The following is a 230,686-nucleotide window of genomic DNA, read 5'->3' as shown; positions in this document are numbered from 1 at the left end:
GGCTCTCAAAGAGGTTGAAGATACGTTAGGGGTTAAATTGTTTCATCGCACCACCCGAACCGTGAGTTTAACCGAGGCGGGGGAGGCTTATATAGGCTATATTCGCCAGTCATATCAGTTGGCAATGATGGCGAAAGATGTCGCATCCCAATTTAGTGACAAAATTGCAGGGACATTGCGAATTTCTGCACCGATGTCGTTTGGCACATTACACCTTGCTAAAATGCTTCCTGCCTTTATGCAGCTATACCCTGAACTTAATGTTGAATTGTTTTTTGATGACAAAGTGACGGATTTGATTACTGATGGGTACGATATCGCTGTACGTATCGGTGAACTCCCTGACTCCTCCCTTGTAGCGCGTAAATTATTCCCTTGCACCAGTGGCTTATATGCCTCAAAAGGTTATTTAGCTCGGTTTGGCACACCAACTAAAGTGGCGGATTTACGTGAACACAATTGCTTGTCATATTCGTTTTATCAAGCAGGGCAAGAGTGGGTTTTTTATCAAAAAGGGAAAAAATTTAGCCATGTACCGAAAGGTTCATTGCGGGTTAATAATAGCCAAGCCTTAATTCAAGCCGTTAAAGCCGATATCGGCATCGCGTTATTACCGCATTTTATTACAGTGATAGAGGGGGATGATACGTTAATTCCATTACTAACGAATTATCAATTGCCTGATCATAATATTTACGTAGTCTATCCAGAAAAAGAATATTTACCCCGTAAAATAAAAGTGTTTATTGATTTTTTATATACACAGTTTGCAGTGGGCAGTGAATACCCGCAACGAATCAAAAGTAAGGCTGATAAAAGGTGAGTATTCATTGATTGTCTGCTCATGTCTTGTTATTAATGAACAAATTAAAACTGATTTTATTCGCGACAGGTAACGTAAATGAAACTTGCACTCATTGGTTCAGGCAAAATAATTATGATGGCGCTCGATGCATTAAAAACAATGCAAGAGATTGAATTAGTTGCATTGTGTGTTAGGCCCGAAAGTGAAGAAAAAGGTAAAGTACTTTGTCAGCAATTTGGTATTGCGAAACTTTATACGGATTACCAAGTGTTATTGCAGGATGAGGACGTTGACACAGTATATATTGGGCTGCCGAATCATTTGCATTACCAGTATACTGAGCAAGCACTGATGGCCAATAAACACGTGATTTGCGAAAAACCGTTTACGCCGCACTGGGAACAGCTGCAAGAATTAATTTTATTATCCCAGAAACGAAATCTTTTCTTATTCGAAGCGATCACTTCAATTCATACACCAGAATTTGCAATTATCAAACAAAACATGGGTAAAATTGGTGAAATAAAAGCCATTCAAGGTAACTATTCGCAATATTCAAGCCGTTATAATGATTACCTGCAAGGGCATGTTCATGGGGCATTTGACCCAAAACAAGCGGGTGGGGCGTTATATGACATTAACCTCTATAACATTTATTTATTGGTTGCATTAATGGGTAAACCTGATAACAGCCGGTATATATGTAACAGAGGGTTTAATGGCATTGATACGTCAGGGATATTCACGGCGCAGTATGCGACTGCAACAGCGTCTTGCGTGGGGGCAAAAGACTCAGCCAGCCCTGGTTTTTTCATTATCCAAGGTACAAAAGGATACATCCAAGTGCAGGGCGCCCCAAGCCTTTGCCAAAAAGTAGAGGTGTGCATCGAGGGTGAAACCTCAACAGTGATCCGCGATGAGTCCATTAACCATATGATTTATGAATTTGCTTATTTTCGCGATCAGGTTGCGTCACAAAAACGCCAGCAAAGTGATGAATTACTGGCATTAGCATTAAGTGTGTCTAAAGTTCTCACCGAAGCACGGGAAAATGTGGGCTTGATATTTGAGTAATGGGCACAATAAATTGGCAGCTTGGTGATAAGAGAAACACGCTGCCAATTCCAGTATGTTTAAAATGAATATAATGAACTGACGGACTCACCCAATTTTCTCGCTAATTCAGAAGATGCATACCTGTCCATCACCACTTCAATATAAGCCGCATGATCAGAAGATTGTGCCATATTAATCGCAGCATCGAGCTCATGACAGCTGTTGACGCGTTGGCAATACCAATCTTCGCAACCTAATGCATGGGGCAACTGCGCATAATTCCATTGTGGCAAATCGTTGTAATAGGCCTCAGGATCTTTACAAAGTAACCTTTCGATTAAATAGCCATCATTATTAAGCACAAAAATTATCGGTTTTAAATTAAAGCGGGCAAATTGACTGATTTCTTGCGCGGTAAGCTGGTGTGATCCCTCACCAGTGACCAGAATGATACGGCGATTGGGCTCGGCTATCGCAGCACCAAAAGCGGCAGGTGTCGCCCAACCAATTGATCCCCATAAGGTTTGGTTATGGAACTGGGCATTTTTGGGTAGCAAAGCAAAGCCTAAGCCCATTGATGCAGTCCCTGTTTCGGCAATAATGATATCGTCTTCACGGAACAGGCTTTCGAGACGAGGATAAAGATATTCGGCTGTAATTTTATCTTGTTCATTTAGGAGGGGGGAACCTAACCCTTCGGCTTGGATTACTTTATGGTTTAACGTAGGCGCAAGCTTATTCAACTGGTCAAGCACATCATTCATATAGACTTGTGGATAAACAGCAGAGCCGACAATAACGTGGTCTGACAAAATATTAATACGGTTTTCACTGTTTATTTTTGCGGTAAAACTGCCTGAGTTAAAGTCAGTTAATACCGCGCCAATTCCGACTAAACAGTCACAGCTTTCGACAAAATCGGCAACTTTAGGGTTCATTAAGTGCCCATTATAGAGCCCAATATAAGTTGGGTTGGATTCGCTCAATACGCCCTTATCCATAAACATCGTGGTGTAAGGTAACCCTGTTTTATCAATCAGTGTTTGCACTTGCTGTGCAAGGCCTAAACGTGCGGTTAATATCCCTGGGACAAAACAGGCTTGAGTGGATGCGTTCAATTTCTCTAAGATAGCCGTTACTGCCGCAGACAGTGATCCACTATTCCTTTTAGGAATAGTGGGTTTGTCCACATTTTTATCTGCCATAACGGGCATAATGGCATAGTCAGAAGGGAAGCCTAAGTAGACAGGGCGGCGTTCTTGTAAAGCGGTTGTGATTAAACGTTCAGTTTCAGCGATGCAGTTTTCAGGCGTTAAAACGGCATGAGCGCAGCTTAAATGTTGGCTCATTTGGTAAAATACATTAAAGTCACCATTGCCCAATGTGTGGTGGACTAATCGATGATTTTTTTGTACACCACTGGCAGGCATGCCGACGAGGTGAAAAATAGGTAAGTGTTCAGCATAAGCGCCAGCAATGCCATTTAAAGCGCTTAACTCCCCAACTCCAAAGGTGGTGGAAAGTGCAGCGACACCCTTTATACGAGCGTACCCATCGGCTGCATATGAGGCATTGAGTTCGTTACAATTACCAATCCAGCGCATCGACTTATTTTCACACACGGCGTCTTCAATTGGGAAAGCGTAATCCCCTGCGACGCCAAAAATATCGTTGATACCGATTTCTTGTAGACGATTCAAAACATATTCAATGACGGTCAGGTTCATTATATTGACTCCTATTAATTACATTAGATTATAATGTTGCTTAATATTATTTTTAGACTATATTTTTCTGAATAGGAAATCACTTATAATCATTCTAACTATAACTAAAAATCATAGGAGAGATATGGATATTCGTTCGTTACGTTATTTTGTTGAGGTGGTGCAACTCAATGGGTTTAGCCGTGCTGCTGAACAACTGTTTGTGACGCAACCTGCCATTAGCCGCAGTATTAAAAAGCTAGAGGATGAGCTGGGTTATACCTTGTTAATCAGGGAGAACGAAGGGGTCAGGTTGACGGATGAAGGGACGATTCTGTTGGCTCACGCAAAGCAAATTTTGGCGCAATTTAAAAGTATGGAACAGGCATTAAAAGAAAAATCAGGGCCACTAACGGGGGTTTTACCTGTTGGGTTACCCCCAGTGATTGCCTCAACCTATTTTGCTGACATCATTATGGCGTTCAGCTTGCGTTATCCCCAAGTGGAGTTAAAAATCCTGGAATTAGGAACGCGGAAGATGCGTGATGCCATGTTAAATGGCGAGGTAGAAACCGCGGCTGTCATGCTCCCATTTGACGATGAGCGCTTTGATCTAGATATTTTTTCGACAGATAGATTAATGTTATTGGTTAATGAGAAGCACCCCTTGGCAATGCGAGATAGCGTCAAGTTTGTTGAATTAATTAATGAGCCATTTATTTTCTTTTCTGATGATTTCCGGATTAATGAGCTTGTTATCAGTGCCTGCGGAATTTATGGCCATAAGCCTGTGATTTCAGGGCGCAGTAGCCATCTTGATTTAGTCACCGCGATGGTGAGGGCTGGTGTCGGGATAACACTGCTTCCAGATAGTATGTGGCGCAAAACGAGTTCAGCGGGGTTATCGATTATCCCTGTGATTGAGCCAATACTTGCCTATGATTTAGCCTTAGCCACGCTGAAAAATAACCAGCAGAGCCGCCGAGCTCAAGCGTGGCACGACTTGGCTTTGAATATGTTAAGAATAAATAGGAGATAAAAAAGGGCTTACATTAACGGATTGATACTAGTTTGGTCTTTCCCAAGAAGCCCTTAACTTTAGCGATTAATCAGGGATAAAATAGAATAAGCCCGAATACAGCAAAGACTGTAAGGTGCATCCATCCTTGAATAGGCGATGTTCTCTGCCCATTAAATGAAAGCATAGTAAGCAACATGGTAATCGCGAATAACGCTGTTTCTGCATTAGAAATTCCCATGATGACTTGTTTACCGGTAATAATCCCTATAATTAATACGGCTGGCACAGTTAAGCCAACAGTTGAGACAAAAGCACCTTGGCAAAGGTTTATCGCGCGTTGCATCTCGTTATTCATTGCCGCTTTTACGGCGGTGATAGACTCAGGTGTAAACACGATAATAGCAATCAGGACACCACCTACAGCAGCAGGCGCACCTAAGGCACTAATACCGTAATCAGTCACGATAGCTAAATAATGTGCAAGTAACACAATAGGTAGGATCAACCCAATTAACACACAAGAACGGATAATAATCACTTTTTTATTTGCCCCTGATTGAGGCGAATTGTTTTCGGTAGTTTTGTCTGTTAAATCAAATTGTTCTGGAATATTCATAAACCCTTTAGGGGGTTGAATGAAAAACCGACGGTGACCACGCATCTGCATCCACAAAAATGCCCCATAGATTAGAAGAGTGAGACCCGAAATGCCTATTGCCTGCGTATGGGAATACTCCCCTTGGAAGGAGGTATAATTGGGTAATACTAGGGCTAAACTGGTCAGCAACACAATCATTGAAAGGTAACTGTTTGCCCCTTGAGTATTGTATTCTTGCTCGCCATTTTTAGCCGACCCCGCTAGCAGACATATGCCTAAAACGAGGTTCATGATGATCATCATCACGGCGAATATGGAATCACGCCCTATGGTCGGAAAATCACCGGGTCCTAGCAGGACAGAGGCGATAAGAATAACCTCAATTAACACGATAGATAAGGTGAGGATCAACGTTCCGTAGGGTTCACCGAGTTGTTCGGCTAAATGGTCGGCCTCTTTAACCACACCGAAGGATGCGGTGAGTATTGTTATAAACAGCAGCAAAAAAATCCAAATTGCACTCAATGCAGAGAGATTGTCATTGAGTAACGCATCGCCCCTTAACATGAAAAAAATGACAACTAACCAAGAGCCGGCTAATCGAACCCAAGTCGTTAAAGGGATGAGTGGACTATTGAAACAGAAGTGACCCATAGTATTTACCTAAAAAGAAAGGGCCGTCCCTGTTGATGATACGTGTTTGAGGTCGTCCTCAAACCGATAGAATATAAATTATTGCCTACTATAGCACTCATTTATGAGCTTGCAACTAAGCTTTGCTTTGGCTGATAACGCCAGTGGGCATAAAAAATGGTATTTCTCTATGACTAAATTGCGTGTCAAATAGTCATAGATATTCATTTATTAATGAGTTGCGAGTGTAATTCAATTGGTAAGTTAAATTGCAATTTTCCCTGAATAAACAAGGTATATTAAGAGTGTAAAATAGTTACACAGGAAATTGTTTTTGATTTAAATCACAAATGCAAAATATTGTTCATACATTAATAAATCAAAGGCGCTATTGTTAAATAAATGAAAATAAATTGTTTCTTTTATTTGATAAGGGTGAGAAATGAGCACAGAAAAGTATGACTATATTATTGTTGGGGCGGGCTCAGCAGGCTGTGTGCTCGCAGCTCGTTTAATTCAAGAAACACAAGCTCGCGTATTGCTTATCGAAGCCGGTGGCAGTGATAACCATCTATTTATTCGTATGCCTGCAGGTGTGGCGAAAATTATCGCCCAAAAAAGCTGGCCTTATGAAACTGAACCGGAACTTCATGCTAACAACCGCAAAATGCAAATTGCTCAAGGGAAAGTATTGGGAGGAAGCAGCTCGGTAAATGGTATGATTTATATCCGAGGCCAAAAACAAGATTATGATAATTGGGCGCTAAATTACGGCTGTGAAGGTTGGGGATATGAGGATGTATTGCCATGGTTCAAAAAAGCGGAACGTAATGAAAGCCTGACGGGGGAATATCATGGGACGCAAGGCCCACTCCCAGTGAGTGAAAACCGATATCGCCATCCATTATCAATGGCATTTATTCGTGCAGCACAAGAACATGGCTTGCCTTATGTCAATGACCTTAACGGAGAAAGCCAGCAAGGAACCAGCTTTTACCAGACAACAACGCATAATGGAGAAAGAGCCAGTACATCAAAAACCTATTTAAAATCAGTGGAAAAGAGTGATAAATTGACATTAAAGCTTGGCACCCAAGTGAACCGGGTTATCATTCGTGATGGGTGTGCTGTCGGTGTTGCCTATCAAGGGAAAAATGGCCATGAGATTGAGGCAATCGCCACTCATGAAGTGTTGGTCTGTTCTGGCGCGATGGGCTCAGCAAAATTATTAATGTTGTCAGGGATAGGGCCTGAAGAGCACCTGTCTTCCCTTGGTATTAATACCCTTGCTAACTTACCCGTTGGCAAAAATTTTCATGACCACCTACATATGTCAATTAACGTCACCACTAAGCAACCGATAAGCTTATTTGGCGCAGACCAAGGGTTAAATGCGATTAAACATGGTGTGGAGTGGATGGTATTTCGCAGTGGGTTACTTACCTCTAACGTTTTAGAAGGCGCTGCATTTAAAGACAGCTGCAACCAAGGTCGCCCTGATGTGCAAATTCACTTTTTACCGATTTTAGACAGTTGGGATGATGTTCCTGGTGAGCCTCTGCCAGCTGTCCACGGGTTCTCTTTAAAGGTCGGGTACCTACAGCCTAAGTCACGTGGTGAAGTTTTATTACGTAGCGCAGACCCACAAGCACCGCTAAAAATTCACGCTAATTATCTTGCATCACCTGAAGATATGGAAGGTTGCAAGCGTGCGGTTAAATTTGGGCTGGAAGTATTAGATTCCCCTTCATTACAAGCGCTAAGCAAAGAGGTTTTAATGCCTCCGAGCTCTGTACGCCATGATGAAGCCCAACTTGAAGAGTTTGTGCGGAATTTCTGTAAAACAGTTTACCATCCTGTAGGAACCTGTCGCATGGGAACGGACCCTACAACGTCAGTGACTGATCTACGGTTGCGGGTGCATGGTATTGATCATTTACGTGTTGTAGATTGCTCCGTAATGCCTGAAATTCCAAGCGGTAATACCAATGCACCGACTATTATGATTGCAGAACGTGCCGCAGCGATGATTATTGAAGATAGGAAATAACCACCGTTAGGTATAACAAAACGACTCTGGCAATTTAAGACGCTCTGAATATTGCGAATTGTTCAGAGTGCCATTCGATACCAATATAGATAACTGGCTATTTAATATATACGGCCCATTGGGCACAGTTTTTGGGTTTAGTTGGACATTGGCACCATTGCCAACTATTCCACTGCAAAAAGCACTTCCTGATATGGGGGAAGTGTATTACCACCACGGCAATACTGTCAGCTTCTTTGAAGCCAGACAAACCAGTGAAGATCCAAAACATCCCGTCGGGGATGGAGCTGGCACTGTTCGCACCCGTTGGCGTATGAATGGCAACTATAAATTTTACTTAGTTCCTGATATTGCCAATAAATTAAACGGTCAGTTAGAACAAGACCAAAAAAAGTAGTGTGTTTATTGATGGCAAACCTGCGGCTAGAACAGGTGATGCTGTCAGCTGCAGTGGGGTGTTAATTGGTAATTCATCGGTAAAAATCGGCTAAGATAAAAAATTATGAGGGATTTATTGTGTTTTAAAAAAAAACTAATGACAGGGCAGTACTCACTTGCTGTTACATTTTGGCTGGGATGGGTTGTACCAATAATCGTTGTTGCGTTCATGATATCGGAAGTTTTTGAACGAGGTTTTTTAAATGGATATTCTATTCTTAATCCGATGGTTGGTTTATTTATTATCAGAACAGCAATTACAGGGGGGATATTCTTTGCCCTTATTGCATTGTTGCGAAAGAAAGTCAGTTTTTGGCGAGTGATTGCTTTTTTAGTTGTATCTATTGAATTGATAATTAGCCTTCATTTCTTCGTCGTGGGTTTGAATGTTCTCTTATATCCAATCTGACTTTTAATAAAATGATCGTTTTGATGTGTTGAGTAGCGATCGTTTTTTCAAGGTTAATATAAGTTGTACTCAGTTGCATACTCATTTAACTATGAGCTTTTATGAAACTTAGTGAGATAAAAAACAGCATAAAACTAAGTTGATACCATGAGTTTTTATGCTGTTTTATTATGGTGTGATACTTTATAAAACAGTGTGAACTAGATTGTAGGGCTACACATTAAACAAGAAGTTTAATACATCGCCATCTTTAACGATGTAATCTTTCCCTTCAGCACGCATTTTACCTGCTTCTTTGGCACCTTGCTCACCACGGTATTGGATAAAATCATCAAATGCGATGGTTTGAGCACGAATAAAGCCTTTTTCAAAGTCAGTATGGATTTTGCCTGCCGCCTGTGGTGCAGTTGCGCCCACAGGGATTGTCCATGCACGAACTTCTTTAACACCTGCAGTGAAGTAGGTTTGCAGATTAAGTAATTCATAACCTGCACGAATAACACGGTTTAAGCCTGGCTCTTCGATGCCTAAATCTGCCATAAATTCGTCGCGTTCTTCGTCATCTAACTCAGCGATATCAGATTCGATAGCAGCGCACACAGGCACAACTACAGAGCCTTCGGCTTGAGCAATTTCATACACTTTGTCTAAGAACGGGTTATTTTCAAAACCATCTTCGTTGACGTTCGCGATATACATGGTTGGTTTTAACGTTAAAAAGCTTAAATAGCGGATTGCTGCTTTATCTTCTGTGGTTAAATCCAAGGTACGCAGCATGCCAGCTTGCTCTAAATGTGGCAGACATTTTTCTAATGCTTCCAATTCAGCTTTTGCGTCTTTATCGCCACCTTTAGCGCGTTTTTGTACGCGGTGGATAGCACGTTCGCAGGTATCAAGATCCGCCAAGGCTAATTCAGTATTGATAACATCAATATCTTCAGCTGGGTTAACTTGGCCAGCGACGTGGATGATATTGTCGTTTTCAAAACAACGCACTACGTGGCCGATAGCTTCGGTTTCACGGATGTTAGTTAAGAACTGGTTACCCAGACCTTCGCCTTTAGATGCGCCTTTTACCAAACCTGCGATGTCTACGAATTCCATGGTGGTTGGTAAAATTCGCTGTGGCTTCACAATTTCAGCTAATTGATCAAGACGTGGGTCTGGCATTGGCACAACACCCGTGTTTGGTTCAATTGTACAGAAAGGGAAGTTGGCTGCTTCGATGCCGGCTTTGGTCAATGCATTAAATAATGTGGATTTACCCACGTTTGGCAGACCAACGATACCGCATTTAAAACCCATATGTTTCTCACCTTAAATAGCGAGGGGCAGGCGAGTGCTGCACCCAATGTTTAGAAATTGGCGCTGATTATACACAAAAAGTCGATTTTGATGAAATGAACTCTTATGCAGACGCTTTAAAGCTATGTAAACGGTTTATCGCTTTGTCCATTCCATCCGATAATAGAATGTCAGTACACCTTACTGCTTCGTCAATGGCATCATCAATCAGTTTTTGCTCAGACAGCGGTGGCTTACCTAAAACGAAACCAACAACCTTGTTTTTATCGCCTGGATGGCCAATACCGATGCGTAAGCGGTAAAAGTTTGGGTTATTGGCGAATTTGCTTTGAATGTCTTTCAACCCGTTATGGCCCCCATTGCTACCACCAAGCTTCATTTTTGCTACACCAGGTGGAATATCAAGCTCATCGTGGGCAACTAAAATTTCATCAAGGTTAATACGATAAAAGTTCGCCATTGCCGCGACGGCTTTTCCACTGAGGTTCATAAAGGTGGTTGGCACCAATAAGCGGATATCATTACCGCTAAGATTAATGCGTGCGGTATAGCCGAAAAATTTCGGTTCTTCTTTTAGGGGTTGATTGTGGCGCTGTGCCAGTAAATCAACATACCATGCCCCTGCGTTGTGGCGGGTTTGTGCGTATTCAGCCCCCGGATTTGCAAGGCCAACAATTAATTTAATTTTGCTCACGGCGACTATTTCACTGTCAGTTTATGGAATTAATCACCTAGTTTACCTTGTGAAGGGGAGGATGTACAAAAATCAGATAAAAAACATCACGATGATTATAGTTGCCATATGAACTATTCGTTTTTTATGTTTTTTTGATAAAAAGCACTTTATGTTTAGATATTATTGTTAACTTCGTACCTTGTGATGCCTATCGCAAAAAATTTTACTTAATGCACTATAATTCTTACATAAATATAAAGAACCACCGAATTTATTTACAGTTGCTTGCTTATCAGTTCACTGATACTGGAGGTAGATATGAAACGGAAAAGTGCTCATATAATTGGTAATGTTCTCATGGGGTTAGGAATGGTCATGATGATTGGAAGCATTGGTGTTAACCTATTTGCCCATGTCATCAACTTTGGTCTATCAGAGCTTGTCACTAACGGCTCACTCTTCGGAATTTTCGTGGGTGCAATGGTATGGTTAGTGGGAGCGAGAGTCGGTGGACGTGAAAAAGTGGCTGACCGCTATTGGGTCTTAAAACATTACTCACGTAAAGATAATCACCGTTATCCATAATTATTCTTCTTATTAATTAAGTTAGTAATAATTATAGATGATAGATGGCTGGGTGATAGTCAGTGCTTTTAATAGCGAAGTCGCCTAGCTACATAGGTTTTGTTTGTTTTTTCAAAGAAGTTGGTTATTTTTATGGCGTATAGGTTGTGTGAGTAGGAAATAGCCATAGAAATAGGTATCTGTCGTTATAACCCTCTAAAATCATAAAGCCCCTACAGATAACTGCAGGGGCTTAATTTTTAGTTGTGATATTCTATCACCGTTGAAACATTAATTACTCAAAAGGGGCATTAATGCTCGAACATTGCTGAGATAGACTCTTCGTTGCTAATGCGACGAATAGCTTCAGCCAGCATACCTGACAAGGTCAAAGTGCGAACGTTGCTCAGCGCTTTGATTTCAGGAGATAGTGGAATAGTGTCACAAACAATGACTTCATCAATGACTGAATTTTTGATGTTGTCTACAGCATTGCCTGAGAAAATCGGGTGAGTTGCGTATGCGAACACACGTTTAGCACCGCGTTCTTTCAGCGCTTCAGCCGCTTTACACAGCGTACCACCGGTATCAATCATATCGTCAACTAAGATGCAATCACGACCTGAAACATCACCAATAATGTGCATAACTTGAGAAACGTTTGCACGAGGGCGACGTTTATCAATGATTGCCATGTCAGTGTCATTCAGGAGTTTTGCGATAGCTCTAGCACGTACCACGCCGCCGATGTCTGGAGATACAACGATTGGGTTTTCCAAGTTTTTCTGAAGCATATCTTCCAGAAGAATTGGGCTACCGAATACATTATCAACAGGCACATCAAAGAAGCCCTGGATCTGCTCTGCGTGAAGGTCAACCGTGAGAACACGGTCAACACCAACACTGGACAGAAAATCGGCAACAACTTTAGCGGTGATTGGTACACGGGCAGAACGTACGCGACGATCCTGTCTTGCATAACCGAAGTAAGGGATAACAGCGGTAATACGACCAGCAGATGCACGGCGCAGGGCATCGACCATAACAACCAGTTCCATTAAGTTGTCATTAGTTGGTGCACAAGTTGACTGGATGATAAAAATATCACCACCGCGAACATTTTCATTAATTTGAACACTGACTTCGCCGTCGCTAAAACGACCAACAGCCGCGTCTCCAAGATTAGTGTAAAGGCGGTTAGCAACACGTTGTGCTAGTTCCGGTGTAGCGTTACCAGCAAAAAGCTTCATATCGGGCACGAGAAAAACCTCAGGCTTGCGTCCAGAGAGATATTGTTGACCAAGAGCAATGAGCGTTGTTTCATTACTTATTGGTGCAATACACGGGTTATCCCAGCGCGGAAATTGTGCAGTGGGGATACGTTAACGCCTCGAGCGACGAACCCTTGCACCCACGATGGGGCTTTATTTAACACCTTAAGGGCATCCGCTTGTGTTTCAAATTCAGAAAAAACACATGCGCCTGTTCCTGTTAGGCGAGACGGAGCATATTCTAACAGCCAAGAAACAAGCTGTTCAACCTCACGAAAACGTTTTCTTGCGATTGGTTCGCAGTCATTTGCGTACGGAGCCAGTAATAATGCGGCTAGGGAGCGTTTTGGAGAATTTCGATTTAATTTTGGATCTGTGAAGATCATCGGGGTTGATATTTCAATTCCGGGATGAGCAACCAGATACCATTTCTCTTGAGGGGAAGCTTTGGTTAATATTTCACCGATTCCTTCAGCGAACGCTGCATGGCCTCGAACAAAGACAGGCACATCCGCGCCGAGAGTTTTGCCTAGTTCAGCAAGAACCTCATCGGAGACTTGTGTTTTCCAGTGCTCATTAAGCGCAATTAATGTGGTTGCAGCATTGGATGAACCGCCACCAATTCCTCCTCCCATAGGCAGAATTTTATCGATAGCGATATCAGCACCAAGGGGCTTGGTGCAGTTGAGCGTTTCACGGCAATAGCGTTGTAATAATGTTGCAGCCCGCAAAATCAAGTTTTTTTCAGGGGGAACGCCCGCCATTTGCGTGAGCAAATTCAATTGGTCATCATGGCGTGTTGTTATTGTGATTTCGTCGCCATACTCCAAAAATTGAAACAGTGTTTGTAATTCATGATAACCATCGGGGCGCTGGCCAGTAATATACAAAAATAAATTTAATTTAGCGGGGGAAGGCCAGGTTAATGTCATTTTTTCAGTGTCCAGCTGTCCATTTTCAGTTTAATTAATCGTCCACCTTGGCGTAGTTCAAGGTAATTTGGCAGCATAGGTGAGGTTTTAGTATCATAAGAAATATAATCTAACACCCATTTTTCCCCATTTTGTTCAAACGTCACATTTTTCAATAAGTGATTTTCATCTAAGGTGAAATTCGTTGCCCGTCCTGGCGAGCCGACTAACCAAGCCGTTAAGTCATCTAGAGGGATTTCCATTCCAGTCAGTTGATAAATTAGCTCGCTAGGTACATCACTCATGTGAGTTTGCCCATCCTTGGTGGTTAAACGTGCCAAATCGGGCTCAACGGTGAGCTCTAATTCACGGCTGCCAAGTGGGTTAGTCAACAATAAACGGTATTTTTCTGGTGTATATTGTTGCCAGAAAAATTTTGCATACGTTTTAGTTTCGCCGCCATTATACGCAAACGAGCCGCGTGTTTGGTAATCACGTAGTTGGTTCAATGCTTGCTGGTGGGCTTTCCATTGTGCATCAGACGCTGAACCTGTGCCTTTCGTGGTATTTTGTGACGTAGTGACACAAGCGGTTAATAGAAGGCAAGAGAGTGGCAAGAGGCGTATAAAGCCCTTAACAGGTAAAGCGAACGACAAAACTTGGGTTAATTGCATAATCAATCTCAATGTTTTAGGGCACAGATAACATCATGAATTAGAGCGAATTGCGCTAGGTTGTAAATAAGATAACGTATTGATGAGCAAAATTGTGCGCTAATCTGGTGATTGGATCAATCAGAATAGGGTTATTTGCCTAAAGTTGGCCTAAAGTTGATTAAAGTGATTGGGGATAGCCATTTGCTTTCTGTGCGAAATAATTGCATTCTTTATGCATGTTATTGTAGTCGTTAGCATTGTGATTAATAATTTGCTAACAATAAAAATCAGAGAGGTTAGTGATTGCTTTCATCAGGAAAAATAATCGTTAAAACTATTTTTTTCATTTATTTTTTGGGATGGGTCATCTTTCTGAATGATAGAACCTTGTGAGGCATAGAAAGCGTCGCGAGGATCATCTACAATAGGCAAATATAAATAGCAGTAATGCACTATTCATTAATGAGTATAGCGTTACTGAAAGAATAATTAGCAATGTGAGCAAGTCGTAAAGCGCAATGACCTTATTAGCCTTAGGCATCAATCATAAAACAGCACCAGTAGCCCTGCGTGAGCGGGTGACATTTGGTCCTGAAAAAATCGACCATGCACTTGAGGATCTTCTTAAACAACCTCAAGTGAATGGCGGCGTTGTGCTGTCTACGTGTAATAGAACTGAGCTGTATTTGAGCCTTGAGTCACAAGACAAAGCGCAAGAACAGCTTATTAAGTGGTTGTGTGATTTTCACGAAATTACTGCCAAAGATTTACAACCTAGCCTGTATTGGCACCAAGACTCCCAGGCAGTGAGCCACTTAATGAGAGTCGCAAGTGGCCTCGATTCTTTGGTTTTAGGCGAACCGCAAATTCTCGGACAGGTGAAAAAGGCGTTTGCACTTTCACAAGATAGCCATTCGTTATCCCGTGAATTAGAGCGCCTATTCCAAAAATCGTTCTCTGTCGCAAAACGTGTGCGGACAGAAACGGATATTGGCGCTAATGCAGTTTCTGTTGCTTTTGCTGCGTGTACATTGGCGCGTCAAATCTTTGAGTCACTCAAACATTTGAATATTTTGTTAGTTGGTGCAGGGGAAACTATTGAGTTAGTCGCTCGCCATTTGCGTGAGCACGGCGTGCAAAAAATGATGATAGCCAACCGAACCCGTGAACGTGCAGAGTTGTTAGCTAATGAAGTTAATGCACAAGTGATTTCATTAGCGGATATTGATAACCGTTTAGCTGAAGCTGATATAGTGATTAGTTCGACAGCGAGCCCGCTGCCTATCATTGGTAAAGGTATGGTAGAGCGGGCAATGAAAGTTCGCCGCAGTAAGCCAATGTTGTTAATCGATATTGCCGTCCCTCGGGATATTGAACAAGATGTTGAAAAACTTCGTGACGTGTATTTGTATACCGTTGATGACCTTGAGTCCATTATTGCGCAAAATTTAGCGCAGCGTAAAGCAGCAGCGGTCGAAGCGGAGTTTATTGTTGAACAAGAAAGCAGCCATTTTATGGATTGGTTGCGTTCACAAGCCGCAGTGTCTACAATTCGCGATTACCGAGAGCAAGCTGAAGCAATTCGAGCGAATATGGCCGAAAAAGCTTTAGCGGCTGTTCGACAAGGCGCTGACCCTGAGCAAGTGATTATGCAGTTATCGCAACAACTTACCAACCGCCTTATTCACGCTCCGACCAAATCGCTGCAACAAGCAGCGGGAAATGGTGATGTTGAGCGTCTAAATCTACTTAGGGACAGCTTAGGGCTGGACCATCAATAACCACTTTTTAATCATAGGTCTTATATAACGAATGAAGCCTTCTATTGTCGCAAAACTAGAAGCATTACAAGAACGCTACGAAGAAATCGAAGCGCACCTTGCAGATGCAGGTGTGATTGCCGATCAAGACCGTTTTCGTGCTTTATCAAAAGAATATGCTCAATTATCTGATGTGGCAAAATGCTTTAACGCATGGCGCACAGTACAGGACGATATTGAAACCGCGCAAATGCTGTTAGACGATCCTGAAATGAAAGAAATGGCTCAAGAAGAGCTAAAAGAAGCAAAAACGCGCAATGAAGAGCTCGAACAACAACTGCAATTGTTGTTACTTCCAAAAGATCCTGATGACGAATATAACTGTTTCGTGGAAATCCGTGCGGGTGCAGGTGGCGATGAAGCCGCGATTTTTGCTGGCGATTTATTCCGCATGTACAGTCGGTATGCAGAAAATAACCGCTGGCGCGTTGAATTAATGAGCACCAGTGATGGTGAACATGGCGGCTATAAAGAAGTTATCGCTAAAATTTCGGGCGATAGTGTATACGGACGTTTAAAATTTGAATCTGGCGGGCACCGTGTTCAGCGCGTCCCTGAAACCGAATCACAAGGGCGTATTCACACATCTGCGTGTACTATTGCCATTTTACCTGAATTGCCTGAAGCGGAGTTACCTGACATCAGCCCTGCGGATTTACGTATTGATACTTTCCGTTCATCAGGAGCGGGTGGGCAGCACGTTAATACCACCGACTCGGCAATTCGTATTACTCACCTTCCAACAGGGATTGTGGTGGAGTGCCAAGACGAACGTTCACAACATAAAAACAAAGCGAAAGCGATGTCAGTGTTAGGTGCGCGTATTCGCCAAGCCGAAATGGATAAACGTCACGCAGCGGAAGCCTCTGAGCGCCGTAACTTGCTAGGCTCGGGGGATCGTTCAGATCGTATCCGTACCTATAACTTCCCGCAAGGGCGTGTTACGGATCACCGCATTAACTTGACGTTATACCGTTTGGATGAAGTGATGGAAGGGAAATTAGATGCCTTAATACAACCTATCATCAACGAATACCAAGCAGACCAACTTTCTGCACTATCCGAGCAGGAATAATGCAGTATAGCGAATGGCTAAAGCAGGCAGTCAGCCGACTGTCTGCAAGCGATAGCGCAAAGCGGGATGCTGAAATTCTGCTTGAACATGTGACGGGGCGCAGCCGTACCTACCTTTTTGCTTTTAGTGAAACACCGCTGACCGCATTGGAACAGCAACAGGCTGAGCATCTATTGCAGCGCCGTGAAAAAGGTGAACCAATAGCCTATATTATTGGCGAGCGCGAGTTTTGGTCGCTACCACTTTATGTTTCACCTGCCACATTAATTCCAAGACCAGACACCGAATGTTTGGTTGAACAAGCCTTAAAACGTCTAACAAATCAACCTTGTCATTTATTGGATTTAGGCACAGGAACAGGGGCAATTGCATTAGCGCTAGCCTCTGAGCTGCCAAGTAGCCAAGTTATTGGCATTGACTTTAATCCAGAAGCTGTATTATTAGCTCAACGAAATCAACAACGTTTGAATATTGCTAACGTCCAATTTATGCAAAGTGATTGGTTTGCTTCCTTATCATTTCAACAATTTGATATGATTATGAGTAACCCACCTTATATTGACGAAAATGATAAGCATCTCAGTGAAGGTGATGTGCGATTTGAACCAGCAACGGCATTAATTGCAAAAAATGAAGGATTGGCTGATTTAGCACATATTATTGATAAATCTAAAAACTACCTTAAACATCAAGGTTGGTTACTTCTCGAGCATGGCTGGACACAAGGTTCGGCTGTGCGTGATTTATTTGCAATACATGGGTACACCCAAATTGAGACGTGTCTCGATTACGGTGGGCAAGAAAGAATTTCACTCGGTCAATGGAATGGTTAAGTGGGCACAGTAGTAGGAATGTAATGAAGACCATAGCGAATATTGAATTTAATCAGCTCCCCTTAAGCGAAGGGATTATGACCGTTTCTCAATGTATCCGTCATGATTTTCCGCTGATGAAAGTCCAAGCTCAATTAGATAGCCTTGTTGTATCTGCAAAATCGGCCATTGATTTACATGCGGATAATGAAACTAAAGTAGCGCAATTGATTTCATTGTTTTATCAACAATGGTCATTCGGCCCTGCACAGGGTATATATGCATTATCAGACATGCTTTGGCTTGATAAAGTCTTAATTTCCAAACAAGGTACACCTGTCACTCTCGGCGCCATTTTATTGTATATCGCTCAGCACCTAGATATTGATATTCGGCCTGCCATTTTCCCTACTCAGCTATTAATTATTACTGAAAAACGTGATGGTGAACCATGGTTTATTAACCCAGCTAATGGTGAGTCATTGTCATTTCATACGCTGAATATGTGGCTAAAAGGAACAGTCGACCCATTCTCTGAATTTTTCCAAGACCAACTTGATGTTGCGGAAAATAGCATCGTTATTCGTAAAATCTTTGATACGTTAAAAGCCGCTCTAATGGAAGAGAAAAAAATGGAGCTAGCGTTAAAAGTTTGCGAAACGTTGCTTACGCTAGACCCTGAAGATCCCTATGAAATCCGTGACCGTGGGCTGATACTGGCGCATTTAGATTGTAATCATGTGGCATTAAGTGACCTCAACTATTTTATTGAGCACTGCCCAGAAGACCCAGTATCTGAAATGATCAAAATTCAAATTTATTCATTGGATAACCATCCAATCGTATTACATTAATTAGCATACAAGCTTCTTGGCTATTCATAAACATGATTGAGTGTCATATTTATCAGTAGCTTGGGCTTGTAGCTAAAATATCATCCTATTGTGAGCAACTTTTTATTGATGATGCTAATGATAATTGTTATCGTTAGTATTATTTAATAGAGATTGCAACATGAAAAAAAAATATCACCTGCTAGCAATATCCTTTTCTGCATTACTTCCTTTTGCAACATCAGCAACAACATACCCAATAACGGTTACAGATACCGATGGCCAAAAAATAACGTTGAAACAAGAACCGAAGCGAGTTGTATTGCAAGATGGGCGCGATATTTTAACGTTAGCTTTACTTGATAGAAGTAACCCGTTTGAAAGAGTCGTCGCTTGGAACAACAACCTAAAAAAATCAGACCCACAAACAGTTGCTTTACTTGAACAAAAGTGGAAATCAAATATAAATGCGATCCCTGACATGGGCTTCAATGATAAAGGTGAAGTTAATACTGAACAAGTGATTGCACAGAAACCCGATGTTTTGATTGCTCAGTTAAGAGCAAAACCTGCTTTAGAAGGTTCTGGAGTAGTTAGTCGATTAAAAGATGCCAACATACCAATTATTTATATTGATACTTTCTTAGAGCCTGTCAAGAATACGAAAGAAAGTGTTGATCTCCTTGGTGTTATTTTAAACAAAGAAAATGAAGCGAAGGAATACACTGATTTTTATCAACAGCACCTAAACAGCATTCAAAGTAAAACACAGTCAATTAAGCATAAGCCACGTGTGTTTGTAGAAGCAAAGGCTGGAGCTAATGGAGATAGCTGTTGTTTTACACATAACAATGCAGGTTGGGGGGGAATGGTACAGGCTGTTGGTGGCGATAATATTGGTAGCCGCTTCCTACCGGGGGCTTCAGGTGTTGTCTCATTAGAGCAAGTCATTAGTACCAGCCCTGATGTTTATATTGTGACGGGTTCTCATTCGGTTAATAAAAATAGCATCGCGGCACCGTTTGGTTATGGGGTATCTGACAAAGCAGTGCAAGAAGGATTTAATCGCCTGAAGAACCGTATCGGTTTTAACCAAATTAGTGCGGTCGAAAACAACCGATTGTATGGCGTATATCATAACTTCTATAACCATCCATATAACATCGTTGGTTTAGAGTATTTAGCGACGTTTATCTACCCAGAGCAATTCTCTGAATTGAAACCAGGTGATACATACAAAGAGATAATACAAAAATATACGACACTTCCAAGTTCAGAAGCTATTTGGGGTGCGAAAGCAATCAAATAACATCGATTGAGTCTTAAGCCCTTAATATTTTAAGGGCTTTTATTCGTTGTATCAATATATTCGCAGCCTCAATAATCGGCTATAAACGATTTTTTATTGGGTTTGGTGGGCTACTTTAAACAACATTTACTATTCGGGATAAACCTCTCAATGCAACAGTGTGAATGATGGGGGAAACGCTTGTACAACAGTCGCTTAATAAGGTTAACTTATATTTTTTTGCTTGCTCAGAAATTGCTGTAAATAGTACACAGTTTTGAGTCATCATCCCACATAGTTCAATGTCGTTAATATTATGAGCTATCAGTAAATCATCAAGTTGAGTTTCATCAAATGAGTTACCATGATGTTTAGTCACAATAAAATGTTTTGTAGATAGCTTGGTTAAACTTGATATCAGTTCACAACCTTGTGTTGTTTCATCAAAAAAAGCAGCGCCTTGCGGTGATAAGTGCTGAATAAAGATAACGATATAACCATTTTCTTCATATTGTGAAGTCTTATCTGATATATGTTTCAATGTTTCATCAATATTCCATAGTGGAAATCTGCCATCAGAAAGATAGTCATTTTGTGCATCTATAATGATTAGAGCCTTATTCATAATTCCTCATTTATTTAGCTTAAGTTGAGTTTAACTATGAAATAACACAGCTGTAATGACAACTGTTTTAATAAATATCAGTTATGAGTGAGGTAATCCCCCCTTCAGTATGATGCATAGAACGATTCATTAAGATGCGACTAGCGATGAGAAAAGGGAATTTACGTAAAGGGGTATTGGCTATGATGTTTTATTATATGCAACGATAATCTATAATGTCCTGAATATAGCAATGTACTAACTTGGTATGCACGGCTTAGAATAGAAAAATACATTTTTACGGTTTCGTTTTTCATGCGCTACATTGAAGATATCTCTATACAGTTCATGAAAAACAATCATTTAAGATATAATTATATTTAAGGTAAGAGTATGCAACAGAAAGTAGTCAATATTGGTGATATCAATGTCGCGAACAACTTGCCGTTTGTGCTGTTTGGTGGAATGAACGTTCTTGAATCTCGTGATATGGCAATGAAAGTGTGTGAGCACTATGTCTCTGTGACGCAAAAATTGGGCATTCCTTATGTTTTTAAAGCATCATTTGATAAAGCAAACCGCTCATCAATCCACTCTTACCGTGGCCCTGGTCTTGAAGAAGGGATGAAAATCTTCCAAGAACTTAAACAAACTTTTGGCGTAAAAATTATTACGGATGTCCATGAACCAGCACAAGCGGCACCCGTTGCTGAAGTGGTTGATGTCATTCAATTACCTGCATTTTTAGCTCGCCAAACAGATTTAGTTGCTGCGATGGCAAAAACAGACGCTGTCATTAATATCAAAAAGCCACAGTTCATCAGCCCAGGCCAAATGGGGAATATTGTTGAGAAGTTTATCGAAGGTGGTAATGACAAAATTATTCTGTGTGACCGCGGTGCAAACTTTGGTTATGACAATTTAGTTGTTGATATGCTTGGGTTTAATGTAATGGTTCAGTCATCTAAAGGCTGTCCTGTGATTTTTGACGTGACCCACGCACTGCAATGCCGTGACCCATTCGGTGCTGCATCAGGTGGTCGCCGCGCTCAAGTTGCTGAATTGGCGAGAGCAGGTATGGCTGTGGGTATCGCGGGGTTATTCCTTGAAGCGCATCCAGACCCAGATAACGCACGTTGTGATGGCCCATCAGCACTACCTTTAGATAAACTGGAACCATTCCTCAAGCAAATGAAAGCTATTGATGATGTGGTGAAAGGGTTCCCTGAATTAGACACTAGCCGTTAAGTTTGGTGTAAATGCAACTCACTGAAGTTGTTTCCATGTTCGGCGCTGATCTCCAGCGCCGATACGGTGAAAAAATTTATAAAATTACATTACACGGGGGTTTTAGTTGCCCAAATCGTGACGGTACCCTTGGGCGAGGGGGCTGTACCTTCTGTAATGTGGCTTCTTTTTCCGATGAGAGCCAATCTAGTCAATCCATTAGTGAACAAATATCTGATCAAGTCACGCGAATTTCCCGAGCTAAACGCTATCTTGCTTATTTTCAAGCCTATACCAGTACCTATGCAGAAGTAAATTTACTTAAACAATTGTATGAAGAAGCATTACAACAAGCCGATATTATTGGCTTGTGTGTGGGGACGCGTCCTGACTGTGTGCCCGAGTCTGTTTTATCGTTGCTTAGTGAATACAAACAGCAAGGTTATGAGATTTGGTTAGAGCTTGGGCTACAAAGCGCTCATGACAAAACATTGCATCGGATTAACCGTGGACATGGATTTGACGCTTATCAGCAGACAACACAAAAGGCGCGGCAAGTCGGTTTAAAGGTGTGTACCCATTTAATCTGTGGCTTACCTGGTGAGGATGCCCTGATGAATATGCAAACCTTAGAAAAGGTACTTGAATGTGGTACTGATGGTATCAAGCTACATCCTTTGCATATTGTTGAAGGTAGTGTGATGGCCAAAAGTTGGCGAGCAGGGCGTTTACCCACATTATCTTTAGATGAATATACCGCTATAGCTGGCGAAATAGTACGTCACACACCGAAAGACATTGTTTACCACCGCATTAGTGCCAGTGCAAGAAAACCCACTTTACTCGCGCCACAGTGGTGTGAAAACCACTGGATTGGCATGAATAACTTATATCAATACTTCTTACGAAAAGGCGGGCAAGGTTCCGCACTGTAGTCGCTTAATTGAGAGCATCTATGAAATTAATCCTCAAAAAAACAATTATTACTCTTTCCTTATTTATTCTTCCTTTTCAAATTGTTGCACAGCCAGAATTGACCGCTGAAGATAAACTTCTTTTTTCTGAAGTGAAACAAAAAGCTGTTAATAATGATGCCTCAGCGCAATATCAGTTAGCACAAATGTATTACTCAGGTTTGGGCGTAATACAAAATTTAAATAGTGCACGTTTGTGGGCGAATGCGGCGGCAAAAAATGGTAATCCAGAAGGATATACCTTGTTAGCGGATATTAGCTTGCTAAGCGATAGTTATTTTACGCAAGAATTTGTCGCTGCAAGGCAATTTGCAACAAAAGCTGTTGAACAAGGCAGTGTACGAGGAAAGATTAGCTTAGCAGAATCATTAATTAATCCGATAGCAGGAAGTACGGATTACCCACAATCAATTCAATTGTTGGAAGAGGTGGTGGAGCTTAATAATCCAGATTATTTTAGCGCCCCATTGATGTTAGGGATCATTTATTTAGATGGGAAAGGTGTACCGATGGACGAGCAAAAATCACAGGAATGGTTTGATAAAGCCGATGCGATGACATATGCAGGTTATGCAGAGTGGATGGCTGCCTTTCGATTTGCAGAAGATAACACAGGAACCGTGACCCTTGATCAACAAAAAGCAAAGAAATTAAGGGGTTTGGCCTGTGAAAAAGGCAGAAAAGCAGGCAATGAAATGTTTTGCTTAGGTGAACAATAAACAATAATAGGTCACCCGCCACCACATTGCTGTGTGGTGGCGGGTTGAACAGTACAATTATACTGCTTCAGTATTAGTGGGAGTGTTTAATTGCTTAGCTTGTTCAATGGATTTAACCGCTTCTAATGCGTTATCCATGGAATTATGGAAGCTTAATACCCCAGCAATTGGCGTAACTTTAGCGCGAGCCAAGGTTTTTAGCGGTTGGAATGGAATATCACAAACCATCACATGGGTGTCTTTACGCACGGCATCAATGAATTTTTCAAAGGCTTCTAATCCCCCTGCATCCAAGACGGGTACTGCATCCCATTGCATGATGATAGTTTCATACCCTGCACTTTTTACGCGCAACTCATCGAAAATACGTTCTGCGGCGGCGAAAAATAGTGGGCCATTAATACGCACGACTAATCGGCTATTTTCTTCATCCGTTTCAGCAAGTTGTGTTGAGCGAGTCATATTAGCGATACGGCGCATAAATAACAGAGATGCCAATACGATCCCCACCGTAATGGCAATGACCATATCGAATAAAACGGTTAAAGACATACATAGAACAAGCACAATGATGTCATCTTTAGGGGCGCGTTTAATTAAATACACCACTTTACCTGCTGCACTCATATTCCATGCCACAATTAACAGTAATGCGGACATTGCAGCGAGTGGTAAATAAGAAAGCATCGGTGCTAACACCAGTAAGGTGAGTAACACTAAGATTGAATGAATCACCGCAGAAATCGGTGATGTAGCTCCCGCGCGGACGTTTGCAGCAGAACGGGCAATCGCAGCTGTCGCCGTGATCCCACCAAAAAAGGGTGCCGCAATATTACCGACTCCCTGGCCAATCAGTTCACTATTGGAATGGTGCTTTTTACCCGTCATGTTATCAAGCACAACAGCACAAAGCAGTGATTCAATCGCACCAAGAACCGCCATCGAAAATGCTGCAGGCATAAGTGCGGTGATCATTGCCCAACTAATTGGCGCACTACCAGGAAGTTCCCAAGGTAAAATAAACTGAGGCAGAATAGGCGGAATACCACTCCCTTCAGTTCCATCAGGTAGAAAATAACTAAATTCAGAGCCGATGGTTGCCACTTCTTGCCCAAATAATGAAAGTACCCACATGACCAATGTGCCCACGACGAGAGCAGGTAAGTGCCCAGGGAATTTTAGCTTTAACTTAGGCCAAAAAATTAAGACAAGCAGTGTGGATAAACCAATTAGTGTGTCACTGAATTGAAACGTGGGGAATGTATTGCCGATGGCAATCAATTTATCAACATAGTTCTCAGGAACATGTTCCATCTGCAAGCCAAAGAAATCTTTGATTTGCATGGTGGCAATGGTGATGGCAATACCTGAAGTAAAGCCCAAAGTTACTGATACTGGGATATATTCAATAAACTTACCAAAGCGGGCAAAACCCATCGCCAGTAAAATGACACCTGACATAAGTGTGGCAACTAATAGGCCACTAAGACCAAACTGTTGTGATACGGGATATAAGATGACGACGAATGCTGCTGTAGGCCCCGAAACGCTATAACGAGACCCTCCCGTAATGGCAATAATTATTCCCGCAATTGCTGCGGTATAAAGGCCATATTGGGGGGGAACGCCACTGGCGATCGCTAAGGCCATGGCTAATGGTATAGCAATAATCCCAACGGTAATACCTGCAATTAAGTCCTTCACAAAACGTGCAGCAGTGTATTTTTCTTTCCAACACGAATCTATTAGTGCGCTAAAAGGGCGCAGCCTATTAATATTTTTTGTACTCATTATACCCTACCAAATAACAGGGTGAAAAATAAACGAAAATGTACCTATAAGGATACGCTTAGCTAAGCTCAAAAAATCTGTTATGCATCAATGAAACAGTAATTATCATAACGTTTTCAGTAACAAAAGTAAAAACCACCTAATTTACCAGGTAAATAAAGCTAATGGTGTTTTTACTTGAATTTAAAATAATAAGCAGAAATTTTTCATGACAAATAAATAAAAATTAACCTAACTCATTATAATGTTATTACCGTAACTAATAGCCATATCCAAAGGATAACAACAGATAAGACAGCATGTTTAAATAAGTTCTTTGTGCCTTGCCAACGCTGTTCCATCGTTCGGTTAGTTGGCTTTTTATGCATAAAGAAACTGAGTGCATAATCAAAGGGCTCAGTTGTTCCTTGTTGATAAATCATCTTAAAAAAATGATTATCAAGCCACAAACGATAAATATAGTAATGACTAATAATAAATAAAATAATGCCAACAAATAAATAGTACTTTCCGTTATTTATACCTAAAAAAAGATTAAGCTGGCAAATTAAACCTAATACAGAACTTATAGCCAAATAGAGCCAACTTCGCGTCAGTATCTGAATGACTTCTCCGCAGTTTTTATCTGTAAGCTGGTTCATTTATGTTTCCTATTTAAATAATAGTGCGTAAACCAATTATTTAATTGTTCTTTAGTTGCTAAGTTTAAAATAACTTGTGGCCTAGCAAGTTCAACCATTTCGACTGCTTTATCTATCGTTTGAGCATCACCATGGTGAACTAGCCATGCAACAGCAACGGTGGCACTGCGTGAATAACCCAGTTTGCAATGAATATAGACAGCACCGTGCTGGGCTAAACTATCCATCGTATGGACTGATTGCTCGATATCCTCTGCGCTCAGTGGTAACAAATCTATTTGTGGCTGGCTACAATACTTCAGCCCTTTGCTAAAAGAATTGCGAGGCCATTCGCAAGTCATGTCTAAAACAGCTGCAGTTTGCAAAGGGTAAAGCGGGCGGCCTCCCAAAACGATATGTTGATTCACAATGCTAGGTTGCCTGCAATGTTTAGCAAAGTAATGATAGGTTCCCCAAGCAATTAGGCGATAAGGTAATAATAAGATAGCGGCGGACGGGGAAATCTTGCCATCGGGTGTTTTTTGAAAGATGCTGGCACCAGCGCCTAAGTAACCGAGAGTAATAAACAATAAAGCAACAGCAGGCCACAGCAATATCCAAGCAGCACCTTGAATCAAAAAAGCGAGAGCAAAGCAAACGACTGAGCCAATGCCATAATTTTTGCTCATTTTAAAACTGCGAGGGGACCCTGTGTAATGCCATTGCCAGCGTGTATTGATAGGCAGCAAATAACTGACAAGCAAACCAACTGAGAAACCAGCAATAACATCAATAAAATGGTGCTGCCAAGTCGTGAGGACAGAAATTAAGATCAAAACTGACCAACTGTGGAGCAGCCAACGCCACCGTGTTGGTGTATGAGCTCGAAAGCGTAGCCATAGGAGCCAAAGCAAAATGATATGTAATGAGGGGGCTTGGTTAAATGGCAGGTCAAAAAGTTCTAAGCTGTCAAACATCCAGCCAAAAGCGCCATCCGTAGTTGGGCGAGGAAAGCTAAATTTAAGTGGAAATAAAAGAAAGCCAACGCAGGCAGAAATGGAAGCGGTAATTAATCGTAGACCATGAATTGTTTGTTCACGCCGTGTTGTACAGATAAATAAGGATAATCCGTAGAATAGGTCAATGCTCCAATAGGGAATAATAGTCCAAGGAACAAACGGGATGTGCTTTTCCCATGAATACACAAAGGAAGGTACATGGGGTAAGGTCGCAGTGTAGTTATTGACCTGTCCATAAGTGAGAAAGAAAAATGGAGCTAAAAAAATTAGCCACAGCAGGCCAAACAACAAAGTGTGTTGTTTAGATAATAGCTGAGTAGGTTGGTGAAGGGCTGTCATCGTCCTTTGCAATATTCCTTTGTGCTCTAAAAATCATCTAAGAATAAATAGTGAGTGCTGCAATTACCTGTTTGTAGAAAGAAAATGTATATTTAACTCACAACATAGGGGCTTTGCCTATCAGAAGCAATAGAGATAGCCAATATTGGCAAACTTGAGGTTAGCTACGTTGACGGCAACCAACCTCAAATGATAGGTTAAAAGATTAACGGCGTCTCGCTATTGATACGCTGAATATTCCCCAGTTATCAATAGATTGACTTAATTTTTCGAACCCTGCTTCGTCAACTAAAGCATCCATTTCGCCTTGGCTGCGGCAACGCATAACCCAAGCTTGTCCGCCTTGGTGGCTGGGTAAAACACGAGCAATCATTTCCACTTGAGGGTGCCATGGTTGGCAAGTGTAAATGAGCAGCCCACCTGAAGGTATGACTCGGGATAATCCATCTAATGAAGCTCTAATTAGTTGGTTACTCGGGAATAGCTCATATAAACCACTCACAACACCCAGTGTAGGCGCAGGCGTCACGGAAGCTAAATCATCACCGTCGAAGGCATTGCCTTCCACAAAATGGATTTTATCTTCAAGGAAACGCTCTTTTATATGTAAACGCCCCTGTTCTACATTAATTGGGCTGTAATCACGCAAAAGAACAGATTCAACTTTGCCATAATCGTTAATTGCATCAAAGATATAACGGCCTTGACCCGCTGCAATATCCATAATACGTACTGGCATATTGTTATCTGTTAAGTCACGGATAGCTTGGCGTAAAGTATTTTCAATATTGACTTTACGCTGACGGATCCCTTGCCAGCCAATACTGTTGAGGTATTGCCTGTCAATCACGCGTCCGAATAGGCCTCTTCCTTCTGCTTTATCACGATAGACATAGTCTAAAGTTGATCCTGAATCAAAGCCCTTATCGTAACCGATGCGAACACCCTCAGAAGCTTTACCTAAGGTGTTCATTGATTTACTCATAATCTTGAAGGCAAGGTTTTTCGGGCACCATTTGGGTAACGGAGTAGCCAGTTTACGGTAATTTTCTGCGCTAGTGCTCCATGTGTCTTCGTACTGGTAATCATGTCGGTAAACAGGGAGACTAAATAATTTACTAATAAAATCACGTATTTTTTCGATAGGAATATGACGCTCTTTCTCACCTAAAGTATCGTGATAAAAGCCTGGTAAGATGTGCTTTTCTTTGATTGGTGTATTTAAGCGCTCAAAAAACTGATGCTGTGGGCGGTGATGAACAACATGGTCGCTACCTGATATAAATAATTGAGTTGGCAAGGTAATTGCGTTGGCATCTGCAACGACTCGATCGGCTGTTTTATACAATTCAAGTAAGATATTAACGGCAATAGGTCGAGTGATTAGCGGATCGCGGTTAAACGAATCAATACGCTGTTCATCATGGGTAAGAAATTTCGCTTTTACATAAGAATTAACATAGAACAGGCCTCGCATTTTTTGCATTAAAGCTAACCCTGTGCGAGCAAAAGGAACATACAGTTTAACTTTAAATGCAGGTGAGGCAAGAACCATCCCACGAATTTTCGGCGCATAGTCATGTACCCATGCGGAAACCAACACAGCCCCCACGCTTTGCCCAATTACAATGATATTTTCTAAAGGGATTTGATATTGTGTGGAAACATATCGGACAAATTCATCGACATCATGGATGGATGTGCCAAGAGAAGGGCTATAGCCCCTTGGACCTTCATTTCGCCCATGACCGCGAGCATCCCAAGCGAACATGGCGTAGTCAGGAAAGTTTAACTCATCAACAAGGTGTGCAACACGGCCTGAATGCTCATGACCACGATGGAATAAAATAATTGCTTTGTCCGTTGTCGTTTCCGTTGGCCAGTGACGGTAAAAAAGCGAAGTGTGATCACTAGTTGTAAATTGCGATTCTAAAACAGGGCGTTGCGTCAGATAATCTGTCTGAGCGTTCATAATTATTCCTTAATTATTATCCGAAGACGTGCGAAACTCATCCAATGCACGGCGGATACGGTTATAGCAGGTATAAAGCAGCAACAAAGATAGAATAATAAAGAGATAATTTATCCAATCAGCGAACAGAAGCTGAGGAAAAATACTCACGAATAATCCGAGAGCGCCAAAAATAAAGGCTCGGTCACTTTTCCCGATAGGGCCGTCATAGCGTCTTGACGCACCTATTGCTTGTGAGGTGACACCAATAAACTCAGTCAACAGTGAGAAAAATAAAATAAGCAAAATTAGCCAAATTGCATGGGGAAAAATAATAGCAAAAGGGAGGTATAACGCGACATCAGAAACGACGTCACCTAATTCATTGAGGATTGCACCTAATTGGCTTTTTTGATGATGTTCTCGTGCTAGCATGCCATCAATAGCATTGAGCGCCATGCGGATAAACAACACAAACGGCAATAAAATAAATAGATGTGGGTTTGGGAAGAAAAACAAAACCAAACCGACAATAATGGAGAGTAATAATGCAGCCAAAGTCACTTGATTAGCCGTGATCCCTGCATTAAATAATTTACTAACGATTGGGCGAAGTAGATCTTGAAATTTTGGTTTCAGATCATAAATGGTCATTTTTTATCCTTTTATATGACATGCAATAGTGTCTTACATTGGACATATCAATACGCTATTCATAAATAGCCGCAATAAGAGCTATCTTAAGTTAATTTATTTTACTTAGGCATATTAAGATCAAAGTAGGATGTTTTTTTCGATTAGTCTATTGAAATCAATGAGGAAATTAGCTTAATCAACAAAGATTAAACAAAGCTTGTTTTATACTCAGTAAGATTAGAGATGAACAATAAGATACCCGATCACGCGATTATTTTTTGCTTATCAAGTGTTGAACGCATACGCTTAAATTGGCTGGGTGTCATGGTGGTCATTTCTTTAAATTTGCGACAAAAAGCACTGTGATCAGTGTAAGCACATTTTATTGAAATATCTGTAATTGAATGGTCATCTTCTAATAACTCAATGGCATGTTCGAGACGCTTTTTTTGAATATATTGTTGCGGTGTAATTAAAAAAATAGCTTTAAATTGACGATTTAATTGTGAAAGTGAAAGTCCTGAAATATCCGCAAGTTTCGTTATTTTAATTGCAGTATCAAAATGGTCACTAATATAGCGTTCAACGAGGCTAAGTTGGTTATTTAATTTAGGACTAACAGATTTAATATCTTGTAAATCGACAGAAATCCCTGCTACACCAATTACTTGGTTTCGAGTATTAAATATGGGTACCTTTGTGGTTAAACACCAACCAAGTAACCCAGCTTTATAAAGATGTAACTCAAGCTTATTAATCACACTGATTTTCTTTTCCATCACAAGGTAATCTTGCGAACTGTAACTTTGCCCTAATTCAGCGTGAAATAACTCTTCTGCACTTTTACCAATTACGTCATTAATACCATTCTTTTTACAGCGAATCGCCAAGTTATCATTGGCAAGTAAATACCGTGCATTATGGTCTTTCACAAAAAAAGTGACATTAGGGAGTGTATTAATTAACGGCATGACTAAACCGAGATGGTTTAGTAAAACTTCAATGTTATCAACAGGAAAAAGCATATTTTCTTGGCTGATTAATAATAACTTATTTAAATTGATCATGCTGCGCCCCCAAATATTAAATTATTGTTACTAATTTTCTTAAATATTTTTAGATTGTGCAGAAAAACGCATAAGTTCGATGGAAAGATATCAAGATTGATTAACAAAAATCAAGCAATCTATTAACAAACCATGATTAATAGGGTGCTAATCAATGCGATCTGAATATTCTAAAATTGAAGTAATAGATTCCCATACAGCAGGGGAACCAACACGCTTAGTGATTGAAGGATTCCCTCAGCTAGGTGGTGAAAGCATGGCAATACGTTTGGCAATATTGCGTGATAACCATGACGAATGGCGAAGAACAACCATCCTAGAACCACGAGGCAATGACATTCTCGTGGGGGCACTATTATGTAAACCACAAAATCCGAAAGCCGCGGCAGGGGTGATCTTTTTTAATAACGAAGGGTACCTTGGGATGTGTGGGCATGGAACGATAGGTTTAGTCGCATCCTTGCATTTTCTCGGGAAAATTTCTTACGGAAAGCATTTGATTGAAACCCCTGTTGGGGATGTTACGGCGGAACTGCACAACGATGGCAGCGTGAGTATCCAGAACGTATATTCATATCGTTACCGTAAAGCAGTACAAGTTGATGTGCCTGATATCGGTATGGTCACAGGGGATATCGCCTGGGGGGGTAATTGGTTTTTTCTTGTAGAAAACTCACCTATTTCGATTGATTTTAAAAACGTTAAATTGCTAACAGACGTGAGTTTGAAAATTAAACAAGCACTTGTTGACCAAAAAATCTTTGGTAAGAATGACCAAGAAATTGATCACATCGAACTATTTGGTTCACACCCTAAAGCCGATAGCCAAAGTTTTGTGTTATGCCCTGGTGGTGCTTATGACCGCTCCCCTTGTGGGACAGGTACCAGTGCCAAATTAGCCTGTTTAGCTGCGGATAAAAAACTCGCAGCGGGAGAAATTTGGCACCAAGCGAGCGTGATTGGCAGTGAGTTTCAAGCGAGTTTCCAGCCCGCGGATGAAAACGGCATTATTCCTACAATTCGAGGAAATGCCTATATTAGCGGCCAAAATACGTTGCTGATTGATGCGCAAGACCCATTTCGTTTCGGTATTTCGGTTGCGTAAGGGGATGGCGATGAAGAGTCAATATTCAGTGATTGTTGTCGGCGGTGGAATTATTGGCCTAAGCATTGCGCTTACCGCACAAGCTAATGGTACCGACGTCCTGCTGGTGGATAAAAATGAAATTGGCTCTGGGGCGTCATTTGGTAATGCAGGGCATATTGCAACTGAGCAAGTTTTCCCCATTGCAGACCCTTCTGTATTGAAATCAATTCCGAAAATGTTGCTCGACCCACTTGGCCCATTACGTTTGGATTGGCGTTACTTATTACCACTAACACCGTGGATGTTAAAGCTAGTCGGTAACATGCGCCATAAGCCGTTTACCCACATTCACCAGACGTTAATGACGTTAAATAGTGCGGCTTTTGACTCGTGGCAAGCCTTTATTCAAAAATGGCAACTCAGCGACCTTGTTAAAATGCAAGGCTCATTATTAGTGGCTGAAAAAAAAGAAACACTCGAAAAGCTCCATCAACATGGTGAATCTCTACAAAACATGAATGTACACAACTTGGTTATCGATCAAACCGAGTTACTTGAGCGCGAACCTGCACTTGCCACGAATCAACTTGGAGGGCTATTTTTCCCAAATACTGGGCATGTGGTTGATTTATCAAAATTACATTCAAAACTTGCGCAGTCATTTGTTGAGTTAGGTGGAAATATACTGACCGACTGTGAAGTCATTGCGATATCTTCGACATCAAATAAAGAAGCCTCTATCACCACAACCCAAGGGAAATTTACAGGGCAAAAAGTGGTTATTGCAGGCGGCGCATTTTCTAAATCATTAGTCAAAATGGTCAGTCGTATTAATGTGCCACTTGAAACAGAGCGCGGCTACCATTTAATGCTACCTCAAGAACAAGGGCGGCTGAATATTCCCGTATCCAGCATGGACAGGCGTTTCATTATGACCCCGATGGCGGGTGGTTTACGCCTTGCTGGTACCGTTGAATATGCAGGGTTAAAGCGCCCTGCAAATATGCAGCGGGCTCGTCACTTTTTACCACTCGCAGCCCCAATGCTAAAGGCGCCATTAAATGATGCACAATCAACACCGTGGATGGGGTTTCGCCCATCAACATCAGATTCATTGCCTGTCATTGATAATGAAGGCCCGTATATTTTTGCATTTGGTCACCAACACCTAGGGCTCACACAGGCAGCAATCACGGCTGACCTTGTAAATAGTTTTATTCACGAGCAGCCGACTGTTATCGACTGCACCCCTTTTTCCATTGAGCGATTTCTATAATTTTAAGGAGAATTCAGATGAATTTTCATGGCATTCTTGTCCCTTTAGTTACCCCTTTTCATGACGATTATTCATTAAATATTAGTGCATTAGCTGATTTAACTGAAAAGCTTATTGACCAAGGCGTCACAGGGTTAGTGGTCTGCGGCACGACAGGGGAATACTACGCGTTAAATGAAGATGAGCGCAAAACCGTTTTATCAACCGTGAGCAAAATTGCGAAGGGGCGCGTAACGTTGATTGCAGGGATTAACGATCTATCAACGGAAGGTGCGATCGCGCGCGCAAAACAAGCAAAAGACCTTGGATATGAAGGTTTAATGTTATCACCACCACCGTATAGTTTGCCTGACCAACAAGGCGTGTACGGGCATTATAAAAAAGTTGCAGAGGCCACAACGCTGCCGATCATTATGTATAACTTCCCTGCACGCATTGGTATCGAAATTGAGTACGAAACTGTGGTTAAGCTGGCTGAAATCGACAACATAGTTGCCATTAAAGAGAGTAGCGGGGATTTCAGCCGTGCTTTACGCCTATTACAGACACCGTTTAACAACTTCGAGGTGATTTGTGGTTGTGATGACCAACCCGTTGATTTCTTCTTTTGGGGATCAAAAAGCTGGATAGCGGGTGCAGGCAATGTGTTCCCTGCTGAACAAGTCGCTATTTTTAAGGCGACACAAACAGGAGATTGGCAAGAAGCGAAAAGAATAATGAATGAAATATACCCAGGAATTTATTCCATGGAGTCTGGCGATTATAACCAAAAAGCCAAAGCAGGTTGCTTAAATGGCACGTTTAACGCAGGCCCTGTGCGTTTACCTTTAACTAATTTAGCCGTTGAAGCTAAAGACGAATTTGTCAAATTAGTGAAAAGGTAAGGTGGGGATAATGAAACTAAATCAACAGCAGGTTTTTGAACTCGCCAAGCAAGGAAAACTATGGGCGGGTAATTTAATTGATGGGGTGAATATTTCTCAACCTAAATTAGAAAACCGAACTCCCATTGACAATAGCCTTATTGGCTATATCGCTGACGGTGAAGCAAGAGATGTTGATGCTGCAGTAAAAGTTGCTCGAAATACCTTTAAAAGCGGTGAGTGGAGTGCACTTTCTCCTCAAAAACGCAAAGAGGTGATGCTCAAGTGGGCGGATTTAATTGCTGAACACAGCGAAGAACTTGCAGCACTTGATTGCATTGATGCGGGAAAACCCATTACCGAATGTATCAATACCGATATGCCAGCAACCGTTGAAACCTTTTATTGGTATGCCGAAGCGATTGATAAATTATTTGGAAAAATAGCACCAACAAGCCAACAAGAATTAGGGTTGATAGTTAGCGAGCCTATTGGGGTTGTGTGTGCGGTTCTACCCTGGAATTTCCCAGCTCAAATGTTTGCATGGAAAGTTGCGCCTGCGCTTGCTATCGGCAACTCTGTGATTGTGAAACCCGCGGAGCTAACGTCACTGAGTGCTTATCGAATGGTTGAGCTAGCTTATGAGGCAGGTGTACCGAAGGGGGCGCTCAGCTTAGTTTGTGGGCTGGGCGAAAAAGTGGGCGAAGCACTGGGACGTCACCCAGACGTGGATGTGGTGTCCTTCACAGGGTCAACCGAAGTGGGGCGCTTATTTTTAAAATACTCAGCGGAAAGCAACTTAAAAGAAATTGTTCTCGAATGTGGTGGCAAAAGTCCGCAGGTTGTATTTGAAGATGCCAACCTTGATGCGGCTGTTCCCCATATCATGGCCGCCGCCTTTTGGAATATGAGTGAAAACTGTAGCTGCGGTTCTCGCTTAATTGTGCATGAAAATATTAAACAAGCTCTGCTGGATAAACTGGCGATTGCAGCAAAAGAATGGAAAGTGGGTGACCCGAGGCAAGCGGATGTATCAATTGGGCCGATGGTTGAAAAAGCGCACTTTGATAAAGTGAAATCGTTTTTAGATATCACAAAGCAAGAAGGGGGGAAAATCGCTATTGGTGGTCGCGTTCACCATGAAATTGGTTCTGGGTGGTATATCGAGCCGACAATTTTCGATAATGTGACTTCAGATATGTCATTGTTTAAAGAAGAAGTTTTTGGCCCTATCTTAGCAGTAACCTCATTCAAAACGGAAGAAGAGGCAATTACGCTAGCCAATAAGACACAATATGGGTTAGCGGCCTCTTTTTATAGTCAAGACGTCCACCGAGCCATGCGCGTTGCTCGCCAAATTAGTGCGGGAACTGTCTCAGTCAATGGTTTTAGTGAAGGGAATATTACCATGCCATTTGGTGGTTTCCGTCAATCCGGTTTTGGCGGAAAAGACAATGGCCTAGAGGCTTTTGAACAGTATAGCCAAACCAAAGTTATCTGGTTTGTTCACCAATAAATAACGTTGACCTGAGTCTACAATGCTCAGGTTTTTTTTTACCCTGCAAACACACAATAAACAATTACAATAACGAAGGAGTACAAAATGGAAGCCATCGTTAATACCATCGTTGGTTACATATGGGGTAATGCACTGGTGTTTTTATCACTGGGCGTAGGACTCTACTTCACTTTAGCGACTCGTGGCGTGCAATTTCGCTATCTCATCAAAATGATTTGTTTATTAAAGGAAAATAAAGCATCAAAAGAGGGGATTTCTTCCTTCCAAGCTTTCTGTTTAGCATTGTCAGGCCGTGTTGGTGTTGGCAATATTGCGGGGGTTGCTACTGCAATAGCTGCTGGTGGGCCAGGTGCCATTTTTTGGATGGTAGTCATGGGGCTATTAGGTGGCGCGAGTGCCTTTATTGAATCTACACTTGCTCAAATCTATAAACAACGTTCAGATGGGCAATATCGCGGTGGTTCCCCTTATTATATTGAAAAAGGGTTAAAGTTGAAGCCGTTTGCCATCATTGTTGCCGCCGTAATTTGTTTATCTTACGGTGTATTAGTGCCAGGTATTCAGGCTAACACCATTGCTGACTCTTTCCAGACATCGTTTAACCTTCCTCCGATGGCGACTGGGGCGATTGTCACCGTATTAATGGCATGGCTTATCTTTGGTGGCGTGAAACGTATCGCAAGTGCAGCAGATAAAATCGTTCCCTTGATGGCGATAGCTTACTTGGTGATGATGGTGATTATTTTGGGCAGCCATTATGAAAAAGTACCAGCGATGTTTAATTTAATCTTCCAAAGTGTATTGGGTATGGATGCGGTATTTGGTGGGATTGTTGGAACCGCAGTATCATGGGGTGTTCGTCGCGCGGTATTTTCCAATGTGGCAGGTGCTGGTGAGGCAACATTTAGTTCAGCGGCTGCAGAAGTGAGTCATCCAGTAAAACAAGGACTTATTCAAGCATTCTCCATTTATATTGATACGGTTGTAGTCTGTACAGCATCAGGCTTAATGATCCTTGTCACCAATATGTACAATGTATTCCCCGATGGTTCTGCAACCGCGCTGGTGGAATATGTACCAGGTGTTGCAGCAGGAACCGCATGGACACAGATGGCGGTTTCTACCGTGTTTACCTCTGCGGGCTCAGGCTTTGTGTCGATAGCAGTATTCTTATTCGCATTCACAACCTTAATGGCTTATTACTATATTGCTGAAACAACCATTGTCTACCTTGACCGCAAACTTGCTTATCCTGTTTTAAAACTGATACTTAAGTTTGTGTTCTTAATTATTGTGTTTATGGGTAGCGTGCAATCAGTGAGCTTAATGTGGAGCTTAGGTGATATTGGGTTTGGTAGTATGAGTTACCTAAATTTAATTGCGATAGTGTTTCTTTCTAAACCTGCACTAAGAGCGCTGCGAGATTATGAACGGCAGGAAAAATTAGGTGTTGACCCTGTGTTCAGTCCAAAAGTTGCAGGGATAGAAAATGCAGAGTTATGGGAAGATATTAGCCGTGAATATCATGAGCGAGGTATTGGTATTGAGCAAAAGAATAATGAAAATAAAGGGAAACTACAGATAAAAGAAGAGGAAAACTAGTAGAAAAAATGGCGGTGAGGGAGGGATTCGAACCCTCGATACGTTGCCGTATACACACTTTCCAGGCGTGCTCCTTCAGCCTCTCGGACACCTCACCGTTTTTTCTAAATCCGTTGCAGACCAGAGAGAAATCCTGCTGTGCAACGGGGCGCTACTATAGGGAAAATAGCGTCTTGCGTCAACTCCCTATTGATTCTTTTTCTTACTTTTATGTCCGTTTAGCTAAATAAAAATCAATTTGTATAATATCTAATCTTAATTGTTGCTTGTTAAGATAAATCATTTTTTTAATGTTAATAAGAACTGCAAGGATTAAGCATAAAATTCGTTAGCTAGTTAACAAAATCCTCAACGAAAGTGATCTTGGTTGCGGTATGGACTTGAAAATAAACGTCATTGCGCACACTCTGTTAGAAACCTAAGAGGAGCTGCCATGAATATTTTATTTTACCATCCATTCTTTAATTCAGAACAATGGATTGAAGGAATGCGTGCTAGATTACCACAAGCTAATATTCGCCAATGGGAAAAAGGGGATAAGCAAAGTGCAGATTACGCTATGGTGTGGCTGCCACCCTATGAATGCCTTGCGGGGCGCAATGATTTAAAAGGTATTTTTGCATTAGGTGCAGGTGTGGATGCCATCTTAAAGCAAGAGCAAGATAAACCAGGTACACTCCCTGCGGGTGTCCCTGTGATGCGCCTTGAAGATACAGGCATGGCTATCCAAATGGAAGAATATGCCTGCGCAAAGGTCTTAGCATACTTTCGTCGTATGGATGAATATCGTCAGTTACAATCTCAGCGTCAATGGAAGCAACTGCCTGCTTATCAACATGAAGAGTTTGTGATTGGTGTCATGGGGGCTGGCGCATTGGGCCAAGCTGTTGCGAAGCGCTTAGTCAGCTTTGGTTTTCATGTCAGAACGTGGAGCCGTTCTGAGAAACAAATCCCTAATATAAAAAGTTATTATGGCAATGAGCAATTACCTGCATTCCTTTCGGGAACTCGTGTGGTCATCAATTTATTGCCAAGCACGCCAGAAACGGTTGGGATTTTAAATCAACAGCTGTTTAGCCAATTGCAACAAGGCGCTTATGTCATCAACTTAGCTCGTGGTGCACATTTGATAGAGCAGGATTTATTATCTGCATTGGATGCAGGACAAGTTGCTGGGGCTGCATTAGATGTGTTTGCGAGTGAGCCTTTATCCCAAATGCACCCGTTCTGGACGCATCCACGTATTGCGATTACGCCGCATGTGGCTGCATTTACCCAGCCGAAAGAAGCAATGGATATGATTGTCAGTAATATCAAGCGCATTGAAGCGGGGGAAGCGCCTGTGGGAGTGGTTGATATGGAGCGTGGTTACTAATTACATCTAAAAGAATTGCAAGCTACCTGCTTTTTGCTAGCTTGCAATTTTGTTGTGTTTTTCTTCTCTAATACGTTTCTTATTTTTTCGGTATACTGAGCTTAAGAGCTGAGTCGCAACTGAATTTTAAATAGGAAAACCCATATGAACGAATTCTCAATCGTCTGCCGTATTTTAGGCACATTATTCCAACGCAGCGCTGATGACGCTCTTGTTAAACCTCTTATGGATATGATTGCGCAGGATAAATTGAAAGCATCATGGCCTCTAGAGCAAGATGAATTGTGGGCACGTATGGCGAAAGGATTGGATATTAAAGCGATTAGTGCTGACTACCAAGCCATGTTTGTCGGTGAAAATGCCACAGTATCAATGCTAGCCAATGATTATGACGAAGAAGTCACAGAAGCTGAAATCCGTGAGTTTTTAACCGTTAGAGGCATGACCTTAACGGATGCGCCAGTGAGCACATTGGGGGCGTTATTATTGGCTGCTTCTTGGTTAGAAGATCAAGCCGCCGAAGATGAAACCGCGGCACAAGAAGAATTATTTGATAGCTACATTCTCAGCTGGTACGGCGCATTTTTAGGTAAAGTCGAAGCCCATGCCACGACGGCGTTTTATCGCACATTAGCCCAAATTGCCCGTGATGCCGTTATTGCGCTGCGCGATGAGTTAGATTCCGAGGCTAATGAGGACTAATTTGTGAGTGTTTTATCGGTAGCCAAACCTCATGACTTACGGAATGCAAAAAGGCCAACGAAAGGCTCTTATGTGACACTGTCACTTATATTCAAGAGCGATAATAAACAGTATTGATTAATATTTCTGATTGAATTAAAAAGGCAACAGATTTCTCTGTTGCCTTTAATGCTTTTCTCAATCAAAAAAATTTATGGTTAAAATTAATCCACTAATGGAATGACCAGTTTACCTGGTTTAATCTCAAGTCCCTTAGCCAATTTTTTGGCTGTTGCTTCTGCAGCGCCGTTATCTGGGTTGAGGACATAGACGGGCTGTGTTTCGAAGAAAGTTTCAAGGGAATTATTTAGATAAGGGATTACCGCAGACATGGCGGTATCCATGTTCTCTGGGGTGACTTTATAATTGCTTATATTCAATTCTTTTAAGTAGATAGACCCTGTTTTTGCATCAAAAATTGGGCGAGCCGTTAAGGTTAAGCTAATTTGCGCCTCTGCTTTTCCAATCAAAGAGTCTAACTTAACCGTAGCATCACCATTTAGGGCGATTTTACCTGGCTCACTACGGCCTATTTCAGATTTTAAATTCGCCAGTTGGATATCTGCATCAGCAAGCCCAGAAATCCCCACTTTGTGGTCATATTTTACTTTATTAGCAAGGTAGCTATTTATTTGGGACTCACTGATACTGAATTCAGATAATTGGCTACAGCCCGTTATTAGAGTGATAAAACCAATCATTGTGGCCAATAAAAATTTTTTCATAAAGACTCCTTTTACAGTAATACCGCTAGTTTAGCGCATTACTGCCCACTCAACATGACTGTTTCAATTTTTTTACGGTTAAATTGCTTATGTAACGCCCACAGAGTGACAAAACCGATTATCCCCAGTAAAAACCAAGGCAATTGAGGCATATTCCATTGGTGCCCAATATCATACATCCAACCACCACCCGTATAACCAACAGCACCACCTAGGGCAAGGCCGAGACGGCTAAAGCCCATATAACTGCCACGAGCTCGGGGATCTGCAAGTGAAGCACTTAGCGTTTCTCTAGCAGGATCGGCAGTCACGGTTCCTAAATAGAATAGACAAATTAAACCAAATAACATATTTAACGAAGTTGTCATCCCTATTGGGAACATACTTAAGCTCATTAAAAATAGGCCTGCCATTAACCGCTGCTCTAGGCGAAAATGTTTTTCACTCCAACGTGCAATGGGATAAAGCAAAGTGAGAGAAATCATAGCTTCAATGGCATACATCCATTTTACTGCCGTTGGTGTTCCAGCTAGCTCATTGACAACAATTGGGAACATTAACATCACTTGCACAGAAAGCATAAAGTAACCTGCTAAGGTCACAACATAGGTGACAAACCGTTTGTCTTTTAAAACACGGTTCATACCTTCTTTAATCGGAGTCCTTACCGTTGAAATACGATAAGCGGGGAGTAACCATGCATTACAGATGGCGGCAATGATAAACACCACGGCACCCACCCAGCAGACATAGTGGAAATCATATTGTAGCAGCCAGCTACCAATCAAAGCACCGATAACAGCACCAGCACTATCTTGCATCAATAAAAGTGAATAAAAACGGCCGCGTTCGTAGGGGCGAGTAAGTTTGATAACCAGCGCCGTTCTGGGGGGATCAAATAGCGTGCCACCAAGGGCAGAAAGCACACAAGATAGCCACAACACCCAAGGGTCGTAAGCGATTGCCATCAAAGCAAAGCCACTTGCTCGTAAAAGCATTCCAATAACAATCATAGGCTTAGCACCAAATCGGTCAGCAATTGCGCCACCAAAAATACCTAAGCCTTGTTGAACAAATTGCCGTAGGCCTAATGCGAAGCCTACCACTACAGCGGCCCAACCTAGTTGGTCAACAAATCGGATTGAAATCAACGGAAAAACGACAAAAAAGCCGAGGACAACTAACATGTTGTCGAGCAAAAGGAAATATTTACCAAGGCTTCTTGCCCGTGACACCTGTGCCATGACACACCATTAAAAAATTGCTAAGAGAGGATTGTTCCATAATGTTACTTATCAATAATATCAGTATAATAGAGAGCAATAGATGATATTTTTTTATCGAGGGTGGCATCGAGGATCGATGATTTATTTTTATCGATGCAATAGCCGTCATATTTTGCACCGCAGCGTTGTTGGCTACACTTAGCTTCCCTAATCACATACTTTTGTATGCTCATAGGGATAGCTGCGTTTGCCGCCTAGCTGCAATGCAAACTATTTAGGCTATTGAAAGAGTTAGCAAGAGAAGACGCTAAATCGTCATATTTTGCACCGCCGCGTTGTTGGCTACACTTAGCTCCCCTAATCACATACTTTTGTATGCTCATAGGGATAGCTGCGTTTGCCGCCTAGCTGCAATGCAAACTATTGAAGAATTGAAAATTGAGAGCAAGATAATTCATCTGTTTGACTGACTGATTTTAGATGCTCATCAATAATAGAGAATGCTACACTTTGCTATTTAGCTAACGAATAAATATGCACGGCTAGGGAATCTAGCTATTTTAAATTAATAAAGGGTTAACGATGTTTGGTTATCGCTCAAATGTACCGAAGGTACGCCTGATCACTGATAGAATGATTATTCGTTTGACTTATGAGCGAGATAATTATCGCCTAGCTGATTATTACAGCTTGAATAAAGACTTTCTTATCCCTTGGGAACCGACTCGAGATAACTCTCACTATCAACCCGCTGGCTGGCAAAATCGTTTGCAAGTGATGAATGAAATGCATCGCGAAGGTAGTGCTTATCATTTCCTACTATTAGATAAAGAAGAAAACGAGGTGATGGGAGTAGCAAATTTTAGTAATGTCCTGCGTGGCTCATTCCATGCGTGCTATTTAGGGTATTCTCTGGGCGAAAAATGGCAAGGGCAAGGCTTGATGTTTGAAGCGTTAACCCAAGTAACTCGCTATATGCAACAACATCAGAAAATGCACCGCATCATGGCAAACTATATGCCTCATAATATGCGTAGTGGTAATCTATTGGCCAAGCTTGGTTTTGAGCGTGAAGGCTATGCAAGGCAATACTTACAAATCAATGGTGAGTGGCGTGACCATGTATTAACTGCATTGACGGATAATTCTTGGGCAATGAATAAAGCGTAAACTCTTAATTTACTTTTCAATCGTAGTCAGTGACAGCCCGCGCTGTTAAACTGATACGATTGTTTACTTTTAGTCTATCAATCATGAATTTATTAAAATCGCTGGCGGCAGTAAGCTCAATGACCATGATGTCTCGGGTCCTTGGTTTTATTCGCGATGCCATCATTGCTCGGGTATTTGGTGCAGGCGCCGCTGCCGATGCTTTTTTTGTCGCGTTTAAATTGCCAAATCTGTTACGTCGGATTTTTGCAGAAGGGGCATTTTCTCAAGCATTTGTCCCCATATTAGCGGAATATAAAAACCAACAAGGTGAAGAAGCTACACGTACATTTGTCGCTTATATTGCGGGGATGCTCACCCTTGCTTTAGCGATAGTCACTGTATTGGGCATGATTGCGGCGCCCTGGATTATCTATGTGACAGCCCCTGGCTTTACTGATGATGCGGATAAGTTTGCGTTAACAACCGACCTGTTGCGAGTCACATTTCCCTATATTTTTCTAATCTCACTCGCTTCCCTTGCTGGGGCAATTTTAAATACGTGGAACCGCTTCTCTGTACCCGCCTTTGCACCCACACTACTCAATGTGAGTATGATCATTTTTGCTGCGTTTGCCGCACCTTACTTTGACCCGCCGATCATGTCACTGGCATGGGCGGTATTAGTGGGGGGGGTGCTACAATTGGTCTACCAGCTTCCCCATTTAAAGAAAATTAGTATGTTAGTGTTACCGCGCCTATCATTTCGCGATAGCGGTGTTTGGCGTGTAATGAAAATGATGGGGCCTGCGATTATCGGTGTGTCAGTCGCGCAAATCTCATTAATTATTAATACTATATTCGCCTCATTCCTACAGTCAGGGTCTGTTTCGTGGATGTACTATGCGGACAGATTGATGGAGTTACCCTCTGGAGTGCTTGGTGTGGCCTTGGGAACGATCTTGCTGCCATCTCTCGCGAAGAGCTTTACGAGTGGAAACCAGAATGAATATCGACAATTAATGGACTGGGGACTGCGTCTTTGCCTGCTATTAGCATTACCATGTGCTCTTGGTTTAGCTATCTTATCTGAAGCGCTGACGGTTTCATTATTCCAATATGGTAACTTTACCGCACATGATTCGTTAATGACACAATATGCATTGATAGCCTATTGTGTAGGGCTAACAGGCATGATTTTAGTGAAAATTTTAGCGCCTGGTTTCTATTCACGCCAAGATATTCGTACTCCAGTTAGAATTGCCATCGTGACCTTAATTTTGACGCAATTAATGAACTTAGCCTTTATAGGGCCTTTACAACATGCTGGTTTGGCATTATCTATTGGCTTAGCGGCTTGTTTTAATGCAGGTGTTCTGTATTGGCAATTACGTAAACAAGATATTTTCCAACCGCTTGCAGGGTGGAAAGGTTTCTTATTTAAGCTACTGATTGCGTTAGTTGTAATGGGCGCGGTGTTATTTGGCCTGCTGCACTTTATGCCATCTTGGCAAGAAGGGAATATGCTCATGCGTATGTTGCGCTTAATTGGTGTGGTGATTGTCGGAGCTGGAAGCTATTTTGTTGCTTTATATATATTAGGTTTCCGCCCACGTGATTTTATGAAGAGAAGCATCGCGTAACATGCTGAAAGTCTGTTAATTTAATGAAAGCCCATTAATTTGGGCTTTTTTGTCTCGATATTCTATCGTTTTAAACCCCATTGTATTTTCTATCCATTTCCAATTTTTTCATCTCTTTTAATAATTCCTCAATTAATAATATTATAATTATTTTATGATATATCAAGTAATTGTTTTTATTGATAAAAATAACATTCATTGTTTGTTTTACGGTATATTTAGTGCGCGCTTGTTTTTTTATCAATAAAGCGTAGGAGGCCACTAGAAATTGGCATAAATAGGATGTTGACCAATGTCAACGTTTTTGGTTATAGTGTATTTATCGGAGGGCGATGAAAAAACATCCGAACAAGCATATTCAAGCAGCCATTGAATATGCGATTGCTAATGGCTGGTTTTGGGTGAGTGCAGGGAGTTCATCACATACATTTTGTAAATTACGTTGTGGTAACGCTGTCGATGAGCACAAAACACATATGATGAGTGTTTGGTCAACACCAAGAGTGATGGAAAACCATGCCAAGCAGATCATCCGGAAAGTGGATCACTGTATTGCACTTTCGAAATAATTATAGCGGCTTAGGCCGCTTATTAGATGATAAAAAAGAGATTAAGGAGCTTTGATGGCGCAATACGCATTCACGTTAACACTTTCTGGGGTAACGGTAGATACCACGGGCTTAGAAGATGCTTTATTTACGGCAGGCTGTGATGATGCCTTGGTGTGCTACTATGGTAATTCCGTTTATTTAGAGTTTGATAGAGAGGCGAGTTCACTGGATGCGGCTATTGAAACGGCAATTGCTGATATTGAGAGCGCAGAAATCTCAATGCAAGTGGCATCAGTTGATAGCACGCTGGTTGGTTTAAGTGATATTGCAGAGTTAGCAGGGTTAACACGCCAAGCGGTTGCATTATTAAAAGATGGGTCAAGAGGAAAAGGCAATTTTCCAGCCCCAGTACAACGTTTAAGTGGCAACTCACCTTTGTGGGATTGGGCTAGTGTGGCTAGGTGGTTAAAGGATAATAATCGTTTAGGGCATGACCCTGAACTTTGTGAAAAAGCAAAAACATTGTGTAAGTGGAATCTAGTCTTACAAAATTGTGCGAATGAAAACGTTGAAGAAATACAGACTTTGACGCAAAAGTTACTTACGCGACGAAAAGAAAAACAGCCCACCGAGGCGAGCTGTTAATTAAATAATGCGAACGTGATTACATTCTTTCGACTGTTTCAATACCTAATGTATCTAAACCTGTTTTTAAGGTTTTTTGCGTTAACGCCGCCAGTTTTAAACGGCTTTGGCGTACAGCGTCATCTTCGGTCGATAAAATTGGGCAGTGTTCGTAGAAAGAAGAGAATAGGCCTGCAAGTTCATACAGGTAAGCACACATCACATGTGGCGTTCCATCACGCGCAACAGTGAGAATGGTTTCTTCAAACTGCAATAAACGTGTCGCCAGTGCGATTTCACGTGGGTCTTGCAGTGAAATTGGTAAAGTCAGATCTGCTTGAGTTAAGTTGGCTTTTTTGAAGATAGAAGCAACACGGGTATACGCATATTGCATATACGGTGCGGTGTTTCCTTCAAACGCTAACATGTTATCCCAATCGAAAATGTAGTCCGTTGTTCTGTTTTTCGATAGGTCTGCATATTTTACTGCGCCAATACCAACGACATTCGCCACATTCAGTAGCTCGTCTTCAGGCATGTCTGGGTTTTTCTCGCGGATCAGCGCTTGTGCACGTTCAACGGCTTCATCTAATAAGTCAGATAAACGTACAGTACCACCTGTACGGGTTTTAAATGGCTTTCCGTCTTTACCCAGCATCATTCCAAACATGTGGTGTTCAAGTGCCATTGTCTCAGGGATATAACCCGCTTTACGGACGATAGTCCAAGCTTGCATCAAATGTTGGTGCTGACGTGAATCGATGTAATACAATGAGCGATCGGCATGGAGCGTTTCGTAACGGTATTTGGCGCAAGCGATGTCAGTGGTGGTGTATAAGAAACCGCCGTCTTTTTTCTGGACGATCACGCCCATTGGTTCGCCTTCTTTATTTTTAAATTCATCAAGGAAAACGACGGTAGCGCCTTCACTTTCAACGGCTAAACCTTTGGCTTTTAAATCAGCGACAATGCCTGGTAACATGCTGTTATATAAGCTTTCACCCATTACATCGTCTTCAGTTAAAGTGACATTTAGGCGTTTGTAGGTTTCTTGATTCTGCTGCATAGTGATATCAACAAGCTTACGCCACATTTCACGGCAGTATTCATCACCTGATTGCAGTTTTACGACATAACCACGAGCACGTACCGCAAATTCTTCATCTTCGTCATAGTGTTTTTTAGCTTCGCGATAAAACTCTTCCAGATCAGCGAGCGCCATGTCATTGGCACTTTCGTTTTGCACTTTTTCAAGATAAGCAATGAGCATACCGAACTGAGTTCCCCAGTCGCCAACATGATTAGCGCGGATCACGCGGTGACCGATAAATTCTTGCGTACGTGCAGCAGCGTCACCAATAATGGTTGAGCGCAAGTGACCAACGTGCATTTGTTTTGCCACGTTAGGTGCAGAATAGTCGATAACGATGGTTTCGGCTTTTACAGGGGCAAGGCCTAAACGTTGGGAGGCTAATGCTTCTTCAACGTGTTTTTCAACCCAAGAAGGTTCAAGGAAGATATTAATAAAGCCTGGTCCAGCAATTTCCACTTTGCTGGCAATACCATCTAAATCTAAATGATTGAGGATCTGTTCAGCGAGTTGTCGTGGTGGCATCCCCAGTTTTTTAGCCGCGCCCATAACGCCGTTGGCTTGATAATCACCAAATTGGGCTTTAGCGGATTGACGCACGAGTGCATCACTGTCTGCTGGAGCGCCCGCTGCAAGCATTGCAGTACTAATTTTGTCTGAAAGAATCGCCTGAATATTCACTGAATTACCTTAAATTACGAACATAGTTACCACATTGTGCCATCACATGTGGAGAACTAAAAGGTGGAAGAGAAAAATCGGCAGGTTTTATACCATATTTTGGGGGACTCATGCTACAGTCAGCGCCATTGTTTAGATGATAAGTAGATAAAAAGAGGTTTTTGTTGTGCTGCCATTTCGTGAAGTTCCACAATTAAACGATTTATGGGAAGACTTACCTAAATTTGCCAACCAGTTGCAATTAATGGCGAAACAACTTGATGTGTCATTAACGGCTTACGTTATCGATCATATTTCAGTACGCTGCCACTACCTTGAAACAGCACAGCGCTGGCATGAAGGTTTATTGCAATGCGGGCAGATTATTTCCGATAATATCATCAATGGCAGGCCAATTCGTTTATATGAACTTAGCCAACCACTACAAATTGCTGGGCAGAGTGTATTTATCGTTGAGCTACCGTTTCCAAAAGATAAAAAATACCCACAAGAAAGTTGGGAACATATTGAAATGGTGATTAATGTGCCTCCCGCAGAATTGGAAAAAACGGCACGAGCATTACTGCCGAACCCTCTTCCAATCGGATTTAATGTGAAAGTAAGTCAGCCTAAAGGGCAGCAAGAACGTTTGCCCAATCCAACATTGGCAGTGTCAAATGGTAAGATAACAGTCAAATACCACCCATTTACGCTAAAAAAGATAATTGAAAGTGAAAAATAAGTGATGCAATTAACGTTATTGATCAATAGTGCCAGTGTTTTTTTCGGGGTGTGATATCCATCCGATAACATTTTTTAATAAATGGCATTATTCAAAACGGTATTAACAATTATTATTCTACCCCTATCTATTTGTATTAGGGGAATTTAAAGCATGGGCTTTATTACCACATTTGGAGGTAATCATGGCGAAACTGGAAATTTGCTGTTTCGGAATTGAATGTGCTCAAGTAGCGCAAGAATACGGTGCTGACCGTATCGAATTATGCTCTGGTGCCGCAGATGGCGGTCTAACACCAAGCTATGGCTATCTGAAATTAGCAAGAGAAAAACTTCACATTCCAGTTCATCCCATTATTCGTCCTCGTGGTGGTGATTTTTGCTATAACGTTAGCGAATTTGACGTTATTCGTGAAGATTTAATCATGATAAAGGAAATGGGGTTTCCAGGAGCAGTCATTGGCATTCTTGATAGTGAAGGGCGCATTGATATTAACCGTATGCATGGGTTGATGGAAATCGCCAATGGGATGAATATAACTTTCCATCGCGCGTTTGATATGTGCATCAATCCACTACTTGCCTTAGAGCAATTAAATGAATTAGGTGTAGCGCGAATTTTAACTTCGGGCCAGCAGCAGAGTGCAGAATTGGGATTGCCATTATTGAAAGAATTGCACGAAAAAAGCCAAGAAATCAATGGTCCTAAAATTATGGCAGGTGCGGGGGTTCGTTTAGCTAATTTAAGTAAGTTTATGGAAATTGGTTTAACTGAAGTACACAGTTCTGCAGGTAAAACGGTACCATCAACCATGAATTACCGTAAAGTGGGCGTGACGATGGCATCTAATAGTGAAACGGATGAGTTCACACATTATTGCGTTGATGGGCCTACTGTAGAAGCGATGAAGGACTTTATTTCTATTACGGAAAAAGTACTAATTTAACGGGCTCAAAATTTAAAGGAGAAACCTATTATGGGTTTCTTCTTATTTTGTCTTGGTGCTATAGGGAATAGCAAAAGCAGTCAAGTAAACATTAGAGTAGTAAATCTATAATTTCTATAAATATTCTTTTTTGAAGTTCTGACTTTTACTAGTTGATTATGCGTTAGAATTTAACAAAAACCATGGATTATTGGGTTTAAGTAGCCAACATATTCACAAACTCATCTTGGTTGATGCATATCAATTAACCTTACAAAATACATGCCTACTATCTAATTATTATAAAAATATATTTTTTAGTTTATTTAATAATAATTAGAAGGTAGCAATGTAATGATTAATCACTTAGGAAAGAAAGCGTTAAGCAGGAGACGATTTATTCAAGTCTCTGCCTCAGCCGCAACAGCAACTGCCGTTGCAGGTTCTATCTCATTACCCTTTACGGCTCAAGCCGCTTCAATGGCTAAAACCCAGCCAGATGAAATTAATGAAAAAATCAAATATAGCGCCTGTTTAGTGAACTGCGGAAGCCGCTGTCCACTAAAAGTTCATGTCAAAGATGATGTTATTACCCGTATTTCTAATGAAACGATGTACGATGACAGTCAATTTGGTTTACACCAGATACGCCCTTGCTTAAGGGGGCGTTCTGTTCGTTGGAAAACCTATAACCCAGACAGAATAAAATACCCAATGATCCGTGTTGGTAAACGGGGAGAAGGCAAATTTAAACGTATTAGTTGGGATGAAGCGACAACCATTGTTGCTGAAAAATTAAAAGAGACAATTAATAAGTACGGTAATGAAGCGATTTATTACCAATATGGCTCGGGTTCGACAGGGGCTAATTTACAAGGGCGTAATGCCTGTAAACGTTTATTAAATCAGCTTGGTGGCTTTCTTGACCAACACGGAACATATTCAACAGCACAGATAAACGGCGTGATCCCTTATGTATATGGCAAGTTGGATGATTCCCTTTTATCTGAAATTGCCAACAGCGATCTCGTTGTTATGTTTGGGCACAACATTGCAGAAACGCGCATGTCAGGTGGTGGGCAATTCTATGAAACCTTGCAAGCATTAGAAAAAAGCAAAGCAAAAGTGATTATTATCGACCCGCGTCGTACGGATAGTGTGACAACATTAGGCGCAGAGTGGATACCTATTTATCCTGGAACGGATGGTGCGCTCGTTGCTGCTATCATTCATACTTTAATTAAAGAAGAATTAACAGACGAAGCTTTTCTCGCACAATATTGTGTTGGGTGGGATAGCCAAACATTACCAGACTCGGCCCCTAAAAATGCCTCCTATAAAGATTACATTTTAGGGTTCGGTGAAGATGGTGTCGAAAAAACACCAGAATGGGCGAGCAAAATAACGGGGGTATCACCAACGCGGATCATTCAATTGGCTCGTGAATTGGGCAATGCTAAGGCTGCGTGGATTTCGCAAGGTTGGGGCTTACAAAGAACCGCATCAGGGGAACAAGCTGCACGGGCGGTGATGATGTTGCCTATCGTGACGGGCAATATTGGTCGAGCAGGCACTAATGCAGGGGGATGGGGCGGTAACGTAGCTTATCCCGTTCCTGGATTTGCGATACCTAACCCTGTAAAAACTAAAATCCCGTGTTTTATGTGGACTGATGCCATTGTCCGCGGTACTGAAATGACAGCGGGAAATGCCACGCTATTAGGAAAGGACAAGCTTGAAACCAACGTAAAATTTCTTTGGCATTACGCTAGTAATGTGACGGGAAATCAACACTCAGATTTAAATAAAACCCATAAGATTTTGGCGGATGAATCACTCTGTGAATTTATTCTTGTGTGGGATATCCACATGACGCCATCCACCAACTACGCAGATTTAATTCTACCTGATGTGAGCAGCGTTGAGTCGAATGACTTAATCAATAATTCCTATGCAAGTGGAGCTTATCACTATGCGATACGCCTGCAAAATGCGATCACACCGCTGTGGGAATGCCGACAATCTTACGATGTTTTAACTGATATTGCTGACAAATTGGGGATTAAAGACCAATTTACTGAGGGGCGAACTCATGAGCAGTGGATAGAACATTGTTACAACCAAATGCGTGAAAAAAATCCACAGTTACCCACTTTTGAAGAAACCAATGACATGGGGATTGTTGATAGGAAACTCGCAAATAGTGCAGACTATATTGCACTGAAGTCTTATCGGGATTCACCAACCGAAAACCCGCTGCCAACGCCATCAGGTAAAATTGAAATTTACTCAGCACGCTTAGCAAAAATAGCCCAAGAATGGGACTACCCTGATGACCAACGTATTCCCGCAGTGCCTGAATACTGTGTGAATACAGAAGGGGTTGAAAATACAAAGGCGAGGGAAAAATACCCACTACAAATGACGGGCTTTCATGATAAAGGCCATGCGCATTCATCCTACTTTAATGTCGCGGTATTGCGTGAGGCTGTACCACATCAATATTGGATAAACCCAATCGATGCATCCGCTCGAGGTATCCAAGATGGCAATCTCACTGAGATTTTCAATGATAGAGGGCGCATAAAAATTAAGGCGAAAGTAACGGCGCGGGTATTACCAGGCGTGATTGCGGTTCCTCAAGGGGCATGGCGTGAACTTGATAGCGAAGGCGTTGATATTGGTGGTTGTATTAATACGCTAACGACTCAGCAGCCGTCTGCACTCGTAAAAGGTAATCCTCAACATACTAACCTCGTTGATGTGAAACGTGCATAAGGAGCGACAAATGAAACAGTATGGTTTTTATTTTGATTCGACCAAATGCACGGGGTGTAAAACCTGTCAGGTCAGTTGTAAAGATGAAAAGGATTTAGACCTTGGCCCTAAGTTCCGCCGTGTTTATGAATTCGGAGGGGGAAGTTGGCAGCAACAAGACGGTATTTGGCAGCAAAATGTGTACAGCTATTACTTGTCAATTTCTTGTAATCACTGTTCAAACCCAACATGTGTCGAGGGTTGCCCAACAGGAGCGATGCATAAACGAGAGCAAGATGGCCTCGTGGTTGTTGATCAAACTATTTGTGTCGGTTGTCGGTATTGTGAGTTACGTTGCCCTTATGGCGCTCCGCAATATGATGAAAAGAAAAAGCTGATGAGCAAATGTGATGGCTGTTATGAGCGAGTAGAAAAAGGCATGAAACCTGTGTGCGTCGAATCATGCCCTCAGCGTGCGTTAGATTTTGATGATATTAACGTGTTACGTGAGCGCCATGGACAAATTAGTGGGATTGCCCCAATGCCAGACCCAAGTTTAACAAATCCCAATATCGTGATTAAACCGCATAAAGATGCTAAACCATCGGGTGATAAAAGCGGGATATTACAGAACCCTGCGGAGGTCTAACATGCACGAACTTCCTCTTGTTTTTTTTACTGTTTTTGGTCAGTCCGCCGCTGGGCTTTATTTGTTTGCTTATCTAAGCAAACGAATCGGTTGGTCGAGTAGCGAACAATTACGCCAATCGAACATTCTGGCTTTTGTATTGATGCTTATCGCTTTAGTTATCGGCAGTTTGCATGTGGGGCAACCATTGCGTTTTTTCAATATGCTGTTAGGTGTAGGGCGCTCGCCAATGAGTAATGAAGCCTTACTGAGCGGTATTTTTGTCGCATTTGGTGCAGGGATTGTCTTTTTTACGTTGTTTGTCAAAAATGCCATGTTACGAGAAGTCTGTAATGTGGGCGCGATCATTTTCGGATTGGCATTCGTATGGTCAATACCGCAAGTCTATAATATTGAAACTGTTGCCAACTGGTTTACGGTTTTCACAACACTGCAAATGTGGATGACACTGTTTGTTGGCGGTGGGGCACTGGCGATTTTAATGGGGGCGCAACGGCTTGGTTCAATGGCATTTCTGCTTGGTGCGATTATCATTTTTGCCACAAGAGCGGCATATATCTCATTCCTAGGTGAAACAGGGCCTGTAATAAGTGCTGAACAAGCTGGTTTTTGGGCGTTTCAATTAGTGGTGATAGCAATCATGCTGTTTGTTTTTCCTGCGCTGCTCTATCGCGGCAGAAACTCTGCTATTGTGCTCAGTATTTGCGTGTTAGCGGTGATACTCGCCGAGTTATCTGGACGAGTTGCATTTTATAACTTATGGCAAATAGCGATGTAATAATGGGCTGATGAAATGTGCCTATGGGGTTATACCGATAGGCACATTACTCGTTTAAGGCTTTCGTGCAACTAGAATTGCCCGCAGCGGAGCTGGATAGCCCTCAACCGTCTTAGTTTGGTCATTCGGGTCCAAAAATTCTGCGAGAGAATCTGTTTTCATCCACGGTGTGCGGCGCTGTTCCTCTAATGAAGTTACGGCTTGGTCAACAATACGCACATCGACGAAACCGCATTTTTCTAACCACACCTTAAGCATTTTAGCGGAAGGGATAAAATAGACGTTACGCATTTGTGCATAGCGATCACCTGGGATGAGGCATTGAAATTCATCACCTTCAACCACTAAACTTTCGAGCACTAATTCGCCTTCACTAACTAATTGGTTTTTTAATTGCCATAAGTGGTCAAGTGGAGAGCGGCGATGATATAAAACCCCCATGGAGAACACCGTATCAAAGGCTTTTAGCTCAGGAAGTTGCTCAATACCGAGAGGTAATAAATGCACTTGTTGGTTATCACCCAATAATTTTCTTACCGCTTCAAATTGGCATAAGAAAAGTTCAGTGGGGTCAATGCCGACAACAAATTTGGCTTCTTGCCCTAACATCCGCCACATATGATAACCGCTGCCACAACCTACATCTAACACATACCTATCTTTTAGTGATGAAATATGCGGTAAAACACGATCCCATTTCCAATCTGAACGCCATTCGGTATCAATATTGACACCATAAAGGGAGAAAGGGCCTTTACGCCATGGCATTAATTGCTCAAGGATATTATTTAAACGGCGTGTTTCCCCAGAGGTCAGCGCTGGGTCGCGAGTTGCCGTCACACTATTAATTAAGTCTAATTGGGTTGGATGCATAACAGGCAAATTATCAAGCATTTTTTCCCATGAGGAAAAACCACCGTGTAAACCTTGTTTTTTCCACTCTGTTAACTGTGCAGGTAATGTTTCTAACCAGTGACTTAATGGGCCAACGGCAATTTGTTGGTAAAAACGACCGAAATCAATCATCTTTAAGCCTCTTTAAGCGCTAACAGTGAGCCAAAATTAAAACATTGGAACCAAACTTCGCAGTGGCTAAACCCAACGTGTTTTAGGCGAGCTTTGTGTGTTTCAACGGAGTCAGTCAACATCACGTTTTCTAACATGCTGCGCTTTTGGCTAATTTCTAATTCGCTATAGCCATTTGCCCGTTTGAAATCATGATGCATATTGAACAGTAACTCACCGATTTCGTTGTCTTCAAAATTAAATTTTTCGGAGAGAACCAAAATACCACCTGGTTGTAACCCGCGATAAATTTTTTCGAGTAATAAAAGTCGGTCATCAGGCTTGAGGAATTGCAAAGTAAAATTGAGTACAACCATTGATGCATTTTCAATATTCACATCACGAATATCACCTTCAATCACCTCAACGGGGGTCTTTGCGCGGTAGGCATCAATATGGCGGCGGCATCGTTCTACCATCGCTGGGGAGTTATCGATAGCAATAATTTTACTGTTCTCAACCGTAATATTGCGTCGAATAGAAAGCGTTGCCGCACCTAATGAGCAGCCTAAATCATATACGCGGCTGTTTGGCTTCACAAAACGGCCCGCAAGCATACCAATCATGGTAATAATATTGGAATAGCCAGGCACAGAGCGCTGGATCATATCGGGGAATACTTCGGCGACTTTTTCATCAAATTGCCAATCACCAAGGTTAGCAATCGGTGCGGAAAAAAGACTGTCTTTGTGGTTTGGATCCTGACTTGACATAAGTTCTGTATTAATAATCAAACAAAAGTAGTGGGGGATTGTATCAGAAAGGTAGCACAGTGAAAATCAATCCATTGAGAATGAAATAATGAGGCGGCACATTAAGTCGTGCCGTAGAAGAGCACTAAAGATTAAATGAAACGATTTGTAGCCATGGCAGATAATAAGTATTGGCGATAACCATTAATGCCATCGAAAGATAAGTTGCAACCATACCTGAGCGGCGATAAGAGTAATCATGGTTTTTTAAGCCATAAGAATGGAGTAACCGACCTGCAATTAAAATTAAACCACAAATGTGGATCATCCAAACTTGAGCACCGTTCATCTCCATTAAAAGTAATAAAATAAGGGAGATAGGTATGTATTCAATGGCATTGCCATGAACACGAATTGCGGTTTGCAGTTCATAAAAACCACCATCCCCATAGGCTATACGGTACTGGTTACGTAGCTTCACAACATTTAAAGATAATCTAAGCAGCAGTAAGGCACCCAGTACAGCGTACAAAGAGCTGACCATTTTTTACTCCACCATAAAACGAATCAAATTATGAAAACACCTAAAAATATAAGTTATAGTAATGGGTATTAACGATATTTTCTAAATTGTAAATCCTAAAATGCCGTTCGACAAATGAATTAACAACTTTTTTGGGTAATCACGTAGCGTTACTTGACTAAGCCATCTTGTTTTAATTGGGATAGAACCGCGGCGGCTGTCGTTGAACATCGAGGTAAATCTTCACTGGTAAACCACGCTAACTCAGCAATTTCAGCGGCAGGTTGCGGTATTCCTTGGTAATCTGCAAAATAGCAGCGAATACGCACTTGTGTGCCACCGTCTTTACCATCAGCAAGTCCTATAAACTCACTATAAAAGCCAATAGAGCCAGGTACTAAGTTTAACGTCAATTCTTCTTCAATTTCACGACATAAAGCTTGCTCATCACTTTCACCTTGCTCGCGCTTTCCGCCTGGGATGTAAAATAAGCTTTTATTGTGTGAGCGTACCATGGCAACTTTATTTTCAGACAAAGCAATTAACCCAAGTTTATCAATAATTTTATCACTCATAATTTTGCTACTCTTGTTATTTCCGATGGTTAGTTTGCTCAATTTGGTTGAGATAAAATAAAGCCATTAAGCAGGAAGTAAGCCCACTTAATGACTATCAAGGATTAAAATTTATTTCTTTTCAACGATTTTTACAAGTTCATAGCGGATGCTTGGTGCATCAGCTGGTGGGTTTGGTACATCAAATTGTTTAACTTGTAAGACGTAAGAGAAGCCTGGTTGATATTCAAAACCTTGAATAGAACTATAGAATAACTGCCAGTCATCATTTGGGTTTTCTTTGACTTTCATACACTTCATTGGAGCAACACCCACGCAGTCAGCGAGTGTGGAATCGATGTAAAATGTTTTATTGTTATCAATATCTGCAGTTTTCACAGTTTGGCATCCAACAAGCAGCATCAGCATAGATGAAGCAATTAACAGTTTTTTCATGTGTGATCCTTAAGCAGCAGATGATTAATTAGGTTGATTACTGAGTTAATTGGATTATAGCAAACTGAAAAAGGTAACAATTCCTAAATCGACCTAATTCCCAGAATGTCTAAGCTATTAAGTTATAAAAAGGGATGAAGGTCTTACTCTGTAAGCTTCGTGTACTTTTTGTGCAGCAATAAGTGATATTAGAAATAAACCTTTGCCATAATATATACATGGCGTCTTTAGTCCCTTAAAATCAACTTAACCATATTCCTCATTTAACCCTGTCTAGCTAAGGGTGGTAATCACAATGAAGTTGATGAACAACCATAAAAATGATGAAAATATGATTAAAAACAAAATGGTTTAGGCGATAAGCGGTATTCGCAACTATTTGTCTAACAGAATTTCCTGTATAATGTCTGCCTTTTTGACATTCTGAATTTTCAGCCCGTGTTTCGCAAATAGGGTTCAGCAAAATGCCAAAATCCCGCAGCAAGCAAAAGCACAACAGCTGAGTAAAAGGATATTGTATGCGTACTAATTATTGTGGGCAGTTAAGCATTGCTCACGAAGGCCAACAGGTCACTCTTTGTGGATGGGTAAACCGCCGTCGCGACTTAGGTGGTTTGATTTTTATCGATATGCGTGACCGTGAAGGCATCGTTCAAGTTTTCTTCGATCCAGATCGTAAAGACATATTTGAAAAAGCGTCAGAGCTGCGTAATGAGTTCTGTATCCAAATCACAGGGACAGTACGCGCGCGTCCAGATAGCCAGAAAAATAAAGATATGGCGACTGGGGAAATTGAAATTTTTGCGCAAGAGCTTTATGTATTCAATAAATCAGAACCGTTGCCACTCGATAGCAACCAAACAAATACAGAAGAGCGTCGCTTAAAATACCGCTACCTAGATTTACGCCGTCCTGAAATGTCTGAGCGCTTACGCACTCGTGCGAAAATTACCAGTTTTGTCCGTAATTTCATGGATACAGAAGGCTTCGTTGATGTTGAAACGCCAATGTTAACTAAAGCAACGCCTGAAGGCGCTCGTGACTATTTAGTTCCAAGCCGTGTTCATAAAGGTAAATTTTACGCGCTGCCACAGTCTCCACAACTGTTTAAACAGTTACTGATGATGTCTGGCTTTGACCGCTATTATCAAATCGTAAAATGCTTTCGTGATGAAGATTTACGAGCAGACCGTCAACCTGAATTTACTCAAATCGATGTTGAAACCTCATTTATGACCGCAGAGCAAGTACGCGAAATCATGGAACGCATGATCCGCAATCTCTGGTTAGACGTGAAAAATGTTGATTTAGGCGATTTCCCAATCATGACGTTTGCAGAAGCAATGCGTCGTTATGGTTCAGATAAACCAGACCTTCGTAACCCAATGGAACTGGTGGATGTTGCTGATATCGTTAAAGATGTTGAGTTTGCCGTATTCTCTGGTCCTGCGAATGATCCGAAAGGCCGTGTTGCGGCATTGAAAGTGCCTGGCGGCGCAGCAATGACCCGTAAACAAATTGACGAATATGGCCAATTCGTGGGTATATATGGTGCGAAAGGGTTGGCTTGGATGAAAGTCAACGAACGTGCTAAAGGAATAGAAGGTATTCAAAGCCCAGTCGCAAAATTCCTCAATGAAGAGGTGATTAACCAACTGTTAGACCGTACTGGTGCAGCGGATGGCGATATCATTCTGTTTGGTGCAGGTGCGAAAAATGTGGTCACAGATTCAATGGGTGCACTGCGTTTGAAAGTGGGGCGTGATTTTGAACTGACAGATCTAAATAGCTGGCAGCCACTGTGGGTCATCGATTTTCCAATGTTTGAAGAAGATGGGGAAGGTGGTTTAACCGCGATGCACCATCCATTCACATCGCCGAAAGATTTCTCACCAGAAGAGCTAGCAAGTAAACCAGAAGATGCTGTTGCCAATGCTTATGATATGGTGATTAACGGTTATGAAGTGGGTGGCGGTTCAGTGCGTATTCACCGTAATGAAATGCAGCAAACCGTGTTTAGCATTTTAGGTATTAATGAAGAAGATCAACGTGAAAAATTTGGTTTCTTATTAGACGCACTGAAATACGGCACACCACCACACGCAGGTTTAGCTTTTGGCCTTGACCGTTTAGTGATGTTATTGACTGGAACGGATAACATCCGTGATGTTATCGCTTTCCCGAAAACAACCGCTGCGGCTTGTTTAATGACGAATGCACCAAGCTATGCAAACCCAGACTCGTTGACAGAGTTGGCGATTGCTGTTGTGGCGAAAGACGAAGAGTAAGACGGCGAATGACCGCATTTAAGTGCCCTGAATCGGTATTAGTCATCATCGTGGCTGAAACAAGCGGTCGGGTGCTAATGCTACGGCGTAAAGATGATCCAGACTTCTGGCAGTCCGTGACTGGAAGTCTGGAACCTAACGAAAAACCGTATGAAACTGCGTGTCGTGAAATCAAAGAAGAGACAGGTTTTGACGTTAAACAAAACGGCTTGCAAGACTTGTCCCATAGCATCATCTTTGAAATTTTTCCGCATTTCAGGCATCGTTATGCACCGAATGTAACACATTGCAAAGAGCACTGGTTTAAAATGGTGCTAGATGAAGAACACATGCCATTACTGACTGAACATACAGAGTTTCGTTGGTTAAGCCCAAATGAAGCGGCAAAACTTACTAAATCATGGAGTAACAGTCAGGCTATTTTAGAATTTGCTAATTAATTATTGTATTGACGTTTTTGGAGATATTTCATGGCAGGTCATAGTAAATGGGCCAATACCAAACACCGTAAAGCAGCCCAAGATTCTAAGCGCGGTAAGATTTTCACAAAAATTATTCGTGAACTTGTCACTGCTGCACGTTTAGGTGGTGGTGATACTGGCACTAACCCACGTTTACGTGCCGCAGTAGATAAAGCATTATCAAATAACATGACTCGTGACACCTTAAACCGTGCAATTGCACGCGGTGTGGGTAATGATGAAAGTGATAATATGGAAACCATCATTTATGAAGGTTATGGTCCTGGCGGTACTGCTGTTATGGTTGAGTGCTTAAGTGACAACCGTAACCGTACCGTATCTGAAGTGCGCCACGCGTTTACTAAAACAGGTGGTAACTTGGGAACAGATGGTTCAGTCTCTTATTTATTTACCAAACGTGGTGTTATTACTTATGCACCAGGTGTGGATGAAGATGCATTGATGGAAGCGGCGCTTGAAGCGGGTGCGGATGACGTTGAGACCTATGACGACGGTGCAATCGATGTTTACACTACCTTTGAAACATTTGGTACGGTTAAAGATGCATTAGATGCAGCAGGCTTTACGAGCGAAGCGGCTGAAGTTTCAATGATCCCATCGATCACAGCAGAACTTGATGCTGAAACGGCACCAAAATTGATGCGCCTTATCGACATGTTAGAGGATTCTGACGACGTTCAAGAAGTTTACCATAATGGTGATATTTCTGACGAAGTCGCAGCGACACTGTAATCAGTGACGTACTATTTTACATCTGTAATCTAGTCCCTCCGCGTAGAGAAAGCGGGCTGACCCAGCCTGTTTTCTCTAACGCCTTTGTTCTTCTTTCTTTTTCTTCTACTATACTTTTTATATTCCATGGATAACATTAAGAATCAAATAGCTATTTAATTGAAATAGATAGTATTATGCTACTAAGTAGAATGATGAATAAATAGCATTTAATAATAAGAGGTACAAATCGATTCTTTATGGCAATTATATTAGGAATTGACCCTGGTTCTCGTGTCACTGGCTACGGCGTTATTCGCCAACAAGGTCGGCAATTACTGTATCTAGGCAGTGGTTGTATTCGCACTCAGGTTGATGATTTACCAAGTCGTCTGCAACGTATTTATGCGGGGGTCTCGGAAATTATCACACAATACCAGCCCGACGTTCTTTCTATCGAACAAGTCTTTATGGCAAAAAACCCAGATTCAGCGCTCAAATTAGGCCAAGCACGTGGCGTCGCGATAGTTGCAGCGGCAAATTTGAGTATTCCAGTGTTTGAATATGCGGCTCGCCAAGTTAAACAAACGGTTGTTGGGACAGGAGCCGCTGAAAAAAGCCAAGTACAACATATGGTTAAATCAATACTCAAGCTGTCCGCTAACCCACAATCCGATGCTGCGGATGCGTTGGCGATTGCGATTACACATTGCCATTTTAATCAGAACTTATTAAAAATGGGTGATCCTCGTTTAGTATTAACGCGTGGGCGGTTAAGGTAGAAGTTTGTCTGAAAGCTGACGGTATGAAAACAAATAGCTTGCAACTGGATATGCATCCAGCCCTTTTTGTGGTATAAACAGCACTATTAATAACTTTGGCTAAACAGATTTCGTCTTAGGCCATAATAGAGGAATTCAATGTGATTGGTCGTTTACGTGGTATCGTATTAGAAAAGCAACCACCAATAGTTTTATTAGAACTTCAAGGGGTAGGTTATGAAGTTCATATGCCAATGACGTGTTTCTATGAATTACCTGATATTGGGCAAGAAGCGATTGTTTTTACACATTTTGTTGTTCGTGAAGACGCCCAATTACTATATGGTTTTAACGATAAGCAAGAAAGAGCACTGTTCAAAGAATTAATCAAAGTTAACGGTGTTGGGCCTAAGCTTGCATTGGCAATTTTGTCTGGTATGTCAGCACAACAATTTGTTTCTGCAATTGAACAAGAAGCGATTGCATCATTGGTTAAGTTACCAGGGATTGGTAAAAAAACAGCCGAACGTTTAGTTGTTGAAATGAAAGACCGTTTCAAAGGGTTGAATGGTGATTTATTCAATCAAACCAGTGAGATCAACTTACCTAATGTGAATAGTAAGGTACCAAGTACTGCTGATATCGAAGCAGAAGCAGCGGCGGCATTAATTGCATTGGGCTATAAGCCACAAGAAGCGAGTCGCATGATAAGCAAAGTCGCGAAGCCAGGCAGTGATTCTGAAACATTAATCCGTGATGCCTTACGTGCAGCACTCTGATTAAGAGGCCATTGAGATGATTGAAGCAGATCGCTTAATTACTGCTGAAGTTTTACAGTCGGATGAAGAAGCCATTGATCGTGCGATTAGACCAAAATTACTCAGCGAGTATATTGGTCAGCCACAGGTTAAAGATCAAATGGAGATTTTTATCCAAGCAGCCAAAATGCGGGGTGATGCTCTCGACCATCTGTTGATTTTTGGCCCCCCAGGGCTGGGTAAAACAACCCTCGCAGGGATTGTTGCTAACGAATTAGGCGTAAATTTACGGACAACCTCAGGGCCTGTATTGGAAAAAGCAGGTGATTTAGCTGCGATGCTAACCAACTTAGAGCCACATGATGTGCTCTTTATTGATGAAATTCACCGCCTCTCACCTGTTGTTGAAGAAATTCTTTATCCTGCAATGGAAGACTACCAATTGGATATCATGATTGGTGAAGGGCCTGCGGCGCGTTCCATTAAAATTGATTTACCGCCATTTACGTTAATTGGTGCAACAACGCGGGCTGGGTCACTAACTTCCCCGTTACGTGATCGGTTTGGTATCGTACAACGCCTTGAATTCTATCAGGTTGCGGACTTACAGTATATTGTCAAACGTAGCGCCCAATATATGGGGCTTGATATCACCGAAGAAGGTGCCATGCAAGTTGCCATGCGCTCTCGCGGCACGCCACGTATTACAAATCGCTTGTTACGTCGTGTACGTGATTTCGCACAAGTTAAAGGTGATGGCTCTATTGATGAGCTAATCGCAAACCAAGCTTTGGATATGTTAAATGTCGATGCAGCAGGCTTTGATTACTTAGACCGTAAGCTACTCGTGGCGATTATCGATAAATTTATGGGTGGTCCTGTTGGTGTGGATAACTTAGCAGCAGCAATTGGGGAAGAACGTGAAACAATCGAAGATGTTTTAGAACCTTATTTAATTCAACAAGGTTTTATCCAACGTACTCCTCGAGGACGAATGGCGACAGCGCATGCGTATAACCATTTTGGTTTAACGCCAAAAGAGGTGTAACCAATACCCCACCAGCGAATTAAGGTGGGGGAAACTTTACGTGCTGGGTAGCGTTGAGCATTTATCGGGAATTTGGGTCGGTTGTAAAATCGATATCAATATCATCCGTGTCTTTCGGTAAACCATAATCTAGAATACTGTACAAGTTCAGGTTCGATGATGATTTACATGCTTTTTTACTGATAATTTTGTCACCTTTGTAGACAACAACACCTTGATAATACCAACCTTTACCCTCCCCATCATAAAGTACATAATTATAATTACCATTCTGAAAACGAATGTAGACTGAGCTTGCACCACCGATAAACATCCCTTCTCCGACAAAAATATTCTCTTTACCTTTTGTATTGGTGGGCAGAGTAATCTCAGTTTTACCTAAGGTTCCATAACGATAGACAGGGGGTTTGCCTTTTTCTATAACAACGCTAACTAATTTGTTATTTTCTAACTGGCATGAGTATTCTATTGCGCTTGCCGATGCTGAAAATAACCCTAGAGCAACCAAAAAGGTGAGGGACTGCTTCATGTTACCATCCTGTGATTTAAATTACTCTTTGTGAGTATGGATAATCGGTAAAGGAAAAGCCATTTATATTAATTAAGTTTATATAAATAAAAACGCCGTTGTTCAAAATAAACAACGGCGTGGATAAACTTTTAAGTTATCAATTAGTTTTTTGCTTTAACTGTTAAGCTGAGCACAAATAAAACGGCAGAAACCAAAACAACCGATGGGCCAGCAGGGGTATCATAAAATGCCGAAAAGGTTAATCCACCCGTGACCGATATCATACCAATTAACACCGCAATAAATGCCATTTGCTCAGGTGTACGTGCAAAACGACGAGCGGTAGCGGCTGGAATAATCAGAAGTGAAGTAATAATTAGTGCACCAACAAACTTCATGGCGATACCGATTGTTAATGCAGTGACTAACATCAATAATAAACGTAAACGTTGAATATTGATGCCATCGACAAAAGCAAGCTCAGGACTAACGGTAATGGATAAAAGCGCTCGCCAGCGATAAAAAAGTAACCCGCAAACGACAATCACACCAATAAAGATCATGATAATATCTTCATAGTTAACAGAGAGAAGATCACCAAATAAGTAAGCCATTAGGTCAACACGTACATTAGCCATTAAACTTACGACCACTAAACCGAGTGATAACGAGCTGTGAGCCATAATTCCGAGTAATGTATCAACGGCAAGTTGTGGACGTTTTTCAAGCCAAACTAAAATTAGTGCAAGTAAAAGGGTAACGGCAACGACAGCATAAAAAGGGTTAATATTTAGTAATAACCCAAAGGCAACACCCAATAAAGAAGCATGTGCTAAAGTGTCACCAAAATAGGACATGCGACGCCAAACAACGAAAGAGCCTAATGGCCCCGCTGCAATCGCAAGTAACATGCCCGCTATCCAGCCAGGTAATAATAACTCAATCATGCTTGCAGTCCTTGCTGTGTTGATGGCTACGAATAATATTACCTTCTAAATCATGTTGGTGATTATGTTGATGGCGATATACCCCTAATTGTTGCGCACCGCGATACCCAAACATAGCAACAAATTCAGGGTGATTGGACACCACATCAGGTGCACCTGAACAACAGATATGGCCATTAATACAGAGTACTTTATCTGTTTTTGCCATCACTAGGTGTAAGTCGTGAGAAACCATAAGTACGGCACAGCCAAGCTCTGTTCTTAATTGATTAATTAAGTCATACAAAGCAACTTGACCTGTAATATCAACACCTTGCGCAGGCTCATCCAGTACGAGCAAGTCAGGTTTGTTGAGCAATGCACGTGCGAGTAAAACGCGTTGAGTTTCACCACCCGATAACTTTTGCATCGGTTGCTCTAGAAGATGAGTCGCATTAACACGCTCAAGAGCAGGTAATAAATGTTCTTGGCGAACACCTAGCTTGAGTAACATAAAACGCTTTACTGTTAGGGGGAGCGTTGTATCTAAATGCAATTTTTGAGGAACATAGCCAATAGCAAGTGATGAGGCACGTTCAATTGAGCCTGAAGTTGGGGGAAGTAACCCAAGAACAACACGTACTATGGTTGATTTTCCTGCACCATTTGGCCCTAAAAGCGTCACAATGTCTCCTTTGTTAAGTTCAAAGGACACATCTTTAAGGACTTGCTTGTCACCAAATGAAACAGAAATTTTATTTAAAGTCAGTAATGGTTGCATATGAAAAACATCTTGCAGAAATCATGTTGTGTTATATTATAACATTTCAAAATTAAAATCACGGAAAAAGACTGCTATGATACATAAATCGAAACACATTGCCCGTAAATTTCTTTTCGGAGCTGTGGCGACCTCCGTATTGAGTGCAACATTGGTGTCTACCTCAAATGCGGATGTGGTAACATCGATTCGTCCATTGGCTTTTATTGCCTCAGGTATTGCTGATGGCGTGACGGAGACACAAGTTCTACTGCCAGACGGTTCATCCCCGCATGATTACGCATTAAAACCTTCTGATTTGAAAAAAATTAAACAAGCAGACTTATTTGTGTGGGTTGGACCTGATCTCGAAATGTTTTTACAGAAGCCTATCAATACGTTACCTCAGAATAAACGTCTGGCACTAGCGGAACAGACAAACATTAAATCACGACTTATGGCCGAGTCTCATGAAGATGAACATGACCATGAACACTCGGATGAAGCTAATCATGACAAGGATCACGAACATCATCACCATGGTGAGTATAATATGCACATCTGGTTATCCCCAGAGATCGCAAATTTCGCTGCACAGGACATTCATGATCGTTTAGTAGAGCTTTATCCTGATCAAAAAGATAAGCTAGACGTAAACCTTCGTAAATTCAGAGAAAATATGGCGCAAAGTGATAAAAAAATTGCTAGTATTTTGCAGCCAGCTCGAAACAAGGGTTATTTTGTTTTTCACGACGCTTATGGCTACTTTGAAAAACACTATCAACTCGCTCCTTTGGGGCATTTTACGATAAACCCAGAAATACAGCCTGGTGCGCAGAAATTACATCAAATACGAACACAATTGGTTGAGCATAAAGCGCAATGCGTTTTTGCTGAGCCACAATTCAGGCCTGCAGTAATTGAAAGTGTAGCGCGTAATACGGGAGTCAAAATGGGAACTCTCGACCCACTCGGAATTGGGCTGGTACTTGGACCAGATAGCTACATGCAGTTTTTGACAAACTTGTCGGAACAATATGCCAGCTGCCTGAATTAAAAATAGAAGGAATTGTTTAAGTGCAGCAAATGGCCAAAGGTCTGGCTCAGGTATATGGTAGCCTGTCTAGAACTCATAAAATCGTATTAAGTACGCTTACAGTCGCTACCATGGCCGTCGCAATTTGGCGGCCAGTTCATGTTCCAACGACTTCTGAAAATGATGGTATGCCTGATACCATCATTCCTCTAGCGTTATTACCTTCCACTGATGCCACTGACGATATTATTCAAGATAGTAGTGATCAATTACCTGACGAAGGTCTTGCAGATACCGAAGCAGAAGCAGATGGTGCGGAGGGGGAGACAACGCCGTTAGCCCATGAATATGTTGTTGCAAGCGGTGATAACTTAACAACAATTTTAACTCAGTTTGGTATTGAAGCTGGGGATGTTGCAACACTTTCGAATCAACATAAGTCACTGAGAAACCTAAAAATAGGTCAGGCACTAAATTGGTCTTTGACAGAGCAAGGTGAATTAGAATCACTAACATGGGAAGTGAATCGCCGTGAAACGCGGGTATTTAACCGAGTAGGCACGACGAATAAATTCGAAGAGGTTAAGCAAATTCGTACTGGCGAATGGACGAACAGTATTTTAAAAGGTACTGTTGATGGTTCTTTTGCACAAAGTACCAGTAAAGCAGGTTTAACACGTAATGAAGGCCGTGAAGTTATTAAAGCGCTACAATGGCAAATTGATTTTCGTAAATTGAAAAAAGGCGATAAATTTAGTGTGTTAATGAGCCGTGAAATGCTCAATGGCCGCAGCGAACAAAGCCAGCTTGTTGGTGTACGTTTGCAAACTAATGGTAAAAGCTATTATGCGTTCCGAGCTGAAGATGGCAAATACTATGATAGCGAAGGGAATGGCTTAGAACGTGGTTTCCTGCGTTTTCCAACAGCGAAACAATTTAGGGTTTCTTCCCAGTTCAATCCTCGTCGTGTCAATCCAGTAACAGGGCGTGTTGCACCACATAAGGGTGTAGACTTTGCAATGCCAGTAGGGACACCCGTTTTAGCAGTTGGTGACGGTGAGGTGATTGTGTCGAAATACAGTGGTGCTGCGGGCAACTTTATTGCTATTCGTCATGGTCGCCAATATACCACTCGTTATATGCATTTACGTCAATTACTTGTTAAACCTGGTCAAAAAGTCAAACGTGGTGACCGCATCGCATTGTCAGGTAATACAGGGCGCTCGACAGGGCCGCACTTGCATTTTGAAATGTGGGTAAATCAGCAAGCGGTTAATCCTTTAACTGCCAAATTACCAAGTTCAGGTGGGTTAACAGGTAAAGAGCGCAAAGAATACTTAGCGTTAGTTAAAGAAACAAAACCTCAACTGAAGCTGTAATAAATTCTTCTCCTTTCATAACTGGCAGGTACTTGTATCTGCCAGTTTTTTTTGAAATGCTTCCATAAATCATTATTTTAAGCTATAAAAATATAGCCATTATTCACTTGAGTGCAGTATGAATAAAGATAAAGACACAGACAGTAAAAAAGGCTATGTGCCAACATTTCATCGTTCTTATTTATTGCCAAAATATTGGGGTGTTTGGTTGGGAGCCGCTGTATTTGCAGGGCTTGCTTATATACCTGTTAAAATTCGTGACCCGATGCTGGCTAAAATAGGCAAATGGGTGGGCAGAATAGCCAAAAGTGCTCGTCGTCGTGCGAAGATCAACTTACTTTATTGCTTTCCTGAGTACACGGAAGAGCAAAGAGAAGATTTAGTTGATCGCATGTTTGAAACTGCACCGCAGTCTTTTGTCATGTTGGCGGAATTGTGCCTACGAGGGGCAAATAAAACGTTAGCACGTACACATTGGCATAATGAAGAAATCATTCAGCGGTTAAAAGAACAACAAAGTAATGTGATTTTTATGGTGCCACATGGGTGGGCAGTCGATGCACCTGCGATGTTATTAGCGGCAAAAGGCCAGCAAATGGCCGCAATGTTTCACCATCAAAAGAATCCTGTTGCAGATTATCTTTGGAACAAAGCGCGCTATCATTTTGGTGGCCGCCTCCATTCGCGAGAGGCGGGGATTAAGCCATTTATCGCATCCGTGAGGCAAGGGTACTGGGGATTCTATCTTCCTGATCAAGACCATGGTGAGGAACACAGTGAATTTGTTGATTTCTTTGGTACATACAAAGCGACACTTCCTGCAATTGGTCGTTTAATGAAAGTATGCAAAGCGAAAATTGTGCCGCTATTTCCAGTATATGATCATAAAACTCATCAATTACACATTTATATTCGTGAGCCAATGGATGACATTGATGGGAAAGACGATGAGTATATAGCACGTAGGATGAATGAAGAGCTTGAATACCTCGTCTTGCCTAGCCTTGAACAATATACATGGATTTTAAAACTATTGAAAACGCGCAAAAAAGGGGAGATAGAACCCTATCAACGTAAGGATCTGTACCGGTAGTGCGACTTAAACGTTACAATTGAAACCATCACATTACTGTGGTGGTTTTTTTTCGCTAAGAATCATGATATTCAAGCCCAATGTGTTTTTATAATTTTATAAGTTTTAACATGAAAATTTAACATAAGGTAGGGTAATCCTAGGTTAAAATATTTATTTTTAGACTTACTTCTAAAATTAAAAAATTCACGAAGATAATCCATATATAATATTTCATTCTCAATTTATTGAAATTTAAAGAAATATTTTTATTTATTGTCATTTGCATTCCATAAATTAACCTCATTTTCTACGTCAAAAACCATATTTCCCTTTTTAAATGCTTTTAAAGAGTAAGTAAACTTTATCTATTTGATGATTTGATAAAGTTTATCTATGTTATAGTTTAATGTTTTACATATTTATATTTAATGTAATTCTTCATATACATTGATTTTTTGAACAAAACAGAAATCTAACCTTTATGTCTAATCTATAACACGCATTTAAAATCGACTTAATAAGCCAGATGATTGAGGGCAATAATACGGGTTATAGGTAAAATAAATTTCAGTTAGGGAGTGCGTTAAGCGGAAGACTAATATATTTATCTATCATCATGACTGGAAAAAAACATGCTGGTTTTGCTAAACCCTCAAAATTAGAGATAAATGTGATGAAAAATGGATGTTTAGGCTAACATTATTAAATTAGCACGCACAGATCATGGTTTCTACCGTTGACTATTGTGCTATATTTCATTTTTTATATGAGTTTTTTTAAATGTGAAGCATTTAATGTTAATTTATTATCATAAAAAGACTAACTATTAATGATAATGCAGGGGGGTAATTTATTCTATTATGATTAGAATTATGTTATTTTTATGATTAAATATAGATGGTAATTTAATCGTATAAAGAGAAATTTAATGATAAAGTAAAAAAACAAATTATATTAAAATAAAAATTAAATAGTTTATTTCTATTTGTTATTTTAAATGAAAAATAAAAAGTCTATTGTTTTTATTTATTAAGTTTTAAATTAATTAAATATTATTGATTTTCATTTGATTTTTTAATTGTTAATAAATAAGAAACAATTGACCATTTAAAAACTAATGTTTTAATTTTTAAGAAAATTAACTTAAAAAAAACTAAACATATGTTTGTTAATTAACCTCTATGTATAAATACCTATTAACGCATTTAAAATATATTGCTATATTTTAATGGAATTAAAAAAATAACTTCAGGCTAATACTTGGAGAGATTATGGAAAAAACCCGAACGACATTAGATCAATGGATTACTTTACAAGCTGTCGTTGACTATGGTGGCTTTGCTCAAGCAGCTGAAATTTTGCATAGAACACAATCATCAATTAGTTATACGATTAGCAAATTAGAGCAAACATTGGAACTTGAGATATTTTCTTTAGAGAGACGCCGTGCAGTACTCACTAAACAGGGCGAACAACTTTTAGCATTATCTAGGGAGGTTACAAATAAAGCAATTTCATTAGAAGAGTTGGCTAAATCATTGAATTATGATGGTAATGGAAAAATTAATATTGTAATGGACTCTTTGTATCAAAGTGATGAAATACTTGAAAAAATAGGACAGTTCACACGTCTAAGAAAGGATTATGATATTGATTTTAAAAGAGTTTCATTAGATAGGGCCGATGTGCTATCACTGAAAAATTATGATTTGCTCATTACTCATCATAAAATTGAGTCTTTAAACCCAATTTATTTAGAGCAAGTTGATGCTATTTTAGTGACAAGCCCAGACCATAAATTACAATCATGTAATGAGTCTAATGTGCTGAATTTATTAGAAAAAACAACACATATCGTTCTGCTTCCTGCTTTTGGTGAAGTTGAGAAAAGCATTCAGACAATTAATGTAGCTAACGTTGAAATAGCGGTAAAATTAACTGAAAATTCAGTTGGATATTCATGGTTACCTAAAAATCTAATACAGGATGAGCTGAATAATAATTCACTAAAAGAGCTGAGAATTGCAAATAAAAGCAATGAATATCGCTTTTATATGTATTTGAATAAAAATTCAATGGTGAGTGATATTTTAAAATATTACCTTATCGATAATGATAAAAATAAATAAATACATCTTTTTTTGAATGATAAAAATAAACATAAAAATTTTAGATGTAATTTAAAAAAATTCAATGTATCAATTTGTTAACTTAACTAAAGGTAAATGGTATATTCCGTCCGCACTCCCAATATGAGTAATGCAATTATTCATTAAGTAATAATTAATAATTAAAGATCTATATTATAGGAACTATTATGAGTATTCTAAAAAAATCCCTAACAGTAATAGGGGTGGCTTTAGCTGTAACATCTGCGTCAACCGTTTTAGCTTCAGGTACAATTAATTTTACTGGAGAAATAACAGATATCGCTTGTACAGTAGATAGCAACTCTAAAAATTTAAATGTTGACCTTGGGAAAGTTTCATCAAAAAGCTTAGCTGCACAAGGTGAAGTTGCTGGACTAAAGGATTTTACAATTAAGCTTGTTGATTGCCCAGCTAACTCTAAAGTGACAGTACGTTTTGGCGGCACACGTGATACGGCTGACCGTGACATTCTTGCGATCAACCAAGCTGCGGGCGTTGCTAAAAATGTGGGTATCGCTTTATTTGAAAAAGATGCAACGACACAAATTAAACTGTTTGAAGATTCAAAAGAAGTTGAATTTGATGGTGCAACAGTCGATTTAGACTATGTTGCTCGTTATAAAGCAACGGGCGCTGCAACCGCAGGTCCTGCAAACAGCAGTGCAGTTTATAGTATTCAATACCATTAATACTATTAGAGGGTGGTATTCGCCACTCTCTATCTTTCCTTAAATCCAGGCTGTGTTTATGAAAAGAATATTACTTTCAGTATTTTTATTTACGTTCACTATGTCCAATTTTTCTTACGCAGCAGGTATTAGCGTTGGGGGAACACGATTTGTTTATGAAGAGAATAAACGTGAAATTGATATTCCAATTTATAATAGTGATAAAGAAAAACCATTTTTAATACAAAGTTGGGTATCACCCTATGAAGGTGAAGGAAAAATGCCATTTATAGCGACGCCACCTTTATTTAGGATTGAACCTAACACAAATGGTTCTGCACGTATTTCATATATAGGCGAGCCAATAGGGGCTAATCAGGAAAAACTGTATTTATTGAATATCAAATCTATACCACCAAAGGATAGTGGAATAGAAAACGAATTACAGATAATTATTAACTCACAGTTTAAATTATTTTTGCGTTCAAAAGATATTGAGCCATTCGACTTCGAAAAGGTTTTTTTAGTAAAAAAAACCGATGGAATTATGATTAATAATCAAACACCTTACCATTTGTCGATAAAAAATATATTAGTGAATGGCAATGTGGTAAATGGCAAAAACCTAATTTACCCATTTAACAACGATTATATTCTTAAGAAAAATATGAACAATGATAATTCTATAGTGGTGCAATTTATTAATGATTATGGCGCCATTATTGAGAAAAAAAACAAGTAAGAGTATATAAAAATGTCAGTTGCCTGCGCGAAAAATAAGCTAGCCTATTCTAAAATATTTATACCTATCAGCATGGTGATTTATACAAATAGTGCTATTTCTGAAGATATATTTGATATTAATGCAATTAATACAGGCATTGAAAGCCAAGTGGCGGACGTTAATAGTTTAGGCTACCTTTCGCAAGTCGGTGGACAACTGCCAGGTACTTACTATGTCGATATCTATATAAACAATAATTTAGTTGTGAACAAGAGCATAACCTTTGTTTATGACAATAAAATAAAAAAGCTCATCCCTGAAGTGACAAAAAAAATGTTATTAGAATGGGGGGTGAAAAATTCAGTAAGCCAAGAATTCTCAGATATGAATGAGAACGAATATGTGAAAAACATTGAGACACTTATTCCGGGGGCGAAGCTGGGCTATCATTTTGAAGTTAATCAATTGCAATTAAGTATTCCTCAAATTGGGTTAGAGAATACGAGCCGTGGTTACGTTGAACCAAGTGAATGGGACGACGGAATTAATGCCGCGTTTGTTAATTATACAGCAAGATATAACAAGTATTGGTATAAAGACAGAGATAACAATAATAACTCATTTCTAGGTTTGAGAAGTGGCATTAATTTAAATGCATGGCGGCTAAGAAATCATAGTACATACAGTAAAACGATGGATGAAAGCCATTGGAATAACCTACAAACTTATTTAGAACGGGATATTCGAACATTAAAAAGCCGTTTAACGATTGGCGAAACATCTTCTGATAATGGTGTAATGGAAAGCAACCCGTTTCGTGGGGTTAGATTAGCGTCAGATGAGAGCATGTTACCACAAAGCCAGAGGGGCTTTGCACCTGTTGTAACGGGAATTGCACAGACCAATGCCATTGTGACGGTAAGGCAAAATGGTAATGTCATTTACCAAACGACAGTACCGCCAGGTGAGTTTTCGATTAATGACCTTTACCCAACATCTTATAGTGGTGATTTAGACGTTACTATTGAAGAAACAAATGGTACAACACGTTCTTTTATTCAACCATTTTCAGCTGTGCCAATGATGCAAAGGTCTGGAGCGCTAAAATACAGTCTCGATATTGGTAAATATAATGTTGATAATGCGCGAAGAAATCCTAATTTTGCACAAGCTTCTGCAATTTATGGTTTACCTTATAACATGTCGATATATGGTGGTTTTTTAGTTTCCGCTGATTACCAAGCTTATACAATGGGAACTGGCATCAATTTGGGAAATATTGGCGCTATCTCAACGGATATTACGCAAGCCTCGACAACATTAATTGATAAAACAAAAGCGGATGGGCAATCATATCGCGTTCAATATTCAAAATACCTGCCTGGTACAGGTACATCATTTTCGTTAGCTTCATATCGTTATTCAACAAAAAACTATTATGATTTTTCTTCATCAAATAACTACTTCTACGATATAGGCAGGAAAAAGCAACAATTCCAAGCGTCTATTTCACAGTCATTGGATGGAGTTGGCTATTTTTCCGTCAATGGCTATCAACAGTATTATTGGGATAAGGGCGGTTCAGATAAAAATTTGACAATGAGTTTTAGTTCAAATTACAACGCGATGAACTACAGTGTTGCTTATTCATATATAAAGCAAGACTACTCTAATACAAATGATCAAATGCTTTCGGTGAATTTGAGTATCCCATTTGATATTGGTCAGAAAAATAATTGGGTTAATTATAGTTTTAATACTAGTCGTAAAGGAGATTCAACAAGTTCGCTTAGCTTTAATGGCACACGTTTAGAAGATAATAACCTTCAATACGACCTTACTCAACGTTATAACCATAGCAGAAATGAATACAGTAATTCGATAAGTGCTAACTATATTATTTCTGCAGGAGAATACAGTGCTGGATATAACTATGATCCTAAATATAACTCTGTAGATTTAGGTGCAACAGGTGCGCTGTTACTGCATTCTGGCGGAATGACGGCATCTCGAACAATTTATGACTCAGCGGTATTAGTTAAAGCGGAAGATATCGACAATCTTAAAGTGAATAACTCCCAAGCTTTATATACGGATGCCTCGGGTTATGCGGTTATTCCAACAGTGACACGTTATGAACGTAATAAGGTAAGTGTGGATACTGCCACATTGACAGGAAATAATGATGTTGCAATCAATACGACGACAGTTGTTCCGACACAAGGTGCAATTGTATTAGCAAATTTCCAAGCGAAACGCGGGGCAAGAATTTTATTAAGATTAATGAATAAAGATAATCCGATTGCTTTTGGTACTCAAGTCTTCGTGTTTGAAAAAGATAAACAAGTGACTAGTGGTATTGTAGCCAATGATGGTGAAGTGTATTTAAGTGGTGTACCAGAGCAAAGTTTTATTAAAGTGAAGTGGGGGAATAAACCAGCGCAGCAATGCACTGTGCCGCTTTTATTATCACTAGAGAGTGACAAAATTCAGTTTATAGAACGCGTTTGTGAATAGGAGTTATCATGAAAAAATTAGGTTTAATATTCTGTATTCCTGCGCTTTTATATTCACAATCTGGTTTCGCAGAATATAGAGCTGAATTTGCGACAAGAACAAAAGATGTAGCAAAAACACTTTATGTGCCTCGAACTTTGCCTGTTGGCAGTTTTATTGATTCGGTCGATTTGGGAGGTTACACACCGTGGGTTTGGTGGAATGTCACAGGTCGAACAGAAGTGGGAATTTATCTTACAGGGCTTTCAGCTCCATCAATAAAAATCCCTGGTGTTGGTTATGTGAGAGAGATCAACAGCTCAGGTGTAGGCTATGCGCTTCATGGCACAGTGACAAGCCCTTGTTCAGGAAATGCATATGTTGACGGCGTGAATACTAAAGATGGAAATATTAGCAATAGAATGATTTGTGGTGTTAATTCATCTTCAGCATCCTATTCCGTACAGTTAAGAGCAGATTTTTATAAAGTGGGTGAAAATGTTACAACACAAACATTACCCAGTATTGAGGCTGCAATGCTTATTTTGTACAACAATGGTTTTATTACGTCTGATTCATATGGAAAAACGGAGCCACGAGTCATGATGGGTCCAGTAAAGGTAGTTTCAAGCGGGTGCGAAGTGAAAAATAAAAATATTGATGTTCCTTTTGGAAATGTTAGCAAAACAACTTTTTCAGGCGTGGGGTCAACGAGTCCAGAGAGTCAGAAAAATCTTCAAATACAACTCGATTGTGACCCTATTTCGGCAATTAGGGTAACGTTTATCGGAACACAAGATGCGAGCCAAACACCAGGGGCTATTGCATTGAATGATTTAAGCGACATCAATACCGCGCAAGGTTATGCTATTCAAGTTAAATATAAAGGCGAGCCAATTAAATTGAATCAGCTGATGACTTTAGTCGAAAAAAATAGCAGTGCAGGGTTATATAATATTCCTTTAGAAGCCGCCTATATACAAACACAATCTGCAACGAAAACAGGCAAAGCGAATGGCACATTACAGTTTAATCTACAATATCATTAGCAATGGTAGCTTCTGTATTTAGCAAACAACTAAATGCAGAAGCACACTGTTTTATGCCAAATTTCCTATCAATTAAATGAATTTAACCCTGTATAGTAATGGTCGTTGATAAATAATAATGAAGGTGTAAAAGACAATGGCAATTGATCGTATGGATTGGCACTATGGAGGCGATTACCCTGAAGGGCTTCCTACTGAAAATGGTGGAACGCACATTGGTTTTTACCTGACTTGGATCATTCAAAATAATTTAGTTGGTGAGTTTCACCTTGAAGAATCGGAAGATGAAGTTGAGTTAGTTAAAGCACGAAAAATGGATGGTCGCGAATTCTTAATTTCTATGTGTGATGAAAAATTTATCAGTGAAGATTTAAACGATGAAGGTAATGCGTTCACTGAGTTTTATTACGGGGCAGAAGAAGGTGGGTACTTCGATGATTATGAACGTGTTTTACAAAGTGATTTACCGTCTACTTATCATGTTGAAAATAGTTGGGAAAATTACGATAAAATTGCCGTAATAATTAGCGATGCGTTTGCCAAGTGGAAGAAGGCAAGAGCTTGATGATACGGATATGATAAAGGCAGCGAATAACCGCTGCCTTTTATGTTCGATAACCTAATTCCGCTCAGTTGAACACAGAGGGAAGATTATTCGACTTCTAAGATACGGCAAGTATTAGTGCTTCCTACTGTACCCATCAGGTCACCTTGGGTCACGAGGACGATATCTCCACTCATTAAATAGCCGTTATCACGTAAGCGAGTGACGGCCTCAGCTGCAGCTTCAATACCATCAGTGTGTGTGCTACAGAAAACAGGGGTAACGCCGCGATACAATGAGCACTGGTTCAGTGTTTTTTCGTGACGTGACATAGCGAAAATAGGTAAGCCAGAACTGATGCGGGACATCATACGGGCGGTACGACCTGATTCAGTCATCGCAATAATTGCTTTTACCCCTTTCAGATGGTTAGCTGCGTACATCGTTGACATCGCGATGGCTTCTTCAGGGCTGCTAAATTCAGCATCTAAACGGTGTTTAGACACATTTAAACCAGGCATTTTTTCTGCGCCAAAACAAACTTGTGCCATGGCGGCAACGGTTTCTGCTGGGTACTGACCCGCGGCGGTTTCTGCGGATAACATCACCGCATCCGTGCCATCTAACACTGCATTCGCCACATCCATGACTTCTGCGCGTGTTGGCATTGGGTTTGTTATCATTGACTCCATCATTTGGGTTGCAGTGATAACGACACGGTTTAATTGACGTGAACGGCGGATTAGCTTTTTCTGGACAGCAACGAGTTCAGGATCACCAATTTCCACGCCTAAGTCACCACGAGCGACCATAACAACGTCAGAGGCAAGGATAACTTCATCCATAACTTGGTCATTTGCAACGGCTTCTGCACGCTCAACTTTCGCTACGATTTGGCATTCACAACCTGCGTCACGCGCTAAACGACGCGCATAATCTAAATCTTCCCCTGAACGTGGGAAAGAAACTGCTAAGTAGTCGACATTAATTTTAGCGGCAGTTTTGATATCTTCTTTATCTTTGTCTGTTAACGCTTCAGCAGAAAGGCCACCACCTAATTTATTGATACCTTTATTATTTGATAATTGGCCGCCAACGGTTACTTCCGTAAAGACTTGCAAACCTTGTACTTCACGGACTTTTAATTGAACACGCCCATCATCAAGTAGCAGGATATCACCAGGAACGACATCAGCAGGTAACCCTTTATAGTCGATGCCGACTTTTTGCTGGTCACCTTCACCTTTGCCTAAGTTTGCATCAAGAATGAATTTATCACCGATATTTAAGAATACTTTACCGTCTTTAAACGTAGAAACACGAATTTTAGGACCTTGCAAATCACCGAGGATCGCAACATGGCGACCTAAACGAGCGGCAATTTCACGCACTTTGTTAGCACGTAGCTGATGGTCTTCTGGAGTTCCGTGGGAGAAGTTAAGGCGAACAACATTGGCACCTGCATTGATAATTTTTTCGAGGTTATTATCACGATCAGTAGCTGGACCAAGAGTTGTAACAATTTTAGTTCTTCTAAGCCGTCTAGACATGTATGACTCCGTTGACCTGTAATGGTGTTGATAAAAGAGTGAAACCATTTCACTCCATTTCGAAACCTGTTTACTGCAAATAGGGATGCTGACACGAGCACAGCTATTATATACTGCAAATTTCTTAATGCTATCAGGTCTGTAAAACTATTAAAGTCCGATGAGCACAGAAAGACATTTTATCCTGTCAGTTTTAGCTTTAGACGTTATCAAACCGCGAATCGCGTAAGGCTTCTTTGACACGCTTCAAGTTATCTCTAAATTTTTCACCTCTTCTTAACGTAAATCCAGTTGTTAATACATCAACAACAGCAAGTTGCGCCATTCGAGAAACCATCGGCATGTATATATCAGTATCTTCAGGGACATCAATAATGATAGATAATGAAGCGGCTTGTGCCAGAGGGGCATTTTCTGAAGTGATAGCGATGACCGTTGCATCATTTTGTCGGGCTAATTGAGCCATCTCAACAAGGGCTTTTGTTCTCCCAGTATGGGAAATGAGCACAATGACGTCCCCTTCAGTACTATTCATACAGCTCATACGTTGCATGACAATATCATCAAAATACATGACAGGAATATTAAAGCGAAAAAACTTATTCATTGCATCGTGAGCGACGGCAGCGGATGCGCCGAAGCCAAAAAAACTAATTTTTCGTGCTTGGGTGAGTAAGTCAACAGCTCGATTAATTGCGCCGATGTCAAGCGTATGTTTCACATGATCAAGACCTGCCATCGCGGATTCAAAAATTTTGTGTGTATAGGTGTTTACTGTATCCGTTTCTTCTACATGTCGATTAACGTAGGGGGTGCCATTAGCCAAGTTTTGGGCGAGGCGAAGTTTGAAATCGGGAAACCCTTTGGTATCCATCTTCCGGCAAAATCGGTTAACTGTAGGTTCACTGACATCAGCTAATTGAGCAAGGGTTGCGATACTCAGATGAATAGCGCGCTGTGGCATCCCTAAAATCACTTCAGCCACTTTTTTCTCCGATTTGCTTAAAAAATCGAGGCTGGTTTTCATTTGTTCTAAAATATTCATAATAGCAAAAGCGCCTATTTCATCAAAAGGAGAAATTTTTCTGCCATCACGCTATGTTATGTTTCATTATAAGCTGGCTGTCGTGAGGCAATCACTTAGAGTGAAAATATACTATGTGCGGTAAGTAGGCTATCTGAATGCAGGTGATAAATGGCAGCTTTTTTGTAAACTTTGAAGCGTATCTAATTTTCACCTCAGTAAGTTGACCTCATTTTTTGTCATTTTATTACGGAAGCTGGCTCCTTTCAGTTTTCGTGTTAGTTTTACGGGTAGGATGACATAAAGTGTATAATGGCAGTTAAGAACAATGATATGCTGCTTTTTTCAGCATAAAAACTGTGATCAGTATCATGAAGATTTACTGAGCACTAGCAACAGGGTACATTAGCGGAATTAGGGCTAATTTTAACAAAATTACAATAAGGCCTATCCTAGTTAGGTCTTAGATTCCGCAAATTGAGGAGAACCAATATGGCGGTACATAATGCTGCTCAAGCTTGTGACTTAATTATTTTCGGTACCAAGGGAGATCTCGCGCGTCGTAAGCTGCTTCCTTCTTTATATCAGTTGGAAAAGGCGGGTTACATCCACCCTGACACACGAATTATCGGCGTAGGCCGTGCAGATTGGACACAAGCTGATTATGTCGAATTCGTTAAAGAAGCGTTAGACAAATTCTTAAAAGAAGAACTCGATTCAGCATTGTGGGAAAAACTCAGTGCCCGCTTAGATTTCTGTAATTTAGACGTTAACGAAACAGACAGTTTTGTGCGTTTAGCGGATATGCTAAAGCAAGATTCACACCCAGCTATTCATTACTTTGCCATGCCACCAAGCACATTCGGTGCAATGTGCCAAGGTCTTGGTCACGCAAAATTAAACAAAAAACCAAACCGTGTCGTGATGGAAAAACCATTAGGTACTGATTTGGAATCTTCTCAAGAAATCAATAATGAAGTAGCGAAATACTTTGACGAAAGCCAAGTTTATCGTATTGACCACTATTTAGGCAAAGAAACAGTTTTAAACCTGTTAGCGCTGCGTTTTGCAAACTCGTTGTTTATCAACAACTGGGATAATCGTACGATTGACCATGTGCAAATTACTGTTGCAGAAGAAGTTGGGATTGAAGGCCGTTGGGGCTATTTTGACCAAGCAGGTCAAATGCGCGATATGATTCAAAACCACTTACTGCAAATTCTGACGATGATTGCCATGTCGCCACCTGCCGATTTAACCACTGACCGTATTCGTGATGAGAAAGTCAAAGTGTTGCGCTCATTACGCCGTATTGACCATACCAATGTGCGTGAAAAAGCAGTGCGTGGGCAATACACCTCTGGTTTTGTTCAAGGTAAAAAAGTCCCTGGCTACCTCGAGGAAGAGGGGGCTAACAAGCAGAGTATGACGGAGTCATTCGTTGCGCTACGTGTGGATATCGACGATTGGCGTTGGGCGGGTGTGCCTTTCTATTTACGTACAGGTAAGCGCCTACCAGCAAAATGTTCAGAAGTGGTTGTGTACTTTAAAAAGCCTGCACTGAATATTTTCTCTGAAAGCTATCAAGATTTACCACAAAACAAACTGACTATCCGTTTGCAGCCAGATGAAGGGATTGATATCGAAATTATGAATAAGGCTCCAGGCCTTGATCATAAACACCGTTTGCAAACCACTAAATTGGACTTAAGTTTCTCTGAAACCTTTAATCAAACTCATCTAGCCGATGCCTATGAGCGTCTACTGCTTGAAGCAATGCGTGGTATCCAAGCGTTATTCGTACGTCGTGATGAAGTTGAAGAAGCATGGAAATTTGTTGATTCTATCATGGATGCATGGGCAATGGATAACGAAGCACCAAAACCATATCAAGCGGGAACCTGGGGGCCAATTGCTTCTGTTGCAATGATTGCTCGCGATGGCCGTTCTTGGAATGAATTTGAATAATTATAGGTAAAACAGTTATTCATTGCAGTTAAGCCTCATCTTGAAGTGACCCAATAAATTGGTCATCTTACAGGTGGGGCTTTTTTTTGCATAAAAATCGACTTAATAAGGCACTATCATTGGGGTGTGGGTGATAGGGTCAGGCGTAATTAAACAATTGACATCAAATACTTGCTTAATTAATTGAGCGTTGACGATATCTTGGGGCTTGCCTTGGGCAACAATCGAGCCTTTTACCATGACCACGAGGTTGTCTGCATAACGGCAAGCCTGATTGAGGTCATGCAGTACGGTGACAATAGTACGGCCTTGTTGCTGGTTTAAACGCTGAAAAATATTGAGTAACTCTATTTGATAAGCAATATCAAGGTAGGTAGTTGGCTCATCTAACAGGATAATTTCTGTTTGCTGGGCGAGGATCATCGCAACCCAAACGCGCTGGCGTTGCCCTCCGGACAACGATTCGACAGGGGTATCAGCAAATTCAGTAATACCAGTCAGTTGCATCGCTTCAGTAACCGCGAGTTTATCTTCATTGCGCCACTGGTGCATTAAGCTTTGATGAGGAAAGCGGCCTCTAGCCACTAAGTCCATGGCCGTGATACCTGATGGCGCTTGCATTGTTTGTGGTAACAAGGCTATTTGTTGAGCTAATGTTTTAGTCGAATAGGTTGACAATGGTTGCTGGTCAAGGGAAACATAGCCGGAGCGTGGCGTTAACAAACGGCATAAACTGCGCAGTAAAGTGGATTTACCACACCCATTAGGCCCAATGATGACAGTCACTTGGTTATCAGGGATTATTAATGATATATCATGGCAAATAGGGACGTCATGATAACCGAGCGTTAATGCATGGGTTTGTAACCGACTATTATTATTCATATAATTTCATTGTGCTATTAAAATAAGAGGTGCGTTTTACCTACACCTCTATTTGTTGACGTTAAAAGTAATTTTAGAAACGCAGTTCCATTGTTGCACCTAACATTCTAGGGCGTTGATAAATCGCGGTTTCAATGTTGTTATCTGGGATCAAAATACGTTTATCCGAGTCAAACAGGTTTTGGGCAAATACCGTCGCACGTCCCCACTTAAAGTCATAGCCTAATTGCAGGTTTGCAACCCAAAATGAGTCTATTTTGGATGTTTCATTGTTATTAGCTTGCGAGAAGTAATCACCAGAGAACTGCACATTACCACTGATATCAATGGATGGAGTTAATTGGTATTTTGCACCTACATTTGCAGTGTAATTAGGGGCGCGGGCGAGTTCTTTACCTTCGATTCCACTATTACCAAAGTCTTTAATATTGGTTCGCAATAAACCGAGTCCGGTATTGAGTTCTAATGACTCAACGGGCTGATAGGCAACGCTAAATTCAGCACCATAGGTTTCGACTTTCTTTGCATTACGAATCGTGGTCGAATTGGGCCCTAAATAAAAGGGTAATTGCATATCCTTGTAATCGTTGTAGAACAGGTTGGTCATGATTGATAGCTTGTTATCCAATAAGCTATTACGACCATACAAACTATAGTTCCACACGTATTCAGGGGAATATGTATAGGTGACGATTGGTTTTCCAAGGGTTACCCCTGCACCACCCCCGTTATAACCTCGTCCAATTGCGAACCCAACCGTCTGGTTTTGAGCGGGTTTCCATGCAAAATCGGCTTTGGGTAAGAAGGTGTTATAGGTTTCATCGAAGTCGATATATACCGCGGGGCTTCCACCTTTACGAGTATGCTGCTCTCGTTCAAATCGCCCTGATAAAGTAATATCAACTTCGGGAACTACTGCATAGGTGACAGACCCATAAGCGGAAGCAGTTTCTGTTTTATCATCAAAGTAACTGCCACCAAATAAATCGACAAACTCATCTTGTTTACCATGGAAATAGCGCACACCGACGATCCCATTGAGAATGTCGTTATCGGTTTTAAATCGCAGCATTGGTTCTAATTCAAATTCTTTGGCATCAATGTCTGCGCGCGGTGTTGGTGCTTTTGTTCGACGGTGGGTAGTGAACCCCGTATAGATTAGCGTATTTTCCCACGTTAAATTTTCATTGGCTTCCCATGAGGTATTCCAAATACCGCTGGTGGTTTTGCGCTCGATAACAGGTCGGAAACGAGAAGGGGCTTCTGGTGCTAAATTTTTCGCCATATTAGCTTCATTTTGTGGCGAACGGCTATCCATATGTGAGAATGTTAATTTACTTTTAAATTCAGGCATATCGAGGGGTTCGTATAATAATTTGCTACGAACGGTGGTTGACTCAATATCACGTGGATTACCGACAGGGGAGTAGCTATCCATTTTGGTAAAACTTTCACGCTCTTGCTTTTCTACCGTAAAACGAAAAGCGAGTTTGTCATCAATTAACGGCCCAGAAACCATGGCAGCAGTTTGTTGAAAACCTTGTTGGCCGAGGCCCCCTTTTACTGCACCTTCCCAATAAAATGTCGGGTCTAAAGTTTTGACTAAAATAGCCCCTGCAATGGCATTTCGCCCTTGTATGTAGCTTTGTGGGTCACGGAAAATTTCAACGCTGTCAACATCCCATAAAGACTGTGCACCATATCCAAATTCATTGTAAGTAAAGGAACGGCCATCGACAGAAAAATTAACTCGTGGCCGCGTGCCGGCAAGGAAGGCAATTGCACCCTGTGCAGGGCCTGAGCCGTCCACGCCTCGAATAGCGGGTAAGGCATTGCTGTTTCCGGTATCAACGATATTGGGTGTCATCTGCAACAGCGTATTGACATCGGCATTGGGGATAGCTTCAATTTGTTTAAAATCATACACAGTGACACTGGAACCAGTGTCATATATTGATTTATTCAGTTTTTCCCCTGTCACAATTAATACGTCACTGTGGTTTTCACGCTTTTTATTGCTTTGCGAAGTCGATTCGGTATCAGCTGCATACGCTTGTGGAATAGCGACCCAAAGGGTACTAAATAAAGCAGCTTGTACCATCGTTGTTATTGATTTTCTTTTTATATTAATAGCTGGAACATCAGACATTAATCTTTTCCTTCATGCTATGAGCATGTAATAAGACGATTGATGAGATGCATTCACTACTTGCCAGTGACGAAAAATGAACTATTACCATTCCTAATAGCCCATTGAAATAGAAATAAAATTACGTAGCTTATTATTGTTAGTTTTATTATATATAATGATTATCATTACATAAACATAATAATAATCATTAATATTTAAAGATGTGAGCTGCGTGTTAGTAACCAAAGCAAATATAACCCTCCAATGATCCCAGTCATTAATCCAACGGGTAGGGTTAAACCAAAAGGGAGTTGCTGAGAAAGGGTATCTGCACAAATTAGCAGCACAGCGCCCATCAAGGCAGAACCGATAATAGGCAGTTGGCCTGAGTGGCTTAAACGGACAATAAGTTGAGGGGCAGCTAAGGCAACAAAGGCAATTGGACCTGCACAGGCCGTAGCTAATGAGGCGAGCAGGACAGCACTGAAAATCATCATCCATCTTACCCGTGCGACATTGACACCAAGTTGCTGTGCCATATCATCACCCATTTCCATTAATGTGAGTGATTTTGCGTGTACCATAATGAAAGGTAACAAAATCAATAGGCCGATAAAAACAGGGTAAACATGTAGCCATGTGCGTGCATTTAACGAGCCAGCAAGCCACAGATTCGCAATCGTGGCATTATCAATATTGCCTTTCACTAATAATAACGCATTAAAAGCATGCAATATTGCCCCGACACCAATACCGGTTAGGATCAGTGTATAGCCTGACATCTTTCCCTGTTTTAGGGATAAAACATAGACGACTAAAGCAGTGGTTAATCCGCCAAAGATAGTTGAAAAGGCAATGGCAGGGACGCTGCCATTGAAAATGATAATTTGTAACAATGCGCCCGTTGCAGCCCCTGTTGTGAAGCCAATAACGTCGGGTGAACCTAAAACATTACGTGATATAGATTGAAATATCGCCCCGGAAACCCCAAGTGCAGCACCGACGCCGATAGCGGTTAATAACCTAGGTAAGCGAATATCCATGACGATTTTTTGTTGGATGGTGCCCTGTTCTTCACCCATTAAAATATTAATCAGGTTTGGTAACGCAATAGAGAATTTGCCTGTTGTGACAGCCCAAAATGAAAGCATAGTTATGATCAACAGTAATAAACCACATATCACCGTGTCTCTGGTGGAAATTACCCAAGAATAGCGGCGAAAATGCAGGGTTTTGAAGTTATTTTTGTTTTTCATAGCGTAATAATCCGCCAGCGTCTAACCAGATAAATAAAGAAAGGCCCGCCAATTAAAGAGATCATGATACCAGCACTGATTTCCCCAGGTGTGCCAATGATTCGGCCAGTACAATCGGCAATGAGCAGAATGGTCGCACCGAGTAACATTGACATTGGCAATATACGTCGGTAGTCACTACCAACCAGAGAGCGAGCAAAGTGAGGCGCAGTCAGTCCCAAAAAACTAATTGGCCCAACGGCAGCCGTTGCGCTCCCTGCGAGTAATACGATGGCTACGGCAGAAAGAAGCCAGACTCGGTTTTGGTTTGCGCCAAGAGAATGGCTTAGGTCATTACCTAAAATGACCACATCCAATGCTCTCGTCAGGGATAAGGCAATCGCACAACCTATCAAAACCAGACCGCTGATCGGAAAAAGGACATCAAAACCCCGACCTTGCAATGAACCGACAACCCAGTGGCGAAATTGGTCAAATACCTGTTCATCACTATTTACGGTCACCATGTGCGTGATAGCGAGCAAAACAATCGAGAGAGCAACACCGGACAACACCATCCGAATGGGGTTCAAGCCTTGGCGGACTCCGGCTAAAAGATACACAATTACGCCTGCGATACCCGCACCCAGTAGACCGAACCACATATAAATTGTCACATCGGTGATACCTGTGAATGCGATAACCAGAACGATAGCAACCATTGCCCCTGCGTTAATGCCAAACAGGCCCGGATCAGCTAAAGGGTTACGTGTTATTGCTTGCATTAGTGTCCCCGCGGCACTAAGAGCAATACCAATGACAATCGCAAGTAAGGTTCTAGGAAAACGCAGGTAGCGAACTAACAAGTGTTCACTACTTGTGTTATCAAACTGAGTGAAAGCTTGCCAAGTCGTTGAAATAGCAACAGAACGGCTACCAACACCAAGGCTTATAATGGAAAAAGTGACTAATAATAAGCAGCAAATAACCACTGGCCATTTTAGGGAAGTTCGCGTTAATGGCATATCAGGACTCATGCTTTTTAAAACGCGCAACAATGTCATTAATTATTTCTTGCGCACTGTAATAATCAACACGGAATGAATTTGCACCTAGGCCATAAACTTGCTTATTTTTGACTGCATTGAGATTGGCGAGGATCGGGTCTGCCATAAAGTTTTGCGCTTCTTTATCGGTTCCACGTAATAAAAAAGTGGTTGGCGCATTCAGTTGGGTCAGGTGCTCATATTGTGCCCAAACAAAGTCAGAGACAGGTTTATCTTTCGGCTGCCATTCAGAAGGCGCACTTTCAATGCTAAACCCAAGTTGCTGCAGTAAGATGGCGTGAGGACTAGTTTTTAGCGAAACGGGGTTAACTGTTCCGGGGCCAAAATAGGCAATAATATTTGCTTCGCCATCAGGAAGCTGTAATTGGCTTTTACTTTCTTCGATAAATTTATCGAAACCCTCTAAGAGGTCGGTGGCGGCTTTTTCTTGCCCTGTAGCTTGCCCTAATTGCAGGGCCAGACTCTCCCAACCTTGTTTGCCATAATCTAATACAATCGTTGGTGCAATTTGTTGAAGTTGTGAAACTTGTGGGTAAACAGTATCACCGCCATTTATGGACACGACAATTAAATCAGGTGCGACAGCATAGGCCATTTCCAAGTCCACACTGCCAGCAGACCATAACTTTTCAACGCCTTTTTGTTTTGCAATAGCGTCCCATTGTGCAAAAAATTGCCCGTTTGCCGTGGTGGAGCTAGCTATCACTGGCGCATCAATGGCGAGCAATGTACCAGTGATTGAAACAGAGGCGGATAAAATACGCGTTGGTTTACTTTTTATTTCGACCATAGAACCATCCACACTGGTAAAGGTTCTAGGCCATGACTGGCTATCAGCGCCGACAAGGGCGGTTGCCGAAACGATGCTTGAAACACTCAGGGTAGAGAATAGTGTGATAGCGCAGACAAATGTTTTTAACATGGCAGTTTTCCAAACAAAACAGGCTGTTATTAATAGATTAAATATTGTTGTTAATGATAATCATAACCAATATCATTAACAACAAGTATTGAAGTGATCATTAAGGGAAAATGCGAGTGAGAACACAAAAAACGATTTGTATTGGCCTATCACTGTCACCAACTTGGGTAAGTACCCAAAGTGCCAAACAAGATCCTAACCAACGAGAAGCTATTCTGAATCCCAGTTATTATATTGCGCTATCCAAACGCGCAGAGGCGGCAAAACTGGATTTTTTATTTCGACCAGATGCCCAGTTTTTGAATATCGATAAAGGAAACCAAGCCCCAGCTTTTGGCGGAATAGACCCATCTTTATTGATAGCATCAATTGCGCATGCAACAAATCACATTGGTTTTGTTTCCACGATTTCGGCCTTATTTTACCCACCTTATATTGCTGCGAGACAGTTACAGTCTCTAAACTGGATAACTAATGGTCGAGTAGGTTGGAATATTGTCACTGCGCTCAAAGGTCAGCAAAATTTTGGCTTGAAAACGTTACCGGATTCAGAGGAGCGCTATGAAATTGCCAAAGAATTTACGGCTGTTGTTGAAGCTCTATGGGCAAGCCATCCCAATAGCCAACCAGATCAATATCAATCCAGTGAAAGTCGCTACAGCGGTTCATCTATCCAACAAATTAACCACCAAGGGCGCTATTTTAATGTGGAAGGCCCACTGAATATTCCTGCTTATTCGCAGCCTATTCCCTATTTTCAAGCGGGAGCATCACCTGCAGGGCGTGATTTTGCCGCTGCTGTTGCGGATGGTATTTTTGCCGCCACACCGGATATTGACTGTGCAATAGAATTTTATCAGGACATTCAGCGTCGTGTTGTAAGTGCAGGGCGGGAACCTAATGCGGTTAAGGTATTACCAGGTTTGAGTTTTTATTTAGCCGACAGTCGGGAAGAAGCTTATCGTTTGTTTGAACAAACTCACGCCAATGCGGACTCACGAACTAAATTCCGTTATATAGAATCATTAATTAATTTAGACCTAAGCCAGCTACCAATTGACACCGTGATCACGCCCGAAATGCTACCTGAAGGTACCGAAGCGCCATATAGCCAAACGCATGCTCAGTTATTAAGGCGTTATATTTGCCAGCACCAACCTACGATCCAAATGCTGTTATCCGCTCCAGAGGTCAATGGCTCTTCACATTGGCGGGTGATTGGCACGGTGAGTGATTTAGTTGATGAAATTGAGAGGTGGACAGACAAACAAGCTTGCGATGGTTTTATCGCTTTGCCATGTGGTTCAGAACAATCATTAACGTTATTTCTCGAACAAGTGGTCCCTAAATTAGTCGAAAAAGGGATATTCAGGGCAAATTACCAACAACAAACGTTATGGGAGCGCTTACAAAGTGTCGGGTGATGAAACCAATAGGCCTCAGATGAGGCCTACTCGATCATTACAACACGAGTTCACTGCGCCCAGTAGCAGCCATGTGGATAATCGCTTGTTCTATGCGTAAGCAGGCCATTTTTGCGGCGTCAGGAACGGATAACCCAGCTAATAGCTGCGCTGTAAGTTCTGCACCAAACAAATCACCCGTCCCTTTTGGTGTGACAGGGTAACGTTTGTGGCGGATCACTGCGACATCCCCTTTGGTGACACAAACGACCTCAATATTATCTTCATCGGGTTGGAAAGCACTGGTGATGATTACCCATTGTGTGTTCCCTTGCAATAAACTACGTGCAGCGGCTATTGCATCATCCAAGGTATCAACGTGTTTGCCACTTAAGGTCATGAGTTCGAATTTATTTGGAATAATCCCTGTCGCTAAAGGGATAACGTGATCACGATAAACTTCGGCAATTTCAGGGGGAATATAAAACCCGCTATCCTCATCGCCCATCACAGGGTCAACAATAACTGGCAGGTTTGGGAACGTTTCACGAACGCGAGCTAGCCAGTTAGCTAAGTCTTGTGCTTTCTCAGGTGAGCCCAGGTAGCCTGTTAAAATGGCTCTAACGGAATCTAAACTGCCGCGTTCAACAAAGCCGTTTAAATAGCCACGAAACCATTCACCGGGTAATTCGCCACCATAACAAGTGGCATAATGAGGGGTATTGCTAAGAACAACAGTTGGAACCGCCGCGACGCGCAACCCTTGTTTTGTCAGTGCAGGGACGGCGATGCTGTTACCGACACTGCCATAAATCACTTGTGATTGAATGGATACAACATCATAAGGTAATGGTGTTGAATCCACGGCATTTTGAAAACTGTTAGAGGTAAGACTAAAGGTGCTCATGACGCTCTCTTAGATGTATGTCAATCATATAGCTACTATAAGAAGCTTGTTCAACTAGGTTGTCAATGTTAAAGATCAAATAGCACGGTGATGTAGTAATGAGAGAAGAAAAAGTGGTGAAATTATAATTTTTCATCAAAAAATTTCGATGGGAAATTTACCACAAACGCTTGGTTATTCGCCTGCTAGTCATTAATTCAAGGGTTAATTAGCATATTAATGAATAATTATGCATATTTTTATTCAATACAAAATGTGTTTATATTCATTGACTTAATAAAAATGGCATGCTAAAAATAGTGTGTAATCAACTATCAACATGAGGGTTCGGAGTAAATTGGGTGGATGTCCGCCTGATGAAAAGAATAAGATATCATGCTTAGCTCAACTAGCGGCAAGATCAGCAAGTCCCAAAAAAGAACGACACATAGGCTTTTCCTTTCAGCTATCCTTTCCAGTGAACACTACTGGTGTGGTGCATTATAGCGTCTCTCTCGATTATTCATTTCGCTGAATAAATTCAGCATCGTATTGTTTTTATTTGAATTTTCAACAACTGCGTTAACGCTTTTTGTTTGCATGATCTGTACAAAAAACAGGCTATGACGCAGCTGTACATAGAGAGATATTATAATGATTTATTGGATATTTTTAATATTAGCTATCGTAACTGAAGTTATTGGTACCTTATCAATGAAGCACGCCAGTGTGAGCGGCGATTTCACTGGCATGGTGGTCATGTATGTGATGATAGCCACTTCTTACATTCTTCTCGCCATCGCAGTGAAAAAAGTTGCATTAGGTGTTGCCTACGCTCTTTGGGAAGGTATCGGTATTTTGTTCATTACCACTTTTAGTGTTATGTGGTTTGGTGAAACATTATCACCTATGAAAATAGGTGGGTTGGTATTATTGATCACTGGTATTGGCCTGATTAAATCAGGAACCAAAAAAGCGACAGTTCGTGGATCGGCTCAAAAAGTAAAACAGGCCACTCAACATGCGGTCAACGCAGCTAAATCAAGTGCCTTAGTTGGACGCGAAGCTAAGTCGGAGGCGTAATATGGCCAGTCATTTTGAATGGTGGCATGCAGCGTTTTTGATCTTAGCGGTGATATTGGAAATTATAGCGAATATCTTGTTAAAAATGTCGAATGGCTTTAAACGATATTGGCTAGGGATACTCTCGCTGTTGGCCGTACTTGGGGCATTTAGCTCTCTTGCACAAGCAGTAAAAGGTATCGAGCTATCCATCGCTTATGCGCTCTGGGGAGCTTTCGGGATCATCGCGACAGTAGCAGCAGGGTGGATACTGTTTAATCAACGCCTGAATTATAAAGGCTGGGGTGGAATAGTGTTACTGTTGTTAGGAATGGTGTTGATTAAGATGTCTTAATGCGCGTCATATTTTGTGTTGTAGCATTGTTGGCTGCTCTTGCTAACCCAAGTCACATACTATTGTATGCTCCTTGGGATTAGCGCGATTGCCGCTTAGCGACCCCACAAACTATTTAGCGCATGAATGTGTGTAAATGTATCGCTGTTCGCACGGCGGATCTAACAAAAAAGGGCTAACCAAAAATGGTAGCCCTTTTTTCTATGAAGAAATTGACTTAGTCAATTGCCGCAACAACTTTGATTTCAACCTTGTACTCGGGTTTCATCAACAGAGCTTGAACAGTGCAACGAACGGGGGCGCTACCTGCAACAACCCACGCGTCCCATGCTTGGTTCATACCCGCAAAATCGGCTTTATCCGCTAGGAAAATAGTGGCATCTAGAATTTTACTTTTATCAGAGCCGACACGCTCTAACATCACATCAATCGCGGCAAGTGTGTTAGCGGTTTGAGCGATAATATCGGCATCCAAATTTTCGGGAACACTGGTGTAATAAATCACATTATTGTGAATAACAGCTTCCGACCAACGATTATCGGGGTCAATACGTTTAATAGTCATAATTATTCCTTATTATTTATTCTGTTCAAGAATAACAGCTTGCGAGCGGGATGAAAATCGCTTGATCACTGAAACTACAATTAGAACAGCACAGAGCCATAACTCATGGTAAAGTGAGCGTCTTATTTTTGCTAATGAATAGGTTTCTGTAGTGCGCGACGACTTTTCCTCTGACGGCTTTTTGGCTAAAACAATTTCAGGCTTTCAACCTCGCGCTGCACAAGTGACAATGTCTAATGCAGTCACTGAAGCTATTGAACAACAACAGGTTTTAGTTGCAGAAGCAGGGACTGGAACAGGGAAAACGTACGCGTATTTAGTGCCTGCGCTAAGAAGTGGCAAAAAAGTGATTGTTTCTACGGGCTCAAAAGCACTGCAAGACCAACTTTATCATCGTGACCTGCCAACCATTATTAATGCCATGAATTACACTGGGCGTACGGCTTTACTTAAAGGGCGCTCGAACTACTTGTGTTTAGAACGATTAGACCAGCAATCATTAGGTGGCGGGAGTTTAGAACCTGAAATTCTATCAGCCGTTGTGCGATTACGCAGTTGGTCTATCGAATCTGAGCTAGGTGATACCAGTACTTGCCATGACATTGCAGAAGACAGCCCTGTATGGCCTTTAGTGACTAGCACCAATGATAACTGCCTTGGCAGTGACTGCCCGCGTTATCAAGAATGCTTTGTGTTAAAAGCGCGTCGTAAAGCCTTAGAGGCGGATGTTGTGGTCGTTAACCATCACCTGTTTATGGCTGATCGCGTTGTTAAAGACACAGGTTTTGGCGAGTTGATCCCAGAAGCTGAAGTAATGATTTTCGACGAAGCCCACCAAATTCCTGATATTGCTAGTCAATATTTTGGCCAGCAGCTGAGTAGCCGCCAATTACTCGACCTTGCTCGCGATATGATAATGGCCTATCGCACGGAACTAAAAGACCAGGTTCAACTGCAAAAAAGTGCCGATAGGCTTACACAGAGTACTTTAGATTTTCGTTTAAATCTGGGGGAAAACAGTTTCCGTGGAAATCTGCGTGATTTGTTAAAGTTAAATGAAGTCCAACGAGCTCTAACACTACTCGATGATTCCTTGGAACTTTGCTATGAAGTAATCAAAACCTCGCTAGGACGTTCCCAAAGTTTAGACTCTATCTTTGAACGTGTTACCGTTTATCGTAATCGTTTGAATCGATTAAAAGATGTCACAATTCCAGGTTACAGTTATTGGTTTGAAAGTTATGGGCGTCACTTTTTATTGGCGTTAACGCCACTTACCGTTGCAGATAAATTCAGCGAAATGATAGCGGGTACGCCAGCGAGCTGGGTATTTACCTCTGCCACGCTGTCTGTGAATGAAAAATTGAGCCACTTTACTGACCGTTTAGGGCTCACTAAAGCGAAAACGTTGTTGTTAGCCAGCCCCTTTGATTACGAAAGCCAAACGATGTTGTGTGTCCCGCGTTTTTTACCTGAACCAAATCAACGGGGAATTGCACAGAAACTAGCAACAATGTTGCGGCCACTTATCGAGAAAAATCAGGGGCGCTGTTTTTTCCTCTGTACGTCTCACTTAATGATGCGAGAGCTGGCTGAGGAATTTAAAGCCTCGTTGACTTTGCCCGTTATGGTGCAAGGCGAGAGCAGTAAAAACAAACTACTTGCACAGTTTATTGCGGCAGGCAATGCAGTCTTAGTCGCAACGAGTAGCTTCTGGGAAGGTGTCGATGTGCGCGGCGATGAGTTAACCTGTGTGATTATCGATAAACTGCCTTTTACTGCGCCTGATGACCCACTTTTAAGAGCTCGTATTGAGGATTGTGAGCTAAGAGGTGGTGATCCGTTTGCGGATGTGCAGTTACCAGATGCGGTGATCACGTTAAAACAAGGGGTGGGACGTTTAATTCGTGATACCAGTGACTACGGTGTGATAGTGATTTGTGATAATCGCTTAGTAATGCGCCCTTATGGTGAAGTGTTTTTGCGTAGCTTACCGCCTTCGCCACGAACACGCAGTCTAACCAAAGCGATAAATTTTTTAGCAGAAAAAAGCGCGCTAGCAGCCGAGAAATAACTGTGTTTTTCTGCGATCCTATCGGCGGTTTATGCTACTATAAGCCGCATCTTTCAATTGAAATCTGTTAATTTGCCGGAGTTTAGGCATGTCGAGTCGTATTCTTGCTGTCGATACAGCAACTGAAGCCTGTTCCGTCGCACTATTATGTGGTGACGATATTATCTCACGTTTTGCTATTTCGCCTCGTGAACACACGCAAAAAGTTTTACCAATGGTAGAAGAAGTGTTAACTGAAGCGGGAGTCACTCTTAATCAACTGGATGCGTTAGCTTTTGGTCGCGGGCCAGGAAGTTTTACTGGAGTACGTATTGGGGTAGGTATCGCTCAAGGCTTAGCATTAGGGGCTGATTTACCAATGATTGGCGTGTCATCATTGATGGCGTTGGCGCAAGGTGTATTCCGCACAACCCGTCAATCAAACGTGCTGGTGGCGATAGATGCCCGTATGTCTGAAATCTATTGCGCGCAATATTCACGTACTGCTGAAGGTGTTTGGCAAGGCGAAGAAACGGAAGCTGTCTTATTACCTGATGATTTTAAACGTAAGTTTGCAGGTATTTCAGGGCAATGGAGTTATGCAGGCACAGGCTGGGATGCATATCCATCCTTACTCAGTGGTGATGAACCCATTAAGAACAGCCAAATAACATTGCCTGATGCTCAAGACATGTTACCGATTGCAGCACAATTATGGCTTCAAGGTAAAACTATTGCGGTTGAAAATGTGGAACCGACCTATTTGCGTAATGAAGTGACGTGGAAAAAACTGCCAGGTCGTGAATGAGTCTAACAACGACATGATCAAAATAATAGGCTATTTTTTAACAGATAGCCTTTTTTAATGCATAAAAAACACATCGAATCATTCATAAAGATAGGTTATGATTAATAAGTATCCTATTTATATCTATCCAATTTAACATATCGTGTCTTCTTTGCTACAGACTATTTTAAACCGTATGACCTGAATTTATACTGTTGCTAATCGGAGGTAGTCTATGAACATTGAATTGAACTGCCGTAATGTACTGAAAGGCCTTTTTGTTGCCAGTGTATTAACACTAACTGGGTGCGTTTCTATACCTGCATCAATCCAAGGGTCAGTTCAAAACCCCGCTGATAGCTTAACATCCATTCAAAATGCCCCTGAAATGTATATTGGTCAGGAAGCACGCTTTGGCGGTAAAGTCCTCGCAGTAGCGAATGAGCCTACACGGACACGTTTAGAAATTGCGGTGATGGCACTGAGCAAATACGATGCAGCACCAGAACTCAATGCGCCGTCAGTTGGGCGTATCTATGCCTATATTAACGGTTTTCGTGAGCCAAGTGACTTTACGAACCGCTATGTCACTGTTGTTGGGAAAGTGACGGGAGAACAGCAAGGGAAAGTTGGGCAAGTTCCTTATAAATATGTCACCCTTGATGTTACAGGTTTTCAACGCTGGAATGTCGCGCAAAGTGTGATGATCCCGCCATCAGGCCCATGGGGTTATGGTTATTATGGCGATCCGTACTACTATAACCACCCATGGGGTTATGGTTACGGCTACCCAGGTGGCCCCGCACAAGTCCATACTTATCTCACTGAATAACCAAGTTATTCCCAAAGCTGGCATAGGGGTACAATATGCCAGCTTAATTCCCCCTTCAGGAAAAATAATAATAACGATGTGATAAATATAGTTGTTATTGTTGGCATTTCAGGTTTTCTCTTCAATAATGCACTTTATCTGTGGGAGAAAGATCTGTGTGTCCGCGGGAGAGAAAATGCAAAAAGTCTTCGTTGCTGGCGCAACAGGGTACTTAGGCCAGTACCTTGTTTGTGAATTGAAGCGCCAAGGGTATTGGGTTAGAGCATTAGTGAGAAATACAGGTCAGGTAAATTTAGTGGCGGCAGCGGATGATATCGTTGTAGGTCAAGTGACTGAGCCGACAACATAATGCATGATCCCTTTCGTTTATTATTTGTTTGGTGTTATCTATCGATTAGCATTAGATATAAATACGTAAAAAGTGATTCAAATAATATTTTATTCCTTATTCACCTATAATTCTGCGCTTACAAGCTGAATTGATTGCAGAATTTTCTGAACACACCTCCAAAATTTGCCAATATCAGTGTATAATTAGGCATAACTTATGCAGATTTACATCTGATTAACGAAATTTAAGAAAGCAGGGCGGCGTATGTCGCCTTGTTTTTTCTTGAAGGAACAAAATTTATTTAGTGATAGACCTCTCAACCTTGACATTGTCTGTTTTTCAAACTGGTACAATGAGTTAATAATTTGTTAAAGGAGATGTTGGGTATAATAACTTCACTAAATTTAGGAGCAACATTTTGGAAAAAATCTGGCTAAAAAATTACCCTGCTGATGTGCCGGAAGAAATCAATCCTGATCGCTTCGCTTCTTTAGCAGAGTTACTGGAAAACGCAGTTTCCCAATATGCCGATCAGCCTGCATTCATTAATATGGGGGCAGTGATGACGTATCGGAAATTAGAAGAAAGAAGCCGCGCTTTTGCTGCCTACTTACAAAATGGGCTTGGTCTTAAAAAGGGTGACCGCGTTGCCTTAATGATGCCTAACTTATTACAATACCCAATTGCTTTATTTGGAATATTGCGTGCGGGTATGGTTGTTGTGAATGTTAATCCACTCTATACCCCTAGGGAGTTAGAACACCAGCTTAATGATAGCGGCACAACTGCGATTGTGATTGTCTCTAACTTCGCCTCTACTCTTGAAAAGATCGTTTATAACACCAAAGTTAAACACGTGATTTTAACCCGTATGGGGGATCAACTTTCACGGCCGAAAGCGACGATTGTGGATTTTGTCGTTAAATATGTAAAACGCTTAGTACCAAAATACAATTTACCCGATGCCATCTCGTTCCGTCGTGCTATGCATTACGGTTATCGGATGCAATATATTAAACCCAATATTGCAGGCAGTGATTTAGCCTTCTTGCAATATACTGGGGGAACTACAGGGGTGGCTAAAGGGGCGATGCTAACTCATCGCAATATGTTAGCAAATCTAGAACAAGCAAGAGCGGCGTATGGTCCTGTATTGAAATTTGGTGCGGAATTCGTGGTGACTGCATTACCGCTGTACCATGTTTTTGCTCTTACAGTAAATTGCTTGCTTTTCATCAATGTGGGTGGAGTTAATTTATTAATCACCAATCCGCGGGACGTACCTGATACAGTCAAACAGCTTGGTCGTTATCCCATCACATCAATTACTGGGGTTAATACACTCTTTAATGCTTGGATCCATAATGAAGAGTTTCAAAAGTTGGACTTCTCGCGCTTAAGATTATCGGTCGGCGGTGGAATGCCAGTGCAAAAGGCTGTGGCTGAAAAATGGCAAAAGCTGACAGGTAAACATCTTCTTGAAGGTTATGGCTTAACAGAATGTTCTCCGCTAGTTACGGGGAATCCATATAATCTCACGGCATATAGTGGTAGTATTGGCTTACCCGTTCCATCCACGGATGTGAAATTTCTTAATGATGAAGGTCAAGAGGTTCCGCTGGGTGAGCCTGGCGAAATGTGGGTAAAAGGCCCTCAGGTGATGAAAGGTTATTGGAATCGTCCTGACTCTACCGCTGAGGCGATAATTGATGGCTGGATAGCCACGGGCGACATCGCAGAAATGGATAGTGAAGGTTATATCCGCATTGTTGATCGTAAAAAAGATATGATCATCGTGTCGGGTTTTAATGTTTATCCAAATGAAATTGAAGATGTTATTGCAACTCACCCTGACGTCATTGAATGTGCGGCGATTGGCGTACCAAGTGAAAGCACAGGGGAAGCAGTGAAAGTTTTCGTTGTCACGAAAAATGCGAATTTGACGGGGGATGAACTAAAAACATTTTGCCGTCGTTCATTAACGGCGTATAAAGTCCCTAAAATATTTGAGTTTCGTGATGAATTGCCTAAATCAAACGTTGGGAAAATTCTCCGTAAAGATTTGCGCGATGAAGAAAAATTGAAAAGAAATAAGTCACCTGCTTAAAAGTGATTTAGAATGTATAAACATAACGAATAGATGACGCCGGTTTATACCGGCGTCTCTGTAATGAAAATAGAAAAAGAGAAACTTGTTTTGAATTATCGTTTAGTGACCACAGATAGCGAACTAGCCCAAATATGCCAAGACGCCAGTGATGCACCCTGGCTTGCATTGGATACCGAGTTTGTTCGTACAAGAACATATTATCCTCAATTAGGTTTGCTACAGTTGTATGATGGGAAGCAAGTTTCATTGATTGACCCACTCTCAATATCTGATTTCAGCCCTTTTAAAGCGCTGTTAACGGATCCAAATCAGCTTAAATTCTTGCACGCAGGGAGTGAAGACCTTGAAGTGTTTATGCATGATTTTGACTGCGTACCCGAACCGATGATTGATACCCAAGTGGTTGCAGCTTTTCTGGGCTATCCAATTTCATGTGGGTTTGCTTCATTGGTCGCAGAACATCTTGGCATTGAGCTGGACAAAAGTGAATCACGGACAGATTGGTTAGCGCGGCCGCTAAGTGAGAAACAATGTGACTATGCAACCGCGGATGTGCTGTATTTACTGCCATTAGCTGAAATTCTTATGCAGAAGGTCACGGAGTCAGGGTATTTAGAAGATGCTAAAGACGAATGCCAGCGTGTGGTTGCCCGTCGCCAAAAACTGCTGAAACCCGAAAGAGCCTACTTAAATATTCACAATGCGTGCCAGTTACGTGATGAGCAACTGGCATGCTTGCAATTACTTGCCGATTGGCGTTTGAACCAAGCTAAAGCACGGGATATGGCGATTAATTTTGTCGTAAAAGAAGAACATCTGTGGAAAGTTGCACGTTTCCTACCAACCACTCTTGGCGAGCTAGATAGCCTTGGTTTGACGGGACAAGAGATTCGTTGTCACGGTAAGCGTTTGCTAAGCATAGTTGAGCAAGCTAAGAAGCTTGATCCAAGCCTATACCCAGCACCAGTGGCGAATATTACCGAACAAAGCCAATATAAAAATGTCTTTAAAGAAATTAAAGCAGTGGTTAAAGATATCGCTGAAAATGAAAAGTTTAATGCAGAGCTATTAGCATCGAGGCGACAAATAAATCAGCTACTATCTATTCACTGGGGAATTAAATCTTCCTCCACGCCACCTGAATTATTGACAGGCTGGCGCGGTCGATTACTGGCAGAGCCCATAGCTAAATTACTAGCAAGCGTATAGCGTATCAAGGTACAAGAAGGGCGCTTCTTGTACCTAATCATTAGAATAACCAAGTCTGTTTTACTCAACTTTATTTTTATGTTTATTATTCCTCAATGAGCTTGTAAAAACACCACCGCATTTACTCATAAATATAATCATTCCATTTTCATCTAATAATTGTAATTACTCTTAAAAATTCAATTAACACTTTATTTAAGCCTCAACAAATAAAGTTACGCGTTGTAGGACTATTGATTAACCCACTAAAAATAAAAAGATTATTTTGCTTTATGGTCTAATAATATAATTTTGAATTATATCCCCCGCATTTGTAAATGAAAATCATTTTCATATACTGAATCTCGAATATTAAAGGAAAGAATAATCTTTTATTTAATGTGTTTTTTAACCGCGTTATTTAATTCACACTTCAGTTGAAAAAGGATTCACAAATGAAGAAATTATCATTAATTACCGCCGCTGTATCTTTCTCTGTATTTTCTGTTGGTGTTATGGCTGAAACGGTATCAAATCAGAGTTTAGATTATGAAGATGGCCTAACAAATATTATTGTCGATAAAACTCAATCAACTATGGGGCCTCATGCTGGCAGTATTGGCGCACCGGGTATCGGTTCTCGCTTTATGAGAGAAGGCAAAACAATTTCATTTTCAGGCTTAAAAAACTTAGTAACGCAAAAGCCAGACAACGTTTATATTTTGGAAAGCGGCGGTAGCCCACATGGCGGAATGGGCAAATTCCAATTTAGCCAGGTTGCAGATGCCGAGGTATATTTTGGTGACTGGTCACAAACTGGTTTAGCGGATGATGCAATGCACACGGTTTATTTCTCCGGTGCGAATGCAACAACAGAAGTCCCAACCAGTGGCCAAGCGACTTATACCATAGCAGGTGTTAACCAGTTTGCGGGTGAAGCAAAACAGACAGGTTGGTTTAATGCTAATTTTGCGGATAAGTCATATACAGGTGCATTAGAAGGAACGAATAACCACTCCATGATGGGGGCCATTGAAGAAGATGGTAAATTTAGCGGTACTGCCATTGCCAATGAAACACATCATGGTAACAGCATGGGACAATTCTTTGGTGATAATGCAGAACAAGTGGCCGGTATTCTTTATTATGAAAACAATCGTGAGTTAGACACGGCGTTCGGTGGCCAGAAAGATTAATAATTACTGAAAAGATAATTGGATAAAAAAGTAGGCAAAAGTAATTTTGTCTACTTTTTATTTTATCGAAAAAATGGTGATTTCTTTATGTTAGCTTTTAATAAAAAAATATTTTCAATATGTATTATTTTATTGTTGCTCATTTTTCAACTTACTGCATTTGCAGAGCCAAAATTGAAAGAGGAACTTATTGATATTTTAAATAGTTATAATAATAAAGAATATAAATTAGGAATAAATAATGTGAAAAATAGCAAAAAAAGCATCGACGAACTTGGTTTTATTCTTTATGATCTGGTTCATAAACACGAATTCGAAAAAATAGATGCTATTATCAATGGTTATATTAGTCATCAAAAACATGACAAAGAACTAGTAAAGTATATTTATTCTGAAAAGGCAATTTCAAAGAAAAAATATAGTGATGCTATTAAGCTATATAATGAAATCTTGGCTCGGAAACCTAATATGTTGCTAGTTGAATTAAAGCTCGCACGAGCATTGCTTTATGTTAAACATTATGAGTCGGCACTATCTTTATACCAAGGCGTACAAAATAAATACGGGGATAAAATATCAGGAAAACTCGCGGGTTATATTAATCGTCAAATAATAAATTTAAAAAATAAAAATCATTGGCAAGGCACTATTAAATTTGGTTCGAGTTATGATTTTAATTTAAATGAAGCATCAAACAGCCGAGAAATACACTGTTTTCATGGTAAGTGTATGAATAGTACCAATCAATCTATCGCTGGTGGAAAATGGCATTATTATATTAAATCAGCAAAGCGTTTTCCTCTCGTGGGTAACCATTCAGGGCTATTATCATTGGGCGCCGTTGGGGTAGAACCGATGAAAACAGTCACGGTTAGAAAAATGAATATATTTGTTAGCGGGGGTTATCAATATGAGGACGCTAACGCCAAAGTCCGTATACAGCCTACAGTTGAGGCGAAGTGGCATGATAACCAATATTATAATTTAAGCCTAGGGGGGAAAATAGCGACAGAGTATACGCTAAATCACCAGGTGAGCTTTTTAGGTGATATCGATTATAAAAATAAAACTTACCCTCACGAGTATAGTTTCAATGATGGTGATAAATGGGTTTATTCAATTGTTGGTACCTATTTAATCAACCCTCGGCTAATCGCTTTTGGGGGCATTCATGGCGCCAATAGGGAAAAACAACGCAATAGTGATAGCTATTCACAGTATGGGGTCAGAGTTGGTTTTTTAAAAGTCACTGAATTGTGTGATTTACTTGTTGTGCTAGGTTACAAGCAAACAAATTTCAAACAGTTTGATGCATTTTTAAATGTAAAAAGAAAAGACCACAATGGATATTTAAATACCCAAATGACCTTTGATAATAACAAAGTATTAAGTTTTACGCCTTCAGTTTATTTCAATAGCCAAGTGAATAAAAGTAAGGCGGATATTATTTATTCTTTTAAGCAAAGTGAAGTCGGTGTCAATTTCACCAAGAAATTTTAATTTTCACCGGAACAAATAATGAAAATAAAAACTGTGATAGCCATTAATATCGCGACAGGGTTATCTATTGGTAGTATTACACACTTAGTCTATGCACAACAAAGCGAAAACATCGGCTCTATTGTGGTAAATGATAAAGCGACCACTATCAAAGAGCGTGATAGAAAAGGGGCGGATGACCAATATGATAAAGACGAATCGAATATTTACATCAGTAAAGAAGAAATCGAACGCTATAAAGGCACCAACCCTGCAGATACCATAAACCATGCGGTAGGGGTGTACAGCGGTGATGCCCGTAATAGCGGGGCAATAGACCCCAATGTACGAGGGGTACAGGGGCAAGGGCGCGTCCCGGTAACTGTCGATGGCACAGAACAGGCTATCACTGTGTGGCGTGGCTACAACGGGGCGAATAACCGTAATTATATCGACCCAAATATGATTAGCAGCATTAAGGTCATGAAAAGCGCAACGCTAGACCGCGATGTGCGTACCTCTACAGGTGGTGGGGTGGCGATAACGACCCTAGGCATTGATGATGTTGTGGATAAATATGAGAAGTTTGGTTTTGATATTAAATTAGAGACATCGAGTAACTCCACAAAACCGAGGGTTAATCATTTAAACCACGGTATAGACTATCGCGATGATAAGCGACTATTGAGTACGCTAGACATGCAGAAGTTTCGTGGAATTTATTTTCAAGATCACGAAATGCTTGTTGATGCTCGTAGTAAAGGTAATGCCAATTTCTTTAATCTGCAAGATAACGCAGCGCGCATTGCCATTGGGACACGGCAAGAAAAGTTTGATTTGATGTTGGCGTACAGCTACCGCAACCAAGGTAACTATTTTGCTGGGCGCCGTGGGGCGGATAAATTTTATGATGATATTATTACCTATGACCCTAATAACACAAATAAGGCGATAGACCCATATATACCCTTTGTCGCTAGGATTTACGGGCCAAATACAGAGGTGGCGAATACATCAAATGAAATGTCGACATGGCTGGCTAAATTAAATTTGATGCTACCTTATGCACAAGACCTCTCCCTTGGTTATATGCATACGTCAAGCCATTATGGCGAAATCATGCCATCGCAAATTCGTTATCATGATTTAGAAGGGAAAATTCCGCAATGGCCTTTAGCTAACTTGGCGTTAAATACTTTTTACGCCAATTATTCGTTCAAACCCGAGTCCATTGGTTGGGTTGATTTCCGATTAGGTTATTGGTTGACAAAAACTAATTTAAACACAAATACCGCAGGTGGCCAGCCTAGGGAACCAATGGAAAGGGATTGGAATTATGAATTTGGTCGAGATAAAAATGTGGCTAAAAATCCTGCTATCAATGGCACCTTAGTTGATGGGATTAAATTAAACCAACTTAACGATCGCTATGGTGTTTCATTATCCAATAAATTTCAAATTACACCTGAATTTAAAGTGACTTTAATGGGAAGCTTAATTGATGAAACCATTGGTAGCCGTGAAGATATTTTTAATTCGGATTCTAGCCCAAAGGGTAATATGTTCCGTGCTATCCCTAGGGAAGGTAAGCGTCGGGAATATAATGGTATTATTCGGTTGGATTGGCAGCCTACTGATTGGTTAAGCCTGAATGCGGGGGCTCAATATATTAGTTACTGGTCAAGAGATTTATTAAAAGAGAGGCGCATCGCAGCTAAAGATGTAAATTATGCCCCCTATAGCCATATAACGGCGCGAAATTTTCGACTATCTCGTTTATTAAGTGAACAAGAGTACCAAACAGTACAACAGTATGTTGATGACAAAGGGAACACATTTAAAGATGTAAAAGGAAGATCTTATGATCGGCGAATTTTTATCGAAAAAGCACTAAAAATGAAAGCGAATTCATTAGAGAATGCTGGCTGTCGAAAGGATATAAATAGAAAAAAATCTGAGTTTAGAATTACAGAAAGAAACAATATAGTAAAATGGAAGGTGGATGAAAATAACCGGTTTATACGAAAAAATAACCCATTCTATAATAGCGAGATTGATTTAAAAGAAGAAATAATCGACCCCGTAACAGGCTTAAAAGCAAAAAAATACCGGACAACAGATATTATTAATAAAGGGTATGATGAATTGAGGTTTACAGACGAGCAAAAATTTAAAGTGCCGAAAAGAAATGAAGAATCAGCTTGGGCTCCGGCGTTAGGGGCCACAATTTACCTAACAGAGAACGACCGAATATTTGGGCGTTATTTAGAAACCGTTAGGATGCCAAGTATATTTGAAGACACGATTGGTTTTTCTGGAGGAAGAGAGCCGAATTACACGCCACCGGTTTATTTGCCAGAACGCAGCCATACGATAGAACTAGGGTATGTGCGTAATTTCCAAGATCTCGTTGCGGCAGAAAACCATGCCGACTTACGCATAAATTACTATAACACGGTTGTCACAAATGCATTTGATAGGAACTACAGGTTAGTCTTTACGCAGGTTGATAAACATAACACGGCTGGTCTGGAATTATTAGCGCGTTATGATAATGGCTGGGTATTTGGTGACTTAGGGGTAGATTACCGCTTAAAAAATGAAGTTTGCGATGAAGTCTCACTGGTAGCAATGGACCCCTATAACAAATTTGGTGGCCCAGAGTGTACAACAGCAGGGTTCCCCGGCGGCTATTTGCGTACTCAATTGCAACCTAAATATAGCATCCATGCCAACCTAGGTTTACGCTTCTTAGATGAACGTTTAGAAGTGGGTAGCCGTATGCGATATCACAGCAAAGCAAAAAATGAGGATGAAGCGGAAATGATAGATAAATATCCATACTCATATGCGCCATTAAACAATGACCCGATGAGTTGGAATGCTGTTTTTACCGCTGATGCTTATGTGAATTATCAGTTTAATAAAGACCTATCCCTTGAATTATTAGCCACAAATTTATTTGATGAATATTACATTGACCCATTAACCCGCAGTATGATGCCGGCCCCAGGTAGAACGATACGCTTCAATGTAGCTAGTCGCTTCTAAAAGGGATCCCCCTTCGTTGATGTAGTTATGTTGTGGCATTAACGAAGGGGCTATTAGGGATATTAAAATGATTACTTTACGTTTTAATTTTAAACTTGCAGTTATGGTTTCGCTATTATTTCATTTTGGTATTGTTTTTTATTGTTTAAGTGCAGAGAAAACACGTTTCGCACAAATTTATACGCCAATAAAAGCGGCGATAATCTCTTTTGCACTGACGCAAAATGTAATTGAAAAGCAAATAAATGATGTCACATTACATAATGAGCTAACAGGTGGATTGCTCTCAGAACCACAACAAAATGAAAATGCTGTAATTAAAGTTGCGAATAAAAAAAGCACGCACAGTGATGAAAATAAAGTTTCAGCAACTCAGAAAAAAAACATCGAGAAAAAAGATGAAAAACAACCAAATAAAAAGGTTATTAAGCAGCAAAAAGAACAGCAACAAAAAAGTGAAAAAAACGATGATGTAAAACAAGAGCAACAAGCAGGGCAAAATAACACGTTCTCTGATGCCGCAGGCGAACAGGGGGCGCAAAATACGAGGGCGGTTGGGGACAGTATAAGCGCGAGTCACCAATCTTATATTGATAAATTACGCCGTGAAATAGAGCGCCATAAACGTTATCCCAGAAAAGCGAGAAATACCAATATTCAAGGAACGGTAGAGGTGAGTTTTACGCTAACGCCATTGGGGGAGATAACCAAGGTAAGTATTGCTAAATCCTCTACGCATACTCAACTCGACCAAGCAGCGTTAACGGCAGTAGCGAAGAGCAGTTCTGTTGGTATACCGCCAGAAGGCTTTAAAAAACAGGTTACATTAGCAATTAAATTCAAGCTATAAATTGCCGAACCGTGGTGGTTTTCAACCTGAAAAGATGACTAATATTTGTGGCAAAGGTGAGCCTGAGCCTATTGTTTAATATCGGTAACCAACTATTGGGAATAAAAAGCAAGCCGCCATACAACATAGCGGCTTCTTTGCGAATTATTTTTCTGTTGTAGTCGTTTTAATTTCGTCACCTTCTGGTAGCGTAACGTTTAACTCAAGAACAGAAATATCATCGTCTTTTTGTTCAAATTGTACTGATAACATCTCAGGATCAACTTGGACATACTTGCAGATAACCTGCAAAATATCGCGTTTCATATCAGCAAGGTATGCGGGTTCGCTATCACCACGGCGGCGTTCCGCAACGATGATTTGTAATCGCTCTTTTGCGATATTCGCTGTCGTCTTTTTTCTCGACAGAAAGAAATCCAATAAAGCCATTATTTACCCCCCAAATAGGCGTTTTAAGAAGCCTTTTTTCTCTTCTTCAATGAAACGGATAGGGCGATCTTCACCTAAAATACGCGCGACACAGTCATCGTAAGCTTGGCCTGCTTCAGACTCTTTATCTAAAATAACAGGTTCACCTTGGTTAGATGAGCGCAAAACAGATTGATCTTCTGGAATAACCCCAATCAATGGAATGCAAAGGATTTCCAGCACATCTTCCATACTTAACATATCACCGCGGGTCACCCGCCCTGGGTTATAACGGGTCAGTAGAAGGTGTTCTTTTATTGGGTCTTGGCCTTTTTCTGCACGACGTGATTTAGAGGCTAAAATACCTAAAATGCGGTCTGAGTCACGAACTGAAGACACTTCTGGGTTGGTCGTAATAATGGCTTCGTCAGCAAAATACAGCGCCATTAATGCACCACTTTCAATACCTGCAGGTGAATCGCAGACAATAAAATCAAAACCAAGATTATCACCGAGCTCATCAAGGATCTTTTCCACGCCTTCACGGGTTAATGCGTCTTTATCACGCGTTTGTGAGGCAGGTAAAATAAACAGATTTTCGGTACGTTTGTCTTTAATTAAGGCTTGATTTAGCGTTGCATCACCTTGGATAACGTTGACGAAGTCATAGACAACTCGACGTTCACACCCCATGATGAGGTCAAGGTTACGTAGACCGATATCGAAATCGATTACGACAGTTTTTTTCCCTTTTTGTGCTAGGCCAGTTGCTATGGCCGCGCTTGAAGTGGTTTTACCAACACCACCTTTACCAGAAGTCACTACAATTATGCGTGCCATGAATAATTCCTTGTAAATAAGGTCTAATTTAAATATTCGATGTTAAGTTTGTTATCAACTAAACGAAGTTTAGCTGCTTTGGCGAGAAATTCAGCAGGGATTTGATCGCTCAGCCAATATTCACCTGCAATAGAGACTAACTCTGCTTGCAAATGCGTACAATAAATCTGACTTTCAATATCACCAGAAGCACCTGCTAAGGCACGACCGCGCATCACACCATATATATGAATATTACCATCTGCTAACAGTTCTGCACCTGCACTTACATTACTTGTGACGATAAGATCACTATTTGGTGCGTAAATACGTTGCCCAGAACGAACAGGGGTATTGATAATTCGAGTCTTACGATAAACGGGCTCATTTTGTACCGTGGCAACACTTGCCTCAGCCTGAATTTCAACAGGTTTCTGGCTTTTACCTTCACTTAATATTGGTAAGCCTGCTTCATTGGCTTTTTGGCGCAATAAAGGGTCTGTACACCCACTAACTCCAACAATACGTAACCCCGCAGAAACCACAGATTTATGTATGCTGTATAAATCTGCATGTGCAGTTAATTCCGCAATATTGATGACAACAGGGGCATTTTTAAAGAAATCAGGAGCCTGACTTACTTTTTCTTGCAGCGCTTTTTTGATGAGTTTAGGCTCTTCACTGTATAAGTGAATAACTGAAAGAGTAAAACTGCTGCCTTTAAGTTCTATTGGCGATTGTGGCATCTATCTAGACTCAGCAAATTAAAATTTCCGAAACAATCCTCGGGTGAAGATATTCTGTAAAACAATAGCATGTTATAGTTACTACATTCTTCAAGCAAGCTAATGAACTAAGAAAAAGAGTTAAATATAATGATTTGTGCAATTTATAGAAGCCCTAAGCGTGAACAAACCTATCTTTATGTTGAAAATAAAGATGATTTTTCACGCGTTCCTGAAGAGTTATTAGCCCAATTTGGAACACCTCAATTTGCTATGGTGATTGCGTTAGACAAGCGCGAAAAGCTTGCTAATGCTGATTTATCACGAGTTAAGGCTGACTTACAAGAAGTTGGTTATTACTTACAATTTCCGCCTCCAGTGGAGGATCTGCTTTCAGAACATAAAGAGCTTAATATTTAAAGTAATTTAAGAAAAACCTGAAAAGCTTTGTGTGCTCTGGAGGATACAAATGAAACCAACGTTATTATATACATTAGTCGCTGGTTTGCTTTTAGCAAGTTGCTCAGCGAAACAACATGGAACGGTTGCGACTCAACCGATTACTGCGGAACAAAGTGCGGCGATTATCCAAGAAGTTGCTGCACTAGATAAAGCGTTTCCTATTGAGCAGCGTGAACCTTCGCAATTTCCTGCTTATGTGGAATTATTGAAAGAACATGCTATTGCTCAAGGGATCAAACCCGCCACGATCGAACGTGGTTTTGCAAATATTCATTTTATCGAACGAGTGGTAAAAGCGGATAAAGGGCAGCCAGAAAAAAGAGCAACGGTCACATTAGCAAGCTACCTGAAAAATGTCCTTCCGCAATCACGTATCAATGCGGGGTATGATAAGTATATTGAAAACAAGGCGCTGCTTGATTCAATTAGCCAAAAATATGGCGTTCCACCGCAATTTATTGTTTCCCTTTGGGGGCTTGAAAGTGGCTTTGGGCGCTCACAAGGAAAAGAAGACGTCATTTCAGCGCTCGCCACGTTATCTTTCGAGGGTCGCCGTGAAGCGCTTTTTAGCAAGCAATTGCTGGCAGCACTAGAGATAATGGATAAGGGGTATATCCCTGAAGACCAGCAATTAAAAGGCTCATGGGCTGGTGCGATGGGTCAGAGTCAGTTTATGCCAACATCCTATTTGTCTTATGCGGCAGATGGTGATGGCGATGGAAAGATGGATATTTGGAATAATAAAGCGGATGTTTTCGCCTCAATCGCCAATTATTTATCAACAGAAGGTTGGCAATCCCAATTACCATGGGGCTACCAAGTCAGTTTACCAGCGGACTTTGGCCGAGCTTTAGAAGGCGTTAAAGCAGAACAAGGTAAAACTGTCAGTGATTGGCAGCAATTAGGGGTTAAGTTACCTGCATTTGCACAACTATCGCCGGATGTAAAAACATGGGTTGTTATTCCGGATGATCCTGAAGGTAGAACATTTTTAGTGACAGAGAACTTTCGCACCATCATGCATTGGAATCGCTCATACTATTTTGCATTGAGTGTTAGCTTGATGGCCGATGGCATCGCTCAAAAAATACAATAACGATAATAGGAGTTACCCTTATGTATCAACATCGTGACTGGCAAGGTGCTTTACTTGATTTTCCAGCAAACAAAGTTGTTTGTGTAGGTAGTAACTATGCCAAGCATATCAAAGAGATGGGCTCAGCTGTACCCGAGGAGCCGGTTATCTTTATCAAACCTGAAACTGCACTTTGTGATATCACTCAATCGATTGTTATTCCAAAGGATTTGGGTGCAGTTCACCATGAAGTCGAAATGGCAATTTTGATTGGCATGCCATTAAAAAATGCGGACGAAGACCGTGTTTCTCGTGCAATTGCAGGTTATGCCGTTGCGCTGGACTTAACATTGCGTGATTTACAGGCAAAATTTAAGAAAGCGGGTCAGCCGTGGGAAAAAAGTAAAGCGTTCGATGGTTCTTGCCCAATTTCAGGGTTTATTCCAGTCAATAATCCAAGTGAATTGCAGAATGTTCAGTTATCACTGGAAATTAATGGGGAAATTCGCCAAGAAGGCTCAACGCGTGATATGATCACGCCGATTTTACCTCTTATTAGCTATATGTCCCGCTTCTTCACATTACGTGCAGGGGATGTCATTTTGACGGGGACCCCAGAAGGTGTCGGTCCATTGGCCTCTGGTGATATGTTAAAGCTATCGATTAATGACCACTCGCTGACAACTCGAGTTATTTAAGTATAGGATTGATAAGTATTATGTCGCAGTTCTGGCAGGTTAAGACACTAGATGAAATGACAGATGATGAATGGGAATCTTTGTGTGATGGATGTGGGCAATGTTGCTTACATAAATTAATGGATGAAGATACTGATGAAATCTATTTCACCAATGTGGCTTGCAACCAATTAAATTTGAAAACCTGCCAGTGCAAGCATTATGAAAATCGCTTTGAGTACGAGGCGGATTGCATCAAGCTCAACCGTTATAATTTAGAAACTTTTGAGTGGTTACCAACGACTTGTGCTTATCGTTTATTGCTTGAAGGAAAAAGCTTACCTGCTTGGCACCCGTTAAAAACAGGTTCCAAAGCTGCAATGCATAATGAAGGTGTGTCTGTGCGGCATATTGCCGTTAGGGAAATTGATGTGGTTGATTGGGAAGACCACATCATGAATAGACCAAAAGGTAGGGGTTAACGGCTCCGATTTTTCGTTGAAAGTTAGTATTGCTTTTTACTTGATGGCAGAATTGCCGCCATCTACAAACAGCGCAGTTCCTGTCACAAAGCTTGACATTGAACTGGCTAAAAATAATGCGGCTGAAGCGATTTCTTCAGGCTCAGCCAATCTTTTCATAGCATGTAAATTAGCAGCCCAATCTCTTTGCTGTTGATCGCCAGCCATATCTGTATTTACACCGCCAGGTAATAGAGCATTTGCTCGAATATTTTGTGTGGCATAATCCGCAGTGATCCCTTTAGCCAAGGCAATTAAAGCAGTTTTCGCTACGCCATAGGCCGTCATATAAGGTAAAGCTGAGCTAGTTCCTACAAAGCTAGATGTAAAGACAAGTGATCCACCACCTGTTTTAATCATGGCAGGAATTTGGCTTTTCGCCCCCATAAATGCAGCGGTAATATTTGCATTTTGTACTTGAAACCATTCTTCTAACGTAAAGTCCGCTAAAGATTTTAAAGTACCAACAGAGCCTGCATTATTTATTGCAATATCAAGCTTACCAAATTCATTAAGTGTTTTATCGATAATGGCACTATGCGTCTCTTCTACACAGATATCACCCACATGATAAATGACCTTACCGCTATATCCTTGTATTTCACTTACAATCTTGCGGAGGTTTTCTTCGCGTCTTGCAGTTAAACAGACAGATGCTCCATGTTTAGCAAATAGAAGGGCTGTCGATTTACCTATGCCAGAAGATGCTCCCGTAATAATTGCAACTTTGTTTTTTAATAACATCATGATGCTCCTTAGTTTATGTGTATAAACCATAACTTAGGTGAGACGATAGCAATCTCTGTTTCTTGCTTTATAATTTAATGATAGGAATTTAAATATGTAGAGAGAGATAGGACTATCTTTGATGAATACCTTTTTATGGTTTTCTTTAAATATATTCAATGATAGTTGGGCTAAATAGAAGGTCTAATGTGGTTGCTATTTTGGGAAAAGCGGCTCTTATTGCAGTTGAGACGATAGAGCCTTTCTTAGTTTTTAAATTATCACTATTGGTTTTATAGTCATTGTACAAATAGGGACGGAAAGAGAACTGCGTGCCTTTTTTCTATCGGATAACAGGCACGCAGTTTGTTAGAACGTTCAGATAAATAAACCTGTTTTTGCTGGTGTATTAAATATGGGAATAAATGATTCCAACACTCAGTGCTAGAATTGACCAAAACCCGATAAATAGAGTGTACTTCGTTATCATGGAGTTTACTCCTGTTGTTTGATGTTAGTGTATCTACTTAATTTACTTTAAGTTAAATACACAAGTGAATAAGCTAACAAATTTTTACATCTATTACAATGTTGTATAAATTTACATTTAATTTTAAATTTATATAGTTAAAAGTACTTAATTAATTGTTATTATTCGTCAAATTTGCTAGATTTCTTGCTTATTTTCGATGAAATTATGAAATAACATGAAATCTATATATTCACTGCTTTGTTTATGCATCATCTCAGGATGTTCTTCGAATCCAACTTTTGAACCTAATAAGTCTACATGGCCAAAGCCGCATAAAGATTTGCGTACATCGGAGCAAAAGTGCATAGATAGAGAAGCAGTTCACGAACAACAACGCGCCGTTATGCGAGGGGAAAGACCAGACTACGGTGTTTTTGAACGTTACTAGTAGGGGGTATTGTTAAATATCCACGATTTTTTATAACTAGCTAACTTATATTGTTCTTATTGTTCCTGATAGGAGGTGAATTTTAATTATGCTCACCGTAAATGGTTTTTATTTATGATTACAACCTTCTTTCGCATACTCTGTTTTTTAATATTGATACTATTTGCGTTTGTACTTGGTGTCTCATTAAACCTTAATCCTCAATTGGATGTAACGGCTCAGGCTAAATTGATGGTGGCAAACTTTATGTATCAACCACAAGCGACAGAGTTTAGAAATGTGAAACTGTATGCAGCAGCTGCAGGCTCCCCTCATAATATAATAGGGAATGTGTGTGGTGAAGTATTCACCTTTAAAGATGAAGCACCTTACCAGTATGAAAAATTTATTATTCAAGTCGCAAAAGATAAAAATAAAAAGAATATTTTATCTTTTCCTTTATTTGATTTTGAAGGTGAGATGATCCCTGAAGCTGATTTTCAAAAAATTTGGCAACAACGTTGTGTGAATGAAATTCCAGTAATAGCACCATAACATTAATATAAAGGCGTAGTTTTCTATTCTCTAATTATAGGTATTAAAATGGAAGCATCCTTACCTGGACTTGATCTAATTACATTATTGGATATCCTTTTTTCTACATCACAGTTTCCTTTATTAGAAAGGTTTAGTCATCATGCATTAATGATTAATTATGCTTTTTAGCTAATCACTCATGATTGCCTTTAAATAGTTAGACTAATTTTTTAATATAATTTTAGTTATCAAATCTCGTCGAAAATAGTTTGTGGTGTTGTTAATATGCTGCGCATTTTTTGTTAAAATATAAAGTGTAATGGTAAGTATAAGCTTTGCTTTTATTTAGGTTGTTAGTTAACATATCCTAAATTAATGTAATCTAAGGGGAACAGAATGAAAACGTTTGGTGTCGTTTTAACGATTATTGGGCTCATTACTGCTTTTCTATCATATAATATGGATGTAAGTATACCTATCGTCTATGGTGAGAATATAAAAGATGCAGGCCTCGCATTTGATAGGCAAAATTACATTATTGGGAGTCTTGTTGTTGCTTGCTTAGGGATTTTAATTGTTATTTTTGATAATCGTAAGAAGAAATAATTTAGTTTAGGAATTTATTCATAACATAAGTTGTTTATAGCGCTTGGGCTAGGGCCGTAAATATATAGCCTGGTAATGTTCTTATGGGTCATTTTAAGAAGGCTCATTGAAGGAGTATTGGGATGTTGTTTTTCGTCGTGAGATGAATTGACTTAACTTAACCTAAATAAGGATGTGTATGAAAAAATACCTGGTCTTTTCAGCCTTAGTTTTAGTTGTGGGGTGTACCGCAAAAGAAGCGAATATGACAAAGCCTATTGGAATGGCTAATCCAGCTTCAGTTTATTGTGGGAAAATTGGTGGAACATCTGAAATTATTGATACTGGGGAAGGGCAAGTGGGTATTTGTACATTACCTTCAGGTGAGAAGATAGAAGAGTGGGCCTTATACCGCAGAGATCAACAATAAATTATCTAGCCTTTCTCCTAAAGCAAAAATCTGTTTTGGTTTTTGCTTTTCCTTAATCAAAAATAAATCATTTTTCACTCACCTTTTACTGTTATTGGCCGATAATAGTAGTGTCGTTATCTATTCGATAGTTATCATGAGTCTAGTATAAATTTTGTAGAGCGTCTTAAGTGCTTCGATGGCAACATTTTTATCGTTTCATATGGCTTTTAATGTTGAACATGATCGAACTATCGTAAATTGTTGATGTAAAATATTTTTATGGGGCATTGTCTCATTATGTTCAAAAAACAATACTAAAATAGAGTTAGCTACTTTATGTTATGTAATAGGGGTAAAAATAGGTCTTATTGCACGAATCGAATATGTATAAAAACGATATGATGCAATTTAAGATAGGATATTGTTTATTTACTGGTCTTTTTTTGATGTGTTTAAGGTGGTTGATCACACTCTTACACACTATATGTGTAAATTAAGAATATTCTTAATGCTAAAAATGAAGGTTAATATCTTTTTTTGGGGAGGTGTTCGTTTTAAGAAATCATGATGGTTTTCATATGGTTATGAAATGCGAAAATTGATATAGAACAGTTTGTTTTTTATACTAACTGATGGCTTTTTTTATTCTATATCAAAAACAATGATAATTTTTTTTTACATTGTTTCTATTATTGATAATCTCATTAAGATGTATTATTTGTTTGTGCTGTTGAATGAATAAAGCATTTTATTGCGATTTTATTATTATTTTTCCATCTATTTTTTTTTAGCCTTCCATTTATATATTTCTATTTGGATTAAATCAGATTCAAATAATTCCTTAATTCATATGTATTAACCATTATTCTGTATAAATCTAATTACTGATATGATTAACCCTAAATACTCGCTTTAGGTGTTTTCTTGGGGTTAAGCATAATAATTCGCTATTATCACTTTTTTAATCTTTGAGAATTTAATCATTATCCTCATGAAAATACATTAAAATAATTTATATTTAATGTTCTGTTTACTATTCTAAATATGATGTGTCTGGATGATATTTTGCGATAAAAAGTATCCAAATGTAAGTAAAATGTCTTTTTTTTCACTATAAGTCAGAAAAACGTGTTTTATAAAAAACTATTTAAGTTTAAATTTAAATATTTAAACTCTAGAAAATTATTATAAATCACTTTTTTATCTAAAAATTGAACTTTTTACGTGTAAATCAGCGAAAACAACACATCAGATACCTCAATCAATAGATCATTTTCAATAGATATCATCTATCAAATGATTTGATATGCAATGATAAAAACGATTTAATAAAATTTAAGTTATTATGTATCCTCTTTTCGAGATCATATAGAGCATATGATTATTAATTGAAAATAGGACTAATTAAGAAACATATTTATTTGTATTAATGCAGAAGGTTTCAAAATGAAACATAAGCCTTAATGTTCGTATATTTATTGTACGATAGGATTTTTGTTTTCATTTTTACCACTAAATAAAACAAAAACTTAATGAGTTCTTATAAGTGTAAGAATAAAAATCTCATATTAGGAAATGAAAATGAAGAAAGTATTACTGACTGCAGTTGCAACAACAATTATCGGTTTATCAACAGCTAACGCTGCTGGTACAAACGTTGGCGGTGGCCAAGTTAACTTTCACGGTAAAGTGACTGATGTTTCTTGTACTGTTTCTGTTGACGGCCAAGGTAGCGATGCTAGCGTTTACTTAGCGCCAGTTTCATTAGCAGAAGTTCGTGACGGTGGTGCAGACGTTTTACTGAAAGCTAAGCCATTTGTTATTGATGTAACTAATTGTGTTGCTGCAGATGTGCAAGATAAAGCGAATGATGCAGCAATTGATAAAACATTATTAAATGTTAACTGGACTGGTGGTAACTTACTGCAAGGTGCATCTGGGAAATCAGAAGGTTACTTAGCAAATACTGAAAGCACAGGTGCTTCTAACATCCAATTAGCACTATCTGTTGATGATAGCGCTGACTTAACAGGTAAAATTATCCCTGGTAACCCAACACAGAAAAAAGTTACTGGTGATGTAACTAAAGTTGAGAACGGAGCTCGTTTCCAATATTACGTTGGTTATGCAACTTCTACACCTAAAACGGTAACGACAGGTGAAGTTAAAAGCTATGCTACTTATGAAATCACTTACCAATAAGAGATCAGTAAGTTAATTATTTATTTATTAGTGTTATTCCTATGACATTATTTGAATATTAAGTAAATATTACTTTAATAAGCGGTAGCTATACTGCCGCTTTTATTTTGAGGTTTAAATGAAAGCAATAGTTTTTATATTCTGCTTCATTTTCAGTATGCATTCATTTGCTAATAATATTATCGTCAATGGCACACGGTTTATTTACCCTGGAAATGAAAAAGAAATTACCGTGCAATTAAACAACACAGCGGATCGTCCTGCGATTGCACAAGCTTGGCTTGATACCGGTGATGCATCGGAAACGCCAGATACGATAAAAACACCTTTTCAAATTACACCGCCAATTTCACGTGTAGAGGCTAAAGGTGGCCAAACATTACGAATCAAATTAATGGATAAAGGAAGTATTCCTCAGGATAGAGAAAGTTTATGGTGGTTAAATATTTTAGACATTCCACCAGTGGCTAAAGGTAAGGAAGGTGATAATCAGAATGTATTGCAATTAGCGATCCGCTCTCGCTTTAAATTCTTTTATCGCCCCACAGGACTCGGTAGTCGTGAATTAGCGCCAGAACAACTTGTCATCAAATCAAGTGGTAAGAATATTATTATCGATAATCCGACTCCTTACTATATTACGGTTACAAAGATTTCAACAGATGGTAAGTCTGGCTTAAATGAAAAAACTGTTTTATTAGAGCCCAAAAGTCAAACAACGGTAGAATTAAAAAAAGTCGTAAGTTCAGGAAGTAACATCGTAATTAATAATATTAATGATTATGGATCAGATATTGCGGTGAAAACTACCGTTAAATAGGAATATATGATGAAACAGCGAGAGTTAATAAATAAATATAGCAATACGCTCTCTGTGACCTGCTTTGTCACTGCATGTATGGTACCTACATTTTATGCATGGAGTGAAGAAGATACAACCTATGAGTTTAATAGTGGTTTTATTATAGGTAGTAAAGAAGACGTTGATCTGGCGCGATTCAATTCTTCAGGAATTAGCCCTGGAAAATATTCAGTTGATGTTTACACAAATAACAACTGGAAGGGGCGCTATGATCTCAATTTTGAAGAGCAGAAAGATGGTCGATTAGCGGTGTGCTACACGCCAGCAATGCTTTCTGACTTTGGTATTAATACTGAAAAATTGAACCCAACACTTAACCAAGATAGTGACAGTTGCTTACCATTAAAAGATTGGAATAATGAAAAAGATGTTGTGGATATTTTCCACGCATCGACACTACGTTTAGATATTTCTGTTCCACAAATTTATGAGCAGCGAATTTCCCGTGGATATGTTTCTCCTCAGTTTTGGGAAACAGGGATCCCTGCATTGAATGTAAGCTATATGGCTAACTATTATGATAATCATACTAGTGGTTCTCAAGGAACTGATAACGCCAGCGCTTACCTTGGATTAAATGCTGGGTTAAGCTTTGATGGTTGGTTGTTCAAGCATATTGGCAACCTTAACTGGCAGCGCCATGATGGTACGAATTGGAATAGCAATCAAACTTACTTACAAAAACCTATTGCAGGATTAAAATCAAAAGCGACTGCTGGGCAATTTTATACAGATGGCGATCTATTCGATAGTATCAGCTTACGTGGCGCAAAGCTGGCGACAGATGACAACATGTACCCTGATGGGATGTCAACATATGCGCCTGAAATTAGAGGTATAGCACAAAGTAATGCTTTGGTCACTGTCAGGCAAAATGGCTCTATTATTTACCAAACAACCGTCTCTCCAGGTCCTTTTAGCTTAACGGATGTTTATCCATCAGGTTATGGGAATGATTTGGTTGTAACAGTAAAAGAAGCTGATGGTAATGAAACGACTTTCAGTGTGCCATATTCATCGTTAGCGCAATTATTACGCCCAGGTTTCACTCGATATCAAGTTGCTAGTGGTAAAGCAGATGCTGATGGATTAAGAAATCGTCCCTTTATTATGCAGGGAACTATTCAGCATGGTTTGAATAATACATTTACACTTTATGGCGGTGTGACAGCATTTGATGACTACCAGGCTTATTTAGTTGGTACAGGTATCAATACTGGATTTGGTGCAGTTGCAGTTGACTTAACACAATCAAGAACTGCATTTAAATATAGAACCGAGAATGGGCAAAGCTATCGTTTAACATTTAGTCGTTTATTCACACAGACAGATACTAACCTAGTATTAGCTGCTTATCGATATTCAACAAAAGATTATTACAATATTAATAATGCATTGTATGCAATAGATAATGATAAGCGTGGCGTAGAAAATACGCTAGGCCGCGAAAAGAACGGCTTTAGCTATACAATAAACCAAAACTTACCAGAAGGGTACGGTGGGATTTATTTTACTAGCCGTATCTCTAATTATTGGGATAAATCAGGAACTGAAGAGCAATATCAACTGAGTTATAACAATAATTATAACCGTCTCTCATATGGTATCGCGCTGATGAGAGTATATGCAGATAATACTAATAATAATAAAAAAGACGACCGTATAAGTTTAAATCTGAGTTATCCCCTGTATTTTGGCGAAAGCCAGAGTGCAACATTGACGTCAAATACAGTATTCAATAACGAAAAATTTGGTTCAACTCAAATTGGTGCGAGTGGTGCATTCGATAAAGAGAATAACTGGACTTATGGTATAAACACTTCGGTTGCAAATGGTGGTGAGAAAAATATTGGTTTGAATACGGGATACCGTACCTCACTCGTAAATACCAACGCTAACTATAGCCAAGGCCAGGGATACCGCCAATTTGGATTGGGTGCTAATGGTTCTATGGTTGTGCACTCGGGGGGAGTGACATTGACGCCTAATAGTTCAACAACATTAGCGTTAATTGAAGCAAAAGGTGCTGAAGGTGCATCCATTATGGGGGCGCCAGGAACTCGTGTAGATAGTAATGGTTACGCTATCGCACCTTATGTAAGAGCTTATCGTATTAACAATGTAGAAATCGACCCTAAGGGCAGCCCAGAAGATATTGTTTTCGAAAATACAACAAGCCAAGTTGTGCCTTATGAAGGCAGCGTAGTTAAAATTAAGTTTGGTACTAAAGTAGAAAAAAATATTGCATTTAATGTCATAAGACCTGGCAATAAATCATTACCGTTCGGCGCGAATGTGACTGATAAAAATGGCGAGTCAATCGGTATTGTTGGGCAAGGAGGAACTGTGTTTATTAGCAGTGAAACCGCGAAAGAAGCATTCATTAAATGGGACAATGGCCAGTGTTCATTCTCTTTGGAAGCTGGAAACAGCAAGGAAAGTTTATGTCAATAACGAAACAATATCGTTTGTATATCGGAATTGGATTGCTTCTTACTGCAACTTATGCTTCTGCATATTGTAATCGTACTTCGACTCGTACATATGAGCTTAATATGCAGATGGGACGGGTCGTGGTAGATCCTAATTTAAATGTTGGGGATACAATCGCTGAACAAACGTGGGATATGAGAGAAAACTCAAGTGCTATTTATGCATACTGTACTCGAAATACACCGATCTCAGCATTAGTTACTATGTCGAGTCTTGTTCCTGTAGGGAATAAAATTTATCAGACAAATGTTCCTGGAATTGGTATGAAATTTCACCGTGAAGGTGCGATAAGGATGACATACCCAGATACATTTTATGCACCAACATCAAGTAACTACTACTTAGCTGGGTCGAAGTTTATTTTAACTTTAGTGAAAACGGCTCCTGTTACAGGATCTGGTGTTATTGCGAGTGGTTACTATACCTCTTATGGGTATATTCCAAATAACAATCCATTTTTAGTAACGAAGTTAGATGCTGAAGCAATTACAATAGTTTCTCCTTCTTGCCAAGTAGAGGGGGGGAATGAAAAAAATGTTTATTTGGATCCAATTAAACGTTCTCAGCTCAATGGTGTAGGTACAACTGCAGGTGAGAAAAACTTTGATATTAGATTGATCTGTAGTGGTGGTGTTAGCTATTCTGGCTTTGCAAATGTGAATATGACTTTTAATGGTGATGTACCAGACAAGATGAATAACCGACAAGGTGTTTTGATTAATCAAATTAAGTCATCAAATGGAGCTGCTGGCGTCGGGGTACAGGTTTTAGAACGTAATACAAATAAACCACTTATATTTAATGACAAGTATAGAGTTGGAGTCTTAGCAGATCGACAAACAAAGTATCTTGATTTAAATTACAAGGCTCGATATTACCAATATGGCAGTTCAACTTCAGCTGGTGAAGTAAATTCAAAAATGGTATTTAATATCACTTATGATTAATTGAATAGGTTTTTTGAGGAATATTCAAGAAACTAATTAATATGTATTGAGTTTAAATTATTATAAAATGCCAGTTGTTATTATAACGACTGGCATTTTATTTAACTCAAACTATAAAAATAACATGGTGCTGATGCATCCATGTTATTTTTATAATTAATGACCATCTTAATAAAAATTTTTTAGGGACGGTTTTTGATTGGAGCAATGACACTTTCTGCTGTATATTTTAATTCTTGGCTAGTTTCATTAGATAGCTTGTTTTTATTTGATTTTGAACTAGTTGTATAACCATGAAAAAACCATTCGATTGGGCAATCCAAAACTTCAGCGATATCAACTAAATGGTTAATAGGTATTTTATTTATACCATTCTCATATCGAGATATTTGTTGCTGACTTAAATTTAATTTATTAGCTAAATCAGCGCCAGAAAGACCAAGTTCTTTTCTCCGGTTTTTTATTTTTATACCGATAATACTATGAATGTCCATATGACATCCTCGATTTTTGTGAAGGGTTATTATTTGATATTTTTAGTCAACTATTACGGGAATAGTATATTAAAAATTAAAGCGATTTGAAAGTTTTAATGCTCATAATTATGATAAAAATCTCTGTTTATAATAAAATAATTAAAGTCATTGTTTTTAGTGTGGGATATTTACGATATTAAAAGAAAAAGTTCACTTTTAATTGTTAATATAACCAATAAAATTAATGGCACTGGTGTTATCAAGTTATCATTATAATATTATTTCAACAATCTAATTCAGCGTGAATTTTAAATCATTGATTAAAATCAATGTATTAAGGTTTTATTAAAATTAAGTATTCAATTTTTTAAATGAGTTAATGTATGGATAATTCATTGTTAATATTCTGATCCTTAATATCTAATCTAGATAATTAAATATTGATTATACTCATTGATAAATAACATAATGTAATAAATGTTCGATAAGGTAGAGTATAAAAACTAAAAAACATCTTATATGATGTTTTTTGCAAAAGGGTCGTTACTCGGATCTTGATTCCATATATATTCCATTCTTAATGCAATGCTTTTAGCTATTTCAACACCATAAAAATCACTGACGATTTGTAGAGACATATCAATACCTGCACTGATACCAGAAGATGTATAAAACTTACCATCATGAACCCAACGTGCAAGCGGTTGCCATTTAACAAGATGATTTAGACTGGTTACCCATTCATAAGCAAGTTTGTTCGTTGTTGCTTTTACTCCATTTAACAGTGAGGTTTTTGCCAGTATGGCAGAACCTGTACAAACCGAAATGGCAGTATCTGCAAATTCAAACTGTGTTTTTACCCACTGGATATAATCTTCATCCATAGAAAGAGGGCGGGAGCCTTGCCCTCCAGGGATCAATATGTGCCGATAGGATGGAGTTGAAATCATGTGCGTATTAACAGTTACACCTTGAGAGCTTGTCATTGGCATTCCTGTTGGTGAAATAAAATCAATTTGGCAATGGTCGAGCCGACCAAATACTTCAACAGGCCCCATCACATCAAGGGTTTCAAATCGATCAAACAGGATAATAGCAATATTGTTTATAGGCATAGGGGATTGATTTCTTATTTTCAAAATAGGTATTCTGCCATAATGCTATTTTTTAGATTGGGATTTTGTGCACCAAACACTAAAGTGTCTAAAAACAAAAATTAATCCCAAAATATGTGCATTAACATATACTATTACTAAGGTTCTACTGGCGCTTATCACTATCCGTGAGGTGAAAAATGAAACTGTATATCTATGACCACTGCCCATTTTGCGTTAGAGCAAGAATGATTTTGGGCTTAAAAAATATTGCAGTAGAGCAAATCGTTCTGTTGGATAACGATCATGAGACACCCATCCGAATGATCGGTAAAAAAATGCTACCGATCTTAGAAAAAGATGACGGGAGCTATTTACCAGAAAGCCTAGACATTGTGCATTATATTGACCAGCTAAGTGAAAAAAAATACGCTACGGGGGTTTTATCACCACAAATTGAAACTTGGTCTAAAGCCGTATCTGGTGTCGTCTCTAAATTAGTGACTCCCCGTTTTGTCGAAACGGATTTCCCAGAAATAAGCACAAATGAAGCTAGAGCTGCATATAAAGAGAGAACGTCAAAATCCTATGGTGACTTGGCTGAATTTCGAAAAGAAACACATACTTTACTCGTCGAACTCGCACCTCAAATGTCATTATTAGATGTCTGGCTAGAAAACCGCGGCGAGACTATTGATATAAACGATTTTTATATCTTTCCTACGTTACGTAGCTTAAGTATTGTTGCTGGCTTAGCTTTCAGTAGCAATATCCGTAATTATATGGATAAAATGTCACATATCACGAAAGTGGACTTGTTGTTCGATAAGGCTAAGTAGTTTTGAATAGATATAGGTCTATAAAAGCCGTACCCATTTGAAATCACATTAATGAGTACGGTTTTGTATTTAGAATATGAGACTAATTGACGTAATCACGCAAGGAATACACTAATTTGTAATGTCCTTGAATTAAGACGAGTTGATTATTTTTTAAATTAATAGTCGCACCTTCTATAAGCATGCGTTTTAACATGGTATCCCATTTAGACAAATCTTCATCAACACATTCAAGTTCCGTCTTGGCCAGGTTTTTAACGGTGATATTAGCGTTATTAATATAGCCTAATCCATTAAAGTCATTACACATTGAGGCAGAAACAAACATCTTTTCTCCAAAAGCGATGTAAGGAACAGTTTGTTTTGCTTTAATGGGTTTACCGTCAACTTCAGTTAAAACATAGCGATGGTGAACTAAAGCATCTCGAATCGATTTATCGTCGTTCTTCGCATCGACTTGATGTGTTTGGCAAGCCGCTAATAATAAACCCAATAAGGTCAGTGGAATTAAACGTTTCATCAATCCAACGTCCAATTAAGCATTAACAATATTCGGGCAGGCTTTGCCATGGCTAACCTGATCAATATTGCTAAGAGTTGTTTGACTAATACTGGTTAAAGCCTCTTCAGTTAAAAATGCTTGATGGCCTGTAAATAATACATTGTGACAAGATGAAAGGCGGCGGAAAACGTCATCTTGAATCACATCATTAGATTTATCTTCAAAAAACAAATCACGTTCATTTTCATAGACATCCATGCCAAGTGAACCGATTTTTTGTGATTTCAATGCATTAATTGCGGCGACAGAGTCAACTAAGGCTCCTCGACTTGTGTTGATGATCATGACCCCTTTTTTCATTTTACTGAAAGCGCTTTCATTGAGTAAATGATGGTTTTCAGGTGTTAAAGGGCAATGAAGAGAGATAACGTCTGATTGTTTATATAAAGTATCTAAATCAACATACTCTGCACCTAAGTCTAAAACTGCTTGGTTAGGGTAGGGATCGTGTGCAAGTAAGCGCATGCCAAAACCTTTTAAAATACGTAAAGTCGCTTGCCCAATTTTGCCCGTTCCGATGATCCCTGCTGTACGATTATGCATGTTAAAGCCAGTTAAACCCTCAAGCGAAAAGTTCGCATCACGGGTTCGTTGGTAAGCACGGTGGATCCGGCGGTTTAGGCACAGCATCATTCCAACCGCATGTTCAGCAACCGCTTCTGGCGAATAAGCTGGAACACGAACAACGTGAATTCCAAGCTCTTTTGCAGCTTCAAGATCAACATTATTAAACCCAGCGCAGCGTAAAGCTAAAATGTGAATATTTAAAGCTGCAAGCTCTTCTAAAACAGCACGATTGGCTTCATCATTAACAAAAATACACACTGCGTCAGCCCCCACAGCATTTTTGGCGGTTTGAACAGTTAATGGAAAATCAAAGTATTCAATACTAAAATTAAATTCTGAGCCTTGATTAACTTGCTCCATGTGCTTGCGATCATACTGTTTGGTACTATAAGAAACAATTTTCATCGAAGAGACTCCAATTTTTAGGAACCAATAAAAATAGTAGATAAAATAGTGTACCTACAAAAGATAAACTCAGAATAAGACAATTAAGTTTGTAAATCACCTAGAAATTAAGAAAATAGGTATCTGTTTACATATGAATATGGTTTATGCTTTTTAGACAACGAGTTAATGTAAAGATTGAATTAAAATTCAACAATCATGGTACTGAGCTAATCTCACAAGGACGAAGTTGATGCAGGTATTTAAAAGAGCTGGCAAAATTTTACTCTGGTTTTTCGGAGGGAGTGCTATTCTCTTAGCTATATTATGGATAACAGTCGCACGCTGGCTTCCTGTTGTTGCTTCTCATTACTTACCAAAGCCACTTCAATTATCATTTTTAGATCCAAGAATGGCTCAGGGGCAATTACAGATCGCTGAGCTCAGTTTAACAGCAAAGAATTGCAAACTTGTTGATTTGCAAAATGCTCGTCTTTCTTTTTTCCCACTTCATTTAAATATAGATAATGTTAACGTTTCTACAGAGTGTATTAGCGCACTTGAATCGGATGAAATGGCATCTGGAGAACCGCTAAATATTGCTGAGCTGATTGACAAAATTCCTCTTTTTTCTATGGTCATAAATAATATCAATATCCAACCATGGGATGACTACCAGGGGAGTATTTGGTTACGCCGTTCAGATAAAAACATCCCTTTGCAGTTTGATTTTAGAGGAGATAATTTAAGATTATCCTCGCTGATTACTAAAGATAAACAGTTGGTGATCAGTGAGTTCTCGGCATTTTTACCAGAACAACAGCAAACAATAACATTAACAGGTGATGTTCAATTACCACTCATTGCAAGCCAACTTCCACAAAAAGGAATGTTGGAGGCCAATTTTAAATTATTAAGCCCTGAAAAACATTTACAAGCAAAATTAGCATGGCTAGATGAAAATGGAGTGTTAATTGTCACTGACACGGATATGCAAAAAACGGTACTGAATCTTCCATGGGCATTATCACCATCAATAGTTACCGTTTCACAAGGAAAATGGCAATGGGAAGAGGCAGGGATACCCATAGAAGGTGGTGTCAGCTTTCAAATTGAAAATTGGGAAAAACCATTAGGCGATATGATTTTTTCTGGCCGCTTGAATATGTTGACGCAGGCGAAGAAAGGTAAGGGGAATATTGTATTAACGCTACCAGAAACGCATCTTGATTTATTAAATACGGATGTTGATTTTAAGCTAAATGGGCAAGTTAAATATGATGATATGGTTCTTGATATTAATCTGCCTGCGAAAATTTCAGGACAATTAACCTCACCTAAAATCTCTTTACTATCAGGCTCATTATTAAGAGCTTATGGGCGAGCATCGCCAACGATCATGTTAAAAGAGATCCGTTTACCTTTGGCTGGAACATCTTTAAGCGAAGAAGGAATATCGGGAAGGCTACAGGCAATATTAAAAGTGCAAGAGCAATATTGGGGGGACTTTGATATTCACCTTGATGGTAAAGCCAATAAATTTACCCTTGATAATGGTAAGTGGTTTTGGAATTACTGGGGAAATGCCAAATTACCTTCATTAGCAGCACGTTGGGATATTAAGGGCAATGGTAGTTGGCAAGACTCATTAATTACCTTAAATAATCTGACAACAGGCTTCGATCAAATTAAATATGGTTTGTTATCGATGAGTGCCCCACGCTTAAAACTCACAAAGCCATTGCAGTGGCAAAGAGATGGGACAAAAGCTAGCTTTAATGGTGCATTACAATTAACCAGTAATCGAATGCAGTTTGGTGTCGAAAGTTATTTACCAAAAATAACAGTGAACGCGGATATTAAAGGAAAGTCACCTGCTGAATTTCAATTAAAAGGTGATTTAAGCACGCAAGATGTGGGGCCCATTGTTATTTTTGGGCGTTGGGATGGTGAGCGTTTAAGAGGGGAGGCACGCTGGCCAGAACAGTCTGTCACCGCATTTCAAACATTAATACCTGCCGATCTTGGACTCGAACTTAAGCAAGGTAAGTTATTCTCACAAGCGGCATTTTCAATTACCCCAGAGGATGGGTTTATTGCTGGTGGACATTGGCGTGTGGAAAATACAAGTCTTTGGTTAAAAGATGGTGAGTTATCTGGCTTAAATTTTGTATTACCATGGCGTTTAAAGCAAAGCACATGGACTTTTGGGGAAAAATCTCCCGTAGAATTGCGAATTAAAAAGCTCAACAACCTTTTTGAACTGACGGATATTAAAGCCGACTTAGTTGGAACTTATCCGCCAACAGATTCAGCACCACTGAAACTCACAAATGTTGGGTTTAAAATGTTGGGCGGTGATGTCTCTATGGACTTATTACGTTGGCCGCAAACGGATGCATCGACGATACGATTACATCAAATTGAACTGAGTCAATTATTTACCATACTAAAAGTATCTCAATTTGCCGTTTCAGGCAAAGTAAATGGTGAACTTCCGTTTTATTTGAATAATCCTGAGTGGATAGTCAAGCAAGGATGGGTAGAAAACAATGGTCCTTTAACCTTACGGTTAGATACACAATTTGTAGAATCTATTCAAAAAGATAATATTTCTGCGGGGTCTGCCATTGGCTGGTTACAGTATTTAGAAATAAAACGTAGCCGTACCGATGTGAATATCACTAATCTAGGGCAGCTAACGATGAAAACAATCCTTGAAGGCTTTAACGCTCAAGAAAAGAAAAAACGGGAGGTGCATTTAAACTACCAACATGAAGAAAATATTTTTCAGCTGTGGCGTAGTTTACGATTTGGTAGCTCTTTAGAAGAATGGCTTGAAAAGAACCTATGAAGGTTTAAGGAATAACGTGAGTACATTAAAAGTAAGTACAGTGATTATTATGGCTTTTTTCTTAGTGGCATGTTTGCGAGTAGAAGTCGCGACACCAGATAAGCCAATTAATATTAATATGAATGTGAAAATAGAGCACGAAATACAGATAAAAGCTGACAGACAAGTTGAAGAGTTACTCAAAGAAAACAGCGACTTATTCGGGGAGGTCAGCGATAAATGAGCCGAATAATAAAAGTATTAACTCTGTGTTCACTATTAAGTGTATTTTCAGCATTTTCACTTACGGTGGATGAAGCAAAAGAAAAAGGGGTTTTGGGTGAAACGCTATCAGGCTACTTAGCGGTAGTAAAAACTGAGAATGTTGAAGCCGTTAAATTAGCAGAACAAATTAATCGTGAACGGGAAAAAAAGTACAGCGAAATTGCGTCCAAAAATAACCTTAAAACCAATGAAGTCGCTCGAATAGCAGGGCAAAAACTAGTCGAAAGGGCGAACGCTGGGGAATATGTGCGAGGTATTAATGGTCAATGGCTAAAGAAAAAATAAAAATGCGCACTCAGAAAGTGCGCAAAGTATAACAAAGGTAGTTTAGGTTGTTTTGATGATTGATTTAGACAATAAGGCCATTAATGTGTTGTTGAGCTTGCTGGTGGGCTTTTTCGACTGAACCATTACCTAAAGCTGTGCCTTCGGCAAAAACAAATTCAATATCTTTAATACCCAGAAAATTTAAAAATAAAGTCATATAAGGCACCATGGTATCTGCTGGGGTATCTTTATATATTCCACCACGGCTGGTTAAGACAAATGCCCGTTTATTTTCCAGTAAACCGACAGAGCCTTGTTCGGTATATTTAAATGTATGGCCTGATCTCGCAATAAAATCAAAGTAATGCTTTAAGTGTGAGGGGATCGTAAAATTATACATTGGCGCAGCAATAACAATGACATCATGTGCTTTTATTTCTTCAATTAAGGAATTAGACAGGTCTAAATGTGCTTGTTGTTGCTCTGTTTTCGTGTCACTAGGGCCAAAAGCTGCTAAAATTTCACCATCAATGGCAGGGATTGGCTCATTGACGAGATCTCGAACAGTCACAGTGTCCTCAGGGTTCTTTTCTTGCCATTGTTGAATAAAGTAATCGGCTATTTTATTGCTTTGAGAATTGTCTGCCAGAATACTTGATTTTAATAGTAATACGTTACTCATTATGGTCCTTAAATTTATTGATGTTGCTTTACGTATAATCATACGTGATAGCTAACTGATTGATAGAAAGAAAATTAGACTGCCTTCTTCAAAAAAACTGATGGTATTATTTATGTAATAACAAGAACTAAAAAATAAAACGAAATATTGCTGCTATACGACGAAGTAAAAGGCCGTCGTGCATTGTACTTGATTAAAAATAAGGGTTTAAAGCGTGAAATCCATACTGATGGCATTAAATGCTGAAATAGGACAAACTTCACTGCGTGATCAGTGGTTACTGAAAAAAAGAATTCAAGGTATTGCAAAAATCCGTGATGAAAAATCACGTAATGCGGTACTCGATGTGATTAAAGCAGATATTGAATTAGCAAAACAAAAAGTTGCGATAAAAAAACTGAACCCACCTAAAATTGTCTATCCAGATAATCTTCCTGTTAGTCAAAAGAAAGACGTTATCTTGGATGCAATTAAGAAGCACCAAGTGGTGATTATTGCAGGTGAAACAGGATCAGGGAAAACAACACAGATCCCGAAAATTTGCCTCGAGCTTGGCCGCGGTCTCCAAGGTTTTATTGGTCATACTCAACCAAGACGGTTGGCGGCCCGTTCGGTTGCGACCCGTCTTGCTCATGAATTAGAGTGCGAGCTTGGTACTAATGTGGGTTATAAGGTACGTTTTAGTGACCAAGTGAGTGAAACAACTCAGGTCAAATTAATGACAGACGGTATTTTGCTGGCGGAATTACAAAATGATAAATTGCTCCTGCAATACGATACCATCATCATTGATGAGGCCCATGAAAGAAGTTTAAATATTGATTTTATTCTAGGCTATTTACGCCAATTATTACCAAAGCGGCCTGATTTAAAAGTTATCATTACTTCCGCAACCATTGATCCTGAACGTTTTTCTAAACACTTTAACCATGCTCCAATTGTCGAGGTTTCAGGGCGTACTTATCCGGTTGAGGTGCGTTATCGCCCTATAATTGGGGATGATAACGATAACGAACGTGACCAGATTGATGGGATCATTGATGCAGTAAATGAATTATCTGTTGAAGGTAATGGCGACATTTTAATTTTTATGAGTGGAGAGCGGGAAATTCGTGATACCGCAGATGCACTATCCAAATTGTCATTGCGTCATACGGAAATTTTACCTTTATTTGCAAGGTTATCTAATAGCGAGCAGAACCGAATTTTTCATCCTCATGGTGGCAGACGCATAATTTTAGCGACTAACGTTGCGGAAACATCACTCACAGTTCCAGGTATCAAGTATGTTATTGATACGGGTTATGCTCGAATTAGCCGTTATAGCTATCGAACTAAAGTCCAACGCTTACCCGTTGAAGCCATTTCACAAGCATCAGCCAACCAGCGTAAAGGGCGTTGTGGACGGGTTTCCGATGGTATTTGTATTCGATTATATTCAGAGGAAGACTTTCTTTCTCGCCCTGAATTTACCGATCCTGAAATTCTAAGAACTAATTTAGCTTCCGTTATTTTGCAAATGACCTCTATTGGGCTAGGGGATATTGCTGCATTTCCATTTGTTGAAGCACCAGATAAGCGCAATATTCAAGATGGTGTGAAGTTACTCGAAGAGCTCGGTGGTATTAAACCGCATAAACAAGTGGATAAAGGCTATCAACTTACGGATATAGGCCGACAACTCGCGCAATTGCCCGTTGATCCTCGATTGGCGCGGATGGTGATTGAGGCGCGAAAACACGGTGCAGTACGTGAGACGATGGTTATTGTATCGGCGCTATCGATTCAAGACCCAAGAGAACGCCCATTAGATAAGCAGCAAGCTTCTGATGAAAAACACCGTCGCTTCCATGATAAGCAATCGGATTTTATGGCGTTTTTAAACCTTTGGGATTACCTCAAAGAGCAACAAACCCAGCTTTCGAATGCGCAATTTCGCAAAATGTGCCGCCAAGATTTTCTAAATTATTTACGCATTCGTGAATGGCAAGATCTTTATACCCAGTTACGTCAAGTAGTGAAAGAGCAAGGCTTTGCAATTAATAGTATTGAAGCGGATTTTCGAGGGATCCATGTTTCATTATTATCGGGCCTGCTTTCTCATATTGGGCAAAAAGATGCAGATAAACATGAGTTTACTGGAGCAAGGAATGCGCGCTTTACTATTTTCCCAGGCTCTGGTTTGTTCAAAAAACCGCCTAAGTGGGCCATGGTTGCAGAGTTGGTTGAAACATCAAAATTATGGGGGCGTATTGCCGCCGCTATTGATGTTGAGTGGGTTGAGCCTCTAGCGGCGCACCTGACTAAGCATAACTATAGTGAACCACATTGGTCAAAATCAGAAGGCGCAGTGATGGCATCTGAAAAAGTGACATTATATGGTTTGCCAATTGTGGCATCACGGCAAGTGAATTATGGCAATATTGACCCGCTGCTTTGTCGTGAATTGTTTATCCGTCACGCCTTGGTTGAAGGGGATTGGTTAACACGTCATGCGTTCTTTAAAGAAAACCTGAAATTGCTGTCAGAAGTTGAAGATTTAGAACATAAATCTCGCCGCCGCGACATCCTTGTTGATGATGAAACCCTATTTGCCTTTTATGACCAACGTATTCCAAACGATGTGATTTCATCTCGTCATTTTGATAATTGGTGGAAAACAGCGTCAAAACAGCAAGCTGACTTGCTGAATTTTGAAAAGAGCATGTTAATCAAGGAAGATGCAGGCAATGTCTCCGCGCTTGATTACCCCAATTATTGGCATCAAGGTGATTTAAAATTCCGCTTAAGTTATCAGTTTGAACCTGGAACAGATGCGGATGGCGTGACGGTATATATTCCGTTAGCAATTTTAAATCAGGTACAAAATAGTGGGTTTGACTGGCAGGTGCCAGGATTGCGTCACGAACTGATTGTCGCATTAATCAAATCATTGCCTAAGCCTATCAGACGAAATTTTGTTCCTGCTCCTAATTATGCATCAGCGTTTCTTGAGCGAGTAGCAGAGCCAGAAGGAAATGTATTAGATAAGCTAGAAAAAGAGCTACGACGGATGACTGGCGTTACGGTTGATCGTGATGCTTGGCAGCTTGACCAACTTCCTGCGCACTTAAAAATGACTTACCGCGTGATTGGTGAAAAAAATAAAACCATCGCAGAGGGGCAAGATCTTGATGTTCTAAAAAGCAGTTTAAAAGAAAAAGTACAAGAAACGCTTTCTGAAGTTGTTGATGATGGTATTGAGCAATCAGGATTACATATCTGGAGTTTTGGCGAACTACCACAACGCTATGAGCAAAAGAGGGGCGGTTATTCAGTGAAAGCCTACCCAGCGTTGGTTGATGAAAAAAACAGTGTCGGTATTCGGGTGTTTGAAACGGAATTTGAGCAGCAACAAGCCATGTGGAGTGGTGTTCGTCGATTATTATTGCTTAATATTCCTTCTCCAATTAAATATCTCCATGAAAAATTACCCAATAAATCTAAATTAGGTTTGTATTTTAACCCTTATGGTAAGGTATTAGACCTTATTGACGATTGTATTGCTTGTGGGGTTGATCAACTGATCTCCAACTTTGGTGGTGCTGTATGGGATGAAGCGCAATTTGAGAAGCTTAAAGAGTTTGCTCGTGCAGAACTCAATGACGTTGTGGTCAATATTGCGAAGCAAGTTGAACAAATTCTAAGCGCGGTGTTTGCCATTAATAAACGTTTGAAAGGGCGGGTAGATTTTTCTATGGCACTAGCACTTTCTGATTTAAAAGCGCAAATGGGGAACCTAGTCTTTAAAGGGTTTGTGACCGCACATGGCTGGAAGCGTTTACCTGATGTGCTACGTTATTTAAATGGCATTGAACGTCGCCTTGAAAAACTGGCTATTGACCCGAATCGTGATCGCGCACAAATGAGCAAAATTGAGCATGTGCAAAATATGTGGCAACAATGGCTAACGAAACTTTCACCTATTCAAAAAAATATACCAGAGGTGCAGGAAATTCGCTGGATGATTGAAGAATTACGTATAAGCCTATTTGCTCAACAATTAGGAACGCCATATCCAATTTCAGACAAACGTATTATTCAAACGATGGAAAGTTTGTCACAAAAACTCTAATGTATTTTTTAACTTGGATGAATAAAACCGCTTTGGGCTTATAGTCTAAAGCGGTTTTTTATGTCTAATCGCATATTACTGATATTTTAGTTACAACATACTATTTTTTGATAAAATTTATATACAATTGCGTAAGTACAACAGTTTTAGGTCACTAATCGTAAAATAGGAAACAGTGCATAATAAAGTAAGGATAGGCTGAGCGAATAGAAAACTCGATATAATACGGGGAGTTGTATTGAATGAAGGAAAGGAGGGCAGAGACCCTCCTTGATAGCCATCAAGCCACTAAGTAATAAAGGGCAGGAAGGGATGCACCCATGATAGCGAACGCCATAGTGGTTTCAATGGCCTTTAATGGAGCCTTACAAGACTGTTGTTGACGTGCATAGAAAAACACCAAGATTCCTGGAGCATATAACACAACGGATAGCATAAGATTGATTAACCCAGAGGCATATAATAACCATAGGCCGTAAATACTTGCAACGAACCCAACCATTAATAATGCTTTGCTGTGCCTTTCAAATGCGACTTTCATTAAGAATGCACCGACTAGAAAATACGGTACTAAAATCATTTCTGAGGCAATTGTCAGTAATGTATTGTAATTACTGCCACTGAGCCAAATTAAGACCAAAGAAAGCTGTACCGCGCCATTCGTTAGCCATAAAGATGAAGAAGGGGCATCATTTTTATTTAGCCGATTGAAGACTTTAGGGAAAGATTGATATTGTGCTGCAATATAAGGTACCTCAGCAGCCATAATAGTCCAGCTAAGGTAAGCGCCACAAACTGAAATGATGAGACCTGCAGCGATAATGATATCGCCACTTGAACCAATCAAATTAACCATTAAAGTGGCCATTGATGGGTTTTTAATCTCTGCCAGTTCAGCGCGAGGCATTATACCGAGTGATAATAATGTAACAAGTATATAAATGATGAGTGCAGAGCTAACGGCGAATATCGTTGCTAAACCAACATCACGGCGGTTTCTCGCTCGAGCGGAAACCACAACAGCGCCTTCGATACCAATAAACACCCAAAGGGTAATTAACATGGTGTCTTTAACTTGTTCCCAAACAGGCATTTTTAGCTCAATCCCACTAAAATCGGCACTAAAAATGTCGAGTTTAAACGCAAAAAATGCTAAAACGATAAATAGCCCGAGGGGAACGAGTTTTGCCATGGTGGCTAATTTATTAATACCTGCAGCGGTTTGTACGCCTCGTAGGACTAAATAATGAACAAACCACAGCAAGATAGATTCACCAATCAATGCCTGCCATGTATTCCCATCACCAAAAATGATGTTATCAGGGGTGTCGGTGAAAAAGCTGATCGCAGCAAAAACGATAACCAAGTAAGAGACATTGGCCACAACGGCACAAAGCCAATATCCCCACGCGGAACAGAACCCAACAAGTTCACCAAAGCCGACTTTTGCATAGGTAAAAATGCCACCATCAAGATCAGGACGAATGCGCGATAATAATAAAAGGGCAAATGCGAGAAATAAGATACCAACGCCTGTAATAGACCAACCAATGATTAATGCCAGTGGGCTCGCCACTTCAGCCATATTCTGAGGAAGACTAAATACACCCGCACCAACCATTGAGCTAAGAACAAGGGCGGTTAATGCAGTAAGGCTTAATGTATTTTTCAAAGTAAATCCTGAATGTTCAACAATCAAAAGTTAAAATGACGTTAAAACGCCATTACAGTAATGAGTTTAACTAACAGCGTACAATAATCTAGAGAGATTGACTGCCATAATTTGAGTGGTGGATTCTACGAATGAAATGGCCGATATGCAATGGGAAAATATGCATTTTATCAGGTGATTTATTCACTTTTTCGTTAATCCTGAAAAAGCACGGTAAGAAATGAGATAAAGAGAGGGGCTGAGCTGTAATCATGGGCGAAAAAAACCAGCCTAGTGATTTAGGCTGGTTTTTAGAAGAGTACACTATTTATTATTTAAATAGGTCGGCGCTAATGGTTACGCTTCCGCCATTAGATTGCCATTCTCTTGTAATATGGAAATATTTAGCACCTTTAGCTTCAGCACGTTTCGCAATTTGATAACGTACTTCAGGAGTATTGGTGTAGTAACCAGAGAATGTAATTGAGTCAAATGGAACCATCTGCGCAGCAGCTGTTTTATTAACTTCTTCAATTACATAACCACTTGGTAACGTTACGCTAGTACGCCCTGGTTGGCTACTTGATGTTTCAAAGAAACGACCAACAGCAGTTGTTGGTTCTTCTGATGAAGCAACCCCTGGGATACGCACTTTTTTCGCAGCTTCTCCACCTTCAGCTAACAGAGCTCGCCCTGCATCTGAATCGGCTGGAACAACAGCTTCCTCATTAAGAACTTGGCGTTTTGGCGCGTCTTTCTTATAGATATAAGCTGTTGCTAATGTATTACCACCATCATTCATTGCGATATTACGAACGACATAAAATGAAGCCGCATTCTTTTTGAGAGCTTGTTTCGCGATGGCTTCATATAAATCGGGTTGAGAAGGGTAAAAACCACTTACAGTGACAGTATCGAATGGTTCGTACTGTGCTGCATCGGTTTTCGACATTTCTTCAACGCCACCGAATACTCGGCGTTTTGGTTCATCGACACTTGGTGCATCTTTGGCATAGACATCAGCAACAACACGCATGTTGCCGCTATCGCCTATATCGTCAAGGCTTTGAATGTAAAAGGCATACGCCCCCATTTTATCAGCCCTACGGGAGACGGCATCGGATGCTTCATAGATAGCATTAAAGCGCCCGGTGACTGTTATACGCTCATAAGGTTTTAATTCAGTAGCCTGTTTTGGCGTCAACTCAACAGCCGCCTGAGTAGCAGTTATACTAGTTAATGATAGCACCGCGGCTGCGATGACCGTAGTTTTCAGCTTCATACAAAATCCTTCCGCCTTGCGCAATTTATTATAAACGTGCTGAATCTTAGTTGTATCACATGTACGTGATTATTACACGTAACTGAACCTGTTGTCTCATGATTTTCTTTTTATAAGAAATAAATAATTATTGACTAGTCAAATTTACCAGATTTTTTAAAGTATCCAGTATTTTATTGACCTAAAACTAAGATTTTCACTGTGAATTCCATTTACTGTCTAAGAATCGCGATCAATTATGGATCAAGAAGCATATTTTCAGTAGGTTATTAGGACATTTAAAATCTGTTTATGCACAAAATAAGACTTTTCTCTGTGATAATGGTCATTATTTTAGCAAACACCTATAAACAACATTACATTAGGCTTTAAAAAGGGAACATTATGCGTATTGGTATACCAAGTGAACGACTTGCCAATGAAGCGCGTGTTGCTGCTACACCGTCAACAGTCACTCAACTTCTTAAGTTGGGTTTTTCTGTTTGTGTAGAACACAACGCTGGTCATTTAGCAAGTTTTGATGATACCGCCTATGAGCAAGCTGGGGCTGAGATTGTCGATCGTGACACCGCTTTTGCCGCGGATATTGTTTTTAAAGTCAACGCACCATTTGAAGATGAAATCCCGTTGTTAAAAGAAGGGGTGACACTGGTGAGTTTCATCTGGCCAGCACAGAATGCTGAGCTAATGGATGCTTTAAAAGCACGTAATATCAACGTGATGGCAATGGATGCTGTACCTCGTATTTCTCGTGCCCAATCATTAGATGCATTAAGTTCAATGGCCAATATCGCAGGGTATCGTGCCATTGTGGAAGCGGCTCATGAATTTGGTCGTTTCTTTACAGGGCAAATTACTGCCGCAGGTAAAGTACCGCCAGCGAAAGTCATGATCATCGGTGCAGGGGTTGCAGGGCTTGCGGCCATTGGTGCTGCGGGTAGTCTTGGTGCAATAGTGCGTGCATTCGACACTCGTCCAGAAGTGAAAGAGCAAGTTCAAAGCATGGGCGCTGAATTCCTTGAACTCGATTTCAAGGAAGAAGCGGGTAGCGGCGACGGTTATGCAAAAGTCATGTCTGAAGCCTTTATTAAGGCGGAGATGGAACTGTTTGCTGCTCAAGCAAAAGATGTTGATATCATTGTGACCACCGCATTGATTCCAGGTAAACCAGCACCAAAATTGATCACCAAAGAAATGGTCGAGTCGATGAAGCCAGGCAGTGTTATCGTGGATTTAGCTGCTCAAACTGGTGGCAACTGTGAATTAACACAAGCGGATAAGCTGGTTGTTACTGACAACGGCGTCAAAATTATTGGCTATACCGATTTACCAAGTCGCTTACCAACGCAATCTTCACAGTTATACGGTACTAATCTTGTTAACCTGATGAAATTGTTGTGTAAAGAGAAAGACGGCGAAATTAATATTGATTTCGACGATCTGGTTATTCGCGGTGTGACTGTCATCAAACAAGGTGAAATTACGTGGCCTGCGCCACCAATTCAGGTATCTGCACAGCCGCAGGCGAAACCGAAAGCAGTGGAGAAAGTTAAAGCACCTGAGAAGAAAATGTCGCCAACGCTGAAATATGGTTTGATGGCGTTAGCGATTATTCTTTTTGGTTGGTTTGCAAATTCTGCACCAAAAGAATTTTTATCACACTTTACCGTATTCGCGCTTGCGTGTGTCGTAGGTTATTACGTGGTGTGGAACGTGACACATGCGTTGCATACACCACTGATGTCAGTGACCAATGCAATTTCAGGGATCATTGTTGTTGGTGCGTTACTGCAAATTGGCAGTGGCGGCTGGGTAAGCTTCTTATCCTTTATTGCCATATTGATCGCAAGTATCAATATCTTCGGTGGGTTCACTGTAACTCAGCGCATGTTAAAAATGTTTCGTAAAGGGTAAGGGGTAACTTATGTTGTCGAGTGGAATTGTGACAGCGGCGTACATTGTTGCTGCTATCCTATTTATTTTTAGTCTAGCGGGGCTATCACGCCATGAAAGTTCTCAACGAGGGAATACTTATGGCGTGATTGGTATGGCGATTGCACTTATCGCGACCATTTTGGGGCCACACAGTGCCAATGTAGGCTGGATGATCATTGCGATGGTTATTGGGGCCGTTATTGGTATCCGTTTAGCAAAAAAAGTTGAAATGACCGAAATGCCAGAGCTGGTTGCTATTTTGCATAGCTTCGTCGGTTTAGCGGCAGTGCTCGTTGGTTTTAACAGCTTTATCGCAAGTGAAGGCCATGCTGATGCTGTGATGGAAAATATTCATTTAACTGAAGTTTTCCTCGGTATCTTCATTGGTGCGGTGACCTTTACGGGTTCAGTGGTGGCTTACGGTAAGTTATCAGGCAAAATGTCATCTAAACCAATGATGTTGCCAAACCGTCATAAACTCAACTTAGCTGCGCTGGTGGTTTCATTTATTTTATTAGTGATTTTCGTTAAGACGCAAAGCGTTGGCTTGCAAGTGTTCTTAATGTTAATCATGACGGTGATTGCATTAGCCTTTGGTTGGCACTTAGTGGCCTCTATTGGTGGTGCAGACATGCCAGTAGTCGTTTCAATGCTGAACTCCTATTCAGGTTGGGCAGCGGCAGCGGCAGGCTTCATGTTAAGTAATGACTTGCTGATTGTGACAGGGGCATTAGTGGGCTCATCGGGTGCTATCCTGTCTTACATTATGTGTAAGGCGATGAACCGTTCATTTTTCAGTGTGATAGCGGGGGGCTTTGGTACAGATGGCTCTTCAACAGGTACTGAAGAAGAAATGGGTGAGTACCGTGAAAGTACCGCCGAAGAAGTCGCTGAAATGTTGAAAAACTCAACTTCAGTGATCATCACACCAGGCTACGGTATGGCAGTAGCTCAAGCACAGTATCCTGTAGCAGATATTACAACCAAACTGCGCGAACGCGGTATCAATGTCCGTTTTGGTATTCACCCAGTTGCTGGGCGTTTGCCAGGCCATATGAACGTGTTATTGGCTGAAGCAAAAGTCCCTTATGATATTGTATTAGAAATGGATGAAATTAATGATGATTTCTCTGACACTGATACGGTATTAGTTATTGGGGCGAATGATACGGTTAACCCTGCGGCGCAAGAGGATCCAAATAGTCCAATCGCTGGAATGCCAGTTTTGGAAGTTTGGAAAGCGAATAATGTGATTGTATTTAAACGTTCTATGAATACGGGATATGCAGGTGTGCAGAATCCATTATTCTTTAAAGAAAATACGCAAATGTTGTTTGGTGATGCGAAAGACAGCGTTGATGCTATCTTACGTGCGTTGTAATCACTGAATAATTAAATAAATATTGTGGGGTTATTGGCCTATGCCAGTAACCCCATTTTTTAATCATTTATTGGTGCAAAAGCGAGCGCAATTGGTTAAACCGCGTGCAAAGGTAAAGACCAATAAGAAAGCAAGCGTCGCAATCGTTAACATACTGGCCATGAGAACGCCACCATTGAAGTGATCCATCACATAGCCCCCAACTAAACTACCGATCGTAATTAAAATTAAAAACATAAAAGTAATTAAGGCGGAACCTTTTTCTGTTAGCTCAGGCACATGGACATGCATCCACATATTAATCGTGGCAGGAACCATACCCGCCGCTACACCCCATGAAAATACGAATATTACACTCGTTGCCCAATTAAAATCTAAGGCAGATAATGCTAAAAATGCTAAAGCTAACAGTAATGCGCTGATGGCAAAATTATAGCGAACGTTATATTTCCCCACGTAACCCGCTAAAATGTTGCCTACGACACTGGCAAGGCCAAAAAATAGCAATAATGCAGAAATTTGCCCTTCAGCAAATCCCGCGGTTTGTTTGAAAAATACGGTAAAATAGTTATAAGCCGAAAAATGCGCTAAGAAAATCAACGTGAATATGATCAACCCTTTACGTGCAATAGGGTGTGACGGCATGAGTAATAATTCATTCCACTGCATGGATGAAGAAGGCTTCAATGAAGGTAACGAAAAATATTGCATCAATAGCGCTGCAATACCCGCAATAACTAGCGCGATGTATGGCATTCTCCAACCGTAGTTGTCAGATAACAACGCCCCTAAAGGAACTCCAATGACGGTCACTAATGTCACCGCAGAAAAGAAGATAGTTACAGAAGTGGTAATCGCCATATTTTTAGGAGCCAAACGGATCACAAGGCCAGCAGCAACCCCCCAGAAACCACCTAATGCGATTCCTAGTGCAAATCGGCCTAGTAGAACTAACCCAAAACTGGATGCAAACGCAGTAATTGAATTGGCGAATATCATCAGTGCAACTAAAAAGAGTAATACTTGGCGTCTATCAATATTTTTTGCATAAATTGGGACGAATAGTGCGGAAACCATCCCTGCAATTGACGTTACGGTGACTGTAAGGCCCGCTGTTCCTGTTGAAATTTGAAAATCGTGAGCGATGTCATTTAGCACACTAATGGCTAAAAATTCACCAGTCACAATAATGAAGCAGGCAAAAGTTGCAGATAAGAGTGAAAGCCAGTTACCATTGTGCGAAGAAAGATTAATTGTTGTCATGTGCTTTCCATGGAAAATTGAATAAAGTGTAAATGTATAATTTTATAGTGACCGCTATAGAATTATTGCGCTATTCTTTATGCTAATTTAGATGCTGTCAATTGTTTTTATAGTGATCGTTATAAAATGTTTATGGTACACTGTATCGATGACTGGTGAAGTGAGAATATGAATCAGATAAAACGTGGGCGACCTAAAGGGTTTGACCAGCAAGACGCATTAGAAAAAGCCATGTTATTGTTCTGGCAAAATGGTTATGTGGCGACATCGATTAGTGATTTAACCCAAGCACTAGGCATCACTGCGCCCAGCCTTTATTGTGCTTTTGGTGATAAAGCATCATTGTTTAATCAATGCATTGAATATTATTTAACTAATGAAGCGTGCCCCATTTTGTCTATCGTGAAGCAAGCGAAAACAGCGAAAGTGGCGATTGAATTGTTGATGTATGAGAGCGCAAAGAAGCTTATTCAACCAGGTAAGCCCGCGGGTTGTATGTTAATTACTGCGACCATGAATGGTTCTAAGCAAATTGAAGATGTGCAATTGAGTGTGCAAGAAAAGCGCAAAAGCTATCAAGAAATTTTGTTGCAGCGTATGAAAAAAGGCATTGAAGATGGTGATGTTGCGCCTGATGCCCCTATTAGTGCCATTGTAGATTTTTATATTACGGTGATTGATGGTTTTACCATTCAAGCTTGTGATGGCATCGAGCTTGAAAGATTAAACCAAGTTATTTTTAATGCGATGCAAGCCTGGCCAATACTCAATACAAATTTACAGCAACAATAATAATGCTCTTAATAGAAAACCCCCAAAAGTATGGGGGTTAAATACTTAAGGTAATGGTTTAGTCATCATCAGCGGCATTAATAGGGCACACAAAACCATCAGGTTTTATTGCTAATAAGTCACATTTTAGTTTATCAATAACGTGTTCAGCGGTATTTCCTAAGAACGCTGCGGATAGGCCAGTACGGCCTAAAATGCCCAGTACAACGACACCCGCTTGTAATTCCTCACACATTTCTGGAATGATTTTCTCTGGTAATCCTTCGCGAACATGCGTGTATTTCTCATCGATACTGAATTTTTGTCTTAATTCTTTCATGGCAATTAGGTGCTGACCACGTAGCGCATTATTATAAAGGCTTGGGTCAAAATCAGGCAGCTCAATTGCAATATTCATCGGGGCGACAGGGTAGGCGCTGACAAGATGAATTTCTTGTTCCTTAATAATTCGTGTCGCTAAATCACGCGTTTTTTCCACTAACTTAATATTTAAGTCGTCATGGTAGGATTCTTCATTAGATAAGTTAACCGCAACCACCACCGACCCGTGATCAGGCCAAACTTTATCTTTTACCATCCAAACGGGAGATGGGCATTTTCTGAGTAAATGCCAATCTAGAGGTGTGAAGATAATGGATTCAAAGTTATCGGTCTGATGAGCCATTTTTAATAACAAGTCGTGTTCACCGCTGATGACCTCTTGAATAATGGCCTCATAAGGCTTGTTATGCCAGATCACTTTTATTTCGATATCAATACCCGCTTCGAGGTAGAAGTGGGCTTGCTGTTTAATCCACGCCGCTTTTTGGCTGATGACACCTTTACGCATAGCGTTACGTTCTTCAGGAGAGAGCAGCGTTGTCATGTCATAAGACAAGTCATAGATGGGTAAAAACGCTTTTATCCGTCCACCATTACGCTGCACGATGTAGACAGCTCGTCTTAATGCAGGTTGATCATCCTGATTTGGGTCAATTGCAACTAGCAGGTTTTTATAGTTTGCCATATTGAAGTCCTCTCGATACACGGATATTTCCACATAGATAAACTAAGATATTGGCGTTAAATAGGCAAGAAATCTGGGGAAAAAAACGAAAACGGATCACCATTAATGTGATCCGTTTGAGGAAGCTAGCAAGTAATTGCTGAAACTTTACCTGCAATATCAGTCAATTTAGTCATATCTTCGATAGTGATATATTTGCCTTTTACGCTAAGCATGCCACTTTTTTGGAAGCGGCCTAATAGGCGACTAATTGTTTCGACGGTTAAACCGAGGTAATTACCGATATCACCACGAGTCATGGTTAATCTGAATTCTCTTGGTGAAAAACCACGTTCAGCAAAACGATGAGAGAGATTAAGAATAAATGCAGCTAAACGCTCTTCCGCATTTTTCTTGGATAATAAAAGGATCATTTCTTGATCGCCTTTGATCTCACCACTCATTAAGCGCATTATTTGTTGACGTAGATTCGGCATTTTGCCTGATAAATCGTCTAACGTTTCAAATGGAATTTCACAAACCATAGATGTTTCAAGTGCTTGTGCAAAACTTGGGTGCTGTGTATGAATAATAGCATCAAAACCGACGAGGTCGCCTGCTAAATGGAAACCTGTGATTTGCTCATCACCTTCTTCCGTTATGGTGTAGCTTTTTATCGTGCCTGAGCGGATGGCATATAAAGAACGTAATTCATCCCCAGCCTTAAATAATGCTTGGCCTTTTTGAATCGGTTTTTTACGCTCAATGATATTATCAAGTTGATCCAGTTCATGTTCATTCAGAGTAAAAGGAATGCAAAGTTGACTAATACTGCAGTCCTGACAATGAATTGCACAACCACCAGACTGGATGCGACGAACAACTCTTTTTTCTGGGATCATATTAAATGCTCAATCAAGTTAAAATTATTGATATGAGTCAATTTTAACATAAGATAAGGCTGCTGGTAAGTAGTAATATAGGACAGAATTGACTAATTAGACAAAATAGCCAGACAAGTAGGGGCCATCAAATTAGTTAATTTAGACGTTAATGCTAAATTAACGCAGATTATTAAATATTATGTTTGATATAGATTAAATATTAGCACCTAAACAATAAAAAGCTGACTTACGTCATTATTAGAATTAATACTTAAAAATGCAATTTTAAAGCACGATTCATTAAACTAATTAGCATTAATTTAACACAAAAATAAATTTAAAAATATCAATTTTTCAAATTAACCTCTAAAAGGAGACCATGATGACACATGTTCAACAGCCTTTACCCACTACAATGACGGTTGTGAATATTATTGAACCAGGTGGCCCTGAAAAGTTGCAATTAATTGAAAAACCGCTGCCCAGAATTTCTGCAGGATATTTACTTGTTAAGGTTGAAGCCGCAGGGGTTAATCGCCCCGATATTTTTCAGCGAAAGGGTTCTTACCCACCTCCTGCCGATGCATCTCCAATTATGGGGTTAGAAATAGCAGGTACAGTTGTTGCAAAAGCAGACGATGTTGATAATTGGCAATTAGGTGACACACTTTGTGCATTAGTAGCAGGTGGAGGTTATGCAGAATATTGCTTAGTACATAAGGATATTGCATTGCCGCTAGGCAATTTGTCATTTATTGAAGGTGCCGCTATTCCTGAAAACTTTTTTACTGTTTGGGCAAATATGTGCCAGATTGGCCAACTTAAAAAAAATGAAACGGTGCTCATCCACGGGGGAACATCGGGTATTGGTAGTGTGGCCATTATGATAGCAAAAGCAATGGGGGCAACAGTGATCACCACCGTCGGTTCGGAAGAAAAAGCGAATGCTGCAAAAATATTAGGGGCAGATTGCATTATTAACTATCGAACTGATGATTTTGTCGAAGCCACGCAGAATTTCACGTTATCACGTGGTGTTAATATGGTAGTTGATATTATTGGTGGCGATTATGTGGAAAAAAACTATTTAGTTGCTGCAAAAGGTGGGCGAATAATTCAAATTGGCATGATGAAGGGAAATCCAGAACGACTTAATATGATGCCTCTTATGGTTAAACGGTTAACTCACACAGGTTCAACCATGCGTTCACGCTCTATTGATGAAAAAATACAGATAGCGACAGAACTAAAAGAACATATTTTGCCAATGTTGCAAAATGGTAAAATAAAACCAATTATTAACAAATTGTATCTGTTATCACAAATAAAAGAGGCTCATCAATATATGGAGTCGGGTGACCTGATTGGAAAAATAGTTTTAAAAAATAGCTAGTTGTGCATTTTCATTATAAGGCTGACGGCTTTCTATCTGCGAATGGGAAGTCGTTGGGATTCACTTTCTCTATAACAAATGATTTACATTATCAAGCTTTTTCAGCGTAAATATCTCTTTACAGCTAAATAAATTTTGATTTTTTGTGCCTGCCCACAATTCCAAACAAAATCCTGACTAGTTTGTTAATAATTAAATAAAAATGAATTATATCTATAAGTAAGTTGGCCATTAACGGTTTGTTTATCAATAATTAATGCTTAAATGATATTTTTAAATGCATATCATTAATATATTGATATCTTTTATATGCATACAGCCCGTTATGCACTTTCCAATGATATTAAGTGAATTAACTTAAGTGCAATTAAGCGTTGCCTAATTGTAATTTGAAGGTGTAGTTAAATGAATAATTTTAATAATTCGAAAATGAATGTGGATGCACTTTTCTTAGGCCCAAAATCTGAAAATGCAGTCTTTTTTAAAGAGATGATGGAGTATTCTGTTACGGAACACATGCATTGGCGTTCAAGTTACCATCCTGAAGATCCTGACCATATTACGACTGTTGACCGCTATGCCCCTGAGTATAGAGATACATTGTATCGAACGGAGGGGATCCTTAATCAATTATCCTCAAAGTTAAAAAGTACATCTGTTCCTTGGTTTTCACCTCGTTATATGGGGCATATGAATGCGGATACACTCATGGTTTCAAATCTCGCTTATGTGATGGCGATGATGTACAACCCCAATAATTGTGCTCAAGAGTCCTCTCCTACGACCACCGCACTGGAAATCGAAGCAGGATTAGACTTGTGCAACATGTTTGGTTATAACGTGAATCAATCCTGGGGGCATATTACATCAGGCGGAACTGTTGCGAATTATGAAGGTCTGTGGGTTGCACGAAATCTTAAAAGTTTACCTATAGCCATTGCCCAACATGAAAAATCTCAGCATTTGTTAATTGGAAAATCAGAAAAAGAACTGCTCAATTTACCAGTAGCTGCCGTTTTAGAACTCATTGATGAATTAAAAAAGTTAAATACTTTTGAAGAGGTGAGAGAGCTAACAGCACGCGGTACAGGTGTATCATTACATACCTTGGGGAAATTGTTAGTCCCTCAATCTAAGCACTATTCATGGATGAAAGCGATGGATATTTTGGGGCTTGGTCAACAAAATATCGTGCAATTGCCCGTTGATACAAGCTATCGAACCGATGTGCAGAAAATGCGTGAAACCGTGTTCTCATTAATAGAACAAGGAGAGCCAATTCTTGCCGTTGTTGCTGTTGTCGGTACAACAGAAACAGGTGCTATAGATGATGTAAAAGCCGTTATTGATTTGCGTCGTGAATGTGAAGAGCAATACGGAGTGTCTTTTTATGTGCATGTTGATGCGGCGTATGCAGGTTATGCGTGTGCGATGTTCCGTGATGAAGATAACCAGTTTATAGAATATGACGCACTTATTCATCGTTATCATCAGGAAGGTATTTTCCCTCAAGATGTTATTTGGCCAAAATTGGATGTGTATGAAAGCTTTAAAGCACTAAATCAAGCGGATTCAATTACAGTAGACCCTCATAAAGTAGGCTTTATTCCATATGGTGCAGGGGCTATTTGTATGAAGGATAAGCGTATTGTTGATTTGATTTCTTATCATGCAGCTTATGTATTTGAAGACGTTCAGGAAAAACATCATAAATTAGACAAGCAGCACAATGTTATTTTAGGCTCATCGATAATGGAAGGTTCAAAAGCAGGGGCGACAGCAGCCGCTGTTTGGGCTGCACACAGGTTAGTTCCGTTAAATCTTTTGGGGTATGGCAAAGTGCTTGCTGCGGGTATTACAACGGCTAACTGGATGATTGAAAAAATCAATCAGTGCAAGGCATTTAATATTGATGGGCGTAAGTTTACAATTTTTGCAATGCCAGATCCTGATTTTCACATGATTAACTTTATGTTCCGTGAATTAGGAAATCCCTCTTTAGAAAAGCAAAACCGCTTAAACAAACGGCTTTATGAACTGTGTTCTTATGCAGCAGGTCGCACCTATTCAAACGACTTTTTAACCTCGTCAACATCATTAACCTACGAAGAATATGGTGATAATCCATTGAATTTATGTCGAGATGCTAACTTTACTGACAGTGAATGGCATAACGTTCAGTCTGTGTATGTATTACGAGCAGCAGTAATGACTCATTGCTTACGTGATAAGCAGCATTTTGAAAATTACTGGGGTGCATTAATCGCAACGTTTGAAGAAAAATTACAACAACTCGTTGATGAAGAAAATAAAATAAATCACTCCAATTATAAATTAGCCTCTAATTAATTTGTTAGGATCTCAATATGAAAAATCGCACATTGGGTAGTATTTTTATTGTTGCAGGTACGACGATTGGTGCAGGGATGTTGGCAATGCCAATAGCGGCAGCGGGTAACGGATTTTTAGTTAGTTTAGGCATGTTATTAGCCTTATGGGCCTTGATGTGCTACACCGCACTTCTTTTGGTTGAAGTTTACCAGCATGAATCCTATGAAACAGGCATTGGTAGTGTCGCTCAGCGCTATTTAGGATCTGGGGGCAAATTTATTACTGGTTTTAGCATGATGTTTCTTATGTACGCCTTAACCGCGGCTTATGTGAGTGGGGCGGGTGAAATCATCACGTCAAATCTTAAAAGCAGTTTTGCGGTTGACATGGCGGATTGGATGGGAATACTCCTGTTTACGGTGATTGGTGGTGGGGTCGTCTGTTTTGGGACTTCGTCAGTAGACTTTATTAATCGTATATTATTCACTGCAAAAATTATTTTCTTAGTCATTATTTTGGCGTTAATGATGCCGCATGTAGAGCAACAAAATTTATTGGCTGCTCCAACGGAGAAAGTCCTGATTTTATCTGCGATCCCTGTCTTCTTTACATCGTTTGGTTTTCACGGCAGTGTCCCAAGTATTGTGAAATATATGGGGGGAGATGTTAAAAAACTGCGAGTTATCTTTATTATTGGTAGCGCCATTCCCCTTATTGCTTATATTTTATGGCAAATTGCGACGCTGGGGAGTATCGGAACAACGACGTTTGTGGGTATTTTGGCAGAAAATGTAGGGCTTAATGGCTTATTAGATGCGATTAAAGATGTGGCACAATCAGGTCGCACAGAGTTAGTTGCACAGATGTTTATGAGTTTGGCGCTAGCAACATCATTTTTAGGCGTCGCGTTAGGGCTATTTGATTTCTTAGCGGACTTATTTAAGCGACAAGATAACGCGGTAGGGCGTATACAAACAGGTTTGTTGACGTTTGGACCACCTTTAGTGTTTGCGTTGTTTTATCCGAAGGGGTTTGTGATGGCACTGGGTTATGCCGCAATCGCCTTATCAATTCTTGCGTTATTATTACCAAGCGCAATGGCATTTAAGTCTCGCACATTAAATCAGCGTCGATACCAAGTATTAGGTGGCCCGATTGGATTGCTGGTCGTATTTTTATGTGGAATAGTCGTGATTGGTGTTCAGCTGGGTATTGTATTTAACGTATTACCCAATATTGGTTAATAAATTGGATAATACCGATCTAACCTGCAGTCAAACCTAATCGGTTTGTCAGCAGTCTTAAGCCAGTCTACGGACTGGCTTTTTTATGCTCAAAAGCGAGCAATTCAGATAATTTACAGCACAATAATGACTGCTTTAAGTTATATCAATGCGTATAATCTAACTAAGAATGATTATCATTAGCACGTTATGCACAAAAACAGATATATCTAAAGCTAGCATTTTTTGTAGAAGTGACTATTATATCCGATATATCGGTTTTGGCATCAAAACAAACACTGAGAATTTGAATGGCAAACGAACAACAACTTGATCCTTGCTTATGTAATGGTAAGAGTGTGAGTCGAATGTTTAACCCTAAACAGTTAAGAATATATATTCTACACTTACTGACTGAGGGAATAAATTACGGCTATGACCTGATCAAAAAAATTTCAGAGGAAACGGCAGGGTTTTATTGCCCAAGCCCTGGGGTTATTTATCCTACACTAACATTATTAGAAGAATTAGGTTTTATTACTGCGGGAACGGGTAAAGAGAATGACAAAGGTCGTAAGTGTTTTGTCATCACTCCAGAAGGGCGGTGCTTTTTATTATTAAAAGCTGAACTTTTGGCAGAAGTTCAACTAAAGTTAAATTATGCACAAGAGCTTAAAGCGGGAAACCAATTTGCTAATGAGATTGAATGTGCAGTGGATAAATTTAAATCACTTTTGAGGCACAAAATCGTTTTACAGCAATTAAGTAAAGACGAGTCAGCAAAAGTCGTTGAAATCATTAACCAAGCAGTTGAACGAATAGAAGAGGTCAACGCGGTATTAGTGACGGAAGGAAAATTAAATGGCTAAAACTAATGATATAATTCAAGCAAAAGAGCACTCATATATGACAGATAATCGTAAAGCGGCACAGGATAATACTTCTACATCTAACGAAGCCGAAAAAAGCACAAAGAAAGATGATAAATTTAAAGAAGTTGTCTGCCCAAATGTGCCTACATCTTATTTTAAGCGCGCAAAAAAACAAAAAATCAAATAATAAGATGAATGGTTTACAAAATCTTTATTCAACAGTGGACTGAATTGGTGGTTAACTACTACTAGATGAATGCATGCCATATTTTAAATAAATCTATTTTGATGTTTAAGAAAAGCCAAATGGCTTTAACTAAAAATATAATTATTTTGTAAACTCTGCATATCCTTTGATTGATATCTGCTCTATATTTTATTTGGATTAAAAAAACCCTGACTACATCAGTAATCAGGGGGTAAGCTTACAACCCTAATTGGGCATGTATTTGTGCTATTTCATCAACCCATTGTTGTTGTAACAATGGTTTTTGGTGGCTTAATTTACGCTGCTTATCAGCTTCTAATTTTTCCTCTAACACCAATAGTTTTTCTAACAACTCATCTTCATGGGAGATGACCTTTGGGGGAGTATTTACAGTATGGCTGTGTTTAACAGGATCTGTATTACTGTGAGATAATAATTGCGCTTGTTGTTCAATTTTATGATAAATATCATCGATATTAAGGTATTCCTCTAATCGATTCTCATCAATAAACCAAAAACGTTGGCAGCTATTTTCAATTAGCCACCTGTCGTGACTAACGACTAATAATGCCCCTGAAAACTGGCTAATTTCTTCACTCAATGCCTCTTTTCCTTCTAAATCAAGGTGGTTAGTTGGTTCATCCAATAAAATAAGCTCATATTGTGCCAAGCTTAGACCAATAAAAAGCAGTCGTGCACGTTCGCCACCACTGAGTGTTCCCACGGTTTGTTGGTGACGTGCATAAGCAAATCCAGCGCCAATAAGTGCCATTTTACGCTGTTCATCCGTAATGGAGGCAAAAGGGCGTAGCGCATCCACGAGGCTATCATTATCATTTAGCTGCTCTAGCTGTTGGTCATAATATCCCGCACGAATTGTGGGATGAAACTTTAAGTGTTTGCTATAGCGTAAGTCCTGCTGATAATGTTGCCAAAGAAGACGCAATAAGGTTGATTTACCGCAACCATTTGCTCCCATAATGGCGATGCGATCACCACTTTTCACCTGATGAAACGCAGTTTTAAACAAATTTTCTCCCGCAGGCGTTGAAACTTCAGTTCCTTCGAGCTCGAGAACTCGGTCTGCAGGGATTGGTTTACCATTTAATGCCAATTTCCATTGATAACCTTCAGTGAGCTCTGTTTGAGTTTCTTTAAGTCTATCAATGTGTTTTTCCATTTGTTTCGCTTTGCGAGAAAGGCCCTCGTTATCATAAACATGCCCCCAAATAGCCAAGCGTTTTGCGCTAGAGGCGATTCGGTCAATCTCTTTTTGCTCCGCCTGATTTCGTCTTTCATCGGTAATGTCTTTTTCAGCCATGGCACGGCGTGCCTCGCTACAAGGTAACCGATAAAAATGTAACGATTTATCACGTAAAACCCACGTACAGTTAGTGACTTTATCAAGTAAAGCTTGGTCGTGGGAAACCAGTACAAAACTGCCCCTCCAAGACTGCAGAAAATTACCTAACCAAATTAAGGTGGGCAAGTCCAAATGGTTACTGGGTTCATCTAGCAATAATAAGTCAGGCTGTTCAATTAAGGCTCGGCCTAACAAGAGACGAGTATGTTGGCCGCCACTCATTTCATTGGCTTTTTGTTCCCATTGCTGGGTAGTAAAACCTAATTCTGACAGTAATACTTCAGCCCGCCAGCGTTCAGTGACCTTGTCTTGTTCAGACATTTTTTGAACCAGTGCTTCAATTAGTGTCAGATGGGCAACATCTTCGGGTAAATGTTGTTCGATATACGCCGTGACACAGTGATTTGCGTAGGTAATGCTACCGCTGTTGGGGGATAGCTGGTGGGTAAGTAACTTTAATAGCGTACTTTTTCCACTGCCATTATGGCCAATTAAGCCGATGCGGTCGCCTTGTTGCAAGGTGAATGAAACATCATTTAATAGCGTGTGGGTAGAAATGTCGTAATTTAATGATTTTACAGATAATAAAGTGCTCATAGCTTACTCAAATTTTAGGCATGACAATGCCTTGGATAGTCATAACGACAACCCAGTAAGCTGAGGGAAGATCTCTTTGTGGCTTCGCTCAGGCAGGGTTATCGCAGTATAAAACTGTGAAAGCCTGAGCTCTGGCGATTACCAAAGAAGTGTGAGTATTCAATGAGATCACACAACAGCATAAATTAGCCTCCTTATTTTTCGTTAGGTTGAACAATGTACGAATCATAACAAACATAGGGGAAGGATCAAAATCCAGAAATGCGTTTTTTCATAACGGTTGTAGTAATAGGTAGGATTACAGGTATAAATATCGCTTATATCGTGTGAGTTCATATGAATTAAATTGCTAAGTGTTGGGCGTTCAAGATGTAAGGCATAAAATTGCCGTTCAAATAACAAGAGAGCCGCAAATGAACGTAGAAATAAAGCCAGCAACAATGCAAGATGCTACATTGATTTTAACGATGATAATTGAATTAGCAGAGTATGAAAAAGCTCGTCATGAAGTTAAGGCCAGTGTTGCTGATATCGAAAATTCACTATTTGGCGCAGATTCTAAAACAGAAGCCCTTATTTGTTATGTGGATGATAAACCTGCAGGGTATGCGGTTTTCTTTACTAGCTATTCAACTTGGTTAGGTAATAACGGTATTTACTTGGAAGATCTCTATGTATCTCCCGATTTTCGTGGCGCAGGTGCAGGAAAAAAACTGCTAAAACATATCGCTGTATTAGCCGTAGAAAGGAAGTGCCAACGTCTTGAATGGAGTGTTTTAGACTGGAATCAACCAGCAATTGATTTTTATAAAAGCATCGGCGCGCAACCACAAGATGAATGGGTTCGTTACCGTATGGATGAAAAAACAATTGCAGAGTTTGCACGTTAATCGCTAATAATTAAACGAATATAAAGTTTGTTTGAAAAAGCCAGTAAAATAAATTTACTGGCTTTGTTTTTATATTCTTTCATCTAAAGTTGTACAATTAATGCCTTCTGATGAATTTTGTTAATTTATTCTGATTTTTTGTGATGCAAGGCAACTATACTTAATCCAAATTTTGATAAACTTCCGTTAAATTAGATAGATAGCTGATAGTTGAATAGCAATGACACTGATTTAACCTATTTTAAAAATATAATTTTGTTTTTTCGTATTTGGCCGTATTTATTTCGCATATTAACAATTATATGGCTTTATTAATTTCACCAGGTTAATAAAAATAATTGTTGTTCATTGTTTTCTCATTTAATGGAAAAGGGATGGTATGAAAATAAATAAGCAAAAAATATCTTTTTACATCATTTTAATACTCATTATTGCAGCTGGTGGTTTTTACTACTGGAGCATAAATTCAGGTGGGTTACCCTCTGGTTTTGCGCAAAGTAATGGGCGCATAGAAGCGACAGAGATTGATATTGCGACTAAAACTGCAGGTCGAATTGAAACCATCAATGTAAGAGAAGGGGATTTTGTCAAAGAAGGGCAAGAATTAGCCCGTATGGATACTCGTGCGCTTCAAGAACAACTCCATGAAGTCCAAGCACAATTACGCCAAGCGATTAGTGCTGTCACCACCGCAGAGTCTGCGCTTGCTCAACGCAAAAGTGAAAAAGTAGCCGCTCAGGCAGTGGTACGCCAACGCGAAGCTGAACTTGATGCCGCACAAAAGCGTCTTAATCGTTCAAGAGCATTGGTGAGAACTAAAGCGGTTTCTCAGCAACAGGTTGATGATGATACCGCGCAAATGCAGGGCTCACGTGCAGCTTTAGAAGCATCAAAAGCCCAAGTTGCTGCAGCAACATCTGCGATTGACTCTGCAAGTGCTGGCATTGTTCAAGCTAAAAACCGAGTCGATGCAGCAACCGCTACAGAGCGCCGCATCATGGCTGACTTAGACGACAGTATTTTAAAAGCCCCTCGTAATGGGCGTATTCAATACCGTGTTGCAGAGCCTGGAGAAGTCCTTGGCGCTGGGGGGCGAGTATTGAATATGGTGGATTTAAGTGATGTATACATGACGTTCTTCTTGCCAACAGAAGATGCAGGAAAAGTGGCTCTGGGAAGCGATGTGCACATTATTCTTGATGCTGCACCTAATATTGTTATTCCTGCTAAAACGACCTTTGTTGCCAGTGTTGCCCAGTTCACACCCAAAACCGTTGAAACACAAAATGAACGCTTAAAACTGATGTTCCGCGTTCGTGCGCGTATCTCCCCTGAATTACTCGAACAACACCTTGAATATGTGAAAACAGGTCTACCAGGTAAAGCTTATGTCCGTTTGGACTCAAATGAATCTTGGCCTACTGAACTTGAGGTGAGATTACCACAATGACCAATAAACTGATGGATGATGTGATCATTGATATACAGCATGTCAGCCAGCATTATGGTGAAAATTGTGCATTGGATGACATTGTGCTGTCGATTCCAGCTCGCAAGATGGTTGGGTTGATAGGGCCTGATGGTGTGGGGAAATCCAGCTTGATTTCGTTGATAGCAGGGGCGCGGGCTATTCAACAAGGTAATGTGTTTGTACTTGATGGCGATATGAATGATGCTGAACACCGTCGCGCAGTATGCCCTCGAATTGCCTACATGCCGCAAGGGCTTGGTAAAAACCTCTACCATACCTTATCCGTGTATGAAAACGTCGACTTTTTCGGTCGTTTATTTGGCCAATCAAAGGCGGAAAGGGAATATCGCATTCAGGATCTACTTGAAAGTACGGGGTTAGCGCCGTTTAAAGACAGACCTGCGGGTAAATTATCAGGGGGCATGAAACAAAAACTTGGTTTATGTTGTGCATTAATCCATGATCCAGACTTGTTAATTCTTGATGAGCCTACCACAGGGGTTGACCCCTTATCACGTGCTCAGTTTTGGGATCTCATTGATCGTATCCGTTTGCGTCAAACTAATATGAGTGTATTAGTGGCAACAGCCTATATGGAGGAAGCGGAGAGATTCGATTGGCTGGTGGCAATGGATGATGGAAAAGTATTAGCGACAGGGCATGCATCGGAATTAAAAGCCCAAACACGATGTGATGATCTAGAAGCGGCTTTCATTGAACTATTGCCAGAAGAAAAACGCAGTGGCCACAAGAAAGTGGTGATCCCTCCGAGAGACACCTCAAAAGATGATGTTATCGCAATTGAAGCGCAAGATTTAACGATGCGTTTTGGCAATTTCGTTGCTGTTGACCACGTGAATTTTAAGATCCCAAAAGGGGAAATATTCGGTTTTTTAGGTTCAAACGGTTGCGGTAAATCAACAACGATGAAAATGCTGACTGGGCTTTTGCAGGCGAGTGAAGGGCAGGCTTGGTTATTTGGGCAAGAAATTGACCCGAAGGATATCGAAACGCGTAAACGAGTTGGTTATATGTCACAGGCTTTTTCTCTGTATAGCGAACTGAGTGTGGAACAAAACTTAGTTTTACATGCAAAACTGTTTCATATTCCAGAAGACAAAATTGCTCGTCGTGTTGATGACATGTGCCAACGGTTTGAACTTGATGAAGTCAGGGATACGATGCCTGATGATTTACCATTAGGTATACGCCAGCGCTTATCTTTAGCGGTTGCGGTGATCCACGAACCCGAGATGCTAATACTGGATGAACCCACATCGGGTGTTGACCCTGTAGCCAGAGACATGTTCTGGAATTTAATGGTTGATCTATCAAGACGTGACGGTGTCACAATATTTATCTCTACGCACTTTATGAACGAAGCGGAGCGCTGTGACCGTATATCCTTAATGCACGCAGGTAAGGTACTTGACTGCGATACCCCAGTTAATCTCACCAAAAAGCGCGGTTTGGCGACACTCGAGGAAACCTTTATTGCTTATTTACAAGATGCCGTGGGTGATGCAGGACAAGGAACCGAAACCGCACCTGAGTTCCATGTTGATCCAGAGCTAAAAGAGCAAGCCACAGAAGCCTTAAAAAAACGCTTTAGTTTACGTCGCTTATTCAGCTATTCCATCCGTGAAGGCATGGAGTTGCGGCGAGACCCAGTGCGCTCCACACTTGCTTTGCTTGGTACGGTGATCTTGATGTTTATTATGGGCTACGGGATCAGTATGGACGTTGAAAACTTACGTTTTTCTGTGCTAGACCGTGACCAGACAGGCTTAAGCCAAGGTTATACGTTAAACCTTGCAGGTTCCCGTTATTTTATTGAACAGCCACCTCTTCAAGATTATGACGCACTTGAAGAAGGCATGCGCAGTGGTCAAATCACTGTCGCTATTGAAATACCCCCAAATTTTGCTCGTGATATTGCCCGTGGAAGTAATGTGAAAATCGGTGTTTGGATTGATGGTGCAATGCCAAATCGTGCAGAAACGGTTCGCGGTTATGTTCAAGCAATGCACCTTGCATGGTTAAGTACCATGGCGGCTAGGCAGCCTGTAGGGGTAGCAGGTATGCCTGCTATTGATATAGAAACGCGGTATCGTTATAACCCTGACGTACGCAGTTTACCTGCGATTGTTCCTGCCGTTATCCCATTGTTATTAATGATGATTCCAGCAATGTTAAGTGCATTAAGTGTGGTGCGTGAAAAAGAGTTGGGTTCAATTATTAACCTTTATGTCACCCCGATCACCAAATTAGAGTTTTTACTGGGCAAACAGCTCCCCTACATTTTATTGGGGATGTTTAACTTTGTACTGCTTTGTATTTTGTCGGTGTATATTTTTGGTGTGGAATTTAAAGGCAGTTTTTTAACGTTGACCTTGGCTGCATTTTTGTACGTTAGTATTGCAACAGGGATTGGATTACTCATCTCTTGCTTCATGAAAAGCCAAATCGCGGCCATTTTTGGTACGTCGATCATCACATTAATTCCCGCAACACAGTTTTCTGGAATGATTGACCCAGTTTCATCATTAGAGGGAATAGGGCGTTGGGTGGGCATGGTTTATCCAACCTCACACTTTCTCACTATCACGCGAGGGACTTTCTCCAAAGGCCTTAACTTGTTTGATTTACAGGCATCATTTATCCCGTTGTTGATTACAGTTCCTCTTGTCATCGGGCTGAGTGTATTGTTCCTGAAAAAACAGGAGTCCTAATGATGATACGTAAAATTCAAAATATCTTTAATTTAGGTGTTAAGGAGTTACGAAGCTTAGGGCGTGACAAAGCAATGCTGGCTTTGATTGTTTTTGCTTTTACGGTTTCGATTTATTCATCCGCAACGGTGACACCAGGGTCTTTACATAACGCCCCGATAGCCATTGCAGACCAAGATAAGTCGCAGTTATCAAACCGGATTATTAATAGCTTCTATGCCCCTTATTTTTTACCGCCTGCGGATATTACGCCTGATCAAATAGATGGCTTGCTTAACCGAGGTTCATATACTTTTGCCTTGGATATTCCGCCTAATTTTCAACGGGATGTCTTAGCGGGTAGGAGCCCTGAAATTCAAGTGAATATTGACGCAACACGTATGAGCCAAGCATTTTTAGGGAATAGTTATATTCAAAATATTACCCTTGGTGAGGTCAATGAGTTCTTAGCGAAATACCGCAGTAATGCGAGCTTGCCTGTTGATTTGGAAGTACGGATGCGCTTTAATCCTAACCTAACCCAATCGTGGTTTGGTTCCGTGATGGCAATTATTAACAATATCACTATGTTATCGATTGTTTTAACGGGGGCAGCGTTGATCCGTGAACGAGAGCATGGCACGGTTGAGCATCTAATGGTGATGCCATTGACGCCTTTTGAGATCATGATGTCTAAAATATGGTCAATGGGATTGGTGGTGCTGATTGCATCAGGAGTTTCATTGATGCTAGTGGTGAAGACACTGTTGCAAGTCCCAATCGAAGGCTCGATTTTGCTCTTTATGTGTGGCGTTGCTTTAAGTCTTTTTGCGACAACATCCATAGGTATTTTTATGGGGACAATCGCCCGTTCAATGCCACAGTTTGGGTTATTAATGATTTTAGTCTTATTGCCATTGAATATGCTTTCTGGTGGGATGACGGCGCGGGAAAGTATGCCACAATTAGTGCAAGATATTATGTTAACGATGCCGACCACCCACTTTGTGAGCCTTGCACAGGCTATCTTGTATCGCGGAGCAGGCTTCCAGATTGTTTGGTCACAGTTTGCTATTTTACTGGTTATTGGCAGTGTTTTCTTTGCACTCGCCCTAATTCGTTTTCGCAAAACCATTGCCACAATGGCGTAATAACATCCTAAATTGCCTACCTAAAAAGAAAACGCTTGCTGAATGCCTCAGTAAGCGTTTTAATGATTTGCCTATCAATTATTAATAAATGATTAGATTATGCCTATCAAATCGATAGCGCGTACTGATTGGATTAAGTCGCTGTAAAACAGTAACTTAATAGGCAACCAAACAGGAGAACATCATATGTCATTAATTAATACTCAAATCAAACCTTTTACTAACCAAGCATTTAAAGATGGCAAATTCATCGAAGTTTCTGAAAAAGACGTTGCGGGTAAATGGAGTGTTTTCTTCTTTTATCCAGCTGACTTTACGTTTGTTTGCCCAACTGAACTGGGTGACATTGCAGACCACTACGAAGAATTCCAAAAATTAGGTGTTGAAATTTTCTCTGTTTCTACCGACACACACTTTACACATAAAGCATGGCACGCAAGCTCAGACACTATTGGTAAAATCAAATATGCGATGATCGGCGATCCAACAGGCGCATTAACGCGTAACTTTGAAAACATGCGTGAAGCTGAAGGCTTAGCAGACCGTGGTACATTTGTCGTTGACCCTCAAGGTATTATCCAAGCGATTGAAATCACTGCTGAAGGTATTGGTCGTGATGCAGCAGACTTACTGCGTAAAGTGAAAGCGGCTCAGTACGTTGCAAGCCACCCAGGTGAAGTTTGCCCAGCTAAATGGAAAGAAGGTGATGCAACATTGTCTCCATCTTTAGATTTAGTCGGCAAAATCTAATTAATCTTTTGATTGAATATTAGATGACTCGAGTTACAGGCATTTAGTGCAATGATGCCTTGCCTGTAACTTGCAGTATGGCGGGTATATGTACCCGATTTTAGGATTAAAATTAAAGGGGATTACATGCTCGACAACAATTTACAGGCCCAATTAAAAGCCTATTTAGAACGTTTAACTAAACCCGTTGAATTAGTTGCCAATTTAGACGACAGCCAAAAATCAAACGAAATTAAGCAATTGCTCGATCAAATTGCATCGTTGTCTGACAAAGTGAGTGTACGTGAAGAACGTAACAGTGCGATAAGAACGCCATCATTTTTAATTACTAACCCAGGTATTGATAGTGGTTTGCGTTTTGCAGGATCGCCACTGGGACACGAATTTACCTCTCTTGTGCTAGCACTATTGCAAATTGGTGGGCATCCATCGAAAGAAGCGCAAGAGTTATTGGAACAAGTAAAAGGCCTTGAAGGCGAGTTCCAATTCGAAACATATTATTCATTATCTTGCCATAACTGCCCTGACGTTGTTCAGGCATTGAATTTAATGGCAGTTTTAAACCCAAATATCAGCCATACCGCCATTGATGGTGCGCTTTTCCAACATGAAATTGATGAGCGTAACGTGATGGGCGTTCCAGCCGTTTACCTAAATGGCAAAGAATTTGGCCAAGGCCGTATGACATTGAGTGAAATTGTCAGCAAAGTTGATACTAACGCAGATGCACGTGCCGCTAAGTCATTGACTGAACGTGAACCTTTTGAAGTGTTAGTGATTGGTAGTGGTCCCGCGGGCGCATCAGCTGCAATTTACACCGCACGTAAAGGTATCCGCACAGGTGTTATCGGTGAGCGCTTTGGTGGCCAAGTGATGGATACCGTTGATATTGAAAACTATATTTCCGTTATCAAAACGGAAGGTGCCATTTTTGCTGGCGCGTTGAAAAACCACGTTGATAGCTATGATGTTGATGTGATTGATGGTCAATCAGTGGCTAAACTGATCCCAGCCGCTGAAGAAGGTGGTTTACACCAAATCGAAACAGCATCTGGTGGTATTTTAAAATCACGCAGTATTATTATTTCGACAGGTGCGCGTTGGAGAAACATGGGCGTTCCTGGTGAACAAGAGTATCGCACCAAAGGGGTGACATTCTGCCCACACTGTGACGGTCCGTTGTTTAAGGGCAAACGCGTTGCAGTTATTGGTGGTGGTAACTCAGGTATTGAAGCTGCCATTGATTTAGCGGGTGTGGTTGAGCATGTCACTGTGCTTGAGTTTGCGCCAGAACTTAAAGCAGATTCTGTATTACAACAAAAAGCACGTAGCTTGAAGAATGTCGATATTATTGTAAATGCCCAAACCCTTGAAGTAAAAGGTGACGGTAGCAAAATGACTAGCCTTGAGTATAAAGACCGTACAGACGAAAGTGTGCATTCTTTAGAGGTTGCAGGTGCATTCGTACAAATCGGTTTATTGCCAAATACCAATTGGTTAGGTGATACAGTTGCAAGAAACCGTATGGGCGAGATTGAAATCGACGCACGTAATGAAACCAGTGTGAAAGGCATTTTCGCAGCAGGGGATTGTACAACAGTGCCTTACAAGCAAATTATCATCTCTGCTGGAGAAGGGGCAAAGGCCGCACTTAGCGCATTTGATTACCTAATCCGCACAAGTACCAGAACCGCTGAATAGATGTAATTTACTTTATATTCAGTGAGTTGTAGTCAAAAGGCACTCGGGGGCGAGTGCCTTTTTTTTGTGCATAATCTGTACAGAAAAGGCTCAAAAGTGCCTAAAAGTGTTCAAGTGTGGACAATTTGTGGACATGCAAAAGTTAAATTTGCTTCGTTTTTCGTCGTCAAAATCATCCTAAAACGAACAGTCTATTAAGCTAACTAATAAGCCGTTGAGCGCTGATATTACTTTAAGTGCTGGTGATGTGGGCGCTTATACCAAAGCAGAAACCGACACTAAAGTCGCGGATGCAAAAAAAGCGGGTACAGATGCACAAGCTACCGCTAACGCAGCTAATACTGCAGCAACTAATAAAAGCCCAAAAAAGAGAAGTCGAGCAAAAAAGAGGGCGATTACATCGAGGGTGCCGAGGGTAACGTTTTTGTGATGCGACAAACCTTTAAAAACGAACAATCCGCTAAACGTGCCGCTGCGGCCAAGTGGTCAAAATTACAAAGGGGCGTAGCAGAATTTAATATTACCTTGGCCGAGGGGCGCGCAGATCTTTATCCTGAGATGCCAGTGACCGTGACAGGCTTTAAACCGACAATAGATAGTCACCAGTGGGTGATTAGCCGAGTTGTTCATCAAATCGATAGTCACGGCTTTATCACAAGTTTGGAGCTAGAAATAAGGATCAAAGATGTTGGTATTGAATGAGGAGTAAACTCATTAGAGGTTCGGTTAATATTATAAACTTATCCTTTTCAACTAGACTTACATCGTCATTGTTGACAAATATACATTTAGGGGGAGTTTTTTCAGGTCTAAAGAAATCAAATTCAATTCTTGTGGTTAATGATTTAATATCATCATAGTTACAAAAGATAGAATGCGTTGGTGTTTGAAATGCATTGAAAGCAGTCATTTGAATTTTATTCAGTGTTGCAGGAATAGGTGTGTCAGCATCATGCCATTTTTTTGCTGTTATTTCGATTTTGTTTTTATTAATGAAATGTATGGAGTCAAAGGTTTTATAAGCCAGAAGGTTAAGAATATTAGTGGTGAAGGATAAAAATATTAAATACAGTGAGAGATAAACAGTCTTTTTTATGATTCCAATGTTTGGGAGTAAAAGTATCACGTTTGGAATTGTATATAAGATAAGGCACAAGCTAACAAATGGTATGAAAGCATCTTCTAATTGCATTTCACCATCAAGGTTATTTACTAATGCAGAGATAGATAGTATAGACATAGGAATGATAAGCAGTGAAAACAATAATAGCATTATAAATCTATCACGATTTGTTATTCGGTTGTTGCCTTTTTTACTTCTAAAAATATCTTTAAATTCATTAGGGTGTGTCATGAAATAAGGTATTTTTGTTATTGTTTGGAAGGTCTTTTTTACTAAGCTGAATAATGCTTTTTGGGCTTTTTTGAAATTAAAAACAGTTTCGGTTAGTACAAATGAAAGGCAAAGAAAGTAAGGCACAGATGCTAAATGATATTTTTTCTCGCTAAAATAATTATAAACCATAATAAAAACAATTGTTAAAAATAAAATACTAATAGCTTTGTATAAAAGAATTTTGTAAAAATTTAATTTTATTTTTATGATTTTAACATTGTTCTTGTATCGTAATATTAGTAGCACCATTACTATAAATGTCATGAATGCCATGAGTGTCACATATTTGGGATGATCCACCGTTAAATAAATCATAGAAAATATTACAATTGGACTTATACATATTGATAATAAATAACTCCAAATAGATAATCTAAAGTTTTGCTTTATATTATTATCATTGGTTATTTCAATGGATAGATTAATAAATTTAAATGTTAAAAATGGAAGGCTATAAAATATAAACGTAAAAACAAACCAAGCGATAGAAATAAATATCAGATAAGGGAATAAGTAGCTCTCTTGTAATAAAAAAGAAAAGAAATTTTGAGCATTCAGTGTACTAAGATAAATAAATAATATTATGGGTGATATAAGGACAGATACGGATATCAATAATGTGATTTTAGAAGAATATGAACCTTTAGACATATAATAAAATCCTTTTAATTGATTTTTGTTATGAATAGATTAACCTAACTTAAGGCATACTCCAAACCCAAGGTTAAAAAATGGCGTTCAATTGTCCCCTGTGTGGTGCTGTGACCTATACCAAAACCAGTAAATCCATGAGCAGTGAAACCCGTAGAAGCTATCACCAATGTCAAAACATGCTGTGTGGCTGCTCTTTTACGACAATAACCTCAGTGGAGGTCTATCTAACAAAAACAATTCCACAAGAGTTACCAGAAGGTTTTGAGATCCCGATGGAAAAGTTACCTAAATCACATCGGGGAGAGAAACAGATGGAGATGTTTTGATCTATTCCATCTGAATTAACCAACTCAAAGAGTACATCAAGATTGCTTATTAACGTCATCGACTAACATTGATAGCTTTTTAAGCTATCAATGATTTTATCAAATATAAAATCTAACGAATTACTATAATCTGATGGCAAAGTTGCGCTATTAAAGCCAAGATTAGCTAAATGTTCGATAGATATAATTACCTGATTATTAGCTCATAGCATCACTAAAACAGCTATTTAAAACCTATCGTACATTTGCTGGTGTCATCTTTAACTACTTCCTCTTGTACGACCAGCTTTGATGTATGTCATAGCTCCGTTATTAAATTACAGAAATATTTTATTTCTTGGTGTAGGATTGATTTATTTTATTAGGTGACTAAAAGGCATTGGTTATGGAAAATCCAAAAGAATTAAACTCTATACTTCCTTCTGAATCAATATTAAAAAGTTTTTCTAGGCCGGTAAAATTCACAGAGTATGGACTTGGGCGAATAGAATACCTTGTGAGAAATAAACCAAATGATCTTTTTCAGATAGGCATTGCGGCTTGGGATCGTTTTTGTAATGTTAATCCTGACCAAGATAAATTTATATTTGGAAAGGAATGTCAGAGTAGCAATCCACTATTGTATAAAAAAGTATCCAGACACATAAAAGAAAAAGTTATTAAAGATATTTTATACGTGCATGGAGAAATTCAGGATCCAGAGCTAGAAGATAAAGAAACGGTTGAACTGATTTTAGCTCATACTTACCCTAACATTTTAATGATCGTTGATGTAAAACTGGTGAATCCTTATAAACCAGTAACCCCGCAGAAGTATGATTTCCAAGAATATCATGGCCTCGGGCTTTTTGCCGAACTTCTGGAAAATGCTATAGAGTATTGTAAGCAACAGGGTATTGCGGAAATATATCTTACTGCTGCCGATTTACCACTTAAAAAGCATTTTGAGAAATATGGATTTATCGTTCATGATACGTGGATGGGAAGAGCAGCTCTTGAGGTAGGGAAAGGCATACCTATGAGTATGTACTTTTAATTTTGATTTACATTAATCTAATCCTATCCCCCCATTGAAAAATAAGCAAAAATAAAGCCTCTCGTCAAAAGAGGCTTTATAAGTGTGGTCAATATGTGGACATTAACCATTGACTAAATCCATTTAAATCAATTATTTAACTCACTTTTAGAACGCCGCACTTAGCGCCTTTGATTACCTAATCCGCACAAGTACCAGAACCACTGAATAGGTGTAATTTACTTTATATTCAGTGAGTTGTAGTCAAAAGGCACTCGGGGGCGAGTGCCTTTTTTTTGTGTGTAAACTCTGAACATTGAAATATCAAACTAGGCTCCTCGTAAGTTCAACACCTATCAATAACCAGGCTTATCTCATCTTTTTTACTTATACCTTTTTAATCTAAATTATGTGATACAGATCTAAATACTGCACAAAGCCAGTCATATCCATGATCATGAATTTCATTCATGTTGTAGTGAAATTAAGTCGCTTTCACTCATTCAGCGGCTCTGGCATAAATGAATTAACGCTAACAAGTTAACTTATTTACAACATAAAGATTGATGAATGAGAAACAAAAACTTCTAAAAAATCAAGAAGTCAATTTAGTTTCCATCTTGGAATTTAGGGTGCGACAAGACGATGAACAAAAATTTTACATTTACGATTAAAAGTAGTCTTTTTGATGAAAATTATAATCCTTCTGAAAATACACGGATCACAACTAACTTTGCTAATTTAGCTAGAGGGAAAAATCGTCAAGAAAATTTGCGTAACACGCTTGCCATGATGAACAACCGTTTTAATACGTTAGCCTATTGGGATAACCCGAAAAGTGACCGATATGCAATTGAGCTTGAAATTATTTCTGTGGAAATGCGTGTTGAAAATAATGCCAATACCTTCCCTGTGATTGAGGTATTAAAAACAAACATCGTTGATAACAAGACGGGGCAACGTACAGAGGGAATTGTCGGAAATAATTTTTCTTCTTATGTCCGTGATTATGATTTCAGTGTTTTATTGTTAGATCACAATAAAGACCAAACAAACTTTAGTATTCCTGAAAAATTTGGCGATTTACATGGAAATATCTTTAAATGTTTTGTTAACTCGAACGAATACAAAGCACATTTTAATAAGCCGCCAGTTATTTGTTTAAGCGTCTCAAATAAAGATGTTTACCATCGCACGGGTAATCAGCACCCAGTATTAGGTATCGAATATCAGCAAAATGGAGCTTCATTAACGGATCAATATTTTAAAAAGATGGGATTACAAGTTCGTTATTTTATGCCACAAAACAGTGTTGCTCCATTAGCCTTTTATTTTACGGGAGATTTGCTGAGCGATTACAGCAATATTGAACTGATTAGTACGATCAGTACGATGGAAACATTCCAGAAAATTTATCGCCCAGAAATTTATAATGCAAATTCAGTTGCAGGGCAATGTTATCAACCGAGTTTAACGAACCAAGATTATTCGTTAACAAAAATTGTTTATGACCGCGAAGAACGTAGCCGATTGGCTATTGAACAGGGGAAATATACAGAAGAGCATTTTATTGAACCCTATAAGCATATTCTAGAACAATGGTCTGCTAGCTACGCACTTTGATTAATGATAAAAATTTAAGGTCAATTATTATGAAAACATTATTACCAACATCTACCGCTGGCAGTTTACCAAAACCTTCTTGGCTTGCTCAGCCTGAAACCCTTTGGTCGCCTTGGAAGTTAAAAAATGAAGAATTAATTGAAGGGAAACAAGATGCGCTGCGTTTATCCCTCGAAGATCAATTGCGTGCTGGGATTGATATTGTGAGTGATGGTGAGCAAACTCGCCAGCATTTTGTGACTACATTCATTGAACATCTCAGTGGCGTTGATTTTGAAAAGCGTGAAGTGGTTAAAATCCGTGATCGTTATGATGCGAGTGTTCCGACGGTAGTTGGGGCTGTTGAGCGTCAAAAACCAGTCTTTGTTGAAGATGCTAAATTTTTGCGCCAGTTAACGAAACAGCCGATTAAATGGGCATTACCAGGCCCAATGACTATGATTGATACGTTGTATGATAACCATTATAAAAGCCGTGAAAAACTGGCATGGGAATTTGCTAAGATCCTGAATCAGGAAGCAAAAGAGCTCGAAGCCGCAGGCGTTGATATTATTCAGTTTGATGAGCCTGCATTTAATGTATTTTTTGATGAGGTGAACGATTGGGGGGTGGCGGCGCTGGAAAGGGCGATTGAAGGCCTGAAGTGTGAAACAGCAGTGCATATCTGTTATGGATACGGCATTAAAGCCAATACAGACTGGAAGAAAACGTTGGGTTCTGAATGGCGCCAATATGAAGAAGCATTCCCTAAGCTGCAGACTTCGAGTATCGATATTATTTCACTGGAGTGCCATAACTCCCATGTTCCAATGGATTTAATTGAGCTCATTCGTGGCAAAAAAGTGATGGTCGGGGCGATTGATGTGGCAAGTAATGTCATCGAAACGCCAGAAGAGGTCGCTAATACGTTGCGTAAAGCACTTCAATTTGTGGATGCAGATAAGCTTTATCCATCAACTAACTGCGGAATGGCACCACTGTCGCGCCAAGTTGCGACGGGTAAACTCAATGCCTTAAGTGCAGGGGCAGAGATTATCCGTAGAGAGCTGTTAAATAAGTAATCTATTCGAATAATAGCGAATCAAGAGAAACCCAGAATCAATATCTGGGTTTTTTGTTGCCTTAGATTTCTTATTTCAGTCTAACTTGAGGTATATTAGATGAATTATCATTAAATAATTTTTTGAAATAGGAATGTCGGCAATGGCTCTAATCCCTAAAAACTACGCACGTTTAGAAAGCGGCTACCGTGAAAAAGCCCTAAAAATTTACCCTTGGGTGTGTGGACGTTGTACTCGCGAGTTTGTATATTCTAATTTACGCGAGTTAACGGTTCACCATATCGACCATGATCATACCAATAACCCTGAAGATGGCAGCAATTGGGAGCTATTATGTTTATTTTGCCATGATCATGAGCATTCAAAATACACAGAAGCAGACATGTATGGCACCAATGTTGTGGCGGGGGAAGATGCACAAAATGATATCGAAGCGGCAACTTATAACCCATTTGCTGATTTGAAATCGATGTTAAACAAGAAAAAATAATAACAAGTCACCTATCGAAAAATAAGCTAGAGTCTTTAGCTTTATCTTATTTGCCTTTAACTAAGCCTCTGATAAAGAGGCGTTTTTGTTTTAGGCGAGCTGTTTTCAATGGATTAGAATCTTTCACTATTTGATTGCATATCAAAATAGAATTTAGTCATTAGCACAAAATGGTCAAGCAAGGGTTTGACTTTATCTCTCAATGCGGACTATATTTAATTCATTCAAATGAATTAAATATAAATAAGAGAGGAAACAGATGAATAACCTAACGATACCAAGTCCATTTTCGTTTGAAGAACGCGATAGACGATGGGGGATTGCGCGGAAAATCATGAAACTGCATGATCTTGAAGTCCTTATGGTTTATGGGGACAGGGAATCAGCGGCACCCGCACCGTTTTGTATTGATCACTATTTCACCAATGATCGTTTAGGGTCGGTTGTGATCTTCCATCAAGATAAAGCCCCACTGGTAGTCACATTCGCCCCCATGATGGTAGCTGATCATATGCAAGCACAAATGCGAGGTGATAGGCAGTGGATATCACCAGAGCAAATAGTTGTAGGGAAAACAGGGCGTAATATTGCGCAGGTATTTGTTGATTTAGGTGTGTCTGCAAATGCGAATGTTGGTGTAGTGGGGTTAGAGCCTTACCCGCCATTTTATTTCGATGGTGCAATGCCGTATAACACATTGACGGGAATAAAAGCGCGTTTACCTCAGTTAAATTTTGTCCCTGTTTACCGCTCGTTTTTTCAACTCGCCTCCGTGAAAAGTGCAGAAGAACTTGAGCATGTAAAATATGCTGCAATGATAGGTGAGGCAATGAGTGAAGCGATGCGTTCTACAGCTATTGTCGGTAATTCAGAGGCGGATATTGCGGCGGCAGTCACCGCGAAATGTTTATCTATGGGGGGATTCACTGCCGAAATTTTGATGGGTTCAGGACCTGAATATATTGGGTGGGGTCAGCCTGCGTGGCAATACCGTTCACAAACGCCACGAAAGATACAGCAAGGTGATATTGTGTTAACAGAAATATTTGCTCTGTATGGCATGTATGAAACACAGCACCAAGCTGCGGTTGCGGTGGGGAAAATTCATCCCAATATCGAAAAAGCGGCAGCTGTTGCAAGGGAATGCTATGAAATTGGTGTTGAGTACCTTAAAGAGGGGGTCACATTCGGTGAAGTGGTGGATGAAATGGAAAAACCGCTGTTAAAATCGAAGGGGTGGCATGTACATCCATTGATCCACAGTATTAATCCTTATGGGCCTATTGGCTTTGGCACAGCCCCTGGTATTGAGTCATTACCTATTGCCCAAAAATACCGTCAATTGGAACGGTTGCCAAATCCAGGGCGTGAATTAGTTTTGCAGGAAGGGATGACGTTTGCCTTTGAACCTAACTGCGCATTTGGCTATCATTTATGTAATCTCGGTGGCACAGTGGTTGTCGGTAAAGATAGGGGGATTGAACTGAATAATAATTCTACTTATCTTATGCGCGCGGACATATAATTTTAGGAATAACAGCAAGATATGAATGACACAAATAAAAACATACTTTCATCAGAGTTAACGAAAGAAAAGTTAATTAATGAAGGGATTAAACAATTTGCGATTCATGGCATCAATGGCGTTCGTACGCGACAATTGGCTGAAAGTGCGGGTGTTAACCAGTCTGCAATTCCCTATCATTTAGGGGGAAAGCTAGGTGTTTATTGCGCTGTTATTCAAAAAATTGCGAGCGATTTATCTCGGGAAAGTAATGTTCAGGCGTTTGATGCACAGCTTAAACTAGCTATGCAACAAACACCTATTGAGCAGGCGCAAGCAAATCAGTTAATTAGTTTATTGATAACAGGGTTAGGGAATGCGTTGTTATTACCAAAGCATGAATATTATTCCGTGCTTATTCTTCGTGAGCAACTTGAGCCTACAGAAAATTATGATGTTATTTATCGGGACTTTATCGAACCTTTCCATACACGTTTGTCAGGGCTGATCCAAACGATTAATCGCATTGATAAACAAACCGCGATTATCCGAGCTCATGTATTGATAGGACAAGTATTAGGTTTTGTTGTCGCGCGAAAACCTTTTCTTAAGCGACTCAATGCTCAGCAAATTGATGAACGTTTATTGAGTGATATATTGCAGCAAATCAGCTTGATGGCAATTCAAGCTTTAATGATAGGGAAATAGTGGCTTAGTATACTAAGCCACTTTTAGGCGACGTTCGGTGACTTCGCTAATATTCTATTCTTCAATTAGTGGATATCTTCGTGGCTGCGGTAAACTAACGATAGCTCAGGATGATTCCACAGACTGGCGGGCGTTACAGTAGTGCGTTCCCAAGGTATTTGACCAATAAACCAAAGTTTCCAAAAATTTAATTTTGCATTCGGATTCTTTGTTAATAATTCTTCAAACGTTTCAATTTCACCAATTTGTACAGATAAGGCAGATTGGTAAATATCAAATACAAATTTAGAACAAAATTGCCTTGGCGACTCATAATTAAACCCCGTATGGTAAAACTTATTTAAACGGGCAGGGACTTGTGCAACCAAGGCATTTTTTTGCTCTTGTGTTAACGAGTTGGCGAAACGGCGCACACTATAACGCTTATCTGAAGAACGAGCGATAAAACGTGAAAGTGTCGTGGTTGTGGATAAAGGCACACGGCTTTCGGCAATTAAATAATCTTCACCATCGTGCCCGATGATCATACCGACATGGTTGCTCCAACATAAAGAGGCTGAAGCAATTTGACGAAATAACTCGGTACCAATACTGGTAAAAACAATATCACCCACTTCATATTCATAGGGGTAGTTTGTTTGCATCATTACAATACCTCAATATAAATGAAAGAATATCATTAAGGTATAGTTATAAAGCTTAGCAAAAATCTGACTATCAGATAAAAGCGTAAAATCTTCTTTGTTTAGCTTGGGTATATCTTATTCATCTGCTCACTTAGTAACTTCACATTGTGCACAATATCAGTTTCAGTATGTGCTGCATAACCAAATAAAATGGCGTTTTGCTTGGTACTTTTAATGCAATATCGTGATAAAGGCTGTGCACCAAAACCTAATAAGCGGCACTGTTCAAGTATAAGATTAATATCGTACCCAGCCTTTATCCAACATACAGTGTGTATTCCTGAATCTGTCATTTGTACTTCAAATAAATGAGGGAGGTACAGGTTAATCGCATTGAAAAACGCGTTCTGCCTATCATGGCATATTTTGCGTATTTTACGCACATGGCGAGCATAGTGGCCCTCTTGAATAAACTGGGCTAGAGAGGCTTGCTCTAGGTATCCACAATGGCTATCACTGTAGTATTTCATCATGGTAAATGCTTCACTCAGAACTTCTGGCACAATTAAAAAACCTAAGCGAAACCCTGGGTACATCATTTTTGAAAATGTGCCCGCATAAATGACTCTTTGCTGGTTGTCTAAGCCTTGTAATGCTTGAATTGGCTTAGATAAAAAACGAAACTCGCTGTTATAGTCATCTTCAAAAATCCATGCATTATTATGTTGTGCCCAATCAAGCAATGCTAAACGGCGGGATAGACTTAATGTAGTGCCTAAAGGAAATTGATGGGAAGGAGCGGTATAAACTAATTTGGCATCTCCATGGTGTTTCGCACCATAAGCGATATCCATGCCTTCGGAATCGGATGGTATCGGTGAAACTTCAGCCCCTGCTGCAGTTAAAATAGCGCGAGCGCTGTCATAGCCTGGGTCATCAAGCCAAACTTTATCACCTTGTTGTAACAGTACTTTCGCAGCTAAGTTAATTGCCTGTTGGGTTCCATTGACAATGATAATTTGTTTCTCTTTGCAGTGAACGCCGCGAGTGGAGTGAACATAATCCACCAGCAATTTCTTAAGGGGCGTAAACCCATCTGGATGATTGAAAAAAGGGATAGTTTGTTTCGATTTACGCCAAACACGGCCTAATAATCTTCCCCATAGTTCATGAGGAAACTGATCAACACAACCAATACCAATATTAAACATTTGGCGCGATTTTGTATTTGGTCGTGATTGATTCCACAAACTTGTCAATATTGCGACTTTAGGATTAAGATTAAGTGCATTATATTCAGGCTGCTTAATTGTTTGTGAAGTCGATGCTGTACGAACTAATTCGTCAGGAATATTTGCTGACACATAAGTGCCAGAGCCTTTTTTGGAATACAAATAGCCTTCATCAATTAACCTCTCAAAGCCTGCAATGACTGAGTTACGCGAAATAAACATCATCTCAGCTAAAGCCCTTGAGGACGGTAGTTTCACACCTGAAGCTATACGACCATCTAAGATTGCATTGCGGATCGTGTGATACACATTTTCTTTTATATATCCCTTATCAAGTAGGAGCAATGGAAACTGAGCTTGTTGTTTACGTCGCATAAGTGGATCCTAAATAAATAACAAAAGTGTATCTTATACAGCACCAGATGGGATTGTACTATAACCACATTATGTAATATATCTACAAATGGAAGGGTTATTATGAATAAAGCTACATTACCAGTTACGATTGAGTTTGTTGCCCCAGAACATTATCCAGAATGGTTAGTGTATTGGTTGGAATACCAAAAGTTCTATCAAGTTGAATTAAGTGAAGAGGTAACATTAAAAGCTTGGGAGCGTTTTTTTGACGATAATGAGCCTATGCACTGCGCAGTCGCTCTTGAAGATGGCAAAGTGGTTGGTTTCGTCAACTATTTATTTCATCGTTCAACATGGGCAAAAAATGACTTTTGCTATTTAGAAGATTTGTATGTCACGCCAGAAATGAGAGGGCGTCACGTTGGTAAGCAGCTTATTGAATTTGTTCAAGTGCAAGCACAAGATAAACAATGTGGTCGCTTATATTGGCATACACAAGAAACTAATTTACGCGGGCAAAAACTGTATAACTGGGTGGCAGAGAAACCAGGGGTGATTGAATATAGAATGCCATTGTAATCAATGTAGTAGCATATCCTACATTTCAGTGACTGACTGACCCGTTGTTTGATAACAACGGGCTTTTTAGTGGAGTGGGATTAAGTGCAAAAAATATGTTTAACTTGCGAGTTGGGAGCGAACTTCCATTAAAGCAAAACCTAAAAGATTTAATCCTTTCCACGTGAGTGGATTTTCGATATTTTCTGCATCTTCGGCAAGGCCTATTCCCCATATCTTATCAACAGGGCTGGCTTCAACTAATACGCGCTCGTTGGTTGAAAGTAAAAATGTTTTAAGTTGTTCGTTTTGGCTAAACTTGGCCATATTCGCGGCAACAACAATTTCGAAACGTTTATCATTCCAAACATCTTGTTTAAATCCACGAACCTCGCGACCAAACGCTTTTGCTGCTCCTGGGTTAGGCGCATGAATGATTTTTCCTAACGTTTCAATATCACCAAATAAACGTGCTTTTTCTGCCATCATAAAATGCTCTGCACTTGCGAATCGGTGCCCATCGACAATAAACGGTGAAGGGTACCACTGACTAAAGCAGCTTTTCGTGACTTGATTTTGTTTGGTTTGGTGCCCCCAGAAAAAAACATATTTGAATTTTTTCCCTGAGCGGTAATGCTTACAAAGGCTTTTAATATCCATAGGTTAAGTTTAATTAAATAATAATATTCTTAGCATACGGAGAAAAAAGGAATTGAGCTATCAGAAAAGCCTGCTTATGTTGATAAGCAGGCGGGGTAATTAGAGAACTTTGCTTAAAAACTCTGCAGTACGAGGGTTTTTAGGTGCTGAGAATAGTTGTTCAGGAGGACCTTCTTCTTGAATGATGCCTTGGTCAATAAACATAACGCGATCCGCAACCTCACGGGCAAAGCCCATTTCATGTGTGACAATAACCATCGTCATACCTTCAGTTGCTAACGTTTTCATAACAGACAATACTTCACCAACTAACTCAGGATCCAGTGCTGAAGTCGGTTCATCAAATAATAAAATAGACGGCTGCATTGCTAATGCTCGTGCAATGGCAACACGTTGTTGCTGCCCACCAGAAAGGCTTGCAGGCCACGCATCAATTTTATCTAATAGGCCAACTTTGACTAAAAGCTGCTCAGCTTGTTTTAACGCTTGCTCTTTTTTTAACCCTTTAACGAGGGTCGGTGCCATCATCAAATTTTCAAGCACTGTCATATGTGGAAATAAATTAAAGCGTTGAAAAACCATACCAACATTTTCACGCATTTTATTGAGATCTGTTTTTGGGTCATGAACATCAAATCCATTGACTTTGATTTCACCGCCGTCAGGGCGTTCCAGTGCGTTTAAACAACGTAAAAAAGTACTTTTCCCTGAGCCAGAAGGACCAATAACACAGATAACTTCTTGCGGATGGATCTCACAAGAGATTCCGCGTAAAACATGGGTATCCCCAAATTTTTTTTGTAAATCATTAACGTAAATCACTTCTGCCCAACCTTCTTTCCATATATTGCACTAACTGAGCGAGTATAAATGTCAGCATCCAATAAATTATTGATATTGTTAAGTAGGGTTCCCAGTATGTGGCATATGCCCCAGAAACAGTTCGCGCAGCATAGGCGAGATCGGCCAAACCAATTGCGGAAGCAAGTGATGAATCTTTGACAATAGCAATCGCGTTATTACCTAAAGGAGGTAGAATTCGGCGGAAAGCTTGCGGAAGAATGACCTTACGCATTGTTTTTGCCCAACTCATTCCTAACGCCCGCGAGGCTTCCATTTGCCCTTTATCAATTGATTGAATGCCTGCACGAAAAATCTCAGAAACATAAGCCCCTGAATTTAAAGTAATAGCAATGACACAAGATAAAAATGCACCATAGTCAGAACGTAGCATTTTGGCGGTATCAACGGACATTAACCCTGATGTAACGAACAACCCATCACGCGGATTAATAAATAATGGAACCAATGCAAAATGAACAACCATTATTTGTACAAATAATGGTGTACCACGAAAGGCGCTAACATAAAAACGCACGGGCCATTGTACGAAATAGCGTAAAATGGGTTTCCAAATCCCTTGTTCCGCTTTGGCCGTTCTCCCCAGCCCAAGCGTGAGCCCCCACAAAGAGCCTAAAATAACGCAAATAATGGTGGCCTTTATGGTCATTAATGCGCCTTCAGCAAATAGTGGGGCGTACTCTTCAATTATTTCCCAACGAAACGCAGACATCTTAATTTCACCCTGATTTATAACGAGAAAAAGCCACCTAAAGATGGCTTTAAATTAAATAAAGCTATTGTTTTGGTAATTGCGGAACATTTGCATCAAACCATTTTTGGTAGATTTGGTTATAAGTGCCATTTTCAAGGATGGTATTTAAACCATTATTAATCTTTTGTTGTAATTCACTATTTCCCTTAGCAACCGCAATACCGAAATATTGTTTTTCAAAATGGTTATCGTAGATTAATTTAAATTTTTTCTCTGGGTGAGTTTTGATGTAATACTTAATGACACCAACGTCACCAACTGCTGCGTCAATGCCGTCTTCATACAGTTCTTGCAACAATAAAGGTGTATTATCGAAACGTTTAATTGATGTGCTGTTTTTACCAATTACATCGGAAACCACAATATCCCCTGTACTGGAATTAACAACACCAACGTTTAAATCTTTTAAGCTATTTAAATCGGTAACATTGGAAGACTCACCGATCACGATAGCTTGTTCAGCAGGAAAATAAGGATTGGAAAAATCAACCATATTTTTGCGTTTGTCTGTGATAGTTATCCCTGAAATTAAAATATCTCTATCCCCTGAGGATAAAGTGGCAAAAATACCTTCCCATGGTGTGTTAACCAGTTTGACGTCAAAACCTTCTGCATCAGCAATGGCTTTAATAATATCAATATCAAAACCTTCCAATTGTTTTTGGCTATTTTCAAACTCAAATGGTCGATATGTTCCACCAGCACCTACGGTATAACTGTCTTTTGCGTAAACATTCCCTGCGAATGCAGCCAGTGTCATACAACCAGCAAAAACGAGCTTTTTAAACATTTTAGACCTCTTTAATTATGCATTTATAGTGAATAAAAATACATAAAATTAATCAGGCAAGCAAATAGTATTTCAAAATTAAGGTTGGATAATGTCATTTGCTGATTTACTGATGCACGGTCGACCTTGAATCTGGCTAAAATACGAACAAAAGAGTAAAGGGGAGATACGCTGTATGATATTTTTGTTAAACCAATCATAAAATCGGAAGGATATGGTTAATGAGGGCTTTTTTTACCTATCCGTTACAAAAAATTAACGTTAAACTCTGGAGTGACTTCTTATAATGGACTGATATAAAAAGATAAATCATAATGAGTAAAATATTGTTAGTGCTCTGGCCACTATTTGCATTGATTGCGATAGGCTTTATATTAAGACGTACTCGGTTATTTTCGCCTGATTTTTGGCCTGGAGCCGAAAAACTCAACTATTTTATTTCCCGCCTTATTAATTAATAGCTTAGCAAGTGCCCCTTTAAATAATCCTAAATTAACTTATTTAGGTAGTGCGATCCTCTGCATTTTAGCGATAAGTTCATTATTAGTGCTGATAAGTAAATATTTATGCAAAATAACTGTCCCTCGATTTGGTGCGCATATTCAAGGGATCACGCGTTTTAATACTTATTTAGGCTTAGCTATTGTGGCCGATTTATTTGGTAAAGAGGGGGTTGCCGTTGCCGCAGTTATTATGGCAATTTTAGTGCCAAGCTGTAATGTTATCGCGGTGCTGGCGTTATCTTCAGGGAAAAAAGTGTCAGTAAAACAACTCTTATTACCCATCATTAAAAATCCGTTAATACTCTCTTGTGTTATCGGAATTTTGTTAAATTTATCGCCTGTGGGGCTACCTTTTGGTTCTGAACAATTATTAAAATTACTCGCAGCAGCAAGTTTACCATTGGGATTGATTTGTATTGGTGGTGCGCTGCAAACAACAACACTGCGTAAAGAATTCAAACCAATCATACTATCAACATTATTACGCTTGCTTGCTATGCCTGTATTAACGTTAATAATGGCTAAATTGTTTTCTTTGCCAAACTTAGAAACGATTTTATTGGTGATATTTTTTGCCATCCCTACTGCACCAACGGCCTATATTTTGACTCGTCAGTTGAATGGTGATAGCCAATTAATGGCTGGGATCATTACATTGCAAACTATTATCGCCGTGTTCACCTTGCCTATAGTTTTATCATTCGTCATGCATTAATGGTGATATGTTTTGCAACTGTCACATTGATACTCTATGTTATCGGGAGATTACTTCATCTGATTAGGAGTTGTGTGTGTCTTTGGAAAAATGCCAGAAAAATGAAAACTTATCTATTGAAGATGTTTTGGATAAACTTTCGTTGTTATATTCAAATGCCATTCAATCATTAAGAGATGCCATTGCTGTTTATGTCACAAAAGGGCAGATACCAAATACAGACGAGAGAGAAAATGGGTTATTTGCTTACCCTGAGCTTTGTGTGACGTGGGAAGGAAAAATTGATCACTGTGAAAAAACCCGTGCCTATGCACGCTTTGTAAAAAAAGGAAATTATTCCATCACTGTGACTCAACCAGAGTTATTTCGCCATTATTTAACGGAACAACTTTCTATTTTACAGCAAGATTATGATGTATCTTTTGCAGTTCGTCCGTCTAAGACAGAAATTCCATATCCGTTTGTAATTGATGGCTCGGATTTAGTCCTTGATAGAAGTATGAGTGGTAGCCTTGCCGCTCATTTTCCGATAACAGATTTAGCCCATATCAGTGATGATATTACCGATGGCTTATATACCGTTTCGGAAGAAATGCCTTTATCGCATTTCGATGCGTTACGTGTAGACTTTTCACTTGCACGCCTTAAACATTATACTGGTACGCCACCAGAGCATGTGCAACCGTATATCTTATTTACCAATTATAACCGTTATGTGGATGAGTTTGTCAGTTGGGCTTGTGAGCAAATCCGTGATCCTGAGAGCCGTTATATTGCGTTGTCTTGTGTTGGTAATAACTACCTGACGGTTGAAAATGCGGATCCACAAATTGCTATTTCAGACATGACGTGGAAAAAATTCCAAATGCCTGCATATCATCTGATTGCACGAGATGGCTCAGGAATAACATTAGTGAATATTGGTGTTGGTCCATCAAATGCAAAAAACATTTGTGATCACTTAGCGGTATTAAGACCACATGCATGGTTAATGATTGGTCATTGTGGAGGGTTAAGGGAAAGCCAAAATATTGGTGATTACGTTCTTGCGCATGCTTATTTACGTGATGACCATATTTTGGATGATGTATTACCGCCAGATATTCCTATTCCGAGCATCGCAGAAGTTCAACGAGCACTTTATGATGCGACTAAACAAGTCAGTAATATGCCTGGCGAATTGGTTAAGCAACGTTTACGTACTGGAACTGTGGTGACGACAGACGATAGAAACTGGGAGCTGCGTTTCTTTGCTACAGCAAGGCGCTTTAGTCTGAGCCGTGCAGTTGCTGTTGATATGGAAAGCGCAACCATAGCTGCACAAGGTTATCGTTTTAGAGTACCTTATGGTACGCTTTTGTGTGTGTCAGATAAGCCATTACATGGGGAAATTAAATTACCAGGCCAAGCGAATAGCTTTTATGAAGGGGCTATCTCAGAACACTTACAAATAGGTATTCGTGCTATTGATTTATTACATCAAGAAGGGGATAAATTACATTCTCGGAAGTTAAGAACCTTTGATGAACCCCCATTTAGATAGCAAGGAGATGCAATCTATGGCTTTAATACCTGAAATAGAAACAGAAAGACTGATTTTATCGAAACACCAAGTCAGTGATTTCCCCGCGTTGACAAAACTGTGGGCGACAGAATCCATGGTACGCTATATCGGCGGTATGCCGTCAACCGAACGAGAATCATGGATGAGAATGCTAGCCTATGGTGGGTTATGGCCATTGTTGGGTTTTGGTTACTGGGCGGTAAGGGAAAAAGCAACAGGGCAGTATGTTGGTGACCTTGGGTTTGCGGACTTTCATCGAATGGTTGAGCCGCAAGTAAAAGGAATTCCCGAAGCAGGTTGGGTCATTACACCAGAATTTCAAGGCAAAGGCTATGCAACCGAGGCGATGCAAGCGGCGCTGAGTTGGTTAAAAGCGCAAAATAAGTATCAGCAAACGATTTGTTTTATTGAGCCGAGAAACTTACCGTCATTACGCGTTGCCGAGAAATTAGGCTATGTTATTGATCGTGAAATATTTATGAATGGCAATATTACTGTGCTATTACGGCAGAAGCTAACGCCTACAATGTTATAATATTAACGGGTTATCGTTCTATGCATGATGAATTAGATATTTCACAAGTGAGTCAACTGTCAGGTTTAGCGGCCTCAACGCTTCGTTACTACGAAGAGAAGGGGTTAATTAAACCGATTGGCAGAAAAGGCTTAAAGCGTATTTATCATGGCAAAGATGTGATAACCCGTTTATCTCTGATAAGTTTAGGGCAGCAGGCTAAGTTTACACTCGATGAAATTGCGGCAATGCTTAATCACCAAGATGGCCCCAATATAGAGAGAGCCAGCCTGATGGCTAAAGCTGAAGAAATTGAACAGACGATCCAAAATTTATTGGCGTTAAAAGATGGCATTATTCATATTGCTAATTGCCCAGAAGAGAACCATTTTTTATGTCCAAACTTTCAAAAAATCCTGAATAACAGCCTAAAATTAAACCGTATCAAGCATAAATAACCCATCAATTATCCCATATTTGATATTAATTAATCCCAAATTCAATCATAGAATGGGATAGAATAACCCTTTACACTCTTAAAATTGTGTTAATGATTTTAAGGTCTGTATGTCTACTCATTTTTTGGCTTTTGAAAAACCGATAGTTGAACTTAATGACAAAATAGAAGCACTGGTTGCCTTCAAGCAACAGGGGCATCCTAGCGAAATTAAGCTTGAAGAAGAAATCAAACTGTTAGAAAAAAAGTCTCACTCATTGACGAAAACCATTTTTTCTTCTCTTGGTGCATGGGAAATCGTACAGTTAGCAAGGCACCCATTAAGACCATATCCCCTTGATTATATTTCTTTAATTTTTACTGAGTTTCAGGAGTTGGCGGGAGATCGCGCATTTGCTGATGATAAAGCGCTGGTGGGAGGCTTGGCGCGTATTGCAGGGCGTCCTGTCATGGTTTTAGGCCAACAAAAAGGACGAACAACCAAAGAGAAAGTGATGCGTAATTTTGGTATGCCATCACCTGAAGGTTACCGTAAAGCGTTACGCTTAATGCAAATGGCGGAACGTTTTAAATTACCTGTTATTACACTGATAGACTCAGCGGGTGCGTACCCTGGCGTAGGCGCTGAAGAGCGTGGACAGGCCGAGGCTATCGCAAAGAATATATTAGAAATGTCCCGCTTAAAAACGCCAATTATTTGTGTTGTCACGGGGGAAGGTTGTTCGGGGGGCGCGCTAGGAATTGGTGTTGGTGACAGAATTAATATGCTTGAATACAGTACGTATGCTGCAATTTCCCCCGAAGGTTGTGCATCAATTTTGTGGAAAGACGCTCAAAAAGCGCAAGTTGCGGCTGAAGTTATGGGAATGACTGCCTCTCGATTAAAAGAATTAGGCATTATCGATACGATTATTCCTGAGCCATTAGGGGGGGCGCACCGAAACTATCAGTTAGCAGCTGAACATTTAAAACAGCAATTGATAGCAGATTTAGCTGCACTAACTCGACTCGATACGGATGCTTTATTATCAGAGCGTTACCAAAAAATCATGGCATTTGGTTACTGCTAGTGTTATTAGTTTAGGCCAATCATGTTGAATGAAAAGGAAGTATGCACGGTGGTTGACCTAAATTTATTAAAGGTTTTTATTGCGGTTGTAACGCAAGGTAACTTTATTAATGCTGCAAAGCAGCTTTCGATGCCATCATCCAATGTGAGTCGACAAATTAAGCAATTAGAAGAACAGCTAAATTGCCGTTTGATTGAGCGAACAACAAGGCAGATGCGATTAACGGAAGCAGGCAACATTCTGTTTGAGCAAAGCCAAAAATTAGTGGGTGAACTGGATGATATTGTCCAACAAATTAGTCACCCTCAAGGGATTACAGGTACCTTACGCCTTACTATTCCGAGTGAAGCAGGCAGTGTATTATTAGCAGATTTATTAGCAAAGTTTGCATTACTGCATCCGCAACTCAATATCTATTGTGACACACAATTAATGCCCCGAGACGTCATTAGTGATGACATTGATTTATTACTGACTTTTCACCGTGGAGAGCTTGAGGATAGCAGCTATCACTCAAGATTAGTGAAATCTTGGCAAAGTGTGGTCGTCGCATCCCCTGAGCTGATTCATAAATTTGGTAAACCGAAAACCATCGCTGATTTAGTGAAGTTACCTTGTATTTCAAGCCTTAGTGCCTTACAAGGTCAGCCTTGGATTTTTATTGATTCTCAAGGCAAGCAACGCACAGCGATGATAAATAGCCCATATCGGGTGAATAGTGGGGTACTCGCTCATGCAGCCGCGGTGAGTGGTGTTGGTTTTGCTATTTTATCGTTAGAAGCTTGTCATCAACAAATTCAATCGGGTCAATTAGACATTGTTCAATTGGAGGGGCTAAACCCTGCACCTATCGAGTTAAGAGCAGTCTACGCAAGCCGAAGTGTGCTATCCCCAAAAATAGACCTATTTTTAGACTATTTGCTACAAAATATTTAATCTGAACGCTATAGATGATGGTGTTAATAGGGCAAGGCTATTTGGTATTTACCTCATGTGCTTTAGGCAAATACCAGAGCAGAGTAAAATATGTGTTATTTATCGCCACGTAAGCGTGTGGTTAGGCCTTTAAGGAAATAACGCAGAAGTTGATCCCCACATTCACGGTAGTTTTTATGTCCAGGCTTACGGAAAACAGCATTAAGCTCAGGTTTTGATACTCGAAAGTCTGCCAATTGGTAAATTTCAATCATATCAGTATCTTTTAGTTCGAAAGCGACCCGTAGTTTTTTGAGAATAATATTGTTATTTAGACGGCTTTCTATTTCTGGTGCAGGGCGGTCTTCATCTTTACCACGACGATGATAAATTAAGCCATTTAAAAAGTGCGCGGTTACGTTATCGTTACATTCAACATATTCAGGCTCACTATCTTTTTTGAGCCAGCATACCATTTCTTCTTTCGTCACGTCTAAATCTGCAAGTTTTACGATTTTGACCATTTGAGCATCGCTCAAGTCCAACATATAGCGAACACTGCGTAAAACATAATTATTAAGCATGGTTGTTTATTATCCATTATTGATAGAATTAATTGGCGCAATTGAAAAGCCAATGGATCACAGACTTTCATAAAGAAAGGGAGTAATTGAATAGGGTCGTATTGCGACGAAGTCGGCTATTATGCGGGATTAGTGGAATAAAGCAAAGTGTTGTCACCTGACTTTACTCCTATTGAACGGTATTAACCCATGAAATAAATCAGAGAATAAAAAAATACAAGGGTCAATCCTACAGTTAACAGCATATTTTTCAGCAATGATGCGATGACAACACAGAATACAGCACCCCACAAATATGGGTTATCGGGAAAGTCCCTGAGCTCATGGTTTTCTAATAAAATAACAGGTGCGCAAATCGCCGTTAACAAGCAAGGTGCTGAGTAACCTAATGCTTGGCGAACAATCAAAGGTAACCGAAGTGGTAGCTGCGGGATTAAAAATACATAACGCAATGTAAAAATAACGGCGGTTAGCGTGATAATCAAAAGCCAGATCATTTTTCCTCCTTCAATACGCGCGAAACGATGACCGAGACAAACATTCCACCGACACCTGCAATGACAATCGCGCTACTGATGGAGTACATGGATAAGGTTATGGCTACGACGAGTGAGAAAATGACGCCACATAGCGTGCTGATTTTTTTCGTCAAAGGTACAACAATCGCAAGGAGTGTCGCTACAACAGAGAAATCAAGGTGTAAGCGACTTAGGTCTCCAACAATATTCGCCATTGCAATGCCACAAAGGCTGGTGATTAACCAAACAAGATAAAAGCTAAACCCTGCGCCAAATAGGTAAGGGAAACTCAAACTTTGACGTTTCGCCGCGCTGATTGCAAACAGCTCATCGGTGAGAAGAAAGCCAATGCTGAGCCTTTGAGGGGTTGTAAAATCTTTCACTTGAGGACGTAACGTCAGCCCATACAGTAAATGTTGAGATGTAATAAAGAACACCGAAATCACAATCGTGATAAAACCGGTGCCTGAATTGAGTAATCCGAGGGTGACTAGTTGGGCTGCACCTGCAAAAACCATCGCTGACATTGCAACACTTTGCCAAAAATCTAACCCTGTTTCTACGGCCATTGAGCCCGCGAGTACTCCCCAAGGGATCACAGCAAGGTTAAGAGGTGCGGAATGAGCCGCGCCATCCATCATGGCTTTTTGCCAGCTGCGACTTTGCTTTGAATCCATGTTAACTAATACCTGTTGAAATAATGCCTATGTAACGTGCCATTCATATTAAGGATATGAATTGGCGGCAGATAGAATAAAATTGCTCTTTTTAAGTAATTAGATGACGCACAAAATTACCTGGTGTGACGCCTAATGACTGTTTAAAGTGGCGTGTAAAATGGCTTTGATCAGAAAAACCACATAAATTCGAAACATCAGCAGGGGTGTTTCCCGCTAATAACAGTTTTTTGGCTTTATGTAGACGCGCTTGAACCAAAAAAACATGGGGCGTTGTGCCTGTTTGCAGCTTAAATTGTCTTAGAAAATGCCATTGACTGAATCCCGCTATTTGGGCTAATTCAGCTAAAGAATGTTCTTGCTCACAGGTATTTATCATCAATTCGCAAATTTGTTCTATACGCTGTTTTGCAGGGGTAATTTTAGCTAACTCGGTTTTAGTCTGGTTATAGCGTAACGTTAACCAACTTAATGTAGAGAGCAGTAAGGTTTCTTTAAACAGTAAGTTTCCAGGTTGCAATAACAAGCTGAAAAGTAACCGTAACTGAGCAGCCAGTCCTGTATCTTGCACGACCGCGCAAGGAAACCAAGGCACTAGTCCTTGATTTTCAATTTTTAAGTCGGTGGTGAGCTGCGAAAACATGTCAGGGGTAGGGTAGATTGCCTGATATGACCAACCATTTTCCATTGCAGACGAACCCGTGTGTATTTCATCTGCATTGACCAAAATGATATCACCTTTTGGTGCGTAATGGTTTTCACCTGTACGAAAGAATTGCTGAGCACCATCTTCAATAACGCCAATACAGAAACCTTCGTGGCTATGGCGAGAAAATTTTTGTTGATGATATCGAGCATTTATCATTTCAAGGCCATTGAGCTCTTGCAAATGAAAGTAGTTAGCGCTTTCCATGTGATCCCTAAAGCTGATTAAATATAAAGTACTTCTTGTTTTAATTATCCGAGATTCGTTAATTAAATGTGAGCGTAATATATTTATTACAATAGCCAAAAAAACATCTAGGCTAAATTAATATTGTTATCTATAGCCATTTTCAGGGTATTAATACGTTTCTATGTTATAACGCGAAATGAGAATCAAATCACTATCAACATTCCCAAGTTAAAACCTCCATGTAATTCCAATTTAACATTAATATATGGTATATAATCCTGATTGGTGAGGTGTTTTTAGTTTGCTTCTGGTTTAATGGTTGCAATTGAATTATAACTCTAAAACTACGGTGGGTAACTTGTGTATTTAACTGGATTTATGATATATATTGAAATATAGATCTATATTTTGATGTGTTAAGCAGTGATATCTTTTATAAAAAAATAAAACCTGTATCATAATCTCTATCAGAAATTAATGTGAATTTTTTGTTATAACTTTTATTGAGTTAGCGGGTTTCCTATGCTTGAAAATCTCGGTATTACAAACTTATGGACTTATCTTATCGGTGTTATTTTTATTACACTGGTACCAGGCCCTAATTCTTTATTTGTTTTAACTAGCAGTGCAAAATATGGCGTAAAAAATGGTTACAAAGCAGCGCTAGGGGTATTTACAGGGGATGCAATACTGATATTCCTATCTTTCCTAGGGGTTGCTTCATTGGTCAAAACATCGCCAATCTTTTTTAGTGTAATTAAATACGCAGGTGCGGCTTATTTATTTTATTTAGGAATAAAAACACTTTACAGCGTATTACACAAAAAAGAAGGTGTGCATGATGTTGATAGTATTATTTTAGAGACGAAAGGAACTTATAAAAAAGCGGTCTTTTTAAGTCTTCTAAACCCTAAAATGATCATTTTCTATGTGTCATTTTTTATACAATTTATTGACCCTGCATACCCAAATGCAGGTGTGCCATTCTTCGTCCTTGGTGTGATTTTAGAAATGTGCAGTATGATTTATTTATCATTGTTGATTTTCGGCGCAGTAGCCGTGACGAATATGGTAAAACACAATAAGAAACTGTCAAAATTCTCCAATAGCTGTATTGGGGCAGTATTCTTAATGTTTGGGGCTAAATTAGCGTTAACAGCCTAAAAGAGAACGTACTGAAATATCACCCTGTGATTCAATAGCCAGCTAAATGTGCTGGCTATTTTGTGTCTAATACCTTAGCGTTTCATAATGGTGACAAGCTCATCATTAACTTTACGCTGTTCCACATCTTGCCACCCCATTTTTCGATAAAGACCCTGCATATCAGGTGTATATAGGTAAAGACTTTCACTTGTGGATTTTCGATAGTGCTGATAAAGCGTTTCAATCAGCTGGGTGCCAATCCTTTTTCCTCTGGCTGATGGCACAGTTAAGACTTCCCCTAGCCACCAAGTCGCCTGCTGAATATCTGGGAGCTCGCGAAGGATCGTGCTAGCGGTTGCAAGTAGCTGGCCATTACTGTCTACGAAACAAGACAAAATTTGCGGATTAGCCGCTTGGCTGCGCTCGTGCAGCCTGTGTTTTATCTGTGCTGTGTCGGCCCATGGTGATAAACTCGCCCACTCTTGGTGTAATGCATCACTAATTTGTTCAATTAATTGAATATTTTGCTTAGTAACAATCACAAAATGCATATTTTCTAGTTCTCATGTAAAAGTAAATCAGGTAACAGCATGTCTAATTGTTCGAAAAGTCGACTATAAATATTCCTGACAACCGCATTTTTATTGTCGTTATACTCTTTGACATAGTTGGCATCGACTACAGCGGCTAATTTAGCGTTTGCATATTTTTCGCTATCGTCGGGGTGCTCAATTAACCAATTACGAAACAGTAAGTGGCGTAAATGTTCAGGACAATCTGGTGCAAAAACGTGTAAGTTCACTTGTGGATCTTGTAATTTAAGCATTCGATGCTGGTACCAAGAGGGCTCCCGCACAGTAAGTTCAAATCCAAGTTCTTCAAGGGTTGGAACATAACTTTTTTCGTCTTCGGGGGTTGCTACAATCAAGTCAATGTCGATAACAGGCTTAGCCTCTAAGCCAGGAACGGCTGTTGAACCTACATGAGCAATCTTAAGCGCTTTATCACGTAGAGCATCACAAATATATTTTTGCTGTTGCCGATAGATTTCTGGCCACTTCAGGTCATAAGGAACAACTTGAATTAGACGAGGAACAGGCTTTCCTTTCACCCAAGGGTTTTCAGTTAGGTCACCTTCACTAAAGTGCATAATCTGCCGTTTATAATCTGCTAAAGAAAGGGCCACTGTTCGCTCCTATATAATTCATATGTAGCAGCAAATAATAAAGTAAATTTTTATTGCGATCGCGCTTTGTGTGCCTACAGATACAGCCAATTTTAACTCGCGAATTTTTTCGAGGCGGCAACGCAAAAAATAATGCCACAAGTTGATGTAATCATTAAAGAATTGACGGTCTCATCAAGCAGCCAAGCTAAAAGTAGTAAGCCAATAAAGGGTTGTAATAGTTGTAATTGCCCCACACCTGCAATACCTCCTTCTGCAAGTCCTCGATACCAAAAAAAGAACCCTAATAACATGCTAAAGAAAGAGACGTATACTAAACCTAGCCAAGCCTTTGTTGATACGTTTGCGAGGTTAGTTGGCCATAAAATCACACACAGCACTAGCTTGAAAATATAGAAAAAATAATCCGAATAACGACATGGAACGCACCAGCGCTTACAACAGCGATTATTTGTGATTGGTTAATGAAAGGTGAAGTTGCAAAAATTGAACGTAATAAGCGGCAAGATGCAAGAAATAGGCAAAAAATTGTCCAACAAGTATTTGGCGATTTTCCCTATATTGCTCATCCTAATAGCTATTTTATTTGGGTACCATTACCTGAAGGTTTGCGTTCCGAATCGGTTATTCGTCAACTCAATAAACGTAATATTGCGGTGAGTCGTGCTGAGTCTTATTCGACATCAAACGCTGTGCCACAGGCCATACGTGTGGCTGTGAGTACGGTTTCTTATGATGATCTAGCCGCTGCATTAGATACTATCAAGTCAGTAATATTGTATATGGTAGATCTGGAATAGAGCACAAAAAAATTAATACTTTTTATTATGTTAGCGTTTAATTAAGATATTCAATTAACATTAAAAGAGGGCAATTATGTTAAAACACCTCGTCGAGATTGCGAAACGATATGCGAAGCCAGCGACATTTAATGGGTACATCGAAAGTGGGCATGTTGCTGCTGCATTAGAAACCGATGATGGCAATATTTATAGTGGCGTGAGCATCGATTCCGCATGTTCACTGGGGTTCTGCGCAGAGCATGCTGCCGTTGCAGATATGCTAAAAGAAGGGCGTTCAGTGATTAAGGCGATTGTTGCTGTTGATGCATCAGGTTGTATCGTGCCACCTTGTGGCCGCTGTCGTGAATTACTTAGTCAGCTATCAGATAAAAACAAAGAGACAATCGTTGGTGTTGATGATAATACCCAAGTGACCCTTGCTGAACTCATGCCATATGACTGGAAAACATCACGTTGTTGAACACCGAGAAGAGTCATCATCAAATGAATAATGAGATTAAACACTTTACTGCAACGGCAATGATCCGTAATGAAAAAGGGGAGTTTTTACTGCATGAACACCCTAAACTAGGTTTTTGGTTACCGCCTGGGGGGCATATTGAAGAAAATGAAGAACCGCAAGATGCGTTATATCGCGAAGTATTAGAAGAAACGGGGCTTCATTGCAATATTATTAGTTGTGGATATCCCTTTAAGACCTCAGTTGTTGCTTCATCTCATACGCAATCATTATCATTACCGATGGCCATTCTCAAGGAATTTATCGCGGATAAGAAAAAAGGTGACCATTGGCATATCGATATGGTGTATTTATGTGAATTAATTTCACCTGAGCAGCCACCTTTTTCACCGTTTAGTTGGGTGCCTTTTCAACAACTCGCGCAATTAAATATGCCTAAAGATGTTATTGAACTGGCACAAATGGCAAATGAATATTATCAGGGGCTCAATAAGGCTTAATTGTTATTGAAAAAGAGCAAAGAAAAACCAAGTAAGACTAGCAAGGTGCCAATGGTTTTATCCATGACTGATTGATAACTCAATACTTTATTACGTACTGAAGGGGTGGCAAAAAATAGTGCGATTAAGCTAAACCAAACTAAGTGCACCAATGAAATAAACACCCCATAACCTAAGTTGAGCCAAACAGAGTTCCCGACTTGGATAACTTGACTATAAACGGAAACAACAAAAAACATGGTTTTGGGGTTTAGGGCATTGGTTAAAAAGCCTGTTTTAAATGCATTAAATTTAGATATTGGCTGTGTGTTGACACTATCAGCGGTTATTTTTGTTTTGTTGGTGAATGACTTAAAGCCGATATAAACCAAATAACAAACACCGATTAACTTAACGGCTAAAAATAATGCACTTGAGCTCATAATAATTAGCGTAATACCGAAAATTGTATAAAATACATGTACTTGAACGCCAGTTGCAATGCCAAAAGCACATAATAATCCTGTCTTTATGCCGTAGGTATAACTCTGCCGAGTTACCATCGCAAAATCAGGCCCTGGACTGATCACGGCAAGGATTGTTATTGTTGCTACTGCAAGGATTTCATTCATTTAAGTTTCCTAAAGAGTTATAAAAACTAACAGTTACAACCATGAATATGGTTGTAATGATCTATTTAATGTTTTTATTATCAATATATTGAATAAAGTTAAAAAGCGATTTATCCTGACTGAAATCTGTCACTTTTCGTTACCAATATGAAATTGCCGCCGTTATCGACCTTACGCTTCTTTGATGCCGCAGCTAAAGCGGGTAGCTTTGTTAAAGCTGCACAAGAATTAAATGTCACTCACAGTGCTATCAGCCGCCAAATCCGCCTATTGGAAGAACACCTTGGTGTGGCGTTATTTGAGCGGCGAAATCGTGCTGTTTTCTTAACAGCTGCAGGCCAACTTCTTTTACAGACGACCAGTAGCTTATTTGAGCAGTTAAGCGCGACAGTTGAGCAAATCAAGACAAATGCCACGCCTGACGTAGTGAGTGTGTCTTGTGAACCAACGATTGCCATGAAGTGGCTAATTCCTCGTTTAACTGATTTTTATCAACGGTATCCCCATATCACTGTTCACCTTGTTGCTGCTGGTGGCTCTATTGATTTTGCGAAGACCCATGTTGACCTTGCTTTAAGGCGCAATGATTTTGTATGGGGAGGACAAATATATGCTACCAAGGTATGTTCAGAGCAAATGGGGATAGTACGACTACCTGAAAAAGAGGCTGTTAGTTTGTTACCAAACCGCCCGCTATTAACAAGTGCATCACGCCCTGAAGCGTGGGTAACATGGCAAAAAAATAGTGGTGTAGATTTAACAGGCTATAAATATGTGACCTATGAACATTTTTACCTGTGTATTCAAGCCGCTTTATCAGGACAGGGGGCTGCGTTAGTGTCTTTTCTTATGGTTACAGATGAAATTCAATCAGGGCAACTTCAAGCTCCTGAGGGCTTTATTCCTGACGGATCTGCTTATTACTTGCTCTCGCCAAAACCTATTGCAGCAGATGGCGCAGTGACAGTCTTTGTGAATTGGTTAATTGAGCAAATCAATATAAGCATCGGTTGTATTAATAATTTATAGATATTCCATCAAAAAACTAATGATTGCTCATTATTACAGCGAACCTCACTGTAATATAAAGATTTTATGACATAACTTTTGCCGTGCATGCTATATTTCTCCGTTAGGTATGGTGTATTACGTTGGAGCAGATAATGAGCAAAGTACGGGTAGGTGTAATTTTTGGTGGAAAATCGACAGAGCATGAAGTTTCTCTGCAATCAGCTAAAAATATTATTAACGGCCTTGATCGTCAGAAGTTTGACGTGTGCCTTTTGGGTATAAACAAAGAAGGTCAATGGCATGAATATAATGAAGCGGATTTTCTTATTCATGGGGATGATCCATCCCGTATTGCACTCAATACACCGAAACGTAGTATTGCACTTGTTCCAGGTAGGACGCATGAACAATTTATCTCCCTAGAAGACGCAAAACCATTGCCACAAATTGATGTTATTTTCCCTATTGTTCACGGTAATTTAGGCGAAGATGGGTCATTGCAAGGTTTATTGCGCATGGCAAATTTGCCGTTTGTAGGGCCAGGTGTTTTAGGTTCGTCGGCCTGTATGGATAAAGACGTAACTAAAAGATTACTCAGAGATGCAGGCTTAAATATTGCCCCGTTTATTACTGTACTGCAAAATAAACGTACAACAATAAAGTATGAAGTAACAGTGGAACAGCTAGGTTTACCGCTATTCATTAAACCCGCAAACCAAGGTTCATCGGTTGGCATCAGCAAAGTCAGTAACGAGGCAGAGTTTGAAGCAGCATTAGATTTTGCATTCCTGTTTGATACTAAAGTGCTTATTGAAAGCGCAGTAAAAGGGCGTGAAATTGAGTGTGCGGTATTGGGTAATGACGACCCACTCGCTAGCCCTTGTGGTGAAATAGTGTTACACGATAGTTTTTACGCATACCATACCAAGTATATTGATGAGAATGGCGCATCTGTCGTAGCCCCAGCTCAGTTAGAAAATGCGGTGAGTGAGAAAATTCGCGAGATTGCTTTATCCGCATACCAAGCATTAAATTGTAGTGGTATGTCCCGTGTTGATGTCTTTTTAACGGAAAATAATGACGTTGTTATCAACGAGATCAATACATTGCCTGGTTTTACAAATATCAGTATGTATCCGAAACTTTGGCAGCAAGGTGGTATGACGTATCAGCAATTAATTAGCCGTTTAATTGAATTAGGGATTGAAAAATTCCAACAAACGGCGATGCTAAAAACTGCGTGTGATGAAATTTAATCGCTGAGGTAAGCTATTCTCGGTAGCTTTTATGGCTACCGAGATGTGTTAACAGAACCTGAGTTATTTCAGCTGTTTGTCCTCAATTTGCGCTTTCATTTGTTGTAAAAACAAACGCGTTTCCTTTGGTGATGTGAGCCGAACAAATTGAATATGGCACAAGTTGATATTCGCCATATGTTTTAGGTTTCTTTCCTTATTTGGATAGTAAGTCTTTAGTAGCCATAGAATAATTGAGTCTCGGCTGAAAAAGGCTTTTCCCCAACGTTCTTTATTGCCAGTATTTTCCCATAGCTCTTGTCCTGAACGAATGCGCGATAATGTACGAGTAATTGACTGATAAAGGGTTCGCGGCAATGAATAATCAAGCCAAATCACCATATCGACATCTTTCCATTTGATAGGTTGAGTCCGTGTATAGTTTCCGTCAAGTACCCACCCAGAAGGCGCGTTATTCAAAGAAATGCTGAGCCTTTCTGCCAATGCTTCATCTGAGGAACCTTGCCAATTTGCGAGCCAATATAAACTATCTAATTCAATGGCAGGGACATTTAACAATAATGCTAGCTGTTGGCAAAGGGTGCTTTTACCGCTGCCGCTGGTACCGATAATATTAATCTTCATAGGATGTTGATGTCAGATATATTTGTGATAAATACGCAAAGAGAGCTGACTTAATGCTACAGACAACTGCCACCCACAGCGGATGAGTAAGTTATCCGCAACGGCTGTCGCACAAAAAATTTGGGGGTATTGTTGTTTATCAATGATCAACTCAAGTTGTTCAAATAAATACTGTCCGAGTCCCTGATTTCGTTTTTCTGGGATAACAAAAGCGGCACCGACCCATGGAAATGGCGTGTTATCAGGTAAAAATTTGTAATTTTTCAAGGCAATAAAACCACAAGGTTTATTTGCCTCAAAGGCGATAATCCCCATACCCGTTCCTTCACGATGGCGATAAGTGGCGATATCTTGCCAAACATCACCTTTTCCTAGTGGACCATAGTGGGAAGGCCACTCCTGAAGGAACCATTGTGCAATTAATGGCTCCAATTCAGGTATATCGTGTAAATAACACCAGTGACGTAGGTTATTTACACCAGACATAATTGATATAGCGGAATAAGGGCTCAAAACCAAACTTTTTATACAAATCAAACCCCGCTTCAGAGGCATCAAGGAAGCAGTGTTCAACACCTTGCTGACGGCAAAATGCTAACGCGTAATCAATGAGCTGTGATGCGTAGCCATTACCTTGGTGGCTTGGTTCTGTACCTATGTCATCGAAACGAGCAAGCGTTCCTTCAATTGTTACGGTCATAGACGTAGCCGGCTCGCCATCGACAAGTAACACTAGGTGAAATTGTGGAGCGCCTTGTTGTAGGGCATCTTCGTGATAACGCACATACTCTTTAATGACTTGGTCGTGCTCTTCCGACAGGTAAAATGCAGAAACTAGCGGCTTTGCCCACAATGACAAATCGTGATTAGCTAAGACAATATCCACTTGGTTATCAGGTAGTTCAACCTTATTTTGTTTCGCTAGAGTTAATGCCATGGCAGTCGTTACGCTGTCACGTTTGTAACCTAATGATTCAGCTTCGTTAACCACCTGAGGGAGCATTTCTTCAGGGATCACTAAAGTGTGATTTTTCTTTTGCGACACAAACAGATTGTGTGCTTGCATAAATGCGTGACTGGTGGAGTCAGGTTGCAAATAGATAAAGTTAAACGCTGGCGAATTAAGCGGCGTTAAATAGCAAATGGTGTGTTGTGCAATCTGGATACTATGTTCACAAATAGATGTCCAAAACGTTTTTTCAATCGATTGATAATGTCTTAAATAGTACAACGGAATATTCATTTGTCAGTTACCTGATGCAAAACGAGTTAATCGATATGGGCCAAGTGCAGTGTGTTCTATTCCATGCAAAATTTCATCTTGAGCCAATTGGCATATCAACGGCGCTAGTGTAATCGCAGCGTGCATACTGATAATATATAAACCTTCGAAATCAGCAACTTTTCCGGCAATTGGCATCTCATCTTTTGGCATGGGTCTCATTCCGATGAAAGTTTTTTCAAGATTTAACGTATCACTACCTATAAATGAATTTTTGATAACGGTTAGGGCATTTTGTGCGATACAGTCTGCGCTATGTTCTGGGCGATCACTCAGGTAATCCTCTGCACACAGTATTTTACCTGTAGAAGCAGGACGTAACTCCATTTCAGGAGTTGAAATAATATGCTGCACTAACGGTTTTTCATCTGGCGCATTAATGTGCACAATAATTGACGGTGAAGCACTCACAGGTAACTTAACCCCAATTGAGCCAATGAGCGCAGTGGCATCAATACCCGCTGTTATCACCGTTTGGTCGGCTAAAAATGTACCATGATCTGTGATCACACCTAAAATACGCTGACCTTCTTGAACAAGTGAGAGTACTTCATGTTGGGGTAAATAGATTATACCTTGATCAATGGCTAACTTTAGTAAGGTTTGAGTCGCATAAACAGGGTCAACGCTCCCTTCATCAGGGCAAAAAGCAGCAAGCGTCGGGAGTGTACATAAATTCGGCTCCATCTTTTGTAATGCATTTTTATTTAGTGCTTTGACGTTAAAATGATTTTTCTGATGCTCATCAATAAAAGATGCTGTCGCTGTTTCGTTATCTTGCCAACTAATTGCACCTGACCACTGGATGTTTAGCTGGCCCTGTGTGTGCTCGTCAAGAGAGCGCCATTGCGCAAGTGCTTGCTTGCGAAGTTGACTGTAAGCGTCAGGGCGGCCATAAGACACATTAAGCCAAGCAAAGGCGTGTTGGGTAACACCTTGGCTTGCGTGTTTTTTGTCTAATAAGATAATGCGTTGATTTGTATGTTTTGATAAATACCATGCTAAGGTGGTGCCGACAAAGCCCGCACCCACGATAATAATTGTATTTTTAGTTGTCGAATCCATGGGTTACCTGTGTCAAAGTATTAATTACAATAGCTATCTTAATGTGTTATTGCATTTATATACACAAAACATTGTTAGCTAGCGCATTATTATTCCCATAGTAAATATGGTAGTAACGACGTCAGAGGAAAAAATGAAGTATATTTTTGAGCAAGTGAATGTTTTTTCAGCCAGTAAACTGGATGGTAACCCATTAGCCGTTGTTGTTGGGGCGGATAACCTAACAGATGCACAAATGAATAAATTCGCAAAATGGACCAATTTAAGCGAAACCGTTTTTCTATTGCAGCCAACAAAACCCGAAGCAGATTATCGTGTGAGAATTTTTACGGTAGAAGGTGAGTTACCGTTTGCAGGGCACCCGACTTTAGGGAGTTGTTTTGTGTGGCAGCAAACCTATGGGCAGCAGCAGAAAACATCGATAGTTCAAGAATGCAAAGCAGGGTTAATCGCAATTAAAATGGTGGATGGCCGGTTGGCATTTAAGGCACCACCACTTATCCGTAGTGGTGAAATTGCTCAAAATGAAAAAATAAAGGTATTTAAAGGGTTGGGGATCACCGAAGATGATGTTGTTGACAGTAATTGGGTAGATAACGGCCCAGGTTGGATGGGGATTCAGCTTAAGTCAGTGGACACACTCTTAAATATTAAGCCTGATTATTTTCAACTGAAGGGCTATGATATCGGCTTGTGTGCGATTTACCCTGAAGGTAAAGATAAACAGCTCGAAGTCAGAGTTTTTTGTGGTACCAGTTCAGTAGAAGACCCCGTGACAGGAAGCTTTAACGCGGGTGCGGCACAATGGTTAATCCCTCAAGGAAAACTCCCAAAACAGTATACTGTTGGCCAAGGGCAGTGTGTTTATGGCGAAGGGCGAGTGTATGTGAGTGCAGATGATGACGGAATTTGGATTGCTGGTGATGTAATTAACTGCATCAGTGGGACGATTGAACTCTAATTATTTGGTTATCATAAGGTTGCCATTCATTAGCAACCTTATGATATTCATTAGACTAAACGCGGATAAAACGGGTAACAAATGCAATAAATACTAATAATACAGAAATCATTAAAAGGGCAGTCGCTAGTGTTAATTGGAATGCGACAAAGCCAATTACTGCAGGTCCCGCTAAGATCCCTAAGTAACCCAATGTCGAAATCGCAGGTACAGCCAAGGCTTCTGGCATCGTGTTTTGTTTACCCGCTGCAGAAAACATCACAGGAACGATATTCGATGAACCAGCTCCCACTAAAGCAAAACCAATAATTGCAAGGGTTAAATAAGGGGAAATAACTGCGATTACGAAACCAAGGCAAGCTAGGAGTGCACCTAGAAAGACTACACGAGCTGAACCGACCCGCATCACTATTTTGTCACCCAGTAACCGGCCAATCGTCATTGTTGTAGCAAAAGCAGCAAAACCCAAACCACCTAAGGTTTCTTTAAGACCATGGTGTTCGATTAAAAATACGGCCCCCCAATCTAGCACAGCCCCTTCGGCAAGGAACACAGCAAAACAGACGATACCAATCACCAATACAATCCCTTTAGGGATAGCAATAAGCGGGCCTGTTGGGGCATTCGCATACGTAATTAAGCCGTTATAACAGATGGCTAATAAAACTAACGCAATAACAGAAACAAAAATAGACGCTAAGGTCGCGGATACCCCTAAGAGCAGAACTAAGCTCATAATACCTGCACCCGCAATCCCCCCGACACTGTAGAATCCATGAAAGCCCGACATAATAGGCTTATCTGAGGACTTTTCCACAATGACGGCTTGCACATTCATCGCACAATCGGTCAAGCCAATAAAAATACCGAATAATAATAAGCCTGCCACCAGAAAAATGATGCTAGAAAGTGACGATAAAACAGGAAAAAGCAAACAAAAACCAATAGTTGCGATAACCATCAAGCGGCGACAACCATATTTGGCGGCTAATGCCCCTGTCACTGGCATGGCAACAAGTGCACCACCACCAAAGCAAAGTAGTAACATGCCAAGTGTTGCATCATTTGCTCCTGTATTGACTTTGACATAGGGGACGATAGCCGCCCATGCTGCGGTAACAAAACCAGCGATAAAAAAGATAATGCGCGTGGAAATTTGCTCCCTTTTCGCAGATGCTAAGTGAACAGTGGTATTAACATGTTGAGTAGATTGCATTTTTTATAATACTTTTTTAAATGATAAATTAACTACCTGAATTTAGGATAGTCAGAACGCGCTCATGAAGGATTGGGCAACCCGTTGCGACGACAGCCCCGCCAGATTCTGCACGTTTTCCCTCAAGTGTGGTAACGACTCCACCCGCACGCTCTATAATAGGGATTAATGGAACAATATCATAAGGTTCCAGTGCGAATTCAACACAAATATCAATTCTTCCTGCTGCAAGCATTGCCATCCCATAGCACTCTCCACCATAGCGGGTCATTAAAACACGTTCATCGAGCGCCTTAAAGTGAATATCAGGTCGAGATAATATTGGTTCTGGGGACGTCGTATGTAATATAGCCTGTTCTAATTTAACGTTTTTTCGAGTAGCTAAACGAGAATGTCCATGCGGGCTACTCGTCCAACTGCCATGTCTATCTGCCCAAAAGCGTTCCCCAATATAAGGTTGGCTCATCATGCCCATCACGGCTTTTCCCTGTTCAGTCAGGCCGATTAAGTTAGCCCAAAGTGGAATACCACATAAAAAAGGGCGAGTACCGTCTATCGGGTCGAGTACCCATTGAATGTCACCATCCCCTGAAATTCCATACTCTTCACCCATGATAGAGTGATTTGGATAGGTTTTAGTGATGTGTTCGCGCATGGCTTTCTCAGCCAACTTGTCTGCTTGCGTGACAGGGTCAAAACGATAATTAGCCTTTGTCTTGTTTTCAACCACACTGAGCTCATTAGTGCGGTAATAATCGAGAGAGATTTTCCCCGCAATATTTGCGAGTTCATGTAAAAAGAAGCTGTCAGGTAGCGGTAAGTTGTTCATATCTTCTTCCTTATTACGTTGTAAAGAGGGATTGACATAATTTTGTGCTCGATTATGATCACTTTAAAATAATTAAGAGGTACTATATGCTCGATTATGCAGCTTTTCCAGAGCAAAGACAAAATAAAATTCGCCAATTGTTACGTGAGCAAGGGCGAGTAATTTGTACTATCCTTGCCCGTAATATGCAGGTTTCTGAACATACAATTCGTAGGGATTTAAATGAATTAGCTCAAGAGGGCGTTTGTCGTCGAGTACATGGCGGAGCGGTGAGTATGCTTGATGAATTAGGCTCGTTCGAGCAAAGAATCGAGCAAAATCAAGCGGAGAAAATTAAAATTGCACAGGCCTGTAGCTTGTTAATTAAACAAGGGGCGTGTGTATTTATTGATACAGGCTCAACGAATCTAGAAATTGCACGCAATTTACCCGCGCATATTGCGTTTACCGTGGTGACAAACTCTCCCGCCATTGCAATTGAATCAATGAAAAGGCCGCTTTGCGAAGTGATTTTAATTGGTGGGAAATTAAATCGTGAAATTGGTGCCAGCATTGATACATCGGCAGTTAACCAAATTGCTCATATTCATTTTGACCAATGTTTTATTGGTGGCTGCGCTTTAGATCCACAGATGGGGGTGACTATTTTTGACTATGAGGAAGCTGAGTTAAAAAAAACACTCATTGAGCGTAGTAACCAAGTCATTATGGGGGTTACTGCAGATAAGTTACCAGGTGTTGCCCGCTACACAATTGCAAACTGCGATCAAATATCTATTTTGGTAATGGATAAGAATTTGAACTCAAATATCGTTGAATTATTTGCAGAGACTTCACTAAAAATAGTGATGACAGATTAACAAGTGGAGCATGATAAGAACCAACCTAATAACCTTATTTTATATAATGGCGAATAAAAATAACTCATGGTTTCTCTATGACAATTAAACTGACTGTACTTTTAACTTCTTTTTGTTCATTTAGTGTACTTGCTGCACCTAGCTCATATCAAAAACAAACCTTACTCAATGATGGTAAAGAAATTCATTATTACGTTATTCAAAAAGGTGATAACAAATCGCAAGATTTGCTAGTTTTATTGCAGGGTTCAGATTGCAAAAGCGTGGTAAATAACCCCAATATGGTTAAAAACTTTGGTGCAGTTTTTCCCAGAAACGATATTTTATTAGTTGAGAAAACAGGGTTGAATAGTTTAGTCGGCGCAGACGGTGAAGAAGCGTCAGAAGAAGATTGCCCTGTAGAATATATGTCTCAAGATTCTCCTCTTGAGCGAGCGGATAATTATGTGGCGGTATTAAAACAACTCAAAAAAGATTATCAACATATTATCTTATTAGGGGGTAGTGAAGGGGCGTTAGTCACGCATTTAATTGCAGCTAAAGGCGACTTTATTTCGGCATCCATTGCGCTAAATGTGGGTGGGCAATATTTTATCGATGATGTGCTTTATAGCATTAAAAATAATACGCCAAAGGAAGATGTCGCTAATTCATTAGAGGGCTTTAATCAATTTGCGCAGGCGGCAAAGCATAAACAATTAAATGATGACCAGTTTGTCAGTGGTCATGGGCCACGCTGGTGGTATGAAATGCTGACGATTGATAACTTGAAATTAGTGCAGGCAATTAAAACGCCGCATTTGGTTATTCAAACTATGGCAGACACGAATGTCGATGCCTACAGCACAGAAAGAATGATGAGCCAAACGAATAACCCATCAGTTAATTTTAAAAAATATGAAAAACTTGATCACTTCTTTAAGGATAATAAAGGGCAATTGCACACAGAGATGATTGTGAAAGATATTCAAAATTGGTACAGCAATGCTGGATTAAAATAGATAATGAAATATAAGGTTTGTATCTGTGGATATACTGGGTTTTATAGTGACGTTGCTTCCAATCATTGTTTCCCCAGGGGCAAGCTTTGCAATTGCGCTGAATAGTACATTAACTCAAGGAATGAAAGGGCTACTTGTTCCAATCATTGGGACTGGGTTAGGGATATTGACTCATGGCTTATTAGTTGGTATTGGTCTATCAAAAATTCTAGCCTCTTATCCATGGGCAATGCGTTCAATCGGTATTTTAGGAACATTATATTTAGTTTATTTGTCTATCACATTAATTAACACAGGTTTAAAAGTAGGTAAAAGTGCAGCAAATAATGTGATAAGGACAGTTACGGTTAAAGATGCGTATTTAGCCAATCTACTTAATCCCAAGGCAATTGTTTTATATTTAGTGGTGGTATCAAACTTTGTTGGCACAGACCCTTCTCTAATCAGTTTTCTGGTTTTATCTAGTATACATGTATTGATGATGGCGGCTTGGTTGGCGGTATCATGTGGAAGCCTTATTATCTTTTCCTCATCAATTCAAATTAATACACTGAGAAAATATATTAATATTGGTGGTGGTATATTGCTGTTACTGATTACACTCACGCCGTATTTATTTTAAATAGCATGTACCTTTATGGCTCAGGTACACGCTAAATATTTATTCCGCAATAAAACTTAAGTAGCTAAAAATAGGCTCAAAACCCAGTTTTTTGTAGATTGAAAGCCCGTCTGATGATGCCTCTAATACGCACTGTTCAAGACCTTTCTGGTTGCAAACTGCTAATGCGTGTTTGATAAGTATTGTCGCAAATCCTTTTCCCTGAAATTGAATATCAGTGCCAATATCATCCAACCGTGCAGTTTTATCATTTACTGTTACAGTTAAGGTAGATACAGGTTGCTCACCAGAAAATAAGACAAAATGCATCATATTGGTTTGTTTGTCTAATGCCCTTTGGTGGTAACGAATATATTCATTAATGACGATGTCGTCCTCTTCCTCATCATCGGAATCTGCAGGAAATGCGGTAATCAACGGCTGTGCCCAATCACTCAACCGTTCATTACATTGCTCAATTCGGTAGCCAGTCTCAATTGATGGTGGCTCCTTAAATAAAGACAGTGCGGACTTTGGTAAAATCATTGCTGTAGACTCGCCATCTGCAATGAAACCTCGCTTCTCAATTTCTTGCTCAAATTGGGTCAGTTCGTCTTGATGAACAACTAATATATAAGGTTTAGATTGTTGCTTAAATGTATTTTCTGCCTTTTCAAATTCGCTAAGATTAGTACCTTGATGCAGGTATATAAAATTGAAAATAGGTAAATTGAGTTCAGAAAAATAGCTAATAGTATTTTCACTAATCTTTAAAGTGTCGGAACAAATAGCAGACCAAAAATGTTCTTCTTGTTGGTAAAATAAGGTTTCGTTATTATTCATTATTGATATCCAGTTTGTTTTTAATTATGTTCAGACATAATTGTATAGAAAGCCTTGCTCCAACAGTAGAGTAAAGGCAAGCCACAGCACGAAAACAACCATTTGGTTGCATTTTGGCGATGTTATAAGAAAATGTGTTTTCAATAGGTCTTTTAATAAAATTTAGGGAAAAATTATGAATGATGCACCAGATACAATTACGTTTTTTGAGCGATTACTGCCATTGGTGGTATCTGGAAAAAAGGTAATCACAATCCGTGATAAAAGTGAAAGCCATTACGTACCAAACACAACCGTTAAGGTATATGCGCTTGAGACAGGGAAATATTATACCGAAATTGAAATACTCTCTGTTGAGCCTATTTTCTACGATGATATTTCTGAGTACCATGCAGAACAAGAAGCAATGACATTAGATACATTGAAAAAGCTCATTAAAGAAATTTATCCGACAGAGCAATCTTTATATGTGATTACCTATCGGTTATTAAATTAACCATACGTTTTTTTAGCAATTTGAATAAAAGCCTTTGTCGCGGGTGACAGTTGGCTTTTATCATTAACAGCAAAGGCGATATTGCGTTTAACTGGCGGGTCTAGTGGCTTTACAACAATATTTTGAATGTAATCTGGAATTGCAAGCTGTGCAACAATTGAAACAGCATCACCGCGAGCAACTAAAGCAAATGTACTAAGTAATTGCCGCGTTTTAAATTGGATTCTTGGTGTCAGCTTTTGTGCATGAAATAAATCTAACACGAGTTTCCCAGACCCTGCCTGCGTTAAATTAAAAGGGTATTTGCACAATTCTTTCAATGAAATACTTGGTAGGTTTGTCAATGGATGATTTTGAGGGAGAATTGCCACCATTTGGTCGTCTTTTACTTTAAAAGTATCAAACCGTTCATCAGGTAACACAACTACACCGATATCAATACGCTTTTCTTGTAACCACTGAGCGACAGTTTCGTCATCACCTTCATCAACCACAATATTAATCAGCGGGTATTTTTGGCGAAATTGGGCTAAAAGTGGTGGCAATAAGTTTAATGATGATCCAGGGCCAAAAGAACCAATCCGTAAAACACCTGCTTGTAAACCATTGGATGCAAGAGCTTCTTGTTTTATAGCTTCTTGGATATTTAGCATATGGTGAGAATGCAATAACAGTGTTTTACCTATTTCAGTTAATGTTGTTTGATTTTGCTCACGAGTGAATAGCATAACATTGAGATCTTTCTCTAAGGATTTTATCGCGTGAGAAACGGCGGACTGGGAAATATTTAGTTTCATTGCCGCTAAAGTAAAACTTCTTAATTCAGCTACGATGGTAAAGATTTCAAGTTGCGTTAATGTCATGAGTAAACACTCATTAGTTTATGATGTTAGATTAGGGTTAGCTTATCAGTGGGAAAGAAATTAACAAGATTTATCTTTATCGCTGAGAGAACAAAATGCAAAACACAGTAACGATAGCAAAAAAGCGCTCACTAAATATTATTGTCATTCAAATGGTGTTTGTTTCAGTTATTTGGGGAGGTACATTTATTGCGGGTAGAGTTATCCAACCTGAGATCTCCCCTTTATTGTCTGCAACATTACGTTTTCTTTTTGCTAGCCTTTCATTAATTTTAGTTTTGTTTATTGGCCGTATTGGTTGGAAACGCATTTCAGTGAAGCAATTTTGCCAAATTATAGTGTTGGGGGCGAGTGGGGTATTTATTTATCAAATTTTATTTTTCTATGGGTTACAAATTATTCCTGCGTCACGAGCCGCTTTATTAGTCGCAATTAACCCTGCAATGATTGCATTAATTTCATTTATTCTATGGAAAGAGAAAATTTCAATTAAAAAAGGCATTGGAATCAGTTTTTGCGTAATAGGTGCAATTATCTTATTGTCTGATAAAACACCAGACTCAGATGGGGTTGTGGTCAGTAGCGGTGATTTAGCTATTTTAGGTTGTGTGATTAGCTGGGGGATATATACCGTCGCAGGTAAAAACGTTATCCAAGAAATAGGGGCATTACATACTGTGACTTATGCGGTTTTGTTTGGCACTATCTTATTAGTCCTTACATCTGTTTATACACAAGAAATGAATTTTGGGGCGCAGTCTTTGTTATCTGTGGGCGACTTAATCAGTTTAAGTTATTTAGGTGTCTTAGGGTCGGCTATTGCTTATGTATGGTATTACCAAGGTGTTGCACAGCTAGGGGCTGCGGGAGCAGGATCATTCATTGCGCTTAATCCGTTAAGTGCTGTTATTATTGGTACGCTTTTTCTTAATGAAAAAATGAGTTCAATGATTATCATTGGTGGGGTATTCATCATACTGGGGATAATGATAACGAATAAGAAACAGTAAAAACTGAGTTGCTCGCCAGTATGTGTAGAGCAACTGATTTTATATTCTAAACTAAAGAGTTTTGTACATAATGTACTCAAGGGTTTGTTGGGATTTACTTTTAAATAAAATTTCCTTGAAGATTTGCAGCCCATTCGATTGGTATAACTGGATTGCCCGAGAATTACTGGCAAGCACATCTAACCAGAGTGCATTAGAGCCTTTATTTATGGCTATATTTTCAATCAGTTTGAAGGTTAATTTCCCATAACCTTTTCCTGTCGCTGAGGGTAAAAAATAGAGTTTATTTAATAACGTTCCAACGACTTGAGTATCGGGTATTTTTTCTTGATGTGTGAGCTTCACTAACCCTATAGGAAACTCGGATTCAATAACATACCACTCTATGTTTGTCTGGCTAATATCATGGATGATTTTATCAGCACTGTATTCCTGATTTAAGTATTCAAATAACTCATCTTTATTATTCCAGAGCACCGCAAAATGGTGCATATAGCTTTGCATACCAATTTCATGGAGGGTTAATATATCTTGTTTACTGGCTAATTTGAGTGTGATAGGCATTGGTGTCATTGCGCTGTCTCTATGTCTACTAGGTGGATTGATATCCATTAATAAAAATGAGCTTATCAGAGGATTTTTGATACAAAGAATATAATGAAAATATTAGGTAAAAGAAAAGGGCAAAAATGCCCTTGGGGATAAACTGGAGCGATTAAATTGTTTGGCTAATATCTGCATAAGCAAACAAGGCTTGTGCACCGCCAGTATGAACAAACAACACAGGTGTTTTTTCGGCTGAGTTTTCTAAATAGTCAATTAAACCCGCCATAGCTTTTCCAGTATATACAGGGTCCAGTAATATGCCTTCTTGCTGAGCAAGAAGTGCAATCGCTGCAAGACCTTGCTGGTTAGGCATCCCGTACATGGGAGCAAAAAAGCTATCCCATAAAATGACGTCAGGCACTTGATTCAAGGCTAATAGCTGGGCTAATTCATTCTGTAGCTTTTCAACTTTAGGGGCTTGGTCTTGCTGCTTTCTTGAGACTGTCACTCCAATGACTTGGCTTCGAGGTAACAATTCTTTTAATCCAATAGCAAGACCTGCATGTGTGCCAGCACTACCTGAGGCAACGATGACTTTATCAAACTCAATATTTTCTGGTTTCTGCCCAGCAATTTCTACTGCACATTGAATATAACCTAATGCGCCTAAAGCATTAGAGCCACCAACAGGCACAATATAGGCATCACGAAGTGACTGTGATGTAATGAGTTCTTCCATTTGGGCTTGTGGATCAGTTAATTCATCGCACATAACACAGCGCGCACCAAATAAATCCGTCAATAACTTATTACCATTATGCAGGAAATTTGTGTCATTGCTTTGAATTGGATTTTCTAATAAGGCCACACATTCCAAACCATACATAGCAGCAACTGCCGCGGTTTGTCTAACGTGGTTTGATTGAATTGCACCCGCAGTAACAATAATCTTTGCATTTTTTGCTAGTGCATCTGCCATAAGAAATTCAAGCTTACGTAATTTATTCCCACCCATAGCGAGAGGGGTCATGTCATCACGCTTAATATAAATTTCACGGCCAAACCTTTTCGACAAGTTATCAAGACGATGAAGTGGCGTTGAGGTTTTTAATAAATCAACTTTTTCAAATTGGCGTAGTGTTTGTTGAATTGACATCTAAATTTCCGTGTAATTAGTGGGTAAAACCAAGATAAAGGTAAATAGCAAGCACGACACTGGCCGTCACTAATGCATAAGGCATTTGTGTGCGAATATGTTCAATATGCTCACAATCTGTTGCCATCGAAGCCACAATAGCATCTGCAGAAATAGGCGACGTCATATCACCAAATATTGAGCCTGAAATCGCAGCGCCAATCATATACTCTACAGGCATTCCTACAGATAAGCCTAATTGCACACCAATTGGGATCATAATTGCAAATGTTCCCCACGATGTACCTGTTGCTAACGACATAATTGCGCTAATAATAAAAATAAAGCCAATGGAAAAACCAGGTGCCATTACCCCTTGGGTAACTTCAGCAATATAAGCACCTGTATTGAGTTCAGCAGAAACATCGCCCATTAAGAATGCCAAAATCATAATAGAGCTTATTTTTAGCATGTTGGCATAACCAATAAATAACTCTTTAAAAAAACTATCGATATTTAATAGACGACGACCAATGAACCAACAAAATGACACAGTAGTACCAAACATTACTCCCCAGTAAACAGAGGTTGAGCCACTACCTTTACTGAAATCGCCATCACCAGTGATATAAAGAGCGATAGGCACCATTAATACAGTGGATAAAATAGGAATAAAGAAATTTAGCGAAGAGTGAGCATTTGGATGATTGATAATCTCTTCTTCATTGTCTTGAACATTAGATGTTGAAATATTTCCAGCAATAAACGCTTGTTGATACTTGTCTTCCGCTTTTTTCATCGGTCCCCATGAAAAATTCGTGAAGACATAGATTAAAATCGTACCGAGGGATAACCAAGCCATCAGGTTATAACCAATAGAGGTAATTAAAATATCAAAAGGCTCACCTGTAATTAACCCTTGTGAAATTTGTACGCCAATTAATCCCATGATAACGGCTCCCCAGCCATTAATAATGGCGGAAGAACAAACCGAAACGCATGCAGTTTGAATTAGATAAGACATTTTTTCTGGTGCGACGCCATATTGACGTGCCAAATTTTTGGTAGAAGCACCTGCAACTAATTGGTTAATGGAGCTTTCAATAAATATGAGGGAGGTAATCACAATAGCCAGTAATTGTGTTGCTGTACGGTTTTTGATTAACCGAGTTTTATTTGTCAATAATTGAACGAGGGCTCTAACACCCCCAGTAACAACAACCAACCGCATAATTCCACCAATCATCACCATAAAAACAATAGTGCGAGTATTTCCTGCGGATGAAAAGGTGTTAATAATACCATCAACGGTGCCTTTAACACCTAAAAGAACGTTGTGATCATTAATAACCGTAAAACCTACAAGTATTCCTAACATTAGGGAAAGCATTACTTGGCGGGTGAGTATTGCCAATATAATTGTCACAATAGGGGTGATTACTGTCCAAATACCATAGTCGTGCATGTGTTTACCTGTTAATCCTATATAAAAATTTAAATTTTTGACTTTATAATTATCGAAAAATCATAGCATTAATTGGTAAAGGGTAGAATATGTTTGTGCGTTTAGAAATGTGTTGTGACAATAAAAAAGAATAAGGCATTCAGTAAGATGGCCTTATTCTCTTAAACATTACAGTAATGAAAGCCATTCTTGTTTTGTAAGTCGGCTTATTTCTTCAGTTTTTGTTTCGCCAATTAACTTAATAAATTGAGGTGCCAAGGTTTTGTAATATTTAAAACCACATTTTTCTTGTGCAATTTTTGATTGATCATTGCCTTGAAAATAGCCACACCATAGATTATCTAATTTTAGGTCTATGAATCCATGGCGAATAATTTCTTTAATAGATTCAGGTATCAATCCTTTACCCCAAAATGGTACGCCGATCCAATAGCTGACTTCAGCATCATTATCCCCTATAGGGAAATTACTTTCATGGCTTAAAGATAATCCGATTAGGCCAATTGCGCGCTTGTCTTCTTTTAAAGTAACGGCATAAACTTCATCGCGCATGAAAATCTCTTTAATAATCATACGACTTTCTTCAACGCTTTGATGTGCAGGCCAACCAGCAACTGGGCCTATTCTTTCGTCTTTTGCATAAAAATATAGATCTTCAGCATCCGTTTCTTGCCATGGACGTAAAATCAGTCGTTCTGTATAAAGTACCATCTGTTTTCCTCTTAATGATGGAAGTAATTAATGCGTGTATTTTAGGTATTAATGAGTAATATTTAAGAGGTAAAGTTGCCCATTTTAGGTACTTATGACAACCATTGTGGACTGAGGCACTGTTTGCTAAGAGGGACAAACGTGATGTTAAGCATACAAACATGTTTGATTAATATTCCAGAAGCGCTCCGCATTGGCGTGACCAATATGGATAAAATGCAGAAAAAACAATTATCTTCATCATACGTAACAGTTTGCATTTGTTTGCAAGGCTGCGCGATTTTTAATATTAATTTTAGACAGTACCGAGTACAAAAAAATGACCTGATTGTTTTATATGATGATACCTTTGCCATGCTACAAGCAAAATCACGATGTTTTAACCTTGAATATTTGTTAATTGATAAAAAACTTGCCACCTCTATTGCTTATTCGCTGCCTCAACAGTTATTTGCATTTTTTAATGACTATCCTATTATTCAAATCCCTATAGAAAAGCATGAGTTGTTTGATTATTGGAAAAAAATCATGTTTTCAATAGCGATTGAACGTGGAGAATATTGGCAATTACAATTGAAAAACCATTTGCAAAATTTGTTTTTGGAAATCAGTAATGGTGCTAAAACGATTTTAGTTAAACCTGAAAAACGAAATAGACAAGAGCAACTTTGTTGGCGTTTTTGGGGCTTAATCACACGGCATTGTAAACAGCATAAAGAGGTTAAATTTTATGCTGAAAGATTATCGATAACCCCATTTTATTTATCAAAAATTAGCCAAAGCTTTTTTAATGATCCACCAAAGGCGTTGATAGATAGACAAGTTATTTTAGAAATAAAAGCATTACTCGAGATTGGCAAATTATCAATAAAGGAAATAGCAGATGAAGTTAATTTCGAAGATACCTCGTATTTATGTCGTTACTTTAAACGGCATACAGGAATAACGCTGACAGAATTTAAAAAAGGAGTAAGGTTTAAAACGGGGAAAAGCTAGAGAGGCTCTATTTTGGTTGAATATTTCTTTATAAAATCAATAAAACACCGTAGGCGAGGTGATACCGCTTGGTTTCGGTAATAAACGGCATTAATGGGTTGGCGAATAACTACGGTTTCTTTTTCTAAAACTTGCACCAATTGACCACTGGCAAATGCGTCCATGGTTACAAAATCGGCAGAGCATAAAATTCCAGCGCCTTGCATTGCGAGGTGGAATAAGACTTCACCACTTGTCCCTGCAATATTGGGTTTAATTTTAAGTAAATCTTCATTTGCATTTTTTACGGGCCAAATATTCAGTGAGTCGGGTTGAGTAAAGCCCAGTAAACAGTGTTTTTTTAATTCGTTGCTATTTTGTGGCACACCATACTTTGCTAAATAAGCAGGGCTGGCTACTAATCGCTTTTGACTAAAACCTAATAAGGTGGCATTGAGTGATGAGTCTTTTAGTACGCCAATGCGAAAAGCCACATCAATTCGATTTTCTAATAAATTAGTGACACCTTCATAATTATGAATTTCAAGTTCAACTTGTGGGTAACGCTCATGGAATAACGGGATCAGCGGGGCAATTACATGTGTCAAAAAAGGGGTTGAGGCATCAATACGTAGCTTACCGGAAGGGATGGCTTGGCGGACAGATAGCATTTCTTCTGCCTCGTGAGCGAGATCAATAATCTCTCGCGCTTTTTGCAAAAATGCGGTGCCTTCATCACTGAGCTTGATCGAACGTGTTGTTCGGTAAAGTAACGTTGTATCCATTTTTTTTTCAAGCCTAAGTAATGCCCGGCTTACCGTTGAAATGGTCATGTTTAATTGTTCGGCAGCTGAAGTAATAGAACCAGAGTCAACGACACTGATAAAAGCTTGAAGTTCTTCAAAGGTTATTTTCATTATTGCATTTCCAGCAAAAGTTATTTTCACCTTAGCGTCTTTTTCATTGGCTTTCAATATGGAAAAATTCAGCCCATTAATAAATGTTAATAATTTATTTCAATAAGGCTGAAAAAATGAGAATTAACACTGCACTGTTGGCACTAGCAGTAGGCGCTTTTGCTATTGGAGCAACTGAATTTTCCCCAATGGGAATGTTACCTTATATTGCTGATAATATTCAGGTTGATATTCCATCCGTTGGGTCAATAGTTGTTATTTATGCCCTTGGTGTGATGATAGGTGCTCCAATCATGACATTATTACTGGTGAAGAGAAAACCGAAAGTGGCATTGGTATTCTTAATGTCTATTTTTACGGTAGGAAATTTACTTTCAGCAATGTCTCCCGATTTGGTGACCTTATCAATTTCACGTTTTATTACTAGCTTAAACCATGGTGCATTTTTTGGGTTAGGGGCCATTGTGGCCGCGAGTGTTGTTCCACCGAGTAAGCAAGCTAGTGCAATTGCAGCCATGTTTATGGGATTAACTATTGCCAATATTGGTGGTGTTCCGCTCATGACCAAATTAACCCAAGTCGTGGGATGGCGGGAGGCATTTTATTTAATCGCCGCACTTGGATTATTAACCATTGCGAGTTTAATTTGGGCTTTACCCAACAACCTTCAAGGACGAGACGTTAACGTTAAAAACGAATTACGTATTTTACGACGACCACAAGTGATGTTAGGCATGTTATCGACAGTATTAGGAGCAAGTGCAATGTTTACCCTATATACTTATATTACTCCGATGCTGATGGATTTCATCGATGCTTCCGATCAAATGATTACCATCATGTTAGTGATTATCGGTGCGGGTTTTACAATGGGTAACTATTTAGGTGGTTTATTTGCAGATAAATCATTATTCGGCACGCTGATCATCTTTTTCTTAATGTTAGCGTTAAGTATGGCAATATTCCCATTCATAGCGACTAATGCTGTTGGTGCAGGGTTAGGTTTATTGTTCTGGAGTATTTTTAGTTTTGGTATTGTCCCACCAATACAAATTTTAGTGATGAATGCAGCTACAGGTGCACAGGCGTTAGCTTCCTCCGTTAATATTGGTGCATTTAACTTAGGTAATGCGATTGGTGCAGCGATTGGTGGGGCGGTATTATCCTATGGCTATAGTTATTCAATGATTAGTTTTATGGGTACTTTCGTTGCTGTTTTAGGTATTGTTGTCATTCTTGTTATTTTTCGCAAAAAATCTGATACGAAAGTTGAGACTGAGATTGTTTGTGGCTAATCGAAAAGCAATAAACGGAAAGTCGAAATATAAGGTCTTTCTTTAATGTAGAAGAAAATCTTCAACAAATAAGAAAGGCCAAACATGAATTCAGATAAAATTTTTAGCAAAGTTGCCTATTCAAATTTATTTGCTCAAATGTCAGAGCAAATTGCTTTAGCGGTAACACCTCTTGTTGCTGTACTGATACTAAACGCCTCTGCCAGTGACACAGCTTGGCTACAAATGTTGCAGACATTGCCTTTTCTTATTGTGTCACCATTTATTGGTATTGTTGCCGATCGACATAGTGCTCGCAACCTAATGATATGCTCTGAAGCGATACGTATTGCCGTTTTAGGAATGATTTTTGCGTTATTATTTTCAAAGCTGCTTTCATTCGCATTATTAATTTTGTTTGGATTTATTGGCGCTGTTGGTACGGTAATCTACAGTGTTGCTACTTCAGCCTATATTCCAGCCGTGATCCCTAAAGACCACCTAATTAATGCGAATCGATGGATTGAACTTGCTCGAAGTTTATCTTATACGGCGGGACCTGCGCTAGGTGGTGTACTGGTTGGTTATATTGGTGCGTCATCTGCCTACAGTTTCGCCATTATTTTATCGGTGATTGCTTTAATTTTAATTTTTCAATTGCCCAAAGAGCACAAGAAAACGCTAGTTTCAACATCACTATTAAAACAATTAAAAGAAGGTGCTGACTATATTTTCCATAATCCGTATTTAAAGCCTATTTTATTGACGGCATTATTTTTTAATACAGCCTGGTTTATTATTCAGGGAGTTTTTACGGCATATGCAGTGACAGTATTACAACTTTCAGCACAGCAAATTGGTATTGCGATTTCAGTTTACGGAATAGGAATGATTGTTGGCGCACTTGGTCTACGCCACTTATCTTTGCAGTTTAGCTATGGGACTTTGGTAATATTTGGGCCTGTTTGTGGTTTATTCGGTGCGACAACCTTGCTATTTACTGTCTGGAATTCATCATTTTACTTAGTTTGCTTTGCTTATTTTTTATTTGGTGCTGGACCAATTATTTGGACGATATCCACAGTTTCATTACGCCAGTCGGTGACCCCCAATTTGCTGATTGGGCGCGTTTCTGCATTGATGTTAACGACTTCATTTGGTGCTAGGCCATTGGGGTCAGCCATAGCCGCAATTATTGCTACATTATCGGGTGTAGAATATTGTTTATGGGCAGCTGTTTTTTTCTTTGCTATCCAATTAGGGATTATTAGTCAGTCACCTGTTCGGGCATTAAAAGCCATGCCTGCAATAAGCAGCTGATGTCATAATTAAAAAGCAAGCTGCGGAGATTCTTTATGTGGCTTATCCGTCATAATGACGTTATTAAATTAGGAAAGGACATTATCATGACGATTAAAAACATATGGAAAACACCAGAACAGCGCTGGCAAGCAGTTGTTGAAAGAAATAAAACAGCGGATGGCCATTTTGTTTATGGTGTAAAAACGTCACTTATTTACAACCATCCATCTGCGGCTGGGCGCTTGCCTAAACGAGAAAATATTGAATTTTTTGATAATGAAGCCCAAGCGATTGCACAAGGTTATCGCCAAGGAAAACGACATCGTACAGAGGCAACGCAATTAACACAATTTTATAAACAGAAAATAGAAAAAGCTTGCCGTTATATTGAGCAAAATAGCCAGTCGTTAACGCTGGCCGAATTGGCAGATTATGTCGGGATCAGTCGTTACCATTTTCATCGATTATTTAAATCACAAACGGGGTTAACGCCAAAAGCTTATGCGGACGCTTTTCGGCATAAAAAATTGCAGGCTCAACTGCAAGAACAAGAGCGTATTACTGATGCAATTTATGATGCAGGGTATCAATCAAATAGCCGTTTTTATGAAACATCAACACAGCGATTAGGCATGACGCCACGAGCTTGGAAATCAGGTGGAAATGGTAGCAAAATTTATTTTGCACTTGCTTTATGTTCATTAGGAACAGTATTGGTTGCACAAAGTCTGATCGGCGTATGTGCAATTTTACTTGGGGACGATCCTGAAAAGTTACTTAATGATTTACAAGATAAATTTCCAAATGCTGAATTAATCGGTGGTGATATCAACTTCGAACAAGTTATTGCTGACGTTGTTGGTTTTATTGAAGCACCAGAGATTGGTTTTAATTTGCCGCTTGATATTCAAGGAACTGTATTCCAACAGCGTGTATGGCAAGCCTTGCGTGATATTCCTGTTGGAAAAACGGTTAGCTACAGTGATATAGCAAAAAAAATAGGGAACCCTAAAGCGGTTAGAGCAGTCGCGAGTGCATGTGGGGCAAATATGCTAGCGGTGGCTATTCCTTGCCACCGAGTGGTGAGAAATAATGGCGAACTATCAGGTTATCGCTGGGGTATCGATCGTAAACAGGCCTTATTATTAAAAGAGGCACAAGGTAGTTTAACCAGAATCAGCGAGTAACTCGATTAAAGTGCAAAGTTAATAATCGAGTTTATTAAGGAGCACCTTAATAAATTATTCATAATCGATATTAATATTTTCTTATTCTCTCATTTAGTTGTTCATAACAGAGATAAATATAATCTTTATTTATTAAAATGTGAGGTCCCCATTTTATATCCTTTAAAAATCAATTTGATAACAAGATTTTTACATGGGGGATGGCTGATTTATATTTTTTGCCCTTTATATTTTTCATATCTTTTCTTTTTGATAAACATATTTAGTTTTTTAAATAACCATAATATTGGCTGTAATAAGATAAACTTTTGGTATGGTTTACCCCTTACGTTTTTTTCATATTCCATAAGTAATCCTAATGTTCTGCTCATTTTTATTAAGAATTACATGGAGGAAAAATATAAAAAAGTGACAGATATGATTTTTTGCAAAATACAGATCAAAAGCACTAATTTTTGTATTACATTATTAATACGGGGAAAATGAAAAGGGTTTTGCTGTGTTACTGTACAAACAAATTGCACAAATGTTGCAAGAAAAAATTAAGCGCGGAGAGTTTCTTAGTGGTGAAAAGCTGCCATCAGTGAGGGACATTGGGAGAGCTCATGATGTCAGTATTACCACGGCGCAACTTGCTTATCGTGAACTTGAAAGGCTGCAGCTCATTTATGCGGTACCTAAATCTGGGTACTTTGTGATCCCCGAAAAAACGGAATCTTTATTACCGAAAGTCGCGAATTATATTCAAAAACCTGTTCAGATCGCACAATGGAATCCGACCATGGATTTTTTACGTGTTGCTGAACGAGAAGGTGTAACATCTTTGTCTTGTGCCGTGCCAAATATTGAAGATAAAAGTTTAGATCCATTGTGGCAAGAAATGACAATGGTAACACGTAGAAAGCAATCACTGACACTTGAATATGATAATTTACAAGGGCTTGCTGCATTAAGAGAACAAATTTATTTAATTTCAGATGATCGCCACCTTTTTACGCCTGATGATGTTGTCACGACAACAAGTGGCCATCAATCGTTATCTATTGCCTTGCAAGCTTGCACACAAGGGAATGATGTTGTTGCAGTCGAGTCGCCAACTTTTCCAGGGCTATTACAGACATTGTATGGTTTAGGAAGAAAAATAATTGAAATTCCTATTGATCCTGAAACAGGTATAAACCTTGAAAGGCTAGAAGAGGCTTTTGAGTGTTGGAATGTGAAAGCAGTGGTGGTGACACCAACGTGTAATAACCCGATGGGTTGTATTATGCCTGATAGTAACAAGCGGCGTTTACTCGAAATTGTTGAAAAATATCAAGGAACCGTCATTGAAAATGATTGTTTAGCGAGTTTGGCGTATCAATACCCACGGCCGTCAACGATTCAATCACTGGATCGAAATGGGCATGTAATTTTATGCAGTTCATTTTCGAAAACGGTTGCTCCAGGAACACGTACTGGTTGGATAATTCCAGGTAAATATAAAGAAAAAGTTTTGCATTTAAAATACTTATCCCATTGTTCTGGTGAAATTTTTATGCAACAAGTGATGGCTAATTTCCTAAAGGAAGGGCATTATTTTTTGCATTTACGCCGAATGCGTCAACATTATAGTGAGCTTCAGTGCCAATATAAGGAATTAGTGGAAACACATTTCCCTGCAAATACCCGAATATCGAGGCCACAAGGCGGTTTTTCACTTTGGGTGGAACATTTACCCGTAGATAACCGTAAATTACGGGATATTTTGCATCGCAATAAAGTCACAGTATTAACAGGAGAACATTTTTCTACAGGTGACTGCTTTTCTAACCATTTGAGGGTGAATTATGCGCTACCTTTGATCGCGAGGAGGCGAAATGCGATTAAAATTTTGGGTGAGGCATTAAAGGTCACAAGTGTATAATTTGGTGCTCCCCCCTATGACTTAAACTTATGTAAGATAGGGGGGTAATAAACGATTAATCAGCTAGCAATTTGTGTTTTACGGTTTTTAGTGATTAACATATAAATCAGATATAAAAGCGTAAAACCAGCTGTATACCCTGTAAAGGCCATCCAGAAAGTTTTCCAGTCGACAACGCCATTAATGGTATTGAGCTCAATAACCCAGCCACATAATACCGCCCCTAAGAATGTACCAAACCCATTAACGAGTGTGGTGAAAACACCCTGAGCAGTGGAGCGAAATTCTGGGGCAATTTCTTTTTCCAAAAATAATGCGCCAGCGATATTAAAGAAATCAAATGCACAACCATATACAATCATAGATAAGAAGAGGGCCAGTGTGCCTATTGCCGTGAAATCACCATAAGCAAATAAACCTAATCGTAAAATCCATGCAATCATGCTAAGAAGTAAGATAGTTTCGATTTTGAATCTTTTTAATAAAATAGGCAGCAATAAGATAAAAATAATTTCAGAAAATTGTGAAATAGACAAGAAGATAGTGGGGTATTCAGAGAAAATAGAGCCTCTGGCTTCGGGGGCTAATGCCATATCCTGTAAAAATGGAACACCAAATGTGTTGGTTATTTGTAATACAGAGCCTAATAGCATGGCAAAGAATAAAAAAACTGCCACTCTTCCTTTTTTAAAAAGCAAGATAATATTATGACAACTAAAGTTAGATGTCTCAGCTTTTTTAGTATTGATACTATTAGTAGTAATGAAAAATATAGAAAATAGACCTAGAGCAACTGAGGCGGCAGCCCCTACATATAACTGGTAATAACTCATTTCTAGTTTTAATAAACTAATTGTCCACATTGCGACAATAAATCCGACAGTTCCATAAACTCTGATTTTTGGAAAATGAATCTCTGAATCTAATTTTCGTGTACCTAACATTTCAAACACAATACTATTACAAATTGAAATGGTTGGCATGTAAAACATTAAATGAATTAATGTAGCAATAAATAAAAGAGTGATTGTATCACTATGCGCCATGACGATTAAAAAAATTGCAGAAAGAAAATGAGTAGAAACATAAACTAACTTTCTATTATTAATTTTATCGGCAATAAACCCGATGATAATGGGTGAACATAACGCAGATATTCCTAATGTACTGAATATTAATCCTATTTCACCGCCCTTTAAATGAAGTGTATTAAAAAGGTATGAGGCAAACGTGACAAGCCATGAGCCCCAGATAAAGAATTGCAAGAAAGAAACTATTTTTAATCGAGTTGTAATACTCATGCCTGCACACCTTGATTTAACCTAAACATATTTAAATGCAATTGTTAATTTAACTGATTGATGTCATTTTTTTCATAATCAACAATAGATGCGTTTATCTGATTATTGTTTTTGCATTATAAGATAGTGTATTGCTCAGTTTATTGATGTAAAGATGGCTATTTATGAATTAGTTAGGCAGATGGTCGATTTTTAATCGCTATTAATACTTAACTTGTTACATCTAAGTCGTACAATTGTGTCTGTGAACGAAAGATAAAATATAGAATCTATTAAGAATAGTTTATTAATGCTCAATGTTTTAATCTGCTATTGCAATAAAATCAATTTTAGTGTTTAATCAGTAAACATTTCTATTACTTTCTCCCCTCTGTTTTCCTTGGTTTCTTTTATTCCCCCAGATATTCAATTTCAGTGTTACACCTCTTACCTATTAAAATATTTTTCATTCATCGAATCATCATCTAATAATCCCACAATGGCTCTTTTCTGAAGCCTAACTTATTTTTTAACTTAAAATCTTAAAAGAGTATGCTATGACTTCACATCGTTGTTTACTATTTGTATTAGCAATATCGGTATACCTTGTTGGTGCAACTGAATTTATGCTTTCCGCAATAATGTTTCCATTAGCGAATGCTTTTAATGTACAAGCATTACAGATTTCATGGTTAATATCCGCTTATGCATTCTCATATGCGCTAGCTGCGCCTGTTGTCGGGTTCTTTTCGGATAAAATGGATAAGCGCAAAATGTTACTCGTTGCGATGTTATTTATCTCAATTGATAGTATTGCAATAACGTTTGCTCCTAATCTCTTGATAGCTCTTATTTTACGTTTTTTTGGTGGCGTTGCTTCCGCTGCCTTAGTGCCGATTACGTTTGCTTTTATTTCTGATGTCATCGATGAAAACAAACAGGCCATTGCAATGGGATATGTCATGCTGGGAATGACGCTTGGTATTATTACAGGGCCAATTCTTGCAGGGGTAATGACACAGTATTTTTCATGGAGAATGCCATTTATATTTATGGCAGTCGGAGGGCTTTTGGTGTTGTTTATTTCCATTAAGGTTTTGCCGTCTGTTGCTTCGTCAACGGTAAAACAAGGCTCATTCAATATTTTTAAGCAGGGAATGATCAGTAAATTTATTATTGCTAAAGGAATTTGGAATGGTATTACTGTTTGCCTATTTCTACTGGCAGGTGAAATATTACGAATCAGGTATCAATTTAACAGTGCGATGACTGGTAGTTTAATGGGATTATTTGGAATTGGTTTAATAATAGGTAATAGTATTGTTGCAAAAGTCGTTTCATACAAGGTTTCCGAACTATCACTGGTGCTAGCAATAATTAGACTTTTATTCATGATTATTCTTCTCTTTATTAGTGATTGGTTAACATTAATAGGTGATTGTTTTTGTTTGTTTGGATTTGGCGTACTATTAGGTTTAATTTCACCTATCAGCACTTCATTACTTGCCAGACTAAATGTGAAAAATAAAGGTTTGGTATTATCAATTTCAGAAAGCTTTAATAATATTGTGTTGTTATTGGCTATCCCACTTTTTTCTTGGTTGATTTCTGAAGGCCGTGTTTTAACGTCTACCATATTGATTAGTCTATTATTTAGTATAGTAATATTTTTTATTACAAGAGTAAAAGTAGCAATGAGATAGCAGTATCCTTGCTGATAAGCAGCAAGGATACTGATTAGGCTACATGATCCAACTGGTTTTGCCGCAATCTCATTCCATTTAACATGGATAGCCAAGCTAAAAAAGTAATTATCATCAAGATAATAAAGATAAAATAAGCGGGTAATTCAGTTAAAATTACGCCAGTCATCATTGGGTTAAAAGCACCACCTAATAAACCTAACGATTGAGCTGAAAAATAACTTGCTTTCATACCTTCAGGGGCAATGCTATCAATCAACATGTATTCACCTGGAGCATAAATCAGTTCTCCTAAAGTGAAAAGAAAAGCACCAATAGCCCAAATATAGAGATTTTCTGCTGCAAACATGAAAGTGGCTAAACCCAGTAAGAAAAATAAACTTCCTAACGTCATTAACTTTTTCAAATTGTCTGGGGTGATCCGTTTTCCGACAGTGTATTGCAACGTTACCACAACGACCGCATTCACAGGGAGTATGACGCCGATAACGACTTGTGCAAAATCGCTATTTGCTACCGTAATAACATATTGAGAAATCCAAGTGGTAAACGTCCCAAAAACTAATGACCCTAAGAATGTTGATAAAATAAACCAAGCAAGTACACGGTCATGTAGCATTACAGCTGGGTTCCATGGTCGTTTACTGCCATCCTGATGCTGTGCAGGTTTTATACTTTGAACAAATCGCTGAATGAAAAATATCGGAAAGGCTGCCGAGATAGCGGCCAAATAAAATGGCAAATTGATACTGTACATTAACAGCCAAGTTCCAATAGGCGGACCGATCGTCCATCCGATATTGATAAAAGTATAATTTAAGGAAAAGACTTTAGCTTTTAACGATAAGGTCAGAGTATCTGCAAAATAAGCTTTAAGAACAGTAGAAAAAACAGAATAAGAACAATTGATCAAGGAGAAAAATATGATCACTAAAATGGCATTATTGGAGAGGGGAATAGCAATGAATCCGCCAATAAATGCAACTACAGCAAGTAGCATACACCGTTTTTTGTCAACCCTATCGGCGAGCATACCAAAAGCCATGCTAAATAGCACACCAACAACCATCGCCAATGACATAGCTACCCCAACAGTATCAATTGCCATTTGATACTCTCGGGTTAGGTAAATGGCCATAAATGGTAGTGTTGCCCCACGGCCAATGGTCAGAAGTAAAGACGATGCAAGTAACGCACTGTTAGATATACTGAATTTCGCTGACATAACACACGACCTAGGATTTTTATTATTGTTAACTGTTTGTTTCAACTAAAAGATATTGTAATAAAATACATAAAATCAGTGCGATGAGAAACGGACAATAATGCGCTAAATAGAAAACAATATTTTGAGGAGATCAATCTGCCATTATCGATTAAATATATTGTAATATGAAATCAGTTAAACCGTATTAAACGTTATATGCTGAGAATAAATCGCACTAAAGTCGGGGAATAATTTAGGTAGGCTCTTCTTGTTTTTAAATAGAAAGATGTATAACTACACCTCTCTATTTAATCAACGGGCATTAAACTTACAGTGCCGCAGTATAGACACGACGACTTACATCAAGGGTGATGTCTTGGTGCTCGCCTAATTCAACCATATTATGTGCTTCTAAACTTTTTACTAGGGGCTCAATAACATCGGATGAAAGCTGATAATCACTAAAATGTGTGCCTACATTCATGGCTTCGAAAAACTGACGGGTTAACTCAATCGATTTTAATGCTTTCTCTTGGTCGTTCCCGTTTGTGATCCCCCACACTCGTTCAGCGTATTGTGCCAATTTTGTTTGTTTTTGTGGCAATTTCTCAAGCAACATTGATGGCAGCACGATTGCGAGTGTTTGTGCGTGATCTAAACCATAAAGCACAGTAATTTCATGGCCTAACATGTGAGTAGACCAATCTTGTGGAACACCGACACCAATTAAGCCATTGAGTGCTAACGTCGCTGTCCACATTAAATTTGCACGGATGTCATAATCTCTTGGGGTTTCGAGCGCTTTAGGGCCAATGTCTATGAGCGTTCTCAATAAACCTTCTGCGAAAGAATCTTGAACATAGGCATTCACAGGATAGGTTAAATACTGTTCAATAACATGAACGAATGCATCAACTACACCATTACTAATTTGGCGAGGTGGGAGTGTGTAGGTTTTCACTGGGTCAAGAATTGAAAACTGTGGAAAAACCTTATCACTCATAAAGGCTAACTTAGACTGTAATTCTTCACGTGTAATTACGGAGCCTTTATTCATTTCTGAGCCAGTTGCGGGGAGGGTTAATACAGTCCCAAAGGGTAATGCAGTTTGAATTGTTGTACCGCCCTTTGTAACAACTTCCCATTTGTCACCAGGATAGTTAACTGCCGCAGCAACAAATTTTACGCCATCAATCACTGAGCCGCCGCCAACAGCGAGTAAAAAATCAAAGCCTTCCTTTTCTATTTTATCAACCGCTTTGATGAGAGTTTCATAGCGCGGATTAGCTTCTATCCCACCAAAAAGTGAAAAATGTCTTGAACCTAAAGCGCGTTCAACCTCATCTAATGTGCCCGTTTTACGTGCGCTTTCACCGCCAAATAAAATGAGAACTTTTGCACTTTCAGGGATCAATCTGCCTAATTCACTTATCTTTCCATCCCCAAAAACGATGCGTGTCGGGTTATAAAACTCAAAGTTATTCATATATAAGCCTTAATAGAAAAATTTCTTGGTTAAACGGCAAAAAAGTTACCGTACTTGATAGATTAACAAGAAATAGTATAACTTCTAATAATATTAGAGTTTATCAATTTGATGGCTTTGGTATATTATTTTTTAGTTAAGTAATTACATTGTTATAATATTTACTCCTGAAAGTAAAGAAAAGGCACATTAGTAAATTATTGTTTGCTATCTTTAAGATTCCACAACTAAATAAAAGGAATTAAGATGAAAGTATTAGCAGGGGAGTAATTAGAGGAAACGTTAAATATAGACTCATGGGTTAACCTAATGGACGAGGTTAATCAATTAAAAGCAATAACTATAGGTAGAATATAAGAAAATAATGGTTCTCAATATGAATATAATGTTTTGTACGCCAAGCAAAGTTAAATAAACTTATTAGGTGGTGATGACGTATTGATAAGCAATGGCGCTAATGGATTATTAGTGGATGAAAAGAGAGAGAATGTATTTATTATCAACGGTGACTTACTAGGTTGGAATTCGATTTATAGTTTGGGTGGGGAAAATACGATTTATCTCGTGAATTTTAAGCATACGTTATCAGAGAAGCACCAGATCATATCAGCAACACAACACGTTATCACTACGAGTCAGAAAAAGGGCGAACAATAAAAATATTTCAATGCCTGAATACACAAGCGCCCAAAATTGTTCATCAACAATGGGACAATGATAGTTGGTCAGATAACGTATTGCAAAAATTAGAGTATTTAGTGAGCACACTCGCTTCTATCCGTATGCAAGATGAGACACTCAGTACCACGAGTGGTGATTTAAATAATACTTTAGCGACGTGGGAACCCGTAAAACTAGTCAAAAATCATCTGATTTAGACCATAATATTTTAAATTAATTAGTATTTTGGGTATTTAAGCAAGTTTTTTGGCTTGAATCATCTTTGGAGACAGTAAGTTGCAGTAAACTTACTGTCTGTTTAATGCTAACATTTTCCTATGAATTTAATGTATGCATTTTTTAAGATAATTTTTTGCCATGTAAGGGGGGCCAAGTGATAAAACGTTTTATGAATCTAGAGCTTCCTCCTGAACCCATAATTAATAGCAATTGCGTGAGAAAACGCCTCAAAAATAGCATTTGTGATAACTGTTCTACCAGCTGTCCAGTGAATGCTATCTCGTTTAGTCACATGGATGCGAAAATTGATAATGATCTTTGTTTCCAGTGTGGTAACTGTCTTTTCTCCTGTCCTGTTGATGCTATTGAAAATATTTCGCCTCACGAACGTACATATCAACAGGATTATTTAGTAGTTAACTATGATGAGCCTGTCGCAATGACGGAAGAACTGATTGTTTGGCATAAACAATTTCAAATTCGGGGTATTCAAATAGCGGAACCCTTGGTTGATAAATGGTTACCAACGATAGCGGCTCTCAATCTTAAGTTAAAAACATTACAAGAGCCTATTTGGCAGCTACGTATTGAGCAACCTCTTGCAGTAGATAGTGGGCGCCGGATGATGCTCTTTCGTCAAAAGTTAGACCAGAAACCCCTGAGTAAAGGGCAGGTGAAAACAGGGCTTAATGCACGGAAACAATTTTATCCAGAAGATAGCTGGTTCAAGATAGAACTTGAAAACGAAAGCTGTATTTTATGTGGGGCGTGCGCGAAAGTATGTGATGAAAACGCGATACAAATTGGCGATAACCAATTCATTTTAGATGAAAAGCGTTGCACAGGCTGTATGAGTTGCCAAGTGGTATGTTTTCCAAAATCGATTCAAGTTTATGAGCACACAGCTAAGCATAGCGAGCCTACCGTATTTCATTACTATGATGCCAAATGTCATACTTGCCATTTACCCTTTTTTTCGTGGGAAGAGGATGTGCAAACTTGCCCAATATGCTCGCAGCATAAAAAGCAGGGGTGGTTATAGAAAAGGTGCTATCAAAGAGCACCTTTTTTAGTTAATTTGCTGAATCTAAATGCTCAACTACTAGTTTTGCAATCTGTGGGTTAATGGCTGGGGGTGTCTCATGGCCCATACCTTCAATAATGGCGATTTTTGCGTTCGAAATGTTATCTGCGATATCTTGACCCGCTTCAACGGGGAATAACGGGTCAATTGAGCCGTGAATAACTAACGTAGGAACATTAATGTGGCTCAGATGTGGACGCATATCACCAGTCACCGCGACAGCAACAATTTGGCGTTTAGTACCTTCAGGTGAATAGTTTCGAGCAAGGGCTTGTTGTACATAATCGCGGTAATATTCCTCATCAAATGGGCAACAACTTGAGCTAATACGGCGATAAAAGGCAAGTTGCCCAGCCAGATAAGCCTCAAAATCTTCTTTGGGGTTTGCGCCTGAACTCATCAACATTTGCATCACATCAGGGGCACTTTGCGGTAAGTTGGGGTTCCCTGTTGAAGACATGATCGGGGACAAAGTGATTGTGCGTTCAGGGTATTTCGCCGCAAATAATTGAGCGATCATTCCGCCCATTGAACGACCAATTATATGCGTTTTATCAATTGATAAGCTATCTAATAAATGCACAATATCGTCCACCATATCGAATAACGTATATGCGATATCGAATGGTTGTCCTGTTTGCATTTTTTGAATCAATTCCCCTAGATTGATTTGAGGGAAATTATCCATATGAGGAGATAAACCCGCATCACGGTTATCAATTCGGATAATATAAAAACCTGCGCTAGCGATTTGTTGGCAAAAATCTGTTGTCCAACTAATGTTGTGGCCGCCTAGACCTGGCACGAGTACAACGGCAGGGTTCTCAGGAGCGCCAAATGCATCATGAAAAAGTGAAATAGGCTGTTTGGTTGTCATTTTTTTTTCCACTGAATTGAATGTTGTGCTATTTATGCCGCCATAGTGTAGCAAATACGAGCCCCAAAAATGGATAAAGGTTGCTAAGAAAGCGAATGTAGCAGCATTGCTGTAATTTTGCAGAAAATAACACAGTTTATTATCTAACAGATATAAATCGGCTAAATATTAGCACGATAAGTGAAAAAAACAGTAAAAACAATGCAGTAAGTATGTTTGTATTTAATGAGTAGGTGGAAACAATAAGGCTACCTAATGCTGACCCAAAAGCAATTCCTCCATTGAAGAATGCGATATACAAGGCGCTCGTAATCTCAATTCGCGAAATGCTATATCCGATCATCCAATTCATTAAGGATACAGAGACTCCACAGTATGCTACTCCCCAAAGTGCGATGATAAAATAGCCCCAAAAAACGTTTAATGGCAAATATACAAATAAAATTAGGCTAATGATTATTAAACTAATTATCCCAAAAATAGATAGCTTTATATTTCGGCTAGAGGCCATCCCGAAGATAAAATTGCCTAAAATTCCTGTAATACCATAAAGAAGCAAAGCAAAACTGATTTGATGGTTGTCTAAATTTAAATTGGGTTCAGCGGTGCAAAGTTATATGCCGAAAGGGCGGCTTGTGTTGAATGATACGGAAGCGATTTTAAATGCGGCATTACAGGGGCATGGCATTTGCCAATTGGGTGCTTTCTTGGTGGGTGAGCAAATTGCGCAAGGAAATTTACGTCCTATTTTAACCGAGTTTTCGAAGCCAGAGGCACCGATTTGTGCGTTATATCCAACAAAACGCTATTTGCCACCGAAAGTGCGTCAGTTTTTACAGTTTTTTGACGAGTATTGGCAAGGACGTGCAATTTGGGAGGAAAAGGATAAACGATAAGGTGATTTTTCAGCCTATTCTGTAAAGCAATTAAAAATCATTGGGATATGATAGCTACCAAGCAATTCGTTGCTTAAAGATAATTTTTAACTATAGATTTTTAGGTTTTATATGATTTATTTTATTTCAGATACCCATTTTTGCCACTCTAATATTATCAACCTGTGTGATCGTCCTTTCAAAAGCACTAGCCACATGAATGATACGTTGATTCATAACTGGAATGCTTATGTAACAGACCATGATGAAATCTACATCTTGGGGGATTTTTTATACAAAGGTAATGGGGCGGATGCGAATAAAATTTTGCGCAGGTTATCGGGCAAAAAATACCTTATTCGTGGTAACCATGACAAGTTTTTAGATGACCCAGAGTTTGATACATCACTCTTTGAATGGGTGAAGAGTTATTACGAGTTGGATTATCAAAAACAAAAATTTGTTTTATTTCACTATCCTATCTTAGAATGGCAAGGTTTTTTTCGTGATGCAATCCATTTATATGGCCATGTGCATAATTCAGGAAAAGATCCAGAACAACGCAAACGCTTAGATATTTTAGGGCCTCGAGCGATGAATGTTGGCGTTGATGTAAATAATTTTTTCCCTATTAGTATTAAAACTATTCTAAAACGTGCAAATGGTTAATTATTTAATAATAAACAAGTCTATTTTTTAGCATACAAATAAACAGAAGCACGTGAAACACCAAGATGCTGTGCAACTGTTTCCATGGATTTTTTGACGTCAAGCAAGCCTTCGCTACGTAAAATTTCTATGAGGTTTTTTCGTTCTTCCGCTTTTAATGTCCGCGGTGTTGCGGCAAGTGTCGCGGCATATTGATCGATTCGATGACGAATAGCTTCTGATCCATTGGGCTCAATATGTTCTTTGATTGGGCTATTTCCAACTTCAATAAATTGCGACAATACACTTTGCATCCCCCGAAATAACGTCATATCTAAATTTAGGCACAAAGCAGCAACATATTCACCATTCTCATTTTTGATACCAATGGATGTGCTTTTAACGGGGCGTCCATCGGAAAATTGATTGGTATAATTGGCGACAATATTAGGAAAATCAGCAGATTCAATGCGTGCTAAGCCGAGTTCTGTGGTAGGCTCGCCTACTTGACGACCAGACAAATTATTATGAATCGATAAAATTGAATGTTCGGGGTTTTTTAGGTCATGAACGACAACCTCACAAAATGGTGCAAAAGTTTCGCTCAGCCCTTTGGCGATTGTTTCGATTTGCGCCAATAATGTATTTTCCTTGGTGCTAGACATAAAACCCCCTTATCTAAAAGCGTTAATTTATTAATTTTAACCCATTTTTTATCTCGCTAATAGATAAAGGGTGGAGAGTTACTGTGAAACTAATTCAGCAAAGCGATTGATATCGACATTACCACCACTGACAATAATACCGACTCGTTTACCTTGGAATTGGTCTTTCTGCGCTAATGCAGCAGCATAGGATAGACAACCCGTTGGTTCAACAACCACTTTCAGGCGCTCTGCATAAAATTTCATTCTGTCAATAAGTTGCTCATCGGTAACAGTAAAAATATCATCGACATTATTTTTAATAATTTCAAATGTATACTGCCCCAAATGTTGGGTCTGCGCGCCATCAGCGATGGTTTTTGGTGTATCGATATGGACAATTTTACCTTGGCGGAAAGATTGCTGTGCATCGTTACCCGCTAACGGCTCGACACCATAAACTTGACAGTTAGGGGATAATTGGCGAGCAGCAAGTGCACAGCCAGATAGCAAGCCGCCACCACCTAAGCAAACAAATAAGGCTTCCAATTCACCCACCTCTTGGAACAGTTCCATAGCGGATGTGCCTTGTCCTGCAATAATATGGGGGTGGTCATAAGGTGGAATGATGGTTAAACCCTGTTGTTCTGCGAGTTGCTTGCATAATGCTTCGCGGTCTTGCGTGTACCTATCGAAATGCACAACATTGGCGCCATAACCTTGGGTTGCCGCAACTTTAACAGCAGGTGCGTCGTTTGGCATGAGAATTGTTGCTGGTATATTCAGTAATTGGGCTGCAAGGGCGATACCTTGTGCGTGGTTACCGGATGAAAAGGCAATTACCCCCGCTTTTTTCTGCTCTGGTGTAAATTGGGCAAGTGCATTGAATGCGCCACGAAATTTAAATGCCCCCATCCGTTGGAAATTTTCGCATTTAAAAAATAGCTCACCACCAAATTCTTTATTGGCGGTTGTTGAGGTGAGTACAGGGGTTTTGTGTGCAAACCCCGCGATGCGCTTAGCTGCTGCTTCAACATCTCGATAAGTTGGTAAAGTTAAACCCGTCATTTTATGCCTCGTTGAAATTTTTTGAATTAGCCTAAAACCGCAGTTGCTTCAATTTCGAGCGCTGCGTTAAAGTGAAGTTCAGAAACACCTGCAACAGCGCGAGCAGGGCGAAAGTCACCTATCCACGCTGCATAAATTTGATTAAATTCCTGCCAATCATTCATATCAGCTATATAAACACGCACTTGGACTAAATTTGCTTTTGTTATATTGGCGGCTGACAAGCAAGCGTCAAGATTTTTTAATACTAATTTAGCCTGAACGTTAAAGGGGGTATCAGTGATTGCTTGCCCTGAAACATCGACGGGTAATTGACCCGAAATAAACATAAACCCATTAGCGCCCACACAATGGGAATAGTGGCCTCGTGGCGGGAGCAGAGTAGGGGCATTGATATATTGAATTGACTGGCTCATAGCAACCTCGAACTTGACAAAAAAGCACATGTTAGACTTTTAGTCTAATATTGTATTATATGTACAGTCAATCTGTTTTTGAAGAAAAAAACATCAATGCTTGATACTAATATGAGAAAAAATGCAGAACAGTTTGCAGTTAAGGTTTTTGCGGATTGTTAGCTGTGGTGTTGATCATGAATATTCTTGCTTGGTAATTCGCCACTCATTTATTCAATAAAAGCGAATTTTTTAGTGAAAGAAATTGCAAAGATTAGAATGAGTAAAATTAAAAATCGTTCACAATGAAAGGGAGTTATCTTAAATAAAAGTGATTAAGAATAATCAAATTGTGACGAGAAAAATAAAATGGTAAGAAGTTGTTATATAAAAACTTTTAGGGATACGACATGGCGAAGTTTACGTTTGATATACTTTCTATTTTTGGGAAAAAAAGCAGTAAAGTGGCTGAACAATATGTTCAAGAAGCGGTTTTACCGTTATCCGTCTTGGATGATTCTTTGCCCAAAATGGTGGTTGAATATGTACTGGAAGGAACATCGCCAGAAGTCTTGGTAAAATTAAGCCAACTGGATACCGAAAAAGCCGTTATTTTATTAGACAAACCAGGCACTGTGGATTGGTGGTGGGGAGGTAATAATTTTAATACGGGCCAATATAATAAAGTGATCCGTCAAGGGAGTAATGCCCGCCATAAACTGTATTCCAAAGTCGGCGATGGTGTGAGTGCAGAGCAAGTTGCGCGATTTGCCAAAGTATTAGCCGCTGCCTGCCAAGATATTAATATTAAAGTGCTGACATCCGAATTACCGTCATGGGTAAGTTATTTAGTCGGCGATGCATTTTCCAAAACCTTCGACAATTCTCGTGATGAAAAATTAGATCACCGTAAGCATTGGAATGTGGAATTGTTGTCTGAGATGATTAGCAAAGAAACAGATAAGCCCGCTAACTCAGTGTTGTATATTATCTTCGATAGACAACATTTGTCGGATTACCACTATGAGAACTTAAACCGGTTATTTGTTCTCCCAGGCTTTAAAGAATATTTAATTGCACAGCAAGGTTTTATTAAGCAGACATTGATTGGTAATTTGTCTGCCGCAGGGCAAGTGCAGCTAATCAATGTCCTGAAAAAAGATAAAGCACTATATTCGGTGTTTGCAGATTGTTTAGTGACATTTGCAACCAGTTCATTAAAAACCGTACGCAGTGCCGCAGAGCCTACACTGTCTATTCTACCTGATGAATCAGTCAAACTATATTTGACCAAAGTGCTAACAGAAGGAACACCAAAGCAGCGTACGCAAGCCGCGGATTTATTTGCCCGAATTGGTAAGGATAGAGAAGTTCTCGAAGCTGCATTGCAAACGGAAACCAACAAAACGGTATTGAAAAGTATTGAAAGTGCCATTTCACGTTTTTCGGTGATGGATAGCGCCAGTGAAATTGAGGAAACTGCGCTGCCAGCGCTTGTTGAACTTGAAGATACCCCACTACCAGAGAGTGCAAAAGATATCTTAATCAATAACTTCAATGAGATGCTGCAAAAAGCCAAAGAAAATGCAGAGAATGAAATTGAAGAGAATAAAAAGCAAAAGCACACGTACAACTGGGCACAGCGTCATTATAAAGAATTCCAAAAACTGGATGCGAAAACCTGCGCAAAAATTATTGATAAGTTGAACTCAGGCAAAGAGGTGATTACTAACCATGAATACAATGTGGTGAAATTCAAAGAGCGTATTAATAATCTCCCAGAGTTTACGTTATTTCATGCATTACGTCTGATTAGTCATAACCGCACGGGAATGGATCATTTTTCTCATTATTACCTGACCCGTGAAGTTCCACCACGTATTATTGGCCAAATTGAATTACGTCAATTAGAACAGGTATTAGCTCATTGCCATTATCAACAGGCTCACCGTCTAATTGCAGATTTCTGTTTGCGTTCATACAATGATGGCTTAAAACTGTTTAATCAACCGCAGCAAGTTTGGCCGTTCTTTACGCAATACCCTGATTTTATCGCCGAAGCATTAGGGTTAATTCCGCAGCAAGCAAAACAACGCTACTACCAAGAATATGATGCTTCAAGTGGTATAGAAGTATTAGCGATGTTACCAACTATTCCTGCTCGCTTTATTCCACGTATTATGGAACTCGCGTTAGGAGAGAATAAAACGCATCGTTTAAGTGCGCAAAAATTACTCGAAACATTGCCGAATATTCATGTTAATGCAGCAGAAGGTTTAGACTCAGGTAAACAAGAAATTCGTGTGACTGCCATTGAGTGGCTAGCGCGCCTTAAACACCCTGATTCTTTAAAACCTCTATATGCATTATTGAAAAAAGAAAAACGTGAAATTGTGCGTGCTGCACTATTAACGGCGTTGGAACAATTTGGGGAAGACATTTCCAGTTATTTATCACCAAAAGTCCTATTAGCCGAAGCACAAAAAGGGCTTAAGGGTAAAGCGCCAGCAAGCATGTCTTGGTTTAATTTAGACTCTTTACCTGCACTGACTTGGCTAAATAATAAACCTGTCGATGGGGAAATTATTCGCTGGTGGGTTATTTTAGCTGTGAAATTAAAAATGCCAGCAGGTAATGGTTTATTACAGCGTTATATCAGTTTGTTATCAGTGGATAGCCAGCGTAAGCTTGGAAGCTTTATGCTCAATAGCTTTATTGCTCAAGATACCGCAGGCCCATCGCTAGAAATGGCAATGGCAGAAGCAGAACGAGATGCACCACAGCGTTTAACCAACTACCAAGATTGGGTAAAACGTTGGCCAGAGTATTACAGTCAGTATGAAAATTACACCCTTGAGCAGTGTATTAATGACATTAAGAATGAAGTGCTTCGCCGTTACTTAGGGTCAGCGATTACCGATAAAGGCATGCTAGCGCTCATTTGTGGTATTGAAGGGCACATTGCAGTCACCGCGTTACGTAATTATATGCGTGATCATTATCAGCGTCGCGCACAGATTGAAGCCATGATTGATGCGGTAGCAACCAGCAATGACCCGCTCATTATTCAATTATTACTCTCACTTTCACGCCGTTATCGTACCGCTTCTGTACAAGAAAAAGCACGTGGTTTAGTGGCTCAAATAGCGGAGCGTAATGGCTGGAGTGCCGATGAACTTGCCGACCGGACTATTCCAACAGCAGGAATGGATGAAACAGGGGTACTTGCCCTTGAGTATGGCGAGCGTACTTTTACTGCAAAACTAGATCCCCAACAAAAATTGGTGTTGTTTAACCCTGAAGGCAAAGAGATCAAAGCATTACCAGCCGCCCGTAAAACGGATAATGAAGAGCTGATTAAAGAATCGAAAAAATTACTGAGTTCCAGTAAAAAGGAACTTAAGCAAGTTATTGATCTACAAACTGCACGCTTATACGAAGCAATGTGTGCGGAACGTTTGTGGACCACACAAGACTGGCAAGAATATATCCAAGCTCATCCGATTATGCGCGGTTTGATTGAAAGGCTTGTCTGGATGGAAATAGATAACGATAAGGTTATCAATGTATTCCGTCCTTCAGATGATGGTAGTCTGCTTAACCTTGAGGATGATGAAATCGAGTTAAGCGCAGGGTCATCAATTAAACTGGCTCATGCTGCGTTGATTTCGGAAGATGAAAGAAAAGGTTGGTTGGTCCATTTTAAAGATTACAAAGTGAAATTTTTGTTCTCGCAAATGGAACACAAAATCCCTGAATTAGACCTCGCACTCACTGAAATCGAAGATCGCAAAGGTTGGCTGACAGATACCTATACGTTACGTGGTGTGCTCACCAAAATGGGGTATCAGCGTGGCCAAGCGGAGGATGGCGGTAGCTTTATGCATTACTCGAAACACTATGCTAGCCTAGGTTTCTATGTCTACATTGAGTTTAGTGGAAGCTATGTACCAGAAGAAAATATTCCTGCGGTCTTGTACTCCTTAAGCTTTGAAAGTGGGCAACAAAGCTCATGGAATCGCAGTTACATAGAGTTAAAAGATATCCCGCCAATTTTATTAGCTGAAAGCTATGCGGATTACTTAAAAGTGGCTGACGCCTGTGCAGGATTTGACCCTGAGTGGGAAAAGAAAACACCTTGGTAATTAGGGTTTAATAGGATAACTCGATGAGTAACAAAGAAACAATAAAAGGGCATGTTCTGCGTGAAAGCGCAGAAATTCGTTTTGCTGATGAACTGGAAAAACTCACACAAGCCGATAGCCATAACCCAAAACCACAAGGTTGGCTACGTTCACCACGCGCGGTTAGGCAGTTTATTTTAGGTGATGAAGCTCTGGGTATTACGCCGAAGTTTTTTGGGGATGATGCTTTAGTTGACCGCGCAATAGTGACCTTGTTAGGTAAACAGGGTCTGATGTTAGTCGGAGAACCAGGAACAGCAAAATCCATGTTATCCGAATTATTAGCTGCAGCAATCAGCGGTGATTCGGGCTTAACTATTCAGGGAACAGCTGGAACAACCGAAGATCACATTAAATACTCATGGAACTATGCGTTGCTATTGGCAGAAGGGCCTACGGAAAAAGCGTTGGTTAGCTCGCCACTTTATCAAGGCATGCTGGAAGGAAAAATTGTGCGTTTTGAAGAGATCACCCGCTGCCCACCAGAAATACAAGATGTATTGGTCAGCTTAATGTCTGAAAAACAGATGATGATCCCCGAAATGAAAGACAATGCGAGGATCAGTGCTAAGCAAGGCTTTAATTTAATTGGTACAGCCAACTTACGTGACCGTGGCGTGCATGAAATGTCATCGGCATTAAAACGTCGCTTTAACTTCGAAACGGTGAGGCCGATTCAAGACCCTGCGTTTGAAATTGAGCTAATTAATAAACAGCTTACCAGCGAACTAGGCGAGCTAAATGGCTTGGTGACTGTGCCTGCGAATGTGATTGAATTATTAGTCACCACTTTCCAAGAGCTACGTTCAGGCAATACCAAGGATGGCGGCAATATCAAAACCCCAGATGCGGTGATGTCGACAGCAGAAGCGGTGAATATCGCTTATGCGTGTGCGTTAGAAGCCCATTATTTGGGAGACGGAACGTTAAGTGCTGGTGCAGTCGCTCGTCAGCTAATTGGGGTTGTACTCAAAGATAATGCAGATGATATCAAGCGGATGCGTTATTACATTGATAATGTCGCACGAGAAAGAGCCAAACAGAGCCCCGAATGGAAAGCATTCTTTGAAGCTTCCCGTCAGTTTTGGCAATAGGATTGTTAACGTGTAATGCATGGCGAGGTCTTTGGCTTCGCCCATATTTATCAATCAGGGAATATTACGGTGAGTTTGCCTTCCATACCTTTACCCGAACGACTCGAACAAGCATTGATGAGCTGGCAACAGCTTGAATCAGAAAAGATTTATTTTGCTCCCGTTCGCCATCACAGTCCAGCTTGTGCTTACAGCACGGCCTCATTGATTGAGCAGATTAACCCTGATTATGTACTGATTGAAGGACCTGATAGTTTTAATGGGTTGATTTCAGGGTTGCTGCATCAAGATACACAACCGCCCGTCGCTATTATGGTGCAAACGGAAATTAAAGCAGGCGCATTAAAGGATGGAAGTGACGCTGTCACTCGGTCGGCTTATTTCCCATTTTGCGAATATTCCCCAGAATGGCAAGCACTTAAGCAAGGCTCACGATATAAAGCACAATTACAGTTTATTGATTTACCTTGGGCTGCGCAGGTTAATATTGATGAAACTGATGAAGGGCAAAGTCAAAGCCTGCAAAAAGAGCGTTATTTAGCACATAGCTTATTTATTGCACAGCTAGCAAAAAAAAGTGGTTGCCGTGACCATGATGAGCTTTGGGAACAACTATTTGAATTACGTACTTTTGAGCAGCTCACTGATTGGTCTGCATTTTTTAAAGACAGTTTCATCTGGTGTGGGTTAGCTCGTTTAGATTATGAGCCTGAAGTCCTTGAATCTGAAGGCTCTACACAGCGTGAATCCCATATGCAAGCTCATATTCAAAGCATTAAAACGAAGCAGCCAAACGCCAAAATTGTTATCGTGACTGGCGGATTTCATACCCTCGCGTTAATTGAAGGTTTAGCTGAACGGGCAACTCAACAATTTGCACTCACGGCGATAGCTCAAAAGCAGTTTGTAAAACAACAAAAAACCGCTGAAAACGAGAGTGCATGGTTAATACGTTATAGTGACGATAAGCTTGATGCACTAAACGGTTATGCATCAGGTATGCCATCCCCCGCGTTTTACCAAAAAGTATGGGAAACACTATTGCAACAGCGCCAAGAGCGTGAAAATGGCCGAGTTCGCCCAACTCAGGTGTATCGGAATAAATTGGGGATCGCGTATCTGGCAAAGGTGGCGACTATTTTGCGCGAAAAGCAATTTGATGCGGCTCCTGGTTTTTTATCAGTAAAACTGGCCGCGGAACAAAGCATTCGCTTAGCGGCCTTTCGTGGGCATGCAGGGACAGGGCGCTATGATTTATTGGATGGACTACAAAGTGCATTTATTAAAGGCAGCCTTGATGAGAGCCAAGATGAACTTTGGCATGAAATTAAAACCTGCTTTTCAGGTTTTCGCCTAGGCCAAATCCCCAAAGGCACAACAACGCCGCCGTTGGTGGCACAAACCTATGAGATGGCAAAGGGGTTTCGCTTTAAGCTTGATGACACATTAAGCAAAATCAGTCGGTTAGATGTGTATCGTAATAAACAACATCGCCTACGTAGTCGCTTTTTACATTTATTGGCTTTTTTAGATATTCATTTTGCAAAACACCTTTCTGGCCCAAATTTTATGTCAGGAAACCAAATGGATGTGTTATTTGAAGAGTGGCAATATGCCTGGACGCCAAATGTGGAAGGCGAGTTAATTGCATTATCAGAAAAAGGGACTCAGCTTAAAACGATCGCATTGAATCGTTTATTTGAAATGGAAAAAAACCTTGAGCAACAAGGGGTCAGTCGTTCAAGCCAGAGTGCTGTGACATTATTAATGCAAGCGGCGATCATTGGCTTACATCAACGCATTCCTACACTATTTTCATTGTTAGATAGTTATATTCAGCAAGATACAAAATTCGAATCATTAGTAGCTTGTGGCCATAAGTTAGTACATTTATGGCGAGGAAGACAGTTCTTTGATATCGAAGAGAATTTTACGATTGAAGCTCGTTTGGATGCTTTATTGCAGCAAGTTTTTTATTGCTTTGAGCAAATTACTCAAGGGGATGAGCAGCAGCAAGAAATGTATTTTAATGCGCTACTTTCATGCCGCGAACTGGTGGCATTTATGCCTGAAATTAATAAAAATCACGATTATTATCACGATTTTTATCACCAGTTGGCTCGCTGTAAAGACCAATTAAACCATGTCCCTTTATTAAAAGGGGCCGTGGATGCTCTGCGTTATTTGGGTGCAAAAACCGATGAAGAGACATTAGTTAACGAGATCCAAAGTGCGTTTAGTGCAGGAAGTGACCCAGAAATCGCTATTGGCTATTTTATTGGCGTAATGCGCGCTGCCCCTGAATTAATTTTACGTATTCCACTCTTAATCGACTCTTTGAATGATTTACTCAGTAAATGGGATGAAAGTCGATTTATTCAGGTGCTGCCAGATTTGCGCTTTGCATTTAGCCAACTGACGCCAAAACAAAATGCACAAATGG

Annotated in this window: 211 protein-coding genes, 1 tRNA gene and 4 pseudogenes (2 of these 216 only partly in view); 130 read left to right on the top strand and 86 right to left on the bottom strand. The window is 39.8% G+C overall.

What is annotated here, in order from left to right; translation table 11 throughout:
* Positions 1-823: the 3' portion of a LysR family transcriptional regulator gene (locus PR808_RS01360; RefSeq protein ID WP_206084115.1), read on the top strand. The gene continues 104 nt to the left of window position 1, outside the view; the window shows 823 of its 927 coding nt (coding positions 105-927); its start codon lies beyond the left edge, outside the window; it ends in the stop codon at positions 821-823.
* A gap of 78 nt (positions 824-901) precedes the next feature.
* Positions 902-1,879, top strand: coding sequence for a Gfo/Idh/MocA family protein (locus tag PR808_RS01355; protein WP_206084116.1), 978 nt, complete (start codon positions 902-904; stop codon positions 1,877-1,879).
* A 59-nt stretch (positions 1,880-1,938) separates the two neighbouring features.
* Here the strand turns inward: PR808_RS01355 and PR808_RS01350 are convergent, their stop codons facing one another.
* Positions 1,939-3,588: an alpha-keto acid decarboxylase family protein gene (locus PR808_RS01350; protein ID WP_272538507.1), complete on the bottom strand. Its 1,650-nt coding sequence runs from the start codon at positions 3,586-3,588 to the stop codon at positions 1,939-1,941.
* Positions 3,589-3,712: 124 nt separating this feature from the next.
* Here PR808_RS01350 and PR808_RS01345 point away from each other — a divergent pair, with 124 nt between their 5' ends.
* Positions 3,713-4,606, top strand: a complete 894-nt coding sequence (locus tag PR808_RS01345; RefSeq protein WP_272538506.1) for a LysR family transcriptional regulator — start codon at positions 3,713-3,715, stop codon at positions 4,604-4,606.
* A 70-nt stretch (positions 4,607-4,676) separates the two neighbouring features.
* Here PR808_RS01345 and PR808_RS01340 read toward each other — a convergent pair whose 3' ends face one another.
* Positions 4,677-5,840 carry a calcium:proton antiporter gene (locus PR808_RS01340; RefSeq protein WP_272538505.1) on the bottom strand — a complete coding sequence of 388 codons (1,164 nt, stop codon included), beginning with the start codon at positions 5,838-5,840 and terminating at the stop codon, positions 4,677-4,679.
* Positions 5,841-6,261: 421 nt separating this feature from the next.
* Here PR808_RS01340 and PR808_RS01335 point away from each other — a divergent pair, with 421 nt between their 5' ends.
* From PR808_RS01335 to PR808_RS01320, 4 genes and pseudogenes are all read left to right on the top strand, one after another.
* Positions 6,262-7,869, top strand: coding sequence for a GMC family oxidoreductase (locus PR808_RS01335; protein WP_272538504.1), 1,608 nt, complete (start codon positions 6,262-6,264; stop codon positions 7,867-7,869).
* A gap of 67 nt (positions 7,870-7,936) precedes the next feature.
* Positions 7,937-8,266 carry a hypothetical protein gene (locus PR808_RS01330; protein WP_272538503.1) on the top strand — a complete coding sequence of 110 codons (330 nt, stop codon included), beginning with the start codon at positions 7,937-7,939 and terminating at the stop codon, positions 8,264-8,266.
* Positions 8,262-8,360 (top strand): annotated as a pseudogene (locus PR808_RS01325) (PAAR domain-containing protein); the annotation flags it as partial. The gene PR808_RS01330 and the pseudogene PR808_RS01325, both read left to right, overlap by 5 nt.
* Positions 8,361-8,404: 44 nt before the next feature.
* Entirely contained in the window at positions 8,405-8,716 is a 312-nt protein-coding gene (locus tag PR808_RS01320; RefSeq protein ID WP_272538502.1) for a hypothetical protein, read from the top strand.
* 213 nt (positions 8,717-8,929) lie between these two features.
* Here the strand turns inward: PR808_RS01320 and ychF are convergent, their stop codons facing one another.
* Together ychF and pth are read right to left on the bottom strand one after the other, a co-directional pair.
* Positions 8,930-10,021, bottom strand: coding sequence for a redox-regulated ATPase YchF (gene ychF / locus PR808_RS01315; protein WP_206084121.1), 1,092 nt, complete (start codon positions 10,019-10,021; stop codon positions 8,930-8,932).
* 103 nt (positions 10,022-10,124) lie between these two features.
* Positions 10,125-10,715: an aminoacyl-tRNA hydrolase gene (pth, locus tag PR808_RS01310; protein ID WP_206084122.1), complete on the bottom strand. Its 591-nt coding sequence runs from the start codon at positions 10,713-10,715 to the stop codon at positions 10,125-10,127.
* Positions 10,716-11,015: 300 nt separating this feature from the next.
* Between pth and ychH the strand changes: the two genes are divergently transcribed.
* Positions 11,016-11,282, top strand: coding sequence for a stress-induced protein YchH (ychH, locus tag PR808_RS01305; protein ID WP_206084123.1), 267 nt, complete (start codon positions 11,016-11,018; stop codon positions 11,280-11,282).
* A gap of 290 nt (positions 11,283-11,572) precedes the next feature.
* Here ychH and prs read toward each other — a convergent pair whose 3' ends face one another.
* The 3 genes from prs to lolB all read right to left on the bottom strand — a co-directional run bounded on the left by prs (position 11,573) and on the right by lolB (position 14,117).
* Positions 11,573-12,520 carry a ribose-phosphate diphosphokinase gene (gene prs, locus PR808_RS01300; RefSeq protein ID WP_004910604.1) on the bottom strand — a complete coding sequence of 316 codons (948 nt, stop codon included), beginning with the start codon at positions 12,518-12,520 and terminating at the stop codon, positions 11,573-11,575.
* A 68-nt stretch (positions 12,521-12,588) separates the two neighbouring features.
* A complete protein-coding gene (gene ispE / locus PR808_RS01295; RefSeq protein ID WP_206084124.1) occupies positions 12,589-13,464 on the bottom strand; it encodes a 4-(cytidine 5'-diphospho)-2-C-methyl-D-erythritol kinase in 876 nt (291 codons plus the stop codon).
* Entirely contained in the window at positions 13,461-14,117 is a 657-nt protein-coding gene (gene lolB, locus PR808_RS01290; protein WP_206084125.1) for a lipoprotein insertase outer membrane protein LolB, read from the bottom strand. The genes ispE and lolB overlap by 4 nt, the downstream gene beginning before the upstream one ends.
* 500 nt (positions 14,118-14,617) lie before the next feature.
* On the opposite strand from lolB, the gene hemA reads away from it, so the two are divergent.
* The 5 genes from hemA to PR808_RS01265 all read left to right on the top strand — a co-directional run bounded on the left by hemA (position 14,618) and on the right by PR808_RS01265 (position 19,948).
* Positions 14,618-15,880 (top strand): glutamyl-tRNA reductase, encoded by a 1,263-nt coding sequence (gene hemA, locus PR808_RS01285; RefSeq protein WP_206084126.1) that lies wholly within the window; start codon positions 14,618-14,620, stop codon positions 15,878-15,880.
* 31 nt (positions 15,881-15,911) lie between these two features.
* The gene (gene prfA, locus PR808_RS01280; RefSeq protein WP_206084127.1) at positions 15,912-16,994 is read left to right on the top strand and encodes a peptide chain release factor 1; all 1,083 of its coding nucleotides are present in this window, start codon (positions 15,912-15,914) and stop codon (positions 16,992-16,994) included.
* Entirely contained in the window at positions 16,994-17,827 is an 834-nt protein-coding gene (gene prmC / locus PR808_RS01275; RefSeq protein WP_272538501.1) for a peptide chain release factor N(5)-glutamine methyltransferase, read from the top strand. The genes prfA and prmC overlap by 1 nt, the downstream gene beginning before the upstream one ends.
* 23 nt (positions 17,828-17,850) lie before the next feature.
* A complete protein-coding gene (gene sirB1 / locus PR808_RS01270) occupies positions 17,851-18,660 on the top strand; it encodes an invasion regulator SirB1 (RefSeq protein ID WP_206084129.1) in 810 nt (269 codons plus the stop codon).
* Between the two features lie 160 nt (positions 18,661-18,820).
* Positions 18,821-19,948 (top strand): ABC transporter substrate-binding protein, encoded by a 1,128-nt coding sequence (locus PR808_RS01265; RefSeq protein ID WP_272538500.1) that lies wholly within the window; start codon positions 18,821-18,823, stop codon positions 19,946-19,948.
* 115 nt (positions 19,949-20,063) lie between these two features.
* Here the strand turns inward: PR808_RS01265 and PR808_RS01260 are convergent, their stop codons facing one another.
* Entirely contained in the window at positions 20,064-20,552 is a 489-nt protein-coding gene (locus PR808_RS01260) for a cysteine hydrolase family protein (RefSeq protein WP_272538499.1), read from the bottom strand.
* A gap of 372 nt (positions 20,553-20,924) precedes the next feature.
* On the opposite strand from PR808_RS01260, the gene kdsA reads away from it, so the two are divergent.
* Genes kdsA through PR808_RS01245 form a run of 3 tightly spaced genes read left to right on the top strand, consistent with a single transcriptional unit; the run spans position 20,925 to position 23,451 of the window.
* Positions 20,925-21,779 carry a 3-deoxy-8-phosphooctulonate synthase gene (kdsA, locus tag PR808_RS01255; protein ID WP_206084132.1) on the top strand — a complete coding sequence of 285 codons (855 nt, stop codon included), beginning with the start codon at positions 20,925-20,927 and terminating at the stop codon, positions 21,777-21,779.
* A gap of 11 nt (positions 21,780-21,790) precedes the next feature.
* Positions 21,791-22,693 carry a TIGR01212 family radical SAM protein gene (locus tag PR808_RS01250; RefSeq protein WP_206084133.1) on the top strand — a complete coding sequence of 301 codons (903 nt, stop codon included), beginning with the start codon at positions 21,791-21,793 and terminating at the stop codon, positions 22,691-22,693.
* Positions 22,694-22,713: 20 nt separating this feature from the next.
* Positions 22,714-23,451 carry a tetratricopeptide repeat protein gene (locus PR808_RS01245; protein WP_206084134.1) on the top strand — a complete coding sequence of 246 codons (738 nt, stop codon included), beginning with the start codon at positions 22,714-22,716 and terminating at the stop codon, positions 23,449-23,451.
* A 57-nt stretch (positions 23,452-23,508) separates the two neighbouring features.
* On the opposite strand, the gene dauA is transcribed toward PR808_RS01245, so the two are convergent.
* The 6 genes from dauA to PR808_RS01215 form a co-directional block, all read right to left on the bottom strand.
* Positions 23,509-25,242, bottom strand: a complete 1,734-nt coding sequence (gene dauA, locus PR808_RS01240; RefSeq protein WP_206084135.1) for a C4-dicarboxylic acid transporter DauA — start codon at positions 25,240-25,242, stop codon at positions 23,509-23,511.
* Between the two features lie 239 nt (positions 25,243-25,481).
* Positions 25,482-25,883 carry a hypothetical protein gene (locus PR808_RS01235; RefSeq protein WP_272538498.1) on the bottom strand — a complete coding sequence of 134 codons (402 nt, stop codon included), beginning with the start codon at positions 25,881-25,883 and terminating at the stop codon, positions 25,482-25,484.
* A complete protein-coding gene (locus PR808_RS01230; protein ID WP_272538497.1) occupies positions 25,880-27,220 on the bottom strand; it encodes a phosphatase PAP2/dual specificity phosphatase family protein in 1,341 nt (446 codons plus the stop codon). Before PR808_RS01230 ends, PR808_RS01235 begins: the two co-directional genes overlap by 4 nt.
* Before the next feature lie 205 nt (positions 27,221-27,425).
* The gene (locus tag PR808_RS01225; RefSeq protein WP_272538496.1) at positions 27,426-29,192 is read right to left on the bottom strand and encodes a bifunctional alpha/beta hydrolase/class I SAM-dependent methyltransferase; all 1,767 of its coding nucleotides are present in this window, start codon (positions 29,190-29,192) and stop codon (positions 27,426-27,428) included.
* Between the two features lie 9 nt (positions 29,193-29,201).
* Complete coding sequence (locus PR808_RS01220) at positions 29,202-29,825, bottom strand: CDP-alcohol phosphatidyltransferase family protein (RefSeq protein ID WP_206084139.1); 624 nt, start codon at positions 29,823-29,825, stop codon at positions 29,202-29,204.
* Between the two features lie 245 nt (positions 29,826-30,070).
* A complete protein-coding gene (locus PR808_RS01215; protein WP_206084140.1) occupies positions 30,071-30,874 on the bottom strand; it encodes an AraC family transcriptional regulator in 804 nt (267 codons plus the stop codon).
* A 154-nt stretch (positions 30,875-31,028) separates the two neighbouring features.
* Here PR808_RS01215 and PR808_RS01210 point away from each other — a divergent pair, with 154 nt between their 5' ends.
* From PR808_RS01210 to PR808_RS01190, 5 genes are all read left to right on the top strand, one after another.
* Positions 31,029-31,979 carry a 4-hydroxyproline epimerase gene (locus PR808_RS01210; RefSeq protein ID WP_206084141.1) on the top strand — a complete coding sequence of 317 codons (951 nt, stop codon included), beginning with the start codon at positions 31,029-31,031 and terminating at the stop codon, positions 31,977-31,979.
* Positions 31,980-31,989: 10 nt separating this feature from the next.
* Positions 31,990-33,237 (top strand): NAD(P)/FAD-dependent oxidoreductase, encoded by a 1,248-nt coding sequence (locus PR808_RS01205; RefSeq protein WP_272538495.1) that lies wholly within the window; start codon positions 31,990-31,992, stop codon positions 33,235-33,237.
* Between the two features lie 17 nt (positions 33,238-33,254).
* Complete coding sequence (gene dapA, locus PR808_RS01200) at positions 33,255-34,121, top strand: 4-hydroxy-tetrahydrodipicolinate synthase (protein ID WP_272538494.1); 867 nt, start codon at positions 33,255-33,257, stop codon at positions 34,119-34,121.
* A 10-nt stretch (positions 34,122-34,131) separates the two neighbouring features.
* Positions 34,132-35,616, top strand: coding sequence for an aldehyde dehydrogenase (locus PR808_RS01195; protein ID WP_272538493.1), 1,485 nt, complete (start codon positions 34,132-34,134; stop codon positions 35,614-35,616).
* Between the two features lie 87 nt (positions 35,617-35,703).
* Positions 35,704-37,221: an alanine/glycine:cation symporter family protein gene (locus tag PR808_RS01190; protein WP_272538492.1), complete on the top strand. Its 1,518-nt coding sequence runs from the start codon at positions 35,704-35,706 to the stop codon at positions 37,219-37,221.
* Positions 37,222-37,230: 9 nt separating this feature from the next.
* Here PR808_RS01190 and PR808_RS01185 read toward each other — a convergent pair.
* Positions 37,231-37,318: transfer RNA gene (locus tag PR808_RS01185), tRNA-Ser, on the bottom strand.
* A gap of 336 nt (positions 37,319-37,654) precedes the next feature.
* Between PR808_RS01185 and ghrA the strand changes: the two genes are divergently transcribed.
* Both ghrA and PR808_RS01175 read left to right on the top strand, forming a co-directional pair.
* A complete protein-coding gene (gene ghrA / locus PR808_RS01180) occupies positions 37,655-38,596 on the top strand; it encodes a glyoxylate/hydroxypyruvate reductase GhrA (protein WP_272538491.1) in 942 nt (313 codons plus the stop codon).
* 144 nt (positions 38,597-38,740) lie between these two features.
* Positions 38,741-39,298 (top strand): TorD/DmsD family molecular chaperone, encoded by a 558-nt coding sequence (locus PR808_RS01175; RefSeq protein ID WP_272538490.1) that lies wholly within the window; start codon positions 38,741-38,743, stop codon positions 39,296-39,298.
* 203 nt (positions 39,299-39,501) lie between these two features.
* Here PR808_RS01175 and PR808_RS01170 read toward each other — a convergent pair whose 3' ends face one another.
* Genes PR808_RS01170 through PR808_RS01160 form a run of 3 tightly spaced genes read right to left on the bottom strand, consistent with a single transcriptional unit; the run spans position 39,502 to position 41,521 of the window.
* On the bottom strand, positions 39,502-40,062 hold the full coding sequence (locus PR808_RS01170; RefSeq protein WP_272538489.1) for a lipoprotein: 561 nt from the start codon (positions 40,060-40,062) through the stop codon (positions 39,502-39,504).
* 38 nt (positions 40,063-40,100) lie between these two features.
* A complete protein-coding gene (mdtH, locus tag PR808_RS01165) occupies positions 40,101-41,306 on the bottom strand; it encodes a multidrug efflux MFS transporter MdtH (protein ID WP_272538488.1) in 1,206 nt (401 codons plus the stop codon).
* A 44-nt stretch (positions 41,307-41,350) separates the two neighbouring features.
* Positions 41,351-41,521: a hypothetical protein gene (locus tag PR808_RS01160; RefSeq protein ID WP_272538487.1), complete on the bottom strand. Its 171-nt coding sequence runs from the start codon at positions 41,519-41,521 to the stop codon at positions 41,351-41,353.
* A gap of 349 nt (positions 41,522-41,870) precedes the next feature.
* On the opposite strand from PR808_RS01160, the gene rimJ reads away from it, so the two are divergent.
* The 4 genes from rimJ to PR808_RS01140 all read left to right on the top strand — a co-directional run bounded on the left by rimJ (position 41,871) and on the right by PR808_RS01140 (position 45,276).
* Complete coding sequence (gene rimJ, locus PR808_RS01155) at positions 41,871-42,458, top strand: ribosomal protein S5-alanine N-acetyltransferase (protein WP_272538486.1); 588 nt, start codon at positions 41,871-41,873, stop codon at positions 42,456-42,458.
* A gap of 83 nt (positions 42,459-42,541) precedes the next feature.
* Positions 42,542-44,080 (top strand): murein biosynthesis integral membrane protein MurJ, encoded by a 1,539-nt coding sequence (gene murJ / locus PR808_RS01150; protein WP_206084152.1) that lies wholly within the window; start codon positions 42,542-42,544, stop codon positions 44,078-44,080.
* Between the two features lie 332 nt (positions 44,081-44,412).
* Positions 44,413-44,649 carry a hypothetical protein gene (locus PR808_RS01145; protein ID WP_206084153.1) on the top strand — a complete coding sequence of 79 codons (237 nt, stop codon included), beginning with the start codon at positions 44,413-44,415 and terminating at the stop codon, positions 44,647-44,649.
* A 54-nt stretch (positions 44,650-44,703) separates the two neighbouring features.
* Entirely contained in the window at positions 44,704-45,276 is a 573-nt protein-coding gene (locus PR808_RS01140; RefSeq protein ID WP_206084154.1) for a helix-turn-helix transcriptional regulator, read from the top strand.
* A 19-nt stretch (positions 45,277-45,295) separates the two neighbouring features.
* Here the strand turns inward: PR808_RS01140 and argS are convergent, their stop codons facing one another.
* Complete coding sequence (gene argS / locus PR808_RS01135; RefSeq protein WP_206084155.1) at positions 45,296-47,026, bottom strand: arginine--tRNA ligase; 1,731 nt, start codon at positions 47,024-47,026, stop codon at positions 45,296-45,298.
* 166 nt (positions 47,027-47,192) lie between these two features.
* On the opposite strand from argS, the gene PR808_RS01130 reads away from it, so the two are divergent.
* From PR808_RS01130 to PR808_RS01110, 5 genes are all read left to right on the top strand, one after another.
* A complete protein-coding gene (locus tag PR808_RS01130) occupies positions 47,193-47,747 on the top strand; it encodes a VOC family protein (protein ID WP_206084156.1) in 555 nt (184 codons plus the stop codon).
* Positions 47,748-47,931: 184 nt separating this feature from the next.
* Complete coding sequence (gene cutC / locus PR808_RS01125; protein ID WP_272538485.1) at positions 47,932-48,693, top strand: copper homeostasis protein CutC; 762 nt, start codon at positions 47,932-47,934, stop codon at positions 48,691-48,693.
* A gap of 333 nt (positions 48,694-49,026) precedes the next feature.
* Positions 49,027-51,450 (top strand): DMSO/selenate family reductase complex A subunit, encoded by a 2,424-nt coding sequence (locus PR808_RS01120; protein ID WP_272538484.1) that lies wholly within the window; start codon positions 49,027-49,029, stop codon positions 51,448-51,450.
* A 10-nt stretch (positions 51,451-51,460) separates the two neighbouring features.
* Positions 51,461-52,078 (top strand): DMSO/selenate family reductase complex B subunit, encoded by a 618-nt coding sequence (locus PR808_RS01115; RefSeq protein WP_206084159.1) that lies wholly within the window; start codon positions 51,461-51,463, stop codon positions 52,076-52,078.
* 1 nt (position 52,079) lies between these two features.
* Complete coding sequence (locus tag PR808_RS01110) at positions 52,080-52,856, top strand: dimethyl sulfoxide reductase anchor subunit family protein (protein ID WP_206084160.1); 777 nt, start codon at positions 52,080-52,082, stop codon at positions 52,854-52,856.
* Positions 52,857-52,910: 54 nt separating this feature from the next.
* On the opposite strand, the gene cmoB is transcribed toward PR808_RS01110, so the two are convergent.
* The 5 genes from cmoB to PR808_RS01085 all read right to left on the bottom strand — a co-directional run bounded on the left by cmoB (position 52,911) and on the right by PR808_RS01085 (position 56,146).
* On the bottom strand, positions 52,911-53,882 hold the full coding sequence (gene cmoB, locus PR808_RS01105) for a tRNA 5-methoxyuridine(34)/uridine 5-oxyacetic acid(34) synthase CmoB (RefSeq protein ID WP_225818332.1): 972 nt from the start codon (positions 53,880-53,882) through the stop codon (positions 52,911-52,913).
* Between the two features lie 2 nt (positions 53,883-53,884).
* A complete protein-coding gene (gene cmoA, locus PR808_RS01100; protein ID WP_225818333.1) occupies positions 53,885-54,634 on the bottom strand; it encodes a carboxy-S-adenosyl-L-methionine synthase CmoA in 750 nt (249 codons plus the stop codon).
* 124 nt (positions 54,635-54,758) lie between these two features.
* Positions 54,759-55,157 carry an MAPEG family protein gene (locus PR808_RS01095; RefSeq protein WP_206084163.1) on the bottom strand — a complete coding sequence of 133 codons (399 nt, stop codon included), beginning with the start codon at positions 55,155-55,157 and terminating at the stop codon, positions 54,759-54,761.
* Positions 55,158-55,306: 149 nt separating this feature from the next.
* The gene (locus PR808_RS01090; RefSeq protein ID WP_272538483.1) at positions 55,307-55,711 is read right to left on the bottom strand and encodes an NUDIX hydrolase; all 405 of its coding nucleotides are present in this window, start codon (positions 55,709-55,711) and stop codon (positions 55,307-55,309) included.
* A gap of 111 nt (positions 55,712-55,822) precedes the next feature.
* Entirely contained in the window at positions 55,823-56,146 is a 324-nt protein-coding gene (locus PR808_RS01085) for a DUF4377 domain-containing protein (RefSeq protein ID WP_206084165.1), read from the bottom strand.
* Between the two features lie 518 nt (positions 56,147-56,664).
* Here PR808_RS01085 and aspS point away from each other — a divergent pair.
* The 6 genes from aspS (at position 56,665) to ruvB (ending at position 62,194) form a co-directional block, all read left to right on the top strand.
* Entirely contained in the window at positions 56,665-58,434 is a 1,770-nt protein-coding gene (gene aspS / locus PR808_RS01080) for an aspartate--tRNA ligase (protein ID WP_206084166.1), read from the top strand.
* A gap of 8 nt (positions 58,435-58,442) precedes the next feature.
* Positions 58,443-58,874, top strand: a complete 432-nt coding sequence (nudB, locus tag PR808_RS01075) for a dihydroneopterin triphosphate diphosphatase (protein WP_272538482.1) — start codon at positions 58,443-58,445, stop codon at positions 58,872-58,874.
* A gap of 30 nt (positions 58,875-58,904) precedes the next feature.
* Entirely contained in the window at positions 58,905-59,648 is a 744-nt protein-coding gene (locus tag PR808_RS01070) for a YebC/PmpR family DNA-binding transcriptional regulator (RefSeq protein WP_206084168.1), read from the top strand.
* Positions 59,649-59,887: 239 nt separating this feature from the next.
* Positions 59,888-60,409, top strand: coding sequence for a crossover junction endodeoxyribonuclease RuvC (gene ruvC / locus PR808_RS01065; RefSeq protein ID WP_272538481.1), 522 nt, complete (start codon positions 59,888-59,890; stop codon positions 60,407-60,409).
* 140 nt (positions 60,410-60,549) lie between these two features.
* Positions 60,550-61,167: a Holliday junction branch migration protein RuvA gene (gene ruvA / locus PR808_RS01060; RefSeq protein ID WP_206084170.1), complete on the top strand. Its 618-nt coding sequence runs from the start codon at positions 60,550-60,552 to the stop codon at positions 61,165-61,167.
* A 16-nt stretch (positions 61,168-61,183) separates the two neighbouring features.
* The gene (ruvB, locus tag PR808_RS01055) at positions 61,184-62,194 is read left to right on the top strand and encodes a Holliday junction branch migration DNA helicase RuvB (protein ID WP_206084171.1); all 1,011 of its coding nucleotides are present in this window, start codon (positions 61,184-61,186) and stop codon (positions 62,192-62,194) included.
* Between the two features lie 61 nt (positions 62,195-62,255).
* Here ruvB and PR808_RS01050 read toward each other — a convergent pair whose 3' ends face one another.
* The 3 genes from PR808_RS01050 to znuC form a co-directional block, all read right to left on the bottom strand.
* Complete coding sequence (locus PR808_RS01050; RefSeq protein WP_206084172.1) at positions 62,256-62,723, bottom strand: hypothetical protein; 468 nt, start codon at positions 62,721-62,723, stop codon at positions 62,256-62,258.
* A 143-nt stretch (positions 62,724-62,866) separates the two neighbouring features.
* Positions 62,867-63,652 (bottom strand): zinc ABC transporter permease subunit ZnuB, encoded by a 786-nt coding sequence (znuB, locus tag PR808_RS01045; RefSeq protein WP_206084173.1) that lies wholly within the window; start codon positions 63,650-63,652, stop codon positions 62,867-62,869.
* Entirely contained in the window at positions 63,645-64,412 is a 768-nt protein-coding gene (gene znuC / locus PR808_RS01040) for a zinc ABC transporter ATP-binding protein ZnuC (RefSeq protein WP_206084174.1), read from the bottom strand. The genes znuB and znuC overlap by 8 nt, the downstream gene beginning before the upstream one ends.
* Before the next feature lie 76 nt (positions 64,413-64,488).
* Here znuC and znuA point away from each other — a divergent pair, with 76 nt between their 5' ends.
* The 9 genes from znuA to PR808_RS00995 all read left to right on the top strand — a co-directional run bounded on the left by znuA (position 64,489) and on the right by PR808_RS00995 (position 75,533).
* Positions 64,489-65,448, top strand: a complete 960-nt coding sequence (gene znuA, locus PR808_RS01035; protein ID WP_206084175.1) for a zinc ABC transporter substrate-binding protein ZnuA — start codon at positions 64,489-64,491, stop codon at positions 65,446-65,448.
* Between the two features lie 20 nt (positions 65,449-65,468).
* Positions 65,469-66,806 (top strand): murein DD-endopeptidase MepM, encoded by a 1,338-nt coding sequence (gene mepM, locus PR808_RS01030; protein ID WP_241016837.1) that lies wholly within the window; start codon positions 65,469-65,471, stop codon positions 66,804-66,806.
* 118 nt (positions 66,807-66,924) lie between these two features.
* A complete protein-coding gene (gene lpxM, locus PR808_RS01025) occupies positions 66,925-67,899 on the top strand; it encodes a lauroyl-Kdo(2)-lipid IV(A) myristoyltransferase (RefSeq protein ID WP_206084176.1) in 975 nt (324 codons plus the stop codon).
* Between the two features lie 1,253 nt (positions 67,900-69,152).
* Positions 69,153-70,010, top strand: a complete 858-nt coding sequence (locus tag PR808_RS01020) for a LysR family transcriptional regulator (protein ID WP_206084177.1) — start codon at positions 69,153-69,155, stop codon at positions 70,008-70,010.
* 188 nt (positions 70,011-70,198) lie between these two features.
* Positions 70,199-70,720 (top strand): fimbrial protein, encoded by a 522-nt coding sequence (locus tag PR808_RS01015; RefSeq protein ID WP_206084178.1) that lies wholly within the window; start codon positions 70,199-70,201, stop codon positions 70,718-70,720.
* A 58-nt stretch (positions 70,721-70,778) separates the two neighbouring features.
* Positions 70,779-71,441: a fimbrial biogenesis chaperone gene (locus PR808_RS01010; RefSeq protein ID WP_272538480.1), complete on the top strand. Its 663-nt coding sequence runs from the start codon at positions 70,779-70,781 to the stop codon at positions 71,439-71,441.
* A 12-nt stretch (positions 71,442-71,453) separates the two neighbouring features.
* Positions 71,454-73,940, top strand: a complete 2,487-nt coding sequence (locus PR808_RS01005) for a fimbria/pilus outer membrane usher protein (RefSeq protein WP_272538479.1) — start codon at positions 71,454-71,456, stop codon at positions 73,938-73,940.
* Positions 73,941-73,948: 8 nt separating this feature from the next.
* Positions 73,949-74,968, top strand: a complete 1,020-nt coding sequence (locus PR808_RS01000) for a fimbrial protein (protein ID WP_272538478.1) — start codon at positions 73,949-73,951, stop codon at positions 74,966-74,968.
* Positions 74,969-75,104: 136 nt separating this feature from the next.
* A complete protein-coding gene (locus tag PR808_RS00995) occupies positions 75,105-75,533 on the top strand; it encodes a DUF7832 domain-containing protein (RefSeq protein WP_272538477.1) in 429 nt (142 codons plus the stop codon).
* Between the two features lie 86 nt (positions 75,534-75,619).
* Here PR808_RS00995 and pyk read toward each other — a convergent pair whose 3' ends face one another.
* Together pyk and PR808_RS00985 are read right to left on the bottom strand one after the other, a co-directional pair.
* Positions 75,620-77,062 (bottom strand): pyruvate kinase, encoded by a 1,443-nt coding sequence (gene pyk, locus PR808_RS00990; protein WP_206084183.1) that lies wholly within the window; start codon positions 77,060-77,062, stop codon positions 75,620-75,622.
* Positions 77,063-77,261: 199 nt separating this feature from the next.
* The gene (locus tag PR808_RS00985; protein WP_206084184.1) at positions 77,262-78,107 is read right to left on the bottom strand and encodes a MurR/RpiR family transcriptional regulator; all 846 of its coding nucleotides are present in this window, start codon (positions 78,105-78,107) and stop codon (positions 77,262-77,264) included.
* Positions 78,108-78,578: 471 nt separating this feature from the next.
* On the opposite strand from PR808_RS00985, the gene zwf reads away from it, so the two are divergent.
* Positions 78,579-80,054, top strand: coding sequence for a glucose-6-phosphate dehydrogenase (gene zwf / locus PR808_RS00980; RefSeq protein ID WP_206084185.1), 1,476 nt, complete (start codon positions 78,579-78,581; stop codon positions 80,052-80,054).
* A 102-nt stretch (positions 80,055-80,156) separates the two neighbouring features.
* Here zwf and PR808_RS00975 read toward each other — a convergent pair whose 3' ends face one another.
* The 5 genes from PR808_RS00975 to fepB all read right to left on the bottom strand — a co-directional run bounded on the left by PR808_RS00975 (position 80,157) and on the right by fepB (position 86,294).
* Entirely contained in the window at positions 80,157-80,939 is a 783-nt protein-coding gene (locus PR808_RS00975) for an ABC transporter ATP-binding protein (protein WP_272538476.1), read from the bottom strand.
* Between the two features lie 73 nt (positions 80,940-81,012).
* Entirely contained in the window at positions 81,013-83,088 is a 2,076-nt protein-coding gene (locus PR808_RS00970; protein ID WP_272538475.1) for a TonB-dependent receptor, read from the bottom strand.
* A 197-nt stretch (positions 83,089-83,285) separates the two neighbouring features.
* Positions 83,286-84,326, bottom strand: coding sequence for a FecCD family ABC transporter permease (locus tag PR808_RS00965; RefSeq protein ID WP_241016838.1), 1,041 nt, complete (start codon positions 84,324-84,326; stop codon positions 83,286-83,288).
* Entirely contained in the window at positions 84,323-85,369 is a 1,047-nt protein-coding gene (locus PR808_RS00960; RefSeq protein ID WP_272538474.1) for a FecCD family ABC transporter permease, read from the bottom strand. Before PR808_RS00960 ends, PR808_RS00965 begins: the two co-directional genes overlap by 4 nt.
* Positions 85,332-86,294, bottom strand: a complete 963-nt coding sequence (gene fepB / locus PR808_RS00955) for a Fe2+-enterobactin ABC transporter substrate-binding protein (protein WP_206084188.1) — start codon at positions 86,292-86,294, stop codon at positions 85,332-85,334. Before fepB ends, PR808_RS00960 begins: the two co-directional genes overlap by 38 nt.
* Positions 86,295-86,410: 116 nt before the next feature.
* Between fepB and PR808_RS00950 the strand changes: the two genes are divergently transcribed.
* The gene (locus tag PR808_RS00950) at positions 86,411-87,718 is read left to right on the top strand and encodes an NtaA/DmoA family FMN-dependent monooxygenase (protein WP_272538473.1); all 1,308 of its coding nucleotides are present in this window, start codon (positions 86,411-86,413) and stop codon (positions 87,716-87,718) included.
* 37 nt (positions 87,719-87,755) lie between these two features.
* On the opposite strand, the gene pdxK is transcribed toward PR808_RS00950, so the two are convergent.
* Positions 87,756-88,604, bottom strand: a complete 849-nt coding sequence (gene pdxK, locus PR808_RS00945; RefSeq protein WP_272538472.1) for a pyridoxine/pyridoxal/pyridoxamine kinase — start codon at positions 88,602-88,604, stop codon at positions 87,756-87,758.
* Between the two features lie 633 nt (positions 88,605-89,237).
* On the opposite strand from pdxK, the gene mdtJ reads away from it, so the two are divergent.
* Positions 89,238-89,666, top strand: a complete 429-nt coding sequence (gene mdtJ / locus PR808_RS00940; protein ID WP_206084191.1) for a multidrug/spermidine efflux SMR transporter subunit MdtJ — start codon at positions 89,238-89,240, stop codon at positions 89,664-89,666.
* A gap of 1 nt (position 89,667) precedes the next feature.
* Positions 89,668-90,000, top strand: coding sequence for a multidrug/spermidine efflux SMR transporter subunit MdtI (gene mdtI / locus PR808_RS00935; protein WP_206084192.1), 333 nt, complete (start codon positions 89,668-89,670; stop codon positions 89,998-90,000).
* A gap of 217 nt (positions 90,001-90,217) precedes the next feature.
* On the opposite strand, the gene PR808_RS00930 is transcribed toward mdtI, so the two are convergent.
* Positions 90,218-90,565 (bottom strand): RidA family protein, encoded by a 348-nt coding sequence (locus PR808_RS00930; protein WP_206084193.1) that lies wholly within the window; start codon positions 90,563-90,565, stop codon positions 90,218-90,220.
* Positions 90,566-90,716: 151 nt separating this feature from the next.
* Here PR808_RS00930 and PR808_RS00925 point away from each other — a divergent pair, with 151 nt between their 5' ends.
* From PR808_RS00925 to PR808_RS00880, 10 genes are all read left to right on the top strand, one after another.
* Entirely contained in the window at positions 90,717-92,639 is a 1,923-nt protein-coding gene (locus PR808_RS00925) for an ATP-dependent DNA helicase (RefSeq protein ID WP_272538471.1), read from the top strand.
* A gap of 88 nt (positions 92,640-92,727) precedes the next feature.
* Positions 92,728-93,426, top strand: a complete 699-nt coding sequence (gene tsaB, locus PR808_RS00920) for a tRNA (adenosine(37)-N6)-threonylcarbamoyltransferase complex dimerization subunit type 1 TsaB (protein WP_272538470.1) — start codon at positions 92,728-92,730, stop codon at positions 93,424-93,426.
* Between the two features lie 214 nt (positions 93,427-93,640).
* Complete coding sequence (locus PR808_RS00915; protein WP_206084196.1) at positions 93,641-94,237, top strand: Slp family lipoprotein; 597 nt, start codon at positions 93,641-93,643, stop codon at positions 94,235-94,237.
* A gap of 175 nt (positions 94,238-94,412) precedes the next feature.
* On the top strand, positions 94,413-94,586 hold the full coding sequence (locus tag PR808_RS00910) for an NmrA family NAD(P)-binding protein (protein WP_206084197.1): 174 nt from the start codon (positions 94,413-94,415) through the stop codon (positions 94,584-94,586).
* A gap of 400 nt (positions 94,587-94,986) precedes the next feature.
* The gene (fadD, locus tag PR808_RS00905; RefSeq protein WP_206084198.1) at positions 94,987-96,675 is read left to right on the top strand and encodes a long-chain-fatty-acid--CoA ligase FadD; all 1,689 of its coding nucleotides are present in this window, start codon (positions 94,987-94,989) and stop codon (positions 96,673-96,675) included.
* A gap of 90 nt (positions 96,676-96,765) precedes the next feature.
* A complete protein-coding gene (gene rnd, locus PR808_RS00900; protein WP_272538519.1) occupies positions 96,766-97,887 on the top strand; it encodes a ribonuclease D in 1,122 nt (373 codons plus the stop codon).
* A 434-nt stretch (positions 97,888-98,321) separates the two neighbouring features.
* On the top strand, positions 98,322-99,062 hold the full coding sequence (locus tag PR808_RS00895) for a Slam-dependent surface lipoprotein (RefSeq protein WP_272538469.1): 741 nt from the start codon (positions 98,322-98,324) through the stop codon (positions 99,060-99,062).
* A gap of 18 nt (positions 99,063-99,080) precedes the next feature.
* Complete coding sequence (locus PR808_RS00890) at positions 99,081-100,562, top strand: porin family protein (RefSeq protein WP_272538468.1); 1,482 nt, start codon at positions 99,081-99,083, stop codon at positions 100,560-100,562.
* Between the two features lie 18 nt (positions 100,563-100,580).
* Entirely contained in the window at positions 100,581-103,592 is a 3,012-nt protein-coding gene (locus PR808_RS00885; protein ID WP_272538467.1) for a TonB-dependent receptor domain-containing protein, read from the top strand.
* A gap of 67 nt (positions 103,593-103,659) precedes the next feature.
* Complete coding sequence (locus tag PR808_RS00880; protein WP_272538466.1) at positions 103,660-104,442, top strand: energy transducer TonB; 783 nt, start codon at positions 103,660-103,662, stop codon at positions 104,440-104,442.
* Positions 104,443-104,586: 144 nt separating this feature from the next.
* Here PR808_RS00880 and minE read toward each other — a convergent pair whose 3' ends face one another.
* Genes minE through minC form a run of 3 tightly spaced genes read right to left on the bottom strand, consistent with a single transcriptional unit; the run spans position 104,587 to position 106,415 of the window.
* Positions 104,587-104,871 (bottom strand): cell division topological specificity factor MinE, encoded by a 285-nt coding sequence (gene minE, locus PR808_RS00875; RefSeq protein WP_206084203.1) that lies wholly within the window; start codon positions 104,869-104,871, stop codon positions 104,587-104,589.
* A gap of 3 nt (positions 104,872-104,874) precedes the next feature.
* Complete coding sequence (gene minD, locus PR808_RS00870) at positions 104,875-105,690, bottom strand: septum site-determining protein MinD (protein ID WP_206084204.1); 816 nt, start codon at positions 105,688-105,690, stop codon at positions 104,875-104,877.
* A 23-nt stretch (positions 105,691-105,713) separates the two neighbouring features.
* The gene (gene minC, locus PR808_RS00865; protein ID WP_272538465.1) at positions 105,714-106,415 is read right to left on the bottom strand and encodes a septum site-determining protein MinC; all 702 of its coding nucleotides are present in this window, start codon (positions 106,413-106,415) and stop codon (positions 105,714-105,716) included.
* Positions 106,416-106,544: 129 nt separating this feature from the next.
* On the opposite strand from minC, the gene PR808_RS00860 reads away from it, so the two are divergent.
* Genes PR808_RS00860 through PR808_RS00845 form a run of 4 tightly spaced genes read left to right on the top strand, consistent with a single transcriptional unit; the run spans position 106,545 to position 109,090 of the window.
* Positions 106,545-106,814 (top strand): YcgL domain-containing protein, encoded by a 270-nt coding sequence (locus PR808_RS00860; protein WP_272538464.1) that lies wholly within the window; start codon positions 106,545-106,547, stop codon positions 106,812-106,814.
* 49 nt (positions 106,815-106,863) lie between these two features.
* Complete coding sequence (locus PR808_RS00855) at positions 106,864-107,952, top strand: lytic murein transglycosylase (RefSeq protein WP_206084207.1); 1,089 nt, start codon at positions 106,864-106,866, stop codon at positions 107,950-107,952.
* A 20-nt stretch (positions 107,953-107,972) separates the two neighbouring features.
* On the top strand, positions 107,973-108,629 hold the full coding sequence (locus tag PR808_RS00850; RefSeq protein ID WP_206084208.1) for a fumarylacetoacetate hydrolase family protein: 657 nt from the start codon (positions 107,973-107,975) through the stop codon (positions 108,627-108,629).
* Between the two features lie 20 nt (positions 108,630-108,649).
* Positions 108,650-109,090 (top strand): YcgN family cysteine cluster protein, encoded by a 441-nt coding sequence (locus PR808_RS00845; protein WP_206084209.1) that lies wholly within the window; start codon positions 108,650-108,652, stop codon positions 109,088-109,090.
* A gap of 36 nt (positions 109,091-109,126) precedes the next feature.
* Here PR808_RS00845 and PR808_RS00840 read toward each other — a convergent pair whose 3' ends face one another.
* Positions 109,127-109,876 (bottom strand): SDR family oxidoreductase, encoded by a 750-nt coding sequence (locus tag PR808_RS00840; protein WP_272538463.1) that lies wholly within the window; start codon positions 109,874-109,876, stop codon positions 109,127-109,129.
* A gap of 974 nt (positions 109,877-110,850) precedes the next feature.
* Between PR808_RS00840 and PR808_RS00835 the strand changes: the two genes are divergently transcribed.
* The 7 genes from PR808_RS00835 (at position 110,851) to PR808_RS00805 (ending at position 118,792) form a co-directional block, all read left to right on the top strand.
* Complete coding sequence (locus tag PR808_RS00835; RefSeq protein WP_272538462.1) at positions 110,851-111,309, top strand: hypothetical protein; 459 nt, start codon at positions 110,851-110,853, stop codon at positions 111,307-111,309.
* Positions 111,310-111,687: 378 nt separating this feature from the next.
* Positions 111,688-111,897, top strand: a complete 210-nt coding sequence (locus PR808_RS00830; RefSeq protein WP_206084213.1) for a hypothetical protein — start codon at positions 111,688-111,690, stop codon at positions 111,895-111,897.
* Positions 111,898-112,075: 178 nt separating this feature from the next.
* On the top strand, positions 112,076-112,306 hold the full coding sequence (locus PR808_RS00825) for a putative hemolysin (protein ID WP_206084214.1): 231 nt from the start codon (positions 112,076-112,078) through the stop codon (positions 112,304-112,306).
* Positions 112,307-113,869: 1,563 nt separating this feature from the next.
* Positions 113,870-114,490: a fimbrial protein gene (locus tag PR808_RS00820; RefSeq protein WP_206084215.1), complete on the top strand. Its 621-nt coding sequence runs from the start codon at positions 113,870-113,872 to the stop codon at positions 114,488-114,490.
* Positions 114,491-114,608: 118 nt separating this feature from the next.
* Positions 114,609-115,310, top strand: a complete 702-nt coding sequence (locus tag PR808_RS00815) for a fimbrial biogenesis chaperone (RefSeq protein ID WP_206084216.1) — start codon at positions 114,609-114,611, stop codon at positions 115,308-115,310.
* Between the two features lie 9 nt (positions 115,311-115,319).
* Positions 115,320-117,806 (top strand): fimbria/pilus outer membrane usher protein, encoded by a 2,487-nt coding sequence (locus PR808_RS00810; protein ID WP_442960043.1) that lies wholly within the window; start codon positions 115,320-115,322, stop codon positions 117,804-117,806.
* On the top strand, positions 117,797-118,792 hold the full coding sequence (locus PR808_RS00805) for a fimbrial protein (RefSeq protein ID WP_206084218.1): 996 nt from the start codon (positions 117,797-117,799) through the stop codon (positions 118,790-118,792). Before PR808_RS00810 ends, PR808_RS00805 begins: the two co-directional genes overlap by 10 nt.
* 182 nt (positions 118,793-118,974) lie before the next feature.
* Here PR808_RS00805 and PR808_RS00800 read toward each other — a convergent pair whose 3' ends face one another.
* On the bottom strand, positions 118,975-119,286 hold the full coding sequence (locus tag PR808_RS00800; protein WP_206084219.1) for a helix-turn-helix domain-containing protein: 312 nt from the start codon (positions 119,284-119,286) through the stop codon (positions 118,975-118,977).
* Between the two features lie 497 nt (positions 119,287-119,783).
* Positions 119,784-120,383, bottom strand: a complete 600-nt coding sequence (locus PR808_RS00795) for a DJ-1/PfpI family protein (RefSeq protein ID WP_206084220.1) — start codon at positions 120,381-120,383, stop codon at positions 119,784-119,786.
* A 179-nt stretch (positions 120,384-120,562) separates the two neighbouring features.
* On the opposite strand from PR808_RS00795, the gene grxB reads away from it, so the two are divergent.
* A complete protein-coding gene (gene grxB, locus PR808_RS00790; protein WP_206084221.1) occupies positions 120,563-121,201 on the top strand; it encodes a glutaredoxin 2 in 639 nt (212 codons plus the stop codon).
* Between the two features lie 82 nt (positions 121,202-121,283).
* On the opposite strand, the gene PR808_RS00785 is transcribed toward grxB, so the two are convergent.
* Both PR808_RS00785 and PR808_RS00780 read right to left on the bottom strand, forming a co-directional pair.
* Positions 121,284-121,721: an META domain-containing protein gene (locus PR808_RS00785; protein ID WP_272538460.1), complete on the bottom strand. Its 438-nt coding sequence runs from the start codon at positions 121,719-121,721 to the stop codon at positions 121,284-121,286.
* Between the two features lie 15 nt (positions 121,722-121,736).
* Positions 121,737-122,735 carry a 2-hydroxyacid dehydrogenase gene (locus PR808_RS00780; RefSeq protein ID WP_272538459.1) on the bottom strand — a complete coding sequence of 333 codons (999 nt, stop codon included), beginning with the start codon at positions 122,733-122,735 and terminating at the stop codon, positions 121,737-121,739.
* A 232-nt stretch (positions 122,736-122,967) separates the two neighbouring features.
* Between PR808_RS00780 and PR808_RS00775 the strand changes: the two genes are divergently transcribed.
* The 3 genes from PR808_RS00775 to PR808_RS00765 are packed head-to-tail and all read left to right on the top strand — an operon-like array spanning position 122,968 to position 126,117.
* Positions 122,968-125,568, top strand: coding sequence for a YdbH family protein (locus PR808_RS00775; RefSeq protein ID WP_272538458.1), 2,601 nt, complete (start codon positions 122,968-122,970; stop codon positions 125,566-125,568).
* A 49-nt stretch (positions 125,569-125,617) separates the two neighbouring features.
* Positions 125,618-125,791: a YnbE family lipoprotein gene (locus tag PR808_RS00770; protein ID WP_206084422.1), complete on the top strand. Its 174-nt coding sequence runs from the start codon at positions 125,618-125,620 to the stop codon at positions 125,789-125,791.
* On the top strand, positions 125,788-126,117 hold the full coding sequence (locus PR808_RS00765) for a YdbL family protein (protein WP_206084225.1): 330 nt from the start codon (positions 125,788-125,790) through the stop codon (positions 126,115-126,117). Before PR808_RS00770 ends, PR808_RS00765 begins: the two co-directional genes overlap by 4 nt.
* Positions 126,118-126,181: 64 nt before the next feature.
* Here PR808_RS00765 and PR808_RS00760 read toward each other — a convergent pair whose 3' ends face one another.
* Positions 126,182-126,781 (bottom strand): FMN-dependent NADH-azoreductase, encoded by a 600-nt coding sequence (locus PR808_RS00760; protein WP_206084226.1) that lies wholly within the window; start codon positions 126,779-126,781, stop codon positions 126,182-126,184.
* A 229-nt stretch (positions 126,782-127,010) separates the two neighbouring features.
* Between PR808_RS00760 and hrpA the strand changes: the two genes are divergently transcribed.
* A complete protein-coding gene (gene hrpA / locus PR808_RS00755; RefSeq protein WP_272538518.1) occupies positions 127,011-130,895 on the top strand; it encodes an ATP-dependent RNA helicase HrpA in 3,885 nt (1,294 codons plus the stop codon).
* A 280-nt stretch (positions 130,896-131,175) separates the two neighbouring features.
* Here the strand turns inward: hrpA and PR808_RS00750 are convergent, their stop codons facing one another.
* Positions 131,176-132,567, bottom strand: a complete 1,392-nt coding sequence (locus PR808_RS00750) for an amino acid permease (protein WP_272538457.1) — start codon at positions 132,565-132,567, stop codon at positions 131,176-131,178.
* A gap of 310 nt (positions 132,568-132,877) precedes the next feature.
* Positions 132,878-133,828, bottom strand: a complete 951-nt coding sequence (gene ydgH / locus PR808_RS00745) for a DUF1471 family protein YdgH (protein WP_206084228.1) — start codon at positions 133,826-133,828, stop codon at positions 132,878-132,880.
* A 384-nt stretch (positions 133,829-134,212) separates the two neighbouring features.
* Between ydgH and pntA the strand changes: the two genes are divergently transcribed.
* The gene (gene pntA / locus PR808_RS00740) at positions 134,213-135,742 is read left to right on the top strand and encodes a Re/Si-specific NAD(P)(+) transhydrogenase subunit alpha (protein WP_206084229.1); all 1,530 of its coding nucleotides are present in this window, start codon (positions 134,213-134,215) and stop codon (positions 135,740-135,742) included.
* Between the two features lie 13 nt (positions 135,743-135,755).
* Positions 135,756-137,144 (top strand): Re/Si-specific NAD(P)(+) transhydrogenase subunit beta, encoded by a 1,389-nt coding sequence (gene pntB, locus PR808_RS00735; RefSeq protein WP_225819499.1) that lies wholly within the window; start codon positions 135,756-135,758, stop codon positions 137,142-137,144.
* A 63-nt stretch (positions 137,145-137,207) separates the two neighbouring features.
* Here the strand turns inward: pntB and PR808_RS00730 are convergent, their stop codons facing one another.
* On the bottom strand, positions 137,208-138,407 hold the full coding sequence (locus PR808_RS00730; protein ID WP_272538456.1) for an MFS transporter: 1,200 nt from the start codon (positions 138,405-138,407) through the stop codon (positions 137,208-137,210).
* 168 nt (positions 138,408-138,575) lie between these two features.
* Here PR808_RS00730 and PR808_RS00725 point away from each other — a divergent pair, with 168 nt between their 5' ends.
* Entirely contained in the window at positions 138,576-139,199 is a 624-nt protein-coding gene (locus PR808_RS00725) for a TetR/AcrR family transcriptional regulator (protein ID WP_206084231.1), read from the top strand.
* Positions 139,200-139,257: 58 nt separating this feature from the next.
* On the opposite strand, the gene uspE is transcribed toward PR808_RS00725, so the two are convergent.
* Positions 139,258-140,205, bottom strand: a complete 948-nt coding sequence (gene uspE / locus PR808_RS00720) for a universal stress protein UspE (protein ID WP_206084232.1) — start codon at positions 140,203-140,205, stop codon at positions 139,258-139,260.
* A gap of 125 nt (positions 140,206-140,330) precedes the next feature.
* Entirely contained in the window at positions 140,331-141,086 is a 756-nt protein-coding gene (locus PR808_RS00715) for an FNR family transcription factor (protein WP_068443675.1), read from the bottom strand.
* Between the two features lie 364 nt (positions 141,087-141,450).
* On the opposite strand from PR808_RS00715, the gene PR808_RS00710 reads away from it, so the two are divergent.
* From PR808_RS00710 to PR808_RS00690, 5 genes are all read left to right on the top strand, one after another.
* Positions 141,451-142,461, top strand: coding sequence for an NAD(P)H-quinone oxidoreductase (locus PR808_RS00710; RefSeq protein WP_371007147.1), 1,011 nt, complete (start codon positions 141,451-141,453; stop codon positions 142,459-142,461).
* A gap of 405 nt (positions 142,462-142,866) precedes the next feature.
* Positions 142,867-144,810, top strand: a complete 1,944-nt coding sequence (locus PR808_RS00705) for a pyridoxal phosphate-dependent decarboxylase family protein (RefSeq protein ID WP_272538455.1) — start codon at positions 142,867-142,869, stop codon at positions 144,808-144,810.
* Positions 144,811-144,887: 77 nt separating this feature from the next.
* Positions 144,888-146,036 (top strand): tyrosine transporter TyrP, encoded by a 1,149-nt coding sequence (gene tyrP, locus PR808_RS00700; RefSeq protein WP_318826048.1) that lies wholly within the window; start codon positions 144,888-144,890, stop codon positions 146,034-146,036.
* Between the two features lie 290 nt (positions 146,037-146,326).
* Positions 146,327-146,884, top strand: a complete 558-nt coding sequence (locus PR808_RS00695) for a PadR family transcriptional regulator (RefSeq protein ID WP_272538454.1) — start codon at positions 146,327-146,329, stop codon at positions 146,882-146,884.
* A complete protein-coding gene (locus PR808_RS00690) occupies positions 146,877-147,074 on the top strand; it encodes a DEAD/DEAH box helicase (protein WP_206084236.1) in 198 nt (65 codons plus the stop codon). The genes PR808_RS00695 and PR808_RS00690 overlap by 8 nt, the downstream gene beginning before the upstream one ends.
* A 238-nt stretch (positions 147,075-147,312) precedes the next feature.
* Here the strand turns inward: PR808_RS00690 and PR808_RS00685 are convergent, their stop codons facing one another.
* The gene (locus tag PR808_RS00685; protein ID WP_206084238.1) at positions 147,313-149,055 is read right to left on the bottom strand and encodes an ABC-F family ATP-binding cassette domain-containing protein; all 1,743 of its coding nucleotides are present in this window, start codon (positions 149,053-149,055) and stop codon (positions 147,313-147,315) included.
* Positions 149,056-149,468: 413 nt separating this feature from the next.
* Here PR808_RS00685 and PR808_RS00680 point away from each other — a divergent pair, with 413 nt between their 5' ends.
* The 7 genes and pseudogenes from PR808_RS00680 to PR808_RS00645 all read left to right on the top strand — a co-directional run.
* Positions 149,469-149,945: a GNAT family N-acetyltransferase gene (locus PR808_RS00680; protein ID WP_206084239.1), complete on the top strand. Its 477-nt coding sequence runs from the start codon at positions 149,469-149,471 to the stop codon at positions 149,943-149,945.
* Positions 149,946-150,324: 379 nt separating this feature from the next.
* Positions 150,325-151,395 carry an HlyD family secretion protein gene (locus PR808_RS00675; protein WP_206084241.1) on the top strand — a complete coding sequence of 357 codons (1,071 nt, stop codon included), beginning with the start codon at positions 150,325-150,327 and terminating at the stop codon, positions 151,393-151,395.
* Positions 151,392-154,148 (top strand): ribosome-associated ATPase/putative transporter RbbA, encoded by a 2,757-nt coding sequence (gene rbbA, locus PR808_RS00670; RefSeq protein ID WP_206084247.1) that lies wholly within the window; start codon positions 151,392-151,394, stop codon positions 154,146-154,148. Before PR808_RS00675 ends, rbbA begins: the two co-directional genes overlap by 4 nt.
* Positions 154,149-154,153: 5 nt before the next feature.
* Positions 154,154-155,278 carry an ABC transporter permease gene (locus PR808_RS00665; protein ID WP_272538517.1) on the top strand — a complete coding sequence of 375 codons (1,125 nt, stop codon included), beginning with the start codon at positions 154,154-154,156 and terminating at the stop codon, positions 155,276-155,278.
* A 186-nt stretch (positions 155,279-155,464) separates the two neighbouring features.
* The gene (gene ahpC, locus PR808_RS00660) at positions 155,465-156,028 is read left to right on the top strand and encodes an alkyl hydroperoxide reductase subunit C (RefSeq protein WP_272538453.1); all 564 of its coding nucleotides are present in this window, start codon (positions 155,465-155,467) and stop codon (positions 156,026-156,028) included.
* 126 nt (positions 156,029-156,154) lie between these two features.
* On the top strand, positions 156,155-157,729 hold the full coding sequence (gene ahpF / locus PR808_RS00655; RefSeq protein ID WP_206084251.1) for an alkyl hydroperoxide reductase subunit F: 1,575 nt from the start codon (positions 156,155-156,157) through the stop codon (positions 157,727-157,729).
* 357 nt (positions 157,730-158,086) lie between these two features.
* Positions 158,087-158,431 (top strand): annotated as a pseudogene (locus PR808_RS00645) (phage late control D family protein); the annotation flags it as partial.
* On the opposite strand, the gene PR808_RS00640 reads toward PR808_RS00645, so the two are convergent.
* Positions 158,409-159,776, bottom strand: a complete 1,368-nt coding sequence (locus PR808_RS00640) for a hypothetical protein (protein WP_272538452.1) — start codon at positions 159,774-159,776, stop codon at positions 158,409-158,411. The pseudogene PR808_RS00645 and the gene PR808_RS00640 overlap by 23 nt on opposite strands.
* 80 nt (positions 159,777-159,856) lie before the next feature.
* Here PR808_RS00640 and PR808_RS00635 point away from each other — a divergent pair, with 80 nt between their 5' ends.
* The 7 genes from PR808_RS00635 (at position 159,857) to PR808_RS00605 (ending at position 166,506) form a co-directional block, all read left to right on the top strand.
* Complete coding sequence (locus tag PR808_RS00635; RefSeq protein WP_272538451.1) at positions 159,857-160,105, top strand: ogr/Delta-like zinc finger family protein; 249 nt, start codon at positions 159,857-159,859, stop codon at positions 160,103-160,105.
* Between the two features lie 385 nt (positions 160,106-160,490).
* Entirely contained in the window at positions 160,491-161,141 is a 651-nt protein-coding gene (locus tag PR808_RS00630) for a hypothetical protein (protein ID WP_272538450.1), read from the top strand.
* 624 nt (positions 161,142-161,765) lie between these two features.
* Positions 161,766-162,743 (top strand): DUF1852 domain-containing protein, encoded by a 978-nt coding sequence (locus PR808_RS00625; protein WP_206084253.1) that lies wholly within the window; start codon positions 161,766-161,768, stop codon positions 162,741-162,743.
* Positions 162,744-162,772: 29 nt separating this feature from the next.
* Positions 162,773-163,804 carry a methionine synthase gene (locus PR808_RS00620; protein ID WP_206084255.1) on the top strand — a complete coding sequence of 344 codons (1,032 nt, stop codon included), beginning with the start codon at positions 162,773-162,775 and terminating at the stop codon, positions 163,802-163,804.
* A gap of 142 nt (positions 163,805-163,946) precedes the next feature.
* On the top strand, positions 163,947-164,294 hold the full coding sequence (gene yajD, locus PR808_RS00615; protein WP_206084257.1) for a YajD family HNH nuclease: 348 nt from the start codon (positions 163,947-163,949) through the stop codon (positions 164,292-164,294).
* 259 nt (positions 164,295-164,553) lie between these two features.
* Complete coding sequence (locus PR808_RS00610) at positions 164,554-165,819, top strand: M24 family metallopeptidase (protein WP_206084259.1); 1,266 nt, start codon at positions 164,554-164,556, stop codon at positions 165,817-165,819.
* A gap of 21 nt (positions 165,820-165,840) precedes the next feature.
* Entirely contained in the window at positions 165,841-166,506 is a 666-nt protein-coding gene (locus tag PR808_RS00605) for a CerR family C-terminal domain-containing protein (RefSeq protein WP_272538449.1), read from the top strand.
* A gap of 65 nt (positions 166,507-166,571) precedes the next feature.
* Here the strand turns inward: PR808_RS00605 and PR808_RS00600 are convergent, their stop codons facing one another.
* Both PR808_RS00600 and pdxR read right to left on the bottom strand, forming a co-directional pair.
* Complete coding sequence (locus PR808_RS00600) at positions 166,572-167,150, bottom strand: YebB family permuted papain-like enzyme (RefSeq protein WP_206084444.1); 579 nt, start codon at positions 167,148-167,150, stop codon at positions 166,572-166,574.
* 101 nt (positions 167,151-167,251) lie between these two features.
* Positions 167,252-168,739 carry a MocR-like pyridoxine biosynthesis transcription factor PdxR gene (pdxR, locus tag PR808_RS00595; protein ID WP_206084263.1) on the bottom strand — a complete coding sequence of 496 codons (1,488 nt, stop codon included), beginning with the start codon at positions 168,737-168,739 and terminating at the stop codon, positions 167,252-167,254.
* Positions 168,740-168,841: 102 nt separating this feature from the next.
* Here pdxR and PR808_RS00590 point away from each other — a divergent pair, with 102 nt between their 5' ends.
* Entirely contained in the window at positions 168,842-169,300 is a 459-nt protein-coding gene (locus PR808_RS00590; protein WP_206084264.1) for a GNAT family N-acetyltransferase, read from the top strand.
* 99 nt (positions 169,301-169,399) lie between these two features.
* Here PR808_RS00590 and PR808_RS00585 read toward each other — a convergent pair whose 3' ends face one another.
* The 4 genes from PR808_RS00585 to PR808_RS00570 form a co-directional block, all read right to left on the bottom strand.
* Positions 169,400-169,939: an NADAR family protein gene (locus PR808_RS00585; protein WP_206084272.1), complete on the bottom strand. Its 540-nt coding sequence runs from the start codon at positions 169,937-169,939 to the stop codon at positions 169,400-169,402.
* A gap of 99 nt (positions 169,940-170,038) precedes the next feature.
* Positions 170,039-170,761: an amino acid ABC transporter ATP-binding protein gene (locus PR808_RS00580; protein WP_206084273.1), complete on the bottom strand. Its 723-nt coding sequence runs from the start codon at positions 170,759-170,761 to the stop codon at positions 170,039-170,041.
* Positions 170,748-171,512, bottom strand: a complete 765-nt coding sequence (locus PR808_RS00575; protein ID WP_206084275.1) for an amino acid ABC transporter permease — start codon at positions 171,510-171,512, stop codon at positions 170,748-170,750. Before PR808_RS00575 ends, PR808_RS00580 begins: the two co-directional genes overlap by 14 nt.
* A gap of 64 nt (positions 171,513-171,576) precedes the next feature.
* On the bottom strand, positions 171,577-172,344 hold the full coding sequence (locus PR808_RS00570) for a basic amino acid ABC transporter substrate-binding protein (protein WP_206084277.1): 768 nt from the start codon (positions 172,342-172,344) through the stop codon (positions 171,577-171,579).
* A 314-nt stretch (positions 172,345-172,658) separates the two neighbouring features.
* Between PR808_RS00570 and PR808_RS00565 the strand changes: the two are divergent.
* The 6 genes and pseudogenes from PR808_RS00565 (at position 172,659) to PR808_RS00540 (ending at position 178,103) form a co-directional block, all read left to right on the top strand.
* Positions 172,659-173,562, top strand: a pseudogene (locus PR808_RS00565) (AEC family transporter).
* An 82-nt stretch (positions 173,563-173,644) separates the two neighbouring features.
* The gene (locus tag PR808_RS00560; protein WP_371007212.1) at positions 173,645-175,105 is read left to right on the top strand and encodes an AMP nucleosidase; all 1,461 of its coding nucleotides are present in this window, start codon (positions 173,645-173,647) and stop codon (positions 175,103-175,105) included.
* The gene (locus PR808_RS00555) at positions 175,086-175,661 is read left to right on the top strand and encodes a GNAT family N-acetyltransferase (protein WP_404460244.1); all 576 of its coding nucleotides are present in this window, start codon (positions 175,086-175,088) and stop codon (positions 175,659-175,661) included. Before PR808_RS00560 ends, PR808_RS00555 begins: the two co-directional genes overlap by 20 nt.
* A 20-nt stretch (positions 175,662-175,681) precedes the next feature.
* Positions 175,682-176,098 carry a helix-turn-helix domain-containing protein gene (locus PR808_RS00550; protein ID WP_206084285.1) on the top strand — a complete coding sequence of 139 codons (417 nt, stop codon included), beginning with the start codon at positions 175,682-175,684 and terminating at the stop codon, positions 176,096-176,098.
* 109 nt (positions 176,099-176,207) lie between these two features.
* Positions 176,208-177,167 (top strand): acetyl-CoA carboxylase carboxyl transferase subunit alpha, encoded by a 960-nt coding sequence (gene accA, locus PR808_RS00545; protein WP_206084287.1) that lies wholly within the window; start codon positions 176,208-176,210, stop codon positions 177,165-177,167.
* A 21-nt stretch (positions 177,168-177,188) separates the two neighbouring features.
* The gene (locus PR808_RS00540) at positions 177,189-178,103 is read left to right on the top strand and encodes a LysR family transcriptional regulator (protein WP_272538448.1); all 915 of its coding nucleotides are present in this window, start codon (positions 177,189-177,191) and stop codon (positions 178,101-178,103) included.
* Positions 178,104-178,198: 95 nt separating this feature from the next.
* Here the strand turns inward: PR808_RS00540 and PR808_RS00535 are convergent, their stop codons facing one another.
* The 4 genes from PR808_RS00535 to PR808_RS00520 form a co-directional block, all read right to left on the bottom strand.
* Complete coding sequence (locus PR808_RS00535; RefSeq protein WP_206084291.1) at positions 178,199-178,666, bottom strand: DUF1456 family protein; 468 nt, start codon at positions 178,664-178,666, stop codon at positions 178,199-178,201.
* 182 nt (positions 178,667-178,848) lie between these two features.
* Entirely contained in the window at positions 178,849-179,163 is a 315-nt protein-coding gene (locus tag PR808_RS00530) for an AzlD domain-containing protein (protein WP_206084293.1), read from the bottom strand.
* Entirely contained in the window at positions 179,160-179,861 is a 702-nt protein-coding gene (locus PR808_RS00525; RefSeq protein ID WP_206084295.1) for an AzlC family ABC transporter permease, read from the bottom strand. Before PR808_RS00525 ends, PR808_RS00530 begins: the two co-directional genes overlap by 4 nt.
* Positions 179,862-179,952: 91 nt before the next feature.
* Entirely contained in the window at positions 179,953-180,774 is an 822-nt protein-coding gene (locus PR808_RS00520; RefSeq protein ID WP_206084296.1) for an AraC family transcriptional regulator, read from the bottom strand.
* Positions 180,775-181,278: 504 nt separating this feature from the next.
* On the opposite strand from PR808_RS00520, the gene leuE reads away from it, so the two are divergent.
* The gene (leuE, locus tag PR808_RS00515; protein WP_272516286.1) at positions 181,279-181,920 is read left to right on the top strand and encodes a leucine efflux protein LeuE; all 642 of its coding nucleotides are present in this window, start codon (positions 181,279-181,281) and stop codon (positions 181,918-181,920) included.
* 74 nt (positions 181,921-181,994) lie between these two features.
* Here the strand turns inward: leuE and PR808_RS00510 are convergent, their stop codons facing one another.
* The 3 genes and pseudogenes from PR808_RS00510 to PR808_RS00500 form a co-directional block, all read right to left on the bottom strand.
* A complete protein-coding gene (locus PR808_RS00510; protein ID WP_272538447.1) occupies positions 181,995-182,453 on the bottom strand; it encodes a GNAT family N-acetyltransferase in 459 nt (152 codons plus the stop codon).
* Positions 182,454-182,458: 5 nt separating this feature from the next.
* Positions 182,459-183,088: a GrpB family protein gene (locus tag PR808_RS00505; protein WP_272538446.1), complete on the bottom strand. Its 630-nt coding sequence runs from the start codon at positions 183,086-183,088 to the stop codon at positions 182,459-182,461.
* A gap of 92 nt (positions 183,089-183,180) precedes the next feature.
* Positions 183,181-183,471, bottom strand: a pseudogene (locus tag PR808_RS00500) (EamA family transporter); the annotation flags it as partial.
* A gap of 81 nt (positions 183,472-183,552) precedes the next feature.
* Between PR808_RS00500 and PR808_RS00495 the strand changes: the two are divergent.
* From PR808_RS00495 to PR808_RS00485, 3 genes are all read left to right on the top strand, one after another.
* Positions 183,553-183,888 (top strand): hypothetical protein, encoded by a 336-nt coding sequence (locus tag PR808_RS00495; RefSeq protein ID WP_272538445.1) that lies wholly within the window; start codon positions 183,553-183,555, stop codon positions 183,886-183,888.
* A gap of 76 nt (positions 183,889-183,964) precedes the next feature.
* Entirely contained in the window at positions 183,965-184,351 is a 387-nt protein-coding gene (locus tag PR808_RS00490) for a cytidine deaminase family protein (RefSeq protein WP_206084304.1), read from the top strand.
* A gap of 23 nt (positions 184,352-184,374) precedes the next feature.
* Positions 184,375-184,851: an NUDIX hydrolase gene (locus tag PR808_RS00485; RefSeq protein ID WP_206084306.1), complete on the top strand. Its 477-nt coding sequence runs from the start codon at positions 184,375-184,377 to the stop codon at positions 184,849-184,851.
* Here the strand turns inward: PR808_RS00485 and PR808_RS00480 are convergent.
* Positions 184,848-185,462: a LysE family translocator gene (locus tag PR808_RS00480; RefSeq protein ID WP_272538444.1), complete on the bottom strand. Its 615-nt coding sequence runs from the start codon at positions 185,460-185,462 to the stop codon at positions 184,848-184,850. The two genes, PR808_RS00485 and PR808_RS00480, sit on opposite strands and share 4 nt — an antisense overlap.
* 147 nt (positions 185,463-185,609) lie before the next feature.
* Here PR808_RS00480 and PR808_RS00475 point away from each other — a divergent pair, with 147 nt between their 5' ends.
* Positions 185,610-186,491, top strand: a complete 882-nt coding sequence (locus PR808_RS00475) for a LysR family transcriptional regulator (protein WP_272538443.1) — start codon at positions 185,610-185,612, stop codon at positions 186,489-186,491.
* A gap of 134 nt (positions 186,492-186,625) precedes the next feature.
* Complete coding sequence (gene ddlA / locus PR808_RS00470; RefSeq protein ID WP_272538442.1) at positions 186,626-187,729, top strand: D-alanine--D-alanine ligase; 1,104 nt, start codon at positions 186,626-186,628, stop codon at positions 187,727-187,729.
* A 63-nt stretch (positions 187,730-187,792) separates the two neighbouring features.
* Here ddlA and PR808_RS00465 read toward each other — a convergent pair whose 3' ends face one another.
* From PR808_RS00465 to PR808_RS00450, 4 genes are read right to left on the bottom strand one after another with little or no spacing between them, the layout of a single operon-like run.
* On the bottom strand, positions 187,793-188,353 hold the full coding sequence (locus PR808_RS00465) for an adenylate kinase (protein ID WP_206084315.1): 561 nt from the start codon (positions 188,351-188,353) through the stop codon (positions 187,793-187,795).
* 12 nt (positions 188,354-188,365) lie between these two features.
* Entirely contained in the window at positions 188,366-188,839 is a 474-nt protein-coding gene (locus tag PR808_RS00460; RefSeq protein ID WP_272538441.1) for a GNAT family N-acetyltransferase, read from the bottom strand.
* Positions 188,823-189,596 carry a GNAT family N-acetyltransferase gene (locus PR808_RS00455; protein WP_206084318.1) on the bottom strand — a complete coding sequence of 258 codons (774 nt, stop codon included), beginning with the start codon at positions 189,594-189,596 and terminating at the stop codon, positions 188,823-188,825. Before PR808_RS00455 ends, PR808_RS00460 begins: the two co-directional genes overlap by 17 nt.
* A 3-nt stretch (positions 189,597-189,599) precedes the next feature.
* The gene (locus PR808_RS00450; RefSeq protein WP_206084320.1) at positions 189,600-190,700 is read right to left on the bottom strand and encodes an NAD(P)/FAD-dependent oxidoreductase; all 1,101 of its coding nucleotides are present in this window, start codon (positions 190,698-190,700) and stop codon (positions 189,600-189,602) included.
* A 133-nt stretch (positions 190,701-190,833) separates the two neighbouring features.
* Between PR808_RS00450 and PR808_RS00445 the strand changes: the two genes are divergently transcribed.
* The gene (locus tag PR808_RS00445; RefSeq protein ID WP_206084328.1) at positions 190,834-191,661 is read left to right on the top strand and encodes a PhzF family phenazine biosynthesis protein; all 828 of its coding nucleotides are present in this window, start codon (positions 190,834-190,836) and stop codon (positions 191,659-191,661) included.
* Positions 191,662-191,716: 55 nt separating this feature from the next.
* Here PR808_RS00445 and PR808_RS00440 read toward each other — a convergent pair whose 3' ends face one another.
* Both PR808_RS00440 and hisN read right to left on the bottom strand, forming a co-directional pair.
* Positions 191,717-192,877, bottom strand: a complete 1,161-nt coding sequence (locus PR808_RS00440) for an MFS transporter (protein WP_272538440.1) — start codon at positions 192,875-192,877, stop codon at positions 191,717-191,719.
* A gap of 28 nt (positions 192,878-192,905) precedes the next feature.
* Positions 192,906-193,706 carry a histidinol-phosphatase gene (hisN, locus tag PR808_RS00435; protein WP_206084332.1) on the bottom strand — a complete coding sequence of 267 codons (801 nt, stop codon included), beginning with the start codon at positions 193,704-193,706 and terminating at the stop codon, positions 192,906-192,908.
* A gap of 86 nt (positions 193,707-193,792) precedes the next feature.
* On the opposite strand from hisN, the gene PR808_RS00430 reads away from it, so the two are divergent.
* From PR808_RS00430 to PR808_RS00420, 3 genes are all read left to right on the top strand, one after another.
* The gene (locus PR808_RS00430) at positions 193,793-194,566 is read left to right on the top strand and encodes a DeoR/GlpR family DNA-binding transcription regulator (protein ID WP_206084334.1); all 774 of its coding nucleotides are present in this window, start codon (positions 193,793-193,795) and stop codon (positions 194,564-194,566) included.
* A 77-nt stretch (positions 194,567-194,643) separates the two neighbouring features.
* Positions 194,644-195,567, top strand: coding sequence for an alpha/beta hydrolase family protein (locus PR808_RS00425; RefSeq protein ID WP_272538439.1), 924 nt, complete (start codon positions 194,644-194,646; stop codon positions 195,565-195,567).
* Between the two features lie 25 nt (positions 195,568-195,592).
* Complete coding sequence (locus PR808_RS00420; protein WP_272538438.1) at positions 195,593-196,189, top strand: LysE family translocator; 597 nt, start codon at positions 195,593-195,595, stop codon at positions 196,187-196,189.
* Positions 196,190-196,228: 39 nt separating this feature from the next.
* Here the strand turns inward: PR808_RS00420 and PR808_RS00415 are convergent, their stop codons facing one another.
* On the bottom strand, positions 196,229-197,011 hold the full coding sequence (locus PR808_RS00415) for a GNAT family N-acetyltransferase (RefSeq protein WP_272538437.1): 783 nt from the start codon (positions 197,009-197,011) through the stop codon (positions 196,229-196,231).
* A gap of 175 nt (positions 197,012-197,186) precedes the next feature.
* On the opposite strand from PR808_RS00415, the gene yqfB reads away from it, so the two are divergent.
* A complete protein-coding gene (gene yqfB, locus PR808_RS00410; protein ID WP_206084342.1) occupies positions 197,187-197,507 on the top strand; it encodes a N(4)-acetylcytidine aminohydrolase in 321 nt (106 codons plus the stop codon).
* On the opposite strand, the gene PR808_RS00405 is transcribed toward yqfB, so the two are convergent.
* A complete protein-coding gene (locus PR808_RS00405) occupies positions 197,504-198,370 on the bottom strand; it encodes a LysR family transcriptional regulator (protein ID WP_272538436.1) in 867 nt (288 codons plus the stop codon). The two genes, yqfB and PR808_RS00405, sit on opposite strands and share 4 nt — an antisense overlap.
* A 95-nt stretch (positions 198,371-198,465) precedes the next feature.
* Between PR808_RS00405 and PR808_RS00400 the strand changes: the two genes are divergently transcribed.
* Complete coding sequence (locus PR808_RS00400) at positions 198,466-199,380, top strand: DMT family transporter (RefSeq protein ID WP_272538435.1); 915 nt, start codon at positions 198,466-198,468, stop codon at positions 199,378-199,380.
* Between the two features lie 51 nt (positions 199,381-199,431).
* Here PR808_RS00400 and PR808_RS00395 read toward each other — a convergent pair whose 3' ends face one another.
* From PR808_RS00395 to PR808_RS00380, 4 genes are all read right to left on the bottom strand, one after another.
* A complete protein-coding gene (locus PR808_RS00395; RefSeq protein WP_272538434.1) occupies positions 199,432-199,953 on the bottom strand; it encodes a GNAT family N-acetyltransferase in 522 nt (173 codons plus the stop codon).
* A gap of 142 nt (positions 199,954-200,095) precedes the next feature.
* Positions 200,096-201,082, bottom strand: a complete 987-nt coding sequence (locus PR808_RS00390; protein WP_206084348.1) for a D-cysteine desulfhydrase — start codon at positions 201,080-201,082, stop codon at positions 200,096-200,098.
* 16 nt (positions 201,083-201,098) lie between these two features.
* Positions 201,099-202,526, bottom strand: coding sequence for a Na+/H+ antiporter NhaC family protein (locus tag PR808_RS00385; protein ID WP_206084355.1), 1,428 nt, complete (start codon positions 202,524-202,526; stop codon positions 201,099-201,101).
* A gap of 168 nt (positions 202,527-202,694) precedes the next feature.
* On the bottom strand, positions 202,695-203,237 hold the full coding sequence (locus PR808_RS00380; protein WP_272538433.1) for a GNAT family N-acetyltransferase: 543 nt from the start codon (positions 203,235-203,237) through the stop codon (positions 202,695-202,697).
* A gap of 144 nt (positions 203,238-203,381) precedes the next feature.
* Here PR808_RS00380 and PR808_RS00375 point away from each other — a divergent pair, with 144 nt between their 5' ends.
* Complete coding sequence (locus PR808_RS00375; RefSeq protein ID WP_206084359.1) at positions 203,382-204,233, top strand: helix-turn-helix domain-containing protein; 852 nt, start codon at positions 203,382-203,384, stop codon at positions 204,231-204,233.
* On the opposite strand, the gene PR808_RS00370 is transcribed toward PR808_RS00375, so the two are convergent.
* Positions 204,230-205,129, bottom strand: a complete 900-nt coding sequence (locus PR808_RS00370; protein WP_272538432.1) for a LysR family transcriptional regulator — start codon at positions 205,127-205,129, stop codon at positions 204,230-204,232. The genes PR808_RS00375 and PR808_RS00370 overlap by 4 nt on opposite strands.
* A gap of 116 nt (positions 205,130-205,245) precedes the next feature.
* Between PR808_RS00370 and PR808_RS00365 the strand changes: the two genes are divergently transcribed.
* The 4 genes from PR808_RS00365 to PR808_RS00350 all read left to right on the top strand — a co-directional run bounded on the left by PR808_RS00365 (position 205,246) and on the right by PR808_RS00350 (position 210,798).
* Positions 205,246-206,424, top strand: coding sequence for an MFS transporter (locus PR808_RS00365; protein WP_206084363.1), 1,179 nt, complete (start codon positions 205,246-205,248; stop codon positions 206,422-206,424).
* Positions 206,425-206,508: 84 nt separating this feature from the next.
* Entirely contained in the window at positions 206,509-207,723 is a 1,215-nt protein-coding gene (locus tag PR808_RS00360) for an MFS transporter (RefSeq protein WP_272538431.1), read from the top strand.
* A gap of 86 nt (positions 207,724-207,809) precedes the next feature.
* Complete coding sequence (gene ada / locus PR808_RS00355; protein ID WP_272538430.1) at positions 207,810-208,892, top strand: bifunctional DNA-binding transcriptional regulator/O6-methylguanine-DNA methyltransferase Ada; 1,083 nt, start codon at positions 207,810-207,812, stop codon at positions 208,890-208,892.
* 499 nt (positions 208,893-209,391) lie between these two features.
* The gene (locus tag PR808_RS00350) at positions 209,392-210,798 is read left to right on the top strand and encodes an aminotransferase-like domain-containing protein (RefSeq protein ID WP_206084369.1); all 1,407 of its coding nucleotides are present in this window, start codon (positions 209,392-209,394) and stop codon (positions 210,796-210,798) included.
* Between the two features lie 59 nt (positions 210,799-210,857).
* Here PR808_RS00350 and PR808_RS00345 read toward each other — a convergent pair whose 3' ends face one another.
* Complete coding sequence (locus PR808_RS00345; RefSeq protein ID WP_206084371.1) at positions 210,858-212,099, bottom strand: MFS transporter; 1,242 nt, start codon at positions 212,097-212,099, stop codon at positions 210,858-210,860.
* Positions 212,100-212,635: 536 nt separating this feature from the next.
* Here PR808_RS00345 and PR808_RS00340 point away from each other — a divergent pair.
* On the top strand, positions 212,636-213,781 hold the full coding sequence (locus PR808_RS00340) for an MFS transporter (protein WP_272538429.1): 1,146 nt from the start codon (positions 212,636-212,638) through the stop codon (positions 213,779-213,781).
* Between the two features lie 34 nt (positions 213,782-213,815).
* Here PR808_RS00340 and ydeE read toward each other — a convergent pair whose 3' ends face one another.
* Together ydeE and PR808_RS00330 are read right to left on the bottom strand one after the other, a co-directional pair.
* Positions 213,816-215,006, bottom strand: coding sequence for an efflux MFS transporter YdeE (gene ydeE, locus PR808_RS00335; RefSeq protein WP_272538428.1), 1,191 nt, complete (start codon positions 215,004-215,006; stop codon positions 213,816-213,818).
* Positions 215,007-215,316: 310 nt separating this feature from the next.
* Complete coding sequence (locus PR808_RS00330; RefSeq protein ID WP_206086002.1) at positions 215,317-216,474, bottom strand: iron-containing alcohol dehydrogenase; 1,158 nt, start codon at positions 216,472-216,474, stop codon at positions 215,317-215,319.
* 1,069 nt (positions 216,475-217,543) lie between these two features.
* Here PR808_RS00330 and PR808_RS00325 point away from each other — a divergent pair.
* On the top strand, positions 217,544-218,416 hold the full coding sequence (locus PR808_RS00325; protein WP_306803690.1) for an ATP-binding protein: 873 nt from the start codon (positions 217,544-217,546) through the stop codon (positions 218,414-218,416).
* A 31-nt stretch (positions 218,417-218,447) separates the two neighbouring features.
* On the opposite strand, the gene PR808_RS00320 is transcribed toward PR808_RS00325, so the two are convergent.
* Entirely contained in the window at positions 218,448-219,335 is an 888-nt protein-coding gene (locus PR808_RS00320; protein ID WP_272538427.1) for an alpha/beta fold hydrolase, read from the bottom strand.
* Positions 219,336-219,940: 605 nt separating this feature from the next.
* On the opposite strand from PR808_RS00320, the gene PR808_RS00315 reads away from it, so the two are divergent.
* Together PR808_RS00315 and PR808_RS00310 are read left to right on the top strand one after the other, a co-directional pair.
* Positions 219,941-220,231, top strand: coding sequence for a LysR substrate-binding domain-containing protein (locus PR808_RS00315; protein WP_272538426.1), 291 nt, complete (start codon positions 219,941-219,943; stop codon positions 220,229-220,231).
* 111 nt (positions 220,232-220,342) lie between these two features.
* Entirely contained in the window at positions 220,343-220,879 is a 537-nt protein-coding gene (locus tag PR808_RS00310; RefSeq protein ID WP_272538425.1) for a metallophosphoesterase family protein, read from the top strand.
* A gap of 20 nt (positions 220,880-220,899) precedes the next feature.
* Here the strand turns inward: PR808_RS00310 and PR808_RS00305 are convergent, their stop codons facing one another.
* The 3 genes from PR808_RS00305 to PR808_RS00295 all read right to left on the bottom strand — a co-directional run bounded on the left by PR808_RS00305 (position 220,900) and on the right by PR808_RS00295 (position 222,986).
* On the bottom strand, positions 220,900-221,523 hold the full coding sequence (locus PR808_RS00305) for a helix-turn-helix transcriptional regulator (RefSeq protein ID WP_206086006.1): 624 nt from the start codon (positions 221,521-221,523) through the stop codon (positions 220,900-220,902).
* Between the two features lie 78 nt (positions 221,524-221,601).
* Complete coding sequence (locus PR808_RS00300) at positions 221,602-222,570, bottom strand: threo-3-hydroxy-L-aspartate ammonia-lyase (RefSeq protein ID WP_206086007.1); 969 nt, start codon at positions 222,568-222,570, stop codon at positions 221,602-221,604.
* 26 nt (positions 222,571-222,596) lie between these two features.
* The gene (locus tag PR808_RS00295) at positions 222,597-222,986 is read right to left on the bottom strand and encodes a RidA family protein (protein ID WP_206086008.1); all 390 of its coding nucleotides are present in this window, start codon (positions 222,984-222,986) and stop codon (positions 222,597-222,599) included.
* Positions 222,987-223,375: 389 nt separating this feature from the next.
* Between PR808_RS00295 and PR808_RS00290 the strand changes: the two genes are divergently transcribed.
* From PR808_RS00290 to PR808_RS00280, 3 genes are all read left to right on the top strand, one after another.
* Complete coding sequence (locus PR808_RS00290; RefSeq protein ID WP_272538424.1) at positions 223,376-227,110, top strand: DUF4132 domain-containing protein; 3,735 nt, start codon at positions 223,376-223,378, stop codon at positions 227,108-227,110.
* 23 nt (positions 227,111-227,133) lie between these two features.
* The gene (locus PR808_RS00285; RefSeq protein WP_206086010.1) at positions 227,134-228,243 is read left to right on the top strand and encodes an ATP-binding protein; all 1,110 of its coding nucleotides are present in this window, start codon (positions 227,134-227,136) and stop codon (positions 228,241-228,243) included.
* A gap of 69 nt (positions 228,244-228,312) precedes the next feature.
* Positions 228,313-230,686, top strand: partial view of a DUF5682 family protein gene (locus PR808_RS00280; RefSeq protein ID WP_272538515.1) — the 5' portion only. The gene runs 173 nt beyond the window's last position; only the first 2,374 of its 2,547 coding nucleotides appear in the window; its start codon is at positions 228,313-228,315; its stop codon lies off the right edge, out of view.

Source organism: Providencia sp. PROV197 (genome assembly GCF_028479625.1).
In the GTDB taxonomy this organism is placed as follows: domain Bacteria; phylum Pseudomonadota; class Gammaproteobacteria; order Enterobacterales; family Enterobacteriaceae; genus Providencia; species Providencia vermicola.
The sequence above is the reverse complement of the archived record's forward strand: the minus strand, read 5'-3'. Positions and strand labels throughout refer to the sequence as shown.

Coding starts and splice junctions, on each gene's coding strand:
- PR808_RS01265 (WP_272538500.1), top strand. CDS start 18,821: ATGAAAAAAAAATATCACCTGCTAGCAATATCCTTTTCTGCATTACTT.
- PR808_RS00585 (WP_206084272.1), bottom strand. CDS start 169,939: ATGGATATTAAAAGCCTTTGTAAGCATTACCGCTCAGGGAAAAAATTC.
- PR808_RS01205 (WP_272538495.1), top strand. CDS start 31,990: ATGAAGAGTCAATATTCAGTGATTGTTGTCGGCGGTGGAATTATTGGC.
- PR808_RS00895 (WP_272538469.1), top strand. CDS start 98,322: ATGAAGAAATTATCATTAATTACCGCCGCTGTATCTTTCTCTGTATTT.
- PR808_RS00610 (WP_206084259.1), top strand. CDS start 164,554: ATGAATAACCTAACGATACCAAGTCCATTTTCGTTTGAAGAACGCGAT.
- PR808_RS00360 (WP_272538431.1), top strand. CDS start 206,509: ATGAATTCAGATAAAATTTTTAGCAAAGTTGCCTATTCAAATTTATTT.
- PR808_RS00445 (WP_206084328.1), top strand. CDS start 190,834: ATGAAGTATATTTTTGAGCAAGTGAATGTTTTTTCAGCCAGTAAACTG.
- PR808_RS01215 (WP_206084140.1), bottom strand. CDS start 30,874: ATGATCAATTTAAATAAGTTATTATTAATCAGCCAAGAAAATATGCTT.
- PR808_RS00520 (WP_206084296.1), bottom strand. CDS start 180,774: ATGGAAAGCGCTAACTACTTTCATTTGCAAGAGCTCAATGGCCTTGAA.
- PR808_RS00880 (WP_272538466.1), top strand. CDS start 103,660: ATGATTACTTTACGTTTTAATTTTAAACTTGCAGTTATGGTTTCGCTA.
- PR808_RS01000 (WP_272538478.1), top strand. CDS start 73,949: ATGAAAAAATTAGGTTTAATATTCTGTATTCCTGCGCTTTTATATTCA.
- PR808_RS00840 (WP_272538463.1), bottom strand. CDS start 109,876: ATGATGTTATTAAAAAACAAAGTTGCAATTATTACGGGAGCATCTTCT.
- PR808_RS01260 (WP_272538499.1), bottom strand. CDS start 20,552: ATGAATAAGGCTCTAATCATTATAGATGCACAAAATGACTATCTTTCT.
- PR808_RS00830 (WP_206084213.1), top strand. CDS start 111,688: ATGAAAACGTTTGGTGTCGTTTTAACGATTATTGGGCTCATTACTGCT.
- PR808_RS00510 (WP_272538447.1), bottom strand. CDS start 182,453: ATGCATTTTGTGATTGTTACTAAGCAAAATATTCAATTAATTGAACAA.
- tsaB (WP_272538470.1), top strand. CDS start 92,728: ATGTCGAGTCGTATTCTTGCTGTCGATACAGCAACTGAAGCCTGTTCC.
- minE (WP_206084203.1), bottom strand. CDS start 104,871: ATGGCTTTATTGGATTTCTTTCTGTCGAGAAAAAAGACGACAGCGAAT.
- PR808_RS00400 (WP_272538435.1), top strand. CDS start 198,466: ATGCAAAACACAGTAACGATAGCAAAAAAGCGCTCACTAAATATTATT.
- PR808_RS00705 (WP_272538455.1), top strand. CDS start 142,867: ATGAATAATTTTAATAATTCGAAAATGAATGTGGATGCACTTTTCTTA.
- mdtH (WP_272538488.1), bottom strand. CDS start 41,306: ATGGCACAGGTGTCACGGGCAAGAAGCCTTGGTAAATATTTCCTTTTG.
- PR808_RS00480 (WP_272538444.1), bottom strand. CDS start 185,462: ATGAATGAAATCCTTGCAGTAGCAACAATAACAATCCTTGCCGTGATC.
- PR808_RS01340 (WP_272538505.1), bottom strand. CDS start 5,840: ATGGGTCACTTCTGTTTCAATAGTCCACTCATCCCTTTAACGACTTGG.
- PR808_RS00805 (WP_206084218.1), top strand. CDS start 117,797: ATGTCAATAACGAAACAATATCGTTTGTATATCGGAATTGGATTGCTT.
- PR808_RS00405 (WP_272538436.1), bottom strand. CDS start 198,370: ATGACATTAACGCAACTTGAAATCTTTACCATCGTAGCTGAATTAAGA.
- PR808_RS00795 (WP_206084220.1), bottom strand. CDS start 120,383: ATGCCTATAAACAATATTGCTATTATCCTGTTTGATCGATTTGAAACC.
- murJ (WP_206084152.1), top strand. CDS start 42,542: ATGAATTTATTAAAATCGCTGGCGGCAGTAAGCTCAATGACCATGATG.
- PR808_RS00285 (WP_206086010.1), top strand. CDS start 227,134: ATGAGTAACAAAGAAACAATAAAAGGGCATGTTCTGCGTGAAAGCGCA.
- PR808_RS01190 (WP_272538492.1), top strand. CDS start 35,704: ATGGAAGCCATCGTTAATACCATCGTTGGTTACATATGGGGTAATGCA.
- PR808_RS00550 (WP_206084285.1), top strand. CDS start 175,682: ATGCATGATGAATTAGATATTTCACAAGTGAGTCAACTGTCAGGTTTA.
- dauA (WP_206084135.1), bottom strand. CDS start 25,242: ATGAGTACAAAAAATATTAATAGGCTGCGCCCTTTTAGCGCACTAATA.
- PR808_RS01120 (WP_272538484.1), top strand. CDS start 49,027: ATGATTAATCACTTAGGAAAGAAAGCGTTAAGCAGGAGACGATTTATT.
- ahpF (WP_206084251.1), top strand. CDS start 156,155: ATGCTCGACAACAATTTACAGGCCCAATTAAAAGCCTATTTAGAACGT.
- fepB (WP_206084188.1), bottom strand. CDS start 86,294: ATGTTAAAAACATTTGTCTGCGCTATCACACTATTCTCTACCCTGAGT.
- PR808_RS01070 (WP_206084168.1), top strand. CDS start 58,905: ATGGCAGGTCATAGTAAATGGGCCAATACCAAACACCGTAAAGCAGCC.
- PR808_RS01010 (WP_272538480.1), top strand. CDS start 70,779: ATGAAAAGAATATTACTTTCAGTATTTTTATTTACGTTCACTATGTCC.
- PR808_RS01050 (WP_206084172.1), bottom strand. CDS start 62,723: ATGAAGCAGTCCCTCACCTTTTTGGTTGCTCTAGGGTTATTTTCAGCA.
- PR808_RS00450 (WP_206084320.1), bottom strand. CDS start 190,700: ATGGATTCGACAACTAAAAATACAATTATTATCGTGGGTGCGGGCTTT.
- PR808_RS00630 (WP_272538450.1), top strand. CDS start 160,491: ATGGAAAATCCAAAAGAATTAAACTCTATACTTCCTTCTGAATCAATA.
- PR808_RS00770 (WP_206084422.1), top strand. CDS start 125,618: ATGGCTTTTTTCTTAGTGGCATGTTTGCGAGTAGAAGTCGCGACACCA.
- PR808_RS01175 (WP_272538490.1), top strand. CDS start 38,741: ATGAACGAATTCTCAATCGTCTGCCGTATTTTAGGCACATTATTCCAA.
- PR808_RS00305 (WP_206086006.1), bottom strand. CDS start 221,523: ATGTCTAGCACCAAGGAAAATACATTATTGGCGCAAATCGAAACAATC.
- PR808_RS00775 (WP_272538458.1), top strand. CDS start 122,968: ATGCAGGTATTTAAAAGAGCTGGCAAAATTTTACTCTGGTTTTTCGGA.
- PR808_RS00365 (WP_206084363.1), top strand. CDS start 205,246: ATGAGAATTAACACTGCACTGTTGGCACTAGCAGTAGGCGCTTTTGCT.
- PR808_RS00490 (WP_206084304.1), top strand. CDS start 183,965: ATGTTAAAACACCTCGTCGAGATTGCGAAACGATATGCGAAGCCAGCG.
- ghrA (WP_272538491.1), top strand. CDS start 37,655: ATGAATATTTTATTTTACCATCCATTCTTTAATTCAGAACAATGGATT.
- PR808_RS00325 (WP_306803690.1), top strand. CDS start 217,544: ATGAATCTAGAGCTTCCTCCTGAACCCATAATTAATAGCAATTGCGTG.
- PR808_RS00690 (WP_206084236.1), top strand. CDS start 146,877: ATGGCTAAAACTAATGATATAATTCAAGCAAAAGAGCACTCATATATG.
- pyk (WP_206084183.1), bottom strand. CDS start 77,062: ATGTCTAGACGGCTTAGAAGAACTAAAATTGTTACAACTCTTGGTCCA.
- yajD (WP_206084257.1), top strand. CDS start 163,947: ATGGCTCTAATCCCTAAAAACTACGCACGTTTAGAAAGCGGCTACCGT.
- cmoB (WP_225818332.1), bottom strand. CDS start 53,882: ATGATTGATTTCGGTCGTTTTTACCAACAAATTGCCGTTGGCCCATTA.
- minC (WP_272538465.1), bottom strand. CDS start 106,415: ATGCCACAATCGCCAATAGAACTTAAAGGCAGCAGTTTTACTCTTTCA.
- PR808_RS00575 (WP_206084275.1), bottom strand. CDS start 171,512: ATGTCTGCGTTTCGTTGGGAAATAATTGAAGAGTACGCCCCACTATTT.
- PR808_RS00375 (WP_206084359.1), top strand. CDS start 203,382: ATGTTAAGCATACAAACATGTTTGATTAATATTCCAGAAGCGCTCCGC.
- dapA (WP_272538494.1), top strand. CDS start 33,255: ATGAATTTTCATGGCATTCTTGTCCCTTTAGTTACCCCTTTTCATGAC.
- PR808_RS00425 (WP_272538439.1), top strand. CDS start 194,644: ATGACAATTAAACTGACTGTACTTTTAACTTCTTTTTGTTCATTTAGT.
- PR808_RS00600 (WP_206084444.1), bottom strand. CDS start 167,150: ATGCAAACAAACTACCCCTATGAATATGAAGTGGGTGATATTGTTTTT.
- PR808_RS00385 (WP_206084355.1), bottom strand. CDS start 202,526: ATGCACGACTATGGTATTTGGACAGTAATCACCCCTATTGTGACAATT.
- znuB (WP_206084173.1), bottom strand. CDS start 63,652: ATGATTGAGTTATTATTACCTGGCTGGATAGCGGGCATGTTACTTGCG.
- PR808_RS00765 (WP_206084225.1), top strand. CDS start 125,788: ATGAGCCGAATAATAAAAGTATTAACTCTGTGTTCACTATTAAGTGTA.
- PR808_RS01110 (WP_206084160.1), top strand. CDS start 52,080: ATGCACGAACTTCCTCTTGTTTTTTTTACTGTTTTTGGTCAGTCCGCC.
- pdxR (WP_206084263.1), bottom strand. CDS start 168,739: ATGCGACGTAAACAACAAGCTCAGTTTCCATTGCTCCTACTTGATAAG.
- ruvC (WP_272538481.1), top strand. CDS start 59,888: ATGGCAATTATATTAGGAATTGACCCTGGTTCTCGTGTCACTGGCTAC.
- PR808_RS00475 (WP_272538443.1), top strand. CDS start 185,610: ATGAAATTGCCGCCGTTATCGACCTTACGCTTCTTTGATGCCGCAGCT.
- ychH (WP_206084123.1), top strand. CDS start 11,016: ATGAAACGGAAAAGTGCTCATATAATTGGTAATGTTCTCATGGGGTTA.
- PR808_RS00295 (WP_206086008.1), bottom strand. CDS start 222,986: ATGAGCCAGTCAATTCAATATATCAATGCCCCTACTCTGCTCCCGCCA.
- PR808_RS00625 (WP_206084253.1), top strand. CDS start 161,766: ATGAACAAAAATTTTACATTTACGATTAAAAGTAGTCTTTTTGATGAA.
- PR808_RS01140 (WP_206084154.1), top strand. CDS start 44,704: ATGGCGCAATACGCATTCACGTTAACACTTTCTGGGGTAACGGTAGAT.
- nudB (WP_272538482.1), top strand. CDS start 58,443: ATGACCGCATTTAAGTGCCCTGAATCGGTATTAGTCATCATCGTGGCT.
- yqfB (WP_206084342.1), top strand. CDS start 197,187: ATGAATGATGCACCAGATACAATTACGTTTTTTGAGCGATTACTGCCA.
- lpxM (WP_206084176.1), top strand. CDS start 66,925: ATGAATAAAGATAAAGACACAGACAGTAAAAAAGGCTATGTGCCAACA.
- ispE (WP_206084124.1), bottom strand. CDS start 13,464: ATGACATTAACCTGGCCTTCCCCCGCTAAATTAAATTTATTTTTGTAT.
- PR808_RS01245 (WP_206084134.1), top strand. CDS start 22,714: ATGAAATTAATCCTCAAAAAAACAATTATTACTCTTTCCTTATTTATT.
- PR808_RS00525 (WP_206084295.1), bottom strand. CDS start 179,861: ATGGATTCAAAGCAAAGTCGCAGCTGGCAAAAAGCCATGATGGATGGC.
- PR808_RS01020 (WP_206084177.1), top strand. CDS start 69,153: ATGGAAAAAACCCGAACGACATTAGATCAATGGATTACTTTACAAGCT.
- PR808_RS00620 (WP_206084255.1), top strand. CDS start 162,773: ATGAAAACATTATTACCAACATCTACCGCTGGCAGTTTACCAAAACCT.
- PR808_RS00815 (WP_206084216.1), top strand. CDS start 114,609: ATGAAAGCAATAGTTTTTATATTCTGCTTCATTTTCAGTATGCATTCA.
- PR808_RS00975 (WP_272538476.1), bottom strand. CDS start 80,939: ATGAATAATAATAGTCGGTTACAAACCCATGCATTAACGCTCGGTTAT.
- PR808_RS01250 (WP_206084133.1), top strand. CDS start 21,791: ATGCAACTCACTGAAGTTGTTTCCATGTTCGGCGCTGATCTCCAGCGC.
- PR808_RS01115 (WP_206084159.1), top strand. CDS start 51,461: ATGAAACAGTATGGTTTTTATTTTGATTCGACCAAATGCACGGGGTGT.
- PR808_RS00290 (WP_272538424.1), top strand. CDS start 223,376: ATGGCGAAGTTTACGTTTGATATACTTTCTATTTTTGGGAAAAAAAGC.
- PR808_RS00310 (WP_272538425.1), top strand. CDS start 220,343: ATGATTTATTTTATTTCAGATACCCATTTTTGCCACTCTAATATTATC.
- PR808_RS01320 (WP_272538502.1), top strand. CDS start 8,405: ATGACAGGGCAGTACTCACTTGCTGTTACATTTTGGCTGGGATGGGTT.
- PR808_RS00845 (WP_206084209.1), top strand. CDS start 108,650: ATGTCGCAGTTCTGGCAGGTTAAGACACTAGATGAAATGACAGATGAT.
- leuE (WP_272516286.1), top strand. CDS start 181,279: ATGCTTGAAAATCTCGGTATTACAAACTTATGGACTTATCTTATCGGT.
- tyrP (WP_318826048.1), top strand. CDS start 144,888: ATGTTGGCAATGCCAATAGCGGCAGCGGGTAACGGATTTTTAGTTAGT.
- PR808_RS00465 (WP_206084315.1), bottom strand. CDS start 188,353: ATGAAGATTAATATTATCGGTACCAGCGGCAGCGGTAAAAGCACCCTT.
- rbbA (WP_206084247.1), top strand. CDS start 151,392: ATGACCAATAAACTGATGGATGATGTGATCATTGATATACAGCATGTC.
- PR808_RS00810 (WP_442960043.1), top strand. CDS start 115,320: ATGAAACAGCGAGAGTTAATAAATAAATATAGCAATACGCTCTCTGTG.
- PR808_RS01170 (WP_272538489.1), bottom strand. CDS start 40,062: ATGAAAAAATTTTTATTGGCCACAATGATTGGTTTTATCACTCTAATA.
- PR808_RS01195 (WP_272538493.1), top strand. CDS start 34,132: ATGAAACTAAATCAACAGCAGGTTTTTGAACTCGCCAAGCAAGGAAAA.
- PR808_RS00680 (WP_206084239.1), top strand. CDS start 149,469: ATGAACGTAGAAATAAAGCCAGCAACAATGCAAGATGCTACATTGATT.
- PR808_RS00390 (WP_206084348.1), bottom strand. CDS start 201,082: ATGTCAATTCAACAAACACTACGCCAATTTGAAAAAGTTGATTTATTA.
- lolB (WP_206084125.1), bottom strand. CDS start 14,117: ATGCAATTAACCCAAGTTTTGTCGTTCGCTTTACCTGTTAAGGGCTTT.
- PR808_RS00860 (WP_272538464.1), top strand. CDS start 106,545: ATGATTTGTGCAATTTATAGAAGCCCTAAGCGTGAACAAACCTATCTT.
- PR808_RS00300 (WP_206086007.1), bottom strand. CDS start 222,570: ATGACGGGTTTAACTTTACCAACTTATCGAGATGTTGAAGCAGCAGCT.
- PR808_RS00330 (WP_206086002.1), bottom strand. CDS start 216,474: ATGAATAACTTTGAGTTTTATAACCCGACACGCATCGTTTTTGGGGAT.
- PR808_RS01015 (WP_206084178.1), top strand. CDS start 70,199: ATGAGTATTCTAAAAAAATCCCTAACAGTAATAGGGGTGGCTTTAGCT.
- PR808_RS00785 (WP_272538460.1), bottom strand. CDS start 121,721: ATGAAACGTTTAATTCCACTGACCTTATTGGGTTTATTATTAGCGGCT.
- PR808_RS00710 (WP_371007147.1), top strand. CDS start 141,451: ATGACACATGTTCAACAGCCTTTACCCACTACAATGACGGTTGTGAAT.
- PR808_RS00605 (WP_272538449.1), top strand. CDS start 165,841: ATGAATGACACAAATAAAAACATACTTTCATCAGAGTTAACGAAAGAA.
- PR808_RS00960 (WP_272538474.1), bottom strand. CDS start 85,369: ATGACATTGTTGCGCGTTTTAAAAAGCATGAGTCCTGATATGCCATTA.
- PR808_RS00930 (WP_206084193.1), bottom strand. CDS start 90,565: ATGACTATTAAACGTATTGACCCCGATAATCGTTGGTCGGAAGCTGTT.
- PR808_RS00715 (WP_068443675.1), bottom strand. CDS start 141,086: ATGATCCCAGAAAAAAGAGTTGTTCGTCGCATCCAGTCTGGTGGTTGT.
- PR808_RS01085 (WP_206084165.1), bottom strand. CDS start 56,146: ATGAAAAAACTGTTAATTGCTTCATCTATGCTGATGCTGCTTGTTGGA.
- zwf (WP_206084185.1), top strand. CDS start 78,579: ATGGCGGTACATAATGCTGCTCAAGCTTGTGACTTAATTATTTTCGGT.
- cmoA (WP_225818333.1), bottom strand. CDS start 54,634: ATGTCAAGTCAGGATCCAAACCACAAAGACAGTCTTTTTTCCGCACCG.
- PR808_RS00320 (WP_272538427.1), bottom strand. CDS start 219,335: ATGACAACCAAACAGCCTATTTCACTTTTTCATGATGCATTTGGCGCT.
- PR808_RS01230 (WP_272538497.1), bottom strand. CDS start 27,220: ATGACAGCCCTTCACCAACCTACTCAGCTATTATCTAAACAACACACT.
- prfA (WP_206084127.1), top strand. CDS start 15,912: ATGAAGCCTTCTATTGTCGCAAAACTAGAAGCATTACAAGAACGCTAC.
- PR808_RS00965 (WP_241016838.1), bottom strand. CDS start 84,326: ATGAAAAACAAAAATAACTTCAAAACCCTGCATTTTCGCCGCTATTCT.
- PR808_RS01005 (WP_272538479.1), top strand. CDS start 71,454: ATGTCAGTTGCCTGCGCGAAAAATAAGCTAGCCTATTCTAAAATATTT.
- PR808_RS00460 (WP_272538441.1), bottom strand. CDS start 188,839: ATGTCTGGTGTAAATAACCTACGTCACTGGTGTTATTTACACGATATA.
- ddlA (WP_272538442.1), top strand. CDS start 186,626: ATGAGCAAAGTACGGGTAGGTGTAATTTTTGGTGGAAAATCGACAGAG.
- PR808_RS00590 (WP_206084264.1), top strand. CDS start 168,842: ATGAATAAAGCTACATTACCAGTTACGATTGAGTTTGTTGCCCCAGAA.
- PR808_RS01210 (WP_206084141.1), top strand. CDS start 31,029: ATGCGATCTGAATATTCTAAAATTGAAGTAATAGATTCCCATACAGCA.
- ydgH (WP_206084228.1), bottom strand. CDS start 133,828: ATGAAGCTGAAAACTACGGTCATCGCAGCCGCGGTGCTATCATTAACT.
- PR808_RS00455 (WP_206084318.1), bottom strand. CDS start 189,596: ATGAATATTCCGTTGTACTATTTAAGACATTATCAATCGATTGAAAAA.
- PR808_RS01350 (WP_272538507.1), bottom strand. CDS start 3,588: ATGAACCTGACCGTCATTGAATATGTTTTGAATCGTCTACAAGAAATC.
- PR808_RS00825 (WP_206084214.1), top strand. CDS start 112,076: ATGAAAAAATACCTGGTCTTTTCAGCCTTAGTTTTAGTTGTGGGGTGT.
- sirB1 (WP_206084129.1), top strand. CDS start 17,851: ATGAAGACCATAGCGAATATTGAATTTAATCAGCTCCCCTTAAGCGAA.
- PR808_RS00430 (WP_206084334.1), top strand. CDS start 193,793: ATGCTCGATTATGCAGCTTTTCCAGAGCAAAGACAAAATAAAATTCGC.
- PR808_RS00395 (WP_272538434.1), bottom strand. CDS start 199,953: ATGACACCAATGCCTATCACACTCAAATTAGCCAGTAAACAAGATATA.
- PR808_RS01355 (WP_206084116.1), top strand. CDS start 902: ATGAAACTTGCACTCATTGGTTCAGGCAAAATAATTATGATGGCGCTC.
- grxB (WP_206084221.1), top strand. CDS start 120,563: ATGAAACTGTATATCTATGACCACTGCCCATTTTGCGTTAGAGCAAGA.
- PR808_RS01095 (WP_206084163.1), bottom strand. CDS start 55,157: ATGGTCAGCTCTTTGTACGCTGTACTGGGTGCCTTACTGCTGCTTAGA.
- PR808_RS00570 (WP_206084277.1), bottom strand. CDS start 172,344: ATGTTTAAAAAGCTCGTTTTTGCTGGTTGTATGACACTGGCTGCATTC.
- PR808_RS00440 (WP_272538440.1), bottom strand. CDS start 192,877: ATGCAATCTACTCAACATGTTAATACCACTGTTCACTTAGCATCTGCG.
- PR808_RS00555 (WP_404460244.1), top strand. CDS start 175,086: ATGAACCCCCATTTAGATAGCAAGGAGATGCAATCTATGGCTTTAATA.
- PR808_RS00495 (WP_272538445.1), top strand. CDS start 183,553: ATGAAAGGTGAAGTTGCAAAAATTGAACGTAATAAGCGGCAAGATGCA.
- PR808_RS01220 (WP_206084139.1), bottom strand. CDS start 29,825: ATGACCATTTATGATCTGAAACCAAAATTTCAAGATCTACTTCGCCCA.
- PR808_RS00530 (WP_206084293.1), bottom strand. CDS start 179,163: ATGATCTGGCTTTTGATTATCACGCTAACCGCCGTTATTTTTACATTG.
- pntA (WP_206084229.1), top strand. CDS start 134,213: ATGCGTATTGGTATACCAAGTGAACGACTTGCCAATGAAGCGCGTGTT.
- PR808_RS00540 (WP_272538448.1), top strand. CDS start 177,189: ATGTTGAATGAAAAGGAAGTATGCACGGTGGTTGACCTAAATTTATTA.
- mdtJ (WP_206084191.1), top strand. CDS start 89,238: ATGATTTATTGGATATTTTTAATATTAGCTATCGTAACTGAAGTTATT.
- ydeE (WP_272538428.1), bottom strand. CDS start 215,006: ATGTCAGCGAAATTCAGTATATCTAACAGTGCGTTACTTGCATCGTCT.
- PR808_RS00800 (WP_206084219.1), bottom strand. CDS start 119,286: ATGGACATTCATAGTATTATCGGTATAAAAATAAAAAACCGGAGAAAA.
- PR808_RS00340 (WP_272538429.1), top strand. CDS start 212,636: ATGACTTCACATCGTTGTTTACTATTTGTATTAGCAATATCGGTATAC.
- PR808_RS00780 (WP_272538459.1), bottom strand. CDS start 122,735: ATGAAAATTGTTTCTTATAGTACCAAACAGTATGATCGCAAGCACATG.
- znuA (WP_206084175.1), top strand. CDS start 64,489: ATGATACATAAATCGAAACACATTGCCCGTAAATTTCTTTTCGGAGCT.
- ruvB (WP_206084171.1), top strand. CDS start 61,184: ATGATTGAAGCAGATCGCTTAATTACTGCTGAAGTTTTACAGTCGGAT.
- PR808_RS01145 (WP_206084153.1), top strand. CDS start 44,413: ATGAAAAAACATCCGAACAAGCATATTCAAGCAGCCATTGAATATGCG.
- PR808_RS00485 (WP_206084306.1), top strand. CDS start 184,375: ATGAATAATGAGATTAAACACTTTACTGCAACGGCAATGATCCGTAAT.
- PR808_RS00915 (WP_206084196.1), top strand. CDS start 93,641: ATGAACATTGAATTGAACTGCCGTAATGTACTGAAAGGCCTTTTTGTT.
- hisN (WP_206084332.1), bottom strand. CDS start 193,706: ATGAACAACTTACCGCTACCTGACAGCTTCTTTTTACATGAACTCGCA.
- PR808_RS00535 (WP_206084291.1), bottom strand. CDS start 178,666: ATGCTTAATAATTATGTTTTACGCAGTGTTCGCTATATGTTGGACTTG.
- PR808_RS00760 (WP_206084226.1), bottom strand. CDS start 126,781: ATGAGTAACGTATTACTATTAAAATCAAGTATTCTGGCAGACAATTCT.
- PR808_RS00725 (WP_206084231.1), top strand. CDS start 138,576: ATGAATCAGATAAAACGTGGGCGACCTAAAGGGTTTGACCAGCAAGAC.
- uspE (WP_206084232.1), bottom strand. CDS start 140,205: ATGGCAAACTATAAAAACCTGCTAGTTGCAATTGACCCAAATCAGGAT.
- hemA (WP_206084126.1), top strand. CDS start 14,618: ATGACCTTATTAGCCTTAGGCATCAATCATAAAACAGCACCAGTAGCC.
- prmC (WP_272538501.1), top strand. CDS start 16,994: ATGCAGTATAGCGAATGGCTAAAGCAGGCAGTCAGCCGACTGTCTGCA.
- PR808_RS00345 (WP_206084371.1), bottom strand. CDS start 212,099: ATGAGTATTACAACTCGATTAAAAATAGTTTCTTTCTTGCAATTCTTT.
- PR808_RS01335 (WP_272538504.1), top strand. CDS start 6,262: ATGAGCACAGAAAAGTATGACTATATTATTGTTGGGGCGGGCTCAGCA.
- mdtI (WP_206084192.1), top strand. CDS start 89,668: ATGGCCAGTCATTTTGAATGGTGGCATGCAGCGTTTTTGATCTTAGCG.
- ada (WP_272538430.1), top strand. CDS start 207,810: ATGACGATTAAAAACATATGGAAAACACCAGAACAGCGCTGGCAAGCA.
- kdsA (WP_206084132.1), top strand. CDS start 20,925: ATGCAACAGAAAGTAGTCAATATTGGTGATATCAATGTCGCGAACAAC.
- ychF (WP_206084121.1), bottom strand. CDS start 10,021: ATGGGTTTTAAATGCGGTATCGTTGGTCTGCCAAACGTGGGTAAATCC.
- aspS (WP_206084166.1), top strand. CDS start 56,665: ATGCGTACTAATTATTGTGGGCAGTTAAGCATTGCTCACGAAGGCCAA.
- PR808_RS01090 (WP_272538483.1), bottom strand. CDS start 55,711: ATGAGTGATAAAATTATTGATAAACTTGGGTTAATTGCTTTGTCTGAA.
- PR808_RS01225 (WP_272538496.1), bottom strand. CDS start 29,192: ATGAACGCTCAGACAGATTATCTGACGCAACGCCCTGTTTTAGAATCG.
- PR808_RS00695 (WP_272538454.1), top strand. CDS start 146,327: ATGGCAAACGAACAACAACTTGATCCTTGCTTATGTAATGGTAAGAGT.
- PR808_RS00910 (WP_206084197.1), top strand. CDS start 94,413: ATGCAAAAAGTCTTCGTTGCTGGCGCAACAGGGTACTTAGGCCAGTAC.
- PR808_RS01235 (WP_272538498.1), bottom strand. CDS start 25,883: ATGAACCAGCTTACAGATAAAAACTGCGGAGAAGTCATTCAGATACTG.
- PR808_RS00415 (WP_272538437.1), bottom strand. CDS start 197,011: ATGAATAATAACGAAACCTTATTTTACCAACAAGAAGAACATTTTTGG.
- PR808_RS00370 (WP_272538432.1), bottom strand. CDS start 205,129: ATGAAAATAACCTTTGAAGAACTTCAAGCTTTTATCAGTGTCGTTGAC.
- PR808_RS00850 (WP_206084208.1), top strand. CDS start 107,973: ATGTATCAACATCGTGACTGGCAAGGTGCTTTACTTGATTTTCCAGCA.
- cutC (WP_272538485.1), top strand. CDS start 47,932: ATGGCGAAACTGGAAATTTGCTGTTTCGGAATTGAATGTGCTCAAGTA.
- PR808_RS00820 (WP_206084215.1), top strand. CDS start 113,870: ATGAAGAAAGTATTACTGACTGCAGTTGCAACAACAATTATCGGTTTA.
- PR808_RS00675 (WP_206084241.1), top strand. CDS start 150,325: ATGAAAATAAATAAGCAAAAAATATCTTTTTACATCATTTTAATACTC.
- PR808_RS01160 (WP_272538487.1), bottom strand. CDS start 41,521: ATGAGCATACAAAAGTATGTGATTAGGGAAGCTAAGTGTAGCCAACAA.
- PR808_RS00685 (WP_206084238.1), bottom strand. CDS start 149,055: ATGAGCACTTTATTATCTGTAAAATCATTAAATTACGACATTTCTACC.
- PR808_RS00995 (WP_272538477.1), top strand. CDS start 75,105: ATGGCAATTGATCGTATGGATTGGCACTATGGAGGCGATTACCCTGAA.
- znuC (WP_206084174.1), bottom strand. CDS start 64,412: ATGCAACCATTACTGACTTTAAATAAAATTTCTGTTTCATTTGGTGAC.
- PR808_RS00985 (WP_206084184.1), bottom strand. CDS start 78,107: ATGAATATTTTAGAACAAATGAAAACCAGCCTCGATTTTTTAAGCAAA.
- PR808_RS00855 (WP_206084207.1), top strand. CDS start 106,864: ATGAAACCAACGTTATTATATACATTAGTCGCTGGTTTGCTTTTAGCA.
- PR808_RS00380 (WP_272538433.1), bottom strand. CDS start 203,237: ATGGTACTTTATACAGAACGACTGATTTTACGTCCATGGCAAGAAACG.
- pdxK (WP_272538472.1), bottom strand. CDS start 88,604: ATGAGCACCTTTAGTCTTACCTCTAACAGTTTTCAAAATGCCGTGGAT.
- ahpC (WP_272538453.1), top strand. CDS start 155,465: ATGTCATTAATTAATACTCAAATCAAACCTTTTACTAACCAAGCATTT.
- minD (WP_206084204.1), bottom strand. CDS start 105,690: ATGGCACGCATAATTGTAGTGACTTCTGGTAAAGGTGGTGTTGGTAAA.
- PR808_RS00730 (WP_272538456.1), bottom strand. CDS start 138,407: ATGACAACAATTAATCTTTCTTCGCACAATGGTAACTGGCTTTCACTC.
- PR808_RS00970 (WP_272538475.1), bottom strand. CDS start 83,088: ATGTCTGATGTTCCAGCTATTAATATAAAAAGAAAATCAATAACAACG.
- PR808_RS00635 (WP_272538451.1), top strand. CDS start 159,857: ATGGCGTTCAATTGTCCCCTGTGTGGTGCTGTGACCTATACCAAAACC.
- accA (WP_206084287.1), top strand. CDS start 176,208: ATGTCTACTCATTTTTTGGCTTTTGAAAAACCGATAGTTGAACTTAAT.
- hrpA (WP_272538518.1), top strand. CDS start 127,011: ATGGCATTAAATGCTGAAATAGGACAAACTTCACTGCGTGATCAGTGG.
- PR808_RS00640 (WP_272538452.1), bottom strand. CDS start 159,776: ATGTCTAAAGGTTCATATTCTTCTAAAATCACATTATTGATATCCGTA.
- PR808_RS00885 (WP_272538467.1), top strand. CDS start 100,581: ATGAAAATAAAAACTGTGATAGCCATTAATATCGCGACAGGGTTATCT.
- rimJ (WP_272538486.1), top strand. CDS start 41,871: ATGTTTGGTTATCGCTCAAATGTACCGAAGGTACGCCTGATCACTGAT.
- PR808_RS01345 (WP_272538506.1), top strand. CDS start 3,713: ATGGATATTCGTTCGTTACGTTATTTTGTTGAGGTGGTGCAACTCAAT.